The organism is Aliikangiella coralliicola (assembly GCF_007004725.1).
Classification (GTDB): Bacteria; Pseudomonadota; Gammaproteobacteria; order Enterobacterales; family Kangiellaceae; genus Aliikangiella; species Aliikangiella coralliicola.
In genome coordinates this window covers 204,915-435,600 of sequence record NZ_ML660163.1, presented here as the reverse complement: position 1 = coordinate 435,600, position 230,686 = coordinate 204,915, and the positions used below count along the sequence as shown (strand labels likewise).

Annotated in this window: 163 protein-coding genes and 1 tRNA gene (1 of these 164 running past the window's edge); 99 read left to right on the top strand and 65 right to left on the bottom strand. The window is 41.9% G+C overall.

Annotation, left to right across the window (positions count from 1 at the left end; all coding sequences use genetic code 11):
* Window positions 1-876: the 3' portion of a D-2-hydroxyacid dehydrogenase gene (locus FLL46_RS10555; protein ID WP_142893478.1), read on the top strand. It extends 81 nt beyond the left edge of the window; only the last 876 of its 957 coding nucleotides appear in the window; its start codon lies off the left edge, out of view; its stop codon occupies window positions 874-876.
* A 145-nt stretch (window positions 877-1,021) separates the two neighbouring features.
* Here the strand turns inward: FLL46_RS10555 and FLL46_RS10550 are convergent, their stop codons facing one another.
* From FLL46_RS10550 to FLL46_RS10540, 3 genes are all read right to left on the bottom strand, one after another.
* Window positions 1,022-2,713: a multicopper oxidase family protein gene (locus FLL46_RS10550; RefSeq protein ID WP_142893477.1), complete on the bottom strand. Its 1,692-nt coding sequence runs from the start codon at window positions 2,711-2,713 to the stop codon at window positions 1,022-1,024.
* A gap of 81 nt (window positions 2,714-2,794) precedes the next feature.
* On the bottom strand, window positions 2,795-4,480 hold the full coding sequence (locus FLL46_RS10545) for a hypothetical protein (protein ID WP_142893476.1): 1,686 nt from the start codon (window positions 4,478-4,480) through the stop codon (window positions 2,795-2,797).
* A gap of 295 nt (window positions 4,481-4,775) precedes the next feature.
* Complete coding sequence (locus tag FLL46_RS10540; RefSeq protein ID WP_168204128.1) at window positions 4,776-6,557, bottom strand: pre-peptidase C-terminal domain-containing protein; 1,782 nt, start codon at window positions 6,555-6,557, stop codon at window positions 4,776-4,778.
* A gap of 1,314 nt (window positions 6,558-7,871) precedes the next feature.
* Here FLL46_RS10540 and FLL46_RS10535 point away from each other — a divergent pair.
* The 3 genes from FLL46_RS10535 (at window position 7,872) to FLL46_RS10525 (ending at window position 12,735) form a co-directional block, all read left to right on the top strand.
* Entirely contained in the window at window positions 7,872-9,983 is a 2,112-nt protein-coding gene (locus FLL46_RS10535) for a choice-of-anchor B family protein (RefSeq protein ID WP_142893475.1), read from the top strand.
* 266 nt (window positions 9,984-10,249) lie between these two features.
* On the top strand, window positions 10,250-11,224 hold the full coding sequence (locus FLL46_RS10530; protein ID WP_168204127.1) for a FixH family protein: 975 nt from the start codon (window positions 10,250-10,252) through the stop codon (window positions 11,222-11,224).
* Window positions 11,224-12,735 carry a cytochrome-c peroxidase gene (locus tag FLL46_RS10525; protein WP_142893473.1) on the top strand — a complete coding sequence of 504 codons (1,512 nt, stop codon included), beginning with the start codon at window positions 11,224-11,226 and terminating at the stop codon, window positions 12,733-12,735. Before FLL46_RS10530 ends, FLL46_RS10525 begins: the two co-directional genes overlap by 1 nt.
* Before the next feature lie 215 nt (window positions 12,736-12,950).
* Here the strand turns inward: FLL46_RS10525 and FLL46_RS10520 are convergent, their stop codons facing one another.
* The 3 genes from FLL46_RS10520 to FLL46_RS10510 all read right to left on the bottom strand — a co-directional run bounded on the left by FLL46_RS10520 (window position 12,951) and on the right by FLL46_RS10510 (window position 16,516).
* Window positions 12,951-13,421, bottom strand: a complete 471-nt coding sequence (locus tag FLL46_RS10520) for a DUF3718 domain-containing protein (RefSeq protein WP_168204126.1) — start codon at window positions 13,419-13,421, stop codon at window positions 12,951-12,953.
* A 573-nt stretch (window positions 13,422-13,994) separates the two neighbouring features.
* Window positions 13,995-15,977: an alpha/beta hydrolase family protein gene (locus tag FLL46_RS10515; RefSeq protein WP_142893471.1), complete on the bottom strand. Its 1,983-nt coding sequence runs from the start codon at window positions 15,975-15,977 to the stop codon at window positions 13,995-13,997.
* Complete coding sequence (locus FLL46_RS10510) at window positions 15,974-16,516, bottom strand: hypothetical protein (protein WP_142893470.1); 543 nt, start codon at window positions 16,514-16,516, stop codon at window positions 15,974-15,976. The genes FLL46_RS10515 and FLL46_RS10510 overlap by 4 nt, the downstream gene beginning before the upstream one ends.
* A 383-nt stretch (window positions 16,517-16,899) precedes the next feature.
* Between FLL46_RS10510 and FLL46_RS10505 the strand changes: the two genes are divergently transcribed.
* Window positions 16,900-18,690, top strand: coding sequence for a beta propeller repeat protein (locus FLL46_RS10505; protein ID WP_142893469.1), 1,791 nt, complete (start codon window positions 16,900-16,902; stop codon window positions 18,688-18,690).
* 167 nt (window positions 18,691-18,857) lie between these two features.
* Here the strand turns inward: FLL46_RS10505 and FLL46_RS10500 are convergent, their stop codons facing one another.
* On the bottom strand, window positions 18,858-20,249 hold the full coding sequence (locus tag FLL46_RS10500) for an agmatine deiminase family protein (protein WP_142893468.1): 1,392 nt from the start codon (window positions 20,247-20,249) through the stop codon (window positions 18,858-18,860).
* 433 nt (window positions 20,250-20,682) lie between these two features.
* On the opposite strand from FLL46_RS10500, the gene FLL46_RS10495 reads away from it, so the two are divergent.
* A complete protein-coding gene (locus FLL46_RS10495) occupies window positions 20,683-21,384 on the top strand; it encodes a type 1 glutamine amidotransferase (RefSeq protein WP_142893467.1) in 702 nt (233 codons plus the stop codon).
* 73 nt (window positions 21,385-21,457) lie between these two features.
* On the opposite strand, the gene FLL46_RS10490 is transcribed toward FLL46_RS10495, so the two are convergent.
* The 3 genes from FLL46_RS10490 to FLL46_RS10480 all read right to left on the bottom strand — a co-directional run bounded on the left by FLL46_RS10490 (window position 21,458) and on the right by FLL46_RS10480 (window position 24,827).
* On the bottom strand, window positions 21,458-22,300 hold the full coding sequence (locus tag FLL46_RS10490; RefSeq protein WP_142893466.1) for a hypothetical protein: 843 nt from the start codon (window positions 22,298-22,300) through the stop codon (window positions 21,458-21,460).
* A gap of 260 nt (window positions 22,301-22,560) precedes the next feature.
* Window positions 22,561-23,757 carry a pyridoxal phosphate-dependent aminotransferase gene (locus FLL46_RS10485; protein WP_142893465.1) on the bottom strand — a complete coding sequence of 399 codons (1,197 nt, stop codon included), beginning with the start codon at window positions 23,755-23,757 and terminating at the stop codon, window positions 22,561-22,563.
* A 122-nt stretch (window positions 23,758-23,879) separates the two neighbouring features.
* Complete coding sequence (locus FLL46_RS10480) at window positions 23,880-24,827, bottom strand: helix-turn-helix domain-containing protein (RefSeq protein WP_142893464.1); 948 nt, start codon at window positions 24,825-24,827, stop codon at window positions 23,880-23,882.
* A 176-nt stretch (window positions 24,828-25,003) separates the two neighbouring features.
* Between FLL46_RS10480 and FLL46_RS10475 the strand changes: the two genes are divergently transcribed.
* A complete protein-coding gene (locus FLL46_RS10475) occupies window positions 25,004-25,396 on the top strand; it encodes a rhodanese-like domain-containing protein (RefSeq protein WP_142893463.1) in 393 nt (130 codons plus the stop codon).
* 152 nt (window positions 25,397-25,548) lie between these two features.
* The gene (locus FLL46_RS10470; protein WP_142893462.1) at window positions 25,549-26,079 is read left to right on the top strand and encodes a hypothetical protein; all 531 of its coding nucleotides are present in this window, start codon (window positions 25,549-25,551) and stop codon (window positions 26,077-26,079) included.
* Between the two features lie 110 nt (window positions 26,080-26,189).
* Here FLL46_RS10470 and FLL46_RS10465 read toward each other — a convergent pair whose 3' ends face one another.
* Window positions 26,190-27,467 carry an aminotransferase class V-fold PLP-dependent enzyme gene (locus FLL46_RS10465; RefSeq protein WP_142893461.1) on the bottom strand — a complete coding sequence of 426 codons (1,278 nt, stop codon included), beginning with the start codon at window positions 27,465-27,467 and terminating at the stop codon, window positions 26,190-26,192.
* A 301-nt stretch (window positions 27,468-27,768) separates the two neighbouring features.
* Window positions 27,769-29,280, bottom strand: coding sequence for a hypothetical protein (locus FLL46_RS10460; protein ID WP_142893460.1), 1,512 nt, complete (start codon window positions 29,278-29,280; stop codon window positions 27,769-27,771).
* Between the two features lie 491 nt (window positions 29,281-29,771).
* On the opposite strand from FLL46_RS10460, the gene FLL46_RS10455 reads away from it, so the two are divergent.
* From FLL46_RS10455 to trpS, 7 genes are all read left to right on the top strand, one after another.
* Window positions 29,772-30,017, top strand: a complete 246-nt coding sequence (locus FLL46_RS10455; RefSeq protein ID WP_142893459.1) for a hypothetical protein — start codon at window positions 29,772-29,774, stop codon at window positions 30,015-30,017.
* Window positions 30,017-31,909, top strand: a complete 1,893-nt coding sequence (locus FLL46_RS10450) for an AMP-binding protein (RefSeq protein WP_210418662.1) — start codon at window positions 30,017-30,019, stop codon at window positions 31,907-31,909. Before FLL46_RS10455 ends, FLL46_RS10450 begins: the two co-directional genes overlap by 1 nt.
* Window positions 31,906-33,339: a ferredoxin reductase domain-containing protein gene (locus FLL46_RS10445; RefSeq protein WP_210418661.1), complete on the top strand. Its 1,434-nt coding sequence runs from the start codon at window positions 31,906-31,908 to the stop codon at window positions 33,337-33,339. The genes FLL46_RS10450 and FLL46_RS10445 overlap by 4 nt, the downstream gene beginning before the upstream one ends.
* 97 nt (window positions 33,340-33,436) lie before the next feature.
* Entirely contained in the window at window positions 33,437-34,201 is a 765-nt protein-coding gene (locus tag FLL46_RS10440) for an enoyl-CoA hydratase (protein WP_142893458.1), read from the top strand.
* Between the two features lie 117 nt (window positions 34,202-34,318).
* Window positions 34,319-34,963, top strand: a complete 645-nt coding sequence (locus tag FLL46_RS10435) for a TorF family putative porin (RefSeq protein ID WP_142893457.1) — start codon at window positions 34,319-34,321, stop codon at window positions 34,961-34,963.
* Between the two features lie 283 nt (window positions 34,964-35,246).
* Entirely contained in the window at window positions 35,247-36,287 is a 1,041-nt protein-coding gene (locus tag FLL46_RS10430; RefSeq protein ID WP_142893456.1) for a 3-deoxy-7-phosphoheptulonate synthase, read from the top strand.
* Between the two features lie 200 nt (window positions 36,288-36,487).
* Window positions 36,488-37,504 (top strand): tryptophan--tRNA ligase, encoded by a 1,017-nt coding sequence (trpS, locus tag FLL46_RS10425; protein WP_142893455.1) that lies wholly within the window; start codon window positions 36,488-36,490, stop codon window positions 37,502-37,504.
* Between the two features lie 91 nt (window positions 37,505-37,595).
* On the opposite strand, the gene FLL46_RS10420 is transcribed toward trpS, so the two are convergent.
* Entirely contained in the window at window positions 37,596-38,192 is a 597-nt protein-coding gene (locus FLL46_RS10420) for a hypothetical protein (protein WP_142893454.1), read from the bottom strand.
* A gap of 436 nt (window positions 38,193-38,628) precedes the next feature.
* Here FLL46_RS10420 and FLL46_RS10415 point away from each other — a divergent pair, with 436 nt between their 5' ends.
* A complete protein-coding gene (locus FLL46_RS10415; RefSeq protein WP_142893453.1) occupies window positions 38,629-39,756 on the top strand; it encodes a hypothetical protein in 1,128 nt (375 codons plus the stop codon).
* A gap of 115 nt (window positions 39,757-39,871) precedes the next feature.
* Here FLL46_RS10415 and FLL46_RS10410 read toward each other — a convergent pair whose 3' ends face one another.
* The gene (locus FLL46_RS10410; protein WP_168204125.1) at window positions 39,872-42,019 is read right to left on the bottom strand and encodes a peptide-N-glycosidase F-related protein; all 2,148 of its coding nucleotides are present in this window, start codon (window positions 42,017-42,019) and stop codon (window positions 39,872-39,874) included.
* 647 nt (window positions 42,020-42,666) lie between these two features.
* Here FLL46_RS10410 and FLL46_RS10405 point away from each other — a divergent pair.
* The 4 genes from FLL46_RS10405 (at window position 42,667) to FLL46_RS10390 (ending at window position 46,413) form a co-directional block, all read left to right on the top strand.
* Entirely contained in the window at window positions 42,667-43,365 is a 699-nt protein-coding gene (locus FLL46_RS10405) for a paraquat-inducible protein A (protein ID WP_142893451.1), read from the top strand.
* Entirely contained in the window at window positions 43,328-43,978 is a 651-nt protein-coding gene (locus tag FLL46_RS10400) for a paraquat-inducible protein A (RefSeq protein WP_142893450.1), read from the top strand. The genes FLL46_RS10405 and FLL46_RS10400 overlap by 38 nt, the downstream gene beginning before the upstream one ends.
* 129 nt (window positions 43,979-44,107) lie before the next feature.
* On the top strand, window positions 44,108-45,778 hold the full coding sequence (pqiB, locus tag FLL46_RS10395; protein ID WP_142893449.1) for an intermembrane transport protein PqiB: 1,671 nt from the start codon (window positions 44,108-44,110) through the stop codon (window positions 45,776-45,778).
* Window positions 45,779-45,792: 14 nt separating this feature from the next.
* On the top strand, window positions 45,793-46,413 hold the full coding sequence (locus FLL46_RS10390; RefSeq protein WP_142893448.1) for a PqiC family protein: 621 nt from the start codon (window positions 45,793-45,795) through the stop codon (window positions 46,411-46,413).
* A 156-nt stretch (window positions 46,414-46,569) separates the two neighbouring features.
* On the opposite strand, the gene FLL46_RS10385 is transcribed toward FLL46_RS10390, so the two are convergent.
* Both FLL46_RS10385 and FLL46_RS10380 read right to left on the bottom strand, forming a co-directional pair.
* Entirely contained in the window at window positions 46,570-47,709 is a 1,140-nt protein-coding gene (locus tag FLL46_RS10385; protein WP_142893447.1) for a hypothetical protein, read from the bottom strand.
* A 386-nt stretch (window positions 47,710-48,095) separates the two neighbouring features.
* Window positions 48,096-50,948 (bottom strand): EAL domain-containing protein, encoded by a 2,853-nt coding sequence (locus tag FLL46_RS10380; RefSeq protein WP_168204124.1) that lies wholly within the window; start codon window positions 50,946-50,948, stop codon window positions 48,096-48,098.
* 497 nt (window positions 50,949-51,445) lie between these two features.
* Here FLL46_RS10380 and FLL46_RS10375 point away from each other — a divergent pair, with 497 nt between their 5' ends.
* The 3 genes from FLL46_RS10375 (at window position 51,446) to FLL46_RS10365 (ending at window position 54,416) form a co-directional block, all read left to right on the top strand.
* Window positions 51,446-52,534, top strand: a complete 1,089-nt coding sequence (locus FLL46_RS10375; protein ID WP_142893445.1) for an acyltransferase — start codon at window positions 51,446-51,448, stop codon at window positions 52,532-52,534.
* 211 nt (window positions 52,535-52,745) lie between these two features.
* Window positions 52,746-53,321, top strand: a complete 576-nt coding sequence (locus tag FLL46_RS10370; protein ID WP_142893444.1) for an ATP-dependent Clp protease proteolytic subunit — start codon at window positions 52,746-52,748, stop codon at window positions 53,319-53,321.
* 39 nt (window positions 53,322-53,360) lie between these two features.
* The gene (locus FLL46_RS10365) at window positions 53,361-54,416 is read left to right on the top strand and encodes a PLP-dependent cysteine synthase family protein (RefSeq protein WP_142893443.1); all 1,056 of its coding nucleotides are present in this window, start codon (window positions 53,361-53,363) and stop codon (window positions 54,414-54,416) included.
* A gap of 60 nt (window positions 54,417-54,476) precedes the next feature.
* Here the strand turns inward: FLL46_RS10365 and FLL46_RS10360 are convergent, their stop codons facing one another.
* From FLL46_RS10360 to FLL46_RS10350, 3 genes are all read right to left on the bottom strand, one after another.
* Complete coding sequence (locus tag FLL46_RS10360; protein WP_142893442.1) at window positions 54,477-55,328, bottom strand: AraC family transcriptional regulator; 852 nt, start codon at window positions 55,326-55,328, stop codon at window positions 54,477-54,479.
* A 234-nt stretch (window positions 55,329-55,562) separates the two neighbouring features.
* Entirely contained in the window at window positions 55,563-55,871 is a 309-nt protein-coding gene (locus FLL46_RS10355) for a DUF1330 domain-containing protein (protein ID WP_142893441.1), read from the bottom strand.
* 144 nt (window positions 55,872-56,015) lie between these two features.
* Window positions 56,016-56,462 carry a DUF4345 domain-containing protein gene (locus FLL46_RS10350; protein ID WP_142893440.1) on the bottom strand — a complete coding sequence of 149 codons (447 nt, stop codon included), beginning with the start codon at window positions 56,460-56,462 and terminating at the stop codon, window positions 56,016-56,018.
* A 345-nt stretch (window positions 56,463-56,807) separates the two neighbouring features.
* On the opposite strand from FLL46_RS10350, the gene FLL46_RS10345 reads away from it, so the two are divergent.
* The 30 genes from FLL46_RS10345 to FLL46_RS10200 all read left to right on the top strand — a co-directional run bounded on the left by FLL46_RS10345 (window position 56,808) and on the right by FLL46_RS10200 (window position 110,866).
* Window positions 56,808-57,722 (top strand): SDR family NAD(P)-dependent oxidoreductase, encoded by a 915-nt coding sequence (locus FLL46_RS10345; RefSeq protein WP_142893439.1) that lies wholly within the window; start codon window positions 56,808-56,810, stop codon window positions 57,720-57,722.
* A gap of 387 nt (window positions 57,723-58,109) precedes the next feature.
* Window positions 58,110-58,958 carry a trypsin-like peptidase domain-containing protein gene (locus FLL46_RS10340; protein WP_246119302.1) on the top strand — a complete coding sequence of 283 codons (849 nt, stop codon included), beginning with the start codon at window positions 58,110-58,112 and terminating at the stop codon, window positions 58,956-58,958.
* Window positions 58,959-59,053: 95 nt separating this feature from the next.
* Window positions 59,054-59,725, top strand: coding sequence for an abortive infection system antitoxin AbiGi family protein (locus FLL46_RS10335; protein ID WP_142893437.1), 672 nt, complete (start codon window positions 59,054-59,056; stop codon window positions 59,723-59,725).
* Between the two features lie 324 nt (window positions 59,726-60,049).
* Window positions 60,050-60,403: a hypothetical protein gene (locus FLL46_RS10330; protein WP_142893436.1), complete on the top strand. Its 354-nt coding sequence runs from the start codon at window positions 60,050-60,052 to the stop codon at window positions 60,401-60,403.
* Window positions 60,404-60,614: 211 nt separating this feature from the next.
* The gene (locus FLL46_RS27380; protein WP_142893435.1) at window positions 60,615-63,080 is read left to right on the top strand and encodes a phage tail sheath family protein; all 2,466 of its coding nucleotides are present in this window, start codon (window positions 60,615-60,617) and stop codon (window positions 63,078-63,080) included.
* Window positions 63,081-63,097: 17 nt separating this feature from the next.
* On the top strand, window positions 63,098-63,598 hold the full coding sequence (locus tag FLL46_RS10320; RefSeq protein ID WP_142893434.1) for a phage tail protein: 501 nt from the start codon (window positions 63,098-63,100) through the stop codon (window positions 63,596-63,598).
* A 21-nt stretch (window positions 63,599-63,619) separates the two neighbouring features.
* Entirely contained in the window at window positions 63,620-64,462 is an 843-nt protein-coding gene (locus tag FLL46_RS10315; RefSeq protein WP_142893433.1) for a T4 family baseplate hub assembly chaperone, read from the top strand.
* A 31-nt stretch (window positions 64,463-64,493) separates the two neighbouring features.
* Complete coding sequence (locus FLL46_RS10310) at window positions 64,494-65,303, top strand: hypothetical protein (RefSeq protein ID WP_142893432.1); 810 nt, start codon at window positions 64,494-64,496, stop codon at window positions 65,301-65,303.
* Window positions 65,304-65,310: 7 nt separating this feature from the next.
* Window positions 65,311-66,615 carry a Pvc16 family protein gene (locus tag FLL46_RS10305; RefSeq protein WP_142893431.1) on the top strand — a complete coding sequence of 435 codons (1,305 nt, stop codon included), beginning with the start codon at window positions 65,311-65,313 and terminating at the stop codon, window positions 66,613-66,615.
* Window positions 66,612-68,510, top strand: a complete 1,899-nt coding sequence (locus FLL46_RS10300; RefSeq protein ID WP_142893430.1) for an ATP-binding protein — start codon at window positions 66,612-66,614, stop codon at window positions 68,508-68,510. Before FLL46_RS10305 ends, FLL46_RS10300 begins: the two co-directional genes overlap by 4 nt.
* Entirely contained in the window at window positions 68,507-75,265 is a 6,759-nt protein-coding gene (locus tag FLL46_RS10295) for an eCIS core domain-containing protein (protein ID WP_142893429.1), read from the top strand. The genes FLL46_RS10300 and FLL46_RS10295 overlap by 4 nt, the downstream gene beginning before the upstream one ends.
* Window positions 75,266-75,351: 86 nt before the next feature.
* Window positions 75,352-82,395 carry an eCIS core domain-containing protein gene (locus FLL46_RS10290; protein WP_142893428.1) on the top strand — a complete coding sequence of 2,348 codons (7,044 nt, stop codon included), beginning with the start codon at window positions 75,352-75,354 and terminating at the stop codon, window positions 82,393-82,395.
* A gap of 100 nt (window positions 82,396-82,495) precedes the next feature.
* Entirely contained in the window at window positions 82,496-83,287 is a 792-nt protein-coding gene (locus FLL46_RS10285; RefSeq protein ID WP_142893427.1) for a hypothetical protein, read from the top strand.
* Between the two features lie 24 nt (window positions 83,288-83,311).
* Entirely contained in the window at window positions 83,312-83,593 is a 282-nt protein-coding gene (locus tag FLL46_RS10280; protein WP_142893426.1) for a hypothetical protein, read from the top strand.
* A 105-nt stretch (window positions 83,594-83,698) separates the two neighbouring features.
* Complete coding sequence (locus tag FLL46_RS10275; protein WP_142893425.1) at window positions 83,699-84,757, top strand: type VI secretion system Vgr family protein; 1,059 nt, start codon at window positions 83,699-83,701, stop codon at window positions 84,755-84,757.
* 45 nt (window positions 84,758-84,802) lie between these two features.
* A complete protein-coding gene (locus FLL46_RS10270; RefSeq protein ID WP_142893424.1) occupies window positions 84,803-85,363 on the top strand; it encodes a phage baseplate assembly protein V in 561 nt (186 codons plus the stop codon).
* 148 nt (window positions 85,364-85,511) lie between these two features.
* Window positions 85,512-85,856, top strand: a complete 345-nt coding sequence (locus tag FLL46_RS10265; RefSeq protein WP_142893423.1) for a hypothetical protein — start codon at window positions 85,512-85,514, stop codon at window positions 85,854-85,856.
* 34 nt (window positions 85,857-85,890) lie between these two features.
* Window positions 85,891-86,268, top strand: coding sequence for a GPW/gp25 family protein (locus tag FLL46_RS10260; RefSeq protein ID WP_142893422.1), 378 nt, complete (start codon window positions 85,891-85,893; stop codon window positions 86,266-86,268).
* A 2-nt stretch (window positions 86,269-86,270) separates the two neighbouring features.
* Entirely contained in the window at window positions 86,271-88,832 is a 2,562-nt protein-coding gene (locus FLL46_RS10255) for a baseplate J/gp47 family protein (protein WP_142893421.1), read from the top strand.
* The gene (locus tag FLL46_RS10250) at window positions 88,829-91,165 is read left to right on the top strand and encodes a baseplate J/gp47 family protein (protein ID WP_142893420.1); all 2,337 of its coding nucleotides are present in this window, start codon (window positions 88,829-88,831) and stop codon (window positions 91,163-91,165) included. The genes FLL46_RS10255 and FLL46_RS10250 overlap by 4 nt, the downstream gene beginning before the upstream one ends.
* Before the next feature lies 1 nt (window position 91,166).
* Complete coding sequence (locus tag FLL46_RS10245) at window positions 91,167-93,464, top strand: hypothetical protein (RefSeq protein WP_142893419.1); 2,298 nt, start codon at window positions 91,167-91,169, stop codon at window positions 93,462-93,464.
* Window positions 93,465-93,767: 303 nt separating this feature from the next.
* Window positions 93,768-97,286: a right-handed parallel beta-helix repeat-containing protein gene (locus FLL46_RS10240; RefSeq protein WP_142893418.1), complete on the top strand. Its 3,519-nt coding sequence runs from the start codon at window positions 93,768-93,770 to the stop codon at window positions 97,284-97,286.
* A 215-nt stretch (window positions 97,287-97,501) separates the two neighbouring features.
* Window positions 97,502-98,563, top strand: a complete 1,062-nt coding sequence (locus tag FLL46_RS10235) for a carboxypeptidase-like regulatory domain-containing protein (protein ID WP_142893417.1) — start codon at window positions 97,502-97,504, stop codon at window positions 98,561-98,563.
* Between the two features lie 141 nt (window positions 98,564-98,704).
* Window positions 98,705-99,409 carry a DNA alkylation repair protein gene (locus FLL46_RS10230; protein ID WP_142893416.1) on the top strand — a complete coding sequence of 235 codons (705 nt, stop codon included), beginning with the start codon at window positions 98,705-98,707 and terminating at the stop codon, window positions 99,407-99,409.
* A gap of 202 nt (window positions 99,410-99,611) precedes the next feature.
* Window positions 99,612-100,601 (top strand): T3SS effector HopA1 family protein, encoded by a 990-nt coding sequence (locus FLL46_RS10225; protein WP_142893415.1) that lies wholly within the window; start codon window positions 99,612-99,614, stop codon window positions 100,599-100,601.
* 128 nt (window positions 100,602-100,729) lie between these two features.
* A complete protein-coding gene (locus tag FLL46_RS10220) occupies window positions 100,730-100,981 on the top strand; it encodes a hypothetical protein (RefSeq protein ID WP_142893414.1) in 252 nt (83 codons plus the stop codon).
* A 202-nt stretch (window positions 100,982-101,183) separates the two neighbouring features.
* Window positions 101,184-102,059, top strand: a complete 876-nt coding sequence (locus tag FLL46_RS10215) for an exonuclease/endonuclease/phosphatase family protein (RefSeq protein WP_142893413.1) — start codon at window positions 101,184-101,186, stop codon at window positions 102,057-102,059.
* Window positions 102,060-102,359: 300 nt separating this feature from the next.
* Window positions 102,360-104,204 carry a pre-peptidase C-terminal domain-containing protein gene (locus tag FLL46_RS27845; RefSeq protein ID WP_142893412.1) on the top strand — a complete coding sequence of 615 codons (1,845 nt, stop codon included), beginning with the start codon at window positions 102,360-102,362 and terminating at the stop codon, window positions 104,202-104,204.
* Between the two features lie 548 nt (window positions 104,205-104,752).
* The gene (locus tag FLL46_RS10205) at window positions 104,753-106,195 is read left to right on the top strand and encodes a cytochrome-c peroxidase (RefSeq protein ID WP_142893411.1); all 1,443 of its coding nucleotides are present in this window, start codon (window positions 104,753-104,755) and stop codon (window positions 106,193-106,195) included.
* 1,149 nt (window positions 106,196-107,344) lie between these two features.
* On the top strand, window positions 107,345-110,866 hold the full coding sequence (locus tag FLL46_RS10200; RefSeq protein ID WP_142893410.1) for a collagenase: 3,522 nt from the start codon (window positions 107,345-107,347) through the stop codon (window positions 110,864-110,866).
* A 129-nt stretch (window positions 110,867-110,995) separates the two neighbouring features.
* Here the strand turns inward: FLL46_RS10200 and FLL46_RS10195 are convergent, their stop codons facing one another.
* Entirely contained in the window at window positions 110,996-111,313 is a 318-nt protein-coding gene (locus FLL46_RS10195; protein ID WP_142893409.1) for an antibiotic biosynthesis monooxygenase family protein, read from the bottom strand.
* A gap of 402 nt (window positions 111,314-111,715) precedes the next feature.
* Here FLL46_RS10195 and FLL46_RS10190 point away from each other — a divergent pair, with 402 nt between their 5' ends.
* Together FLL46_RS10190 and FLL46_RS10185 are read left to right on the top strand one after the other, a co-directional pair.
* Entirely contained in the window at window positions 111,716-113,473 is a 1,758-nt protein-coding gene (locus FLL46_RS10190) for an alpha/beta hydrolase (RefSeq protein WP_142893408.1), read from the top strand.
* Window positions 113,474-113,937: 464 nt separating this feature from the next.
* A complete protein-coding gene (locus FLL46_RS10185; protein ID WP_168204123.1) occupies window positions 113,938-114,855 on the top strand; it encodes an exo-alpha-sialidase in 918 nt (305 codons plus the stop codon).
* A gap of 99 nt (window positions 114,856-114,954) precedes the next feature.
* On the opposite strand, the gene yegD is transcribed toward FLL46_RS10185, so the two are convergent.
* Window positions 114,955-116,316, bottom strand: coding sequence for a molecular chaperone (gene yegD, locus FLL46_RS10180; protein WP_142893406.1), 1,362 nt, complete (start codon window positions 116,314-116,316; stop codon window positions 114,955-114,957).
* 178 nt (window positions 116,317-116,494) lie between these two features.
* On the bottom strand, window positions 116,495-117,283 hold the full coding sequence (locus tag FLL46_RS10175; RefSeq protein WP_168204122.1) for a substrate-binding periplasmic protein: 789 nt from the start codon (window positions 117,281-117,283) through the stop codon (window positions 116,495-116,497).
* A gap of 285 nt (window positions 117,284-117,568) precedes the next feature.
* Here FLL46_RS10175 and FLL46_RS10170 point away from each other — a divergent pair, with 285 nt between their 5' ends.
* From FLL46_RS10170 to FLL46_RS10150, 5 genes are all read left to right on the top strand, one after another.
* Entirely contained in the window at window positions 117,569-118,213 is a 645-nt protein-coding gene (locus FLL46_RS10170) for an SDR family oxidoreductase (RefSeq protein ID WP_142893404.1), read from the top strand.
* 79 nt (window positions 118,214-118,292) lie between these two features.
* Window positions 118,293-118,877: a GNAT family N-acetyltransferase gene (locus FLL46_RS10165; protein WP_142893403.1), complete on the top strand. Its 585-nt coding sequence runs from the start codon at window positions 118,293-118,295 to the stop codon at window positions 118,875-118,877.
* A gap of 64 nt (window positions 118,878-118,941) precedes the next feature.
* Window positions 118,942-119,427 carry a hypothetical protein gene (locus tag FLL46_RS10160; protein WP_142893402.1) on the top strand — a complete coding sequence of 162 codons (486 nt, stop codon included), beginning with the start codon at window positions 118,942-118,944 and terminating at the stop codon, window positions 119,425-119,427.
* 275 nt (window positions 119,428-119,702) lie between these two features.
* Entirely contained in the window at window positions 119,703-121,685 is a 1,983-nt protein-coding gene (locus FLL46_RS10155; RefSeq protein WP_142893401.1) for a membrane dipeptidase, read from the top strand.
* A gap of 175 nt (window positions 121,686-121,860) precedes the next feature.
* Window positions 121,861-122,130 (top strand): DUF2277 domain-containing protein, encoded by a 270-nt coding sequence (locus FLL46_RS10150; protein ID WP_142893400.1) that lies wholly within the window; start codon window positions 121,861-121,863, stop codon window positions 122,128-122,130.
* An 18-nt stretch (window positions 122,131-122,148) separates the two neighbouring features.
* Here the strand turns inward: FLL46_RS10150 and FLL46_RS10145 are convergent, their stop codons facing one another.
* The 5 genes from FLL46_RS10145 to FLL46_RS10125 form a co-directional block, all read right to left on the bottom strand.
* Complete coding sequence (locus FLL46_RS10145) at window positions 122,149-122,595, bottom strand: GNAT family N-acetyltransferase (RefSeq protein WP_142893399.1); 447 nt, start codon at window positions 122,593-122,595, stop codon at window positions 122,149-122,151.
* A gap of 125 nt (window positions 122,596-122,720) precedes the next feature.
* Window positions 122,721-123,161 carry a YtoQ family protein gene (locus FLL46_RS10140; RefSeq protein ID WP_142893398.1) on the bottom strand — a complete coding sequence of 147 codons (441 nt, stop codon included), beginning with the start codon at window positions 123,159-123,161 and terminating at the stop codon, window positions 122,721-122,723.
* Between the two features lie 138 nt (window positions 123,162-123,299).
* Complete coding sequence (locus FLL46_RS10135; RefSeq protein ID WP_142893397.1) at window positions 123,300-123,959, bottom strand: response regulator transcription factor; 660 nt, start codon at window positions 123,957-123,959, stop codon at window positions 123,300-123,302.
* Window positions 123,960-124,342: 383 nt separating this feature from the next.
* On the bottom strand, window positions 124,343-126,520 hold the full coding sequence (locus tag FLL46_RS10130) for a S8 family serine peptidase (RefSeq protein ID WP_142893396.1): 2,178 nt from the start codon (window positions 126,518-126,520) through the stop codon (window positions 124,343-124,345).
* Between the two features lie 638 nt (window positions 126,521-127,158).
* Entirely contained in the window at window positions 127,159-131,343 is a 4,185-nt protein-coding gene (locus FLL46_RS10125; protein ID WP_142893395.1) for an EAL domain-containing protein, read from the bottom strand.
* Between the two features lie 209 nt (window positions 131,344-131,552).
* Here FLL46_RS10125 and FLL46_RS10120 point away from each other — a divergent pair, with 209 nt between their 5' ends.
* From FLL46_RS10120 to FLL46_RS10110, 3 genes are all read left to right on the top strand, one after another.
* Window positions 131,553-131,999, top strand: a complete 447-nt coding sequence (locus tag FLL46_RS10120) for an SRPBCC family protein (RefSeq protein ID WP_142893394.1) — start codon at window positions 131,553-131,555, stop codon at window positions 131,997-131,999.
* Window positions 132,000-132,264: 265 nt separating this feature from the next.
* Window positions 132,265-134,325 (top strand): putative bifunctional diguanylate cyclase/phosphodiesterase, encoded by a 2,061-nt coding sequence (locus FLL46_RS10115; protein ID WP_168204121.1) that lies wholly within the window; start codon window positions 132,265-132,267, stop codon window positions 134,323-134,325.
* 9 nt (window positions 134,326-134,334) lie between these two features.
* Window positions 134,335-135,078 (top strand): substrate-binding periplasmic protein, encoded by a 744-nt coding sequence (locus FLL46_RS10110; RefSeq protein ID WP_142893392.1) that lies wholly within the window; start codon window positions 134,335-134,337, stop codon window positions 135,076-135,078.
* A gap of 31 nt (window positions 135,079-135,109) precedes the next feature.
* Here the strand turns inward: FLL46_RS10110 and FLL46_RS10105 are convergent, their stop codons facing one another.
* Window positions 135,110-135,505, bottom strand: coding sequence for a hypothetical protein (locus FLL46_RS10105; RefSeq protein ID WP_142893391.1), 396 nt, complete (start codon window positions 135,503-135,505; stop codon window positions 135,110-135,112).
* On the bottom strand, window positions 135,502-136,149 hold the full coding sequence (locus tag FLL46_RS10100) for a class I SAM-dependent methyltransferase (protein WP_142893390.1): 648 nt from the start codon (window positions 136,147-136,149) through the stop codon (window positions 135,502-135,504). Before FLL46_RS10100 ends, FLL46_RS10105 begins: the two co-directional genes overlap by 4 nt.
* A gap of 158 nt (window positions 136,150-136,307) precedes the next feature.
* Here FLL46_RS10100 and FLL46_RS10095 point away from each other — a divergent pair, with 158 nt between their 5' ends.
* Window positions 136,308-137,126: an AraC family transcriptional regulator gene (locus tag FLL46_RS10095; protein ID WP_142893389.1), complete on the top strand. Its 819-nt coding sequence runs from the start codon at window positions 136,308-136,310 to the stop codon at window positions 137,124-137,126.
* A gap of 51 nt (window positions 137,127-137,177) precedes the next feature.
* Here the strand turns inward: FLL46_RS10095 and FLL46_RS10090 are convergent, their stop codons facing one another.
* The 7 genes from FLL46_RS10090 to FLL46_RS10060 all read right to left on the bottom strand — a co-directional run bounded on the left by FLL46_RS10090 (window position 137,178) and on the right by FLL46_RS10060 (window position 144,257).
* Window positions 137,178-138,800: a methyl-accepting chemotaxis protein gene (locus tag FLL46_RS10090; RefSeq protein ID WP_142893388.1), complete on the bottom strand. Its 1,623-nt coding sequence runs from the start codon at window positions 138,798-138,800 to the stop codon at window positions 137,178-137,180.
* Window positions 138,801-138,990: 190 nt separating this feature from the next.
* Window positions 138,991-140,241: an MFS transporter gene (locus FLL46_RS10085; RefSeq protein WP_142893387.1), complete on the bottom strand. Its 1,251-nt coding sequence runs from the start codon at window positions 140,239-140,241 to the stop codon at window positions 138,991-138,993.
* Between the two features lie 184 nt (window positions 140,242-140,425).
* Entirely contained in the window at window positions 140,426-141,052 is a 627-nt protein-coding gene (locus FLL46_RS10080; RefSeq protein WP_142893386.1) for a dUTP diphosphatase, read from the bottom strand.
* Window positions 141,053-141,098: 46 nt separating this feature from the next.
* Complete coding sequence (locus tag FLL46_RS10075; protein ID WP_142893385.1) at window positions 141,099-141,710, bottom strand: acyloxyacyl hydrolase; 612 nt, start codon at window positions 141,708-141,710, stop codon at window positions 141,099-141,101.
* A 2-nt stretch (window positions 141,711-141,712) separates the two neighbouring features.
* The gene (gene djlA / locus FLL46_RS10070) at window positions 141,713-142,516 is read right to left on the bottom strand and encodes a co-chaperone DjlA (protein WP_142893384.1); all 804 of its coding nucleotides are present in this window, start codon (window positions 142,514-142,516) and stop codon (window positions 141,713-141,715) included.
* 20 nt (window positions 142,517-142,536) lie between these two features.
* A complete protein-coding gene (gene murU / locus FLL46_RS10065) occupies window positions 142,537-143,262 on the bottom strand; it encodes an N-acetylmuramate alpha-1-phosphate uridylyltransferase MurU (RefSeq protein ID WP_142893383.1) in 726 nt (241 codons plus the stop codon).
* Window positions 143,262-144,257: an aminoglycoside phosphotransferase family protein gene (locus FLL46_RS10060; RefSeq protein ID WP_142893382.1), complete on the bottom strand. Its 996-nt coding sequence runs from the start codon at window positions 144,255-144,257 to the stop codon at window positions 143,262-143,264. Before FLL46_RS10060 ends, murU begins: the two co-directional genes overlap by 1 nt.
* Window positions 144,258-144,441: 184 nt before the next feature.
* Between FLL46_RS10060 and FLL46_RS10055 the strand changes: the two genes are divergently transcribed.
* The 5 genes from FLL46_RS10055 to FLL46_RS10035 all read left to right on the top strand — a co-directional run bounded on the left by FLL46_RS10055 (window position 144,442) and on the right by FLL46_RS10035 (window position 151,010).
* Entirely contained in the window at window positions 144,442-146,850 is a 2,409-nt protein-coding gene (locus tag FLL46_RS10055; RefSeq protein WP_142893381.1) for an LPS-assembly protein LptD, read from the top strand.
* A gap of 208 nt (window positions 146,851-147,058) precedes the next feature.
* Entirely contained in the window at window positions 147,059-148,351 is a 1,293-nt protein-coding gene (gene surA / locus FLL46_RS10050; RefSeq protein WP_168204120.1) for a peptidylprolyl isomerase SurA, read from the top strand.
* Between the two features lie 64 nt (window positions 148,352-148,415).
* Window positions 148,416-149,444: a 4-hydroxythreonine-4-phosphate dehydrogenase PdxA gene (pdxA, locus tag FLL46_RS10045; RefSeq protein WP_142893379.1), complete on the top strand. Its 1,029-nt coding sequence runs from the start codon at window positions 148,416-148,418 to the stop codon at window positions 149,442-149,444.
* Window positions 149,445-149,455: 11 nt separating this feature from the next.
* On the top strand, window positions 149,456-150,253 hold the full coding sequence (gene rsmA / locus FLL46_RS10040; RefSeq protein ID WP_142893378.1) for a 16S rRNA (adenine(1518)-N(6)/adenine(1519)-N(6))-dimethyltransferase RsmA: 798 nt from the start codon (window positions 149,456-149,458) through the stop codon (window positions 150,251-150,253).
* A gap of 310 nt (window positions 150,254-150,563) precedes the next feature.
* Entirely contained in the window at window positions 150,564-151,010 is a 447-nt protein-coding gene (locus FLL46_RS10035) for a hypothetical protein (protein WP_142893377.1), read from the top strand.
* A 117-nt stretch (window positions 151,011-151,127) separates the two neighbouring features.
* Here the strand turns inward: FLL46_RS10035 and FLL46_RS10030 are convergent, their stop codons facing one another.
* From FLL46_RS10030 to rpsU, 5 genes are all read right to left on the bottom strand, one after another.
* A complete protein-coding gene (locus FLL46_RS10030; protein WP_142893376.1) occupies window positions 151,128-153,545 on the bottom strand; it encodes a bifunctional diguanylate cyclase/phosphodiesterase in 2,418 nt (805 codons plus the stop codon).
* Window positions 153,546-153,950: 405 nt separating this feature from the next.
* Window positions 153,951-155,807 (bottom strand): RNA polymerase sigma factor RpoD, encoded by a 1,857-nt coding sequence (rpoD, locus tag FLL46_RS10025; protein WP_142893375.1) that lies wholly within the window; start codon window positions 155,805-155,807, stop codon window positions 153,951-153,953.
* Between the two features lie 417 nt (window positions 155,808-156,224).
* Window positions 156,225-158,036, bottom strand: coding sequence for a DNA primase (gene dnaG / locus FLL46_RS10020; protein ID WP_142893374.1), 1,812 nt, complete (start codon window positions 158,034-158,036; stop codon window positions 156,225-156,227).
* A gap of 235 nt (window positions 158,037-158,271) precedes the next feature.
* Window positions 158,272-158,718 (bottom strand): GatB/YqeY domain-containing protein, encoded by a 447-nt coding sequence (locus FLL46_RS10015; protein ID WP_142893373.1) that lies wholly within the window; start codon window positions 158,716-158,718, stop codon window positions 158,272-158,274.
* A 112-nt stretch (window positions 158,719-158,830) separates the two neighbouring features.
* Window positions 158,831-159,046, bottom strand: a complete 216-nt coding sequence (gene rpsU, locus FLL46_RS10010) for a 30S ribosomal protein S21 (protein WP_142893372.1) — start codon at window positions 159,044-159,046, stop codon at window positions 158,831-158,833.
* A 255-nt stretch (window positions 159,047-159,301) separates the two neighbouring features.
* Here rpsU and tsaD point away from each other — a divergent pair, with 255 nt between their 5' ends.
* Window positions 159,302-160,327 carry a tRNA (adenosine(37)-N6)-threonylcarbamoyltransferase complex transferase subunit TsaD gene (gene tsaD, locus FLL46_RS10005; RefSeq protein ID WP_142893624.1) on the top strand — a complete coding sequence of 342 codons (1,026 nt, stop codon included), beginning with the start codon at window positions 159,302-159,304 and terminating at the stop codon, window positions 160,325-160,327.
* Window positions 160,328-160,360: 33 nt separating this feature from the next.
* Here the strand turns inward: tsaD and FLL46_RS10000 are convergent, their stop codons facing one another.
* Together FLL46_RS10000 and plsY are read right to left on the bottom strand one after the other, a co-directional pair.
* The gene (locus FLL46_RS10000; protein WP_142893371.1) at window positions 160,361-161,218 is read right to left on the bottom strand and encodes a TraB/GumN family protein; all 858 of its coding nucleotides are present in this window, start codon (window positions 161,216-161,218) and stop codon (window positions 160,361-160,363) included.
* Window positions 161,219-161,324: 106 nt separating this feature from the next.
* Entirely contained in the window at window positions 161,325-161,936 is a 612-nt protein-coding gene (plsY, locus tag FLL46_RS09995; RefSeq protein WP_142893370.1) for a glycerol-3-phosphate 1-O-acyltransferase PlsY, read from the bottom strand.
* A gap of 101 nt (window positions 161,937-162,037) precedes the next feature.
* Here plsY and folB point away from each other — a divergent pair, with 101 nt between their 5' ends.
* Together folB and folK are read left to right on the top strand one after the other, a co-directional pair.
* On the top strand, window positions 162,038-162,394 hold the full coding sequence (folB, locus tag FLL46_RS09990; protein WP_142893369.1) for a dihydroneopterin aldolase: 357 nt from the start codon (window positions 162,038-162,040) through the stop codon (window positions 162,392-162,394).
* A complete protein-coding gene (gene folK, locus FLL46_RS09985) occupies window positions 162,391-162,864 on the top strand; it encodes a 2-amino-4-hydroxy-6-hydroxymethyldihydropteridine diphosphokinase (protein ID WP_168204119.1) in 474 nt (157 codons plus the stop codon). The genes folB and folK overlap by 4 nt, the downstream gene beginning before the upstream one ends.
* Before the next feature lie 40 nt (window positions 162,865-162,904).
* On the opposite strand, the gene FLL46_RS09980 is transcribed toward folK, so the two are convergent.
* Window positions 162,905-163,681, bottom strand: a complete 777-nt coding sequence (locus FLL46_RS09980; RefSeq protein WP_142893367.1) for an SDR family oxidoreductase — start codon at window positions 163,679-163,681, stop codon at window positions 162,905-162,907.
* A gap of 89 nt (window positions 163,682-163,770) precedes the next feature.
* On the opposite strand from FLL46_RS09980, the gene FLL46_RS09975 reads away from it, so the two are divergent.
* Genes FLL46_RS09975 through FLL46_RS09965 form a run of 3 tightly spaced genes read left to right on the top strand, consistent with a single transcriptional unit; the run spans window position 163,771 to window position 166,162 of the window.
* Window positions 163,771-164,946, top strand: a complete 1,176-nt coding sequence (locus FLL46_RS09975; protein WP_142893366.1) for a class I SAM-dependent methyltransferase — start codon at window positions 163,771-163,773, stop codon at window positions 164,944-164,946.
* Between the two features lie 40 nt (window positions 164,947-164,986).
* Window positions 164,987-165,340: a hypothetical protein gene (locus FLL46_RS09970; protein WP_142893365.1), complete on the top strand. Its 354-nt coding sequence runs from the start codon at window positions 164,987-164,989 to the stop codon at window positions 165,338-165,340.
* 15 nt (window positions 165,341-165,355) lie between these two features.
* On the top strand, window positions 165,356-166,162 hold the full coding sequence (locus tag FLL46_RS09965; RefSeq protein ID WP_142893364.1) for an undecaprenyl-diphosphate phosphatase: 807 nt from the start codon (window positions 165,356-165,358) through the stop codon (window positions 166,160-166,162).
* A 70-nt stretch (window positions 166,163-166,232) separates the two neighbouring features.
* Here FLL46_RS09965 and FLL46_RS09960 read toward each other — a convergent pair whose 3' ends face one another.
* Entirely contained in the window at window positions 166,233-167,471 is a 1,239-nt protein-coding gene (locus tag FLL46_RS09960) for a multifunctional CCA addition/repair protein (RefSeq protein WP_142893363.1), read from the bottom strand.
* Window positions 167,472-167,834: 363 nt separating this feature from the next.
* Here FLL46_RS09960 and FLL46_RS09955 point away from each other — a divergent pair, with 363 nt between their 5' ends.
* The 11 genes from FLL46_RS09955 (at window position 167,835) to FLL46_RS09905 (ending at window position 179,968) form a co-directional block, all read left to right on the top strand.
* Window positions 167,835-169,478 (top strand): AAA family ATPase, encoded by a 1,644-nt coding sequence (locus FLL46_RS09955; RefSeq protein WP_168204118.1) that lies wholly within the window; start codon window positions 167,835-167,837, stop codon window positions 169,476-169,478.
* Between the two features lie 41 nt (window positions 169,479-169,519).
* Entirely contained in the window at window positions 169,520-170,314 is a 795-nt protein-coding gene (locus tag FLL46_RS09950; RefSeq protein WP_142893361.1) for a GspB domain-containing protein, read from the top strand.
* A gap of 37 nt (window positions 170,315-170,351) precedes the next feature.
* Window positions 170,352-172,589: a penicillin-binding protein 1B gene (mrcB, locus tag FLL46_RS09945; RefSeq protein WP_142893360.1), complete on the top strand. Its 2,238-nt coding sequence runs from the start codon at window positions 170,352-170,354 to the stop codon at window positions 172,587-172,589.
* A gap of 49 nt (window positions 172,590-172,638) precedes the next feature.
* Entirely contained in the window at window positions 172,639-173,061 is a 423-nt protein-coding gene (locus FLL46_RS09940; RefSeq protein ID WP_142893359.1) for an HIT domain-containing protein, read from the top strand.
* A gap of 265 nt (window positions 173,062-173,326) precedes the next feature.
* Complete coding sequence (gene dksA, locus FLL46_RS09935) at window positions 173,327-173,689, top strand: RNA polymerase-binding protein DksA (RefSeq protein WP_342779791.1); 363 nt, start codon at window positions 173,327-173,329, stop codon at window positions 173,687-173,689.
* A 71-nt stretch (window positions 173,690-173,760) separates the two neighbouring features.
* Entirely contained in the window at window positions 173,761-174,675 is a 915-nt protein-coding gene (gluQRS, locus tag FLL46_RS09930) for a tRNA glutamyl-Q(34) synthetase GluQRS (RefSeq protein ID WP_142893357.1), read from the top strand.
* Window positions 174,676-174,914: 239 nt separating this feature from the next.
* Window positions 174,915-176,864, top strand: coding sequence for an OPT family oligopeptide transporter (locus tag FLL46_RS09925; protein WP_142893356.1), 1,950 nt, complete (start codon window positions 174,915-174,917; stop codon window positions 176,862-176,864).
* 108 nt (window positions 176,865-176,972) lie between these two features.
* Complete coding sequence (locus tag FLL46_RS09920) at window positions 176,973-177,536, top strand: dihydrofolate reductase family protein (protein WP_142893355.1); 564 nt, start codon at window positions 176,973-176,975, stop codon at window positions 177,534-177,536.
* A 53-nt stretch (window positions 177,537-177,589) separates the two neighbouring features.
* Window positions 177,590-178,309, top strand: a complete 720-nt coding sequence (locus FLL46_RS09915; RefSeq protein ID WP_142893354.1) for a hypothetical protein — start codon at window positions 177,590-177,592, stop codon at window positions 178,307-178,309.
* Complete coding sequence (locus FLL46_RS09910; RefSeq protein WP_142893353.1) at window positions 178,302-178,871, top strand: hypothetical protein; 570 nt, start codon at window positions 178,302-178,304, stop codon at window positions 178,869-178,871. Before FLL46_RS09915 ends, FLL46_RS09910 begins: the two co-directional genes overlap by 8 nt.
* A complete protein-coding gene (locus FLL46_RS09905; RefSeq protein ID WP_142893352.1) occupies window positions 178,871-179,968 on the top strand; it encodes a radical SAM/SPASM domain-containing protein in 1,098 nt (365 codons plus the stop codon). Before FLL46_RS09910 ends, FLL46_RS09905 begins: the two co-directional genes overlap by 1 nt.
* Here FLL46_RS09905 and FLL46_RS09900 read toward each other — a convergent pair whose 3' ends face one another.
* The 3 genes from FLL46_RS09900 to FLL46_RS09890 all read right to left on the bottom strand — a co-directional run bounded on the left by FLL46_RS09900 (window position 179,969) and on the right by FLL46_RS09890 (window position 183,085).
* Entirely contained in the window at window positions 179,969-180,976 is a 1,008-nt protein-coding gene (locus FLL46_RS09900) for a M20/M25/M40 family metallo-hydrolase (protein ID WP_142893351.1), read from the bottom strand.
* Window positions 180,928-181,515 carry an RNA 2',3'-cyclic phosphodiesterase gene (gene thpR, locus FLL46_RS09895; protein WP_142893350.1) on the bottom strand — a complete coding sequence of 196 codons (588 nt, stop codon included), beginning with the start codon at window positions 181,513-181,515 and terminating at the stop codon, window positions 180,928-180,930. The genes FLL46_RS09900 and thpR overlap by 49 nt, the downstream gene beginning before the upstream one ends.
* A gap of 61 nt (window positions 181,516-181,576) precedes the next feature.
* Complete coding sequence (locus FLL46_RS09890) at window positions 181,577-183,085, bottom strand: CYTH and CHAD domain-containing protein (protein WP_142893349.1); 1,509 nt, start codon at window positions 183,083-183,085, stop codon at window positions 181,577-181,579.
* A gap of 342 nt (window positions 183,086-183,427) precedes the next feature.
* On the opposite strand from FLL46_RS09890, the gene FLL46_RS09885 reads away from it, so the two are divergent.
* Complete coding sequence (locus FLL46_RS09885) at window positions 183,428-184,000, top strand: TIGR04211 family SH3 domain-containing protein (RefSeq protein ID WP_142893348.1); 573 nt, start codon at window positions 183,428-183,430, stop codon at window positions 183,998-184,000.
* A 17-nt stretch (window positions 184,001-184,017) separates the two neighbouring features.
* Here FLL46_RS09885 and FLL46_RS09880 read toward each other — a convergent pair whose 3' ends face one another.
* Window positions 184,018-184,497 carry a winged helix-turn-helix transcriptional regulator gene (locus tag FLL46_RS09880; protein WP_142893347.1) on the bottom strand — a complete coding sequence of 160 codons (480 nt, stop codon included), beginning with the start codon at window positions 184,495-184,497 and terminating at the stop codon, window positions 184,018-184,020.
* 224 nt (window positions 184,498-184,721) lie between these two features.
* Between FLL46_RS09880 and putA the strand changes: the two genes are divergently transcribed.
* From putA to FLL46_RS09865, 3 genes are all read left to right on the top strand, one after another.
* Complete coding sequence (gene putA, locus FLL46_RS09875; protein WP_142893346.1) at window positions 184,722-188,525, top strand: bifunctional proline dehydrogenase/L-glutamate gamma-semialdehyde dehydrogenase PutA; 3,804 nt, start codon at window positions 184,722-184,724, stop codon at window positions 188,523-188,525.
* A 235-nt stretch (window positions 188,526-188,760) separates the two neighbouring features.
* Complete coding sequence (locus FLL46_RS09870; protein ID WP_142893345.1) at window positions 188,761-190,218, top strand: NOL1/NOP2/sun family putative RNA methylase; 1,458 nt, start codon at window positions 188,761-188,763, stop codon at window positions 190,216-190,218.
* 248 nt (window positions 190,219-190,466) lie between these two features.
* Complete coding sequence (locus FLL46_RS09865; protein ID WP_142893344.1) at window positions 190,467-192,764, top strand: putative bifunctional diguanylate cyclase/phosphodiesterase; 2,298 nt, start codon at window positions 190,467-190,469, stop codon at window positions 192,762-192,764.
* A 120-nt stretch (window positions 192,765-192,884) separates the two neighbouring features.
* Here the strand turns inward: FLL46_RS09865 and FLL46_RS09860 are convergent, their stop codons facing one another.
* On the bottom strand, window positions 192,885-193,106 hold the full coding sequence (locus FLL46_RS09860) for a hypothetical protein (RefSeq protein WP_142893343.1): 222 nt from the start codon (window positions 193,104-193,106) through the stop codon (window positions 192,885-192,887).
* Window positions 193,107-193,260: 154 nt separating this feature from the next.
* Here FLL46_RS09860 and glnE point away from each other — a divergent pair, with 154 nt between their 5' ends.
* Window positions 193,261-196,206, top strand: coding sequence for a bifunctional [glutamate--ammonia ligase]-adenylyl-L-tyrosine phosphorylase/[glutamate--ammonia-ligase] adenylyltransferase (glnE, locus tag FLL46_RS09855; protein ID WP_142893342.1), 2,946 nt, complete (start codon window positions 193,261-193,263; stop codon window positions 196,204-196,206).
* A gap of 73 nt (window positions 196,207-196,279) precedes the next feature.
* Here the strand turns inward: glnE and FLL46_RS09850 are convergent, their stop codons facing one another.
* The 3 genes from FLL46_RS09850 to FLL46_RS09840 all read right to left on the bottom strand — a co-directional run bounded on the left by FLL46_RS09850 (window position 196,280) and on the right by FLL46_RS09840 (window position 198,751).
* Window positions 196,280-196,924, bottom strand: coding sequence for a TorF family putative porin (locus tag FLL46_RS09850; RefSeq protein ID WP_142893341.1), 645 nt, complete (start codon window positions 196,922-196,924; stop codon window positions 196,280-196,282).
* 99 nt (window positions 196,925-197,023) lie between these two features.
* Window positions 197,024-198,280: an ammonium transporter family protein gene (locus FLL46_RS09845; RefSeq protein WP_142893340.1), complete on the bottom strand. Its 1,257-nt coding sequence runs from the start codon at window positions 198,278-198,280 to the stop codon at window positions 197,024-197,026.
* A 132-nt stretch (window positions 198,281-198,412) separates the two neighbouring features.
* Window positions 198,413-198,751, bottom strand: a complete 339-nt coding sequence (locus FLL46_RS09840) for a P-II family nitrogen regulator (RefSeq protein WP_142893339.1) — start codon at window positions 198,749-198,751, stop codon at window positions 198,413-198,415.
* A 406-nt stretch (window positions 198,752-199,157) separates the two neighbouring features.
* On the opposite strand from FLL46_RS09840, the gene FLL46_RS09835 reads away from it, so the two are divergent.
* The 3 genes from FLL46_RS09835 (at window position 199,158) to FLL46_RS09825 (ending at window position 204,194) form a co-directional block, all read left to right on the top strand.
* Entirely contained in the window at window positions 199,158-199,358 is a 201-nt protein-coding gene (locus FLL46_RS09835) for a zinc-finger domain-containing protein (RefSeq protein WP_142893338.1), read from the top strand.
* 349 nt (window positions 199,359-199,707) lie between these two features.
* Window positions 199,708-201,057, top strand: coding sequence for an efflux RND transporter periplasmic adaptor subunit (locus tag FLL46_RS09830; protein WP_142893337.1), 1,350 nt, complete (start codon window positions 199,708-199,710; stop codon window positions 201,055-201,057).
* Complete coding sequence (locus tag FLL46_RS09825) at window positions 201,057-204,194, top strand: efflux RND transporter permease subunit (protein WP_142893336.1); 3,138 nt, start codon at window positions 201,057-201,059, stop codon at window positions 204,192-204,194. Before FLL46_RS09830 ends, FLL46_RS09825 begins: the two co-directional genes overlap by 1 nt.
* A 92-nt stretch (window positions 204,195-204,286) precedes the next feature.
* Here FLL46_RS09825 and FLL46_RS09820 read toward each other — a convergent pair whose 3' ends face one another.
* Window positions 204,287-205,843: a hypothetical protein gene (locus FLL46_RS09820; protein WP_142893335.1), complete on the bottom strand. Its 1,557-nt coding sequence runs from the start codon at window positions 205,841-205,843 to the stop codon at window positions 204,287-204,289.
* A gap of 87 nt (window positions 205,844-205,930) precedes the next feature.
* On the opposite strand from FLL46_RS09820, the gene FLL46_RS09815 reads away from it, so the two are divergent.
* The 4 genes from FLL46_RS09815 (at window position 205,931) to FLL46_RS09800 (ending at window position 209,293) form a co-directional block, all read left to right on the top strand.
* The gene (locus FLL46_RS09815; RefSeq protein ID WP_142893623.1) at window positions 205,931-206,566 is read left to right on the top strand and encodes a class I SAM-dependent methyltransferase; all 636 of its coding nucleotides are present in this window, start codon (window positions 205,931-205,933) and stop codon (window positions 206,564-206,566) included.
* 80 nt (window positions 206,567-206,646) lie between these two features.
* Window positions 206,647-206,723: transfer RNA gene (locus FLL46_RS09810), tRNA-Ile, on the top strand.
* A 217-nt stretch (window positions 206,724-206,940) separates the two neighbouring features.
* Window positions 206,941-207,360: a very short patch repair endonuclease gene (locus tag FLL46_RS09805; RefSeq protein ID WP_142893334.1), complete on the top strand. Its 420-nt coding sequence runs from the start codon at window positions 206,941-206,943 to the stop codon at window positions 207,358-207,360.
* Between the two features lies 1 nt (window position 207,361).
* Window positions 207,362-209,293: a hypothetical protein gene (locus FLL46_RS09800; RefSeq protein ID WP_142893333.1), complete on the top strand. Its 1,932-nt coding sequence runs from the start codon at window positions 207,362-207,364 to the stop codon at window positions 209,291-209,293.
* Window positions 209,294-209,395: 102 nt separating this feature from the next.
* Here FLL46_RS09800 and FLL46_RS09795 read toward each other — a convergent pair whose 3' ends face one another.
* The 11 genes from FLL46_RS09795 to FLL46_RS09745 all read right to left on the bottom strand — a co-directional run bounded on the left by FLL46_RS09795 (window position 209,396) and on the right by FLL46_RS09745 (window position 229,113).
* Window positions 209,396-210,562 (bottom strand): restriction endonuclease, encoded by a 1,167-nt coding sequence (locus tag FLL46_RS09795; RefSeq protein ID WP_142893332.1) that lies wholly within the window; start codon window positions 210,560-210,562, stop codon window positions 209,396-209,398.
* Complete coding sequence (locus FLL46_RS09790; RefSeq protein WP_142893331.1) at window positions 210,563-211,546, bottom strand: DNA cytosine methyltransferase; 984 nt, start codon at window positions 211,544-211,546, stop codon at window positions 210,563-210,565. It lies immediately after the preceding gene.
* 23 nt (window positions 211,547-211,569) lie between these two features.
* On the bottom strand, window positions 211,570-213,504 hold the full coding sequence (gene drmB, locus FLL46_RS09785) for a DUF1998 domain-containing protein (protein ID WP_142893330.1): 1,935 nt from the start codon (window positions 213,502-213,504) through the stop codon (window positions 211,570-211,572).
* 3 nt (window positions 213,505-213,507) lie between these two features.
* Window positions 213,508-216,876, bottom strand: coding sequence for a helicase-related protein (locus FLL46_RS09780; protein ID WP_142893329.1), 3,369 nt, complete (start codon window positions 216,874-216,876; stop codon window positions 213,508-213,510).
* 3 nt (window positions 216,877-216,879) lie between these two features.
* Entirely contained in the window at window positions 216,880-218,589 is a 1,710-nt protein-coding gene (locus FLL46_RS09775) for a nuclease-related domain-containing DEAD/DEAH box helicase (RefSeq protein ID WP_246119299.1), read from the bottom strand.
* 5 nt (window positions 218,590-218,594) lie between these two features.
* A complete protein-coding gene (locus FLL46_RS09770) occupies window positions 218,595-221,924 on the bottom strand; it encodes a DrmE family protein (protein WP_142893327.1) in 3,330 nt (1,109 codons plus the stop codon).
* Window positions 221,925-221,943: 19 nt separating this feature from the next.
* On the bottom strand, window positions 221,944-222,156 hold the full coding sequence (locus FLL46_RS09765) for a helix-turn-helix domain-containing protein (RefSeq protein WP_142893326.1): 213 nt from the start codon (window positions 222,154-222,156) through the stop codon (window positions 221,944-221,946).
* 116 nt (window positions 222,157-222,272) lie between these two features.
* Window positions 222,273-223,565, bottom strand: a complete 1,293-nt coding sequence (locus FLL46_RS09760; RefSeq protein WP_142893325.1) for a TniQ family protein — start codon at window positions 223,563-223,565, stop codon at window positions 222,273-222,275.
* 8 nt (window positions 223,566-223,573) lie between these two features.
* Window positions 223,574-224,653: an AAA family ATPase gene (locus FLL46_RS09755; protein WP_168204116.1), complete on the bottom strand. Its 1,080-nt coding sequence runs from the start codon at window positions 224,651-224,653 to the stop codon at window positions 223,574-223,576.
* A gap of 2 nt (window positions 224,654-224,655) precedes the next feature.
* The gene (locus FLL46_RS09750) at window positions 224,656-226,953 is read right to left on the bottom strand and encodes an integrase catalytic domain-containing protein (RefSeq protein ID WP_168204115.1); all 2,298 of its coding nucleotides are present in this window, start codon (window positions 226,951-226,953) and stop codon (window positions 224,656-224,658) included.
* Between the two features lie 1,533 nt (window positions 226,954-228,486).
* Window positions 228,487-229,113, bottom strand: coding sequence for a DUF6088 family protein (locus FLL46_RS09745; RefSeq protein ID WP_142893322.1), 627 nt, complete (start codon window positions 229,111-229,113; stop codon window positions 228,487-228,489).
* A gap of 572 nt (window positions 229,114-229,685) precedes the next feature.
* Here FLL46_RS09745 and FLL46_RS09740 point away from each other — a divergent pair.
* The coding region (locus tag FLL46_RS09740) for a TM0106 family RecB-like putative nuclease (RefSeq protein ID WP_210418660.1) at window positions 229,686-230,686 on the top strand (1,001 nt) is incomplete at its 3' end.

The window sequence follows — 230,686 nt, the reverse complement described above, 5'->3', positions numbered from 1 at the left end:
GTTTTTTTCTCTCATACAACAAACTCAGAAATAGTCGACAAAGCAAAATCTGCGGATATAGTCTTAACCAACAAAGTCGAACTCGATGCAGCTTGTTTAGCGCAACTTCCCAATCTAAAACTTATTTGTGTAACAGCGACAGGAACCAATAATGTCGATCTGATTGCAGCAAAAAAACATAACATTGCTGTAACCAATGTGTCAGGTTATTCAACTCAATCCGTCGCACAACACATATTTGCTTACCTGCTAAATGTGGTAAACAATGTTGAATTCTACCTCGGCAATAATCGACGAAGACCCTGGCACCAAAGTCAGACTTTTTGCCAGATTGATGCGCCGATCAATGAACTCTCAGGCAAAACACTCGGTATCCTGGGATTTGGAAATTTAGGGGCGGCGGTTGCAAAATTAGCAGAAGCTTTCGCTATGAAAATCGTCATTTCGGAAAGGCCGGGCGCTACTAATGTTCGTGCAGGCAGAATCGCATTTGAAGAAATGTTGGCAACTGCCGACGTAGTATCTGTGCACTGCCCGTTAACAGAAGATACCAAAAGTCTTTTTAATCAAAAAACATTCGATCAAATGAAAAGAGGTAGTATTTTTATCAATACCGCCCGTGGGCCGATCGTTGATTCTGATGCTCTCGTATCCTCATTAAAGTCTAAGCATATTGCCCACGCAATTATTGACGTTTTAGATAACGAACCTCCCGAGATTGATCATCCTCTGCTGAAAAATGATATTCCCAATTTAACGCTTACCCATCATATCGCCTGGGGTAGCATGCAGGCGCAACAGCGATTAATCGATGGTGTTGCCGATAATATTCAGAGTTTTTTAGGGGGAGAGAAATTAAATCGAGTAGAAGGTTAAGTGCTACACTTTTTTGTATCATTCGGTACGATTCCTCTCAACTCAACACGCACCATCCAATGAAGTTCGCAAGCTCATGGTGACTGTCAGACTAGAAGCACCTTTTAGTTGCCAGTCCGTTTGGGTTTTATCTGAATTCGCTAAGTTAGTGATGAGCATCTCCACCTGGCAATTCCACTTCGACAATTTGCATCATCCCCTGATCTTCATGATCAAGAATATGACAATGGATCACAAACTGGCCGGTATATCGTTGATAACGACTGCGAATTTTTACTGGATTGTTTTGCCTGACAAGTAAGGTATCTCGCCAGATAATTTCATCTTTATCCTCTGGATTTTTTCGGGTGTATTGAAAAGGATTAACATGAATGTGGTAAGGATGATTAGCTAGTACAGAATTAAGCGTCCATTCTGATGCTGTACCTAATTCTAATTTTCTGATGTTGACTGGATTAAACGGGCGGTTATTGATCATAAAGCGCGTTTTGCAAGTTTTGTCTTCAGTGTCACATGGAGTACAAGATTTTGTTGGATCTTCCGGGCAGGTCATTTTTCTGATATCGAAAGTGACAAATTGCGCTTTACCGGTTAGCTCTTTATCTTTTACATCTTCATGAGGGCGAGTGATTGCCAGGCGTGGACATTGACCCCGTTGATTAAATTTTTCACAGGGCAAAGGCATATTTTTTGAGCCCGCAACAACGATAATTTTTGCGAGTACTTGACGTACTTCATCTGTCGCTCTTAACGCATTCTCGGCCGAGGTTGGCTTATCATAAAGCCAGTAGGTTTGTTGTTTAAAGCCACTTTCTAGTTGCGGCGCCTTAACCAGAATATCGCTCCGATAACCGGGTTGCATTTCAATACTTTCCCAGCGGTTAATGTAGCCGAGTGACAAACCGTCAACTGCAATTTCATAAAGCGGCCAGGCTTTATCATTGTTACCGGATATTGCTAAATCAATAGTTTCTCTAACGCCGCCATGAATAAATCGCCAGCGTTGTACTTCACCTTCTTCAATTGTCATGGTCGGAACGAATTGGCCGTTGATTGTTGTATGACGATTAGATTTACTCCAATTACATCCTTCACTCGTTTTTGTTCCAGGACCAAAGCAATCGTAGTTTTCTATTTCTCCCTGTTCGTCATAGCTGATTTGTTGCAACATTAATGTTTTTTGTTTTGTTGCTTTGATTTCTGGAACTGAGTCCAGACTTTTGTCACTCTCGCTATCTTCAATAATTAATGCGCCACCCATTCCACTTGAAACCTGTAGCGCAGTGGAGCCATGTACATGAGCGTGATACCAAAAAGTGCCGGTAGGGTGATTGTCTGGAATCGAAATTTCGATATCGAAGTTGACACCGGGATTTATTGCGATTAACACATTGTCACTATTGCCGGAAGGGGAAACGTGGAGTCCATGGCTGTGAAAGTTAGTCACGTTAAAGTTATGTGGAATATTAATATCGTCAGGTGGAGGAATATCGTTTTTCTTTAATTTATTTTTCAGATTGATTAGTAGCGTATCACCTGGATTTAATCGCAATGTGGGTCCAACAAGTTCTCCATTATAATTTCGTAAAGTCGTATCACAACCGGCAATATTTCTTTCAGTCAATGCGACTTCCAAAGTAGTGCTCAACTTGCCGTTTTTCGAGCGGATAATCGTCGCTTCTTCAAATGGCTTATAGCCATATTTATCGAGGTTAACCGGTTTATACTCGCAGCCTTTTTTAACTGTTCTAGTCTTATTTTCTTCAGCAGTTTTGCTACAAGCGACTACAGCGTAGGTGAGCAAACCAAAAATAAAACATTGCTTAAGAATGTTCATTCTATTTCCCTCTAGGAAAAAATTAAGGCACCTTTGAATAATAAAAAAGACTCCTGCTAGTTAGTGGAGTCTTTGCTTTGTTCAAGGTTTTAGTTTCTTGTTACGCCTTATTTCAAAGGCATGTACGCGTTTGGGTGCTGCAATTTTTTTGTGTTGCTGCCATTGCATCCACTGGGTCAGTGAAATTGACATTTGCAAAGAATAATCTAATGAAATCCAATCTTTTCGCGCTGAGTGGGCATAACTTGGCACGCCGGCTCCCATCACATTAGTGGGCTGTCCATCTGTGTTGTCGGTGACCATGTTAAACGGTTTTCCTGCGGGGACATTTGCAAAATAAATGGAGTCCATTGCAGCAAAGCTGATTTTATCATTAACCGTTGCAGGTCGACCGCTTCTATCGTGTCCTTTGTTTGGATCGTTGGCATCAGGTGTGACACACTGGAATGTTAGTGGTGATAAAAATTGAGATAATAACGGCGGAGTGACAATATTTTCATCGGGAACAGATGCGCTGCCGTGGCAGGACATGCAAGAACTATTAGCATCGTCTGCCGGTCCATCCAGGCGATTGTTACAGCCCAAATGTCCCATCCACTTTGTTGGATCGCTACCACCGTATCGATTCAGTTCGTCGACGGTATCCCAAACAATGACTTCTTCAGCAAAGCCATTTTTGCGTGGATCTTCAGGATAATTGTAAGCCAGCTGGCCTTTCGGTGGCGTGTCATTACCCCACATTACGCCTAACAAACTAATTCGTTGCCAGGGATCTTTAATGTGAGCTTTACGCTGTCCATCGGCAACAAAAGTGCCGTAAACCCATTGAGTGCCAGGTGCGCGATTGTCTTTTACCGCAAAGTCAAACTGCAGCAGTCGAACGTCGCCCCACTTCGTTGTACTACGGGGGCATTGCTGGCTTTCTTCAACCAAAGTGCATTCGCTTGAGCCTGGTGAAGGCGTACAACTACAAAAAGCAGGATCGGAAATATTGGCATTCCAGGTCGGCATATTTGCCAGCACCGGAAGTTTTTCGGGGCTGGAAGTATTAAACAGAGGTTTACCTATCACAGCCCCATCTTTAAACGCCATATCTGAAACCGGCACTCTTGCGGTTCCATCGGTTTGCCAGACTTCACCCAGGGTATAAGCGGCAGTAGCATTGTAAACGCCAACAGCCCACATAGTCGATTTATCGAGTGTCTCGCTCCCTTTGATAGAGTAAGTGACCGGGGCCTCACGAGTTAATCCATGGGTAAATTCTCGACCGCTCATTGCATCGTAAGTTTGAAAAGGAATGTGAAACCAGGGGCGAATCGGATTTTCACAAATGTCCCAGTCGGTTTGCCCTGGTCGGTTGGTATTACCCGCCATGATGTAACTTAGCACTAGCCACGAATACTCTTTACCTAATGCATCTTTTGTTACTTTATCGATATTTGGATCAAACAAGAGATCAAATTTTGAAGTTCGCCAAGGCTGGTTGGCTTTATCGTCAACAGGCTGACGAGGGTACTTATCCGATAGTTTAAAAATAGGGCCTTTCCAATCTTTTGGCGGAGCATCGGAAATTAGTTGTCCCTGCCACATTTGCGGGAAGGCTGGATCTTGCCAGTAACTTGGGTAAGTGCCGGTGCAGGTATTAACCATTTTACTTTTTGTCGGGCTTTGGGTTTTACTTTCAGGTTGACTTTGCTTTTCGCAGCCACTCAGTAGGATACAGATGCCGATAAACAGTCCGGCTTTGAGGCGTGGTAATTTGTTCATAATATCCTTCCATTTATATTATCTGTCGAAGAAAATATAGCAGCTATTCAACACTCTGCCAGTAAACTTATTTTATATCTCAATTTCATATATAAAAATAAATGTTGGGCTTACAGTATTTTGTATTTTCTATCGTGAAAAAATCAGCTCGAATCTCACTGAGTTGCGAACTAATTTTTAGTTTTTTAAACCAACAAATAAACCAAAATAGAAGACCTGGCAGTCGAGTTAAAAACTTCAACTACCAGGCCCGGCAATGTGACTAGTCAGTTTTAAATAAACCGTTCTAGCACTTTTACTGCCAGGTTGCTCTTAGCTTAACGCTTTCATAATCAGAGTAAGCCTTAACGCCGATATGCCATGTTGTCGTTTCGGGTTGATTAAATTCGCAAGACTCAACATTTCCATTTATCCATGGACGACAATCATAACTACCTTCAGTCGGTTGTTGATTTTTACGGACGTAAAGATCAGCGTCTCCGCTACCGCCGTTTATTTTTACTGTCAGGTTGGCAGTACCGGCAGGAATATCAACGGAATAATATCGCCACTCGCCTTTTTCACCTGAAAGATTACTTTTTTCCAGTGAGCCGCCGAGTGTGCCCGCAGATGAATGAGCGAACAACTGATTAACTAATGTTGTCATGGGTTGTGAATAATATGACGCGCGTTTCGCCTGCGAGCGCCACTCAACAGGAATAGGCTGAGTGACATCCCATTTTGAGTCATTGACATCATAGTAGGATTGAGCCACGGCGTTTTTCGCTGGAGTCCAGAGAAAATCAGGGTGAGCTTGGTTGTACCATTCACCACCGATTATCTTTCCATTTTCATTCAGCTCGAGATCATAATGGTAGCTCACACGACTGATTCCATCATAGTTAGCTGTGTCAGAAGTTCTGTGAGTTGGCGATGTTTCCACCATATACTGAACATCCATTTTGACGCCAATAATATGAGTCGCTTCATGGCTTCGAAATTCAGAAAATTTATCTTTTTGATAATCGCTGATTGGTAGTAATTGATTTTTCGGATCGCTAATTATCTGATTGGTTTCAGGGTTAAAGTAAGTGATTTTGTAGCTCAGGATCGGCTGATTCCAAACTTGATAATCGTAGGTCGCATCCATAATTAAACTACGGTGGTTTTTTCCTAATTGGTTCAGCACCGATATATGCCAGCTTCCCGGATTGTTATCAAAACAGTTCTGATCCAGAATTCGACCATTTTCGTTTTCTTCAGGATTTTTTATGTTACAACGACCTCCGATGAATTTTGTATTGAAACGGGTTTCTGCCCATAACGAAGTACCAAGTGCTTTGATATCCGATGGGTAAAAAACAATGTCCTGATTATCTGGATCTTTTAGCGTGAGCGTTTTTGTTGGTCGGTCTAGCATATAAGCAGCGGGAGCCCATCCGTGACACAATCCCATCCAGCGTTCAACGTGGCCACTGTTGTTATAATATCGTTCGCCCTGCTGCCAATTTTTTTTGGAGAAAGTGAAATCAGCATCACCAACAAGTAAATCATATTTTTCCGCGGGAGATAATCGATAACGTTCGTGCAATTCGTAAGATGTGACCGGTTTTGTTATATGTGAAAAGTTGGAGTAATCTTTCCACGTTCTTGGATTGCTTCGATGAAGATCTTGATCGCCATATCGATAAGCCAATGCACCTGAATATAAAGGCCAATAAGTATCTGACCAGGGTTGAGTGTCAAGATGATATTTCGATGGAATATTCTCAGTAATTTCAAATAAATTGGTAATCACATTATTGCCGCTATCGACTAGCCGAGCAGGGTTATCTGACGAGGTAACAATGGCCGAGCGAGCAGTCACCTGATTACTAATTACACCATTTCGCTCAGCCGCTTTAATTGATACGTAGTCTCGGGAAGAAATTTCTTTCTCATTAAATATTACATTGGGATTATCATGTTCAGGTAATATTTTCATTGCTGTTGCAGGATCTTCATGAAATCGATTCATAAAGTCGGCTATTGATGATTGTTCGGTAGCTAAAGATTGACCACTAACAATTGCAATAGCAAGTAAGCTTAATTTTTTCATCTTCGTTCCTTTAGGTCGAGATAAGTTGAATTGAAAAAAAATTAAATTCTAATTTTACTGAAACCTAAAAAATTAAGTTTCAAAAAATAATTGAATGATAAGTCTGGTTAAATTTAAAACAAAAAATAATTACCGGTAATTAAGCGCTGCTTATTGGTTTCTCTAAAAAATAAAACGAGCTGGTTAATAAGCGTCGCGTATTTTATCGATGGTTTTTTTAAATACAATTATTTGTGAGTGTTTTTTTGATTTATTTTAATAAGAATAACTAAATGAAATAAAAATATTTAGGTGATGCTCTTTTTATATTTTTAATGAGATGATTTATGTTGTAAGTGAAATATGGTGCTGCATTAAATTGTTTTTTTATTGGTTGAGCTTGTGGTTGTAAAATAGACGGAGTCGATTGAATTTACTTTTTTTACAAAGAGTTTTGTTTTTTGAAAAATAAGTGAAATGCTTGTTGTTCTCGTTTGCACGCTTCGGTAAATTTTTAAAAACGAGAAAATGAAGTGGGTAGTTCAAAGTTTGATCGCATGTTGTACTAGCTTTTATTAAGCGGCTAAAAATTATGTTTAAAGATAAAATTATGTTTAAAGATAAAATTGTTTGGTACCTACTAGTGCTGATTTTACCGGGTGCACATTTGCTGAATGCCGACCAGCTTAAATCGCAATCGAACTTCAGGTCGTGATTGGTTAGCGAGTTTGACTAAGCGAATATTTTTTATTGAGATAACTTTAGAGAAGGTTTTTAAGCTTGCGTGATTTTTAATTTAATCTGTAAAAATAAACTGATTAAATTGAATTGAAAAATACTTAAAGTTGTCTAGTTGATTAGCTGACAAGCTTGCAAGACAGTTAACAAAATTAATTAACATAGTTCAATTAATTCTGTCAAAAATATTTTGAGATATTATCTCATAAAAATTCATTTTTTGTGATAATAGCGATTGCAACTAAACCGGGCTACATCTACAGTTATTCGCAGGCTGAGTTTGGGTCTATTCACTCGTTAAAAACTCACCGCAAAAAAACTTCCACTAAAAAAATGAAATATAGGACCAATTCGAAGTTTATTTGCCTACCAATTGAAAAGAATAGCAGTTGTATTCAGTTGATAAAAATCTATCGCTGTCTTGGAGGTCAGGCGCGTAGCTCTTGCTTTGTGTCGTTTTTTTATATTAACGCGAACAGAAATCAGATATTGATACTGCGCGTAAATTTAAAATCGTTAAGTTAAGACGTTACTTCCTCCTGTCGTGTCGCGTTAATAAATATAAAAACACAGTAACAAGTCGATAGGATCAAAATCATGAAACTTAAATCCATAGTAATGGCTTTGCTTTCGTTCAGCGCCGTTTGGTGTTCGCTGAGCTGGAGTCATAGCCCGATGTACAAAGATAATTTTGAATATGACAACAGCTACGAAGGTCTTTCTGCTGCACAAATAAGAATGCTGACAGGCATTCTCTCCAATCAATGTGTTAACGGTTCGGCTAATGGCTATCCATGTCACAATGTCGATTTACAGGCATTTTTACCCAAGGCTCAAATGGGCGGCGGAACACAAAATCTGAACGATATCTGGGGATGGACTGATCCATCAACGGGTAAGGAAATCGCCATTGTCGGCAGAACTCACGGAACTGCGTTCGTTGATGTCTCCGATCCAGTTAACCCGGTTCACATTGGATTTTTAGCCTCTCACAATAATGGCTCGTCTAGCTGGCGTGACATAAAAGTCAATAATGACCATGCCTTTATCGTTGCCGACGGTAGTGGTAATTCCACTCATGGATTGCAGGTTTTTGACTTAAGAACTTTGCGCAACATGCCACCTAACTCAACTTTAACCGAAACTGCCCATTTTAATGGATTTGGTAATGCTCATAACATCGCCATTAATGAAGATAGTGGTTTCGCCTATATTGTGGGCAGCAATCAATGTAGCGGTGGTCTTTATATGGTAGATGTATCATCGCCGACAGCACCTTCTTTTGCCGGATGTTTCTCTGCCGATGGATACACTCATGATACCCAATGTGTTAATTACGCAGGTCCCGACGTCACTTATCAGGGACGCGAAATTTGCATTGGCTACAACGAAGATACCATAACGATCGTTGATGTGACCGACAAAAGCAATCCCGTTCAAATTTCTCGAAACGGTTACAGCGGATCACGTTATACCCATCAGGGATGGTTTCTCAATGATTCACATACAACGCTAATAATGAATGATGAGCTGGATGAGCAAGGCTTAAGTATTAATACAACCTCTTACATCTGGAATGTCACCGATCTTGATAATCCATCGGAAATTGGCCGCTTTGTTGGTCCGACTAAAGCAGTTGACCACAATCTTTACACTCTGAATAACTACGTGATCGAATCTAATTATCGCGCTGGCTTGCGGATAATGAAAACTGACGATATTGCGAATGGAAATATGAGCGAAGTGGCCTATTTTGACACGATTCCAGGTTCAAATTCAGCGCAATTCTCAGGCACTTGGAGTAACTACCCTTATTTTGCCAGCGGCAATATTGTCACGAGTGATATCGGGGGCGGCCTATTTATAGTGAAACCTGATTGGGATGCCATTGGTGGAGGGAATCCGCCACCACCGCCGCCTGCAGAATATTGTGCAGCCAGTGGAAATAACGCGTCAGAAGAGTGGATTAGCAATGTAACGGTCGGAAGCTTTAGCAATCCGTCAGCGAGTTCCAAGTATAGCGATTTCACCAGCCAGATAATTCCGCTTCAGCTCGGTGACAATTCAGTTCAGTTTACTCCTTCATTTAGCGGTCAAAGCTACAACGAGTATTGGAAAGCCTGGATAGACTTTAACGGTAATAGCACATTTGATGCGGGCGAAGAAGTTTTCGACTCTGGCAGCGCTTCCAGCTCTGCAGTTAGCGGAACAATTACTGTTCCTGCGTCGGCTACCGGTAGCACCAGGATGCGAATAGTGATGCGCTACAATACCGCGCCCTCTGCATGTGGAACATTTAACTATGGTGAAGTGGAAGATTACACCGTGACCTTTGACGGTGATCCGCCTCCACCGCCACCGCCGAGTGACACCTTCGAAAATAACACAAGTTACAACATTCCAGACAATAACAGCACTGGAATATCCAGCCCGATCGATTCAACTCGTACCGGTAATTCGGGTAACGTCAGTGTTAAAGTGAACATCACTCACACTTACAAAGGCGATTTGGTTGTCGATGTTATTCATCCAGACGGCACAGTTTACAACGTGCATAACCGCACAGGTGGGTCAGCTAATAATATCAATGAAACCTATGTGGTTAACGTGGGTAACAAAGCCGCAAATGGTCAATGGAGTTTACGAGTGAGAGATCTGGCTCGGATTGATACCGGAACCATTGATAGTTGGAGTATTACATTTAATTAACTGGTTGTAAGAATGAAAAGCCGACTTTGTTAGCGAGTCGGCTTTTCGCCGCCCTGAAAATCGTCGCGAATGTCGCTCAGATAAAAAATAATAATTACTTCTGGTCAGGTTTATTTTCAAACTCAAGCTGACTTATTTGTAGGCGACCACAGCTTATTTATTAAAACAGTAAGTTAAATTCCACAAAACTAAGGGCGACTCTTTTAATTTTGGAAAGCATGAGAGCAGGGATGTTAATCTCCGCTTTTTTTCAAGGGTTTCATCATATGCATTTGATAATAAAAAAAAGTTTTCTATTGATATCTATATTTTATCTTTCTTTTGCCGCACTCGCTGAAGTTAAATCAGACCAAACTCCTGAACGATTAATAGAGCGAGCGGTAACGCAGCTGTCCGACGCGAAAGAGAAAGAATTGCAGTCGCGAGAGCTCATTGTTGACGCAAATAAAATTCGTAAGCAGTTAAAAGAAATTCGCTCTGCAACTCAGAAAAAGACAAATTTTGTTGAAGTGAACAAATCAGAAAGTGAAATATCAACGCTGGTAAAGAAACTTGAAGGTAACCAACAACAAGGGGCAGTTTTACGCGCGCAGAGTAAACAGTTAAAACAAAGCGCATCAAAAAATTTCGAGGAAGGATTTTCCCTGCTATGGCGTGACTGGGTTTCTAACCGAGCACCGCTTACTATGGATGACGGCGTGGTTAGTTATTTCGCCCATAATGCAAAAATTCGTAGTGTTCATAAAAATATGTTGAATAAAATGGGGACACCTTCAGACGAGGTTGGAACCAAACGTGAAGACATGTCACTTAAGATCCCGGCACTTATTCAACAAAACGCGCCGCCTGATCTCAATATTAATTCGTTTAAGTTCTCTCGCAAGGAAAAATATTTTGCGCATATTGAAGTTCATTCTAATGATAAGGGAGAGTCTGAATATCAGTCTAAAAATGTATCAGCGGTCCCGCTCAATAAAATACATCAGTGGCGACTGGTGGTTAGTGATTTGTCAGGAAAGCCGGCGACCAATGTTCCATTTGAAATCGAAGGCCATATGCCCGGTCATGTTCATGGCTTGCCGACTGACCCAAGAGTGACAAAAGAAATTTCTCCGGGCGTATACCTGGTCGAGGGGGTAAAGTTTCAAATGAAAGGTTGGTGGGTGATTAAGTTTATTTTCCCAAAGACAGAAGATGATGTCGCTCAACCTGATTTTTTTACTTTTAACCTGGTATTGTGATGATGCTTGCTCTGAAGATAATACCGTTCGTTTTGGTTAAGTTGAAAAAAACTGTTCCAAATTCTCTGAGTTATGTTTTAACGATTACTTTTTCAATTCTTTTATTGAGTGCTTGTTCCGGTGAAAGTGATGTCGAAAACCAGGCAACGAAGCAGCAAAGTAGTAAAGGCGAACTCAAGTCTACGTCTTTTGACAAGTCTCTTTATCTTTTTACTGAATCTGATATTCGTTTTTTGCAACGGTTTTCACTTTCACAATTAGGACCTCCGCCTGATTCTATTAGCAATAAATTTGCGAACGATGAACAAGCAGCTATGTTAGGCAAAAAGCTTTTTTTCGATGTTGGACTAAGTCGAGATAAAAAAACGTCTTGTGCAACTTGCCACGCCCCTGAACTTTATTTTACCGACGGACTTAAGCTTTCTAAAGCTGCAGGGGTGACCGCTAGAAGTGCACCGACTGTTTTAGGGGCTGCCTATAGTCCGTGGCAGTTTTGGGACGGGCGAAAAGATAGCTTATGGTCCCAGGCATTAGGTCCTATTGAGGATGCTAATGAAATGAACACAACTCGGGTCGAGTATGTGCGTCTGCTGTTGACCAAATACGCCGCCGAGTATCAAGCTGTTTTCAAGGAAAAGTTATCGGATGAAGTCGTCAGAGAAAAACTCTCTCTGTTGCCAGCTTCCGCATCGCCTTTAGGAACAGAGGAGGAAAAAATACTTTGGCACCAAATAAGTGAACCCGTTCAGGTTTGGGTCAACCAAACATTCAGCAACGCGGGTAAAGCGATGATGGCCTATCAAAGGCGATTAGAATTGCCGCGTTCTCGCTTTGATCAATTTGTCGATATTTTAAGTCAAGCAGAACTAAGTCAAGCCAAACTAAATCAAGCCGAACTAAATCAAGCAGAACTAAGTCAAGCCGACCAATCTGGCTCACTGACTGCATTAACGGAAGTCCTTACGCCGGAGGAAGTCACAGGACTGCGGCTGTTTGTCGGAAAAGCTAATTGTGCTAGTTGTCATAATGGTCCCTTATTGACTAACTTTGAGTTCCATAATATCGGCGCGCCGGACAGGCCGGGATTAGATGTCGAGCTTGGCCGATACAGTGGGGTTAAGGCGTTGGTAGAAGATGAGTTTACTTGTCTCTCTCGTTGGAGTGATGCTCCGCCAGATGCCTGTGAAGAAATGCGCTTTCTGAAAAAAAGTGGACCTGAACTCGTTGGTGCATTGAAGACACCTACATTAAGAAATATTGCGATGACGGCTCCTTACATGCAGACTGGACAGTTTGATAATTTGCGGCAGGTTTTAATCCATTACAATCAACCAACTCCACCGGTTTATAACCGCGAGCAGCACCCGAGCCGTCCGCATTTTGATATTCTACCTTTAAAATTAACCGAACAGGAAATGCAAGCTCTTGAGAGTTTTCTCAAGACACTGACTTCGCCGCTCCCGAAAAAGGATCACTGGTGGGGGTTGGAACCGTTCAATTCGGAAAGTTAACAGAAAGAAAAAAATTAAGTTGACAGTTTTTGGATAGTTATATTTTTGCGGTGATAATTTCAAGTTTTCCACTCCTCCATCAACGATGAAAAGAGGAGTGGATATTTACGTCTTACAGCACTTATTACTTTTACATTACCAATTTTTTTAGCACCTACTCTTATTGGGGAAGTGCTTCCCTGGGATCAGATAATGTTCTGCCTTGACAGGCTTTTTTATTTTGCTGTTACTACGATTACTTTAGTCTCGCCTGATTTATCCAAGTCTTCTACCTTTAAATTAGCAATGTCTCTTCGAATAGAAACAGTTTTTCTTAAATAACGAGTAATAAAGTTAGCTGTTTTTTCTGCGCCGTATTTTCTCGCAAACAAAGCAACATTTTTATCATTACAATTTAACTTGTTAGCAATTAACGTGTGTTGACGATTGCTGTTAGGGGACGCGCCAGTAAATTTTTTCACTTCTTGTCGATAAGACAAAAGATCATTTTGTACGGCGGCTACACAAATTCTTGTTTCGGCGGTGTCATTTCCAGCTACAAAAACGTAGTTAGTCGCGCTGGCTGACAAAGACATTACTGCGGCAACAGAAGCCAAAGCTAATTTCACAAGTTTCATCATCTTCTCCTCAGGGTTAATATATTGCATATCATTTTGGTAAACTGCCTCAAATTCAAATAAAGCCAATTTATAATTAAGACGTAAGCTAAGAATAAAAAGTTTGCATTTATTTGAGATAACAAAAGCAACAGTAAAAGAGTAGCAATTAAAAAAAAATTTCTCACTCGTTTTTTAGTTGCAAACTGTAACGAATTTTAAACAGGCGAGTTGAAATACATAAATAAAATGAATTAGAAATAGTGCGTAACATGCAGAAATATAATTGGTAGTTTTGAATTATGTTGACACACCTATTGAATTTTTATTGAATTGAAAAGAATTCAATTTAATTCAATATCAATTAAAGCATTTGCCTGTCCAAGATTGTTTTAAATGGTGAGGGATGAGTTGAAATGAAGTGCAATTCTAAAATTCAAAGTTTGCTTTTTAGTGCTGAATTATTTCTATTGGAAGCTTTTTAAATAACTATAAATTATGTCTGCTTGTTATTCAATTGAGTGCTATAGAGAATTTATTTATTTATTTAATTTTTATTGAATTATCTTGAATGCTGGTTGGAGCCGACAATGATTCTATGACCTTGTTGAAATCGTCGGCTCCGGTTTAGATGCAATAGCAAGTTAAATAACCTAAGGTCAACTAAAGCTGGGTATCAATAAAGGTAACTGCTTTCGAATACATCACTTGAGTATCGTTGTTCGCCAAAAAGTTATGCCCACTATCAGGAAAAATATGCCACTCAAAAGGCTTATTATGTTTTTCTAACATTAATTTCAAGCGAAATGCGTGCTCAACGTCAACGACTTCATCTTGCATTCCATGGAGTATTAGCAAAGGACGTTGAAGTTTTCTCACGGAATAAAGTGGAGAAATCTTCTTCAAACTTTCATATTCTTTTTCCGTATCACCAATATATTCTTTCATCCAGGTGTCCTGACGATCACTTCGGTAAGGTGTGTTCAAATACAAATTGACATCACTCACACCGGCAACGTTGACTGCGCAACGATAAATTTCAGGGTGTTTGATGGATAACATTGTTGCGGCATATCCACCATAACTAATGCCGAATATGCATACTTTGCGAGGGTTAATTTCATCCAGTTTTGAGACTTTTTTGGTTGCTTCCAAAATGTCTTTCAAAATTAATTTTCCCCATTGTTTTTTTCCTGCTTCTTCGAGGGCGATGCCATGGCCGCTAGAGCCACGATAATTAACTCGGAGGACAGCAAAACCGTTAGCCGCCATGTACTGAGTTGACGCCTCAAAATAGCGATGATCGAAAACGCCGATAGGACCACCGTGTGGGTAAACGATCAAGGGTAGATTTTTCTTTCCTTTTTCAGGCAAAGTCAAGATGTAGGGTATTTCCATGCCTTCAACCAAAACGCTACTTTCAATCTGATGAGTGGTTAGCCTGTCTTTCAATTGCGGGTAGCGTCTGGCAATGACTTCGGTTTTCTCTGAGTTTTGATTTTTTATCAGAAACTTTCCTGGTTGATTATGTTGCTCACTATAAATGAGCGAAACCTTTTTGTCTTGACTGGTTGCTATAGTCTGATGAAGGTCTGCAATATGAGTACTCGATGATTTTGTAGTAGCGCCATCGGTATCGAGGTAAGCATTTTCGATGCCTCCATCTTTTAATAATTTAACACCTATTAAACTGTCGCGCTGTTCTGACATAATTAGTTCAATGATTTCGTATTGGTCGGTTTTGTAAATGACTTCACTTTTTCCAGTTTTAAAATTGACCTTATACACAGTTCGTTCTTTTTCTTCTGCGAAATCCAGGCAGTAATAAGTTTCTTCATTTTCTCCCATAGCAACGGGAAGCATTAACTGACGTGTTAAATCTTTTTCCGCGCCCTCGTTGCCGAAAATTTTATCCCTGTCCCAACGTTTTAACTCTGTTACTTCCTGATTGTCGGAAAGTCGACTGAGTAACATGGACTTGCCTGAGGAGAAATAAAGAACGGCGGCAGCTTCGCCCTGACGATTGATAAACCAATGAGTCGCATAACCAGAAACAGATGCTCGCTCATTCTTTTTTACAAACTGACCGCCATCTTTTCTCATCAGCTTATTCAATTTCTTTTTATGTGGGCTCAACTGACTTGGTTTTATTTGATAGACTTTTGAGTAAATACCACTTTTGGCGTATAAAAATTTGTCTTCTTCGTTAGCCAGTGGGTCGATAAGCCAACCTTTAGTGCGTACGCTTTTAATGACTGCAGTTTGTCCTGCCTTTTGAGGAACCTCAACGATCAAAAGATAACTAGTCCCCTTTGTGTCCAGAAGAGTTTTAACGCCTTTTTTTATTTCGGTGAATTGAACGGCTATTCTTTTATTGTCTATCCAAACTTGCTTTCTGATTTGTGCGTTGTTTTCAGTAAAGTCTGCCAGGTTGAGTAAATCGATACGTTTGCCACTTGCAGAACTTTTCGTATACAGCTTTTGTCCCTCTGAACTATTTTCAATCAGGGCGACCTGTTTGCCGTCTGGGCTGAGTGAAGCCGAGAAAGTGCCATGTTTTGAAAAAAACTTTTCAGCAGGTGTTTTAGCGCTTGTGGTGTGACTGGTTACCAGTAATATCAATAGTAGAGCTACTCTAAACATCATCTGCTACTCTCTTTTTCCGCTAAAGCTTGTGCAAAGTCGTCACGTACGCCAACACCGTGTGCAAGTGGAGCGAGGCTCAATAGCTGCTGAAGGGTATTCTCTAGCCGTTCTTTTTCAGTCGCAAAGCGATTGATGAGATTAACGTCCAGATATCTTGTACTGCGCTCTTTTTTTATTGATAAATGTCCGGCGAAGTTAGTTTTGCCGGCTTCAATTTTAAAGCGCCATTCATTTTTCGTTGAAGTGTCAAGTTTGTAGGGCAGATCGAAAAAAGGCGCGTTGATTTGAGTGATTTGATAGGTTCCTGCAGGCATTGGTAAAGCGTATAAGCCATTTTCACTATGCTTCAGGGTAACAACATGAGTCCCGTTTTTTGAGTATTTAACTTTTTTTTTCTTACGAGGATTTTTCTTTGACGATTTGACTTTTACGTAACTAAATGACGGAGCAATACCGGCAACATCAACGTCAATTAACAGGTATCCGTAGCCATTTGGCAGCGCTTCCAGATTTTCTGGCTTGATAAGTTTCTGTTTCACTGCAGACAAAACACCAGGTGGGGTTAAGAGCAGGGCCAGACTAATCAGGCCTGATTTGATGTAAATTCCTTTCAAAATGGGACATCTCGTTATTCAAGGGGGTTAAAAAGCAACATTAGCCTATATTTTCAGGCTAAATAAATTATAATCTTGCGTTCAGCGAATGCGTCCTAAGTCGGGCGCGATTGTCGACCACGGGTCGAAACGCAAGTGATCATAAATCATAGCGTTGGAACAATGCAAATTTCAGATGGTTGCGTGGCCTGTCAGGAAATAATTGAAGTTTGACTGATTATCATGATTGATAATCAGTTGTAAAAGTGACAAGTATTTATAATTAATCGGTTTTAATAAGTACATAATAATTCTGGGGGAAATATTTTATGCAGAGAGTTGCGTCTGGTTTGGTTCGGCTGATAGAAGCAACCGGTATTATACTGTTCATTGCTTTTATTAGCGGTTGTGGTGGAACTTACAATGTGTTGCCAACATTAACAGAAAAAACGAAGTTGGAAGCTGAGGAAGGCGTAGTCGTCGCACGAGTTATCAATGCCAGTTCATACCCTTTACCATTCAATAACATCGTAATTGATCCAGAAAATCTGAATGAGTCTAAAAAAGTTAAATCAAGTGAATTAAAAGCGCGTACACCTTATGAAACTGGTACAACGGTGTTTGCTTCTGTGGTTAAAGCGGGGAGTTATGCATTAAGTAATATAAACGCTTATCATTTTCATGGTGATTATCGATATTACCGCTATATTTTTTCAGATGCCAAATTTGGTACTTTCCAGGTAAAGCCGGGGCAAGTCACCGATCTGGGGACTCTAATTTTTTACCCTAAACCACAAACGGATAAATATATCGAAACAATACTCCGATTACCTGAACCTGAACTCGGCGAGGTAATGAGGAAATACTTCCCATTTTTTGAATACAACCCGGAAAACATTCTTAGTTGGGAAGACGACGGTAAAGACGACGAAAGAGAATCCTTTTACGTTTCAGTGGCGCAAAACCCGGTGAGTTATTCGGATAAGTATCAGGCGCCTGATGGCAGCATGTACTTTCTTGGGAAATTGGGCATTATTTTGAAGCGTAGTGCTGACGGAGAGTGGGACATTGATGGCGTCGACACAAATTTGCAGCTTAACACTATTGCACAGAATCAAAAGGGCGATCTGGTTGTTGGTGGACAGGAAGGAAAATTATTCTGGAAACCGGCCGGTGGTGATTGGCAAGATGCATCAATGGCTTATGACTTTACCATACACAAAGTATTTTTCTCGAAAGAAAACACCATTGACATGGTTGCCAGTCAAAATAGCAAGCTATTTGTTTTTCGTAGCTTAGCCTCTCCGACTGCATTAGCGTGGGAAGCTTTAAATCAATATGATTCAGTTAAAAACTGGAAGCTTTTCGGTCTCGGCGATCAAGCGGTTGAGAAGAGTACCAAGAAAAAAAGTAAAAATAAGAAAATATCCGCTCCTAAACTAAAGCGCGTGACCGCTGTTAGCGTTGACGAAAATGAGCATCTTATTCGGGTTGGACTTTCGTCGATGGGAAGTCGAGGAGCATTTCCTGATCCGAGTTTTTTGACCTTTGGCTACGATCCGCAGAGTTGGAGAACTTTCAAACCTGAAGAGTTACCAGAAATGGATTATAGTTTTGACTCGGGGAAAGCCAGGTTAGGCCTTAAAAAGCCAGGTTTCTGGTCTTGGAGTGGTCGAAACTCTTATTACCGATTTGATGATAACTCAAAAAACTGGGAGGAAATTAGAACTTCTGTTTCGCGTTGTTCCGATGGTACCTTCACCCAGAAAAATAGCTGTCGAGAAAATGGTAAAAAAGTAAAACCGCGAAGAGACAGCTTTTCGTTTAATAGTTTTCCCGTTTTCAAAAGTAACCTTGAAGCAATCACAATCGCCACTTTTTCAAATTTCGACTTTTGGAGTGGAAAGCGAGATAAGGAAATCAAAATTCTACGTACCCTTGATGGTGGAAAAAACTGGCAAGATACGGGATATAATCTGCCGAATAAGTACTGTGCGTCTTTGATTTCAGAAGTGACCGACCGTTTGCTGCTTTCTTGCCGCGGCGCGACTAGTGAGTTTTATGAATCATTAGATGATGGCGCGACCTGGCAGCAGGTTAGAGATCATGAAAATTTCTGATTGTAGAAGCTCGCTTTTAAAAGCGGTTAAGACGTAGCAACAGATAGACTTCAATGTCATTGTAATAAGCCTCGCAGTTTCTACCGCGAGGCTTTTTTAGCTTTGCAATTGTTGGCTAATACGTTTCGATTATCGTTGGACAAATATCACGAAACGAACCAACCTATTTATTGGGTAATCAACGAACTTGGTTGGTCATTGGTATGACAGTGAGCTCCACCTCCTGCTTTCCAGGACGCCAACATCTCGATGATATGCACTTCTCTGTCAGGGAAATAGGATTCAAGACGGGCTTTTGCAGCGTTGTCCAGGGTTGGGTTATCAAATCCGACGGCGATAACAAATCCGTTACCCACAATCCAGTTCATGTATTCGGCATCAAAAGTCGTGCCCTCGAAAGTCACTGAGCCTTCTACCGGCATTCGAATGACATTCAATCCGGCTGCTGCGATTGTTGCTGCTGCGTCTTCATTAACCTTGTCGTCTTTGCCGTCACCTGGTTTACAAATAGAGTTTTGGGTACATTGAGGCACAACGACAGTGTTTTCATTGATAAATCGAGCGATGCCATCGATATGACCTTTGGTTAAATCACCTTCGTGAACGCCTTCTATCATCACCACCTTGCTTACACCAAAGTGTTTTTTCATATCTGCGATGGCCTTGGCTTTGGTGTAACCTGGATTGCGGTTAGGATCACCAATAGTGCTCCAGTTCAAAATCACAGTATCTTTGCCGTTAAACTCAAGATTTCCGCGTTCGTGAACGACATCAACTTTATCAACCGGCATATTCAAATAGGCGCCGACGGCAATTGGAACCTGGTTATCTTTGGTGTAAGTGACGTTGTTACCAAAGCCACCGCCCCAGGCGTCAAATTCCCAATTTTGAATCCGCATTTCACCATCTTGTACCACGTAAACTGGTCCATTATCTCTCATCCAGGCGTTGTCATTACCAATTGAATGCCAGGTAATATTGTAATGGTTGGGGTCGCCTCCAGCAGCTAAGATTGCCGTTCGAGCTTCGTTTCTGATGGTATTGTTGTTGTACAAAATGTGTAGTCTTTGATACTGAACAATCACATTGACCATTTTGGCAAAGGCTGGCTCATAAACTTTTTCCCAGCGACCGGGCCACTGTAACCAGATAGCTTCTTGTGGTTCCCATTCGGCAGGAACTCTGATACTGGTTGGTTCACCGCCGCCAGCTTCGGTGACTGTAATGTAATTTCTAATCGTTTTTGTGCGGTATCGTCGATACCCGTTCCACACTGTTAAGGTCACGTCATAAGTTCCTGGAGTATTGTAAGTCACTGTTGGGTTGCGCCGCTCACTGTATGATGGTGTGCCGCCCTGAAATTCCCACTCCCACCAATCACGATAACCGGTCGAAGTATCGGTAAACTTGACCTTTTCTCCAACCTCAACTGTTGTTTTGTCGGCAGTGAAGTTGGCGCGAAAGGCTGCGTTTGCAAAGTTGCTAAAGATCGTTGTCGTTAGTAGTAAGAAATAAAAACAGGTAGATGTGTACCAACTACTTTTTGTTTTTTGCTTCATTTAAGTATCCTCGTTAGTTATTTTTTGTGCATCAATCTGTTTCTTGTGCACAGTCTAATTTTTCGGTTTTTGTTCGGGTACTTCGCTCGTTTATTTTTTATTTTCTCGCGCATTCAGCTTCAGAATTGAAAAAGGCTTGTTTAAAAAATAAACAGGCCTGATTTACCCTACAAGTTTTGACTAACCAGATAAAACTAAAAATTTTAATCAAATTTGTGAAAAATACTTATCGATAAAAAGTTCACTAGAAACTAAGAAACTAGCTACCAATGCAAAACTTTTTCTGTTAGCGTTAAAAATTATCAAGGAATAGCATTTTAGATAAGCCTGAGTTACCAGCTATAATGTCAAAAGGAACAATGGTTTATTCGCAAGCCTTAAGTAAGCTGATGACATGAAAAGTAAAAATAGAAGCGATTTAAAAGTGTTGCTAATGCAAATAAGAAAAAGTGCTGATATTGCTCAAGAAGAGTTGTGCAGTTTTTCCGAGCATGCTCAGCTTAGTCTGTCGCAAATTGAAACGCTGAATGTCTTCGACAGACCTTCGTTCGATGAATCTGTGTTAGCAGGTTATGACTCGCTTTGGGTGGGAGGCGCAAGCGATGCCAATGTGCTTCAGCCTGATGATTACCCCTTTGTCATCGATGCGCAAAAGTTGTTGCTTCATTGTTGTGAAAAGGGGCTCCCTGTGTTTGCATCTTGTTTCGGTTTTCAGTTGGCGGTATTGGCACTCGGTGGTTCAATCATTGAGTCAGAAGGCGAATTTGAAATGGGAACGATACCGATTTCATTGTCTAACAGCGCGGCAAAAGATACTTTGTTGAAAGACATCCCTGAGCCGTTTCTTGCGGTATCGGTTCATAAGCAAAAAGCCGTTGAGTTACCACAAGGTTGTGAGTTGCTGGCTTACACCGAACAATGTGTCCACGGGATTAAGGTCAAAAATAAGCCGTTTTGGGCGTTCCAGTTTCATCCTGAAATTAACAAGTCTACTCTAGTTCAAAGGCTCACCTTTTATAAGAACTGCTACACTGAAAATGAGTCTCAGTTGGAACACGTTATTGCATCAGCTCGAGAAACTCCCGAATCAAATAGTCTGATGAAGAAGTTTGTTGATAGGGTTTTGTTATGTTAATCAACGGAAACAAAATGTTAAAGTTTTAATCGTTGGTTTGTTGGCTGAATGGTATTGATTAAAATGGTATTGATTAATAGGTTTTTCCTAAATATTCTTGATCAAGTTTTCTCTTGGTAAAATCAAGTTTAACTTTATTTTCACAACTTCCGATCGATGTCCAAAGGTAGTTAAAATCAGAAAAGTCAGGTTGTTTTTGTAGCTGAAAGCATTTGCCATTAATGCGCACCGTTCGATCATTACCATAGGATTGAAATTCGTAAAATTCATTTTCTTTTCTTTTTCGAGTCTTTTCACTAATTGCTTCAATACGTTTTTTCTCGCGCAGAATATCATCGAGCTTTTGTCTAAGCTTAGGGTCCATAACAATAAAGTCTGACCTTAGAAACTCAGACTCTTGAGTTTCGTTTAAAGTCTGTTTTCTTAAGCCGTCAAGAATATCTTCAAAAACGATCTGCTTATCGGCTGTTGACTGAGTGTTTTGGCTGGTGTTTTCTATTTTTGATTGAGCTGTTTTTTCAGGCGATTTATTCGTCGATGAGTCTTCGGGTTGTTCAGTCTTTTTTTCCGATATCTGTGATTTGGGTTCTCGATTATCAGATTCTGTTTTTTCCCTTTGGTGCGGTTCTACTTGTTGGCTTATCTGTTGTTTTTCAGGTTTTGAGTTAGTGCCGGAAAGAAGATTAATTTTAAAAGACTTCGATGGTTGCTCGGAAGTTGAGCTCATTGTCTGGTGCTGAAACCAGAAAAGTTGTCCAGCACTTAAGTGTAAAAATATTGAAATACAGATACCAATCGATAGAAATTTATTGGTTTGTTCTTTGATCGCGTAATAATCATCCGAGCTTCTTATACTTTGGTAGAGTGATTCAAATTGATATTCCGTTGTTATTGCACCTGCTTGCTGTAGAGCCATATATTGATCAAAACTTGTCTATGTATGTACAGGAATTTCTGTATAAAATGAAACGAGTAACTTCTGACTAGTAGTTTGATTAAAGGTTCAGAAAACTAAGTCAATTTGCTTTACTTTGAAATCATATGATTGTAGAGAGGTAACAAATAGAACTAATTTGCGCACACATTATTTGCGTAAGCATTATTTGTGTAAACATTAAAGGAATTCTTTAGGTAGATGCTCAACTTAAAATAAAGTTGAGCAAATAAGATCAAGCGCTAGTTTATTTCGGAAAAGAAATCACGCAGTCGCTTTAATCCTTCAGTTAATTCCTGAGGTTTACATGCGTAGGAAATCCTAATGGCATTGGGCGTTCCAAACGCACGACCAGGCACGACAGCAACCCCTTTAGTTTCAAGTAAGCGTTCGGCAAAATCGACGTCATTTTGAATGACCTGGTCATGATGCATTCGACCAAACACTGCCGATATATCGGGAAAGGCATAAAAAGCACCTTGTGGTTTCGGACAGCTCACTTCGGGAATTTGGGCCATTGTCTCCATAACTTCATCGCGTTTTTTAGTAAACTCACGGCACATATCATCCGCGAAGTTTTGAGGGCCAGCGATTGCAGCTGCGGCCGCAGCGCCGACAACACCGGGAATATTAGTAATTGAATTACTATTCAGCGTGACTAACGCATCAGCGACACTTTCTGGGCCTGCCATTAAACCAACACGCCAGCCCGGCATGCCATAGGATTTAGAGATAGAGTCGATCATGATGATTCGATCTTTTAATGCGGGGTTAGTTTTTAATAAGTGATGAAAGCCGATACCGTCAAAAACCATGCGATTATAAATGTCGTCAGAAACAATCCACAAGTCGTGTTTTTCTAAAACGTCGCCTAAAGCTTTGATTTCAGCCTGGCTATAAACCATGCCGGTTGGGTTTGACGGATTATTAAATAACAAAACTTTACTCTTAGGGGTAATGGCTTTTTCTAACTGCGCTGCCGTAAGTTTATAGTTTTGCTCTGCAGAACAAGGAAGTTGCTGAGATTCAAGCCCAAGCAGATCGGCAATATCCTGATAAGTCGTCCAAAAAGGCGTTGGAATTAATATTTCATCGCCTTCATTCATAAGCGCATAAAGCAGTGAAAACAATATATGTTTAGCGCCAATTCCTGTCGCGATATTTGCTTTGGTGAATTCGCTAAAGCCATTCGCTTCGAGGCGTTTAAGATAGGCGTTAACCAAAATGTCTTCACCGCGACCTGAAAGGTATTGGCCAGAATCTTCAGCCAGCGCTGTGCGCGCCGCGTCATAGACATGTTCTGCAGGTAAAAAGTTCGGAACGCCAACAGAAAAACTAATGATATCTCGTCCGTCATTTTTAAGTTGCTTAGCTTTATCGGCGATTATCATAATCGCACTGGGTTTGGCGCGGCTCATGCGCTCGGCTAATGAAGGCATTTGTCATTCTCTCGTGTGGGTTGGTTGTGGAGATTCACTCACATTATTCATTATCAGAGTCAAAATTGCTGTTGTCAGATTAACTGGATTTGTTGTATTTCGCCACTGCTTTATTGGGCCAGTCAATTTTCTTTACTTCGACCAAATTGCCGACGGTATTGGGTGGGCGATAGTTGCAAATATTTTCGAAAGTTGTGTCGTAAGGTTAATGCATTCTCAAAGCCCGAATTAATCGCGACTATCTCGATCGGATCGCGAGTTGTTTCCAGTATATTTTTCGCTAAATGTACTCGTTGTTGATTAATCCATTCTTTAGGACTTAAGTTCAATGCTGCTCGGAATTTTCGGTCAAAGGTTCTTCGTGACATATTGGACTTTATTGCAAGTAAATCAACATCAATTGGTGTCGCTAGATTTTTAACCGCCCAATCCAGTGTTGTAGCCAGGTTATCCGGACGCTTGCTAATCGGGGTTTCAACAAACTGTGATTGGCCGCCTTCCCGGTGAGGTGACATAACCATTCTTTTGGCCACCTGATTACAAATCTGATGGCCGTAATCCTGACGAATCACTTCTAATCCCAAGTCTATGGCAGCCGCGCTTCCAGCAGAACAACCGACGATACCATCATACTGGTAAAGAATATCTTCGAGATATTCTACTTGTGGATATCTTTGCTTAAATTGCTCTGCGTAAACCCAATGGGTTGTGGCTGTTCGATTATTTAAAAGGCCAATTTCAGCAAGAAAAAAAGCACCGGAACAAAAAGATATTATTCGTCCGCCTCGTTTAATTAAGCGCTTTGCTTCACTGGCTATTTTCTTTGGCACTTGCGGTTGGTTTACCGACCAGCATGGGACTACGAGCGTCTGATAGTTTTTTAAATGATTGACTTGGTGGGGGGAAAGCGTCATTCCACCTGTTGTTTCAAGCGCTTCTGTTTGAAAGCAGATAACGTCAGTTTGATACCAGTTTTTAATTTCCGGTCTGGGTAACGAAAAAAGTTCGGTTGCACAGCCTAGCTCAAACAGGGAGATATGCTTGTAGGTCAAAATGGCAACTTTATTCATCAACAAAAAACCATCATTATCGATTCTATAATAATGGCTTATTATTAACGACAAATGTCTTTTAAGCCAGTTTTTGTTTTGTCTGATATTGGCGATAATTTCTCAAGCTTATTAATACTAGCACCATTAATAACTTCATGACTTGACTTTATGACTTAACTTCAAGGAGATTATCTATGTCCTCTGCTGTATCTAGAATTCCTGTGGCCGATAGCGCTGAATCGCTACAACACTTTGAAAATCTGTTGCGTTTCGAGACTGATTGTTGGGATGTTCACCACGCACTCACTAACGATCGTAAAGATTTTGTATTGCTTGATGTACGGGCTGATATTCTTTTTGATAAAGGACATATCGATGGCGCTGAAAATTTACCTCACCATAAAATGAATGAAACAGCGCTTGCGAAATATTCTAAAGGTACACTGTTTGTCGTCTACTGTGCAGGTCCTCATTGTAATGGTACGGAGAAAGCGGCGATTCGCCTGGCTAAGCTCAATCGGCCTGTCAAAAAGATGATTGGTGGTGTTACCGGTTGGCTAGACGAAGGTTTTGAGCTGGTTCGCTAAGTTGTATTTCGGCTATTTAGTTGATGATATTTATTTTTCCCTTACAAATTAGTTTTGAAGCGTGTAATCTCTTACACGCTAATTTTTGAAAGCAAATTTTCGAAACCGGGTTTTAAAACTAAAATATTGTAACTAAATTGCGAGAATCAAACGTGAATGTTAAGCAACTCATTGAATCTATCGATTTATCCACTTCCAGCTCAACTGACTTTGATTTTATTTTGGGCGGGGATCGCATTATTACCCACAGACGCTTGAATGAAAGGTTTGTTAATTGTGATGACTGGAGTACTTTCACTTCAACTTACCATGCATGGTCTATGATGGGAGGTTTAGCGAATGCTGATGAAGCACATGTGGAAATGCCTGAAGGAGATTTTTATGGCGCGAGCGTGAGGGTTTTTAATCCCGAAACAAAGTTATGGACAATATTCTGGATGGATTCAAACCGCACAAAACTGGAACACCAGGTCGTCGGTGCGTTTTGCGGTAAAGAAGCTGTTTTTTATGGCGAAGATATTGTTGACGGAAAAGCAATACCTTTGAGGTTTATATGGCGAGTCAAAGACGATGGAACAGCCTATTGGGAACAGGCCTATTTTATCGAAGAAGCAAATGTCTGGGAAACCAACTGGACGATGGATTTCTCGCGATTAAAAGCTTCTGAAAAATCTGACGACTGATATTGTGGCTTATTGTTGATCTTTTCGGCAATAAGCCCTTTAATGAATTCTCCATATTCGGGCAACTAATTTTCAACTTGTTTTCTATTTAAGCGTAAGCAGGTTGAAGATCATTTGATCGCGCCTTCATTTAGCACAAGCGCGAGCTTTTCGATATCTTCGCTATTGTTGTATATCGCAGGTGAAACTCTAAGCCGGTTTTTACCATAAGAAACGACAATACCTGCTTTTTTCAATTTCGCTTTAATATTATCATTTTCATGCGTTCTAAATGTAATAATTGGCGAAGCGTCAATATTGGGTGAAATACACTCAAATCGATCCTTGTTCAACATTGATTTAAGTTGACGATTAAGCTTTACACTGTGCCTGAGTAATGTTTCCACTCCCATGTGTTTGATAAATTTTAACCCTTCATAGGCGGCGCAATATCCGAGGTAGCTGATATGACCAGGTTGATAACGTGTAGCGTCAGTTTTAGCTTGGTAAATAAAATCTTCTTTTGTTAGCTCTGGCGTTTCAACCCAGGGAGCGTAGTTGTGGCGAATGCTACCCGGAAAAAGACGATCTTGCAGTTTGCTACCTTGCAGTTTTTCACTGACAAATAAAAAACCAGTGCCATGAACACCGTACAGCCACTTGTAGCAAGAGCAAGCCGCAACATCAATGCCCATTTTATGGACGTCAATGGGGACAATTCCGGCCGCTTGAATAATATCAGCGTAAACAATAGCGCCATGTTGGTGAGCGACTTGTGCAAGTTCGCCGATCGCTTCAATATGTCCATTAATATTCGACACCAAACTTACGTTAACCAATGCTGTGCGCTCATCAATAGCTGATTTCATTTTTTCCAAATTAATACGCCAGTCTTCAGCTTTAACAATGCGAACATCTCGCCCTGACTTTTTAAGACCGATTAAATTATGTAAGGAGCCAGAAAAGTGAAGATCGTTAGTGACAATACTTCCCTTGGATTTTATGCTGTCGATAGCGTCCAGAACGATTTGTTCACCCGCTTTTGTGCAGTGTACCAGACCGATTTCGTCTACTTTCGCTTTTATCAGTGATGCAAATAATTCGCGTATTTCGTTTTGCATTGCCGAGACATATTCACCATCGCCGTCGTTATACCCCAGTCGTTGAAAGTTCAGGTATTGTTGCAAACCTTTTTCACTAAATGTACTTAAAGGCATCATTCCGGCTGCATTGAGGTAAATGTCTTTTTCCAGGCGAGAGAAAGCCTTTCTTATACTATTTGGACCACTTGCTAAGTTTTGGTCGTTAGACTGATTGAGGGCGGGATTCGCAGTTGCGTTGTTAGCTATCATCAATGCCGTTGTAGCTAACGAGCCACCCAGATGTGTTAAGAAATTGCGCCGTTCCATTTTGCCCTCTCTGCTTTGTATTGATGTACTGATAAATAAGCACTGATGAAGAGACCTTGATGGTTACTCGTCGACTTCACCCATTAAATTTATATCATGGATTGAAGCTAACCACACTAATTTGGAATATTATTTTGGTGAAGAGTTAGTGAATATTAAAGAGAAAGCTTTCAATGGTTACTCCCTCCTTAAGAAAAGGAGGGCGGGGGAGGATTTGAAGCGACTGAAGTTTCCTGATAAATCAAAATTATCGCAGTATATCTTATTAGGGCGATCGCCCTTGGCGAACATTACGCTATTTCTAAAGTGCTTTAATATAGAGTAACGCTGATGAGTTTCTATCGGTACTGTGAGTAATTGGCGCATCCGACTTACCGACTGCAATAAGCTTGTCACTCACAACGGTTAAATCTGCAATCTCGCTATGCCGGACACCGACGACTTCCGTATAAGATTCCTTATCTGTTAGCTCTCCATTTGTCAGTTTTTTATAAAAGCCATTACCATTAGCCACCCAACTGTTGGTGTCAACTTGTTTAAAACCGGTAACACCGTGTAGGTAAATATCTTCGCCAACCTGGGTAATTCCCCTCAGCAGGTCTTCATTATCGAAGTTTAAAAAATTGTGGTCGTAACTAAAATCAGAGAGGTCAACTTCAAATAATCCAATGTCCCACTCTGTTGTATTGTTGGCGCCGGAAGGTGTTTTCAAGCGACGATTATTCACACCGATGAAAAGTTTATCGTTTATTGTCTCAATATCTACAAGCAAGTCGTTTTCTTCGCTACCGATGACCTTTTCATAAATTAATGCGCCTTCCGGCGTAAACGCTTTAACTAACAGATTAGAGGTATTGAGTTTTTGTGGGTCGTACTCATAGGAGGTTGAAAATCTGTGGTTGTAAGCTAAGGCTCCGTTATTCGGGAAGTTTGTCGCTACAATCACATTTCCATGGCTATCAATTGCGGTATGTGCGAGTCGCTCAAAGGATGAGTTATAAAAGTTCCGAGTCGTAATTGCCTGGGACCATTGCTGTTGCAATGACTGATCGTAACGAGTGAGCTTAAGCCCTTCGTAGTTATAGGAAACCAGTAATTCTTCCTCGATACAATGTAGTTGTAAAAAATTTGACCGGTTTGTATAAGTAATCCAGTTGCTAAATTCAGGCCGATAATTTGGAACCGCCGCACGCTGATTACTTTCTATTTTATAAGGAAATTCCTCATGTTCTTTTTGGGAAAAAGGAAATTCGTAATAATCTTCTGCAAAAGGGTCTGTTAAGAAAACTTTTTGGGTTAAGTTATCTGCATCATCGTAACGCTCAATTTGCACTGTGAAAGTATCGCTTTGAGAAGCATTTTCTTTTTCGATAAAACGCGCGAGCGTATAGTCTCCTGAAGGATGAGTACACAGCCCAGCGAACCCGGAACTATCCTCTACCATGAGTTTAATTTCAAGGTCCGGAGTTATACGAGCGAAAAAGCCTTTTGTGTCTTTATACTCTTCCGATGTGGCGTATTGTCCAATAATCACTAGGTCATTATTCGGTAAGGTGGCCACCTTGTTGAGCGAGGCATTAAGGCTTCTATCGATATCGTCGATTGTTGCAATGAAATTGCTGTTAGAACCTTGCTGGGTTTTGAACTCGAGTTTTTGTACTAAAGGCGGAGGTTCTACAACATCTGGAGGACTACTGCTGCCACCACCACAGCCTACAAGCAGAGCCGCTAAACCAAAAGCGGTTAGGGAGCTCGACTTAAAATAACTAATAGTAATTTTACGAAGACAAAAAAATATACTAGGTCGCATCATTTATTTCCATAATTATTAAGTTGAACTCATTCTAAAATTATTTGGTGTTAAATAATGTAAAAAGTTGTCGCGAGATAGTAATAGCATTGGTATCCACAACACCGCTGAAAATCTCACTTTGAAAGTTTGAACATGTCGTTCTAAAAATCAGACTGTGAGGCATAATGTAACTTTGCCATCGAATTAACTTTTCATCATTAACTTTTCTGTCAGTGACTCATGCGTTTAATAAAAAAAGAACGCGAAAAAATTAACAGGTTAAAAAATAAAATAATTTTAATTGTGATTTTCTTAATAAGAAAAATAAGGAAAAGTGTGCTTTTTTAACAATTCATTTGCGAACTTGTTCACAGTATTTTACTTCATTACCATTGGCTATATAATTAATGTAGATATTTTTTTTGTTGTTATAGTTTTGTGATGAAAGTGTGAAAAATTTGTGAGGTTTTTTTCATAATTTTTTCTCTCCACTAACTGGTAGGAGAAAAAAAATGGCCGATCTCATCAGAAACGCTATAACAAGAAAATTTTTAAAAGGAATACCAGCTTGTGTTGTACCTGTTTTCTCTGCTAAACATTTTTTGAATACCTGGTTTGATGTCAAACTACCTGGTTTAAAAATGTTTCTTCAGAGCAAGCTCGATAAGAATGAGCTTGTCAGGGTTAAAGCTAAAAAGGTTTTTAGTCGTGTAGAAAACGGAGCTGCACATCAATATTGTAACAAGGAGGTTTGCTAATGGACTTGTCTAAACAAACTACGTCTGCTGATTTTAACGCGTCGAAAGTTCCTCATCAATTGATTGGTAAAAGTAAAGCTAAAAGTTTAACTTTCTTCGATGGTGATGAATATTACCCTACACCAATAAAGCAAAGTTTTTGCAAGTCAGCAATGGAAGGTTTATCTTTTGCTGATCAGATTTTGTTTGAGCATTTTGGTCAGGGAATTACAACGGAAGTTCCTTATGATTGTATTCACCAGGCATTTGAAGCTCAGGCCGCCGCTAATCCTGAAGCTATTGCAGCCATCCATAAAAATGAGTCGATTACTTACGCTGAGCTAGATTATCAGGCGAATTGTCTTGCAGCTTTACTCACTGAATGCGGCATTACAAGTGGTGATAGTGTCGCACTTTTTTTACAGCGTTCTATTCCAATGTTGGTAGGGATGGTTGCGACTTTGAAAGTTGGTGCTTGCTATGTTCCGCAACATGTCGGTGTTGCACCTGAATCACAGTTAGCACATGTGATTGAAGCTGCTTCAACAAAAGTTATCTTAACGCTCGCTCACTTACAAAATAAAATTCCTGTGCCTGATAAATGTCACTGCATTGCGGTAGACGACTTTATCGCTCAGCCTTTCGATAATTCGAACAACAGAAAAGGCGCTAATGGGAGCGAGTTTAATAAAAAATTACTCAGTAAAAAAAATAACCTCGGGGCTTCAAACAAAAATATTAAAGCAAACTTCAACGAAAATGAAGACGGAAAAAAATCGATAAACTTATTGAATACAAAACCGTCAGTTGAAGTTAGTCGAGACAACACATGTTTTATTTTATTTACTTCCGGTACCACTGGCAAGCCTAATGGCGTACGAGTGACCCACGCAAACTTATGTAATATTTTACTGACCAGTCCGGGAAATTTGGGGATAAAATCAGGAATGAAGGTCTCCCAAATACTAAGTATTGCGTTTGACATGGCCGCCTGGGAAATATGGGGATGCCTTGCGCATGGGGCTACCTTGATTATTCGTGGTAGTGATATTTCTGCGGCAGTTGAGTCTGCTGATGTCGTTATTGCCACGCCAACTGTTCTAGGTTCGCTAGATGTCGAGCGATGCAAAAATATCAAAGTAGCGGCGGTCGCCGGCGAACCTTGCCCTTTACCACTTGCAGATAAGTGGTCGTCTTTTTGTCGATTTTATAATTCATGTGGACCGACTGAAACGACCATTATTAATACGGCACAACATTACCATAGTGGCTGCAAACAACTAACCATTGGAAAGCCAACGCCCAACAATACGGTTTATATTCTTGATGAAAACAAGCAGCCTTGTTCCATTGGTGAAATCGGTGAAATGTGGGCGGGAGGAGACTGTGTCTCCGCGGGTTATCTTGATAACGAGCAGTTAAATCGAGAGCGGTATGCGCCGGATCCATTTTTAGGAAATGGTAGAAAAATGTTCCGTACTAGAGATCTGGGCAGGTGGACTGCTGATGGTGAACTGGAACACTTTGGCCGAACCGATGATCAAGTCAAAATTTGTGGATTTCGTGTTGAGCTCGATTCTGTTTCTTCGGTTTTAGAATCAGTAACTCACTGTAAGCTTGCCGTGACCTTGAAGCTTGACGATCGCAATCTAATTGCTTTTGTTTCGCCTGCAACCGTGTGTCTGGATGAAGCTCGAGCTGCTGTTAAAGAACGCTTGCCTTACTATTGTATGCCGTCTTCTATTGTTGCCATGGAGCAGTTGCCAATGACCAGTCGCGGAAAGGTTGATAAAAGAGCGTTACGTAATATGGCAGAGAACCCGGAAGAAACAAAAAAAACGTCGATACAAAACAAGATCCCAAACAACACTAAATTCAAAAACAAAACTAAAAAAGTGGAGGCTTTGTCGTGATGGATACTCACGTTTACGTAGAGCGGCCGCACAAATATAAATTTGAGCAGCCGCCTGAATCCGCTCAGGTTAAACAAAAGCTAGAAGAAGCAAATATTTCATCTTTAGTTCAACTTGATCTGCCGCCACAGCAAAGTTTGTTAAGGCGTATCAGCAAACACCCTGTATTGATGCATTATCATCGCTTGTTTGTGCTCATCGCGGTGATCAATCTTGTTGTACTTGGACATGCGTTAGGAAGCGGAAATTGGTGGAGTAGTGGAGGTATAGCGCTGGATAAATTATCGAATATGATACTGATTAATTTTTCCATTGCTATTCTTGTTCGACAGCAATATTTCATCAATCTACTTTTCTACCTGGCGACCAGCGTACCAACCAGCTGGCCTTTGTCTATTCGCCGAGTGTTAGGAAAAGTTTATCACTTTGGCGGGCTTCATAGTGGTAGCGCAACGGCCGCAACTGTCTGGTTTGGAATTTACGTTGGCTCGCTATTTTATCATCAGGCAAATGGGCTACCTGGCGTTTCCAGCGGACTCTTGTCTGTTACTTACGCGTTATTCGGTATTTTGGTATTTATGATTCTGATGGCATTACCACCGATAAGAGCACGTTTCCATAATCAGTTTGAAATGAGTCACCGGTTTGGCGGTTGGACTGCACTGGTTTTGTTCTGGGCGCAAAGTATTTTGTTTGTCGATGCTAATCGTGGAGAAATGACTTTGGGTAATGCATTGTTGAGCTCCGCTGTTTTCTGGATGTTAATTATTTTAACTACAAGCATCCTGTTGCCCTGGTTGAGGTTACGTAAAGTGCCGGTTGAAATAATTAAACCTTCATCCCATGCAGCATTGGTGCGTTTCAATCATGGAGAAACACCATTTGCTGGTTCGTCAACAGCGGTGAGTCGTAGTCCATTGATGGAATGGCATTCCTTCGCCAATGTTCCAACGCCGGGAGAAGATGGTTTTCGTTTAACTATTTCCCGAGCAGGTGACTGGACCGGCAAATTCATTGACGACTTGCCCTCACATGTGTGGGTTAAGGGAATTACCACCGCCGGTGTCGGCAACGTCGATCAATTGTTTAAACGCGTCATCTGGGTAGCCACGGGTAGCGGTATTGGCCCTTGTTTACCGCACTTACTTTCGCAACAAGTTCCTTCGCTGTTGATTTGGGCAACTCGAAATCCGCGCAAAACCTATGGCGATGAGTTGGTCGATGAAATTCTGGCAGTGCAGCCTGATGCTTTGATTTGGGACACCGACGCGAAAGGCAAACCTGACATGGTCAAGTTAGCTTATCAAGCCCATAAAGCTTTTGACGCAGAAGCTGTGATCTGTATTTCCAATAAAAAACTAACCTGGCAGGTGGTTTACGGAATGGAAAGCCGCGGCATACCTGCCTATGGAGCTATTTGGGATTCTTAAGATTTTTATGAATGATTTTATAAAAAACTTGTTGATATTCGAATAAAAGTTTTAACAAAAGTTGTTAATAAAAAATTTTAGATTATGGAGATAAGTGATGAATATATTGATCGAAAGAGTTGGACGAGTCGCTATTGCGCAGCTCAACCGACCAGAAGCGCTCAACGCTTTAAATTCTGAGGTGATGCAAGAATTAATTTCCAGATTACAGCTGTTGGATAGTGATCCGGAAGTTGGTTGCATCATTGTAACAGGCTCAGAAAAAGCATTTGCTGCAGGAGCCGATATCAAGGAGATGAAAGATAAATCTTTTCTGCAAATGTTTAACGAAGATTTTTTTTCCGGCTGGGATGCATTTTGTGCATTACGCACCCCAAAAATCGCAGCAGTATCCGGCTACGCTTTCGGCGGAGGTTGTGAGTTAGCGATGATGTGCGACATGATTTTTGCAGCAGACTCAGCGAGTTTTGGACAACCAGAAATAAAGTTAGGTGTTATTCCTGGCATGGGGGGGACGCAGCGTTTGACCAAGCTCATCGGAAAATCAAAAGCCATGGACATGATTTTAACTGGAAGAAAAATGAGTGCGGAGGAAGCCGAGCGTTCAGGCCTGGTAGCGCGAGTTTTTCCTGCGAAGGATTTATTACGAGAAACGATTAGTGTGGCAGAAGTTATCGCTTCTTATGGTAAGCCATCGGCAATGGCAGCAAGAGAAACCGTGGAGCAAGCGCTTGAATTGAGTTTACGCGAAGGTGTTTTATTCGAGCGTCGTGTTTTTCATGCGCTCTTCGCATCAGAGGATCAAAAGGAGGGGATGAGCGCTTTTATTGAAAAGCGCGAGCCTGCCTTTAAGCATCGGTAGTCTCACAGCAGCAATTTAAATTAATGATTACGAGAAGAACTGGTGGACGAAAACGATGTCGGTTTTTATCGCCAGGAATAACGAACTCTAACAACATACCAAATATGAGGTGTTAAAATGAACAATAAATACGCAGCTTTTTTACTACTATTTTTATCTTTTCAAGCACAAGCTTATCAATCTGTTTCAGCTGATTTAAGCCTGGTTTCTGATCGATTACTAAGGGGCTTTTCGTTAACGAATGAAGAACAGTCGGTGATAGGCGGAGCACATTACAAGCATTCTGAATTTTACTCTGGCGCAGTGGCTTTTAGCAATATTCAGATCAATGGCGGTACTCGCGAGACGTTGATTGATGTGGTACTTGGTAAGAAGTTTGAAACGGAATATTTGACCTGGGACGTTGGATACATCGAACACGTTTTTACCAAAGTTGATAATGTTGATTCTGGTGAATGGTTTGTCGGCTCAATTATTGATAATTATAGTTTGCATTATTATCAAAATAACAAATTGAATGAGCGTTATCTCGATTTTAACGCTCATTATCGGTTTGCCGATTTATACAAGCTAACCTTTCATGTCGGAAAGCTTGACGCGGAGAACCTGGATGCTAAAGATTTTGTTGATTATAGTGTGGGAATTTTTCGAGACTACAATGATTTAAATTTCGGTCTTTCATATGCTTATAATGATAACGATGATCTTTTAAGAGAGTTGGCAGGAAGCCATGTTGTGCTTAGTATGTCGAAAAGATGGTGATGGGCTGAGCGTTTATATACGCTTAAATGACATTTGAGAAAGTAGAGAACTGCCAGGTATTTCCTGTGCAGTTCTTTTTGTATTAGTATTTGCGTGAAATTGATATTGACATCATAACCAATGAGCTACATCCATCTACTTCGCCGAATGCAACAATAGTAGAATAATAATAGCTTAATGAGGTATTTGGAGATAAGTCTGGTGCTGGTTTGATGTTTAACCCATCGCATGTTAAGTTTGATTCACATTTAAATGCTCAATTTTTACCAAGTTTGTAAACCGTATGACTAAAACATCTGATCGAAGAATCCTCGAAACCCTGAAAATTGTGACGCCGCGAGAAGTGATCGAGGAATTTCCTTCAACACCCTCAATCGATCAGTTGGTCACAAAGACTCGTGATGATATTAGCCAAATATTACATGGCCGAGATCAACGCTTGTTGGTGGTTGTTGGGCCTTGCTCAATTCATGATGTCGATGCTGCGATGGAGTATGGTCAAAAATTAGTCCATCTGCGCGAAAAGCTGAGTGATAAGTTAGAAATTGTGATGCGGGTTTATTTTGAAAAGCCACGCACAACTGTGGGTTGGAAAGGATTGATCAATGATCCTGATTTAGATGGCAGTTTTCAGGTAAGCAAAGGGCTTCGACTGGCCCGACAACTATTATTAGATCTCAATCAAATTGGGATGCCAGCAGGAACCGAGTTCCTCGATATTGTTACCGGGCAATATTACGCCGACTTGATCAGTTGGGGGGCTATTGGTGCTCGTACCACTGAGAGTCAGGTGCATCGTGAAATGGCCTCAGGACTTTCTTGTCCAGTTGGATTTAAAAATGGTACCGATGGCAACATTAAAATTGCGATTGACGCGATTAAGTCTGCTAACAATCAACATATCTTTTTGTCTCCTACACAAGGCGGCACAACGGCAATTTATAAAACCTCTGGCAACGATGACGCTCATATTATTTTGCGCGGCGGTAAGACGCCAAATTATTACTCCGAAAGTGTTCAGGAATGTAGTCGGAAACTCGATGAAGAGAAAATTAAAAGCGGATTGATGATCGATTTTAGCCATGCGAATAGCCTTAAACAATTTGCTAAGCAGATAGAAGTTGGTGAAGACGTTGCCGCTCAAATTGAGTCTGGTCAAAAGAAAATTGCCGGTGTGATGATTGAGAGTCACCTGATTGAAGATCGTCAAGATGTCGTAAAAGGCAAGCCACTGACTTATGGCCAAAGTATTACCGATGCTTGCCTTGGTTGGGATGCCACTGAAGTTTTGCTTCACCGATTAGCAGATGCTGTGCAGGCTTAATTGGTTTGAGCGTCGCCTAAAATTCGTTTGATTGAATTGTCGCTAATAACTGAAGAGAGCCGGCACGATTAAGACTGGCGTGATTAAGAAAATATAGTACATTTGACAACTTTATAAGTTTGCACTTGCAATTAAGCCCTTTATTAGGTTCAATTCAACCCTCATTTTGGCGGGCATTGAATCAAATAACGAGTTAGGCAATGGAAAAGAAAGATAGAGTATTAACGGGCATCACGTGTACAGGCGAACCCCATATAGGTAATTATGTTGGTGCGATCAGGCCCGGAATTGAGGCGTCAAATGACAACAGCAAGGAGTCATTTTTCTTCATGGCTGATTTACACGCCCTGATTAAGTGCCAGTCTCCTAAAACTGTATATAATTCCTCGCTTGCTATCGCGGCAACCTGGCTTGCTTTAGGGATTAACACTGATAATTCTGTTTTCTACCGTCAATCCGATGTTCCTGAAATTTCCGAACTTTGTTGGATCCTTAATTGTGTTGCGGCAAAAGGGTTATTAAACAGGGCCCACGCTTATAAAGCAGCCGTTGACGCTAATCTGGAAAGCAACAACGACCCCGATGCAGCCATTACAATGGGAATTTATTCCTACCCGGTACTTATGTCAGCGGATATTATTATGTTTAATGCCAACAAGGTGCCGGTTGGCAAAGATCAGATCCAGCATGTGGAAATGGCGAGGGATATCGCAGGAAGATTTAATCATATTTATGAAGAATTGTTTGTGTTACCAGAAGTTAGCATTGATAGTTCGACGCCAATCCTTAACGGTCTTGACGGCCGAAAAATGAGCAAGAGCTATAACAATACCATCCCAATTTTCCTGGGTGAAAAAAAATTAAGAAAAACCATTAATAAAATAAAAACTAATCTTCTGGAACCAGGAGAGCCTAAAGACCCTGATAGTTCTACCGTGTTTCAGATTTGGCAAGCATTTGCTACACCAGATCAAACCGCGGAAATGAGGCAGAAATTTGAAAATGGGATTGCCTGGGGTGAAGCAAAGGCGGAGTTATTTGAATTAATTAATGGCATATTGAAAGAGCCCAGAATGAGATATCAAGAGATTGTGGAGAATCCTGAGGGCATTGAATTAGCCTTGAAATCAGGTGCGGAAAAGGCTCGAGATTTGAGTGCGCCGCTACTGGAAAAAGTCAAGAAGGCTGTTGGAATTAGCCCGTTTAAGAAAGTTTAGTGAGTGTCTGCAATAGTTAACACTGGACTACAAAAAAACAAACTGTAGTCCAGCTGATAAATATCAATTCCAAATACGCTAACCGAGGCTGTTATAGTTTGTCGTGTGCACACCAGTAAGCACGACTATTGCTCTTGTTGGCATGACCTTCAAAGTTCCAGATGTCAGGGTCATTGTTGTAAGAAATCGTTCTGTTGCCAACAAAGGCATCGTCATCATCGATCATATTGCCAATCCATTTTCCGTTCGGATTGTATGACGCGTCAAGTGAGCTATACAGATACAAGTAAAACAGGTCTTCATAAGAAGCCACATGAGAGAGTTTGGCTCGACATCTTGCCTGGGCTGTATCGTAGCGCGTTGCGTTTTGAGTGGTGGTTGATATGCAGAGACGAGCTCCGGCTAACCGAAAACCACTACGACAACTTGTGCCAGGAAATATATTGATGTCATTACCTTGAGTTTCGAGCGCCAGAGCTTCCTCTGCACCAGGGTAATCCTGACCATCTAAAGGATTAGTCCCGCCGATGATTTCCGTTTTATCTGGAAATGAATCGAGATCTGAATCTAAAACATAAGTTGAAGTTTCCGGGTCAAAAATGCTACCGCTATTAGATGCAATAACTTCGTTGGATAATGCTGATACTGAAAAAAGAGAGCCAACAATAAGTAGTGATATATTTTTCATCGTTTATTTACCTTTGTTAAGTAGTGAATAAACTTCAAACTAAACAACATACTAATTAGTGCTTCTTGAAGGGATGCCCATTGTATTTATATCAGGTGACAGAATTGTTAATTATCGTCGCCCTTTCTGTAGATTTTTTGAAGCAGATTTTTTCTTTAAGAATTGTCTCAACGATTATCTCAATTTAACTTAATACTGACTCACCTTAAGAAATTCTTAAGAAAAAACTCATGAAAATAATATTTTTTTCGAACGCATTTGTGGCAAGGTCAATGTCCAACATTATTCATGTTGATAATAATGAATTAGTTGAAAAATCTCTTATCTCTCATTGAGAAATTAATCGTCGTTTTTTATGAGAGCAGTGAGGTTGAGTAAAGCTGGTCGATATGGAGAAAGCACGTTTTTTCAAAAAATTTAGAGGAACTATCAAACTATGAAAATGTTAATAAAAACGCGCAATATTTTTGCCTCATCTGCTTTCTCAGTGCTTTTAGGGATGGCAACTTTTTCCGACGTTAAAGCAGCAGAGGCTTGCCAACAAGAAAGAGCTGCATTAGACCATTGCATGGCGCATAACTTCAGAGCACCTGACTGGTGCTACCCAGAGAAGAGTGCTTATCTGGATTGTTTATCGAATGTGAGTTACATCCCTCACTACGCGAATGCTTTCTGGAATTCCAGCTCCAGGCGTCCTAAGAACAATTGTTATAACTATTCAGCGAACAAAGCGACGAATAATTTTGCGCAGCCGGGATATGCTTCAGGGTCACCAACGTTTTCTGACGATCCCTGGTCTTGCACCGCAGTTGCAGCTGGTGCAAAGGGAGATTCAGGTATTAGTGAGACCAGTTATTTCAGCAGCTCAAATAAACGGGATACTTTGCTAGCGTTAGTTGTCGCACCTGGCAGAGATTATCATTGGTATCGGCGAGATTCGAACAATCGTTGGTCTCATAAACCGGGTCAAACCAGTGCCACCAATAAAGACAATAGCGGTAATCTTATCACCGACCCTCGAAATGCAAATCGTGGTATCTATACACTTTTCTGTGGTTTTTTTAAAACGAATAGTGCCAGTCAATCACAGAATACCGGCGCAGCTAATATTGCTGGTTGGATGAGGTCTGCTCAAGTAGCTAAAGAAGGGGACTCAATCGTGTCTGGAGAGGAAGCTTCAAAAATCACATTACTGATATACTCTGGACGAAAAAATCCGACTATGTCATTGAAGGAGTTTAATCAACTGAATTCGGGTGTTCTTTCAAATCAAATGAAAGCACTTGGCAAGAGCAAACAACATTCCGTTTCGATTCAAGAAAATATGCTAGATTTTATTCCTAGCAAGCTTGGATACCAGGGGATCTTAATCGAAGACAATGACGGTTTGTTCGGCCAAAAAGGTGCGCAAATTTTATTACATAACGGTCATGTGAGAGTTAAAGCAATGCCTGACTCTGGCGGTTTTAAACAGCTAAAAATTGACATGTCTGCAATTGAACAAAATGCACTTGAAACGATTGCTCAGCGTTTTAAAATTGATATATCTACATTAATGGAATAACAGTGCCCTAAAGGAATAACTGTATCATCAATGGAGTTATGACTTGAAAAATGCGCCAGCGGACAGGCGCATTTTTTTATTTACGCTTTTTCAATAAAGCGATTGGATAATTTCGTTACTCACATTTTCTGACAAAAGCCCACGGATCCCAGGGGCCGCTTTCGTCAGGCGAAAAGCCCTGTGACCAATAACGAGAACGATACACCTTTCCTGAAAATTCTACATGGGTATCAACCGCAGCATAGACTTTATTTTTTTGCCAGGCTGGATAACCACAATAAGGTGGAGTTATATCAATTGGACGCGGATCAGCAGTACAGTCGCCTAAATTCTCCCAGGGATCCCAGGGACCGCTTTGGTCAGGTGAGAAACCATGAGTCCATCGTCGAGACCGATAAACTTTACCTTTGAAAGAAACTAATTCTCCCGCATTGGCATAAGTTTTATCTGACCGCCAAGTGGTTTCATTACAGTGACCTAAGGTGAAACCTTTAGTAAAAGGAATGTTAATTTGAGTGCCAAAGTCAGCTTGTATCGCTTTTTGAATAACTAAGTGTTGATTCTCATCTTGATAAGATAAACTGGCAGTTCCTCTGCCTGTTCTAGCGTCGGTAAATGGCCAGGACAAACCATTGCCAACCCAGATTGCATTTCCATTACCGAAGTTGGTTTTATCGTTAATGGTTGCCGTGTAACAGCCTGCGGCCAAGTTGTCCAAAGGTTCTTCGTAAAGAGTCTGATTATCAAGTTGATTGTTGCCGATAATTTTTTCACCACTGGCGCTTCGAATTTCATAGCTATTTTCTGACGCAACTTTATTGGTTGTGATAGTAAAATAACTTTTTTCATTAATACGGATCGGTTTATCAAATTGGCTCGTTAGCCGGTTGTCTTTTTCCCATTCGTCTACCTGCCCATTAGGTAAAGTGATGTTAACGAAAAAACGGTTTTCTCCTTCCCAGGTGCCCCAGTTAAATTCCGGCAAAGTAATCTCACTAACTTGCTGGGAATCTACATGGCCTTGCCATTGATATTTGACCGAGCGTCCACCAATTACACCATACTCAATCGCCAAATGAGTCAGTGGTTGAGAACCCGAATTGCGAATTTCAATGACTGCGCCGCCACAGCTGATATTATCTCGATACTGGGCAAGTTTGTTCGGACTTTTTATCGCTAACAGGGTAGCGTCGTTATCGAAGTTGGGGGCGCCATAACCAACAACAACTGCGCTAATGTTGTAGTAAGGCGGCTGTTTGCCAAAAGGGCCGGGACGCCAGGTAAAATCCTCCATATCGAGGTCGATTAAAACAGACTGCTTTTTGCTAGGCAGAGGAACCTTCATACGCTCAGGATAAACCGCTTCTCCCGGGCACCAGTTTGCCCGACTTAAAATCCAGGTTCCAGCTTGAGGATAGACAGGTGTTAGACCGCAATCTTTTAATGGAATTTCATTTTGTGCCACAATTTGTTGGTCAACATTTAGATAATATTCACGGGAACAAAACTCTCCACAAAGTCGCCCCTCTGCGCCCAAAGCGTGCCCATGGCCGGTAATATTAAGCAAAAATTCGGCGCTGTCGGCGTTACTCAGGTCAAGGGTTTTTGGTGTGAGGTAAAGGGATTCCATGGTGTTTGAATCTTTATATCGCCATCTTCCATCACGCCCAAAATAAACATGATTGAGTGAGGTGACATCTCTGGGCGGTGTTCCTTCGGTCAATTCGAAATTGACGGAAACTTTAAATCCGGTATTACGTGCAGGGTCTTTCCAGCCACCATAAAAAGCCCTGATTTTGACATCGCCCTTGAGAATTGGAGTGAAATCAGTCACATCAAATTGATAGTTTGCCTGCCAGTTATTATCAAACCCTTTCAATCCTCGGCTCATATAACCTGCGTACGGCGTTATTATTCTGCCAAGTTCATAAATCTCGTAGTCTTCGAAATTCAGCGGGCTTTCTACTTTGGGAATCCACGCTTCTATTCTGGCGAAATAGTCCCAATCGTTACAGCCATTGTCTGCACATCCCAGGTTGAGGTGCATTATGATACTACGATAACTTTTATCATCTGTGGGAAAGTTGACGAGTTGATCATGGGCGCCTTTTGAGTTTCCGGTATTGGTTAGCCATTGGAGATTTTGTTGAGCCGGTATGAGGATTTTGTCTCCGTCTTTTGCCTGAACAAAGTTCTGAAAGCTTGCGAAAAAAAATAGCCAGGGAAGGCCATTTCTGAAGATTAATTGTATAAATTTTTTCATCATTGATCCTGATTGTTTTTCATTTATCGTTTTAATTTGTTTTTTAGTTTGTAATTTTCAGGATAAGTAATCGTTCGCCATTGAGTTATTTAAGCATTCGTTTTTTAGCGAATGGTTGCCTGTTTATGTCTGTCTTTTTTTGTTTCGGCGAAGTGACGATAACAGATTTTTTTATTTGGTAAATGACAAATCGCAAAGTTAGATGTAGCATAGGGCGAAATCAGGCAAGTCAGACCGTTGGCGACTCCTTGACTGTAGGTGACAATACGCAACTAATCCGCCCAGCCATCGCCTCAAATTTTTCCGTCGATGATTATGGGCTACTAGGTCAGCGCGACATACCAGTGGGTATAGAGCCATAAATCGCTACTGTTACCGAAGAGGAGCTAGGGACATAAGGCGTGATGAAAAAGGAACTAGATGGTAATGATCGGCCGTGTGTAGGCGCCTCTAATTGATAGTCTGCTTGCGACTGAGCTATCTGGTTTGCTAAGGAATGGTTGTACTATTGAGTTTGTAATCGATTGAATTATTTCGTATTCTCATAATGTAGGGGACGTTAGTCTACTTCCCTGAATTAATAAAACCTTGTGTTGAATTTTAAAGTGCAAGCGTTAGCATAGAAATTAATAGGGAAACATTTCCAAATGGCGGTAGATGAAAGCCTGTCACATCATTCGGGGAAGCACCCCGGAGCACAGCAAATAATTGCTTGTCACGAGTGTGATTTGTTGGTTTCGTTACCGCCATTGTCAGTTGGACATAAAGCATCTTGTCCCAGATGTGGTTACGTATTAACGCGAAACTTTCGCGATACTAAACGCAAAATACTGGCATTCTCGTTAACTTCGTTAATTTTTTTGATATTTTCACTGCCGTTCCCATTTTTATCATTTAGTGCAAAGGGTACTGAGCGAGTGTTAACTCTGCTCGAAAGTATTCAAAGTGTCGTGTCTGCTGATTATAGCAGCGTCGCCGTTTTAATTTTTTTAACCACCGTATTAATTCCTGGCGTATTTTTATTGGGGGTTATCTATATTTTTATTTCGTTGAAAAGTAGGGTGCCTTTGCCGTACACACAGCCAATTTTAAAGTTTATTTTTGCTCTATTACCCTGGAATATGGCGGAAATATTTTTGGTGGGTATTTTAGTCAGCTTCATAAAAATTGCGTCTCTGGCAAAAGTCGCGCTAGGACCGTCATTTATTTTCTATACTTTATTTATAGTAAGCTTGGCCCTGACTGTCACTTTTCTTGACAGGCTTCAGGTTTGGCAATGGGTTAGAGACGGTGAGAGAAAAGCAATGAATGAAAACAGAAATAACGGTGAGCAAACCAATGAGTGATGCGAAGCATGATATTTCGGCGTCATTTAAAAATATGCAAGGTTGTCATGTTTGCCTCACTTTGAACAAATTTATTCATTCTCGTTGTCAGTCCTGTGGCGCAAAGTTACATTCAAGAATTAAACATAGTTTACAAAATACAATTGCTTTGTTGATTACTAGCGTTGTATTGTACATTCCTGCTAATGTATTACCTATCATGTACACGAACGTACTTGGACAAAAAACAGCTAATACGATTTTGGGAGGCGTTATTTCGTTGTGGCAAAGCGGTTCTTATCCTATTGCTATCGTTATTTTTGTTGCCAGCGTATTAGTTCCCATTGGTAAAATTATTGCGCTGTTCTGGTTGTGTATTGGTGTGGCGACATCGAAAATTCGCTCTCATGAAAAAAGCCATCAGCTTTATCGAATGACCGAATTTATCGGTCGATGGTCTATGGTTGATGTTTTTGTGGTGGCAATTCTGGTGGCGTTAATTCAAATGGGAAATGTGATGAGTATTTATCCAGGAGCGGCGGTTATCGCCTTTGGCGGCATGGTGGTTGTTACCATGATTGCCGCGATTACATTTGACTCTCGATTAATCTGGGACCCACTTAATCGAGAATAAAGCTAATTAATGTTAATCGACTTATTGAGTAAATAGTGAATAATCATTGCTCAACGAGTGATAAGTCTAAACTGTAAAATAGTTCGGGATTCAATTTAGCCCAAGAAAACAAAAAGCTTTGAGAAAAATATGTTGGACGAAGAAGAAATACCACAAGCCGAAATTAAACCAGTAAAACACGTTTCAAAAATCTGGTTTATTCCAATTGCGGCTTTATTAATCGGCGTTTGGATGGTGTATTACACCTGGAGTAATCAGGGGCCGGCTATTATGATCACCTTTGAAACCGCGGAAGGTTTAGAAATAAACTCAACCAAAGTTAAACTCCGTGATATTACTATCGGTGAAGTGATTGATCTTAAGCTGACTGATGATTTTAAAGGTATTGAAGTTACTGCCAGGCTGGACAAAAATACTGAAGAGTTGCTCAAAGAAGATACCAGTTTCTGGGTCGCTAAACCTCGTATTGGAGCGGCAGGAATATCTGGACTGAATACTATTTTATCGGGCGCTTATATTGAATTATCACCGGGAACTTCAGATGAATCGCGCACTGAATTTGTCGGTTTGGAAAGTCCGCCGGTAACGCCAATCGGAACACCCGGCATTCATATCACTTTAGACAGTGATGATGAGTTTGCTTTTGAAGTCGGCGACCCTATTATCTATAAAGGGTTAACCGTTGGCAGGTTTGAAGATGTTTATTTTAATTTTGAAGAGCGCATTGTTTATTACAATGCATTTATTCGCGCGCCTTATCATGAACTTGTGACCGAAAACACGCGTTTCTGGAATGTGAGTGGGGTACGCATTGATCTCAAGGCTGACGGTATTACTTTGCAAACTGGAAATGTCGAGACGCTGCTAACTAACGGTGTGACCTTTGGCGTGCCGGAAGGAATGCCTCATGGAAAGTCGATCACTGAGCGAGATTTCTTCACCATTTATGGCAGTTATGAAGAAGCAAATTTACAGCGTTTCAGACGTTCTGTTGAATATGTGGTGTTGGTGAGCGATTCAATCAGAGGGCTAAATGTCGGTGCTCCGGTTGAATATCGAGGTGTCAATATTGGCCGCGTTGCAGCGACTAATATTCATGAGGCTGATCATACTGTGTTGTTACAGGAAGATATTAAAATTCCTGTACTGATTAGTATGCAACCAGGGCGGGTTGGACTTCCTGACACTGATGACGGTTTGCGCGGCATGGTTGCACAAACACAATACTGGATAAAAAATGGGTTAAAAGCCAGTTTGAAAACTGGAAATTTATTAACTGGCAGTCTTTATGTTGATCTTCAACATTACGATGATAGTCCGATTGATGAAATTGAGAGGTTTATGGACTTCCCGATTATTCCAACGGTAGAGGATGAGTTTTCGCAAATTGCCAAAAGTGCTTCGGTGTTAGTTGATAACTTGAGTAAGTTACCCTTAGATGAGCTTTCAGGAAATGCCAATCAATTGATTGCTGAATTAACGTCAACAGTGAAAGAATTTAAAAATGCAAGTAAGGGACTAACTCAATTATTGGAAAATACTAACCAACAAGATATCCCAAAACAAATCCAGCAAGCGTTAGAGCAAATAACTTTAACGACAAAGGACTTTTCCGCTGACTCAGCAGGCTACGAAGAACTGACTCGTTCATTAAGAGTGCTACAAGCAACCATGCACGAATTGAAACCAGTGTTGCAACAGTTGAAAAACAAACCGAATAGTTTAATTTTCAGTAGTGAGCAAGATGAAACGATTGAACCTAAGAAAAGCCAATCAGAAACACCGGAACCTTCAAACTAAACAGGAAGTAATCAATGAATAATTATAATATTTTAAGTTTGTGTTTAGTTTTGATGCTTAGCGCCTGTAGTTCTGCACCGAAAAAAGACACGCATTATTACCTGTTGAATAATCATGTTACGGGCGGCTCACTTACAGAGAATATTGCTCAAAGTCAATCTAGTGAAGCGGTATTAATTAAAATTAGACTACCAGAATATTTAATGCAGCCCAACCTCGTTATTCAAATGGGCGAACATCGGTTGCACTACGCTCGTTATCATTTATGGGCAGAAAATTTACAACCTGCAATCACTAAAGCATTAGTGTTTGAAATGAAAAAATCAGCTCACTCTGTTGAACAAGGTACAACTGATAAGCATCTTTACCATTTTGTTGAACGAGAGCAAGCATTTGATGGTCGTAAATCTATCACATTGCAAATCGATCATTTTTACCCCGATGATCGCTCTAAAGTAATTATCTCTGGAAAATACTGGTTAACAGGATTTGATAATGTTTCGTCTTCACAAAGTCAGGCATTTTACATAGAGAAAGTATTGCAAAATGATGGGTATCCTCACGCGGTTAGGCAAATGCGAGGTTTGGTGAGCGAGTTGGCAGTGAAATTAGTTGAAAAGTTAAGGGATGCTTAAATGTTTGAGTTCTGGTTAAGTCGTCTCGATTTAAAAGGTAAGCTGACTTGAATATTGTGTTGACCTAATGAGAGCATCAAAAATCACAGGCTTTTGAGTTTTAATTTCGATATCAAACACTCCTATTAACCAGAGTGCTTGATAAATACTTTGTATTTACGGTCTGCAAGGGTGTGATGAGCCAGGTGTTATGGTTACCGAACGAGTATCCCAATAGCCGCCGATTGTGATAACGCCATTGCGAAAACTGCTGGTCTGAACCCATTCGCGCCAATAGTAGGTAGTGCTCGTTTGGGTGGCTGTGTCACAAACGGGGCCGAATGGGTCATCGTGGTTACCTTCGCTACTGGGATCATTGACAATTTTAGCACCTAAGGCTTGAACCATCGCTTTAAAATCCTGCTCCATGCAGTTGTTTTCGAAAGTTACATTGCTCATATCTTTTATATAATAATTCCCTTTCGAGTCGCGACCGACAAACTGACTTAAACTTGGTCCGTAGCCGCTAGGGTAATCATCTCTTCTGCTCATCCCATTTCCGATCATACTTCCATCCAATGCTAGTCGAGTTGTCCAAGCTCCTCCGTCTTTAATGACGTCAAAACGTAAACGGCCTCCATTAGAATAGTACATTTCAAGTGCTCGGCTTTCGTTACTTAACGCAAGTCCAATTTGAACGTTGGGCGTTTTACCAATGGTGACAGAAATTGAATTAAAGGCGTAGCTGACTCCCGGTGACCAGTTTGACAAAGCTACGTTCAGTTGTCCGTTGATTTCCATTCTGTTATTCCCGGAAAAATAAGTAAATGGCGTGCCACCGCCGCCAGATGTACTACTACATTCACCGGTCAATTCGTCATCGTCATTGATACTGCGCGGAGATATTTTTGAAACGGAGTAGCCTTTCTCTGCTAAAAAATGGTTGTCCATTTCTTTTTGCGCGTTAGATATCATCTTGCGATAAGCCACCAGATATTCGTGCATCTGTCGCAGATAATCTCGGCCTTTTTTGCTGGGCGTCCCTGGAGACATAATGACAAAGTTTTCTTCTTTGACTCCGTCAAAGGTATAACCATAGTTACTACTGGTATCAGTAAACACATAAAATTTAGGGCCAGTCACATACCATTGGTTGTAATTGGCCTCCATTTTGTTGCGAGCTTTGGTTCTGGCCTGGGTGTGGCTGCAGTTTTTGCACACCATAAAATACTCGTCGTTGTGAGGGCGAGCGGCATCGCTAATGTTGATATTAATTAAGAAGAGTATGGCGAGACTTGCGAATATTAACTTTTTCATTCTGTTAGTTCCTTTATCGTTTTGTCCAATCGAATCCTGTTAAATAAAAATTAAGTCTTGTAGTCGCCTGACGTGGTTAATAATAAGAATAGCGATAAACAGTCGTCAAGTTTTGAAAGCCGCGATTGAAAACTAAATGATTTATTATCTTGTCAGGCGATACTTGGTTTCAAAGTTATATTATTAACATGCTATACGTGTCTCCTTTGTTAAGGCATTAAAGCCAGATTTAAAAGGGCCATACAGCTGAATGCTTCCCAAGGAATGAAATGGAAGTCTATGCAAGCATTCAATAGTCGAAAAGGAAAAAGAGTAAGAAGTTAAGCTAGAATTAATCTAATAGAATTTAAGCTAAAGAGTAATGATGATGGTTGAGATAAGTTAAATTAAATAATCCCACTTGTATGACCAAACTGATTAGAGCGTTGTGTTGATTCGATAAGATCATCCAGAATCATTGGCTTATGAATGTAATAGCCTTGAGAATATTCAATGCCTGTTGCTTGCAATAATTTTTGAACTTCATAAGATTCGACATATTCAGCAACGGTTTTAATGCCAATTGTTTGCGCAACTTCATTGATAGATTTAACCATCACCAGGTCAACTGCGTCATTCACAATATTTCTGACAAAAAAACCATCGATCTTCACGTAGTCTACTGGCAAATCTTTTAGGTAGGCATACGAAGAAAAGCCTGTTCCAAAATCGTCAAGTGCAAAATGACATCCCATTGACTTAAATGTTTTAATAAATTTTATCGTATTGTCTAAGCGAGTTATCGCCATACTTTCAGTAATTTCAAAACAAATTTTATCAGGCGCAATCGCATACTCATTGAATGCATGAATAAGAAAATCTTTAAATGATTTTTCTTCAATGGAGGAAACGCTCAAATTAATACTGGCGACTTCTAACTTTTGCATATGCTGAGGATGGCTAGATAACCATTGAAAATAAGTGATAATCACCCAGCGATCAATACTAGGAGCCAGATTATATCTTTCCGCCGCTGGTAAAAAGCTGGCGGGGCTAACAATTCTTCCATCTTGTGCTTTCATCCTGAGCAAAATTTCATAATGTAAAGGTGCATTAGGTCTGATGTTATTGTGTATTTTTTGGTAGCTCAGAAAAAAACTACCTGACTTAAGGGCTTTGGTCAAAGTAGAGATCCAATGCATTTCATGTTGCCTGAGCTGGATATCTTTATCTGACTCTGTAAATACACAAATTCGATTTCTTCCCTGGTCTTTTGCCATAAAACAGGCCGTGTCTGCCATACTTAAAATTCTTTCAATCGATGTTTGCAGTGGGCTAAGTTCAACCAGGCCGATACTGGCACCCAAAGTAAAGTTTTGTTCCTTCCAACGAAATAGAAAGCTCTCAATCGCGCTCTTTAATTGTTCAGCAACTTTCATCGCTTCCTTCTCACCACAATCTTTCAGAAGTACACCAAACTCGTCACCGCCCAGGCGGGCAAGTAAATGCTCTCCATCTAATACTTTAAGAAGTCGTCCTGTCAGTAGTTTTAACAAGTGATCGCCTGCAGTGTGGCCACAGGTATCGTTAACGAGTTTAAATTGGTCAAGGTCAAGATACAGCATGGTATATTTTATTTTTTCCTGACGTATCTTTTCCATCGCCACTTTTAGTTGTCGTTCAAACTCTCTGCGGTTGAACAACTCCGTGAGTGGGTCGTGTCGAGCGAGATATTTAAGTCTCTCCTCAGAAATCTTTCTCGCACTAATATCGATGAGGGAACCTTCAACATATCTTTTGTTACTCTGTTCATCAAAGGCTACTCTGGCGGTGACAGAGCCCCAAAAAGGCCGATAATCTTGGCTGATTAACTGAATTTCGTAGTCGATTACCTGTTTCTGGCTAAATATCTGTTTAATGAGCTTACGCATATCAGATGGATTCGTTGTCAGTTGATTGATATGCGCAATTTTGTTTTTAAGAGATTCCAGGTTTATAAAGCCTAGAGAATTAACGAGTTTTGGATTAGCGCTAATGATTTTACCATTTCCATTGATGGTAAATATTCCTTCTAACGCGTTTTCGTAAAGTTGGTGGTATCTTTCAAGATTATTAATGGCATTATTTTGTGCTTTTTCTTTTTCGCTTTGTTCTTCCTTAATTCTATCTGCCATCGCTAAAGACAATAACAAAACACCGACAATAGCACCGATTATTCCTGAGTTCTCAGTGTAGGCCGAGGAGGCCAATAGTCCTAGCGTACTGAGCGCACTGAGTAGCGTTCCGAATAAAAAAGCAGACCAGGATAACAGGAAAAACCTCGCCGCTTTCACACGATTAATGACTAGGGTTAAACCAATTAAGAATGTGCCGACTGCCGTTGTGATAATACCCGCAGCATGAATTTTCGCTGCTATTAAGTAAGAGACAGAAAACGTCAAGATAAGCATAATTAGTGAACTCGCAATTAATGCGGTGACTAACTTTTTTAAAGTGGGGAACTTTTTGAGCTGAAAAAACTGGACGGTAAAAATATTGAGTGCTAGTGCACCGGTTGCGTTAAAAAACAGGGTTGATTTGTTGTGCCAGTAAACTGATTCAGGCCATAGCCATTGGTAGGCGACGCCATAAAGTGAGGAAAAGTAGCCGACGATTGATAAAGTAAATAAGCTGTAATACAGATAACTGGGATCTCTAATAGAAAAAAATAAGAAAAGATGGTAGCCAGTCATAATCAGCAAGATCCCGAGAAATATTCCATATAAGATAAAATCGGGTAATTGCTCCGCGAAAAAGCTTTTTTGTCTCCAAATAGAAATAGGGACCTTCATTGGGCCTTGCGTGTTAACTCGAATTAACATGTTTTTCTTTTGGGTTGACTTAATCGTCATTGGAAAAAGGTAAGTCGTATACTTTTCAGGGCGACTCATAAAGGGGAGTTGATCACCCGTTAGGAAAACTGGCGAAACGGAATTATTTTCGATCACAAAGAGTTCAATTTCATCAAGTAATGCATAATCAATGTGAAGGTAAAGAGATTGTTTTTCATTGGTAATGTTTTTAACGGATAAGTAATACCAGAAAGTATTAGGTGTCATACCAAAATTGATTTGATCTTCACTCACTCTGGTCCATTGTTCAGAGGGAAGTTGTGCTATCTGTTTTTCGGTTAACCTGTTTTCAAGATCTTCGTAATAGTAGATGTGACCGGCTGGATAAACTGGATTTAAGTCGTCAATTTGTAGAGGTGCGGGAGTCAATGGAGCTGCGGTAAGTTTTATGGCAGGAGCTATCAGACAGAAAGTTATCGAGACAAGTAAACACGATATTCTTGACATTCTCATCTGTGACTACCCATATCCCCGACTTTCACCTGCCAATTCAACTGCTGGAATTACTTGAATTTTGTCGTAAATTCAAAACCTATCTCATAATTATAGTCCATTTGATATATCTTGATTAAAAGTTGGCGTAAAAACTCTGGTTGGTGCCTACATTAATCTCCAATTCGGAGTCTGCTTCCAGAGGACTCGGACCATGGGTGGGATTGTCAGTTGGAAATACTCTAAAAAAATCATCGACATAGCGGAAAACTTGGACTATTTTCAAAGTTGTTTAAAAGTTTTTGGGGATCTTATTTTTTCTGTTATTCAGTGACCTTTCTGTTGTTAACTGCTATTTGAGAAGCATGGAGGGCCAAGATTTTTCTAATGACGCGCATTCAATTTGATAGAAGAAACTCTAACTGGAGATTACGATGGCGCAAAACGGTGATATTTTTTGGGTTCATCTTATCAGAGTGATTTCGGTCATATGCGTCGTCCTTTTGCATTCTGCAGCTCAGGTGTTACAACTTGACGTTACCTATGGCTCAACTGACTGGTGGATTGCTAACGTTATTGATTCCGCTACGCGTATGTGTGTTCCTTTGTTGTTTATGCTGACAGGTTTTTTATTGCTTAATAAGTCAGAAACCATAACACTTTTTTTCCGCAAACGATTGATTAAGGTGGTAGTCCCACTAGTTGCCTGGACTGGCATTTATGCGAGTTGGCTGGTACTGGTTGAGCGGCATAACCCGTCACCAATTTCGCCACTTTCAATAGAGATTTCTGAAAATCTCCTTACCAATTTTCCTGTTTCACTATTTCGGTTTTTATTCGGTCCTGCCTACTATCATCTGTGGTTTCTATACACACTAATCGGACTTTATTTTTGCATTCCTTTATTGAGAGTGTTGGTACAAAATGCGGAACGCCAACTGCTTTGGTACTTTATAATTGCTTGGGGTGTTGCGAGCGTTATTTTTCCAGTTGTCGTGCAAGCGAAGGTATTACTTTCCATCGAGCTAGGAATGGTTACTGGAAACATTGGTTACCTGTTACTCGGCTATCTGCTTGGTACAATAACTATTACCAAAAAACTATTTTTCTGGATGTTACCGCTCTACGTTGTCAGTGTCATTATTACTGCAGTTGGCACCTGGTGGTTGAGTACAACCGACGTACTTAGTTTCTTTTTCTATACTGCGGGTCCGGCGATTCCAACTATGGCAGTTTCAAGTTACCTTATTTTGCGTTATTTAATTGAGTGCCAAAGTGGCTCGCAGTTGTCTTGGTTTAAGCGTGCGACTATTCAACTTAGCCATTGTACTTTTGGGATCTACCTGGTGCATGCGTTGTTTCTATATGCTTTTCACAAAGGGATGTTTGGATTTACACTTGATGCTGTGCAGGGCAGTGCAATACTTTATATTCCACTGACTGCCGTCGCAGTTTATCTGAGCTCTTACCTAGTCGTTGTTCTGTTTCGTCAAGTGCCACTCATCAAGGTAATTGTGCCTTGATCTCATTGTTCTCCAATCAATCCCGTTATTGAATAACCATTGAAATTAATTTCAGCAAGAGATGTTCGGCGTTAATGTTTCGGTGAGATAGCGTTTATTGATATATAATTGTTGAGCTACACTGAATTTGGCTTGATTTCCAGGTTGGTGTTATGTGTTATTTGTATCAACTTTTTGACATCTGATTTAATTTTTAAGACGAGAAAGTAAAATGTTTGATGAAACGAAAGAAAGTGAGAAAGGCGGATTAGGTCTCGCTGAAAAGCTTGCTCTAAAATCGAGAACGGTTTTGATTTATGGAGAAATTAATCATCAACTTGCGCAACGTACTTGTTCGATTTTGCTCGCGTTGGCAGCTGAGTCAAATGAACGGATTAAAATTATTATTTCATCGCCTGGCGGGCATGTAGAGTCGGGCGATTCCATTCACGATATTATTCAATATATCGAGACGCCAATAACCATGATTGGCAGTGGTTGGGTGGCCAGTGCCGGAACTCACATCTTTTTAGCGGCACCTAAAGAAGATAGAGTCGCGCTACCTAACACTCGATTTCTCATCCATCAACCCAGCGGCGGAGCACAAGGTTCAACTGAAGATATTTTGATTCAAACCGAGCAAGTGCTAAAAATGAAAAAAAGAATTGCTGAGCATATCGCAAAAGCAACTTCAAATCCCATTGACAAGGTTTTAAAAGATATTGAAAGAGATTTTTGGATGGACTGTAGTGAAGCTGAAAAATACGGTATCATTTCCCGGGTAATTCAGACCAAGTCAGATATTTGATAAAACAAAAACAGACAAAAATAGTTAGGCGGGAAAATTATGAATAGTTGGATTAGACAATCGGTTAAACGAATTGAGGCTGATGCCCATCGATCAGCTGACACTCACTTGTTTAAACTGAACGTGCCTAAATTAAAAGATGTAAATATCTATCTCAAGGATGAAAGCACTCATCCCACAGGAAGTCTAAAACATCGATTAGCCCGCTCGCTATTTTTATATGCTCTATGTAACGGAAAAATTAGTGAAGAAACCACCATTATTGAGGCATCATCGGGTAGCACTGCGGTGTCTGAAGCTTATTTTGCCAGAATGATAGGTGTACCCTTCATCGCTGTCATGCCTAAGCGAACGGCACAAAGTAAAATCAAACAAATTGAGTTATACGGTGGTCAGTGCCACTTCGTTGACTCCGCCACGCAAATGCATGATGAATCGGTGAGATTAGCTGAATCAATTGGCGGCTATTTTATGGATCAATTTACCTATGCCGAAAGAGCAACCGATTGGCGTGGTAATAACAATATCGCTGAAAGTATATTCAGACAGATGGAATACGAACCTCACTGCGTGCCGACCAAAATTGTTATGAGCGCAGGAACCGGTGGCACGTCGGCAACGCTAGGTCGTTACATTTTATATAAAGGTTATGACACTGAGCTGGTTGTAGTTGATCCGGAAAACTCAGTTTTTTATGATAGTTACATGAGCGGTGATCGAGACATTAAAATTGATAAATCTAGCCGTATTGAAGGAATTGGGCGGCCCAAAGTGGAGCTTTCGTTTCAACCGGATGTTATCAATCGAATGATGAAAATTAATGACACGGCTAGTGTTGCAACTATTTTGTGGTTGGAAAAATTGATTGGTCGCAAAGCTGGCGCGTCAACTGGTACTAATCTTTGGGGCGCATTGAAAGTTGCCGAAGAAATGATGCGTAATGGGCAAAAAGGCTCAATTGTCACCTTGATGTGCGATAGTGGAGAGCGTTACCTCGATACTTATTATAATCCTGGTTGGGTCGCGGAAAACATCGGCGACGTTCAGCCTATATTAGATGAGCTTGATGGTTGGCTTGAGTCTCCATCGTCATAACTGATTAATTCAGTGTTTGTGGATTTGCACTGAATTGAGCACCATAATAATTTGGTAATCCTACTTTGCCTGAATCGGTATGTGCAAATACATTTCACTTTTTGGATCTGCTACATTGTACCCTGACGGATAGAGTTCAAAGTCAGGTTTTTCAATATAGTCATAATTAGATTTCGGTAGCCAACTTCCCCAAATGTACTTGAGCGTTTGCTCAAGATTGGTTATCGAGCCTCTATGGGTAAATTTTGCGTACATTTGTTGCGGCAGTTCTCTCGCAGTCATGCCTTCTGGAATATGATCAAAGTTTGATACTGAGGCGGTGCACACATAACTAAATTTAACCTCATCGCCTTCTTCTTCATAAGATTCATAAATTCCGAATGAATCGTCACCAATCCGGTTTTTTATTTTATCTTTGTAAGGTCTAAACGCTGACCACAGCATCGGTAGGCTGAGATTGGCGTTGTCGTATTGTTTTGCTATTCCAACTAACTTGAGTGCCGGTCTGGAAATAATTTCAGGTTCCATAGAAAGTTCGTCTTGTAAAAAACGCAACATATTCGGGCTGAACTGATCTTTGTAAAGTAGTCGAAAAGGATCGTTTTGTTTGCGGTACTGGGCTGGCGTGATATTAAACAACGTTTTAAATGCGCGTGTAAAAGCTTCCTGAGAATCGAACTGGCAGTCGAGTGCCAAATCTAGAATACCGATATTTTCGCTGAGCAGCCTTTTAGCTGCTACAGTTAATCGCCGTTTCCGTAAATACTCTTTTGGAGTATCGCCGACTAACGCTTTAAATATTCGGCTGAAATGGTAAGTAGAATAATGAGAAGCAGCAGCAATTTCATGCACTGATATTTTGTCATATAAATGTTGCTCAATAAAATCAATACTTTTAAAAAATCGCTGCATTTTAAGACCTCCATAGTGGTATATATTGTAAACCAAGTTAAACTAAAAGTGGTCCATATTAGTAACGAGTTTACAAAAACTTTTAACTTTCTGGTTGCAATGATGTTATAGAATGTTGTGACTTTTTGGTATCCGCGAGTTAGCGAACTGTAGAAGTGACTTCAGTCGCTAAAGTAATTGTGGACAACAGATAAAGCTGCTCGCTCTTATCATCTGGATTTTGCTCAGTAACCGTTAATTAATTCGCTCGTTGGTCACATAAAACCTGATATGGCTAAAACCACGATCCCGCAATGGTATAATGGCGAGATAAGATGGATCGTCAAAAAATGCGGAGATAGCCTCTCTGTTTGGAAAAGAAACCACTATGAAAATTGCGGGAGCGTCTTTACCATCGAGCGCCGCTTCAACATCGTAAGTTGCAATTGGTACACCACCATGTTGTTTGAGGATTGATGGCGCCTGGCTTAAATAAGCTTGCAAAGAATCTTGTTGATTAGGGTTTGGGGTAGCTTCAATATGTAAAAAAATGGGCATTGTCATGGGGTTCTCCAAAAATAGTGATTGATTATTGGCTCAAAGGCCTGATACGCCGGACTGTTCTTTCGGATCTGAAAGTAATATAAATAATTCAAGCGAGTCATTTTTGATATTTCTTGCTCTCTTTTAACTTACCAGTGATAACCATTAATATTCTCTCAGATTCAGCTTTTTAATGAGGCGTTGGTGCCAAAGTAGTAATAATGGAATTACGCCAAGTTCAATGACCGTGGGAGCAACAACGGCGCTATCCACTATGCCAAATTCGATAATATTGGTCGCTCTGGCAAATCCGCCGATAAATAGCGAAAGTGCAGCAAAACGAAACAGGTTGGCATGTTGTTGAATGTTTCTTAAGAAAAATAATAAAACCAGGCCCTGGGTAAAAAAGACGCCAAATCCAAATCGATATTGGTTGTCTACAAAGCCTCTTAAGTTACTCTCGGACGTAAATAATAGCTCGCCGCCTGCCATGGATGAACTCACGTTAAGTCCACCAAATGCGCCGCCTCCGCCGGGTATAAAACAAATGATGGCGAGGATTACTACTAACACTTGAAATATTCTTTTTTCAACCAGATTAAATTGACTCATTTTAAAACTCTTGTCTGTTTGTCGATTGGTTACTCCATCTTATCGAAAGGCCAATTGAGTTTTTTGATATTTCTTGCGGTATTTTTCTGTCGCTCAGTTATCTTGATATAAGCACTACTATTCAAAACCTCATACCTGAAATCTATAGTGCGTAAGAATCTTGAATTGAATCATGTGAAGTTCATACTGTTCGTAAGACAGCAAGAAATATCAAATACTGGATTTTGAATTCAATTATATTTGCCTCATCACAATCGAGTGCAGCCGAAATCGATGTTTTAAGCTAGTGATTTAGCACTGCACTTTTGAATTTAACTTAAATATTGAATAAGCAAAGGTGAAGGCATGTTGAAAAGTATATTGATCACAGGCGCAAATGCAGGATTGGGTAAAGAGGCAGCAAGGCAATTAGCACTACAAAAGGGGATGGAAAAGATTTATCTTGGATGCAGAAACCTTGACAAAGCGAAGGCTGCTAAATTAGAGCTAGAAAGGTCAACAGGAAAATCTATTTTTGAAATTGTTCTTATCGATGTTGCTGATTTGAATTCTGTCAGAGCTGCCGTTGAGTCATTGAAAGAACCCATTGAAGGGTTGATTATGAACGCGGGAGGAACCGGCGGAAAAAGATTCTACGAAAAGACTAAAGACGGCGTAACCCAAATCTTTGCTGTGAATCTGTTAGGTCATGTGGTTTTGACTGAAGCGTTATTGAAAGCTGAAAAGTTAACAAAAGTAACATTGTATGCTGGTTCTGAAGCGGCAAGAGGTGTTAAGGAAATGGGGATGAAAAGGCCAGACCTGAAATCATCTTCAGTAGACGAATTTACTTCTATTTGTAATGGCATATTTTTTGGTAATACTAAAGACGCGACCAAACCTTATGGGCCAATAAAATACATGGCGGCTTTGTGGATGTCGTCAATTGCTCGACAGTATCCAGAAATCAGATTTGTCACTATGAGCCCCGGCGCTACTACTGGAACCGAAGGGTTTAACACGCTTTCTCCTGTTAAACAGTACATTATGAAAGGCATGATGAGAGTAATGTTGTTGTTGGGGAAAGTGCATAAGTTAGAAGTCGGTGCCAAACGGTTCGTAGACGGTGTTCAAAATGAGTCGTTTAAAAGTGGCGTTTTTTATGCGAGCAAATCCGGGCTTACTGGTCCTATCGCAGATCAGGGAACGATATTTTCAGATTTGAACAGTGAGATATTTCAGGATAACGCTAACGCAGCGATTCACAGGTTTATCAAATAAGAGGTGTGGGAGTGGGATGCGAAAATTATTTGACCCAATGCCCACTTCGGGCTGTTTTGATATAATTTAGTTAGAGGGCTCTTTTGACCCTTAACTGTCTATCGTTAGCTTCACCCTGATGGGCGCAAAAAATTCGAAAAACAGACGTTGAGGATCACACTCTCAACTCTAACCAAGGATAAAAGTGTTCATTAGTTGTTGTACAGTCGAATAAATTGTCTTTATTGAGTAAAAACAAAAAAACAGTTCTGTTAAAATGGTGAAAATTAAGTAAACCTTCGAAATATAAAAATAATTTGGTATAACGAAGTTTCTAACAAATTAGTTTTATGTTTTTCCAGAGTAGAATCACTGTTAAGCAAAAAAGGGGTTTAGTCATTGCCTAAGATGAAATACGTAGACCCACTTTCAGCCACATCTTTGTATATCGAGTTGTACTTTAATGACGTAAAGATCTCTACTGCAACAGCATTTGTGCTGAAATATGATGAAAAATACTATCTCATTACAAACTGGCATGTTGTTGCTGGAAGGGATGCGGACACTCGAGAATGCTTGGACAAAAAACACTGTTCGATTCCAAATAAGTTACTTGTGTCTTTCCACAAAAAAGGGGAACTTGGTCAGTGGCTGGAGAAAGAAATCCAGCTACTAGATGAAGATGGAACTCCGTTGTGGATTGAACATCCTCTATCTAATCTAATCGATGTCATTGCCATACCAATTATAGAAACTGACGAGATAGATTTTTTTCCGATTGATTTCTCACTTAAAGATACTGATATGGCTCCTCTAGTTGCAATGCCTGTATCGATAATAGGTTATCCTCTTGGCTTATCAATAGGCGGGAAGTGGCCTATATGGAAAACTGGGCACATTGCTTCTGATCACGATTTAGACTTTGTAAAAGATAAGCCAGCATTCCTTATTGATGCAACAACACGAGCCAGCATGTCCGGTTCGCCTGTAGTAATGAGAGCTGATAGCTTTCAGCGATTAAATGGGAATTATGCGATTGCGGCAGGTGTAAACACCCGTTTTCTCGGCGTTTATGCAGGGAGGATAAGTAGAGATTCTGAGATAGGCAGAGTTTGGAAACCATTTTTAATTTCTGAGATCATAGAACAAAAGCTCATATTCAATGAGGAAACAGGTCGGCTTGCACCAACAAGAAACTCAAACTGTCCATGCGGTAGTCAATCGAAATTTAAAAATTGTTGCGGTTCAGTTGCTTAACAAGAGTTGGTTGTTCGATGTTGTAAAAGTTGCTCCTACGTCACTACAATTAAAGCACGTCAACTACAGGTGTTAAGCGGCAGTAAGGTGGTACTATGCTTTTACATTTCACAAAATATCTGACTACCCTTGAGTCAATATTACATTCAAGCTCCTTTAGACTTGGGTATTGTACAGAATACTTTGGTAAAAAAGAGCAAATTATCTCTAGTGCTGCACATCCGATGGTATGCTTTAGCGAATATTCGGAACCAGAACTTAAATCCAGTAACATTACCTATGGTGGCTTTGCCGTTGCGCTGTCAAAAGATTGGGCAAGAAATAAAGGGCTAAGCCCCGTTTTATATGTAGAGAAAAACTCACAAGCAGCTACTGGTATAGCAGCATTACTTAAAGCGCGACAAAAACATGGTAAAGATGCAATACCTAAGAATTTGCGTTTACCGATAATGCAAGTAAAGTGTTTCACCAAACATGAAACTGGATACAATAGCTACCTTGAAGAAGATAACTATTGTTTCAAAAGTGAGAATGAATGGCGCTATGTTCCAACAAAAAAGCAAATTGGGCAAAACTATATATCTTTGAATAAAAGCACCTTTTTGAAGAATAAAGAGAAATACAATAATAGATTGACTTCATTTCCATTAAAATTTGAGCATTCCGATGTCGTTGCTATATACGTTCAAAACGAGGAGCAAAAAACCAAAATAACTAACCAATACAGTCATTTTTCCTCTCAAATCAAGTTGGCCACTTGGAAATAAACTGCGTAACCAATTGCTCTCCGCAAAACAAGGGTGTGAGCAAAACATTCCGACTGTCCGCTAATGAGAAAAATCAATATCTAATATACAAATGCCTGACAGGCAGCCAATGGCACTTAACTGCCTATTTCCCAATGACACGCAAAATCCCCTTTCAGGAAATTTTCGATTTATTCTCCGACTTATTTCAAGCTGTAGTAGATCCTAAAGTTAGATCCAAAGATCTAAAAAAGAACTAGTCCCCTTTCTAGATCTCCCTATCCATTCATTTTTCCCACCCGCTCATATAGGCTGATAAGTCTAAATGACTGGTGGGAAGGTTATTTGAAATTAGTTTGCGTGGCTACCGTCGGGTTACCTAATCTTCTCTCAGAAATCGTGAGTCATACGCTTGATGCGCAGAAAAATATGACGTTGTCAGCGAGTTTTGAGTTTCTATCGCAAGCTGAGCAAAAGCTTGCCGGGATCGATGTACTTATTACGTCAATGGAAGATAGTCAAAGTGAAGTGATTGACGAATTCTTATTCAGACATCCTACTTCTGTCATTATTAATCTATCCGATAGTGCAAGAACCGGAGAAATGATGAAGGTTGAAATTAACCGGTTTGAGTTCGACGATTTATCTCCCAAAGGGCTTATTCAAGCCATCGAGATGGGAGTGTCGAAAAACGAATAGATTTTTGCGTAATGCAACTGAGCAGAAACTGCAGTTCGAATTTAAGCAAGAGGATTTCAAAAATACTAGTTTTCAAAATACTAATTTTCCAAGCATTAGTTTTCAAAGCGCTGATTTTCAATGCGTATAAATTCAAAAAGCTGAGTGATTATTCATCAAAAGCTTGACCAACAGTTTATGAAAGTCATGGACCGTAAGGAGCCTCACTTCAATGTCTAATTTAACGTATCCAGGTGTTTATATAAAGGAAGTGCCCAGTGGCGTTCGCACCATCGCTGGTGTCAGCACTTCCATCGCCATGTTTCTCGGTCGCGCAAAACAAGGCCAGTTGAATAAACCAATTCTCTGTTTGAGTTTTGAAGATTTCGAACGAACATTTTCGTCGACATTCGCGGATAGTGATTTAGCTCGTTCAGTAAAACTATTTTTTAGTAATGGCGGTAATCGCTGTTATGTGATGCGAATTGCCGACATGACAACAGCCAGAGCCTCTAGTGTTGCCTTACAAAATGAAGGCAATATTGACACTTTGCAACTTGACGCGAAATCCGAAGGATTATTCGGTGATAGCATACGCGCCCATGTTGATTACGATACAGCGCTACCCGAAACGACATTTAATGTGACGCTTTTTCGCTGGGAGCAAAATTCTTCTGGTGTGCTTCAGCAGACCTTGTTGGAAACCCACGTTAACCTTTCTATGGATTCCAACAGCTCGCGTTACGCTCCCGACGTAATTAATCGAGATTCAGCCTTGGTTGATGCCACTGACCTGACTGCCGGTGTGTTGGGAGATGGTTATTCTCAATCAGGTTTTGCCGTCTCAGCGCGGACTAATACTATTTATCGTAACCAATGGATGGCAACGCTGGGCGCTGGCGTTTCGACCAATCGTTTTATGATCAGCGTCGATGGGATTGCCGCCCGCGAAGTGAACTTAAGCAGCCTTGATTTCACCGATGGAACCCATCCGTTACCGCTAACAACGCCAGCCAATACTGTGGCAAATCTAGCACAACGAATTCAGGATGTGATTAACAATGACGTGCTATCCGGCACGGGGGCGAGTGTTACTGTGGAAATCCCTGCCGTTGGCGGCGGACCTTATACGTACCCTGCTGATCCTGTTGGCCCGGCGGGGCCCGTTGGACAGGACAATGAATTCACCAGCTTTCTGAGAATTAGTTCAGCCAATGGTGATGTGACGATTGAGCCTGCGACCACTGAAGATTTAGCCGTTTCTTTAATGTTAGGAACCGGGCAAGGCGGCGTTGAAGTTGGCCAACATGCACCGCGTCGTCCGGCGCCAAGTGGTTACGTCACTTCCATGGATGATTTGGTCGCTTTTGGTAGTATGTTGCAATCAGATTTCGATCACATTGTTGTTGACGGAACATCGATTTCTGTCGCTGGTGGCGCTCACGATATCAATACAACAGGTGGTGGTGTTGTCGGTGCGCGAATGTATCAGGATGCAACCGCAACGGACCAAAATGATGGTCGTGGTGGCGTTCAGGAAAAGCTGGCGATACTTGCTGCGGCGATTAACGATCACGCATTGTCTGATCCAGGATTCCAATATGAAGCTGCAGTGTGGGGCAATCGTCTTTCAATTAAAGCGACTGCCGGTGGCGATAATCAGATTGTTGTTGTCACCACTGAAAGCGGTGGTGGGGCAGGTCCAAATATTTCAGCAAATGCAATCGATAACACTCGCTACTACGCACTTGGTAACTCTGGTCTGGCACAGTTTCAAACTCCCGGCTTACCCGGTAATGATGGTGGAAAACCTCTCGCTATCGATTATGAAAATGCCTATCGAATTATTGATAACGAAATCGATCTTTTCAATTTGCTGATTTTACCCAGAGATCACGATAATTCTGACGCGGAAACTCGCCGACTGTGGGGCCCGGCGTCTGTGTTTTGCCAAAAACGAAGAGCATTTCTGTTAATGGATCCACCTGATGACTGGACCACTCCGCAAGCAGCGACAAGCGCTGCCATTGGTGTCAATTCATTGCGTGTCGGATTAGTAAAAAACCGGTCTGCAGTTTTTTATCCAAAAGTTCAGGTGCTCGACAATAGTAAAGAAGTTTATGTCGGTGCAAGTGGAGCCATTGCTGGTTTAATGGCGCGCGTTGATGGAGCTCGGGGTGTGTGGAAAGCGCCTGCCGGTGTTGAAGCCGATTTACGTGGTGTACTTGGTGTCGAACATAAATTTTCAGACGATCAAAATGGCGTCCTCAACCCAAAAGCGGTGAATACTATCCGACTCTTTCCCAATGGAATTGTCAGCTGGGGAGCTCGCACCATGGACGGCGATGATGGTTTTGGATCGGAATGGAAATATATCCCCATCGTTCGCACTGCGCTCTACATTGAGGAGTCTTTATATCGAGGTTTGAAATGGGCAGTCTTTGAGCCGAACGACGAACCTTTATGGTCACAAATTCGACTTAATGTCGGTGCATTCATGCACAACCTTTTCCGCCAGGGGGCGTTTCAGGGAGCGACACCTAAGGAAGCGTATTCAGTGCAATGTGATGCAACCACTACGACTCAAAATGATCGTAACCTGGGCATTGTGAATATTTATGTCGGGTTTGCGCCACTGAAGCCAGCCGAATTTGTGGTCTTACATTTACAACAGCTAGCCGGTCAGGTTCAGGTTTAATTTAAAGGAGACAAACCATGGCTCAATTTACGGTTAATACCCATCGTTTCGATCCCTACAAAAACATGAAGTTTCTGATCAAGTGGGATGGTCAATATGTGGCGGGTGTTTCAAAAATTTCTGCGTTAAAACGCACCACAGAAGTTGTTGAACATCGCGAAGGCGGTGACCCAAGTACACCCAGACGTAGCCCCGGTACATCAAAGCATGAAGCAATTACTTTGGAGCGCGGTGTTACTCACGACCCAGAGTTTGAAGCCTGGGCTAACTCGGTCAATCATACCGACGGCGATGCGGCGATGTCGCTTAAAAACTTTCGAAAAGATCTCATCATCGAGCTTTTAAATGAGCAAGGTAATGTCGCTAAAGCATACAAGGTTTATCGCTGCTGGGTGTCTGAATATCAGGCTATCCCTGAGCTCGATGCCAACGGAAACGTGATCGCAATCGAGTCGATGGTTCTGCAAAACGAAGGGTGGGGGAGAGATACTGACGTCGCTGAACCCACTGAGACTTAATGCTGCTGGGAGTGCAATTTAATGTCTCAACGCGTCGCCTTACAGTTTTATCGAGACGAGCGCCATCGACCGCCGTTTTCGATTCGGTTGCCAGAATTAACAGGACAGCACGAGCTATCGACAAACGGTGTTGATACTCAGTGCGCTGTCTCACTTGTGCAGCAATTGTTTAAAGAGGATGCGAATGGCATCAAAGTTGACCTCCTCACTGCCTCTGACAGGGATGGTGTGTTAGCGGCTTTACATCGCGAATGCTGGGGAGACAAAATTGTTTCATCGCTTTATTGCGAAGATTGCGATGATTTTTTTGATTTGTCGTTCACTCTGTCCGAATTACAACGTCACTTGCTTTCCCAACAATCAGAAAAAAACTTTCAGCAAACTGTTGTGAAAAATGCAACGGTTCAGGTTGATCAGCACCATCTTTCGATTCCTGTTTCATCACAAGAAACTGTGCTTGGAAATCTGCCAGAAAGTGAAGGTTTGAATCAGTTGCTCAAAACTTGTTGCGATTTCGATGATGGGGCCGACGGTGGTATCGGAGAAAATACAAATGACAAAGTGGAAGACTTATCAAAGAAGCTATCAGACAGCAAGGTTGAATCAATCGCTGCCGAGTTAGAGCAGGTCGCACCTATTCTTGATCTGGATCTCGATGCCACCTGCCCGGATTGCAATCGACAACATCAAGCATCCTTTGATATTCAATCATTTGTGTTGCAACGATTGTTAAATGAGAAAGAACGATTGTTAGCTGAAGTTCATTTGATCGCATTAAATTATGGCTGGTCGTTACAGGAAATTTTAAGTTTGCCGCGCAAGACGCGAAAGTCGATAGCCGATTTAATTGAGCAAAGCTTGTAGGTTGGGTAGAGGGTATGAAAGAGACAAAAACATGAACTATTTCCAACGATTGATCAAAAGAGCAAAAGCACAAGCAGCTGGTTCGCAAAGCTCGCTTTTCGACCCTTTTGCTAAAACTGCCCATGACCCAGTTCAATGGCCGCAAAGTCAATCGGTTACGAAAGAAGTCGATAACAAAAAAATGGCTAGTCCTCTGTCGCCAGTTCAAACTGACGAAGCCAAAGTTCAAACCCAGAAAAAAACGACGGAATACCAATCAGAAACTCATTTAACAGAAGTAAAAGAGAATCATAAAACTGTGGTGCCAGCTCAAGATGTTTCTGATATTCAAAGTGATAAAAAACTTACACCTCAGCCTGAGGAAAATAACCCCAATATTTTGAATAAAACGCCAGGGATTGCGATCATCGACCAGATAATGGAACCCTATATTGAGTCTTTTAAAGCTGTCGATAAAAAAGCAAAGCCAGAAGAAAAAAAGTCAGTAAAGCCTCCTCAGAAAGTAAACAAAAAAACTGAGCCGAATAATAACACTGAGCATATTCAAACACAGAAAAAAAAAGCAGTAACAGCTGATAATGTCATTCAGCCAATAACTCAAAAGTTAACATCTAAAACTCCTCAGCCAAAAAAAATAGAGGCTGATAAACAAGCGTTGATTGCCGAAGTAGTCGAGAAAAGAATTCAAGAAGTTGAACAAAAACTAACTCAAAACACCCAAAACAAAAAGCCCAATGCACCGCAAGAGCAGGTTGTGATTGTCAATCGCACCACCACTCAAACCGGAGAGCGAAAATCAACGGGGGGCGGTTCTCCCCATATTGGTATAGGTCAATTGTGAGCAGCTTATGGCTTTATTAGATATCAGTCAGGTCACTCAAACTTTTGTCAGCGCATTGCAATCGCGTCTGCCCAGTTTTTCTGATTGGCCGATGGCGACACCATTAACGGTTTCCCCGGCTGCACCGGATTCAGTCGGCGCTAACCATGCCATCAGCTTTTATCTTTATCACATTAAAGAAGCTGCTCACACGAAAAATCAAGATTGGCAAGCCAGCAATACACAGGTGCCGCAGGCTTTTAAATCAATGGGACTGACCCTCTATTACATCATGACGCCGCGAAGCAATATTGTCGATCTGGAAGACCGCGCTTACGCTGATCAACTGACTATGGGGCTAGCTTTAAAAACGTTACACGAAACTCCCATTATTGATGATACAACCACCGTTAACTCCACCGGCGGACCGGTAATTGTTATGCCCTTGGCAATGCGAGGCAGAGATAACCGGTTGCGTATCACATTGCGTTCAACGCCAGCCAACGAAGCTTCTGAATATTGGCAAGCCGGTACTTTATCGGCGCGGCTTTCGGCTTATTATGAAGTGGAAGCAACGCTGTTAGAGCCAGAGCAACTTCAGTCTGGCGGCGGTCGAGTTTTTGCGGTGGGCATACATACTTTTATTCGTAATCAACCACAAATTATTGGCACAAAAAGCAGTTTAACGATTACTATTCCCGGCGACCCAGAACCGAGAAGTCTCGAATTTTCACCGGCGGAAGTCAGTCTCGGTAACACTCTGGAAATTTTTGGTAGCGATTTAAAAGGGGACTCAGCAACCGCGTTGTTGCTCGCCCATCGCGATTTTATTGACGCAGTAGAAGTGGACGCTGCCTGGTCACTGGAAACCAATGGTAGTTCAGTGACGGTGACTGTTCAGGCGGCGGCTGGCGCACAGGCTATTTTGCCTGGAGTTTATGGGGCAATCATTCGTACCACTGATCGGCGACGATTACCTGATGGGCGCTATCGAGATTTTGATCGTTTGTCCAATCAGGTTGCTTTCGCCATTACGCCGAGCATTCTCAACATTAATCTGGTTGCCACCGAATTTGTCATTCAAGTTCAGGGATTTGAGCCTCACTTGTTGGCGAATGATGAAATCTTACTTTTTGTCGGACAACATCGATTGCAACGCACCAATGTAAACCCGCCGCCACAAGGAGAATTTGTGGCGCCTGCTGCGCCGCCGGTGGACACTGATAAAGTGATCTTTCGATTACCAGCGGGCATTGCGCCCGGCTCGCAGATGATGGTTCGTTTGGTCGTACGAGGCGCGGAATCTGGACCGCACTGGATAGAAGCACCATGAGCATCGCTGCTGAGTCAATTAACCAGAAAGAGTCGCTGTCCGGTGGTGAACGTGATTATTGGTCACAGCTGCTCGCTAATGTCCTTAGTGATCGAAAAACACCGCTAGCTAATGAGCCTAAAGCGTCGCGTCTAACATTGTTATCACATATGTTTGGCCTTAATGAGTTTGAAAAAAAACTGGTCGCAACTTTATGGGTGTGTGCTTATTCACCAGAACTGCGAAACCATTTAATGACTTTTGACCCCGTTGTTCCGGTACTTTCGCCATTATTGGTTGCGCGTGTTTTCCAATTGGATCCCGTGTACAGGTTGAGCACCGAGTCGCCGCTTGTTATTTGGGAAATGATACGTGAACAGGAATTAGTGGATGGATCGGTTACCCTGGCAATTGATCCACATATCGTTTCCTGGTTAGAAGGGAATAACGATCTTGATCATTGGTTGGTTAGTCGCGTCAATTTACTCACACCGAGTTTTCAATTAAAAAGTTGGTCGCTCAACCGTTACAAAAAAAAGATTTCTGCCCACCTTAAAAAAAATCAATCTTGTCGAATTTATCTCGATACTGATGATGAATTACTGGCGCAGGCTTTTGCGACAGAACTAGCACAACAGTTGGGTATTGTTGTTGCTAAATACGATATTGACAATTTATCACCAGAACTGAGTTATCGTTTTTCAATGAGAGTTCAAAGGCAGTCATTTCTTGACCGCTGTGCGCCAATGTTTTTTCAAAATCAGCAGGCATTAAGTCAACCTAATGGTATCGCTGTTTTCCCATTACAGTTTGTGGTTGGAACGCCACAGGCCTGGAACCTGAAACAGGATATTAAAGATGTCGTGATTGAAATTCCTGAACTGACCAATCAGGACCGAAAAGTGATTTGGCAATATGCACTACCGAACATTACCAAATGGCCGAAAAAACATGTTGATGATTTGATTTGGCGATCACATCACAATGCCACTGAAATTATTCGCATCGGTGCTAAGCAACCCAAACAGCTAAAACAGGTGACAGAGTATATTCGGAGCACCAGGCACAATGATTTAGATGGTTTGGCACAGCCGGTGAACAGCCAGTTTAACTGGCAAGATTTGGTGGTGCCGAAGGATTTGGAAGACAGGTTACAAGAAGTTGTGTTCGAAGCGCGTGAGCGAAATCGAATTTGGTCTGATCCTGAAGCTCGTCGGCTATTTCCTCATGGGAGAGGATTAGTCGCCTTATTTTCTGGACCGCCCGGCTCGGGCAAAACGATGGCCGCGCAAGTGATTGCTAATGAGCTAGGGCTTGATTTATTACGTATTGACCTTTCCGCAGTTGTTAGCAAGTGGGTGGGAGAAACCACGCAGAATTTACAAAAAATTCTTTCTGCGAAAATCAGTCAGCAATCGGTTTTATTTTTTGATGAAGCAGATTCAATTTATGGGAAACGGGTTAACGATATAAAGGATGCCAATGATCGCTACGTCAACATGGACAGCGGACACTTGATGGTCGCGCTGGAAAATTTTGACGGTATCGTGTTAATGGCGACTAATTTAAAAGCTAATATCGACGCTGCGTTTATTCGCCGCATTCGCCACACGGTAGAGTTTTCTAAACCGACGGTACAGGCGCGCGAGAGAATCTGGCTAAGCGTCATTGGCGCATTATTTGATGAGCCGACCGTGAAAAGCCTAGCCGGCGATATTGTTAATCTGGCAAAAATTGAAGCTACCGGCGCGCAAATAAAAAGCGCAGTACTTTCCAGTATTTTTTCCATAAAACGCCATAAGATACCGCTGTCGATCCAGTTGCTGGGCGAAATGTTGTGTCGAGAATTATCCAAAGATGGTCGGGGATTATCGGAACGTGAACTAGATCAGATTTTAACGGGTTCGCGACAATGAAAGTTAACCGAGCCATGCGAGCCAGAAGGCGTTATCGACATCGAAATGAAGTGAATCGTTTAGCCGAAAAAAACGCTAACAAAGCCGCCTCTCGTTTTGTTCAAGGTGATATTCGATTATCCCGTTTTGTTAATCCTGCCCGGGCAGCGAACTTTCATTTGCCTGGATCGGCTTCCGAGCAATTGCCAACGGCATTAAAGGAAGAGTTAGGGATTGCTTTTGGAGCTGATTTAACGCCAATAAGAGTCCACCATGACAGTCGTGCTCAACGAGCAGTCCAAATGGAAAACTCGCGAGCTTTTGCTAGTGGAGTGCATATTTATTTCGGTGCCAATCAGTATCAGCCGGATACGATGAGCGGTCGCGAATTGATCGCTCATGAAGTGACTCATGTTTTGCAACAAACAGGTCGAAAAGTTGCTGAGGATAATTTGGAAATTATTCCTGGCGCGACGGGGAGTGGTCCGGTTCAACATCAGGGAGAACCAGAGTTATCTGATGACGAACCCGATGAATCGATATTTAACGCCTTGATTGATGCCTACCAACGAGGTGAACAAGCGGGTGACTTGGAAAATACCATGATTGAAGTCGGTGATTTGGTTGAACATGGACTTGTTGCCAACCCAACTCGGCCCAGGTTTGCGATGCCGCTGGTGAACGCGGTTCTTGCCACTCAATTTAACAACCGTTCGGGTCAGTCAAAAGGTTTTGTCATTGATTGTTTGAAAATTTTAGGATTTTTCCCCGCGGCGAAATATTTAATTGATTGGGATGGGCGACTTGAGGCGACAGTGATTGTTCATTCGTCTGCTTTTATTGGTTTTTTGCGCAGCCAGAATGATGTATTCAATTGGGCTGCCGGTGCTTTATGGTTTCGAGATTTTCAACGCTATTGGCCTCACACCATTATTTCTGATTATCGTTCTTTTTTCTTAACACCCCATGCCCCACCGCCGGCTGCAAATAGCCGAATTCAAACTGCACGCAATGAGGCTGTTACGCAAAGAACGACGCAAAACCAGAATATGACTGTGTTACCACAGGAACGCGTGGTCATCGCATGGGATGCTTTAGTTGAAATCGATCGTCAGCGCCTACTGGATTGTCAGGCGATCCGTGGCGAAGTCAATCGAGTTTACTCCGACTTTACGCCGACCGAGAGGTTAATAAATGGAATTACCAATGTAAAAAATCGAGAAAGAGAGATTCTCGATTCTGACACTGAGCCGGCGTGGCGAAAAAACCTTGCCGAGAGTTTATTGCAGATGATCGAACGTGATATCGATCCATTATGGCAAAGATTACAGGAAGATATTGCACACGTCAGGGCCGAATTCGGCGCCTTCACTATTGCTCAACTGCTCGATCCATCGACCAGAAGAACGTTTGTTGGTGAAGATGAGCGAACTAGCGTTCAATTGCCGAGGTTTCCTGCAAGAGGCCACCGAGAACCTTTTGTCAATCAATTGCATGCTGTGGTGTTGGAACATGCTCAGGCAATTTTCGCAGAAAGCGTCGGCAGCGTTCGAGCGGGGCCCGATGATGCTAGCGCGCAAGGTGCTGCACTCGGTGAAGGATTGCCGTCGCCGGAAGATTATCAGCAAAGACTCACCGCATTTATCAACGCGATGGAACAATCTACTCGCTCAGGTAATCGAACTTTACCATCGCTATTTGAGCAAATTGATCGTTCTTTAAGACGCCGTGCATTACAGAGAAGACGAAACGAAGAACTCGTTCGTGGTCTGGCTTTGATGTCATGGTTTACCGATATGCTGGTGTGGCAATCGCAGCGTTACAACCAGCAAGGTGATGAGGCCACGCCTAATTTTGTTGATGAGTTAGGTTTCCACCGACTGCAACTGGCGAGAACTTTTTTATGGTTTGCCCGCTGGATGGGATGGCAGGATATTGTTGACGCAACTAAAGAAGCGTTGTCAGCTGGAACGGGTTTACACTTACCGCAACTTTGGATCCGTGATGAATGGCGAGTTGATACAGACACGTCTTTAAGGAAGTTACGACAAGATTTTCCAAGCTTATTGAATGAACCTTTTATTAGTGAGGTTCCTTTTACTTTACTACATATTATTCGTTGGTTTCGGTTAAGTTTAAAACGCCGTTTGCGAAGCGCGTTGTTAGGTTATCTGGCGAGTGAGTCAACGGCTTCGGCGAACACTGAAATTGATTTCGCCGCGATCAATAATTTGCGCCAGGACCCATCGGCAGTACAGGCCAATTTCCTGGCAAATGCAGAGGCGGAATTTGAAGCGCGGGCTCGGGGTGATGCGGCAAGTATTTTTCAGTTGAACATGCCGCAACGATTTAAAGTGACTGATTGGGACGCGCTAATTCCACCAAATAGTGACGCGCGTTGGGATGATATGATTTATCAGCATCCGAAAACGCAAGCGTCAATCGTTCGTCATAAAAATAGCGGTGCGTTTCACTTTGCGATAGTACCGCGTCGGGTAGAGCAGCGAGTATTTTTATGGATTTTACCCTCATTGCAGGGGCTGGTTAATCTGGCTCGTGATTTACCTTCGTTGCGCCAGGTTGCTGGATCTCAGGCGGCGAATCTGGGAACTTTTCTAAACGCAATACACCGCGACAATATCGACTATTCCGAATGGGATTTTGTTAACGAAAGGATCAACTCGGCGCTACTCGGGCTTATCCGACCCATTAATCGTGAGATGCCTGATTTGTGGCGTCGGTTTACCACTTTGCAACGCCGAATTTTAACAATGCAACTCAAGCGGCGTTTTGCAGGTTATTTAACCGAAAGAAGAGTGACCGCCAGATTAGAAGATGAGACTGATGAAGAAGCCGGTGCCAGAATTCAAGCACCAATAACCACGATAAGGGATATCTCGCGGTTTCGGTCCAACGCCAGACCGCGTGATGAAGCTGATGCCCAGATTGCTTTGCTGGTGTTGACAATGGCTGCAGAATTCGACCGTCTTTTTTCTCGCCGAGATCAAGAAAACGCAGTGGCTCGTGATTACTATCAGTTGTTTGAAGAGACGTTGCAATTTAGTACTCCGGGTAATGCTGAGAACCTTCAGAAATTGCGTCGCATTACCAATGTGTATGATGAGCTTGGTGGCAGAATCGCCTACATCAACAGAAACCTTCTTCGTGCTCGTGCACACCTGAGAAACGCTCAGCGAACCATTACAGAAAACTTTGCTGAAGCACAAAGTCAAATTGGTTTTGAGGGAGCCGATCACGATGGCACCACTGTCATTCGTTCAATGGCTTTTCGTTCGGGTCCGATTTATCCCACTAGTGAAACGAATCCTGACCCAATGCACCAATGGCATATTGGTATGACCGCTGACAATACCGGACACATTCAGGAAGGAAGCGGTAATGTTGTCAGAGTAACGAATGTTGCCAGGCATTTTGAATACAGGCCGGCAGTTGGCAGCCAGGGGTATGGGCCTTACATTCCACCTCTGTATAAAAATAGTGAAGGAGAAACTTTTGGCGGAATGACCGGAAGGCCGATTCCACACGACCAGTTGTTTTCCATTCAAATTGGTGAAGGAACTACGGCGCGAGTTGTTTTCGCCGATGATGACCCTGCTCTGATGACCCGTTACAACGATATGTTTTTGTGGCGTGGTTTTCAGATCCATATGGAAAATCTGGCGGCGGTTACGCAAGCGTCAATGGAATTACTAATGGACGCTGTCGCTATGGCAACCGGTTTGGTCATTCCACAGGTCATTGCGCAAACGCTTCAATTTGTTTCCAGCGGTGACCTGGAAGAAATGGTTCGACAACTTCAGGATGACCCCTGGAGTGTGGCCGAGCAGTTGGTAGAGAGAATTCAAAATGAACTGCTGACGCCAGAAAATATCTGGAAATTTTTATTGTTGGCGGGACAGCATCGGAATCCTCTCAGTGGGCTGTTGAACTTAAGAAGCACTCGAAACGCCAGACCTGCACCACCACCAAGAACACGAATCGGTAGAGTCGTTCGCTCTTTGCGACTCTTGGGAACGCGTTTTCATAATGCGATCAATCGACTGCGCTCCCGCGCTCGTGGCCCGATTCGGTCAGTACAGGGTAATCTGGCTATGCGCCCAACACTTTCCTGGGTAATGCGAAGAGCAATAACTGTGCTAAGAGCATTAAATGATCTTATTCCACCAGAGGTTGGTGAAGCAATTGCGCGGGGGGATGTTCCGGTTACACCTGACGCTATTCGAGATGCGGTTGGCGAAAGCATTGAAGATATCACGACTGATTTACGCCGTAATACATTGGAAATTTTAACAGCGATCGAAGCCATTGAATTGCCCGGAGAGTTAATCGATTTGACTTTAGCGACTGAACTCATTGTGATGCTGGTAGCCGATCGATTCGGTGCTAAAGCGAGAATTGTCAGAAGGGCATTAGAATTGATTCCTGTGCCACAGGATCGGCAAGGTCGTTTTACCGGCTTTAAATCTTTGTATACCTACATGGCGGAGCAGATTGGAGATATCTGGCGTGATACTGCTTTAGATCCCAACCGTTATTGGCGAGAAGATGTGTTACCGTTAATCGGTAATGAATTTGTAGAATTGCGAGATCAATTCGTTAATGATTTATATCGAACGATTAATCGTTTTTTGAGTACTTTGGGCCAGGCACCGCTTGAGCGTCCCGAAACTGATAGCTTGCCTTCCACGGAAGTAATACCCGAAACACTCGAAACCGAGGCTTCACTTCAACCCGGAATTTCTAATCAGAGCGTTAATTTGTCGAGTTGTGGCTGGCATTTGCCACGTCAATCAGGAATACCATTTTCGTCGAGTTTACGTCAGCCATATGAACAGAAGTTTGGCCAGAATTTTTCTCATGTCAGATTACATCATGGTAATGCAGCTGTACCTGCTACTACACCTATCGGTGCCAACGCAGTCACCAGTGGAAGCCATATCTTTCTTAATCCTAAGCTCAGTCTGAATTCTCCTGGTGTGCAACCGACTTTAGCCCATGAGTTAACTCATGTAGTGCAACAAACTGGTTCACATCCGTTAAGTGGAACAGCGCCCCAGCCTAAATGGGGGCGCTCGGGAACATTACGTTTTGACCATCAACGTGAGCAACAGGCTGACCGAGTGTCACAGTCTTTTTCATCGGGTCACCTGAACATGGGTTACACAAATTATTCTGATGATGGCGTGCAGCCGAGTATCACCGACAGAACCATGAGCAGCATTATCGAAACCCTGACGGAAGTGGGTTATGACGCTGATGCCGAACAAGACTTTACAGCAGACTCAACAGGACCGGTTCCTGGCATCGAAATTGCGCGTCGCTTGTGGGGCGAAGTGTGGACCAAATTAGGCAATTTAAACACTGGTAGTAATGATGACTTTGCTCGATTTACGCAAGATCCCAATGTGCCGATTCCGGGAATAACACCGGCAAATGTAAGAGATAAAATTAAGACCCATTTAACCCGCAGCAGAAGCTTTGGTGATCAGGCTATTACTGGAATCGCAACTTTAGCACAGAAACCAATACGTCAAACTGATCGCAACCAGCCACAAAGCGAGTTAAAGGTTAGTCGGTTTGTTAATCTATTAGAAAATTTTATATTTGCTGAAAAAGGTATTGGCTTACAAATTTCAGTGTCGCGTACTGAGCCGAGAACAATCCAAAATGTTAAAGTGATTAACGTCGCGTTGGAGCGTATTGGTGGCCGAAGCCGTTTATGGAAAATTGCAGTGACTGCGGGATTTACCGGCAGAAGAATACCAATTGATGCCCGGTTACAAAATGGCGTTCGGCAAAGGCTCAGAGCTATGGGGCCTCAGGCGAGGATCTGGGATAGTAACGAATTTAAATTTTCTAATCATTTTGTCACAGAATTTGTTGAAATTCGCGAGCAAGCATTACGCGGTAACTTAACGGATGTACCAACTGTTGCAAATTACAAAGATACTACCAACAACCGCGGAGATAGTTTAGCGGTTTCTACTCACGGACGTTTAACCCGTGGTCGTTCGATTGGTACCTTTAACCGGGAATCTCACCATACTACTCAATATTTGCTCGCAGAATTTTTTAGCAATAAGCACGGAACTCGAAAAGCTTTTCCCGCACATCATTCGCGTTATCCAACAGCGGTTAAGTTTGCCAACACTACTCAGACTGGTGGTGTGGTCAATTCGATTGATGCGCCAGGTAGAAGCGAAATTAAAATTACTGCACTCGACCCTACATCGGGGCGTGGCGATGAAATGCCGGCAGTTTTATTGTCAGCTCGAACTCATCAACGCGGTAAATTGCATGTGCTCAGTGAATCTGTCTGGAATGATAATGCGACCATGGGATTTGATACTGATAACTCGTCGTCGCAAGGTTTGGCAATTCAGAATACTTTCAACCGAAACCTTCCTGTTGCCTTGCGCACCCGAGATGGTTCGGAAGCACACCGACAAAGATTTGAACATCAGCTTAATACCAATATGGCAGGCGCAAATCGGGCTTTTTATGATGCGACTGTAGCCACTTATCACTGGATGTATAACAGAATGATTCCGGCATTGCGCAATGGACTGAAAACAGAAGAGTTAGCTTATTATCGAAGTATAGCCGCAATCAATCATTCGCTAAATCCAGATTCAGATGATCCCGGTTTAGAGGCTGCTTACAATTTACGAGAGACTGATCTGAACCAGGTTTTTCGAGCTGCTAAAAGAAATAATGATCAAGTGATGAGTAGAAAAGGCTGGCCCACACCTTAGCGGAAAGTTGTGATTGATTAACGATGAATTAGAAATTAAAAATCAGGAGTTTTAAATATTGAGAGTAAAAATTTGAATCATCAATTATGAATAAAAATGTTTGCCAAAATAAACAAGCTTCACGCGGTAATAACGTGCGGAAGGTTTTCGCACGTCAACATAAAACGCGTCGTCTAATCATGGGCAATCGAAATCGTGCTGATAAATTTGAACAACAAGCTGATCGTTCTGCCAATGCCTTTGTTCGCGGTGAACAGAATATTTCCAGTCATCTCTCACCAGTTGAACCATCAGCCTTGACCGTGTCAGCTAGTAGAGCAGAATTTTTACCATCCACACTACAAAATGATCTTGAAAGTGCGTTTGCCACTGACTTGTCCGCAATTCGAGTTCATCGTGACTTTGTCGCCAACAATGTAGTAGACAATATGAATGCTCGTGCCTTTGCCAGCGGTTCGCATATTTATTTTGGGTCTCATCAGTTTGACCCAACAGGAATTGCTGGACAGCGGTTGCTGGCTCACGAGATTGCTCACAGTATTCAACAAACAGGAAGAGTGACTCAGGTTTCAAACTATCGCCAGCGAGTGACAGACATTCAAGGTAGCGGCATACCACAATGCTGGTCGATACCATTAGAAACAACGCCAAATCTACCTGATATTGAAGCGGTTCTTAAGTACCATGATGACAATGCTCCAGCCGGAAAAATCAAAACGTTAATAAATCGGCTACTTATTAATCACCGCCAGGCCATCAGAGACAAGAAGATACCAGAGTTCTGGAACGCGCGCGCAAATCATGTGGTTGATAACACCAATGACCCCGTTTTTGCTTTGAAGTTTTCAGATATCACTGATATTGAAGTTTTATCTGCGTTGTATGATGGTCTGAAACGTGCAGATCATTTTTCGACCGCGGCCAAAATTCTGAACCAGTTTCCTGACGTAAAAACGACTTATTTCTCCGCCGAAACTTACAACCACCTCATTGAACTTAATATTACTAAGTTACAACCGATTAAAGATCACTTTTATAAACTCTGGTACACCAGTGCATGGTTTGGCCGTGCTACGCCCAGGTTCATGTTGGATCGTACCTTTGCTTTTTTAATGAATCCAGCAGCCAAACTTTCGAGGCAAATCATTGATTCGACGCAAAAGCTTACTGAAGATACAGCAGAAAAAGAATTAAAACGGCGGCATGATTTTAATGCCAAAGAAAATGAACTTTATTTTATGACCGTGTTAATTGCCTCAGAAATCGAAGAATACCGGTATGACCTGCTTCGAGAAGCCTACAATGAAACACGCTTCGCACCTGAGTTTAATTTTAAAAATCGAGCGCACCTTAAAGCTTCAATATTGAAAACTTTGGAGAAAAAATTAATCAAACACAATGCGGATAAGCGAGCGCGAGTCTCAACATTTCTCGCTAAAAAAGATCGTGCCCATACGTTTGGAAAAAAAGAAATTTCAATCGAAGCAGAGCTACTGATAATTGACGACTTTCTGACTGCTGTGGCACGAATGGTGAAATTCGCATATGGCTTCTGGACAGCGGGGTACGACGTTCGAAAAATTGCTAATCATGTCGATTTTAAAGATTTAGCGCTAGATGGTATACAGGTTATCAAAATTCTAAATAAGTATGCGCCTGGGCTTTATGCTGCAATCAACACTTTTGTTTTTGGTATTCTTGAAAGAGAAGGAAATAATGGTCTACTTGAACCAGTCGCTTTCGACTTAAAAAGAAAAAAACTAATCAAGGATTTTACCAAGGGCGTTATTAAAACCCAGGATAAGATCAAGTTGCCCGGGGTCAATAAAATTGAGAGAAACCTGGCAGATAAATTTTTCGACGCATTGCCGACCAACAAAGATGGACGACGGAATTTCTCATTTGATACAAAAATTGCGGAAAAGAGATTGCCAACTGCTGTGCAGGGAGTCGTTGCCTGGGGATTTATTATCGCGCAGGAGCTTTTAGAAAAAGCGAAAGACTTTAATCTTACCAAAGATAAGCAGATATCAAAGTCTCAAAAAAGTTTTGACGCTAATGCGTCGGCAGCGGATATTCGTGAAATCTATCGATTAAGGTTTGCGGAAAAGATCAATAACATTTCTCAGTCAGTTGGATGGAATGACTGGTCGATGCTCGCCGAAAATGTTATTCACGGCCATGAAATTTCCAGCGAAGCCATTTACTTTGCGAGTGACTGGAAAAAAGATGAGATAGCGCAGGTTGGCGTTATTCGAGCCGATTTTAGTAATCGTAAGGGAGAAAGCATCGGCGGTATTGAACCTTTAGGCAAACAAGATTTATTTACCTTCTTGATGGCCGAAGATTACCGTCAGACCAGTCGGTACATTAATAAGGAGCTTGAAAATAAAGAGGGAGACTATCCCTTGATCGGAGAACCCCTTCTGAATGAAGCGGTCAAAAAAGCGCGTAAAGACTATCGCCCTGAAAGATACCTCATTACAGAGTTTGACTGGGTGCGCCCTTATAAAATAGAAAAAGGGCAAATAAAAAACAAAAATATTACGCCTTCGTGGGTATTGATCGGACAACATCCACTAACCCGAAAACGATTTAGTGAAAGGAATGCACAAGTACCTCAAAAGCTCTATTGGATGGCCAATAGAACCTATGACCGTCAGAGGAAAAAATTTATTTGCGTTCTCTGGTTAATTCCATCGCCGATCAATTTGCTGGAGCGAATTCAACAAATTGATGCCGTCAATGATCTATTGATTTCTCGTTTACAGCTAATTCTCGATCCGAAAAATCAAAAGAAATTCAGTAATATTAACGAGCTTCTAAAGCATTTGCCTCCAATACAAAATGAATTGAAGTCTGGCACAGGATTTAAGGACGGAACAAAAGATAGTGTTAAAAAAAATGCCACAGTTGAAACTATTACCCGTGAGCAATTAAAAGCACTGAAACTAGAGGTGTGGTGGAAAATTCTCGATTTTGTAAAGGCCAGCCTGTTCTTTATCAGCGACCCCAAATTTTTGAAAATGCTAAGAAATGCGATCACTTCAACTGATTTGATTAAAAAACTTAAACAGGAGAGAGAAGATGCGTTTAAGCAGCTCAGGCTTGATGAACGCAAAGCGCTTTCCCATGAGCGCCGTCGTCACATTGAAACAAGATTGCGTCCAGCATTAGAAAATTACAAAGATACCTCATTTGATAAATATCGAATTCCCGGCGATAAAGGAGTGACTATTAAACGATTACTAGCCGAGGAAGTAGCTTCTCGGTTGTCGTTTTTGATATTCAGAATTGGTAACGCAGAAGAGCGTGAAGGACATACTGCACTCGCTGTGCTTGAAATGGCTGAAACCATCAAAGATAAACTAGGTGGGGAGGACAGCTTGAATGTTATTCATGACTGGCTGCCACTTATTGATGTCGCAGTCGCCTGGACACAGGACACCAAAAAAGGAGGTGATGTTCAGTTTCGTGAAACTTATGTTGTACGAGAAGAAGAAGGGAAAGGTAATTTATACAACGAGCGTGTTAATCATCTTAAAGATGTATTGAAAAACATGACCAAGGTTTTGCGCGAAAAAATCATGGAGTGGGGGATCATTGGGACTCCAGGTGATGGCACTGTTGAAAATACCGGACATATCCACGCGAAAGGTCGAGAGAGTCGTAAAATGGGGCGGGGTTATTCTTTCACTATTAACGGCATTAGTTGGGAAGTGCTGGAAGTGAAGAAAAAATTTCGCTTTCACCCGGCTGCATTTCCGTTGAAAAGTAGTCTGAGTAATAGTGGTTCAGTCGCGGGGTCGATTTTATTTATTGATGGCAAGGAGTATTCAAAAGGCGCTACCAGACCTAATACCCTGTTGATGTACATTCGTCGCGATGACAGCGTCAATCCACTGCCTGTTTACGCTGATAAGCACGAGTGGATCTTAACGGATCTCACCTGGGCCGCGCATATGCAGGCGACGGTGGCACAACTTCAGGACCTGGCTGAGGCGATAGAGTTTGCCGGTAAACTGGTGCTTGATCTCGCAGAATTTTTCCCTGTTGCAGGGCAAGCGGTAGCAGCGACTCGTTTGATTGGCGCAGCAACCCAGTTAATGAAATCTGATTTACCCAAAATGATGGATGACCTGGTTAAAAATCCCCATGAATTATTGAAAAAAGTTCAACTGCAGTTAGAAGCACGGCTGTCGGTAGATAATCTTGTTCAATACCTGATCTTCAGCAACGACAATAACATTGGCCTGAAAATTTCGGAGAATAAGCCGAAACCGCTACGTGGAGGTGGGACTTCCAGTCGTCGATGGCGTCGTTTGGCTCGCAAGCTACAAAGAATTGTTGCAGGAGTCACCCGAATTTTTGCCCGGGTTCAAGATAATGTGCAGGACAGGCGTCAAGGCGTTGAGCATTTAGTACAAAACTCGCCGCACGCTAGCTTTATTATTGCGTTTATCGCCGATCATTACCATGAAGTTCTTGGTGTCTTGTCCAGGCTTAACCAAATTTCGGGTTACACGGATTTTCTCAGCGCAAAAAATAGTTTTTCAGAAAAAGATATCAAAGAAAAAATGGATAAAATGATTGGCAAAATGGGCAGCTTAGAATTGCCGGCTGATATTTTACCATTAGAAGAAATTATTCACGCGCTGATCGATATCGTGGGCCATCGATTAGGAGGGAAGTATAAGTTAGGAATCAGAATCTTATTAGCATTACTGGATGCTGTTGGCGCGACAGACAAAATAGTTGGCGGGATTTCTAACTTAATTAAAAGTGCATTTGCAAAAGCAACTGGCGGTAGCACTATCACTGATACGATTTTACCTGTGTGGCGTAAAAAAATTGTACCAAAAATTGAAACTGAAATTAATAAGGGGCAAAAAACGGTTGCTGATGTTCTTGAAGAACTTTTTGGTTTTTTCAATATTGATCTCGATTTAGCGGAGCCCGAAGCTAAAATTCGATTGCGTGGTAATGAGTTTCCGTCGGCAGATCCCAATGAAGGTCCAATGTCTCAACCCTCATTGGAAAGCGACGTTAAGACAGGATTAAAACAGTCCGGTTTATCATCGTTGGATCAATCTCAGACTGGTCAACTATTAAATCGTTTACCCGGCCTTGGTGGTGAACCTTTATCTGATCAATTCAAAAAAGATATTGAAGCTCGGTTTGGCCAAGATTTTAGTGATGTCAGAATTCATCACTCTACCGCTTTCACTGACATGATGAAAGCAATTCAGGCAAATGCTCTGACCAGCGGCAGTCATATTTTTATGTCAGATCGTTTAAATGGTGACAGCGAAACCAAACGTGTTTTGTATCACGAATTGGCCCATGTGGTTCAGCAAACAGGGGCACGCCCTTTGGGCAAAAAAAATACGCGCATGCCGAAGTTAGGCACATCGCGAAAAGGGATCAAATTTGATCCAAAAGCAGAAGCGGAAGCAGATGCCGTTGCAGCCGCAGCGATGAAAGGTGATGCCAGACCTGTGACTTTGTCTCCAAATAGTGTTGGAGTACAACCGAGCATGATTGAGTTATTCGGGATCCGTTTTTTGCGTCAGTTAACTGACATCGGCTCAATTGAAGACGAAGTGGCTGACATTGACTCAAGCGGTACAACAAATGACGGCAGGCTGATTGGCCGAGATGTGCGTCATGCTGTTGCCGGTGTGGGGGCAAGGCTAAAAGCCATTTTTGCAAGCCCATCGAAAAATGGTGGATTAACCATTAAAAAGTCAATGACAAAAAAGTTTCACACGCAGTATGCGCAAATTAAAAAACAACTTCAGGCAAGTCAAGCAACGATTGATAATGCCATTGAAGATATCGCTATACGTGCCAGTTTTATTGCTCGGCCAGCACGAAATGGAAAGCCACCAACGATGGGACTTGATGTCGGAGACTTCACGCGTCGTCTGGAGAGATATATTTTAGGTAAAACCGGTATTCTTCTGGATCTGGGCGCTAGCGTTACAGGCCGCGGTAGTAAGAAGCGTTTTAAAGATACTCGAAAACCTTATAAATGGGCCAGGATCCGATTTGTATTTTTACCGGCAATTCATGGGAACAACAAACTATGGAAGGACTTGCTCAAGAAAAAATTTCCTTCTGAAACTGATGAAGTCAGAGGGCGATGGCGCAGAAACCTTCGTGCGGTATTAAGAGATCTGGGAACTAGTGTTTCAGTTTGGGACGATAACTATCAACTGAAAAATAATGTTTACACTGCGGCAGAAAAACTCGGAGAATTAAAGTCAGCTCCGGGGCTAGACGCTTCGTCTTTGCCTCCCAAGAATGATTATCTAAATACCGATACCGAAGATGTTACGCCTGGTGGAATTGGAAATATTCGACTACACCTGGGCACTTATGAGCAGAAAACAAAGCAGCAAAAAGGCAGAGAAAGAGAGTCACATCATATTACTCAGTATTTACTGGTGCAATATTTTCATAATGGCTCATCGGGGAGTCCTCCGCCGGCAGATCAGAATATTAAAGGTTTTCCCTTGGCGGAAAAGCATCCTGATGCCTATCCGGGATTAGAAGTCGATGCGAACAATCGGCCTACAAAATTTTTGGGAAGCAAGACAGTTGAAATTTCTGAGTTAGAAGATGGGCGTGGAAAAAAGATGCCAACTATTTTATTAGCCCGTCCTACGCACAGACGGGGTAATCTCCATATTAATCCCAAGGCTGATGATTTTGAAGGTACTAATATTTCAACCCAGGGAGCGGCGCTCAATCATGTATACACGAACCTTTTGCCAGGGACATTGAAAAAAAAGGAACAGGAAGTTGCAGCAGGTAATGCGCCTTATTCTGATTGGAAAAAGCTGATTAAAAATAAAGAGAGCACAGTGAAAGGTCAGATTTATAGAGCGATGCAAGGAACCTATAAATATATGCGAAATTATATGCAGGGACAATTGAAGAAAGGCTTGGTCACTAACGAAAAAAATTACTATAACGATTTGTTTGCTACAAAGAATCCAAGCTCTACTGAAAAACCAATGAAGACAAAAGATATGGAAGATATATGGGCTAAAGCTGTGAGCCACAATAATCAAGGACGCAAAGGTTATAAAGGAATGAGCAAGTATGGTTGGGTGGGAAGTTAATATTCAAATCGAAAGGTGTTGAGTAAGAAAATATGGAACGCAATTTTTTTAACAAAGTAATTGCTTTTAACAAAGAAAATTTGATGACAGGTGAAGGATTATGACAGGTTATTCGAGATCACCAACAATTTTGAAAGGCGCATTGATTTATTTCGGCGCGCCCATGCTGATCCCTATTCCGAATATTATTATTTTTCAGTACAACCCTGAAACCATGTCACGTACTTTGAAACCCTGGCAACCACCCACTCGTGAAGTGTCGGTCAATGATGAAGGGCGTATTCAAAGAGCAGCACTAACCAACGAACAAAAACTAGCGTTATCGCAGCCGTATGATCCCGAAGAAACTTTTTCTCTAGAGTTGATGCTCGATGCAACCGATGCACTAGAAAAACCAGAAACTCATCCAGTTGCTTTTATTAGCGGTGTCGCCGACCGCATTGCGGCTATCGAAATGCTGATGTATCCGCCGGGAGATAGTTTGCTTGGCGGATTACTTGGCTCAGTCAGTGGTTCGGTTTCTATTTCCGGCGGCGGTGTCAGCATTGGTGGTTCGCTGGATGGCGTGGCCGAGTCGTTAGAAAGAAAACAGGTTCCTATTGTTTTGTTTTTCTGGGGGCCGGGAAGAATTGTGCCGGTTCGAGTGACTAGTCTGTCAATTGAAGAGCAGCAATACTCACCGATTCTTTATCCTACGCGGGCAAAAGCAACTATTGGACTACGCGTTCTTGATTTAGATGATCTGGTGAAAGTGAGCGGTGATCCCGCGAGCGGCGCTGCTGTTGAAATAGCCACCGCTTGTTATAAGTTTACTCGCGGACAAAAAGAAGTTTTAGCAACTGCAAATCTGGCGAATAGTGTTGAATCTATTATTGGTATGTTACCCATTTAATTGTGATCAATTTGGAATTTAAAAATGTTTGATAAGAAAAGTCGTTACGCAAAATTAAACCCAATCGTGATGAAAGATGAACGGGGTCGTGAAGTTGAGGTGACGCCTTTTGCCGAGGCGCCACAGCAAAGCTTTCGAGGAATTCATGTTCGGCGCCAAGGAGAACGCAGTGATCATTTGGCGGCGTTTTATTTATCAGATCCGACTGGTTACTGGCGTCTGGCGGAAATGGCTGATGCGATGACTGCAGAAGTGTTAACGGAAAAAAGAGAAATCGATATTCCGAACAAAAATTTAGAGAAATAGAGGCATAAAGGAACGAAATCTAGTGAGATATTTTAGCGAAGACTTTATGAATTTTGAGCAATGTACGATGAGATCAAAAAAATTATACACGGAGTTTTTAAACTAATGACGATCGGTGCCGCCATATTACCCAATGGATTGCCAGATCCTTCTATGCCGATGCCAAGTGAAATCCAGGTGGTGGAAGCCGTTAATCAGGCAACCCAATATCGCCTGAGGTTTGGCCTTAACATAGAAGATGGTGACTTAGCGATATTAAATAATTCATTGCTCGATCCGGAAAGTATTTTGGCAGTTGTTATTCGTGGCGAACCAATTCCCAGCATATTAGTGAGTGGACCGGTTGTGCGTCAGGATATTAGTTTTGCTCACGGCGGCGAAGGTTCGAAGGTTGATGTCCATGGAATGGATGCCAGCGTAGCGATGGATCGAGAAAACAAATCGGTGGTGCGATCTAACATCAACGACTCGACTGCAGTAATGGAAATTCTGGCCGGTTATGCCATTGTTCCTGATGTATCGGTGACAACTACTTTTCACACCGATTTGAAACATCCACTAGTGCAGCGTGAAACCGACTTACGTTTTATTCGCAGACTTGCAAGGCGAAATGGTTTTTGGTTTTGGTTAACAGAAGAAGCGCCGGGTGTGACCATTGGGCATTTTAAATTACCGCCTACGGACGGAAGCCCGGAGCAAGAACTCCGAATCAATATCAGTGAACCAAATATTGATTCGATGACCTTGCACTGGAATAGTGAAGCGCCTGTCTCGGCTAGTTTGACTCAATTAGACCTCGGTAACTTAAGTGCGATTGATGGCAGTAGTGAACGATCAAGTATTACCGGCCTTGCCGACCAACACCTTGCTGACATTGCTCCCAGTACTCGCCAAATGCACCTGGCTGTTCCGGCCGATGATGCTGGCGACCTGTCATCGCGGGGGAATGCTGCATTGATGGAAAATGGCTGGTTTGTTCGCGCGCAAATTAATGTTCGCCAATCGAGGCTGAACGGCATTATACGCGCGCACACATTGGTCAATTTAGACGGCGCTGGTACGCGCCATTCAGGAAAATATTTAGTGTCTCGTGTGGTCCATGACATTAACGAAGAAGATCACATGATGACCGTCGATTTAATTCGAAACGGATGGAATGGGTAATGAACTGTGTCTGTAATTTTTACTTTCTAATGAAGAGAAATGCCAATGAATTTTAATCGCATCGAAGATGTTGAAACCTGGATACGCACGCATTTTTTCGGCAAGTATCGCGGTACGGTTGTCGATAACCTGGATATCCTGGGACAAAAAGGTCGACTAAAAGTTGAAGTTCCCGCAGTGTTAGGTGACCAAGCAATTTGGGCGATGCCTTGTGTTCCTTATGCCGGTTCAGATGTTGGATTTTATTTTTTACCGCCGACTGGTGCAGGTGTCTGGATAGAGTTTGAAGGAGGCGATCCTTCCTATCCAATCTGGACTGGTTGCTTCTGGGCTGATGGCGAGCTACCCAGCGAAATCCTAACGTCAGATACACGAATTTTAAAAACGGAAAATACACATTTTAAAGTTGATGATTTGATTGGAGATGTTGAACTGACCAACACTCAGGGAGCGACTACCACCTGGAGCTTAGATATTAGCGATAGTGTTGGACCATCGACTCATACCGTCGGCGCCGTTGGTGTTGTTTCAGAGTCGACACCTGGAAAAGTTGAAGTTGGCCCAGCCGGTGTCACCATTAACAATGGTGCATTTAAGGTAACGTAAAAACTTGTAGGTTGGGTAGAGGAACGAAACCCAACAAATGGTTGAAGAAAAACGGTTGTTGAAATTGGGAAAAAGCTGTGTCGTTGAGAATGTTGTTGGGTTTCCTGCGTCAACCCAACCTACGAGAGAATGAACTGAGGAAAACAAAATGTCAGGACAAGCACTAACCACGACATCGGTACTTCAATGTCCCCATGGTGGTACTGTGCAGATTAGCTCGACCAACACGAAAGTTACAACAAATGGAATGACGCTGGCGTTGGCGACGGACATCTACACCATATCGGGTTGCCCGTTTCAAATTCCTGTTGGAACTGGAACTGTGCCGAGCCCCTGCGTCAAAGTTCAATGGATAGTGACTGATTTAAAAAGCAATGTTAACGGTATTCCGACGGTCTCAACGACAAGCACTGGTTTATGTCTTGCGGCGACTCAGGCTCCACAGGGACCGGTATCGATTGTGTCGACTCAACCCACGGTAAGCACACAATGATTAAAAAACTAACTGATGATATAGGATTAACACAATGAGCGAAGAATTTATCAGCATGGCTTATCCCTTCGCGATTAATCAGGGACAAGGACAACTCGCCCAAGAGCGAGATTATGATGCTCATGTAAAGCAACTTATTTTGCAGGTGCTGTTCACCGCGCCAGGCGAAAGAATCAATAGACCTGAGTTTGGTTGCGGCGTAAAACGCCTGGTTTTTTCTCCCGGCGGAGAAGTTGCAGCGACATTGGCACAAACCACAATTTTTCAAGCGCTCGATCGATGGTTGAATAATGTCATTAAAGTAAAAGAGGTGACGGTTCAAGCGGTTGAAGCGAGTCTGGAAATTCGTATTGGATACATGGTGATCGCCCGTGGTACCAATCAATATCTAAACCTGACGGTGGCGGGGTAATTATGAATCTTCCTGACCGTATCGAGCTAATCAGACAATCAAATATTGTTACCGGAATTGATTTTATCCAGGTATCTGACGATCAACTTGAGTTGTTCGTTTTTTTACATCATCTGGAATTACCTGCACCACTTGATGCTGCACTCACGACGATTACTGCCGAAGAAATTAGTATTACAGCGCTCAACAAAATTGAGCCAGAGGAAGTTTTAGTCGTGCAGCACGTTACACCGATCCCAACGATTGATAACCGTCGCGCACTGAGGTTGCAAGTAGAGCAACCGGGGGGATTTGGCTATTACCAACTATCAATTTTTCATGGGGCATTGGATAGTTATTTTAATCACATTCCATTTACTTTTAAGGCTGGCTGCGAAAGTGAATTTGACTGCAAACAAAAAAAGCCAGAATGCCCTCCTGAACCCAGTAACGATTTTCCTGTTGACTATCGTTCTCGTGATTTCTGGAGTTTTCGACAAGTGTTAACTGATTTTGCATCACAGCGATATCCCGACTGGCAAGACCGGTTAGAAGCCGATATGGGGATGATGTTGGTTGAATTATATAGTGCAATGGGCGATGAGTTTTCTTATGCACAAGATCGAATTAAACGAGAAACTAATTTTGCCGATGCCACTCAGCGCAGAACACTTCGTCATTTTGCGCAACTGGTCGATTACCCCATTGATAATGGCAGTGGTGCGTCAACCTGGATTGATGTGACTGCGAATGCAAATGGCGCGTTAGCCGCAGGCACCGCGCTCACTGATATTTATTCGCAGCAGGTATTTGAAATTGGCAATGGATTGGCTGATTTAGGAACGAATTTTAATGTCTCTCCTGATCGAAATGAATTTATGGCTTATATCTGGGATGAAAATGATACCTGCTTGCCAAGAGGCAGCGATTATTTAACGATTGCTGGACACCACGCTGCGGATTTTTTACCAGATTCTGATATTGACCCGGTTGGTAAATGGGTATTGTTAGCAACTCGTCCCACCGAACCTGATCTGCCAGAACGTCGCTTAATGGTGCGAGTGGTTGATACCGATGAAGATATTGATCCAGTTACCGGTGATTTGGTCACAGAAATTATTTGGGATAATCCAACGCAAGTTGAACTGGATTTAACGACTTTGGTGGTGCGTGGTAATTTATTGCCTGCTACTTCGGGTGAAACAATTCCACCGGTGGATCAAAATGCGTTACGTTTTCGAATTGGTCCAGCCAATGATCCTTTCGCTCCTGACGCTGATTTACCATTGGCAATTGAACGAGCGGGCGCGAACACCTGTTATTCAAATCGTCAAGACGAAGCTGGTCGGGTTAAGTTTGTTTTTTCTTTACCAGATTCTCACACAACACCGCTTGTTTGGTTGCCAACGGATCGATCATTATCTGGTGGCGCCTCGGCTAGTGAAAGCAATTTATCATCTAGTTTGTTAACGCGACCAGAGGTTCTTTTACAAAGAGAACCAAACGAGGACTGGCAGTGGATGCCTTCAATGATCAGTGAAGAAGTTGCCGGTCCTACCGATGCAGTTTTTACATTAGAAGAAGGAACTTATCGAGCATTATTTTCAGTTGAACGCTTCGGCGAAAAATTTAGTTTTGACGATTACGCTACCAGCGATGGATTTAGCGTCAGGTTTGGCGACGGTGAATTTGGTCTGGCGCCAAGAGACGGTGATATTTTTGCTTTGCGTTACCGCCTGGGTAATGGACGATTATCAAATGTGAGTGCAGACACTCTTATTCGATTCAAATCTGAATTCGATGACCCGCCGATCAGACCGGCTTTCGTTGACGCGATCACCAATCCTCTGGCAGCAAGTGGTGGTCGAGATGCGGAAACTTCAGCACAAATAAAAACGAATGCGCCGGAAGCTTATAAAGCGATTACCTATCGTGCAGTTCAACCAGGGGACTACACCGAAATTACTGAACGCCTCGATTGGGTTCAACAAGCTGGAACGCATTTTCGATGGACCGGTAGCTGGCCGACGGTTTTTGTGACCCCTGATCCTTTTGATCAAGTTGGTATCACTGTTGAGCAAAAAAACGAACTGGATCAATTGCTCGACCGTGTTCGACAAGTGGGGCGTGAAACCTGTGTTAAGCAACCAGTTTACGCCAACATCGATCTGGAAATTAAAGTTTGTGTTGACGTGACAGCCTATCCCGGTCAGGTGAAAGAAAGAGTGTTGCTGGCGCTTTTTGGAAACGGAAATGATAACGTGCAAGGTGAGTACTTGAACGAAAAAAATGGAATTCAAGAAAACGGGACTCTGAAAAAAGACACGCCTCCCTGGTTTTTCCACCCCGATAATTTCACTTTTGGCACGCCTCTGTCTCGGGCGGCCTTAATTACCGCCATTCAACAAGTCGCTGGTGTTCATGCCGTTAATGGTATTCGAATACGACGTCGCGGTTGGTTCGACTGGCGGAGCTTTTCTGAATTTTGTTATCGGGTTGCCGTCAATGAACTGATTCTGGTTACCAATAACGCACTGCTGCCGGAGCAGGGAGCAGTTCGATTAATTATGGAGGGAGGCGCATGACTTGTCCTTGCGATGACAGCAACTTTCCACAAAAATTTGCAATCCACGCCGGTTTAAAAGACATTCCTCGAGCCCTCGGAATTTTTCCAGATTGGCGCTTAGCGTTACTCGATGCTATCGGTCGACAGCCCACCCTTAATCATTGGCGCGCGCGTGGTGAAGCCGATTTTGGTGTGATGCTGGTAGAAATGTCCGCCTACTTGCTCGACGTGATTAGTTTTTATGATTCACTCATTGCTAATGACAGTTACTTAACCACTTCTCGATTGACAGGGACCGAGAGAAAGTTGGTGAGTTTACTCGGTTACCTTCCTCGTCCCGCACTGGCAAGTCAAGTGTGGATTGCTGCGGAAGCGCAAGGTAGAAGATTGGTGGAGTTACCGGCGAAAACGGCGTTTCGAAGTGGCGAATATGATGGCAATCCGCCGGAAGTTTTTGAGCTGGAAAAAACGAAATGGTTAGATCCGCGCTTAAATAAACTCGCAGTCAGTCGCGTTCAAGATGACAACATTCCTGGAAGCTATTTAAACTCTGTTTTAGTGGCACCTAACAGTTTACGAGTGCGCAAAGGTTCTATCGTTGTATTGAGTTTTAACGGCGTCTTAAGAGCCCGCTATGTGACGGGGTTAAAAACGATTGCGCAGCGATCAAGACGCCCGACAGTGGAAATTAGTTTTAGCTCTGCAGTACCTGTGCCGGCAAACTCAAAATATTCACAACTCAGAATTTTTGCCATGGGCAACTCAATGCCTTTATGGCGAAGATCAAACCCATTCAGCGGCGTTAATGTTTTATTAGATTCGCGAGCACCGATTAGAACGGGTCAGTTTGTCGTGTTTGAAAAACAGGGAAGTCTTAAAGTCAGAAAAGTGAATTCCAGTAATATCAGTTCGCAAACGGTATTACCCGCAGTAACAACCACGGTGAAAAATACTTCTGATGAAGTGACTGCAACCCTCGAAAGCCCGGAGGTAAAAACTTCGATCAGCCAGCTCCAATTAAGTTCGGGATTATCCTGGTCTTCATCGGACAGAAACAAAATTACTATGTATTTCAGCGTATCAGACGCAGCCAGAGTTTTAATTCCTGAGAAAGATGAATTACAACAAACTGACCCGGTTCACTTGCGATCGTTTATAGATGAAGCCAGAGTGCCTGTTACTAATTTGCTATTGGAAGATACTCATCAGGAAGGTGTTTATAGCACGGGTTCTTTAAATGCTGATACGCAACTCGCGTCGATAGACTCCGACCCTGCGTGGAATAAAAGTTTGATGGCGCCGGTTAATCTGTTTGGCAATGTCTTTAAAGGAAGCCGTGGAGAAAGTGTTGAAGATGAACTCCTTGGTGTGGGCGATGCCAGTATGGACGAGCAGGTTTTTGAGTTAAAAAATAGCCCGTTAACTTATGTGCCTGCAGAAAATGAGCAAGGTTACAAAACGACTTTAACTATTTATGTCGGCGGCGTGCAGTGGTTTGAAGTCGCCAGTTTTTTTGGTGTGAAAGATGATGAACCGGTTTATCTGGTTCGTCACGATGAAATGGGAAAAACACTGATTCATTTTGGCGGCGGTGCACGGTTACCCAGTGGCGCGCCGGTTTATGCCAACTATCGGTTCGGTGCAGGGAGCCCTGTTCCACCCGCCGGCTCAATCAATCAGGTTGCTAAGCCAATATCAGGATTACAATCGGTAAAAAATGTTTTACCGGCGTTTGGCGGTGGTGACGCTGAGTCACCACAGGATCTAAAACATTATGCACCCAATTCTGCGCTTCTTCTCGGGCGCGCTGTTTCTCTTGCTGACCTGGAAGCTGCGGCGCATGAAGTTTCAGGTGTTGAAGCGGTTAAAGGAATTTTCCGTTGGGATAAATTGAAATTTGAAAAACGTGCGGTAATTTATTTTATTGGCGACAGTCAACTTAAAAGTAGCATCTTGAGTCGCTTGCAAGCCTTGAGCGAACCAGAGGCCGCCATTGAGGTGAAACTTGCTTTACCACAAACAACATCACTCGAACTTGATCTGGAAATCCATTCTCGCTATCAATCTGACGATGTGATCGCGGCAGTGCAAAGCGTTCTTTACCGCCAGTCTGAACCGTCTCTTCCCGGCGGATTGTTACACCGAACCGTGCTTGGGCCTGAAGGGGTTATTTATCATAGTCAAATTATGGAAGCTGTCATGGAAGTGGCTGGTGTCAGCAATATTAAGGCAATGACCTTGAATGGCAGCGCGATTACCGGTTATGGAATTGCGCCCGCCGCAGAACATTATTTTTATTTTGGCGAGTTAGGCACTGGCACTAGTGGCATCACCATCAACGGAGTTAGCTAAAATGGCAATCGCACGCGACCAATATATTGATTATTACGCCGAGAAACTTTGGGAATGGTTACCTGCTGTTTATCGCGAGCAAGATGCCCTGAACGGGGGCGACAGCTTACGCGCATTTTTACGTGCAGTTGCAGAGCAGGCCGCTGTGGCTAAACGTAGTCAAGATCGTTTATGGGATGATGTATTTGTGGAGTTGGCGAGTGATTGGGCGATTCCATATATCAGTCAGCTTGTAGCGACTCGCCTGGTGTCTTCTCTTAACCTACGTGGGCGACGTGTTGATACTGCAAAAACGATTTATTACCGTCGTCGTAAAGGAACCTTGATGGTGCAGGAACAACTGGTGTCTGACATTGCTGGTTGGGACTCTAAAGTTGTTGAAGAATTTAAACGGCTTGCACGTACCTGGCACATGTTAGATTGTCCGTTAACAGTTGGCCGATTAACTAAAACGCCAAAAGGCGGTATTGCCGATATTCGTTCTCCTCGTGGATCGAGATTAGCCTGTGATGCTTTTGATGAATTTCATTACACACCGGAAACCAGAAACCCTTCAGGACTGACAGGAAGACGGGGCATTGAAACCGTCAGTTATCATATTTATCGATTGCAGCCGGTGACTTTCAATGGTGTACAACCCCGCCGATTTGGTGCGTTGGCAGATGGTCGCGATCAGTCTACCTTTGACCCCAGTGGTCGTGATATTGCGCTGTTTAGCGGTAATGCACTACCAGTGGATTGGAACGGCTGGCAGACAGCGGCAGAATGGGAACTACCACGGCCGATTAGCTGCCGTTTGCTTGCTGAAGAAATTTTTGAAATAACAGCAGAGGAAGTGGCCTGGGTGTTGACCGATGCGCCGATTGCCGGACAACCGCAACGAGAAGCTGCTGCGATCGATTTAACTAAATTAATCGGCGAATCTTTTTATCATCGGCGTGAATTGATTCGACTTTTAAATGGCATGCCCAGTAGTGTGACTTTGACGGCGCCGGGTGTACTCGCTGGTTTGTTATCCCGAGCATTAGTCCGCGCATGTGGGAGTGCAGCTCTGTTACCTAACGGGGCAGATAACGCTCCCTGGCCAGTACAAAATGATCCGCAAGATGCTGCTTATGGATTACCTGCTTTGACCGTTGGTTTTGCCGGGGTTGCCGAACCCGTTGGCAGACCTAGAACACGTGCCGCTAATCTTGAAGCCTGGAATCCGCCTAATCCTGCTGATGTTGATTTATTTGTTTCTCCCGAAACCGGGCGACTGGTATTAAACCGCGGTGGTAATACTGCGCAGTCGGTTCGGGTGAGTTACCAGGTTGGTATGTTGGCGCCTGTTGGTGCCGGTGCCTTTTCTCGTGAAGCCTCAATTGAATTGCCGGATGTTACCTGGCAAAACAGTTCTGTGGTGGCTGGAACGCCTGCTGATGGTATCGCCGAAGTTGTTGATAGTCGTACTTATGGATCACCACAAGATCAGCTGGCGGTGATCAATACCCGGGTGCGAGCCAGAGAAGGACAACGCCCTTATTTTATTTTACGCCAGGACTGGCTGCTCACTTCTGCGCAAGATGATGCTGTGCTTGAGTTGGATGGGTTGTGGCTAGGTTCGCGCACGCCAAACCATTTAATTCTCGATGGAAATTATGAACGCGTGCTAATTCGTTACTGTAGTTTTGATCCCGGGGGCGATGCTGCCGATGGTTCGGTTTTACCGGCTGTCGATTTAATTGTTCGCGGGTTTGTTGAAAACCTGATCATTGAAAAAAGTATGCTCGGCATAATTCGTCTGGATGGTGCCGACGCCAGTATCGAAAAAATAACAATTATTGATTCTATTTTACAAACGCGAGATGCAGCGAGTGTCGTGATCGACGCATTAACTGCCGAACTTCGAATAGAGCGCAGCACTATTATTACACCGTCAGAAATTCAACTGGCTGTTGATGTAGAAAGGCTTTATGCAAGTGATACTTTGGTCGCTGGATTGGTTGATGTTACTGATAATCAGAATGGATGTTTTCGTTTTAGTGCTGCGGCGAGTGGTTCGCGGGTGGCTAAACCTTATCGCTCGGTTTTTCTGCAACAAATATCAGGATTGTTTATTTCTACGCGATTTGGTGATCATCAATATGCGCACTTAACGCCGCAGGTTTATCCGCAAGTATTAGTCGGCGGTGAACAAGGAGTTGAGATGGGGGTATTTAATCAAGTGCTTCATGAAATTAAGTTACGTGGGGCACACACAAAAGTGATGGAATATTTACCGTTTGGTCGGACACCAAATTTTATTATTGAGAATTAGTTTGAGGGTGAAAATAAAGATCCCCTCTCCCGCTGGGAGAGGGTTAGGGAGAGGGAATGTTTTTTGAAGGTACGTAAAAAGCTTAAGCATTTTCCCTCCCCCCAGCCCCCTCCCATAGGGAGGGGGGCATGAAGTTAGGCTCTCCTTTCTGGGGGAGGGGAGTACGAAGTTAGGTTCTCCTTTCTGGGGGAGGGGAGTACGAAGTTAGGTTCTCCTTTTTGAGGGAGAGCATTAAAAGGAAGGGAATATAAAGAATCTTCTCTCTCAAAAGAGGGAATACTTAGTTAAGTAACGGGAGTCATTATGTCTGCAATTGATTTATCACGGGAAGCGACCGATTTTCGCAAACACTACAACAGTATCCGCATGCAGCAAGGGCGCGTACTTGATGACCAAACCATCAATGAACAGGCACGCATTATCGAAGAAGATATGCGGCGAACTCGGCTGAATACAATTGGTGTTTATGGCTCTCCAGATGATGGTTTCCTGGTAAAAGATTTTGTGATTGTCGATGCTAAACCGACTTTCACATTATCAGCAGGTGAAACTTATCTTGGTGGTTTGTATTTAAGTCTTGAGCAAGATGAAGCATTTCATTTGCAAAAGGACTGGATCAATTTCCACCCTGTTGACGATTGGCCCGACGCACCGGCTGAGGGAGAAAGCCGAATTGATATGGCTTATCTGGAAGCCTGGCAACAACCGGTGGCGGCAATCGAAGATAGCGAGTTATTTGAAGTCGCGCTTGGCGGTCCTGATACTTCCATGCGCGTAAAAACGATGACCCGAGTTGGGATCCGAACTGACGTCACGCTGGATGAATGTGCCGATGCCTGGCAGGAAATTCAGGCTGACTGGGTTGCTGATGGTTTGATCAACGATGAAATGGAACTGGCAACCGATGCGAGAATTCAGGTCACCTATACCGCGCCGGCTGAGCCTGCCGATCTTTGTTCTCCCGGGGTTGGTGGCGGCTACTTGCATCATGAAAACCAGGCGATTCGAGTGCAAATGACCAGTAGCGCAACTTTTACCTGGGGCTTTTACAACGCTTCACTTTTATATCGTGCAAGGGTGGTGACATTTGATGGCGCTTTGATTCGAATTGAACTATTGAACGAACCCAAAGATGCGATGCATTGGCCGTTACAAGATCAGACAGTTGAAATTATTCCCTGGTCAGCTGCATTACCCAACGGCGAAAGAATTGCAGAATTAGATGGCATGTTTGCCAAAGTTTCCAGTTCTTATAATCCTGAAGACGCGAGCTTTTTGATCGATACACCGGTCCCTGCTGATTTTGGAACTCAGTGGGAAACCAGGGATGATGTTGATGAATTTTTTGATGGAACGGCCGATGAGCGATTTTATTATGTCAGAATTTGGAATCGCGGTGATGATTTAGTTTCTCCCGCAGAAATTCCAATCGCTAATGGACAATTGGGTAATACGGGATTGGAAGTCAATTTTCAAAGTGGTCCGTTACGTCGTAATTTGTTCTGGATAATTGCCGCAAGAACAGGTTCACCCAACATCGTTGTTCCCTGGGAATTGGAAGCAGTAAACGGTGCTTTGGCGTATGGTGTCAAAAACTACCGCGCGCCACTCGCTTTAATCCGTTGGACGACAATTGGCGGTGTGACAACCGGAGAATTGATTCATGATTGTCGCATACCGTATCGACCACTCACCCGAATTCGTAATTGTTGTACTTACACTGTTGGTGATGGCACCAACAGTCATGGACATTTTGAAACCATTCAAGATGCAATTAATGCATTGCCGCCCAGCGGCGGAAAAATCTGTTTGTTACCGGGTGAGTTTGACGAAAATATCGTCGTTGATAAAAGTGGAGTCACCATAGAAGGATGTGGTGAGCGAACTCGGTTGATTGCGCAAACCAGTGACCCGGCGGTTTTAATCGAAGACGTTAATCAAATTCAACTGAAACATTTTGCCATTACTGCACATGCGCAAGGCATTGGAGTTCATGTGACGACCAGTCAACAAGAACAACCAATTATTTCCAGGCATTTATCTTTTAAACAATTGATACTCAATGGCGCCACACGAAGTGCGATTCAAGTTGACCACGCTCAATTTGTTGAAGTGGTCGATAACCTTGTGATTATGGAAGATGTTTCCAGCGATTTCCATTCTATTTTTATTACTGCTGACGATGTACTCATCGAACACAACCAGTTATTGGTTGCCAGAACGATTGATCCCGTTGCAGGGATTGCGGCTAATCAATCAGTGAGTGGTTTTGCCAGCGCCGCCAGAGGTGGGTTGCACATTGGCGGAACGTCTGAGAGAGTCAGAATAATTGATAACCTGATTCAGGGCGGGATCAGTAATGGAATTACTTTAGGTAGCGTTGAGGATGTCAATCGTGACCCGAACAGTCCATTTTATCTTATTGGCTGGATCATTAATCTGAATGACCCTTGCGATCCTTGCGCACCTGGTTCGATTTACATTCCACCACCGGTAATCGTCAACGGTGGCGATGGACCTGACTATCGTTCGAGAGGAACAATTTATGACCTCACAATCGAACGAAATCGTATCTTGAATTTTGGTCTCAATGGAATCGGTGTTTTAGCATTTTTTAATTTAGAGGGAACCGATGAATTTATCAGTGTAAGTGATTTATTAATTACAGGAAATCAAATTGAGAATTGCTTAATCAGACAACTCGCGGAAACGCCGGACGAAATGTTGACGAGTATGGGTTATGGTGGGATCAGTCTCGCTGACGTTGAAAATGGCGTCATCCGTGAAAATCATATCATTGACAATGGCGATAATTATTTAGAGCCTAATTGTGGTATCTATCTCTTGCACGGCGAAGGCGTTGATATTTCCGATAATCGCATTCTCAACAATGGCGCAAAAACCGATCAGGCCGCGGAAGGTGCAAGCCGAGGTGCGCGAGGTGGGATCTGGATCGAATTTGCGACTGCACCGAAAGTTTTCGTGGAATCTTTGGAGCAACTATACCCTCGGCAAAATGGTGTTCCGGCCGTAAAAATTCATAATAATATCGTTACCCAACCATTAGGAAGAGCCTTGTCGATTAATGCGCTTGGTCCTGTCTCGGTAGAAGGTAATCAGTTAACTTCGCAAGGTTTTGTATTCGATTCTAATGCACCGTCGTTCCTGGTTTCGTCGGTGTATATTTTTAACCTTGGAATTTCTAATGAACTTTATTTACAACAGCTCTTATATAGTGGCGAAGAGTTCGATGATCTGCCGGTAAGCGCACCGCCCGACGACGACTTTTATATTATTTCGCAGCCGGGCTTGGATTCGAGAAGGTTGTTTGGTTATCTCGGCAATGGCAATGTGATGTTTAACGATAACCAGGTTATGTTGGATTTAACGGATCAAACCGGTTTTAAAATTGGCATTATGTCGGTTGGAATTTTCACACTGGACGATCTGAGTTTCCAGAATAATCAATGTGATATTAGTTTCGACTTTGTGCTGGATGAAATTTATATTTCGCAGTCTTTAATGTTTGGATGGACGTTGCGCGTGAATGGAAATCGCTTTAAAGAAAGTATGTTAGGTGCGTTATTTTCGGCGATAACATTTGGTCTTTTTGGCAACATCACTTCACGCAACCAGGGCACCCATTGTATTCGTGCGTTTAATGCGGTGGCGAGTAATTTAATTCAGGGACCTAACCATGTGATTTTCGATTTCTTTAATGCCTGTGGCGATAATTTATTTAATCAGGGAACTGCAGGAGGTAGTAGCCTTGGTGGGCAGTCGACCGGTGGCGGTCAAAGTGTATTGAGGTTATTGGATTAAAAATTTAAAGATGTCGAAATAACGTAGGTTGGGTAGAGAAACGAACCCCAACAAATGGTTAAAGAAAAAATATATGTTTGATTTGGGAATAGGTTTTTGTCGTTGAGAATGTTGTTGGGTTTCCTGCGTCAACCCAACCTACGAGTGCTACACTTACTTAATTGGCAGGAATGTAGTTTTCAGAAAAACTATTATGTGTTTTAGGAGAAAAGACAATGAGTAGAACAGTCGGTGGAAATGGTTCGTCACCCAAGCGAGTTTCTAAAGCAGAAGTTTCACGGGTATTGAAAGATGGCTTGCAATTAAATAATGATTTGCGGGTCAATGGACTTTCGGGACTCTCCAGCTTTCGCCGTAGCAAAGCCAAAATGCAAACACGTGAGCAAACGCGACTGGTGGCAAAATATGACGCTCAGCACTCGCGAGTTCAAGCGGTGGACGCGAAACTTTCTGCGAACATTGATACGATTAGCGGCTTGCGAATGGAAACTAACCGCGCAGGAGAGCCAAGAGAAGCCTGTGATGAAAGAACCTGGACGGTTAAGGGCCGAATTTATGATCGCAAAGGTTGCCCAGTCGCCGGTGCGGAAGTCGCCGTTTATGACGAGAGCGGAAAACCCGTCAGTCAGGTTGCGCCAACACACTCAGACAAGCAAGGACGTTATCAGATTAGTTATTCTGCATCCAAAGAGCGAATTGATCAGGTGTTAAGAGAAGATGGACATTCGAGTACTGGTGGTGGCGGGCGAGACTCAAAAAAGAGTGCTGCGGCCGGTAAAAGAGCAAAGCGTTCAGCAAAGGGAGATCAAGATTCCGATAATCTAGCCTCTGGTTCTGGTTTGCGGATTAATACCAATGTTAGTGATAATGCTGATGATGTCGATTCGTCGGCGCAGTTACAAATTAACACCAGACGAGAAACTGCAGTCTTTGTACGAGCGTTGGTTGCACCGGATGGAAAGCAAGACGATCCCTTGTGTGCTGATTCGACTTTAATGGTGCCAAAAATTGGAAATTGTAATTATCGAGACCTGATTTTCGATACGGATAGAGCCGCCGGCTTAGTCAGCGATATTGATAAAAATCGGAGAGCATCTCGTTACCTTGGGAATTCTGCGACACGAGAATTACACGATCTGAAAAACGAAAAAGGAACTTGTCAAATTGATGAAATCAGAGGCGATCATTGCGTGCGATTTAAGTCGATAAAAGAAAGCGAAAGTTTTGGTTATGATTTTTGCGCGTATTGTTTTGGGCGGGAAAGGTCCAAACGGTAGTTTGAGTGGCGACACCTGGTCAAGTTAAACTGCGAATTAATTGCCAAAACGATAATATTGCCGATTTCGTTTGTGGTAGCTAATATATACTAGAAATGTCCATCCAATAGTTTGTTTTACATTACCAGGTGAGTTATTACCATGAATAAATCTGAAGTCATAAAGTTACTCAAAGAAAACCAAAATGATCGCGGTATTAAAAATTGGGCCAAAATGGAAAACACCGCTGGGCTTAAAAGTTTTGGCATTGGATTAACTCAGCTACGAAAGTTGGCAAAGCAGGTAGGGCGCAACCGGGAGTTGTCGCTCGAACTTTGGGAAACGGATATTTATGACGCCAAGACCATTGCATTATTAATTGATGACCCGAAACAAATCACCAAAGCGCAAGCAGAAAAACAGGTGAACGAACTCGGTGCCGGTTTGTTAGCGCATGTTTTTAGTTCTTGCGATGCGACTTTGGCAAAGTCGCCTGTCGCATTTGACCTTGCCAATGAATGGCTTGAAACTGATCACGATTTGAAGCGTCGAAGTGCTTATGGTTTGTTGTATGAATTATCAAAAAATAAGCGCAATAAAGCTTTAACCGATGACTACTTTGTTGATGTGATCGAAAAAATTAACGATAAGATTTTTAACATGGAAGAAACGCCGACGATGCGATGCGCTATGGGCGGCGCGTTAATGGGAATTGGTAAGCGTAACAAATTATTAAACGAGCGTGCGATTAAAGTGGCAAAGGCGGTGGGGCCGATTGATTTCAATGAAGATGGTGGGAAGTGTGAGCCGTTTGATGTTTTAAAGCACCTGACCAGCGATGCGCTTAAAAAGAAATTTGCCAAATAGGATTTTCGACAGTTTTTGAATCAAACAAGTCTGACTTTTATTGATTTCCCCCGTTTTATATCTCGCTTTGATATTGTTTAAATAAACAAGGCGTTCTAGCATTATTACTAGTGATTTAACCAGCGCGATTTAAGTTAAAGCATTCAAGTAGCAACTTTAACCAGAGCTTTTGAATAATCCGCCCTTTAAGGACACTTTAATTATGCCGTTTTGGAAAACTCGAAGCCGAAAGTCACTGGACACCTGGGCAAGAAGAGAGTTTAACGCAAGAAAGTCAAACATCGCTCCCACCAGTTTTACCGTTCCAACTCAAGATACTGTTTGGCAGGCAAATAAGGGAAGGCGCGTCAAAGATATTTATCGAAGCTACCAGGCGACTAACCCTGGGCTTGATACCGGACCTCGCTTAAATCAAGCTGCTAAAGATACGATGCTCGATAATATCAGTCACCTGAGTAGTCCAACGGTTAATGTGTACGGCCAGGGAAGAGCACACAATGATACGCCGTCATTTATTCGCGATAATGCTCACCAGAGGCAAAGAACTAATGGCACCTGGGCTAATGAAGCACCCTTGGGTAATCGAGCCTCAAACTTATTTGCTTATCGAATTAACCCGGTTAATCCTCAAGGTTCTACCGGGAGATTTACTATTAATTCCAGGCAGGATCAAGGGCTTCAACTGGCGCAAGCACTAGAACACGAAGTTAATCCGGCGACGAAAAAAAGCTTCGTTACTCAAAGTAAGATGAAAGGCATTGACAGGTTAGGTCAAAAGACTGATGACGCAATTGTTTATTTTAATAGTAAGCCAAGCTGGAACCAACGCCGTAAAATGGCAAAGCGCATACGCAGCAATGTGCAAACCACTGACTACACGCCTCAGGGGATGGATAGAATAAAACCTGGTGTGTCCTGGGCGCAGCGACCTCAGCATGTTGATCCGACTAAACCTGCGTATAGCACCAGTCACGGCACTGCTCACGCGACCATTATTGAGGCGGCAATACGTAGCACAGCCAAACACTATGGAAACAATATGACGCAAGCGAATTTTGATAAAGTTTATTCGTATAAATTAAAGCGAGCGGGTTTAAATGCCAACAACCCTGCACGCCTTAAACAAAGAACCGCGCCAATCAAAAAGCCTTGGGAGTCAAGATTTCAATATATGAAACGCCGATGGGGTTAGTTTGTCTGGATAACCAATCCAGTTGAAATTTCATCTCAGAAAATTTAACATTTAAAAAATGGAACTGCCGACTTTTAAGTTAGTCTGATAAATCATATAAAATTAATTGATGTCATAATGAGTGAGCGATGAAGTTATTCTGTAGTGTGTTCTTATTGGCTTTACTATTGGGTTGTAGTAGCAAGTCGACAATTACGCTAGAAGATGCCAGCCCATGGGTGAATGTTTTGGTCAATGTTCCAAGGGCAATTGCTGCATCATCTGAAGAAGAGCGTTTTTCTGTATGCAATTTTGCTCGTCCTGAAAAAAGAGTATCGTGTAAGAAAAAGAAAAAAAAGCAAGCTGAAGAAATGGCCGAAGCCATAAAGGAAGATAATTGATTCAGTGTGAAGTTTCCCACTTGATAAAACAAAATCTCTTGCAGAAATAAAAAATCAATTCGATTTGAATTAGCTGTTTTAACGGCATAAGATGGACACTCTTCTAGTGCAATTTTCTCATGACTAAGTGGTTTCAAAAATGTCTCACATTTTGAATTAGAATAGTTAACTATTACCTCGGCCTTAATAAGGAAATTAACCGATGAAAAAAATTATTTTTTGGAATATCGAGCGACTTTCTCCCAATCAACTTTTTTTTAGCCGGGCGGCACTAAAACGCGCTCGAAGTGCTTATACCGCAGCTCAAAAACAGGCAGCAAGGAAAGTTGGACATGAAGCGACTCGAGCTGTCACCAGAAGTTCAGTTAAGAAAAAAAGCATGAGCAAATTTCTTAGCCGTGAAAGTCGAAACGAACGGAGAAGTTTTTGGTTTCTGAAAGCTGAAGAAGATAAAGCGGAATCGATGCGAAACAAGTACGAATTGTCTGAAGATCTTCCACCATCCGCTCACCATGCTTTTTACTGTGAGGTCGGCTACAACCATGGCGATAGACGCTCTCCTAGAATCGGAGCTACTGCTGCAGGAAGTAGTGATTTGTGCTACGCCTACTACGCTAATGGTGCCAGTTCTGCGTTTACTCACTGCCCGATCACGGCTGGATGGTGCGGCGCTCCACCACCTGCAGCGTTGGGTGGTTTGGTGAGAGTACCTAAGTCTGTCAGCGTTGTTGGCACAGCCGGGCCTGTCCGTTTTTGCTTTTGGCATGCGCCGTCAGGTAATAATGGTGCAATTGTGGCGCAGGTTTATAATGCGCTTAATGCACATGGAGCGGCATTTGTGCTTTTCGGTGATCTGAATGCGGAGCCTGATGATCTGATTCATCAAGGGGTGCCCGGAGCCAATATACTCGATCCCGGTGGAGCAACACGAATTTCAGGCCGATGTCTTGATTATGCTGTTACTAACGTACCTAACCAATTTCACGGGTGTCGACCTTTATACAATGTACGCAATCCTCGCGAGATAAAAATCAGAACAGGTTCTGATCATATGCCCATGGTGCTGGAATTGCGATAACAGGCTGAAAAAGCTGAATGATTCTAGATTATTATCTGTCAATCTCAATCTAATTATTAGTTCATGATTAACGTGAATTACTATCTTTTTGCGTAAATTTTACCATTGTCCCTCTCAATCGGCTAATGCTAGGGTGTATCTAGGAGTGTATCTTAGATTGTATCTGATGCAGTGGCTTTAATTTTTGGAAACAAATTATAGACACTCTGATATGACGTGGTCGGCTTTTTATATGACTTCAATAAATATAAATCAATAAGTTAAAAGCCAATCCAAATACCCATAAACGGAGGCACAAATATGATAATAATAAATAATCAGAGTACTAATAATATCAAGGTAAAAAATAAACCCCCTTCATTGCAGACGCTGTTGCGCGGTACCGCAATTGGCTGCGGATTACTCGGATTGAGCTTGGGAATAAATGCGGAAACTTTGTCTGCTAGTTCTGGGCTTTCCGATGTAGAAATGAACATTGTTAATGGCACTGAAACAACGCCAGGTTCAAGATCCTATCAGGCGATGTTAGTCAAAAATGGGCAGCAATGGTGCGGTGGTACTTTAATCGCTGATAGCTGGGTTTTAACAGCGGCGCATTGTCTGGACAATAGTTCTGCCGGTTCCTGGACTGTACGTTTGGGATCACACACGGTTAATAGCGGTACCTCACACAATGTTAGTCAAATGGTTGTTCATCCCAATTGGCAAGGTTCAGGCGGTATCCAGTATGGCTATGATATTGCGTTGTTAAAGTTAAGTTCTCCTGCGGCATCAAATCTAACTCGCGCGTTGCTGCCAACTCAGGCGATTCAAAATGCAATCGCTGGTGTTGGTGATAATGTGACTGTTTCAGGGTGGGGTAGAACCTATAACGGCGGGCCCTCAAGTAATGTATTATTAGAAGTTGATCTGCCTGTCCTGTCAACTCAACAATGTAAACAACAGTTAGACAATGCAATTAATGATTCTGTGATTTGTGGCGGAGGGCCAAACGGAAAATCTGCGTGTAACGGTGATAGCGGCGGACCTTTTGTCGCCAGACAAAATGGTATAGCTTATAGCTTTGGTACCGTCAGTTGGGGCAAAGCGTGTTCTGGAGCGACAGCATTTACTCGAACACTCAGTTATGTGGACTGGATTAATGACAAAATTGGTGGGACACCACCACCTCCCCCTCCTGGTGATACTGAGTTAGTTAATGGCACCGGAGTGAGTGTGAGTGGTGCGCAAGGTAGTAACAAATATTACACATTGACAGTACCCGCCGGCGCGACCAATTTGAAATTTGTAACTAGCGGTGGTTCAGGTGATCTGGATATGTATGTCAAGTTTGGTTCGCAGCCAACGTCATCAAGTTACGATTGTCGGCCTTATCAAAATGGTAATAATGAAACCTGTACCATCAGTAATATTCAGGCTGGTACTTATCATGTCATGTTAAATGGTTATTCGGCTTATTCAGGTGCAACATTAACGGGTAGTTATGATGGTGATACACCACCGCCGCCCCCACCAGGCGATTCTGAATTAACCAATGGCCAAAGTGTGAATGTTAGTGGTGCACAAGGTAGTAATACTTATTACACTTTGCAGGTTCCGTCTGGCGCGACCAATTTAAAATTTGTGACAAGTGGTGGCACCGGTGACCTGGATTTGTTTGTTAAGTTTGGCTCTAAACCGACTGCGTCCAGTTATGATTGTCGACCTTATCAAAATGGTAATAATGAAACCTGTACCATCAGCAATGTTCAGGCGGGAACTTACCATGTGATGTTGAATGGTTATGCGGCTTATTCTGGTGCAACTTTAACGGCTAGCTATGATGACGATGTTACTCCGCCGCCTAATGATAATGAGTTGTCTAATGGTGTTGCGGTTTTCGCCGATGCGACTAAAACATACACGATGAACGTACCGGCTGGTTCAAGTAATTTATCATTTGCTATTTCAGGTGGTTCGGGTGATGCAGATCTCTATGTTAAGTATGGTTCTGCACCAACAAATAACAGTTACGATTGCCGTCCTTATCTGAATGGAAACAATGAAACCTGTAGTATTCCTAATGTTCAAGCTGGAACTTATTACATTGTTGTTAAGGCCTATCAGCCTTATTCAAATGTTTCTTTAGTGGGTTCTCATAACTAAAATTAGCCAGCGTTAAGAAGAGGGCATAATGGCCCTCTTCTTATTTTTTTAAGTAACTAAACTTTTCTTTAATCTTAGTCCTTTCCTTGAACAACTAAACTTTCAAGTTAAAATCTCATTTCGAATTTTTTGTAAATATTCACAAAGTATTTGTTAACTAATTCTCATAACAATTGTTAACTAATAACGGCCAATAATTTTCTCCGTAAAGCTCGCCAATTTTTTATTTTTTCTTTTGAAAAAAAATGGCTAACTTTATTCTTGAATTGCGATAATTTTTGGTGGTTTGAAATATTATTTTTACCCTCTCTGAGATATTTTCAAAGATATATTTTTGCTAACGCCCTCTGTGATAGTTTTGTGATATCCGCGTGATAATTTCCGGTTTTAATCATCAAGTAAAGCAAGTTTTTTAACGACATTTTATCAATCAATATACATCAGTTTATTTTTTGTTCTGGGGCGAATGAAAAATAAAGGGATGTGTGAATTTTGTTTGAGTTAGATGTTTATTTCATTAGCGTTCAACTAAAGAGGAGAGTGTCGCTATGGTTTTGCAGCTAAAAAAAACAGCCTTTTTTTGTTTGATATCATGTTCCATTTTTTCGTTCAGTCAGATACAGGCTGAAACTATCGATAGCCAATTTGAACAAAAGACTAATCAAACTAAAAACAGTCAGGCTAAAAAAAACTCACAATTCTATTATGGCAGGTCGATTGACCATCGGTTACGTGCCAGACTTTCTTATTACAATGTTGGGCCTGTGCAAGCGCCGCCTGCTCAAGATCCTGCACTGGTAAAGTTGGGGCGTAATCTTTTTTTTGAAAAAGAAATTGCCGGTACCAGAAATATTTCCTGTGCAACCTGCCATAACCCAGTTCTGGGGTCTGCCGATGCGCAAAGTCAATCACGTGGTCAGGGAGCCACAGGTTTGGGAGCTGCAAGACGTCAAGATGGCGAGTTTTTCAAATTCCTTGCTCGTAATACTTTGAGCCTCTGGAATCGAGGCGTGAAAGGTTGGGATGTTATGTTCTGGGATGGACGCTTAGGTGGGAATCCTGAAGATGGATTTTTTTCACCAGCTGGTGATGACACGCCACAAAACTTCACTAGTGCTTTAGCGGCATTTTCGATTATTCCGGTTACGCCCGATGAAGAAATGAGAGGTTTCCCCGGGCAACTTGATGCGCTCGGAAATCCAAATGAAATGAGCGATTTGACTAACGATGATTTTGCCGAGATATGGCCATTGGTAACCGCCAGAGTGACAAATCATCCTGCTTACGACGATATGCTTGCCGCCGCATTTCCAGGTGTTCCTGAAAGTGAATTAAATATTACACATATCACCGAAGCGCTTGGTGCTTTTATGATTGATGAATTTACCGCTTTAAATTCTCCCTTTGATCAATATTTAGCAGGCGACAATCATGCGATGTCTAAAAGGGCGAAGCGAGGGGCGCTGTTATTTTATGGGAGAGCCAATTGTGCGAGTTGTCATTCCGGTGGTTTACAGACAGATTTTGACTTCCATAATATTGCTGCGCCACAGGTAGGTTCTGGTCGTGGTGATGCCGCGCCATTGGATTTAGGTCGTGGTGCAATTAATGGAAATCCTGATGATAATTTTAAATTTCGCACACCTTCTTTGCGTAATATAGAACTGGAGGCACCTTATTTTCATAACGGCGCGTTTGCGAGATTAGAAGATGCGGTTCGTCATCATCTTGACCCTGCAACATCGTTAGCTAATTATGATGATTCTCAAGTTGAGCCTGAGTTTAGAGGTACATATCAGGATGACCCTGAAACAATTGACGCTTTATTAAGCACAGTGTCGCCTTATCTGAGAGTTTATGGCCGTCCATTGCGCGAAAGAGAAATTCAAGATTTAATGGCGTTCTTGTCGGCGTTGACAGATCCGTCATCGATTAACAAACTTGACAGTATTCCTGACGAGTTACCGAGTGGATTGCCATTAGCTCATTAGTGGTTTAATCAATGGCACTTCCGGCTTAAGTCTGAGCGTTATATGTTGGTTACGCTATAGTTAACTGCCTCGGAGAGCTATGTTCTCCCTCCCTTTGGGAGGGAGCTAGAGGGAGGGAAAACTTACTCAATATTTAGTATAAATTCCAAACCATTTTCCCCTCTCCCAAAATTCCCCAGAATGACGTACCACCCTGCAGTAGTGAGGACAACAAAGACACTGTTGAAAAGTAAGACCTTTTTGAAAAGTAAGATCTTGTCTTTGTGGTTAAGTAGCGAGTTAGCAGAAAATGTTCAGACTTTGGTTTTATTTTCTCAAAGTTAAGTCGGAATTTTTTTTCGCTGTTCAGTTAATAAACGCAGTCGAAAAATTAGCAATTGTTATTGAGAATTATATTTATCAAACGACGTTATTAAATTAAAAGATCGTGTTTTACCTATCTTCCAATTTATCAATTCTAACTGGTGTAAAGCAAAGTGTGATCCAGTTCTTACGAATATGCGAAACGGTTTTTCTCTGTCTGTGATCCGGTTTTCTTATGATGCGATTTGCTCGGGTTACAATATCATTTCCCTCATTAATTGTAATTTCAACTAGTTCGCTGTAACGGATTCTAATCATGGTAATTGTGCACAAAGATAATTTTATTGTGTACATGATATGTGCGGTCGTATATATTTTGAGCACTTGTTAATGGGTGAATAGAAGGCGAAATTAACAAGAATAATTGGCTAGCCAAATAATTTGGTGAAGGGATTGTTATAGCTAAATTCGGCGGAGGTTCCATTTATCATGAATATTTTTTCGTTAATATTGTTGTCGATATTGTTGTTGGTTTTGTCCTCCTCGGGTTCATCGAAATGCGGATGAACAAACTAAATAATCTCTCGAAACGAACTTACCAAATATGATCAGTAGCATACCTTTAATTTAGAAAGGTGTGCTTGCTTGTCATGCTGTTTGGGCATTTTCTTATTCGAGAAAAATAAATAACAAGAAGAGAGAAATAATCATTTTCTCAATTAAATCGTAACGCGCATTAATCAGTTTTGACTAATAAGTAAGGCCTGCTTTTGCAGCTAGAGGCGAGCAGGTGAAGATTTATTTTTGCGAAACGGCGTTACAAAAATCCTAAGGAGGATTTCAAAAATGAAGCATAAAAATAAAAACAGTTTATGCCTGATAAAGATGTGTTTAGCATCGTTATTAGTCATGAGTAGTTCGTCACAGGCATCTAGCCTGGAAAGCCCGAAAGTCAAAGGTGTTTCAACTTTGACATCTTTAGCTGATAAACGAGTTGAGCATAGCCACGATAAACACGTGCACTCGCCGAACGTTGCTGTTCCACTCGACCACAGTGAAAACAGTGATATCTCCATTACAAAAAAAGACGCGCTAAAAAATAAGAAAACGTCATCAAATGTTAGCGCCGCAATCGCGTGTAACGATGATGCATTCAGTACTTCTGGCAGCGCGTTACTGAATGAAATTAAAACCCAGGGTATTGATTGTGTCGAACGATTCTTTAATGATGCATCAGACTCAGCAAAACTGGGTACTTTCACGCAAGCTAACATTATTACTGTGGCAAACGAGGCGAAGAGTAAATCCCAATCTTATAATGGGACCGATCCTGGAGAATATTTAAGTTCTTTATATTATTGGATTCGTGCGTTTTATTATTATGGTAATCGACAGCTTTTAACGCCCGAAAACCAGGACGCAACCGCTGCGGCGGCGGCAGCTTTATTCGCTAATAGTCATTTTTACGATAAAACAGAAGTTAATGCAGCGGTGGTTGAACATGCTGCGGTTGACTTGAACAACGCACTTATTGGTGAAAGGTTTGTGACAACAACTAAAAATTTACTCGATCAATATGATGCTTCATTTGAGGGGGTCGGACGATGGGGTAATGCTTTGGCTGAACTTACCTGGACTACGCTGAACTCTTGTGCGAATAAGCCTGAATGTAGAGCTGCTGAGCATAACAGTTCGTTAATCTCGGTTTTGGGTAATTTTATCCACGACAACTTATCCTGGGTTGATAAACCATCTGCTGATTATCATTTACATAATGTAGCTTATCAGTTGGCCAATATTTATCGAGGTAGAAACGATTCACACTTTGCGTCTATTAAATCTGACCTGGAATTCCAACTAAATAAAATATTTAACAATTTTGGTTATGATAAAGGAGACACTGGTCGACGTGCCTATCTTCTGGCGTTATCCGGACTCAACTATAACGATTCTTGTGATGTTTATAATCTGTGTTCTAAGAAAGAGGAAATTATCACCAATGTTCTGAATGATCGGATTACCTGTCCTTCCGGTACATTGTTTATGTGGGCGCAAGATATGAATCAGGCGCAACTCGAATGGGCCTGTAATTCACTTGGGGCTCACGAAACTTATTTCCATAGTTCGATGAAAACCAACAACACACCGGTTGTACCCGATGATAACGACAAGCTACGCATGGTTGTTTTTAATAACAGTCGAGAATGGGGAATGTATGGTGGCGTTTTATTTGGAGCGAGCACTGATAATGGTGGTCTTTACTTAGAAGGCGACCCAAGCAAACCTGGCGACCAGGCGACTTTTTTCGCCTATGAAGATGTACCCGAGCGGCCGATATTTGATATCTGGAATCTACGCCATGAATATATCCATTATCTTGATGGCCGATTCAATACACAGGGTGACTTTGGCGATATTAATGGCGCAGGTCGTACTGTCTGGTATGGTGAAGGTATCGCGGAATTTATCTCACGAAAAAATTGTAATGATGAGGCTGCTGCTCAAGCGGCTGCTGGCACCTATGATATTAGTACCATTTTTCAAAACGAATATGGTGTTGGCCAAACGCGTATTTATCCGTGGGGATATTTAGCCGTTCGCTATATGTTTGAAAAACATAATAGTGTTTTTTTCGATATGCTCGAGAAATTCAGGAAAGGGAAATATCAGGAGTATCGAGACACTATGGTTGACCAATGGGTTAACAACAAAACCTATGACGCATCATTCGCGGCGTGGTTGCCAACGGTTACCTCGACTGGTTGTGTCATCGATAATACTCGTCCACCGTCACCAGTCGAACCGATAAACGTCGATGACGTTCAAGGTAATGATCAGGTGGGAATAAATGCTTGTGCGGCGGGACAACCCAGTGACGAAACACGAATTGAAGCTGGTGTTGCCATGTGTTTGAAAGATGTTAGCAATGGCGGTTGGTTACAGTTAGCAACCAGTGTTCCGGTTGGACTGGTCGATGTGACTATGCAGATTACATTAAGGCATGGAAGCGGAAATGCAGATATTCTTCACAAACATGATAGCCGGCCAACCGACAGTGATTTCGATTATAAGTCTGATGGTCCTACGACCGAAGAAACTGTCTTAGTCGATCCGGTAAAACCGGGTTGGAATTACATTCATATTCGAGCCAATCAAAACTTCTCAGGTGTTACTTTACTGACGCGCTATATCCAAAACGGCGTCAATGTTGCGCCAAGTGCTGAAGCCAATGGCCCTTACACTGAAGTTGTTAACTCTGCAGTGAGTTTTAGCAGTTCAGGTTCTTCCGATAGCGATGGCACCATTGCCAGTTATCATTGGGACTTTGGTGATAACAATAGCAGTAGTGATGCAAACCCAAGTCATAGTTATTCTGCCGCAGGTACTTACACTGCTACGTTGACAGTCACTGACAACGACGGCGCTACCGCAACTGACACTGCGACGGTTACCATCACTGATGTTAGCTCTGGGGATGAGCTACAAAATGGCGTGCCAAAAACTGGATTAGCCGCTACTCAAAATAATGACATTCGCTATTACATTGATGTGCCTGCTGGTGCGACAAACTTTGTCGTTGAGATCAGCGGCGGAACAGGTGATGCAGATTTATATACTCGTTTTAGTGCTGAACCGACTGATAGCGAATATAAATGTCGACCCTGGAAAAATGGTAACGCTGAAACTTGCACAGAAGCTAACCCCAGCGCAGGAAGATGGCATGTTAGAGTGAAAGCCTACAATACTTTTAGTGGAGTTACCTTAAAAGCGAGTTACACCGCTGGCGGCGGTAACCAGTCACCGATAGCAAATGCAAACGGCCCGTACACTGGTAATGTAGGCACAGCAATTGTCTTTGACAGTTCTGGTTCTTCTGATCCGGATGGTAGCATAAGTAGTTATAGTTGGAATTTTGGTGATGGTAGTAGTGGCACCGGTGCCAACCCAAGTCATAGTTACAACACTGCCGGTTCTTATAATGTCACTTTGACTGTTACTGATAATCAAGGGGCTACGAGTACAGCCTCGGCTTTAGTTACTGTCACAGAAGTTGATCCAAATGCGCTGCAAAATGGTGTGCCAAAAACGGGATTAGCTGCCAGTCAAAACGACGACCTGCGTTTTTATATTGACGTTCCTGCAGGCGCGACTAATTTAGTTGTTAAAATAAACGGCGGTAGCGGTGATGCCGATTTATACACTCGCTTTAACGCTGAGCCGACAGACAGTGACTATAATTGTCGACCCTGGGTGAACGGTAATACTGAAACTTGTACAGAGCCAAGTCCAGGTGCTGGGCGGTGGCATGTTAGAGTGAAAGGCTATAATACTTTTTCAGGTTTGACTTTGACGGCTTCATTCGACTAAAAAACTTTATGACCTGTTGGAGCAGGTTTGTCAATTTGAAAGCTCGGTAGAATTTATTCTACCGAGCTTTTTTCCGAAATACGAAGCAGAACTTTCTTGTTATTTTTACTCATGCAGTTGTCTGTTTTTTTATACAACACCATGAGTGTTCTCATTCTTATCAATAGATTGATAATGTTCGACTTCAGGAAAAGGATTGTAAAAGTGATGTAGTAGTGAACGCCACTCTTGGTACTCCGGTGACTCCCGGAAGCCGACTGTGTGATCTTCAAGGGTTTGCCAGTTGACTAAGAGGATATACCTGTTTTGCTTTTCGATACACTTTTGCAGTTGATGAGAAACATATCCCGGCATGCTCGAAATAATTTTTTGTGCTTTGATAAATGCTAGTTCAAATTCGGGTTCGAGGCCTGTTTTAACGTCAAGCGTTGCGACTTCTAAGATCAACTTTGTTCCTTACTAATAACTATAAAATAAAAACTTTGTAGCTTATAGTCATCAAGAAAGAATAACCAGCGAATCATTGTTTAATGACAATAAGGTATATCTCATTTGAAACTTTTATTTAAAGTGAGTGAATGTATTTTTTTCTGGACAGAAAGGCGGGTTAGGAGATTTTACAGAAGTCAAATATATTCTGGTTAAAAAGTATTGAATTTATTCAAAAACTAAAAGGAATCAAGTTGTTTTTTGAATAGAAAAAATCAACTATCTCAACAAGTAATTTTCCTACATTTTTATACAGTTTTGTTGCCGTAAAAAATGAACTATTGCCATTTCTTTTTTGTCGTAGCTTCTCAACTGAAGGGCAAACTCCTTCGTTATTTCAATTGAACACAAGGAAAGAAAATGAAAACTGAAAAAGTTGATCGTTGTTTAATGAGAAATAAGTCGAGAGGTATATCTCGAACTATCATGAAGTTACCGCTCGTACTCGCCTTCGCCACTGTCGGATTCAATGCAAGCGCCGAAGACTTTAAGAAAAAAAGCGAAAACGAAATCTTAATGAATTCAATTGCTACGCCTGAAATAAACTGGCAAGCATGTGAAAACGCTGATGCACCATTTCAGTGTGCAACAGTAGAAGTACCACTCAATTATAAAAAGTTCAAGCCTGGAAAGTCTGGGCGTCGATCCAAAACCACGACCATTGCACTCGCTCGCTATCCAGCGACCGATCAGAAAAATAAAATTGGTTCCATTTTTTTAAACCCCGGCGGACCTGGCGGATCCGGTGTGAGCATGTTATTGAATGTGGGGACATTTTGGTTTAGTGATGATGTGAGAGAAAAGTTTGATCTGATCGGCTTTGACCCGCGAGGCATCGGTGCGAGTAATCCGTTGACCTGTTTTAAAACTGTGGAGGATCAGTCAAAGGCATATAATGTTTCTCAAACACCGGAAACTTACAAAGAAATCAAGGCACATAAGCGCGCCGACAGATTTTATGCGAAGTCTTGTCGAAAAAACGGTGGTGATATTCTCAAAAATATGTCAACCGCGGATGTCGCGAGAGATCTTGATTTACTGCGGCGAGCGGTGGGCGATGAAAAAATCAATTTTGTCGGTTATTCTTATGGATCGTATTTGGGAATGACCTACGCCAACATGTTTCCTAACCATATTCGTGCGTTAGTTGTTGATGGTGTGTTAGACCCCATAGCCTGGTCTACTGGGCGTGATTTTGAGCGTTACTACATGCCGGTGACAACTCGACTAAAAAGTGACATTGGTACAATGGATTCTCTCAACGAATTTTTTCGCCTATGTGATGCGAATTCTGAGACTTGTCTTTTTAGCGGAAATTCAGCAGAACGATTCGACGAGATTTTTCAGCGGCTAAAGGTTGAACCTCTGGAAGTACCATTAGGTAATGGAGAGATTTATATTTTGTCAGATGAGGCTTTTTTAGGTTTAACTACCGGAACCATGTATTCTGCAGCGTCCTGGCCGAATTTTGCAGGGATGTTACTGCAAATAGAACAAATGCTTACGCCTGATGAAATTGCACCGAGTTTAACTGCACTGCATAAGCAACTAGGAATTGAAAATCAATTGTCGGCTGATGAGAAACTACCGCAATCTGGTGAGGGATTTACCAGTGTTCTTTGTAGTGATTCAGACAACCCTCACGATTATTTTATGTGGCCGTTTGCCGGCGAAGTGGCGAACCATGAAAACGGATATTTTGGTGCCTATTGGACCTGGAGTTCGAGCCCGTGCAAATTTTGGCGAGGCCCGGCAAAGAACCGTTTTGCAGGCCCATTTGATCACCAGACCAGCCATCCAATTTTGGTCACCAGCACACGTTTTGATCCGGCAACACCTTATCATGGCGCCGAAGTTGTTGCTGAGTTAATGCCTGAGTCTCGTTTAGTAACCGTTGAAGGTTGGGGACACACAACACCTTTCTTGTCGGCATGTGCTGATAAGATCACATTTGATTATTTGCTGACGGGCGAGTTACCGGAAAACAAGAATACAATTTGTTATTCTGATAGTGTTCCATTTGAAAATAATCTAAATTTGCTTTCTCGGCGAGCGGATGATCAAAATGAAAAACGTGAAATATTTTTACGTCAGATTACGAAGAACAAACGCTGGTAAATAACTGTTAACAGAGTGACCCATTTGGTTTGCCCTAATGGGTCACTGAGTTAAAAAATATAGAGCAATAAAGTTAATTTTTACTCGGCCAAATTATATTTTCTTGCTTGAGCAATATTTTATTTCACGTTGAAATTTCTGTTAATGGTTGCCAAATATTTCATTCTGCTATCACTCATTCAATGGGGCATCTCACCGGCAGAAAACTATTCAAATAATTGAATGATTTATTATTTTATCTCATTAATTTTCTTAATTGTCTTCTACACTGTATTTGCCTTTAGGTAGTGAGAAACAGCCACTGACTAAAACGTTTGCGAACATGATTTTTGTCGATGAGCGTTGCAATTTTTCATTTTGAAATTTTCAAAAATTGTGTTCGGTATGGAAACGCCATTCGATCTGTGTTTTTCATTTGGCGCTCAATATTTCTTAAACGAAGTAATTACATTAATGGAACTATTATGAAATCAGATAAAAATTCAAGTGCGTACTCAAATCTTGATTTGACAGGTTGGTCACCTCAACGAGAATTGACTGACAGAGCAACTCGTAATGGACCTGCATTAGCAACAAACGGTGTTCTATGTATGGCATGGAGAGGGTTAGATCAAGATAACATATGGGTCTCTGTCTCAAGTGATAATGGCAGAACCTGGTCATCACAAAAAGAATTGGAGGACAGAGCAACACGGGATGCGCCAGCTTTGGCGGTTGTTAATGGAAAGTTTGTAATGGCATGGCGTGGACTTGGGCAGGACAATATTTGGGTTTCAACTTCGAATGACGGCCTTAACTGGTCGCCTCAAAAAGAGCTGGAAGATCGAGCGACAAGAAATAACCCGACATTAGCCGGTGTTGATAATCTGGCTGTTATGGCCTGGCGCGGTGTGGGCCAGGATAATATTTGGGTGTCGACGTCGAGCGACGGTGTTAGTTGGTCGCCCCAAAGAGAGCTGAGCGATCGTTCAACCCGAAATGGTCCGGCCGTCACTGGAACTTCCCAGGGGCCAAATGGCAAGTTGTTCGCAATGGTTTGGCAAGGTTCAGGGCAAGATAATCTTTGGGTATCGACTTCTGAAGATGGTATTAACTGGAGCTCTCAAAAAGAGCTTACTGATCGCGCCACTAAATCTGCACCAGGGATCACTCATTCTGATAGTCTGGGTGTTTTTTACATGGCTTGGCAAGGATTGGATCAGGATAATATCTGGGTATCATCATCACAAGATGGAATTAACTGGTCGCCGCAAACTGAGCTTTCTGATCGTGCTACGCAAATAGGTCCCATAGGTTTAACACCAACTAGTGACTCTTTGTACATGGCTTGGGAAGGGCTTGACCAAAATAATATCTGGGTGTCAGAATTATTAATAGACTAATCACCTGTTTTATTTGCGAAATCACAGACTAAACCCATTAAAATACCTCCGACAATATCGGAGGTATTTTTTTGATGTGTTTGTTTCTCACCCTCTAATTCAGGCAAATATTTTAGCAGCCCACTTAGTCAACCCCGCGGCAACGCTACCATAATAATCACCGTCATATATTTTTACTTCTGGAATCACTTCCTTGACTGCCTTTCTCACCGTCGGTGATTTGGCCGTACCACCAGTGATATAAACGATATCAGGATTGACTCCCGCTTGACTAATGGCGTCCTGAATAAGTGCTTTAATAAGTTGTAATGGCTTTTCGATTGAGGATTCAAATAAAGATTCACTGATATGTTGGCTCAGTGAATTTTCGATATAATCAAGAACAACTTCAGTTGTTTTATTTTCACTAATATCAACTTTTGCGAGCTCGGCTGAACGAACAACTCGATGGTTTTGTTTTGATTCCTGCAGGTAAATAAGTCGCTCTATCAGTTGCGGAGCTGCTGCGTCCATACGCAGAGTTTTTAATTCCCTGGCGAACTTTTGACTGGTAAATTGAGTTTGTTCTCCGACGTTGTTAGTGGCAACCGCACTCCAAAAAGGAGCAATAGGAACTTCGATGCCTTTTTTCTGAAAAGTGCCGAGGCCAAATAAAGGCATTAACGAGCGGTATGCCAGGTGAATATCTAAGTCGTTTCCACCAATCCGTTGACCGCTATGTGCCAGAAAGTTATCGCTTCGATCAATTTTCTTGATAAATGACGGCCCCATTTTTACCATCGAGCAGTCAGTTGTTCCACCGCCGATATCGACCACCAGGACAATGTTGTCGGTGGTTAACCCTGATTCAAAATCGACACCGGCGGCTAAAGGTTCATAAAGAAATTCAATATCTTTATATCCGCAGCGTTTTGCTGCCTTTACCATGATTTCGATTGCTTGCTGATTACTTTTGTCGCTATTAACCCCTTGAAAATTAACCGGTCGTCCGATAACAACTTGTGATATCTTTTCCTCGATCTGTGATTCTGCTACGCGCTTGATATTGAGCATCATGGCAGAAACTAAATCTTCAAAAAATTGGAGCTGAGTGTCAGATAGCCCGGTTGACCCCAAAAACGATTTTGGAGACTTAATAAAAATACCTTCTTCAGGGTTTTCGATATATGCTTCGATTGCCGGTTTTCCAAAGTAGTGATGCTTTTCAGTTGGATCAATACCCAGCTCTCGTTTGGTTGACTCCGCGCGTTGAAGTTCCTTTAAACGACTATCTTTGTAATCTTGTTTAGCACTATCGGTTAGTTGGTTGTATATGTACTCACACACGAAATTCCGATCGAGCGTGTAGAGTGTTGAGGGTAAGAATTGCTCTTCTTGAAAAAGAGGTAGCAAATCAACCTGTTTATCTTTCTTGATTCCAATGGCTGAATTGGATGTTCCAAAATCTAATCCTGCAAACATGTATAACCTCGCTGATTTTGAAGAGTGTGCCGTGAACAATTCGAGCGTAGACCAACTAAAAAGCAGCCAGCCAAAAAAAGGGGAGGGGATTTTACGTGATTTGGTGGGAGAAAACTAGAAAGATCTGGTTAAATTTTATCGAGTGAAATACTCGGTGAATTACTCTATGTGTAAAAAGCTACATTTGCCACTTTGCTTTAATATCGGCAATGATATTTTCGTTTTTCATTCGATTGAATGCTTTTCTGACACGTTCGACTAGCTTGGTATCTGAGTGTTTACTCATCGCAATATACAGGTCGGCATTAATCTCTGGTACTTTGAAAACGGCTTTCATTTGTTCAAAGTCGTAATTCATTTCTTTGGTTAGCAGCTTGACGATAAAGTCATCGCCAAATATCAGGTCGACTCGTTTTTTGTAGAGCATTTTAATAGCGTGCTTCATGTTATTGGTTTTTTCCAGGTATTCAAAATTCTTTTTCGACAGAAATTGTTCTAAAGCTGTACCTCGGGTTACTGCGATAGTATAGGGTTTAATTTCGTTGAGGTTTGCTTTATCGACTGCGCGGCCAGAAGCCAGGCTATAAAAAGAGTAGTTTTCATGGTGTAATTTTCCAATCCAGACAAACTTATCTTCTCGCAGCGGTGTACGAGCCATTGAAAATATCAAAACATTTGGTTTATGGAGTGCATAGTTGTATGCTCTCGCCCACGGGTAGACTTCGACTTTTATCTTTATGTTCAGTCGTTGGATGAGTGTGTTAACAACATCAACGGCATATCCATCTAACTGCTCATTTTTTCCAACGTATTGATACGGCGGTAAAATTTCGGTAACGATCTTAATGCGGTTGTCGATTGCATGGTTGGCATTGGCTGACAGTGGCAGAAAACACACGCACAGAATTATGAATGCTCGATATTTTATCAATGTTTTAAAATGCCAGTATTTATCTAATGCTGACAAGATTGACTCCGTCACATAGGTCGCTTAGTTTTTCTCGGGTGTAATGATTAGTTTAGTTCAATATCTTAAAATGAGTTTATTTATCTTCGCCTGGATAGTGCGAACTAGAGCAAGTTTATTGAATTTTCTTGATTAAATTTAAGTAGTGACTACTTGCTGAAATTGCTAGAGGATAGTGGGACTGGTCGAGTTGTATCACTCGATTTCGAGAGTAGAAGTTAATTCGGTAAGTAGCAGGCTGAGAGATTACTGAAAATTAAACGACAATTGGAGACGGCATTCATAATGAATAAAACACTGGTTATTGGGGCGAGTGGAAAAATTGGCAGGATGGTTGTTGAGCGTTTGCACGCTGAGAATAAGTCGGTTGTTGCAATGGTAAGGAGTCAGAACAAAACGCAGATGTTTGCCGATAAAGGAATAGAAGTGATTGTCGGTAACCTGGGAGAAGCGTTTGAAGTTTCGTTTGCCGGGTGTGATAAAGTTGTTTTTACTGCTGGCTCCGGGGCAGGAACTGGTGCAGAGGAAACGCTTTTAATTGACTTGTGGGGAGCTTGCAAAGTGATTGATATTGCCAGGCATGACGATGTTCAGCATTTTGTCATGGTTAGCTCTAGAGGAGCGGATAATCCTGATAACGGACCACAGCCTATTAAACCTTACCTGGTTGCGAAACATTTTGCAGATAAGCACCTGGTAAACAGCGGATTAAACTATACGATTCTCAGACCTGGCCAGCTCAATGATGAAGTGGGTACCGGGTTGGTTAAAACTGAAAGGCCTGAGAATCCTGAACTACAGATTATTTCACGCGCGGATACTGCTGATGCAATTCATTATTGTCTCCATAACAAAAGCACGATTAACAAGACGATTGAGTTGTATCGTGGCTCGATACCAATTGAGCAGGCGATGAGTAATGTTAGCTAACCTGAATTCGGGATAGCTAATCAATGGTATAAACGTGCCTTAAATTTTTATATCAATTAATTAAGTGGAAACTGATAAAATGAATCTAGTCACACCACTCAATAAGCGATGTCATTTTCGTACAGATAAACTGTTGGTCGAAAGTTATCAAATCGACCCGACTGATGATGAAGCGGAACGAGTATTTGCTAATTGCATTATGAAGCTAATGACACCTGCAGTAACCCAATCGTTGCCAGAAAACTGGCAGAAGATAACGACAGAAAAAGAGGCAATAGATTGGTGGCAACAACGATTAAAAGAAAGCTGCGCTTTGACAGTCAAACTATTGCCCGGTAACGAAATCATTGGCTTCGTTTTTCTCCATGAGGTTGAATGCCACGAACAATTAGCTAACTTGCATATTGGTTATCTTATCGGCGAAGATTATTGGTCAAAAGGGTATGGAAGTGATTTAATAAAAGGCGTCGTAAACTGGGCTTTATTAGATAAAAGAATATACTCTATCATTGGTGGCGTTGACTCTGACAATAAAGGATCGATAAAAGTGCTTGAGAAAAATGGTTTTCGCCTATCGAATCAAAAGGGCCCCTCTCAAAATACTTTGTTTTTCGAGTATGTATTTGAGCGTAAAATATCGGATGATGATCTTGGTGGAAAATGATCACTGTCTTGTGAATATGGTTAATTTCTGTATTTAACGAGGTTTTATGATAAGGAGATAAAGGATGTCGGTTAAAAATAATCAGTCGTTATGGAAAATATGGACAAGAAAAAAATGCTCTGAGTGGGAAAAGTGGTTAATGGGAGTGATAGGCGCAATCATTGTCGCAACCGTTATTTTTTTAGGTTCTCTTGCTAAAAATTTGTTTTTTCCTCAAACTGCGCCGAATACCAAAAAGGTTGAATCGAGCAATGGCCAATGGGAAACGGTTGGTTTGTGGACCTATGATCCAATTGATGGCCAATATGTTCCTCAAGGTTTTATATTGCGCGAGGAAAAAGGTGCTTTATGGGACGCTCATTTAGAACTTAAGCTCCATGCATCTTTGCCTGATAGAGCAAGGAGTTTATGGCCGGTAATGATTAATAGAAAATTGCGTAAAGTTTGTGTCGCGGTTCAAGGATATCCAACTTATTCCGGTCATATCGATTTGCCGGGCGATGCTGACGACGGCGTCTATATTTTTAAAGAGTGCCACGCTACGCCTTAATTTCCCATAAGGAGCTTGCCGGCTGCAGGAAGGCAGCTAGTTTCTTAAGATGCCCGGGTCAAATTACTGCAATGAATTGCCAATATAATATTAAAAGCCAGATATATCTCAATTCGTAAACTTTCATCATATAAATTTCAAAAAAATAGACTTTTTCTAAACGAGTTGAGATTCTTTTGTCTGCTGTAAAACTGAAGCGGATTGAGTTTGAGCGAGCGTCTGCTCACTAACAATAATTAAGTTTGTAAAATAGCTTTTAATATAGGGAAAATAAAATGAAGAAAAAAGTTTTGCAATGCACTTTTATTGCCGGTATTTCAATATCTTCCACCGGTTTTGCCGCCAGCTGTGGCGATACTGATGTGATTTATAATCTATTTGATATGGCCAACGAAGAAATTTTTCACAATGGCGAAGGAACACCTGGTCCACGACGGCTAGTTACCGAGCAAACCAGTAACATCATTAGTTTCTCCACGAAGCGAATCATCCAGGCAACGGCATCAGATATTAACTCATTAGATGTCAAAATAACAAAGTTAGACGGTTCTCGTTTTGGTGGTAAAACAACGCTCGTGGTTTGTTCTACTGCAGAAAATGGGGCGGTAACCAAGCACTGGGAATTTAGTGTGAGAGGTGGCAGGCGGTATATTGGTGATTCCTGGAGCCGGCGATTAACAAATATTAAAAATCAAAAAGTGTCGGTGAGGCTTTTGGGCAATAGCCCAACTGGTCGAGCGCGTTTTAAAATTGATTTAATTCGACCAACTGGAGAAGGGAGAGTCTGGCAACCAATTAAAACGACTCATTCACAACCGGTGCCGGGATTTGCCGATGTTCATGTTCATCAGGCGGCCTCTCTTGCTTTTTCTGCTGGATGGTATTGGGGTGATCATAGTGTCGGCCCGTTGAACGCGCGAGCGCATGCTTGCGATGGTTATAATCATGCAAACTTGACTCCCCTCGGTATTGAGGTTAATGAGTTAGTCGCGCCGCATCCTGACAAAATTTATGGTTATCCCACGTTTAATGATTGGCCCAAATGGAGCGATATTAAACATCAACAGGTCACCGAACAATGGCTGAAACAAGCCCATGACAATGGGTTGAATTTAATGGTCGCATCTTTGGTAAACAATCAGTGGGTTTCTGCGGCGATGATTGCTTCAGGCAACCACAATAACAAGCTGTCGCCGGCTGATATGGAAGCCGTTAAAAGGCAAATTAACTCCTTGAAAAAGATGGCTGAGCAAAGTAACTGGTATGAAATTGTCCGTGACCCATGGGAAGCTCGTCGTGCTATCGAAGCAGGTAAGTTAGCCGTCGTGCTTGCCGTTGAAGCGAGCGATATTATGTCGAGGAGTGATGGTTCCTGGTTACAACAGTTACACGATTTTTATGATATGGGAGTGCGCAGCATTCAGATTGCCCATCAATCAAATACGATTTTCGCAGGCGCGGCCTATCATCGCGATGTAATGAAAGTTAATAGCCAAATCAAATCCTGGTTTGATCGGGACATCGACTATGCTTCAGGTGGCAATGGCGTCAATAACCCTTTAGGCTTAACTAACGAAGGTAGTGCACTAATCAGTGAAATGATGCGGTTAAACATGTTGATTGATATTGCTCATTTATCACTGAATACTCAACGAAGTGTTTATCAATTGGCAAAGGCAAAACAGTATTACCCACTATTTAATTCTCACACACGCATAGATAACCTCTTACTGCCTGAGGACAAAGAGGTTCTCAAAGAGCATGTTACCACTGATGAAACTTTGGAGTATGTGAGACAAACCGGCGGTGTTTTGGGGTTACGAACTGGGGAAGAAGGTATGAAAAGTTATACGCCTTTTTCTGATGCTGCCGTCACCAATAATTGCGATGGCTCCTCTCGTTCTTTTACTCAGTTTTATCAATACGCTAACGATAGAAATGTGAAAGTTGCTTTTGCCTCAGACTTTAATGGTTTTATTACTCAAATGCCGCCGCGTTTTGGCGCGGAAGCTTGTGCTAGTGCTGTTGATGAATCACAACGGCAACAACAAGCCACCGCGCAAGGTAGTATGCCTGCTGGACCGTCATGGTACACAGAGTTCAACCGGAAAGGATTAGCCCACATTGGGTTACTTCCGGGTCTACTCCATGATATGAACAACCTTGGAGCGGATACCAATAATATTGGCAATTCTGCTGAAGGATTTGTGCAAATGTGGGAGCGCATTTATGATACTAGCCGGACAAAAATCAACTAAATCAGCTCAAGTAAAGATGATATTCTGTTAATAACAAAAGCAAGGCATTGGAAAGTGATTTCAATGCCTTGCTCAATGTTGTTTATTTTTCAAATCCTGGTTTTTTGCAAAGTCAATTGACTCTGCTCTAAAAGGTAATACAAATTTTACGACAACGATATCAGTGGAGCCCGAAATGTGCCGAAACATAAAAACGCTTTTTAATTTTGACCCACCTGCAACGGAAGAAGAGATTCGAGCTTCTGCACTTCAGTTTGTGCGTAAACTTAGCGGTTCTACTCATCCTTCAAAAGCGAATGAAGCGGCTTTTGAGTTGGCGGTGAACAAAGTAACTGATGTTGCGCGTGAACTGATTGAATCTTTAACTACTTCTGCACCGCCTAGAAACCGAGAAATTGAAGCCGAGAAAGCGAAAATCAGAGCGGCAAAAAGATTCGGTAGATAATAGTTTTTAAGTGACCTGTTAGTCTGTTACCGATTCATAACGCATAAGAAATTCTTCATCGTTTTCATCGATAATGATAAAGCCGAGCTTTTGGTAGAGCCTTAAAGCTGGGTTAGATTTTAAGACACCTAAGGTGACAGTGGATTGTTTTTCACTCGCCTGCTGTTGTAGGTTTTTTATAAGCGTTGCACCGATTCCGTTTCCTTGATAAGTCGGTAGAATTTGAATTTGCGTTACATGCCAACCATTATCGTCGACATAGTACTTAAACAAACCGATAGGTTTATCTGCATGACACACAATTTGGGCATCATCAAAACGGTATTGGATGCGAATTAAGTGTGACTTTTCGTCAGTTGGTATTCCCGCTTCTTCCAGATAGTCATTCATTGTTGCATTTCGTAGTGACAATAAAAATGGAATATCCGCATCGACGGCATTGCGTAGTTGAATTTCAAGTGACATCAATTAATTTCCCGACATGAAAAAACACGGTTAATCATAAATTTGAATAAACGATATGATTTTGTAAGTTGGATTAGTCGCGATTTTTGCAACCTAATCCAACATGATTGCAGCAGTTTAGGCACTTAAACAGAAATAATATTTTTTAAAACTTCGATCACTTGCTCCGGCGTTCGCGCCCATGCCATCGCAGCGGCATCGACTTCTTTGAGGGGATGAATAATTGCTTCGTCATGTAGAGTGATATAAGGCTTGCCAAGTGCTGCGCAAAAACCTGCGTCGAATGCAGCATTCCATTGTTTATATTTGTCCCCAAAGCGAATAATAGCGATATCACAGTTTTTTATTAGAGTCTGTATGCGTATTGCGTTGACTTTAGCTGACTTGTGATCGCGCCAGAAATTATCTTGCTCAGAACCAAGCACGTCACCAGCTGCATCACTTGCTTCGTGGTTGGTGATGGGCGAGGTGAATTTAACTGGTAGCCCGTGGGCTTCTGCGCCCTGTTCGATTTGCTGACGCCAATCTGAATGAATTTCGCCTGATAAATAAACAGTCCACTGCATTGGGTACTCCGCTTTGTTTGGAACAATACTTAGATAGAGAAATCATACACTTGAATGATTTCTGTTGGCAATGCTGTTAAACCTGAAGTCGTTTTCTGATTAAAATATCTATGGATGTATAAACTGTCCGAATGACTATCAACTCGCTCGATAGGTCGGTCCATTCGAATTTTGCCGACGAAAAAATGCAGCCGCTTCACACCGACTACTCACTTCAAGTTTCTCGAGAATCGAATGAACATGATTTTTAACGGTGGCCACTTCAATTCCCAGGGTTCTAGCTATTTGTTTATTAGAATATCCCATCTCAACCAGTTCGAGCACATTTTTTTGGCGGCCAGTTAATGACTCAAGATGTTTTTTCTCACCCGTATAGTTGTTGTGGGAAAATCGTCCGATAAGCTGTTGAATTGCGTCAGGATTGTAGCGCTTTTTGTTGTTGATAACGGTTTGAATACAATCCATCAGATCAGCCAGAGATTCTTGCTTAGAGATAATGCCATCTACGCCATACTCCATGCACTGAATAATACTCTGATCGTCATCTAATAGATTTAATACAATAATTTTTAGCCCTGGTTTTTGTTGTTTGGTGAGCTGAACAAATTCTGCGAGGTGAGAGTAACCATTATCGATAATAAGAATTTCAAATTGATCCAGAAACAAGCAAGCCTTACGGTATTGAGCCAAATCTGGCGTTACAATTGCCATTCCTGATTCTTGTTTTAACCTTTCAACGATACCTTCCTGGTATATTTTTACACTACTGAAAACGCCGATATGAATGATGTTGTTCACAATACCCTTCCTCCTTTGACGAGTAGAGCGCCTTTCGAATAGCCCTGATCAAGATAAACTAAATCGGATGAAGCATAAGGTTGGATTTGTCTGGGTGTAATAATCCCTTACTTTGACAGGAGTGTTTTAGACTATAAATTAAGCCTTTGTATTGGTGAAAGTCAACCTACTCAAGCATATTTTTTGAAGCAATTGACGTTTTTCATTGAAATATCTCAATATGAAATCACCAAGTTCAGCTTGTTTATTTCGGTTAATTTGTCAGAGATTAAGCTCGCTCCTGATATTTCATTTCCGCCGGAGCGAGCTGTTAGGTTGGTTTTTTAATGCGTCTTTTAATTCGCCGTGTGCCGCATTAAATTACCTGATCTTAAATTGGCTGACTAATTACCGATAATGATATAGCCGACCACTTCAGTTGTGTGGGCGACTTCAGAATCTTTTGATTGCTCCTCTTCAACTTTTACCTGAACGCTAGAGTTTGTCAGGTTTCGGTGTCTGAGTGCCGCTGCATCGCCGCCATCAAAAGTTTGCATTGCTGCGATAACCTTTGGGTTTGTCGTGCTGCCAAAGTTAATCGTTCTCCAATTGTGTGTGACTACGTTACCAGTTCTACCCACGGTTAGTTTTTTGCCGCCTGATGTCGTGCTGCCGCTTTCTATTGCAATCCAGTGAACTTGCTCATTTGCGTGGATGCCGTCGGCATTTTCTTCTTCCTGAAGCCTTATTTGAAAACTACTGCTGGTGACATTTCTGATGCGATGTGTCACTGCAGCGGGTCCGTTAAACGTTGCCGTTTGTGCGACAACGACTGGCACATTAGAAAAGGTTGAGCCGAAGTTGACGGTTTTCCAACCGTGATTCAGAGTGACGCTTCCGGATTTCACGTCGAGTGAACCGAAAGTAGAGTTACCATTTTGGGCTGCCAGATAGGCAATACTTTCCGTGACATGGGCGCCGTCGAGGTAATTCCATTCATCTATCTGAGACTGAAAGCTACTGGCGCTGACATTTCTGACTCTAACTGTCGTCGGCTGGGAGCCCGCGAAACTGGGAATTCCCATGACAACACGAGGATTACTTAAGCCTGAAATTGCAGTTGTTTTCCAGACATGGTTGAGGCTTATCTTGCCAGATAGTAATTGGCTGGAACCTGGTACAGCGGCGATAGCTGCCGTCGCATTGACAATTCCTGAGCCGCATTGGTTGCAGGTTGCGGGAAATGAACGCGCCGTATTTTGCAAAATAGTCCCCACTTGAGCTGATGTAAGATTGGCGTTTAAACCATACATCAGGGCTGCTACGCCGGCTACATGAGGAGCCGCCATACTGGTTCCCTGGTAAAAAGAGTAAGAGTCACTTCCCGGAGTTGTTGTGCCGGTATTTAGTGTAGATAACACGCCATTGGCAGTCGGCCCCATTGCGCCCCCGGGTGCAGCCACTTCGACGACATTGCCGAAATTAGAATAGAAAGCTTTGCCGCCGCTGCGATTGGTTGCTGCGACAGTGACGACACCGTTACAGTTAGCAGGTCGAAAATTAGCTGCATTTGCATTGGAGTTGCCTGCTGAAATAACGACCGTTGTATTCTGGCCTGTGGCGTAGTTGATCGCATTTTGATAAGTGCTGCCGCATGCACCGCCACCACCAAGACTGAGATTGATGACGTTAGCCGGGTTTTGATTAGCCGGAACGCCGCTGACGCTGCCTCCTGCCGCCCAGATGATACCGTCAGATATATCCGATACATAACCGCCGCAACGACCTAACACCCTCACTGGAACGATTCTAGCGTTAAAGGCAACACCAGCAACGCCGATGCTATTATTGGTTTTAGCGGCAACTGTGCCGGCCACATGAGTGCCGTGCCAGCTACTTGAGCGGTCAGATGGCGGGTTGTTGCTACCGCAATCACCGGCGTTAGTCCAGTCACCTGGATCTTGCGCGTTACTGTCACGACCATCACCGTCACGAGAAACAAAAGTATCGCTTATCATGTCATATCCGGCCAGAATATTACTATTGAGATCAACGTGAGGGCGATATCCGGTATCTAATACCGCAACAACAGCGCCTTGCCCGGTCGCTTGATCCCAGGCGGTCGGCATTCTTATGCCACCATTATTTTCAAAATAATGCCATTGCTCGTTGTAGCGTGAGTCATTAGGCGTGAGGACCGCTTGCATCATCGCGTCTGGTTCGGCGTATGATACGTCGGCTCTCTGGGCGATTAGGTCTGTTAGTTGATAGACCTGCTCTAGTTCAATTCTTTGTCCAAGTTGATAGACACCAGACTCTAATGCAGTGATGCGAACAAACTTGACTGATTGGCCGATTGTTTCTGATAGCAATCTTGTATCTGCCAGGTTTTGAGCCGCGGCGGTGCCTTCTTTAAACTTTACGATTATTCGGTCAGTAAACTCTTTGAGCGGAGGTGCGGGGTTTACCGCCTGATTTGAGTTTGCTGAGTTTCCTGTTGAGGGATTCGCACCGGCTAGTCCGGTCATTGAGGCTAAAATAACGGATAAGACTGTTGTTATTAACATTCTGCCTTTTTTCATACTGTCCTCCTTATTCGGATAAAAAGAATATTGATGATTTATATTGATCAAGCTTTAGCGATTGCTAAATATCACTTTTTCATTATTCAAGTTTTAATAATCACGCTGTATTAATTAAGCTGCATTAATCCAGATGGAACTCACTCGCTCCAATGAATAAATTTATTTGTAATTAAATTGGTCGCACTTAAATTAAGCTGTACTTAAACATGAAGGACAAAAACGAAAAACAGCGAATAAACTTTTCAAGAACCTTCAAAATAATATTAAGAAATATCAGCGACCTGTTTAGCTTTCATAGGCCACTTCTGAGTTAGTTCTACTTTTACTGCTGATGTGATTAGTTGTTAAACAAAATTGTTTAAGAGGTTTTGAGGTGGTTGCGCTCCTGCAATTGTTTGTGAATTTGTTGCCTATTTAACTGAGTTTTTAAAAAGAAAGTAAAGAAAAAAATAATGAAATTTAATTTTATATCTCCAAGTGAGAGTTGTTGTATGATTGTCGCATTTTATCTTTGTTTTTTATTCCTAATTGGAGATTTTTTTTGTTGAAAAAAAGAAATGAAAATTCGTGTTAGCATTTTAGCGGAGAACTTATCTGAACGGAATTGTGCTTTCTTTTTTGGATTTAAAAACTTGTTATAATATTTTTTTTACTGATGAAGAGTTTAACAGAAATGTTTCAAACTGTTCCGACGTTAATGGTTTACTATAATAATAACCCTGAATTTCATCGCAACGAGCCTCGACCAGAAATGAAAGTTGGTTCTGATTTTCAACGCCTTCGGCGACTACTTTCAGGCCCAGCTCGTGTGCCATTGAAATGATGGCCAGACATAGCGTTTTCGCTCTTTCGCCAGATTCGATTTTATCGATAAAAGATTTGTCGATTTTCAACTTATCAACCGGTAGTTGTGATAAGTAAGAAAAAGATGAGTAACCGGTGCCGAAATCGTCGATGGATAGATTAACGCCCAGTGATTTTAGTTCGCCTAACATGGAAGCCAATTGCGAGGCGTTTTCCATTAATGCACTTTCTGTGATTTCCAACTCAATAGATGAGGCCGGGGTTTGAGTTTTTGCCAAAATGGTTGTCACAGCATCGGTGATCGGCTGTCGCATTAATTGGCGTACAGAGAGATTGACAGCAAGATTAATTTCCACGTCGTGATTTGATGTCCATTTTGTATATTGGTTACAAACTTCCTCTAACAGCCAGTCGGTGACAGGTGATATTAATCCGGTATCCTCAAGAATGGGAATGAAATCGGAAGGGGGAATGAGACCGTGTTCTTTGCTGTGCCAGCGAAGCAAAGCTTCAGCGCTTTTACACAAGCCGCTTTCGACATCCATTTTGGGTTGGTAGACGGGATAGAATTCTCCCGCTTCTAGGGCATGGTGAAGGCTATTTTCTAATTCTAGTCGTTTGGATGTACGCGCAAGATATTCAATGTTAAACATACTATAAGTGTTACGCCCGGCACTTTTTGAATAATACATTGCGGTGTCGGCATATTGAATTAAAGTATGGCTAACTTGACTGTCGTTAGGACAGAGGCTGATGCCGATTGACAGGGATACAATTACCTCAGTGTTATCCACACTCAGAGTTCTTGAAAATGAATCTAACAGGGATTTGGCAATAACTTTTATGTCACTTTCGTGTTTTGACTCGGTTAGTATTATCGTAAACTCATCGCCACCAAATCGGGCAATAACTGTAGAGTCAGGAAGTGTTTCCTGTAACCTTTTGGCCGCGGCAATTAGGACCTTATCACCGAACTGATGACCTAGAGAATCATTAATATTTTTGAATCTGTCAATGTCAACAAATAACAGCGCCAGTAAAGCATTGTTGTCATTGTTTTGAGTAATCAATTCCGGCAGAATCTTGTCGAAGTAATTTCGATTCGGCAGTCCGGTGAGTGTGTCATAATTGGCGAGTTGTCGTAGTTCTTGTTCAGCGAATTTTTGTGCTGTAATGTTTTGCAGCGTGCCGGCAATTCTTAAAGGTTTGCCTGTGTCTCGATAGGACCTAACAACTTCTCCTTCATTTCTTATCCAAACCCAGCGGCCTTCTTTATGTCTTAGTCTCAGTTCTGCGCTGAACTTATTTTGCTTTCCATTTAAAATTTTCTTAGCGAGTTGGCGCCAATATTCTTTATCTTCGGGATGGATAATTTGATCGAAGCTCTCTATCGGTGTTGTGATTTCCATTTCCTCATATCCAAGTATTGATAAGCCAGCTCGATAAACTTCATTTGACTTCACTTTCCAATCCCAGATGACATTGCCTGAACCTTTGAGTGCAAGTTTCATTCGTTCTTCGCTGGTTTTGATCGCGTTGACATAAGCGCGTTCACGCAACCGTTTTTTCCAGCTAAAATAAGTAACAATGGCCAATATTGATAAAGTTACTGATACATATAGGAGATAGGCAAGAGATGAACGCCATGGGGCCGGATTGACTTTCACTGCAAGCATAATATGGCCCAACTTTGAATTGTCGCCATTGTTTTTGTTGGTGATGTCTAGCGTGTAGTTTCCCGACGGTAAATGATTGTAGATCGCTTCAGCTTGAGGGCCTATTTCTTGCCATTCGTTTTCGAAGCCTTTTAGCCGATATTGATAACGGTGAAATTCGGGGGCTGAGAAATCCAGAATAGAAAACTCTAGTTTTAGTCTGTTATTTTCATAGTCGAGTTCTAGTAAGGGAACATTTGTAGGATCAAGTACCTTCACTTTTCGGTTACCGATTGAGTACCCAGTGACAACAAGTGGAAATTGTTGAAATGCAGTTTGAGGCTGTTTTGGCGTGATTTGAGCGAGACCGTTGTATCCGCCGATATAAATATAACCGTCCTGACTTAACAGTCCAGCCGATGAATTGTAACCACCGGCAGGTAAATTGTGGCTGTAGTTAAAAAAGAGACTCGCTTCTGTGTCTGGATTAAAGCTAATAATACCGCTGTTTGTTCCTAACCAGAGTTTGCCGTCAGGCGCTTCGACAATCGAACGGATTCTATCGTCAACGAGGCCGTGTTTATGGGTGTAGCGTTTGAATTCATATTGGCTGGTTTCTTTATTAAATATGGCTTTATTGAGCCCGGCGCCGGTACCGACCCATAGTGTGCCGTTGCGCGTTTCAACGATGTCGTAAATATCATTGTTACTAATGCTGTTTGCAATGTTGTAATCAAAAGCATATTGGGTTGTATTCCCGTTAATAACATTGAAACGCCAAAGTCCTTGTCCGCGAGTCCCAAGCCAAAGCTCATCTTTGCCTGCATCTTTGATCACTAATACTGTTTTGGCTGACAAGGCTTTTCGATTTTCGGTTGGATTGTTAAAATTAATGAAGTGATTTTTATCTGGCAGGAACTGTGATATTCCGATATAAGTGCCAATCCAGAGTCTTTGTTGTGGGTCTTTATGAATTGTTAAAGCAGAGCTCGGTAATTGGTTTGGACTTCGTGATACGCTGAATACCTTCGCTTCATCTTCGCCGTTCCAGTGAATTAATTCTTCAAATGTTCCCAGCCAGATACTATTTTCGTTTTCAACCCAGTGAGACATAACATTAACCAGATCATTATGTTTTCCATTGTTTGAGTTCATTGCGCTCGAAAGTTTGTAGGTCAGATCTGTGAAGTGTTTTCGATCTCGGGAAAGTTTTCTAAAGCCTGCAGTGCAAGTCGAAAAATAAAGCTCACCACTCTTTGCCTCGCTGATATCACAATAATCATTGTTACTCAGACCCGTTTGCCCCATGTTTTGAGCTGCGATTTTGTTAAAGCCGGTTGAACGTAGCGATGTTCGAAAAGCACCGACCCCAGGAGAACCTAACCACAACTGTTCACCTTGATCGACATATCCGACACTTACGGAGCGGGATTTAATGCTCTGTAAATCGTGCGGGTCTGGCACATAATTTTGTAGCGTTTTTTCTGAAATTGAATAGCGAAACAGGCCATGGATATCTGAAAATAACCATATGATCCCATTATGCATAGCGGACTCTCGAATTCCATTGAACTCAGCGTCTTTTGGAATTTCCACCTCGACTAATTGATTATCTGATTTCCACTGGAAAATTTTTTCTGCGGTAACAATCCAGCGGCTTTTATCAATAAAAATATTAATGGCGGTTAGACCATTTGGTGTTTTCAGTACCGCTGACTTTTGTTCAGTGCTATCGACGAGCAACTGATAAATATTACCTCCTGAAGCTCCAATATATAGGACTCGAGTCGCGTCATCGAAAGACAATGAAAATAATATTTCGTTGTCTTTTGGTGCGACATGACTGGTAAACTTTTTCTGTTGAATCGAAAAAGAAAACACCCCTTGGCTGGTGCTTATCCAGATAGATTCTTTATTGTCGAATAATATGTTATAGGGATCGGCGCGTTGTGATTCGCCGTCAACTGAGTTTTGAATGGCGAAATGTTCAAAACTTCCATCAGGTAAAAGATGATGAAGATAACCATCCGCGGTGGTTAGCCAAAGTTCGTTGTTAGCGACTAGAAGATTATATACGGTATTACTCGTCAGGCTCGTCTGATCATCAGGATCGTGATTAAAATCGATAAAACGGTGGCCGTCAAATCGATGCAGACCGTTGTCACCGGCAAACCAGATAAAACCATGCGAGTCTTGGGTAATGTCGAAAAGAGCGACACTTGTTAGACCATCACGGTCGTTAAGGTGTTGAAAAGATAAAGCGGTGCGAGCGAATAAAGAAGAGGTATTGATGAGAGATAGGATTAGTAACCCTGAAAAACAAAAACTGATGAACGGTCTGGTTAAATCCGGCTTCTGCATATAAACGACCAGAATGTGTAAAAATCCAAGCGACTATCTCAAAATTGTATTAATTGACGGTGTTGATATTATAACTTAGGTCCAAATTGACAGTTTTGCAACCGGCAACAACTTGAATTGACGGTATTTATTGATAATACTGGGGTCTGGCATTAGATTTTTTAGATATTAATTTTTTCACATCAAATCGGCGTCTTTAGGAGGGAATAATGTCACCTATCAAGATAACTAGAACAATTAACTCGCCTGCGAACATTGTGTTTAACACTGTTGCCGATATTAGCCAATTTTCTGAAGCGATCCCCCATATTACTAAAGTTGAGTTTCTTACGGACCAAAAAAGCGGCGTGGGAACGCGATTTATTGAAACAAGACTCATGCGCGGGAAAGAGGCTTCAACTGAATTAGAAGTAACTGAGTATGTTGAAAATGAGCGAATTCGGTTGGTGACTGATAACCATGGCTCTGTTTGGGATACTGTGTTTACAGTGAGTCAGCAAGGAGAGAAGACTGAGCTGGTTATGATTATGGACTCAAAACCTTATAAATTAATCCCCAAACTAACCTACCCACTTATTAAGGGAATCATTGCTAAGGCGGTTGAAAGTGATATGGACTCAGTCAAACAGTTTTGTGAACAAAAAGTTAGTGATTAAACTCGTATGACCCTAGTCTGATTAGAAAAAAAGATTTTAATTAATTGTTGCTATTTCAACAGCATTGAATTATTGAAGATAAATTGAATTTCTTACTTAAAAGAAGCTGATTTTTAAACATATTCAATATATTAGCCGTCAGCGAAATTAATTTGTACTAGGCTTTTATTGTAAGCTTTGAGTTAATCAGTAGGAAGTTAATTTCCTGATTGTCCCTGCCTGGCGCGCCTAAACGAGTAACAGTGTATTTAGAATGAAGAAATTAATGAGTTCGACATTTCGCGACAAAGTGCATTCGCTTACCTGGCGTCAGGTTTTTCATGGGATGTGGGTGGCGTTATTGGTCGGTGGTTTTATCTACATTATTGAAGTATTGTTTCTGGTGAAAGGGATCCGGGAACAAAGTGTTCGCACCCAGGAACAAATTCTTGATTTAGCAGAATCACCCTCAGCAGCATCTGCCTGGATGTTAGATAACCGTTTGGCTGATGAGACACTACAAGGACTGTTGGCAATAGAAATGGTTTTAGCAAGTGAAATTCAATTGCGTAATAATTCGAATTTCTCAATGAAAAAGCGCTTCGGAAAAACACAATTATCATCCTTTGAATCAAACTTTCACCGATCTTTTGAGGACTTGGCGCATAGTGAGCGTTTGTTGCACGGCCCGGATGTGGCCGTGGAAATGTATGGAGATGATGTGATCGGAAAGTTGATTGTCACTTTCGATACTCATTTGATTACTCGCAATTTTGTTAACCAGATTCAAGTTAGTTTCTGGACCAGTATTATCCGCTCCTTGCTGTTGGCTGTCGTGCTGGGGATTGTATTTAACCGATTTTTGACGCGCCCCATTTTGCAAATTGGTAATGCCTTAAAAAGCGTTAATCCCGATGATCCAGGGATTCGCCAGGTGAGAGTTCCTAAAGGACATGATAAGGGCGAGCTTTTCTTTCTCGTTGAACGATTTAATCGCATGCTTGTTAATCTTGATATGTCGAGAAGGCGGCTGCTAAAGCTAGCGACGAGAGATCCGTTAACAGGATTGCCTAACCGCGCCTTAATTTATGAAGAGTTAAGGGCCAATATTCGTCGCGCGAGAATGAGCCAAAGTGTGTTTTCTATCTATTTTTTAGACTTAGACAGGTTTAAGAATATCAATGATTCAATGGGGCATGCGTCTGGTGATCAGTTGTTATGCTTGTTAGCCAAAGCGCTGCAAAATAGTTTGCCTGAAAATGCCAGGGTTGGACGGTTGGGCGGTGACGAATTTGTGATTATTTGTGAACTGGTCGATGATAATCGACAGTGTACAGAGTTGGCAAAAAGCGTTTTGGCAACGGTTAATCAACCGGTCATATTAAATAATGTAACCGTCGAAACTTCCTGTTCAATCGGTATTGCTTCTTATCCTAAACATGGAAATGATGTGGACTCGTTAATTCGCCATGCGGATATTGCAATGTACCATGCGAAAAGTCAGGGGGTTAATCGTTATTCTTATTTTGACCCTGTGATGACTGAACAAAGCGAGGCTCGATTTAAAATTGAGACGCAACTCAGAGAAGCCATTGATAAACAGCAGTTTCAACTTTTTCTACAGCCCAAAATGAGTGCAAAAAATGAAACCGTTGTTGGATGCGAAGGATTGATCCGTTGGAGCATTGATAATGTGATTATTTCTCCAGCGGAATTTATTCCCATCGCAGAAGAAAATCAGATGATTATTCCGATTGGCTACTGGGTTATCGAAGAAGCTTGTCGAATGATCGCTTCATGGTCTCAGCAAAATATTGCAATTAAAATGTCTGTAAACGTGTCGCCTATTCAATTACAAGATCCGCGCTTTCTCAAACGTGTCTCCGAAATTGTTGAGCAATACTCGGGGGTCGCTCATTATCTGGAGTTTGAAATAACTGAATCAAGTTTAATGACTAATCTTGATAAAGTTATGGGCCTGTTTATTGAATTACGAAAGCTAGGAATAAAGATTGCGATAGATGATTTTGGAACCGGCTATTCAAGCTTGGCTTATTTACGACAGTTGGAGTTAGATACGTTAAAAATAGATCGTAGTTTTGTGATTGACATTCCTGATGATTATGCGATACCTGCATCAATTTTAGCATTGGCGAGTCAATTAGGCTTAAAAACTGTCGCGGAGGGGGTCGAGACGCATGAGCAATTGTTATGGCTGGCTGAAAATGGGTGTGATGTCATTCAAGGATATTACTATTCGGCACCTTTACCGCGTGCTGCTTTTGAAAAAAAATATCTGAAAAACAGGCGGCAGGATCATACTCACTCAATGGAAACGGCTGGTTGAGGTTATCTGATGAAAGTCGACAACACTACAATTCAGTTGTTCTTCTGGTTAACATTGAGTTTTTCTAACAATCTCTCAGCGGAAAAGTGTGAAACATTTATTTATAGCGGCGCTGTGGACTGGTACCCGATTTCCTATAGCGATGAAAGCGGACGTTTATCGGGGATTGCACTGACCAGAATAAAAAAAATTGCCGAAGGAGAGAACATTAAACTTAAGGTGATTAAAGGCTTGCCTTGGCGGCGTCAGTTAGAACTTTTAGAAAAAGGAGAAATTAGTTTGGTGGCCGGTTATTACAACCGCGAGCGTGATAGCCAATTTTTACTTTCTCAGCCTTTTTTCAGAGAGCAGGTCAAAGTTTTTTTCAGGCAAGATAGCAAAAGAGAAATTTCGAAAATTGATCAACTGAAATCGCTGTTGGGGGTTCGCCCCAGAGCTGCGTCGCTCGGTGATGAGTTTGACATATTTTCTAAAAACAATACGCGGCTTTTTCAGCTGGGCAAAACGATTAACATGTTTAAAATGCTTTTGGCCGGGCGAGTCGACTATGTCGTTACGGCGTATGCTAATGGAATGAGAGCTGTTCGATTATTGAATGCGGAAAGAAAAGTTGTTGCTGCTGACTATCTGGTTGCGGAAAATAATGTACACTTTATGTTTAGCCGAAAGTTAGATTGTGAAGTTGATATTCAGGCATTTAATCGACTCATAGAGATTCATCGACAAACCGATTTTGAAAAGGCTGGTCGATGAGTTTTGGCGACAGTTTAGTTAGCACTATCAATTAATCTGAAGCATTTTTCATATTCTCCATCATTTCCTGTTTGGCAAGATGCCCTTTAACTGCTGGATAGCTAATTGCGTACAGGCTAATACTCGAAACATAAATAATCGTCGCGCTGGCTAGTGCATCTAGAAACCAGGCGAGTATTAAACTACTACTACCAAATTTTTCAGCCAGGTTTTCGATTAGTGCAAAAGTAAAATTGTCAGTCAACGCGTGCAGTACTAGCGCAATCCAGAAGCCAAAACAATAGGCACACTTCCAGTCCGAATAGAGTTTTTGAATTGATGAAGGAAGCCGATTGAGAATAGCGTTAAACCAGTTGCCCCACGCTGGTAATTTCTCCCAAACAAGAAGATGAATCGCGAGGCCCATTAAAGGTATTTCGTAGTTCATGACAATGCTCCTTTCTCGGCAGGTAGAGAAGCTTCTATTAAAATGAATTCGATTTCGTTATGACGAATTAATTGTTGTTGTTCAATCTCGAAGTTTGCTTTCAACAGGTGTTGTTGAATCTCTTGGGCATCCATACCTGATAACTTCATTACATCAAGATCTTCAGCGATAAACAATCGGCCTGTCGATGTCAGAACTCGTTTTACTTCAGCGAGGCCGGCGATTATGTTACGCCAATGGTGAAATGAGTTGACGCTAATCACTTTATCTATTGAAGCATTGTCCAGGGGAAGGCACTCCGCCGACCCTGATAGATAATTGAGCCGATTATCATTAGATGTTTCCCGGGCTACTTTAAGCATCACCGGCATGGGATCGACACCGAATAATTGCCCGTGTTTTACGTAGTTTGAGATTGCACGCAGGGTGCTGCCGGTGCCGCAACCAATATCGACGACATTATCTTTGCTGCGCCAATTGATGTGTTTAACGACTTCATAAGTTGTAGGCCAGTCACCATACTTTTCGGCATACCATTGGGCGACTTCGTCGGTCCATTCATGGTCATGTTCGGCATCCTTGCATTGTTCGTATTGAGAGTCGGGATGCTCAAGTTTTTGTGAGGCATTGAATATTGTCGTCATTGGATATTCCTTTGAATGTCATCAGATAGGAATACTTTAGTGGTTTGAGCAAACTACCAACAGAGTAGATATCCGTCAAAAATCGGCTGATTTTTAGATTTTTGAGAATACTATTGATATGATTATCAGCCATTAGTAACCAAGTTGAAGAAATTATCGTGTCGCATACGATTGTCCTTGATGTGGATTATTTTGAGTGTGAAGTGATGGAAAGCCACAGTGAAGCGGTGCACACTGAACACGCAATGTCCTATATTGTGTCCGGTGAACTGGTTATGGAGCACGGCGATAAAATTATTGCCGGAGCGGGTGATGTAGTGGTGGTTCCTGCCGGTGTTCCCCATCGTTTAGTCGGCGGAGCCGATCTGAAAATATGGTGGTTAGGGTTTTGTGTTTCCTGTTTGGACATCAACGAAGAACAACCTCTGATGATGCCTTTTCAACGAGTGAGACTGGGCGCTCAGCCTGTGATTTCAATTCCTGATAATCGGCGTGAAAGATTGGTCACGTTCATCAATGAGCTTAAAGATGAGTTACAGGCTGAGGGAATCGAATCATTCGAAATAATGAAGAGCATGTTGCTGTTGATACTCAAGGAAATCTATCGAGCATTACCATCTGATAACCAGATATCAGGGACAATTCGAGAAAGCCTGACTTACCAGGCACTTAGTTATATTCAATTACACTGCCTGGAGCCTATTTCTTTGAAAGATGTTGCTTCGGCATTGCATAAAACACCCGCCCATCTAACCGCGACGGTAAAAAAGTCGACTGGGTATTCTGTGGGTCAATGGTTGACTAAGGCACGTTTAAGTGAAGCCTGTAAGAGATTACTTCACTCTCCGTCTTCAGTTGAAGATATTGCGGTAAAAATTGGCTGGAATGATGTGACTTTTTTTATTCGCCAATTTAAAAAGGAGTTTGGGGTGACACCGGCTGCATGGCGAAAGAAAAATGCGAATATTCATCATTAAGATGAAGTTCAACAATTGAAATGAGCCAGAAAAGCTTTTAAGGAAAAACGGTCAGTATCGAAATTGGGAAAACGCCTGTTTTAACTCACTACTTAAATGGCTGACTTCGTTGGCACCACTTAATGCCACGTTTGCTGTGTTACTACTTTTTTCAGACAATGAATAAATTTCATGGACAGTATTATTAATGGAGCGAACGGCACTGGTTTGTTCAGAAAAACTGTCATTAATAGAGTTATTTTGCTTCATGATCGTAGAAAAGGATTCAACTATCAATTGCAAGGTTTCGTCGGTTTTTCTGATTGTCGCTGCACTTTGATTGGCTTCGGTAGCATTGTTGTGCATTTGTACTGCCGCGGTTTCTGTCGCTTCTCTGATACTCGCAATAACTGACTCTATTTCTTGCGTGGACTCTTGCGTGCGTTGTGCCAGTGAACGAACCTCGTCGGCAACCACGGCAAAACCTCTGCCTTGTTCTCCGGCACGAGCGGCCTCAATGGCTGCATTTAATGCGAGCAAATTGGTCTGGTCGGCAACTGATTTTATTACACTCAATATAGAATCAATTTGTTGGCCATGTTCGCGTAGAACATTAACCTGTTCTGCCGATTGATTTATCACCTCCGCCAACGCTTCAATTTTTTGAATGACTAACTGAATGGTGGCGAAATTTGTTGACACATGGTCATCTGCTTTTTGGGTCGCCAAGGCTGTATTTTTAGTGTAGCTCTGGATTGATTCAGCAGATTGGGTTATTTGTTCTACGGCAGTCGCAGCGCTGGATAATTCTTGTTGCGTGCTGGTAGCTTGTGATTTAGCCCCCGTACAGGCGTCCAACATTTTGTCTGCAGCAACATCTAAGGCTTTGCCGGTTTCAGATACTGAACTGACTAGCTCAACAATCTTATCCATCATCGAGTTAAAACTTCTACCGATCTCACGAAATTCATCCTGAGAATTTATTTCAGCTCGTAATCCAAGGTCCGAACTTTTTTCTACTTCAAACATCGTATCTTTTAATATTGATAAAGGCGCGTTAATAGATTGGTAGATCGATATTCCCAAAAAGATAACCAATAATGCGACAATTGCGGTTGCAGCAAGAAATAGTTGATTGGCTCTGGTAGATTCTTGTGAATTAGACAGAATTTCCTGGTTGGCCAATTGTTCTTGTAGATTGGCGAGTTCGTCAAGCTTGGTTAGAAAAGGATCGAGCGTGGTATAAAGCTCCAAATCAACAAAATTCCCCATACTATATGAAGATTCCTGGTCGATGTAGTCAGATAGTTTATTCACTGTTTCGAGAGTCGTTTGATAAAGTAGCGAAGATTCTTTAAGGGTTTTTCGTTCCACTTCTGTCAATTTAGACTGACTAAATAGTTGCCAGTTTTTTTCAATAGCCGCCTGTCCAGCTAACACGTTCTGCTTTGCATCGTTCCAAAGTAACATCCCTGAACGAGCTTTATGGGCAGTATCAATTACCTGGTGGGTGAGAGAACGAACAATAGTATTGAGCTGTTGGGTTTGTTTTAGCCGGGTTTCCATGACTTGCTGCGCGTTTTGGTTTGTCTGATTGGTTAGTATCACACCACCTAAAACAATTGCGCTAAAAATAATAAGCGGCACGAGCGATAAAATTAATAGCTTGCTTCTGACTCCTCGGAAGTATCTCATTTCTCAATTACCTTGCTGCAGGATTGTATACTCCTGAAACTTTTTGCAGCTGCTACCAGTCGATTGTTTATAGCTTGTTACTAGATTAGTTTAATAAAGAGAAAGAAATGTGACGCTTTTATGACAAGTGTTAGAGTTCAGCTCTAATTGGTATGCAAAAGCGAATTCCCAGTTAGCTCCAAGGCCAGCATCACGTGGTTCTCGGGTTTTCAGTTCTGAGTTTGATTTTTCGCAAAACAATTGACTCGACTACGCCCCATGCAGCGAATAAGTAGACTAATAAACACAAGAGTAGTTGCTGATAGGAAAAAATAGAATCAAGCAGCCAGCCGAATAAAACTGGTGATATGGCGGTTGAAACTACCATAATTGAGGTCACCATTGAGCGAATGGCTCCGATGTGCCGGTTGCCGTATATTTCCACCCAAAGTGAACCTACGATTGGACCACTGGCACCGATAGTCAATCCTGTCAAAAACATAAATGCGGCAGCAAATAGCTGGTGGTCAAAGGGCAAAGTCAGCAAGCTAATGCCTGCGAACATAGGGAACAGGTAAAAACGAATTAAGCGTTTACCGCTATATTTGTCGACCAGAGAACCAATAACGAGAGAGGATTTTAAATGAGAAACTGCGTAAACGATAAAGCAAAAAGCGAACCATTCACCACTCCAGCTTTTTGACTGGAGCAAAATATTTTGGTGGATAAATATGCCGGTAACAATAAAAGCTGGTGCCATAATCGCAGGCAGTAACAGCCAGAAACAATTGTCTTTGATTACTTGTTGACGAGACCAACTATTAGCACTTGCACTATCATTTTGTGAGGCTGATTGAGTCAGCTGTTTGAGACGTTCAGCGGATTTGACCAACAAAAAATTCAACATTGGCCAGTAAAAAATGATGAGCACCAATCCTAATACTAGCCAGCTTTGACGCCAGCCGATCAGATTAATCAAAATAACCGCAATAAATGGTAAGACTGCTTCGCCCAGGGGCATACCGAAACCTACGATACCAATCGCCTTACCTCTATTTTTGTTGAAGTAACGTGCCATCGAAGTAAAGGCAATATGGGTCATCAGGCCTTGCCCGCAAAAGCGTAGTAAAAAAATTGCTAAGATCAGATGCCAGATTTCACTGGAAAAGAAGAGTAAAAAGCACGCCGCTATCAAACCTGTGCTGGTAATAAAAGTGAATTTCTTGAGTGGTGTTTTGTCCAGAAGCGCACCGGCGTAGAGAATAATGAAGCCACTTGATAGAGTCGCGATGGAATAAATAAGTCCATACTCGGAGCTACTTAAGTCAAATGCTTTTTGAAATGACTCACCATACCAGGCAATGAAAAATGTCTGGCCATAATTGCCGAAAAAGGCGGTGAGCAAACCAAACATCAAGAAATGCGGATTGTTGCTGGCGAATCGATAATAATCTTTTAGCATCGGTGGTCTTTTATTTCTCAGAGTGGAACTTTACTTTCCAGAATGATTCATTTGAGCGGAAATCACTCCTTCCCAGAGAGCTCTGTGGCTTGAAGGGAAGGGACGTTTATTGTCAGATAGAAAAGTATTCTCCTATCGTATTTCATTAATCAGGATTAACCGAAGTCGAGTTGTACTCCGTTGATTAAGATGGATATCGCTTCGAGAGTTCCTGGTAGACTTTATCGGCGAAATCTTCGGCTTTTGGATCAAGCGTCGCAACAACTTCTACCAGGTGCTCGTTGTCCTCTTTTCCATGCCACACTTTATGATAAGTACCGTCTTTATATCCGTGATCCTGACGGAAAAAGTTAAGTACGTTTTTGCCCACATAGCTAGTAAATAGCTCGTCAAATGACATGTCAATCTGTTGCATACAGCCGGCAAAAATTTGTGCGTTAAATGACTTGGTTTGTAGCGTGTTTAACGCCAGGTCTTCTAACGTAGTTCTAAAATCATCGTTTGTGCGTCGGTCTGAAAACTCATATTCGAGAGTTTCGGCGATTTTATTCAGATCGTCACTGTCGCTGAGTCGACAACTTAGTCCAAAATGAAAAATATCGACTAACTCTAGCTTAACCTGTTCCATATCAGGAGATTGATGTTTCCACCACTTCCAGCCATAGTGGTCAAGCATCTCGCCACATTCGATCCAGATAGCGCGATACCACTCGAAACCCTGATTAAGCCAATCTTCATGCACTTTTTTATTCATTGCATTCTGCAGCTCTAGCATTGTTACCAGTTGTTTTTGTTGAGTTGTGTGAGTCATTGTAAAGTGCCTTAAAATGAGTTAACCGATCGACCTTTTGTGAAAATTAAAAACCAATATGCCAGTCAAGGGTGAAGGTATCCAATCCTTGATTGGGGGTCGACAGGTATCCGTTAGAGTAGTGATTATAGCGCATTGTTAGTCGATGCTTTCTAGCATCGTCTAACACAAAACCCAGACCAAAAATTGTGGCGAACTGGGCATTAGAGGAAAATTCAATTGGGTCTAATCGTTTACTGTCAAAATAACTGAGCCCAATGCCAAATTGCCAATACCATGAGCGTGCTTTACTGCTACTTTCCCAAAAATTGAGAATGGGTCTGACCGCAACCAGGTTCATCGTTTGATCTTTGCTAATTTCTGCGGCATAAGCTTCAAACTCTAGTTCGCTGTAGCCTAAGAGTCCGTGTTGAAATGTAGTGTCGGTATTCCAGAAAACGCCGATAGATTTCTGCTTTGCGCCGGTAATATCTTTATATTGAATTAGCGCGTCGCTCATGCCGACGCCATAGTTAAGCATCATGCCGTCGACTGCGAAAGCGGGGCTTGATATTAATGCGCCGATCAAAAACAGCAGACCCTTTAAGGAAGATTTATGACTGGTTACGCTGGTTTTGATTGAGTATTTTTTAGTTTGTTTTTTTAAAAAGTTCGGCAAAGTTAAAATCCTTTCTGGCTTTTTATCATTTCGTAGGCGGATTGAATTTCTTGAGATTTTTCTGTGGCAACTTTGACCATTTCTTCTGGCATTCCTTTGGCAACCAGTTTGTCGGGATGGTGTTGCGACATTAATTTACGATAAGCCCGTTTAACTTCCTGTTTACCTGAATCTGCTGACACGCCCAACACTTTGTAAGCTTGTTCGATGGAGGGGCCGCTGGTTGATGAGTACTGGCCGGTTCGGCCGTCGCGATGAAATGATTGTTGAGCAATCACCATTTCGACCAGTTGCTCAATTTGACGTTTCGGAATTCGAAATTCTTCACCAATTCGGTACAAAATCAGCATTTCTGGCTGAGAAACTTGTCCATCCGCTGTTGCAGAAACGATCTGAATTTCGATGAACATCTGAATTAAGCTAGGACTTTTTGAACCATGAAGCTTCAGTTGATACAGACAATCGGATAAATCGAAGTTATTTGATTTGCCGCGATTAAATGCATCGATGGCTTGCTGGCGTCTTTCTCCGACCAATCCCAGTTTGTGCATGACTTGCTCGGCTACGTCGATTTCTTTTTTGGTGACAACGCCATCGGCTTTCGCCAAATGTCCCATGACCGCAAAACTGGCTTCGAAGAATACCGCTTGAGTTTGTGATGGATCTTTGCGACTAAAAATATTGTCGAAGTCCTGATCCATTCCTTTGTCAAAAGAATGTCCTAGCCAAATTCCGACAATCAGACCGGGAATGTTGCCAATCAAAAAGCCGAGAACGCCACAAATTATTTTTCCAGCAATTTTCATATTGATGTTCGTAAAATGGGTTATTTATTTCCTGATTGTGTTTTAACCTGGCTACGTAAATTATCTAAACGTTCAGGTGTGCCTATGTCTTGCCAGTCGCCGTCAAAAATTTCAGCGGTTACTTTTTGGTGGTCGGCAGCTTCACGTAAGACAGGCGCCAATGCTAGCACCCGATCCCGTTGATTACTTTCAGATTGTGCGCAAATTTGAGCACGAAAAAGGTCTGGGTGTAAAACCGCGATACCGGAGTAGGTCCACATAGTACTATTTTTATTAACCACCATGGATTCAATTAATCCAAAATCACCTGTTGGATTATGTTGAGGGTTTTTAACCAATAGTAAATGTGCCAGTGTTTGTTTGCGCTTAAGCGAATCAATATGTGGACTATTCACGAATTTATCAATAGATAACGGACACCAAACATCACCGTTGATTAAAATAAAGGGTTGTTCGCCCAGTTTGGGTAGCGCTTTAATAATTCCGCCGGCCGTCTCCAGAGGAGAAGTTTCCCGTGACCACGAAATTTGTGCCCCTAATTTGGCACCATCGCCAAAGTAGTTTTCGATTTGTTGTCCGAGATAACTATGGTTGATAACGATTTGTCTCAACCCGGCATTGACCAGGTTTTCAATATGGTACTCTAGTAGCGGCTTGTCTGAGATTCTAAGTAGAGGTTTCGGCGTTTTGGCGGTTAAGGGCATCATTCTTTCGCCTCGACCTGCTGCCAGTAGCATCGCTTTCATCAGATTTTTGCCATCGCCGGGCTAATGCGCTGTTCGAGAAATTGAGAGAATTCTCTGAATTCATCGTAGCGAGCGGCAGCTTTACGCAAGTAATTAAGGGTAAGCGGAAGATCTTGCAGGTAGCCGGGTTTGTTATCTCGATAATTGAGTCTGGCAAAAATTCCCAGCACTTTAATATGTCGTTGCATGCCCATCCATTCGAAATCTTTATAAAATGCGCTGAATTCCTGGTTTGTGAGACCCGCTGTCTTGGCCTGTTTCAAGTATTCCTCGCACCAGGACTTGACTGCCGCTTCTTCCCACTCGATATAGCAGTCTTTTAAAAGTGATACTAAATCATAGGTTATAGGGCCGATCACTGCATCCTGAAAATCAATAATTCCAGGGGTCTGGCGTTCACAGATCATTAAATTACGAGAATGATAATCCCGGTGGACGAAATATTGGGGTTGAGCCAGAGCATTATCTGCTAGTTTTCTGAACGTATCTGAAATCAGCTTCTTTTCGGTATCAGATAACTGCAATTTTAAATGTTCTTTAATAAACCAGTCTGGAAATAGCGCCATTTCCATATTCAGCTTTTGTTCGTCGTAAGTCGTTAGTTCCGCTAGATTTGTCAGAGGAATTTGCTGCATCTGAATGATGGAATCGATGGCTTTGCTGTAAAGCTGATTGACTGACGATTGGTTGAGCGATGGAAGATAGAGCTTATCGCCGAGATCGGAGAGTAGAATAAAGCCCTCGTCAAAGTCGATGTTGAGAAATTCCGGTACGAGTAGCCCTTGCTTTAACAGGATTTTTGCCACTCGATGGAATGAATGATTATCTTCGTGAGTTGGTGGCGCGTCTACCGCAATGATGGAGCTTTCGCCGTTAGAAAAGCGAAAATATCGACGAAAACTCGCATCCCCGGAAACAGTTTCCAGTTCTGGAGGCTGCTGGTTGAGTTGTTTACCAGCCCAATGGGCTAACTGCTGTTTTCTTTGGTCAATCATCAGGGTCTGTTTATCTTTCGTTTATCGGCATGCATAATGCCTGCAATGAGATATTTCTACAAGATGACAGCACGTTTTTAAACGATATTTTGGCGCTAAATGGGCTCAGACACTTAACTGAGTTTTCTAGGTAGTCATTTTCGCGTATTATGGCGCCTTTCAAATAATAAATGAGCACAGCCTTTTGTCGCAGGTATCAAACAATTTGCTGACCAATCGAAAAACTCGAAAAATAACTCAATTAAAGTCGCCATTGACATCCTTATTGGGGATCCCCTTATTGATGGCTGGCACTGCCGCAGCTGCTGATAATGCCAGCAACACCAGTACTGACGAAACAACCAGCGGAAAATTTGACTGGCGTGTTTTGTCTCAGTGTGAGGTTAGTCGAGAGCAATTGGGTTTAGAGCAATCCACAGCAACCGTCAAAGACGATATGCCTGAGGAAGGCAAAGTCAGAATTTCCTACGATAGTGCACCAGAAATAAGCAATAAACTAACCCATTTAAAGGGCAATGTGACAGTCCAGGATCATCAGTCGACAATTCGCGCGGAAGAGGTCATCGTTGATCATCAAACACAACAATTGTCAGCCACAGGCGAAGTGTCGGTGGAATCGAGTGACGCTATCTTTGGTGGTAAAAACCTTAAACAAGACCGCCAGACTGGCAACATCGAGTTAGAAAAAGCAGAATTTTTTCTATTTGAAAATGGTGGTCGAGGAACCGCTGAAAGTGTAACCGTTAAGCCGGAATCGACCACTGAACTCAATGAACTGACTTTCACTACTTGCCCTAAAGGCGATGAAAGCTGGCAGTTGTCCACTTCAGAAATGAGTTTGGAACAAGCTGACGGGCGCGGTGAGGCCTGGAATACCGTTTTAAAGGTAAATAGCATACCGGTTTTTTACTTTCCTTATTTAAACTTTCCAATTGATGATCGGCGAAAATCAGGATTACTCTCTCCAACGATAAAAAATAATGATAGAAATGGATTGGATATTGCTCAGCCTATTTATTGGAATATTACCCACTGGGCTGACGCGACTTTTACGCCCAGACACATCGAGAAAAGAGGTACTCAGTGGGGCAGTCAGTTTCGCTGGTTAACCGAGAAAACCTATTCTGAGTGGTTTTTCGAGTGGATGGACGAAGACAAGATTGTAGCTTCGTTGCTCCTGGATCCAGCAACCAGTGCTTCAATCGATGCGAATTCTGCGGAGCGGTGGTTAACTGACTTTAAACATGACGCGGTGTTTAATCGAAATTGGCAATTGAAAATTCACTCACAGCGTGTGAGTGATAGCGATTATTTCCGTGATTTTGGCTCTGGCCTGGAATCGTCCAATGCGACGAGTCTGAACAGCCATGCAAACTTAAGTTATACCGATGATATCTGGGATATTCAAATGTTTGCCCGTGCCAGCCAGTCGTTGATTGCCGTCGACTCTTATCGATATTTGCCCAGTATTAATATTAATGCCGATCATTTGGCTGACAGTGGGTTTCGTTGGCAGTTGAGTTCAGAATGGACCCAGTTTGAGCATCCTGATAGTGCTCAACTTGAAGGTACGCGAACGAATCTCACACCGTCGTTAAGCTATCCAATGAACGCTATCTGGGGATTTACGATTCCAAAGCTGAGTTATCAGATGACTCGTTATGAGCAAGAATCGCAGTTGAGCGGCCAAAAGCAGTCGATTACCCGTGACTTACCAATATTTAGTCTCGATAGCGGTCTTTATTTCGATCGCAAGACTCGCATGAACGAGGAAGATTATACGCATAGTTTGATTCCTCGCGTATTTTATAGCTACATCCCTCACCGTGAACAAGATGAAATCAATAACTTTGATACCACTTTGCCTGTTTTTGGTTTTAACCAACTATGGCGGGAAAATCGATTTTCGGGTATTGACCGAGTGGGTGACACTAATCATGTGAGTGTTGCGTTGACCAATACATTGGTAAAAGACGCTTCAGGCGAGCAAGTATTTAAATTCAGTCTTGGGCGACGTTACTATTTTGACGATAGAACTGTCCAGCTAGCGGGGCAGACGATTGAACAAGAAAGCACTTCTCCGTGGTTGGCTGAACTTGAATTTAAGTTGAGTCAATCGACCACATATCGTGGTTTTATTGATTGGGATGAGCGCTCTGAAAATACAAATCAGGCGAGAAGTGTGATTAAATTTGAACCCAAACCCAATCATATTGTCAATTTATCCCACAGGTTTCGAGAAATTGCCGGTGATCTTATCGAGGAAAGTGATTTTTCTTTCGCTTGGCCGATAAATTCCGAGTGGCGATTGCTTGGTCGATGGTATAATGACATGAATCGAGACAAGACGATTGAGGCTTTAGCAGGAATTGAGTATGAATCCTGTTGTTGGGCGGTCCGTTTGGTGGCGCAAAAATATCTAAACACTCAGTTAGATGGAAGTGGCAATCCGATATTAATTAGTGATGACGAATATAGTGATGGTATCCATCTGCAATTTGTATTTAAAGGATTGGGAAGTGCTGGTGAATCTGGGTTAAGCGGATTGTTAGAGTCTAGTATTACGAGTTATCGAGATCCCTTTCTCAACTAATTTCACTCAAATTGACTTTGGTATTGGCTAATTGGATGGAACAGGCGAATTAGCCATCACAATTTGAATGAGGTAGGCGCCGAGTTTGGGTGAGTAAGTGGTAGGTTACTGTAAGACAGGTCGTTGATGTTAATGTTGTCGAACGAATGATATCAGTGAGCAGTATGTTCTCAAAATAGAGAATCAATATAATATGAATGGTCAGGTAATGAAGAAATTATTAAAAATTGCAGTGGTAGCTGCCTTCAGTTTTCAATCAGCGATCGTTTCAGCAAAGCTGGAGATGATTGACCGCGTAGTGGCGTTGGTTGATTCGGATGTGGTTTTAGCAAGTGAGTTGGTCAGACGAACAAATTCTGTTTTGCAACAGATTAAAAGTCGAAACCAAACTGCTCCGCCGTTAGACAAACTACAAGCGCAAATTTTAGACCGCTTAATTCTAGAGTCGCTGCAAATGCAAATGGCAAAGCGGGTTGGAGTAAGAGTTAGCGATACTGAGTTAGACTCAGCTATCACGCGTATTGCAGAGCAAAACAACCTTTCCATTGAACAGTTTCGAAAAAGCATTGAAGAAGAGGGGACTTCCTGGGCGATCTTTAGAGAAGATATTCGCGCTGAAATTATGGTTTCCAGAGCGCGTGGTGGCAGTGTCTCGCGCCGAATTAAGATCAGCGACAAAGAAGTTGATAACCTTTTAGTGCAAATTGATAATGAAGGTTTAAGCCGAGTTCAATATTCTCTGGGCCACATATTACTACCATTGCCTGAAGGGGCTTCGCCTGAAGAAATTACCAAAATTCGCGACAAAGCGGATAAATTGATTCGAGAATTAAGAAATGGAGCCAACTTTCAGGAATATGCAATTACTTATTCTGCCGGTCAAAATGCTTTAAATGGTGGAAACTTAGGGTGGCGCAATGCTTCTCAATTACCAACGTTATTTTCTGGCAGCGTTAAAAACATGAAAGTTGGTGATATTTCTGAGCCATTGAGAAGTGGTAGTGGACTTCACATATTGCACCTGATTGATTCTAAGGGTGGTTTCGAAACTCACAGCGTTATTCAAACCCATGTCCGCCACATTTTAATTTCGCCTAATGCAATTACTGACGAAAAAGCTGCTTTTGACAAACTGAAATTGATTCGACAAAGAATTGTAGATGGCGAAAAGTTTGAAGATCTGGCGATTGAATTTTCGGATGATAAAGGAAGCGGTTCATTAGGCGGAGACTTGAAATGGAGTGATCCTGGAACTTTCGTACCTGAATTCACCAAGGCAATGGAAGCGTTAGCAGTGAATGAAATGAGTGAGCCGGTGAAAACCGAATTTGGCTGGCATTTAATTGAGGTTCTTGGTCGCCGTAATCAAGATCAAACTGAAGAGAAGAAAAGAGAGCGTGCTTATCGAATTTTGCATAACAGAAAATTTGAAGAGGAAGCTCAGATTTGGCTTCAGGAATTAAAAGAGCAAGCTTATATCAAAATAATCGATGAAAATTGATTGCCTCTGGAAATTAAACTTCTAGAATGATAGACCAAAATAGCTTGGTAAGTAATGATAGTCTATGAATGTTAATCGACAGAGCTTGATTCCCCGAGTTGCGCTGACAATGGGGGAATCCGCGGGTATCGGGCCTGAGTTAATTGTTCGGGTCGCTCAACTGAAATTTGACGCTCAGATTGTTGTTATCGCCGATAAAGCGTTGCTTGAGTCCACTGCCCAAGCGTTAAATTTATCACTGAAACTGATCAATATGGATTGGGACTCGCCAGTCCATAAACATCAACCCGGCCATCTTTATATTGAGAATATTCCCTGTGAGCAACCGGTTGTGGCAGGCAAACTCAATGCTGAAAATGCAAAAGCGACGCTAGCTATTCTTGCGCGCGCAAGCGAATTGGCATTAGATAAAACTGTCGATGCTATTGTGACCTCGCCGGTCCATAAGGCTAATTTAAATCAGGTTGATCAGAACTTCCTCGGGCATACAGAATTTTTTGCCAAGGCTGCCAACATCGATAAAGTGGTAATGATGCTCGCTACTGATGAACTCAAGGTGACGTTGGCTACAACCCATTTGCCGTTAGCGAAAGTACCGCAAGCGATTACTCAGGACGAGTTAAAGCAAGTCATCGGTGTTATTTTAAACTCACTGGAAAATATAACCGGTGAAAAAACAAAAGTAGCTGTTTGCGGGCTTAATCCACATGCGGGAGAAGGCGGGCTATTAGGTTATGAAGATGACGAAATCATTCGTCCTGTAATAGAACATTTTTGCAATCAAGGTCAGTTGGTTTTTGGACCTTTTCCTGCAGATACTTTATTTACACCAGAGAAGCGTAAGGCTTATGATGTTTTTTTAGCGATGTATCATGATCAGGGGCTTCCGGTGATTAAGGCGTTTGGCTTTGGACAATGTGTTAACGTCACCTTAGGCCTGCCTTATATCAGAACTTCTGTCGATCATGGTACGGCGTTAGACATAGCAGCGAGCTACACCGCTTCAAGTGATAGTTTAGAATATGCCGTTAACTACGCCCTGCGATTACTCTCTGGTCGAGCTACCGAGCAGCCTTCTACACCTTCTTCATAAGGGCTTGATTAATGAAACCTTTTACCCCCGACCAACATCAAGCGAAAAAAAGATTCGGCCAGAATTTTTTACACGACTATGGCGTTATTGAGCGGATTGTAAAATGTATTCAACCCAAAGAGTCCGATAACATTATCGAGATTGGTCCAGGGCTAGGTGCGTTAACTCGAGAGATATTACCCCATTCTAAAAAAATAGCCGTTATTGAACTCGATCGAGATGTGATCCCAAAGTTAAAGTTTAATTGTGATAGAGCCGGGGAACTAACCATCTATGAGCAGGACGCGTTGAAAACAGATTTTAATCAGTTTTCTCAGGCTGGCATTATGCGAGTGGTCGGTAATCTTCCCTATAATATTTCGACTCCGATCCTTTTTCATTTATTTCAATTTTTACCGACGATCCAGGATATGCATTTCATGCTGCAGAAAGAGGTTGTAGAGCGAATCGTCGCTCAGCCGGGTAGTAAAACTTATGGTCGGTTAAGTGTGATGACTCAATACTATTGTCACGCGCAAATGCTGTTTTTGGTTCCCCCTGAATCTTTTGATCCTCCTCCGAAAGTTGATTCTGCGATTGTTCGTTTAAAACCCAGAGAAGAGAAACTGGCTGTGGCCGATTTTGAATTGTTTTCTGGTTTAGTGAGCGACGCTTTTAATCAACGACGTAAAACCATCCGAAATGTCTGGAAAAAGAGAATATCGGCGCAAGAACTGGTTGATGTCGGTCTTGATGCAGGTGCTCGTCCTGAAAATTTGGCCCTTGAAGACTTCATTAAAGTTGCAAATTACGTGGCTTCAACCAGATAATTCTCATAATTTACTATAAAATTCAATTAGTTATGTTGACCTTTGGGATGTTCAGTTTAGGTTAATCTATGTACTGTTAATCTGTGGACTGTTATTTAAGTGTGATTGTTTACCGATATCTGAGTTCAAAATTCAAAACGTCGCAGACTGAAGTATAGATTTCATAGAGTTGCGAATATTGAACAAAGGGTACTATTTTTAATAGGTACTGGTTTTAATAGGTATAGGTGCATTAATAGGCCATTGGTGTTCCAGGGAAATTCAACTGGAAAAACTTTGTCCGGCACCGGTGTTATGTCAGAGGATTCTAATGAAATTTCCTGTTACTTTGCTGTTAGCGCCCGCGCTGATTTTTATTACTGCATGCTCAACTCACTATTCGGCATCTAGTCACCATGGATATCATCATGGTCATAGGGGCCATGTATCAGTTGGCGTCCACGGACATGGCCATAGTCGAGCTTCAGATGTTGTTGGGGCGTTAGTCGTCGGTGGTATTATTGGGCATTTGCTAACAGAGGCGAGTCATGATGATGAGCCTGTGCAAAGAGTTGTGACCACAACCTCTCACTCAACTTCAGATGAAGAGTTGGTAAACGGCTATTCAGTTGGTGATGAAGATGGCTATCTGCCGGAGGTTAACTCTGAACAAGACAGATACTATCAAGTTGGGCAAGATGGTAATTGCTATTTGATGGAGGACAAGGACGGTAAAGACAAAATCGTTACTATGGTGCCAAAGTTTTCTTGTCGATAATAAGTTATTACTAAATACTCTGAACTTCGGGATAAATCGTTGAGCAAAGCGGCTGTCATAGGTCCACGATAGCGCTTTTTCTTTACGAATACATTAACGAGTAATTTGGGCGCAGTGCTACTCTGACTTTAAACTTCGATTCGTGACCAATTTTTCTGCTTCATGTTCCGACATAGGTTTCGCCAGGTAATATCCCTGGCCATACTGACAATCCATTTGCTGTAAAATTTCTAACTGAAGCTTTGATTCAATTCCCTCCGCCACTAATTCAATATCAAGGGTTTTTGCCAATACCACGATGGTGTTGATAATAGGATGATTTAACTTTCTTTTATTGATGCTAGTGACAAATGAGCGATCAATTTTAATAATATCGAAAGGTAGTTGATTTAGGTAACTTAATGACGAGTAGCCTGTACCAAAGTCATCGAGTGATATTTTCACACCAATTGATCGCAATTGATGAAATAGCAATCGGGCTTTGCCGATATTTTTAATCAGCGCGTGTTCGGTTACTTCGATCAGAAGTGAACCAGGAACTAGCCGATGTTGTTTAAAAACTTGCTCAATTTCGTTGACAAGTTGCGAATCGATAAATCGCTTCGCTGAAATATTAACGCTAATGTACAAGGGAGTGTTGGTTAAGGCTTGCCAATTCGATAGGGTTTTCGCGACGCGCTTTAGTAGTTGGCTATCTATCGCTCTTACCAGATCATTTTGCTCTGCGATTTCGATAAATTCGTCAGGATAAATAAGCCCTCTAGTGGGGTGTTTCCATCTTATTAACGCTTCAAATCCAACAATCTCCCTGGTGTTAAGTGCAACAATCGGTTGAAAATGAAATTCAAGTTGGTCTTCACTTAGCGCGATTTCTAACTCCCTTAACACTTGCCTTGCGTATACAACTGCGTGGTGTAAGGTTGTTTCGTAAACTTGAATATTATTTTTTCCTTTACTCTTGGCGTGGTACATCGCGTGGTCAGCATTTTTCAATAAGTCTTCAGCAAACTGAGTATTTTCATCTTTAAGTGCAATGCCAATACTGATAGTCACGAAGATAGATTGATCACCAACAATTATTGCATCTTGAGTTGCTTTGAGGATTCTCTGAGCGATGGTGATTGCAAAAGAACTACTTTCCAGATCTTCTAATAACACGGCAAATTCGTCTCCACCCAATCTGGCCAAGGTGTCGCATTCCCGTAGTTGATGTTGTATTTTTTCCGCGGTTAAGCGCAATAACGCATCACCTGCCTGATGACCAAAATTATCATTGATCAATTTAAAGTTGTCGAAATCAATAAAAAGCACTGCCAGCTCGGGTGAGTCATGTCTGCGAACCCTGGAGAAAGCGTGGTTAACTCGATCTCGGAAAAGAGAACGGTTAGCGAGCCCGGTTAATGGATCGTGGAGGGCTTGATGAAGTAGCTTTTGATCTTTCAGTGTCCGCTCAATCGCTGTGCTCACATGTTGGCTTAAGAAGCTTAAAAATTCTTTATCTGCAGCGCTGAATATAATAGTGGAGTCATAACTTTGTAGTGCTATTGCGCCATGAAGTGAATCACTTATCTGAAATGGCACGGCTAACCAACTATAGGCGATTTCACCATTTCTGACGAGTTGGCCTTTCAGAGAGCGCTGTTTGAGTTCGCGGTAATCTGCAAGATAAGGTTGCTGGTTTTCAATGACTTCAGCAACCAGCGATTGCTTCATGATCTCGTTTTCTATTTTGATATCAAATCTGCCGCCCTCTTTCTCATCGTGAAAGTAAGGAAACGAATAATTTTCAGTATTTCGATCCAGTAAGACGACAAAAAAGCTCTGGGTTTTTACTTGTTTCGAAACCAGGTGATGCAGGTTTAAATAGAATTCCTCTTCTGATTTTGAGTTGTGGGTTAATTCGGAAATACGGAAATATACATCGGATAATTTTTGCGAATTTCCTAAGGCATCAATGGTTTTTTCCAATGCAATAATAGTCGATTCGAATGTGATTTTAGATGCGATTACCGATGCGAGTATTTCGATATAGTACTGGTGTTCGTAGCTAAAAAAATCTAGTGCGCTATTTTCCGAGTCAATAACCCCCAGTAACTTATCCTGGTGTAGTATCGGTACCGACAGTTCGGAAAGCCTTACCTGGTCGTCAACAATATAGTCTGGCTCCGTCCTCGTATCTGCTACTCGTAGAGTTGTCTTATTAGCTGCAGCGCGGCCGACAATCCCATTTCCCAGCCGAATAGTTATCGGATTGATAATGCTTGTTTGATCTGGATTTTTCGGTCCAAAAGCGGCAATTTGAACGAGAGTCTCTAAATCAGGATCGAGTAAATAAATAACACAATCTTCAAAGCCCAATTCTTCAACAGTATGTTTGGCAGAATATGAGAGGATATCTTCTAGTGACTCCAGGCGATTGATACGCTCAATAAAATTCTGCAGCACTTCTAAAGAAGGCGATTTTTGAAAGATTTTTGGCTGAGCAGTTGAGTTTTTTGAAGCAACCGGGTTGTCGTTTTCTGAGTTATTATTCAAATAATCTTCCTGAAATATTAGGGACTTACCAACTTAACCTGAATGTTGTCTCTTTGATTTTTTTATCCTGAATTCAGGTTACCTATCCTATGTTGGAATTAAGTATAGCTAAAAAATTATGCCACGTTTGTTTTCAGCGTTAAATTTGCGTGATGTTGAATTTTTATTATGGTGATTAGCGGCAAAACATACCTGAGGTTAGGCTAATTTCTTGATGAAACGGGTGACTGAAAAAGTAAGAGATATTGTAAAAGTTTTTAATTTAGCTGAATTATTTACAATTGCGATATGGTTTAACTGGGTGGCAAGGGTTGCTTAAAAAATTGATAATTAAAGTAATGGTGAAACTTAAATTTATGCAAAAAAAAGAGCCTTAAAAAAGGCTCTTTTATCTGAGTAAGCTAATCACTCATCAAGAAAGCTTCGCAGCCTGTCTGAGCGCGTAGGGTGACGAAGTTTTCTAAGCGCCTTGGCTTCAATTTGGCGGATACGCTCACGAGTAACATCAAACTGTTTACCAACTTCTTCTAAAGTATGATCAGTATTCATGTCTATTCCAAAGCGCATTCTCAAAACCTTCGCTTCACGAGCTGTTAAACCAGCTAGAACCGCTTTGGTTGCTTCACGCAAGCTTTCTGAAGTCGCTGAGTCAATCGGAGAGTCCTGATTTCCATCTTCAATGAAATCGCCCAGATGGGAATCTTCATCATCACCGATAGGCGTTTCCATAGAAATTGGTTCTTTCGCAATCTTAAGAACTTTGCGGATTTTATCTTCCGGCATTTCCATTCGTTCAGCTAATTCTTCTGGCTGTGGTTCTCTTCCCATTTCTTGCAGCATTTGTCTCGAAATTCGATTCAACTTGTTAATGGTTTCTATCATGTGAACCGGAATTCGAATGGTTCTTGCCTGATCTGCAATTGAACGCGTAATTGCTTGTCTGATCCACCAAGTTGCATAAGTCGAAAACTTATAACCTCGGCGATATTCAAATTTGTCTACAGCCTTCATCAGGCCGATATTACCTTCTTGAATAAGGTCGAGAAATTGGAGACCGCGGTTGGTGTATTTCTTGGCGATTGAAATAACCAGTCGCAAGTTAGCTTCTACCATTTCTTTCTTGGCGCGACGAGCTTTCGCCTCACCAATAGACATGCGACGATTGGTCTCTTTGACTTCTGCAATGGTTAAGTTGCTATCTTTTTCAACTTTCACCATTTTATTTTGAGCGCGAATAATATCTTCAGCAACTTCTTCAAGTTCGGCGATATATTCAGGATCTTTGGCGATGATTGAATCTATCCACTTGGTATTTGTTTCGCTACCAGGAAAGCTTCGGATAAATTCTTTACGCGGCATTTTGGCGGTTTCAGTCGCCAAGCGCATAATGAGTCTTTCTTGAGTACGTAACAGGGCCATTCGGCTACGCATTTTTTCTGAAAGTCGATCAAACATTTTTGGCAGTAATCTGAACTTCAGGAAGTTCTCTTTCATGCCTTCAATTTCATTGACCGCATTTTTGTGATTTCGACCATACTTGGCAATTGCGCCGATGGTTTTCTCATAGCTTTCTCGGAGTTGATTGAAGAGGCTGGCCGCCAACTCAGGATCGGGTCCCATGTTTGCTTCTTCTTCGTCACTATCATCCGAATCTAAATCAGCGTCTTCATCGTCAAGCTCTTCTTCGGGAACTTCACTACCAACGTGGCTGGCTGCCATTGCTGCTTCTTCTTCGCTGTCGGCAAAACCAGTGATAATATCGGTTAGACGAATTTCCTCTGCGACAAATCTGTCGTATTCATCGAGGAGCATTGAAACCGTTTCGGGGTACTCTGCAATTGAAGCCAGTACCTGACGAATGCCGTCTTCTATACGACGGGCAATCTCAATTTCGCCTTCACGGGTAAGCAGTTCAACCGTTCCCATTTCTCGCATATACATACGGACGGGATCAGTTGTTCGACCGAACTCGCTGTCAACATTTGCCAGTGCTGCCGCCGCTTCCTCTGCTGCATCTTCATCGGGAGCAGAAGCTTCGTTCATTAACAGCGCATCAGCTTCGGGAGCGGCTTCGAAAACCTGAATTCCCATATCGTTGATCATGCTAATGATATCTTCCACTTGATCAGGGTCTACGATATCCGGTGGTAGATGATCGTTTACTTCTGCATAGGTAAGGTAGCCTTGCTCCTTACCTCTAGTGATCAACAATTTCAGCTGTGACTGCTGAGATATTGTCGACGGAGTGGAATTATCTGTCATTCAAATAACCTTAAATCAGACTAAAAAAACTCAATTCGTAACCGAATTTTCCCGGTACGAGTCAACGGACACGAAACCGCCAATTATACACAGTCTAGTCCCAAATCAGCAAGATTACTAACTACTAAGTTACCAAAAATGTTAATAAATCTGGTAAAAGTTTAACATTCAATAAAACTATCGATTGATTAAAAGTGAGAAACAATTATCGATTGATCCAAGCTCATCTAAATGAATGTCCTTCTTTTCAAATTAAAGGGGTTATCACTAGTTAAGTTTGTAAGTGTTCACTTTCTGTCTTTATCTTTAATTTCAATACTTTTCTTAGTTGTTTGAAACCTTTTTTTAGTATTCAGCCTGATTTTCAGACCGAACGAAACTTGGTTAAAGGTGGCTCGAGCGTTATTGGCGAAGACCTTATCTGGGGGCACTGATCGCAATTTGCAACTGTTTTAACTTATCTTTTTCATCAGTGGATAGAGGTTGAAGCCGAGATTTCTCAATGAGTGAGTCCCATTGATCAATCAAATAGCTTTTTTCCAGATGCTTAGTGATTTCACAAAGTTCGGTTTGCGCATTTTCAGCCTGGGTTAACAGGTCCATAGTAGCCAGTTTCGTGAGGTGAGGTTCCTCCTGATGACCTCGCCAATTTTCTATTAACATGGCTGTGGTAACACCTTCTTCTGCTGAAATTAGCTGAATAAGTTTGTTAAGTATTTGAGCGCCAGGTTCCTCGATATCTGCGAGCCAACTCAAATCAGCAGCGGGCAAAGCTTCGGGAAACTGAAGCAACAGTGCAATGGCGCGGCGAAAGGGGATTTTGTTTTTCCCGGAGCTTTTGACTGTCTTTGAGTTTTGAGTCGTTGTCTCACTCGGCGAGGATTGCTCAGGGTTTTCTGTATGAGTAGTGGTTGACGCCTTTTGCGTTTGTGGTTGCTCATGGGGCAAGACTTGTTTTAATTGTTTTTCATTGAGACCGGAAAGCTCACTCAATCGCTGCTGGAATCGTGCGGATAAAATAGGATCTTTAATCAATTGTGAGAAGGGCTTTGCCAAATGAACTAATTTGGCGGGTCCTTCAAAGGTATTCATATCAACTTGATTAGTCAGGTATTCTAATAGATAGTCGAATAGTGTCGTCGCTATTTCAACTTGCTCTTTAAAAGCTTCTGCCCCGATATTTCTAACCATAGTATCAGGATCTTCTCCCTCTGGTAAAAACATCATGCGAACTTCGCGGGCATCTTTCAGTAATGGTAGTGCATGATTGAGTGCTCTTATAGCTGCCGCTCGGCCGGCCTTGTCCCCGTCGAAGCAGAAGACAACTTTTGGGCAAATACGGAACAATGTTAGTAAGTGGTCACTTGTTGTTGCTGTGCCTAGTGTGGCGGTTGCGTTATAAATACCGAATTGCGCTAAAGCAACCACATCCATGTAGCCTTCGACAATGATAATATGATCAACATTACGTAACTGCCGACGCATTTCATAGAGTCCGTAAAGCTCTTTTCCTTTATGAAATAGCGTTGTCTCTGGAGAGTTGAGATATTTGGGCTCACCTTTATCGATCACGCGACCGCCGAAACCTAAGACTTGGCCACGTCGATTGCGAATGGGGAACATTATTCGGTCACGAAAACGATCATAGGCATGACCGTTTTCTTTTTCGATCATCATGCCTGTTTCTACCAGGTTTTTCTGGAGTTTTTTCTTGTCTTTGTCGAGGTGACTCAAGTTTTGCCATTCTTCAGGCGCGTAACCGATGCCATATTGTTTGGCTATTTCTCCGCTAAGTCCTCTATTTTTGAGATAGTTAACGGCTTTTACCGCTGTTGGGTGGCGCTTTAATTGTTGCTGATAGTGCTGAGCGACTTTTTCCATGAGCGGAAATAACGCATTATTTGTTTTTTGAGGTTGATCGCCAAATGCTTCTCTTGGAACTTCTACGCCTAATTGTGAAGCCAGATCTTCTACTGCTGCAACAAATTCCTGACCTTCGTATTCCATTAGAAAACTAATGGCATTGCCACTGACTCCGCAGCCGAAGCAATAATAAAACTGTTTGTCAGGGTTAACTGAAAAAGAGGGCGTTTTTTCGTTGTGAAATGGACAGCAAGCGGTGTAGTTTCGTCCTGCTTTTTTTAAAGGTACACGCCGTTCAATAATTTCTACTAAATCTGCCCGTGCGAGCAGTTCATTGATAAATGATTGTGGTATGCGTCCGGCCATCTACAAATAACGAAAAAATAAAGGAAGTTGTATTTTAGCAACATTGTGCCTAATGCTGCTTTGAAAATGAATTCATTAATTAATGTTTTTGAGCAAAGTCCATTTTCTTAACTGATTTGAGGCTTAAGAAGAATTGACTTTCTAACGGGATAAAACCTTTAATGACCTGGGTAAGCCGTTTAATGATGCTATGACTGAATCCGAGGATTTACAGTCAATAGAGCGGAGGTAAATATTAGGAAAGTTTAGCTTTTACTTGGCCGCTAACAGCTGACATATCAGCCCGCCCTTGCATTTGAGGCTTCAAAATCGCCATTACCTTCCCCATATCACGCATAGATTCTGCACCCGATTCAGCAATCGCTGACTCTACCAGGTTATTTATTTCAGATTCAGATAAAGCTTGAGGAAGGTATGCTTGCAGCGCTTCGATTTCTTGTTTTTCGTTATCAGCAAGCTCATTTCGGCCAGCTGCTTCGAACTGTTCAATAGAATCTTTGCGCTGTTTAATCATTTTGTCGAGAGCAGCCAATACGTCAGTGTCGGTTACTTCTCTACGTTCATCAACTTCGATCTGCTTAATCTGTGCAAGCAACATACGAATAGCTGTTAAGCGAACCTTGTCTTTGGCCCGCATTGCTTCTTTCATGCCGTCTTTTATTTGTGCTACTAATGTGGACATGTTAGTGATCGCTTAGTTTGATGAACGGATTTTTGATTTATTGTCTAACGGAAAAACCTAAGCACGCTTGTGGCACTCAATTATTCTTTAAACAATAAAACTACAATAAAAATTAGTACAAACGTCTACGTTGTAGCTGCTCGCGAGAAGCTTTCTTCAGAGCACGCTTAACTGCTGCCGCTTTTTTACGCTTGCGTACAGAAGTTGGCTTTTCATAGTGCTCGCGACGACGTACTTCAGAAAGGATGCCTGCTTTCTCACAAGAGCGCTTAAAGCGACGAAGAGCAATATCAAAAGGTTCGTTTTCTTTCAGTTTTACCGATGGCATTTAGTTTAATCCTAGTTTCAAGCTCACCACTGAGCTATTTGATCAATTAAAGACTCAATTAATTGAAGTGTTAATCAATAAAAGTTCAAAAAATCGTCAAAAACGACGAGGGCGCAGATTCTACTGCTTTTTCAAGCTGATTGCAAAGGTCGAGTAATATTTTTTGGCAGTTTTTGAAATGGGCTGTATGATCGGGCGAAATCCCGAGTGAAGTCGGAAAATCTGAAACTGTTCCAGGTAGGTATTGTGTCTGATATACAAATTTTAGGTATAGAGAGTTCATGTGATGAAACTGGCGTGGCGATTTATCGAGAATCTGCCGGAATCACTGCCCATCAGCTTTATTCTCAAGTGAAGTTACATGGAGAATATGGTGGTGTTGTGCCTGAGTTGGCCTCAAGGGATCATGTGAGAAAAACGATTCCTCTCATTAAAGCGGCGTTAAGCGAAGCTAAATGCCAACCTCAAGATATTACCGCAATCGCTTACACCCAAGGCCCGGGACTTATCGGGGCGCTGCTGGTGGGGGCAACAATTGCCAAAAGCCTTGGAGTTGCGTGGAATAAGCCAACCATCGGAATTCATCATCTTGAAGGGCATTTACTCGCACCGATGTTGGAGGAAAATGCTCCAGAATACCCATTTTTAGCACTACTTGTCTCTGGTGGACATACTATGTTAGTTGATGTGCAGGCGCTAGGAGCCTACCAAATCATCGGTGAGTCTATCGATGACGCCGCCGGTGAAGCTTTTGATAAAACGGCTAAAATTATGGGCCTGGATTATCCAGGAGGCCCGCTGCTGGCTAAATTAGCAGAGCAGGGCGACGACTCAGAGAAACGATTTCCCCGGCCTATGACCGATCGACCCGGACTCGACTTTAGTTTTAGTGGCTTGAAAACATTTGCTGCAAACCGTATCGCTGCAGCTAATGTGGATGGTCAGGAGCCGAGTGGTCAGGCGTCGGCAAATATTGCTCGTGCATTTCAGGAAGCGGTCGTTGATACGCTTGCAATAAAGTGTAAAAGGGCATTGAAGCAAACCGGTCGAAAACGACTAGTTGTTGCGGGGGGGGTCAGCGCTAACCTGAAATTGCGAGAGCAGTTAGCTGAATTGATGGCTCAGATGGGAGGAGAAGTTTTTTATCCTCGCCATGAGTATTGTACTGATAACGGCGCAATGATTGCCTATGCAGGGTATTGTCAATATAAAAGCGATAAGCTTGATGTGGGTCACGAAATTAAAGTGTACCCACGTTGGCCTTTATCTGAAGCGGTTTAAGCATTTGGCCAAAACCGCTTCAAGTTCCTGCTATTACAATTTAGAGATTTTATAGCCTTTTTTCATCAGTTGGTTAATCACGCCGTCTTCGCCGATTAAGTGGGCGGCACCCACTAGTACAAATTCTACTTCAGGCGATTCAAAGTATTTTTCGATAGCAGGCATCCAGTTATTATTTCTGTCGACTAAAAGTGATTGATACATCTTCGGATAGTCTTTTTTCATGGTTTCGCTCATTAGTTTATCAAGATTAACGCTATCACCAGAGCGCCAATATTTGATAATCTCAATGAATTGGGCTTTGGTGTTACCCAAATCTTTCAGCATGTTTTGGTAAAATTGCTCTTCGTTACCAATGCCCAAATCAGCTAAAAAACTAAGTTGCTCTTCAGGCGTTTCGAGATACTTCATCGTTTTGGAATCTTTTTGGGCACGGGTAGTAAAATACATATCAATGCCCTCTTCTTTCACGCCCATTTGACGAAGTTCCATGATCATAAAGGTAGACATCAGCAGTCCGGGTTTGGCTTTACGAAAATAATCAATAGGCATACCATGGCTGGATGCGTAGTTCTTTAACTGATTGAAAGTTTCACTCGAAACCACAGTTGATATCGTTCTATCATCGCTATAACTCAGTTCCTTAATCATCGAAACGGCCATCTCAGGTTCTTGCAATTTAGCGATATCTGTTTCGAAAGTTAGCACCTGTGAACTTTTGTAGGCTTTTTCAAACTCTTTCGGTAGCGGATAATCAGAGCTACGAAGTAAATGGATAGTGCCGCCTAAATAGACTGTCGCTCCATTTTTGGTGGCTTTCCAAACTGACGTTTCAGCGTTAACTATTCCTGTGGTTAACATAATCAGAAGACTGACTAATATCTTTTGCATGAGCTTAATTCCTTTGACGATTGCTTAAATTTGATTATTTGTTAGAGGCGTCTCTAATTTTCTTCTGACGATTCTAGCAGCGAAATATTTGCATCTCTATCAACTTTTAGGGATTTTGTTGAGAGTTGTTTTTATTTTCACCGATAAGTGGCTCTTTACCTTGAATAATGTTAACGATGTTTATTCGATGGCGTAACAATACGACAACAGACAGTGACGTGAGTGCCAATAGTAATTGCGGATAAAATTGATAGGTAAAAATTGGAATTATTATCGCAGTAATCAATGACGCCACTGAAGACTTTCGAAATGTCCAGGCTGATATTAACCAACTACCGATTGCCAATATACAAAAGGGAGGTATTACCAAAGTGATGACGGCCATCATGCTTGCAACGCCTTTACCGCCTTTAAATGAGAAATACAGTGGAAAGCAGTGCCCTAATAGTGCACACACGCCAATCCAGGCTAGATGTTCCGAAGAATAGTCAAGGTAAGCAGCAAGTAGCAATGGCAATGCGGTTTTGATTACATCCCCAACAAGCGTGGCCACTGCTGCCCTTGTTCCACCAATGCGCAAAACATTGGTTGCGCCGGGGTTATGGGAGCCAACAATTCTAGGGTCAGGTAGAGTCAATAATTTACAAACGATAATCGCAGAAGAGATTGAACCGAAAAGGTAAGCGATTATGAGTAGTGAAAAATAACCCAGATCCATGAACTGTTGGAGTTAGCCGATGATGTTATTTGATTGTAAATGATTCTATATATAAATAGAATTGTACAAGGTCACTAAAAAATAAATATTTTGGATTATCTATGGACATTGTTTTTATTCGCCAGCTTGAAGTAATGACTGTCATCGGCGTGTTTGATTGGGAAAGAGAAATTAAACAGAAATTAGTATTTGATCTTGAGTTAGGCACAGACATTAAAAGAGCATCAGAAACAGATGAGCTGGCAGACACCTTAGATTACAAAGCCATCTCTCATGCGGTACACGATTTTGTTGAAAAAAGTGAGTATCAACTGGTGGAAACCGTCGCTGAAAAAGTTGCAGAATTGATCTTGACGCAATTCTCTATCCGTTGGCTCTCGTTGACGCTCAATAAACCCGGCGCTGTGAGTGTTGCCAATAGTGTCGGCGTTAAAATAGAGCGAGGCGAAAAATTTTGATCGTTTACCTGGGGATTGGCAGTAATATTGATGCCAAACAAAATGTCAGTCGAACCAAATTGTCTCTTACCAATCGATTTCCCCAAGCGCAATTTTCACGAACATTTGAGAGTGAAGCCGTTGGGTTTGAAGGTGACAATTTTCTTAATCTGGTTGCAAAAATTGAAACGGATGAATCACTTGATGATTTATTAGCAACCATTAAAAACTTGGAAGACGAACTAGGAAGAGTTCGTGGGGGCGAAAAATTTTCGTCACGGCATATTGATATCGATATTCTGATTTATGGTGATTTGGTTTGCGATAATCCGATTATCTTGCCGCGCGAGGAAGTCAATCTAAATGCTTATGTGTTATGGCCTCTCGCAGAACTAGCACCTGATTTGGTTGAGCCTGGTGGTGTCAAAACTTATTCACAACTCTGGAGTGAGTTTGATAAAAAGAGTCAAAAGCTTCGTCCTATCGACTAAATATTTAGATAGCTTCGGCTTAAAATTGGGCTCAATCAGTTTATAGATACCAGCGTCTTGCGCTATCGACTTTAATGATACTGCCGGTAGTGTAACTGGCATCTAGTGCCAGGTACACTATTGTTGAAGCAATATTGGTTGGTGAGCCTAGCTTTTTATTCGCAGTATGTTTGAGAATTTCAGTTTTACCGGTATCTTCTGAATCATTTGTGGCGGCGGGCGTTTTTTCATCGTTATCCGGCCATAAAATCGCTCCTGGAGAAACTCCGTTTACCCGAACATTGGGAGCAAATTCAACCGCCTGGTTCAATGTCATCTGTTTTAAGGCCGACTTTGAAGCAACATAGGCTGTATGTCCTGAAAGACCCGCATCGGCATAAATATCAATCAGATTTGTGATTGAACCGTGTCGCTGTTTTAACAAAGGGTAGGCCAGACGAGCTAGTCGGCTGGGCGCTTTGAAGTTGACGTCGAGTAAGATGTCTAGATCCTGATTGTTGGCGTCGTATTCGAAATCTTGCGCAAAAGGGGTCGGATAGAATAGTGAAGCGTTGTTGACCAGATGATCTAACCGACCGAATGTTTTTTCGCATTGCTCAATGAGTTCTTGGGTGCTTTGAATGTCTGCCAAATTTGCCTGAATAATTTCACAGCTTTTCGGCCTAATCTGGTTGAAGGACTGTTGTAGTGTTTTTGCCGAGTGCTGTGAGTTATTATAATGCAAAACCAGGTTGCAACCTCTGGCAAAAAAGGCTTCGGCGGTTGCTTTACCCAAACGAATAGCTGCGCCGGTAATCAGTACAGTGGGTTGAGACATTCTTTTACTTTTCGAACCTTTAATTGATTATAAAATAACGAAGCGTTTTCAAGCTTGTTCTAATAACTCAGTTTAACTGATGCGATCTTATGCAACAAAAAAAAATATCCGTTTCTCATCAAGCATTGTGTATTCACCACCAGTTGGTCGATGAAATTCGCGTTCGCATTGAGCAGAATGGTGGGATGATTCATTTTCAGGAATTTATGCAACTGGCGCTTTATAAGCCTGGGCTGGGGTATTATCAGAATCCTGTTCAAAAATTTGGCGAGCAGGGGGATTTTGTAACGGCACCGGAAATGGGGAATCATTTTGCAAATTGTTTGGCTCGTTCTATTGCCGAACTTCAGGCTGATAATAGAAACCAATTATTGGAAATTGGCGCTGGAAGTGGTGCACTGGCGGTAGAGTTATTAAGTTCATTGGCAAAAATGGACCTGCTACCGCAAAAGTATCTAATTTTAGAACCTAGCGCTAATTTACAAGCACTGCAAAAGCGAAAAGTATCACTACTCCCACCGGAAATAGCGGCCATTGTGGAGTGGCTACCAGACCTGCCTGAAAACTTTACCGGCACCGCAATAGCTAATGAGGTCATTGATGCAATTCCCTGCGAGCGAATTGTGAAAACGGAGAGTGGTTGGAAATATCAAGGCGTTACCTGGCAAGAAAATGCTTTCCAATGGCACGTGATTGAAAATCATGGCACTCAAGCATTGGAAGATATGGAGGCCTTTCCCCAGGTTTTATCTGAATCGTCAGAGTTTCAAGTTGGCTACGTCACCGAAACTCGGCCGATGGCTAATTCCTGGATTGAACGAATATCTCGGAGTATTGATAAGGGATGGATACTACTTTTTGATTATGGTTATCCCCAGCAAGAGTATTATCATCCGCAACGAATCGAAGGAAGTTTGCGCTGTTTTAGCCGCCATCAGGCGAATAGCAATCCACTTGAGCTTGTTGGCTTGCAAGATATTACAGCGCACGTTGATTTTACTGAATTAGCTAACGCCGCCGTTTCATGTGGTTTGGAAGTTTCGGGATTTACCACGCAATCAGGTTTTTTAATCGAGAACGGGATTCTAGAAGTCGAGCATTCTGCCAATCAAGTTTCCACCGACAGTTACATCAACAGTCAGCAAATTCAAAAGCTCATCGCTCCCGGCCAAATGGGAGAAGTTGTCAAAGTGATTGCGCTGAGTAAAGAAGTAGACGACCAACCTGGAGGATTCGGGCTGCAAGATCATTTGCACCGTCTTTAAGCGTAATAATTTCGATATTAACAATAAATAAGATTTGAGCTTGGCGTTATCTCGATTACAATATCGGCCATTGAACAACGCCATGGGGAATTTGATTTCATTGGGCAACTTAAACACGCCAGTTAATAGACTCTCGCGCAGGCTGGATAGATATCTAGCGGCAATTTTTCTGTTCCTGATGAGCCCCTGGGCACACGCGGCCGAAGAACTTTCCTGGAAAACCTACTTGTTTTCGGTGATGGGAATCGCTTTGATCGTTGCGAGTTTTTTGAGTTTTAGAAATCCCAAAGCCGAATCACTGATGGCTAAACTCTTGTTGGCGGGGCTCTACTTCTGGGTACTGACTTTCGCCCAATTGACGGTGTTAGCGTTAATTTATTACATAGCAAAATAAAAAGGAATAGTATTGATGGATTGGCTTCAAGCGGTACTTTTAGCGATCTTGCAGGGATTAACTGAATTCTTACCCATTTCAAGTTCGGCTCACTTAATTTTACCTTCACAAATTCTAGGTTGGGCAGAGCAGGGACTGGCTTTTGACGTTGCGGTTCATGTGGGCTCTCTTGTAGCTGTTTTAATTTACTTTAGACGCGAAGTCGCAGATATGATTGTGGCCTGGTTTGCTTGGGTGTTCAAAGGGCAAAAGTCGGCTGACGGAAGGCTTGCCTGGGCAGTTATTTGGGGCACTTTCCCTGTTGGGTTGGTTGGTGTTTTATTAAGCTTAACTGGTATAGTCGATAATTATCTACGTTCGACGTCGGTCATTGCCGCAACCACTATTATTTTTGCATTGGTTTTATGGTGGGCTGACAACAAAGCAAAGGAAGCTCGCGACGAGCATTCTTTGGGGATCAAAGATATCCTGTTTATTGGCTGTGCTCAGGCAATTGCGCTTATTCCAGGAACATCAAGGTCAGGAATTACCATGACTGCTGCGCTAATGATGGGACTAACCAGAACCGCCGCTGCCCGTTTCTCTTTTTTACTTTCTATTCCCGCCATTGTGCTATCCGGCGGACTTAAATCCTATGAGCTCGCTACAGGTGAAGAAGCTGTAGACTGGGGAATGATAGCATTGGGCGCAACGGTTTCTGCGGTGGCGGCACTTTCTTGCATTCACTTTTTCCTGATTTTACTTGAGAAAGTTGGTTTTAAGCCGTTTATCTTTTACCGATTAGCACTAGGTATTGTATTGATAGGCATGATGCTACTCTAGTGTTGCGTTGTTAATGGCAAGGGGAGCAGTTGGCACCCGCCAAGCTGCTCCGAGTTATCAGATGAGACAGTTACTTTGAGTTTTGTTTGTCGACTTGAAGGAGTTGTTTCACCAGGTTGACTCTTTCCTCGTGGATCGCCTCTCCCAGTTTTTTTCCGCTAAATCCTTTGGCAATGAGTGTTTGAGGTTTGATTGACTGGCAAATTTCGAGTGCTCTTTTCATCATCGAAGACTGGGGATAATCGCGGTCTTCAAACCCGGTCCGTCCTTTAAAATCGGCTTCACACACCTGTAAAAATTGTTCAAAACGCGCTGGCTTACGAAATGCGTCTGTTTTTTCCAGAACTTTTACAATGGTTTTTGGCTTGAGTTCACTGAATTTATGCAGGTGAAGGTGAAATTCACTAGCAATTTTCGCTAGTTGTTCATATTCAACCGGGGTTTTCAAACGCCGACTCATTTGCTCAACGAGTGGAATGCCGCGTTTTTCATGGCCTTTGTGCCGTGGTAATTCTTCTTCAGGTGTATTACCTTTTCCTAAATCATGACATAGCGCGGCGTAGCGGGTTACAGAATCCTCAGAAAGTTTTGCGGCCTGTTCCAATACCATCATCGTATGAATGCCAGTGTCTATTTCGGGGTGCCATTTGGCTGGATTAGGAATGCCCCATAGGGCATTAAGTTCTGGAAACCAGTGTTCCAGCGCATTGCATTCTCTAAGGGTTTCAAAAAATATTTGAGGTGATTTTTCACCCAAAGCCCGATAAGTCTCCTTCCAGATCCTTTCGGCAGCCAATACCTGAAGTTCGCCGGAAGCGACAATTTGCTGCATCAGGGCCATGGTTTCTTCGGCTACGCTAAAACCCAGATGGTGATAGCGTGCAGCAAACCTGGCAACGCGCAATACGCGCAGTGGATCTTCACAAAATGCAGGTGAAACGTGACGGAGTATTCTGGCGGAAAGGTCTGACTGTCCATTGTAGGGATCAATAAGTGTCCCATCTTCGGCCATGGCTATTGCGTTGATGGTCAAATCGCGACGTTGAAGGTCTTGTTCGAGGCTGACATCTTTGTCAGCGTGGATTTCAAAACCATAATAACCTTTGCCTGATTTTCGTTCTGTTCTGGCCAGGGCGTATTCATCGCCGGTTTCGGGGTGCAAAAATACCGGGAAATCTTTACCGACCTGCTTATAGCCTTTATCCAGTAAATTTTGTGGTGAAGCGCCAACCACAACCCAATCATGTTCAATAACAGGGTAATTTAATAATTTGTCTCTGACCGCGCCGCCAACTAGAAATACTTCCACTAATAAATCTTTTTCAGGTTAAGAGTAAATACAATACCCCGTATTATATACCATTCCTTTCTACTTGACTTCCGTTGTTGTTGTCACTCATCATTGTCGGCTTTAGAATTTGACCCTTACAACAACCCCTTGTTGATAAAATTCACGTTGTTAGTAAAGTTTGCGGTATATTTGGAAGCAGAGTCAGTGGATATAGACGAGAGGTTAACAAGCCGTGGCAAAGGCATTCATTCAATAAAATCGAACTAGTGGTGTCATTGGTTAGTTGATACGCAAATTCGTTACTTAATTATCATGTATTTAGAGCATTTTTCACTTAAAGAAAGGCCATTTTCGATTTCTCCGGATCCACGGTTTCTGTTTATGAGTAACCGCTACCGGGAAGCTTTGACTCATCTCAATTATGGCGTACAGGAAGGTGGCGGATTTGTTTTATTGACTGGCGAAGTCGGTACCGGAAAAACGACGGTTTGTCGTTGTTTATTGCAACAGTTGCCAGATAATACACGCCTCGCATTTGTTCTTAATCCAAAGCTGAATAGTCTCGAATTATTGGCGACTATTTGTGACGAACTTAAAATTGAATATCCTGAAAATTGCCAGAGTTTAAAAATTCTCACAGATAAGCTAAGCGAGTATTTACTTGACTGCTATCGTCGTGACCTGATTGTTGTTGTGATGATTGACGAAGCGCAAAATCTCGAAAGTGAAGTGCTTGAGCAAATTCGATTGCTTACCAACCTTGAGACCAATCAGAAAAAGCTGCTTCAGATTATTCTTGTGGGCCAACCAGAATTACAGGAAAAGCTAGCACAAAGAGAGTTACGACAATTAGCGCAGCGAATTACAGCTCGATATCATTTACGTCCACTAAACTTGAAAGAAACCATCGCATACGTTTTACATCGGACGCGAATTGCCGGTAGCCATCAAGTTCTATTTTCCCGCTCATCAATCGAGTATTTACACGCTAAAACCCAGGGGATTCCGCGTTTAATTAATACGATTTGTGAGCGGGCGTTACTCGGTGCAGCAAGCCGAAAAAAAGGGCGAGTCGATAAACGGATTATGTCGCAGGCGGTGAAAGAAATAATGGGGGAGCCTATCATCCCCGAAAAAGAAAAACGCAACATGTTTGTTTGGGTCAAAGCTACTGCCGCGATAGTATTGTTGTTATCTGTTGCAGGATTTTCCTATTGGGTGGGGCATATTGATAACAGACAGGTTGATAATGGAAAATCAGTAACTTCGATAGAAACTTTACCGTCATCGAGAAATATATCAGCGGATGAACAGGGTGACAATGGGGTGTCAAAAAGCATGTCGGTTGACGGTGAAACAAGCAATCGTCAGATCGCTAAAGTTGAATCGACCAGTTTAGCAAGTCAGTCACTACTAGAAAAGCTCATCGGTGATCAGCTTTGGGACAATAATGGACGTTGGTCGTTTCAACAGTTGTTGTCTTTGTGGCAAATAGAATACTCACCAGTGAAAGACGGTGACGCTTGTGAATTTGCCGCTGAGTATGGGCTTAAATGCAATCACAGTAATGGTCAGTGGCAGCAATTAAGAAGATTAAATCGTCCCGCGCTACTAAAGTTTTCCGCAGGGTTACAAGGCGAGTTTTGGGGCATTTTAAAAAGGCTGCAAGGGTTTGAAGCAATTGTTGTGTTCGGCAACAAAGAAAGCAAGATTAGCTTAAGCGAGCTATCAACAATCTGGACCGGTGAATTCATTTTGTTGTGGCAGGCGCCGGAAGGCTATCTTGGTGATATCAAGTTTGGCGACCGTGGGGAAGCCGTCTATTGGTTGTCGCAAAGTTTAAATTGGTTGAACCAGAGTTCAAAAAATCCACAGGATATTTTTGACGATAAATTAAAGCAGCAACTGACAGCCTATCAAAGTCAGCGTAATATTGATGCTGATGGTATCGCCGGCATGCAAACCATTTTAAAAATTAACGCAGAAATTCTCGTCGGGATTCCGTTACTTGAGTCGGTAAACTGACTGTTTGTAGAAATTTAAAGAAGGTAATAATAGGTAATATTTTGTCAATTTTATTAGAATCGTTAAGTAAGGAATCGCCTTCAAAACAACAGGATATTCCTGACCTCCATGCTTCACACTATGACGATGAAATGCTTGGCGATGAGTGGTTATTGAAACGTCTGCGAGTTTGGCAAATTGCAACAGCGATATTGTTGGTGCTTTTACTGATTAGCTGGTCTTACTTTTTATTCAGTGGTAAAAATATTGACTCGAGTTCCACTAGCGCGGATATCGCCACTGTTACGGCTGAAAGTAATAAAAGAAGTTCTCCGAGTGACATTAGTGATAAAACCATTGAGCGGTTAAAACAAACTGCGGAAGTTAGTGAAACAAAGAGTAGTGAGCCAAAGAGTAATGGGGCTAAAGCCGAGAATTTTGAAAAAACGCAAACAGATAGCCAATCTACTGACAAAAATAAATTAAATAGAACAACACAGGTATACAAACCTCAAAAACGACGCCCGCAAGAAACCGCAGAGAATTCTTCGCAAAACGCTACTCAGTCCACTGTCTCAAATACAACTTCAGGGCAGAATGCGGCTAGCAATACGAGTAAAAAAATAGCAACAATTATGTTCGATGAATTGTCGATTGAATTACAACAGCAATTTCCGCAAATATCGATAAATTCATATGTTGTGGCAGAAAAACCGGGTGATAGCTTTGTTATTCTGGATGGTGATTTTTATAAAATTAACCAGGTCATAACACCTGATTTAGTGCTAAGAGGAATTACCAGTGAGCATATTGTTGTTGAATATCGCTCTTACCTGGTAAAAATACCGCATCAATAAAAATACCAAACCTTTAAAAACTAAGAAACTATCAACAATGAAATTAAAATTGATATGGCAGCGAATCAAAAAAACGCTGCTAAGACTTTTTCTTATTGGGACCGTATTTTTCGTTTTTTTGGTCATCTATTTAGACTCGCTGGTCAAAAATGAATTTAACCAACAAGCCTGGAGCATTCCTGCCAAAGTTTATGCCAGACCACTTTCTTTTTCTGTCGGCAAACAAATCTCATTGAAGGACTTACTGTTAGAGTTAAATCTTTTAGGCTACCGTAAAAAAATCAAGGCAACTCACCAGGGCGAGTTTGAACAGTATCAAAACAGCCTGGTTATTTATACTCGACCATTTAAGTTCTGGGACGGTGAACAGAAAGCGCAAGTGTTGGAAGTAACTATTAGCAATGGTCAGATTAGCGAACTAAAAGACTTTGCTACCCGAAAAAATGTTAACTTTTTACGTCTCGATCCGCTATCACTAGGCAGTATTCAAGCGGGTAATAACGAAGATCGTGTTTTGGTTACACTAGAACAATTGCCAGAACATTTTTTAGCGGCGCTATTAAACACTGAAGACAGAAATTTTTATGAGCACTGGGGGATTTCTTTCAAAGGGATCGTAAGAGCGGCATGGAGTAACTTTTCCCAGGGAGAACTGCGTCAAGGCGGCAGCACGCTCACCCAGCAATTAATGAAAAATCACTTTCTTACTCGAGAAAGAAGTTTATGGCGAAAATTGCGAGAAGCAATCATGGCTGTATTGATGGAAATTCATTATGACAAAAAAGTGATCCTGGAAGCCTACCTGAACGAAGTTTACCTGGGCCAAAATAATACGACAGGCATTCACGGGTTTGCCAGAGCCAGTGAATTTTATTTTGATCGGCCATTAGAAAAGTTAAATCTCAATCAAGTCGCATTACTGGTTGGGATGGTTAAGGGACCGTCGCTTTATAATCCGAGGCGTAATGCTGAAAATGCATTGGAGCGAAGAAACCTGGTATTAAGCCTAATGTTAGATAATGGACTAATCACCGATGAAGCATATCAGGATGCGGTGTCTAGAAATCTTCAGGTTGTCGCAAAGCCGAAAAAAAGAACCAGTAAAGTGCCTGCATTTGTTGGTTTTATCAAACGTGAACTTCGCCAGGAATACTCATTGTCAGAGTTAAACAATCAGGGCCTGAGGTTGTTTACCAGTCTCCACCCAGTGGTTCAACAATACGCTGAGAAGTCTCTCAATAAAAGACTGACACAAATCGAATCTGCAAGAGATAACAAAAACAAAGGGTTGCAAGGTGCACTGATCGTTAGTGATATTCACACCGGAGATATTCTGGCAATGGTTGGCGATCGAAACCCGAACTACGTTGGGTTTAACCGTGCAATTGACGCATATCGACAAACCGGCTCGGTGATCAAGCCTTTTGTCTATCTTACTGCATTAAAACAGCCAGAAAGTTTTAGTATGATAACCAAACTAAAGGACGAATCATTTTCATTAGAAGGAAGTGACGGAAGTGTTTGGTCGCCAAAAAACTATGACGATGAAGTTCATGGCGAAGTCGAATTACAAGATGGTCTGGTTAATTCGTACAATATCGCAACGGCAAGATTAGCGTTAGCGGTTGGCGTTAATGAAGTAGTCGATACGATTGTCGATGCGGGGTTTGAAAGAGAACTACCCGCTTATCCATCGATTGCTTTAGGCGCAAAGGAAATGTCACCACTGGAAGTGTTAAGAATTTATCAGACACTTGCCAATAATGGAGTGGGTGTCAGCTCTTCCGGACTGATTGCTGTTCAAGATCATCAGGGAAATCTCTTACAAAGATATCGTAGAACCGCGCAGGCCAGATTAGATCCTGAAACGGCTTTTATGGTGAAGTATTTACTCACCGAGGTAGTTAAGAAAGGTACGGCTAAATTGATTGGCGAAACTTTTCGCAACAAAAGATATGCTGGGAAAACCGGTACAACTAATGATTTAAGAGATAGCTGGTATGCCGGGTTTGGAGGCGACAAGCTCGCAGTTGTATGGGTTGGGCGAGATGATAACAAACCGAGTGAACTCACTGGTGCGAGTGGAGCACTAAGAGTCTGGCGCGATTTGTTTGTTAAGATTAATGAACCGTCAGTTGATTTGAATATTCCTGAAGAGTTGGTTTGGGGTTATCGAGCAGAAGGGCTTTTTTCTGGTTTTGGGTCTTGCCACTCAAAAGTGCTGGTTCCATTCTATCTGGAACAACTACCCGAAAACTTTAAAGTGTGCGAATAGGTCAGGGGAACCAATTGACCTACTCGTTGGCTAATAGGAGGAAATTTTAGTGTCATTTCAAGTACACCCGCAACTCGTTGCCGACAGTATTCAATTAGGACAATTTGAACTTTGCGAGCTATTGTTAATCAATGATAGTCAATATCCCTGGTTTGTACTTGTTCCAAGACGTCCAGATATTGAAGAAATCTATCAGCTTTCTGATACCGATCAAAAACTCTTGTGGAGTGAGTCGGCATCATTATCAAGTTCGCTAGTGGATATTTTTAATGGTGATAAGTTAAATATTGCTGCAATAGGGAATTTAGTGCCCCAATTGCACGTTCATCATGTGGTTAGATTTAAGCATGATCCCTGCTGGCCGGCTCCTATCTGGGGGAAGCTGCCAATGGTTAAATATGAGGTTGAGCAAATAGAGGCGTTGAAGCGAAAAATTGTTCAAAAGTTACCCAAACTTACGCCGAGTGCTTAATAAAGTTTTGTTAAAAAGGGAAAATTATTATTGTTCTTAGCAGATGTATATGATATATATCCGCGCCTGAATAAAAAGTCGACTTCAAAATTTGTCGATTTTAACCGATTTATTTACTGGAGTTTCGGATAAACTCCATTATTATCAAGTAGTTAATATGGCGGAGAACCAAATGCCAAATAAAAACTCGGCGAAGATAGCAACTGCAACGACTCTTGGCGCGTTAGGTATTGCACCTTACAAAGAGAAGCGCGGTGAAGAGTATATGAACGACGAACAGATCGCGCATTTTAAGGCGATTCTGGAAGCTTGGAAACAGCAGCTCATGGAAGAAGTTGACCGTACAGTTAGCCACATGAAAGATGAAGCTGCTAACTTTCCTGATCCGGTTGATCGTGCCAGTCAGGAAGAAGAATTCAGTCTTGAGTTACGAACACGAGACCGGGAGCGAAAGCTGCTCAAGAAAATCGGCAAATCAATTGCCTCGATCGATGATGAAGATTACGGTTATTGCGAATCTTGTGGCGTAGAAATTGGAATACGTCGACTTGAAGCTCGCCCAACTGCAACTTTGTGTATCGATTGTAAGACGCTCGATGAAATTAAAGAGAAACATTTAAATAAGTAAAAATGTGGCTCGATTGTCTGCTCTACCTTAACAAGCGCCCGATGGCGCTTGTTTTGTTTCAGGCGTAGTCGATGGCAAGTGTGTCGGCTGGACAACAAAATCTAAACTGGATTGGCCGGTTCGCGCCAACCCCTTCCGGTCCACTACATTTTGGCTCGCTGGTCGCTGCAGTCGGCAGTTATTGTGTCGCTCGTCATAAAAACGGTCTTTGGTTGTTAAGAATTGAAGATCTGGATCCGCCTCGCGAGGTTGCCGGAGCCGCTACAGAAATTTTAAAGACACTCGAAGCTTTTGGTTTCGAATGGGATCGGGAAGTTTGCTACCAAAGCAAGCAACAAAATCATTATCGAGCTGCTTTAGAGCAACTTGAAAACCAAAAAGTTACCTACCGCTGTGACTGCAGCCGAAAATTAGTCCTGCAAAGAAATAGTGGCGTGTACGATAGTTATTGTCGTAGTCGTGCACTTGATAACGGTGTTGAAAGTGCTACTCGAATCCGATTTGAGTCGGGGTACGAATCTTTCGAGGATCGAATATTAGGCAAATGCTGTTTTGAACGGCCAGCTGATACTCAGGATTTCGTTGTTCAACGCCGCGATGGTTTGTTTGCTTATCAGTTAGCGGTTGTGGTTGATGATATTGAGCAAAACGTAAATCATGTGGTTCGGGGAGCGGATATTCTAGACTCGACACCTCGACAAAATTATCTGTATCACTGTTTAAAGGTAGCGCCTCCCAGTTATTATCACCTACCGCTGGTTGTTGATGCTCAAGGAGAAAAGTTCAGTAAGAGTCGATTTTCTCCATCGATTAAATGCGAGCAAGCAAGTCGCTGGTTGGTTGAAGCTCTCTGCCATTTAGGCCAGAAAGTTGATCAAAATTTGATTTCGGCAACGCCCCCGGAAATTCTAGACTGGGCAATTACTCACTGGCGTACGAGTGACGTTGGGACCAAAGCGCGCGTTTTTTCTGCGTTAAAAACTTAATTGCTAAACTTTAATATCCACCAATATTGTTATACTTGTCGATTTTTTTTCGGAATCTTTCTGGTTCTTCTCGATCATCGCTCTGGCTATTTAATTTGACAGGCGCTAGATTAGATGTGTCTAATAGTGGGATAAAAATTGCCATATCAGTAAAGAATATTTAGCCTGACTTCTTATCCCGAATTCAAGCTATTGAGACATCTCACATTTAGACATCGAATAACAAAAAGGAGTCTATTTTGGCGCAGCAAAACGGCTTAAACCCGAAAGCTTATGTAGAACTTGAAAAAGGGGAGTCCTACCCACCTTATATTCCGGCCCAGGAAAATATTGCTGAATTTACATTTAAAGCCGTTGGACTCGGGGTGGTTTTTGGCATTATTTTTGGCGCCGCTAACGCCTATTTAGGTTTACGCGCAGGGTTAACAATCAGCACTTCGATTCCGGTCGCAGTGATGGCTGTTGCAGTATTTCGATTACTTGCCAAAGGTGGCATTAAAAGCACCATTCTCGAAACCAATATTGCGCAAACAACGGGCTCTGCATCAAGCTCTGTGGCCAGTGGCATTATTTTCACCTTGCCTGCGCTATTTATGTGGGGATTAGCGCCTGATTTGCTACAAATGACCATTCTGGCAATGTGTGGCGGACTGCTGGGGATCTTATTTATGATCCCGTTACGAAAGTTTCTGATTGAGAAAGAACACGGTAAATTACCCTATCCAGAAGGCACCGCCTGCGCAGAAGTATTAGTGGCCAACGAAGTCGGTGGTAGTAAAGCGAAATACATTTTTTGGGGAATGGGGGTCGCGGCGCTGTTTAAAACGCTGACTTCCTGGCTTAAAGTCATTCCAGATCATGCGACATTAAAAATTCCTTTTATTAAAAAAGCGAGTGTCGGTATTGATCTTTCCGCGGCGCTATTTGGCGTCGGCTATATTTTAGGACCGAGAATTGCGGCGATTATGGTTGGCGGTGGACTGCTTTCTGCTTTGATTATCATTCCTGCAATTGCTTACTGGGGAGATGCACGGACGGTACCTTTATTTCCAGAAACTACTAATTTGATTAAAGATATGTCAGCCGGTCAAATCTGGACACGCTATGTTCGATATATTGGCGCAGGCGCTGTCGCGATGGCTGGTATCATAACCTTAATTCGCAGTATTCCAGTGATGATTGAAAGTTTCAAAGTAGGTGCAAAGCATATTGGTGATGGAGCCACTTCGGTATTACGCACCAGCAATGATTTACCGTTGAAAGTTGTTGCTATTGGTGTGACTGCCATTATTCTGGTGCTAACCTTTGTTCCGAGTGCATTTGGTTCAATTGGCGGGATTGAAACCCGATTGTTAGCGGCTTTGTGTGTTGCACTATTTTCATTTTTCTTTGTCACCGTCGCATCCAGAATTGTTGGATTGGTTGGGGTGACTTCAAATCCAACCAGCGGTATGACTATCGCTGCATTACTCGGCACAGCGACCATATTCCTTGCAATGGGATGGACAGATAATGCAGGTAAAGCTGGAACGTTAATTGTTGGTTGTGTCGTTGCGATTGCCGCGTCAATTTCCGGCGATACTTCACAAGATTTAAAAAGCGGCTACCTATTGGGTGCCACACCAAAAAGACAACAAATGGCTGAGTTGTTAGGTGTTTTAACTTCCGCGACTTTTGTCTGTTTAGCTGTGTTATTACTTGCCGAGACTTTTGGTTTTGGCTCGAAAGAGTTACCGGCACCGCAAGCGACATTAATGAAACTGGTTATTGATGGCGTGCTTGATCAAAACTTGCCCTGGACATTGGTGGCTATTGGTGCCGGAATTGCTATTTTATGCGAGCTAGTCAAAATACCTTCATTACCTTTTGCGGTGGGAGTTTATTTACCTGTGTCGACTATGACGCCTATTTTTATTGGTGGATTGATTAGACATTATTTTGAAAAGAAAACCAAAGACCCGGAACAACTTGACGAAAGGCGTGAAAGAGGCGTTTTGCTAGGCAGTGGATTTGTCGGTGGAGAAGGCTTACTAGGCGTTGGTATCGCGGCTGTCGCATTTATTCAAAGTAAAAAGCCTGACGGCATTGGTAGTGGTTGGGCAGGAAGTGAAATGTTGGCCATGCTTGCTGGCGCGATCGGTTTTGCCTTACTAGTAACCTGGTTTTTCAGGTTGATAAAAAAAGCATAAATTAGTCCTGGCTTCCTTTTTATTGGCAGGAAGCGGGACAAGTCAGCTCGATAGCGAACAAGTTTAATTTGCCTGGTAATTGAATTAACTGGATGAGAATCAATCGTTATGGATATTAAGTTTACCTCGTTTATTGCAACTAGTCTGGATGGGTATATCGCTCGTCTTAACGGCAAGTTAGATTGGCTAAACGATGCGGCTGATAAAAATAGTACAGAGGACTATGGTTACCAAAATTATATCGCTGCAATTGATTGCATTGTGTTAGGCAGAAGTTCATTTGAGAAAACTGCTTCATTTGCTGAATGGCCTTATCAGAAAAAACGCGTCATTGTTTTAAGTCGAACATTGAAAGAGCCACCTGAAGATTTTGCCGACAAAGTGGCAGTATTTAATGGGTCAATTGAGTTACTTGCCGTTGAGTTACAAAACCAGGGAATTCAGCGAGTTTATGTTGATGGTGGATTAACCATTCAGTCTTTTTTCAAAGCTGACTTGATGGATGAAATTACCATCACTCAGATTCCGGTACTTATCGGAAGGGGGTTGCCATTATTCGGAGAGCACTCGGAAGATATCAAGTTAACCTTGCTGCAATCAAATTCTTTTCCTAGTGGATTTGTACAATCAAAATATCGAGTCGAGCGGCAATCTTCTCGGTATTTTGATTAATTACATTATAGTGTTCAGATAATCAAACGATGTTTTATAAGGAAGTTGTTAGTATGTTTGGATTGGGAAAATTTTTTAGAAAAAAAAGTAAAAATATAAGTCTCCAATTTGAAGCCGCTTTGGGAGAAAATCTCCATGCACTTATTCAGTATGGCAGTTCTGTCAAAGGTAGTGCACGCCGAGATTCCGATGTTAATTTACTCGTTGTTCTTAACCTTTCGACCCCAGAAGCACATAGTGCTATTCATGAGATCATTCTTGAAAATCCAGATATTGAGCCTTTTACATTAGGTATCCGAGGATTTGATAGAACGGTTTCTAGCTTTGCTGTGAAGTTCTTGAGTATTAGTCGGCATTATAAAGTGTTGAGTGGTCATGATGTGTTGTCAAGGCTGAACATTTCTCTTGAGCATGAGCGTTTTCTTGCTGAGCAGGCATTGCGAAATCTTCGTTTAAAAATCGTTCATTGTTTTGTTAAGAAAGGAGCGACCAAGGCTTATCTTCGGTTTGTTTTATCCTTAACGACATCAATCATTATTGATATTTCTGAGGTGTTACGCTGCAATGAGTTAGAAGTTCCTGTTAAGCATAGTGAAAGAGTTGATGTTTTTGCCAAACATTTTGAATTTGATGTTTTCGTTCTTAAAACTTTGATTACTTATAAGGAGAGCTCTTACAGTCTTACCCAAAGTGAAATCGAAAACCTTCACCGAAACCTCTTTATTTTGTTAGATAATATTCTGCTCTACATTGAGAGTAATTGGCATGAGTAAGAGCGGCATCACTAATTATGTTGATGTCCGGTGCCCCTATTGTTTGGTCAAACGAAAAGTTAGCCAAAAAAGTAAAGCGAAAGTTAAATGTGTAAAATGTTTAAAACGCTTTTCTCCAAAATTTGCGTTGTCGATTGATGATGACAAGCTAGCTAATATTCCGATGCAGGATAACTCAATTAGCGGTTTTACACTCTTGCTGTTTGCAATTATTTTGCTGCTGGTTAACTTATATGTTTTCAGGCTGGGTGAAGATACTGATGGTGAAAGCTTCTCTATTGGTTATTTAATTTTCACTATTATTTGTGTGGTTCTTAGCCGGATAGACATGCGCGGGTTTAAACACTTTGCCTTTTCTCTGGTAGCGTCAACTGGGGTCATGCGGCTGGTAATGGGAATGTCGGCTGGGATGTCAGATTTTGGTTTTTTATTGTTCATCATGATTATTGGTGGAAGCTTAACCCTGGCGAATTCCTTGAGCGACGTCTTTAGTGACAAAGGAGGTAGCAGTGGTGGTGGGTGCAGTGGTGGCTGCGGCGGTGGTTGCGGAGGTTGTGGATAATGCTCAAATCCGTTTGGTCAAACCTGATTTTCTTTAATAAATCAAAGAGCTTTCAGTCACCACATCTGCAATGGCATCTTACCGATAAATGTAACCTTCGTTGCACACATTGTTATCAGGATTCCTATTGTGATAACGGGTTGAATTACGATGAAATGCTAGAAGTATTGGAGCAATTTCGGTGTTTGTTACTACATTTTAGAGAGCGAAATGGTTCGAAAATTAAAGGTCATATTACGCTTACAGGTGGAGAGCCATTGGTAAAAAAAGGATTTTATCCGTTATTGGAAAAAATTGCAGCGGATAGCGATCTTTATACTTTTGCTATTTTAACTAACGGTACACTCATTGATGATAAGAAGGCGAAATGGTTGAGCGGTTTGAAGCCCAGATACGTTCAAGTCAGTCTGGACGGCAGTGAATCGGTGCACGATGAAATTAGAGGTTTGGGAAATTTTCACAAGACGAAACGCGCAATTTCAATTCTAAAGTCGAATGACATTCGCGTCATGGTATCTTTTACCGCAACCAAACGAAATTTTCGGACATTTCCTCAAGTTGCTGATGCGTGTCGTGAAGTTAACGCTGACTTTCTCTGGTCAGATCGGTTGATACCCGAAGGGAGCGCAGAAAAGAATAGGGAAGTAATAATGACAAAGGAGGAAACCAGTTACTTTTTTCGCATCATGAAGGCCGAAGCTGATAAGTGTCATCAGGATAAAACAACGAAAACTCGGGTAAAGATGCACCGTGCACTTCAATTTCAATTTTCCAACTCCACTCCTTACCGGTGCGTGGCGGGAGAAACTCTGTTGACGGTAATGCCTAATGGAGATTTATACCCTTGCCGTCGAATGCCGGTGAAAGTTGGCAATGTATTAGAAACGCCTTTAGCATCGCTTTATTACAATGCGCCGTTGTTAAGAAGTTTACGGGACAGTAAAAAGGTCAGTCAAGGATGTGAGAAATGTGACAGCAATCAGGATTGTAGAGGTGGATTAAAGTGTTTGTCTTATGCCGTTTATGGAAATGCACATGTTAAGGATCCCGGATGTGAAGTTAATTCGGAACAGGCATTGAAAATAACGAGTCTATGATTATTGGTCAATCGGTTCTTGATCAAGTAATCGAAAGGTATTGACAATGGTTTCAACTGAAGCGGTAAAAAAGTCTGCGTTAATATTCTCAAATGTATCGGAAGGTTGATGATAATCTTTATGTAAGTCGACTCCAAAATATAAATAAGGGATCTTCTTTTTGACAAAAGGAGAATGGTCGCTAGCGTTGTCCCAATTCGTTGACTGAACGCTCGCGCCACGAATTCGAGTTCTTCCTTCGTGACCTTTTCTTAAGCAGACTTTTGCCTGATTTATACTTTTGGCCGCGAGACTATTAAGCTGTTTATTTTTTCTTGTACCTGCAAGGTAGAGTCTTTTTCGATAGCCTCCACGAGCCACCATATCCAGGTTAAAATTATATTTTATTTGCTCGAGTTCAACTGGTGGATTTTTGATAAACGCTTTCGCTCCGTGAAGGCCATCTTCTTCAGCATCAGTAGCGACAAATATGACCGAACGGCGCGGTACATTTTTTGAAAGATATTCAGCCAGACTCAGCATTGCCGAAACGCCTGACGCGTTGTCGTCCGCGCCATTAAAAATGCGACTCCCTTTTTTTCCTAAATGATCGTAGTGTGCTGTGACGACAATATATTGATCGGAATATTGCTTACCTTTCAACCAGGCAATCATGTTAACACCTTGTTGTTGATCGCTTCCGTATTTGAAAAAATGTCGAAAGTTTTCTTCAAAGGACTTTAATTTTATTTGTTGGAAGCGTTGGGCGATAAAATCCTGAGCATTGGCGCTGCCTTTGGTACCAACTTTTCGGCCTTCCATTGAATCGGCGGAAAGTATTTTCAAGTCGTTGAGTAAAGTCTGCCGGTCGATCAGAAGCGTTGGCGAAGCATTTGGTGGGCAAGGCGGTAGTTTGGAGGAACAGCTAACAACCAGAATGAGCGATAGTAACGTGAATAAACGCGTTGTAAAGTTTAACCTTACTCGCCCAGCAACTTTTGTTTGATACTTAAACCTTGCAGTGGCCATGTTTCAAGTGATTGATAGTAAATTCCGCTTTTGCCTGTTTCCGATAGCATTAAGCTAACTTCCGATACTTTTATTTTAGCATCTATACAAAAATTTTCTTCTGGCATCTGCTCCACCTTTCTGAATAAGGTGAGATGGGGACGGTACTGACGTTTATCAAATTGAAAATAGCCAAGATTACTAACTTGATTTTCTATCTGCTTTTTACAATTTATTAGATTCTGCCCAGGATCGTCGATGGATAACGCCATAATTTTAGGCTTTGGCCAATAGAAGAGATCCTTTAGTGTTACTTCAAACGGAACTTGTTGAATTGGTTGAATGCCATCCAGAAGCAATTCAAGTTTCTTTTCCGGAAGGTTGCCTAAAAAGCTTAGTGTGATGTGGAAATTACTACCTGGGACGGGCCGTGCTTCGATATCCGTTATTGAGTCTTGAAAGTCAATTAATGTCGTTTTGGTGGACGGCGAGAGATCTATCGCGAAAAACAGACGATATTGTTTACTGGAAGCGCGTTTAGCAGATGAACCTTTCGCCATTACTTAATTGTCGATGATCGGAATTGGTTAACTATTTATTAATATCTAAAATAGAGCACCTTTAATTCCAGTATGGATTCGATTTGAACGCGGCTTTTCGAGTTTGCGCAACAGCTTCCAAAATCGGCTGATTTCGAATGTTCAACCATTCTTCCACTTCATCTTTTTGATGGGTTTCAAGTTGCAGTTCGAATATGTAGTCGTTCATTTGTAATTCACGGATGCCATCTAGAATGTCGACCCAAGGTTTACGATAAGCCAATCTTTTTTGTGAATCGAATAACCCGCCAAAAAATAACCCTGTGTCCAGCGCTCGCCGGATTTTTGCGATTAATTTAAAATACTCTCTTGGAGAAAGTTCGACCTTAGGCCCTAGATCTCTTTTCAGCTCTTTTAGCATATGTTCAAGCTGCTTACGGGCAAAATCGATAATCGGCGTTTTCAGGTTATCCTGTTCTTTTTCAGGAATAAAGTCGCGCCATTCTTTAAAATAAAGCCACTGTGACATATTCAGCATCATCAGATTGTATCTTGGTGTCGCCAACAACGATTTGAATTCTTCAATCGCTTGCTTAACCTCTGACTCGATTTTCTTTTGCTGTTCTTCCACCAGGTCCCAGTCTGCTTTTTGCTTTAAATAGCGCATTAGGTAACGCTTATGTTTGGCTGCATCCACAATTGGCCTCATCGCCTCGGCTAACCATCCCCAGTTATTACGTAAATCAAGGGTTGCCTGACGCGGAATTAAGCCGCCGAACACCATGTACATGTGATGAAGGTAAATTAACGCGCGATACATCTCCAGTACGGCAGAGTGGGCATTTTCTTTGTTAAGAAATAGTTCATAATACTGCCAGTGTTTTAAAGCTGAAAAGCAAATTTGCTCGAAGGCAAGTTCAGACTCAATACCCTGGCTAAGCTCGGTCACTTGCATTCGGTAATAATCCGGCGGTAGCTTTTCGCAGAGACTATAACCACGGCGTGCCTTACTGGCGTTGTAAAGGGTCAGATCGAGCTCTTTGATCAGATAACGGCCGATGGCAAAAAGATACTCGGCGCTTCCTTCGTATAGCTCAAGTTCTACTTCACATATTTCGACGGAATGTTCGTCAGCAGTAATCTGACCGATATCGAGTGAAACTTCTATTTTGGTACTGTCTGAAAACGTTAACAAACATGAGGTTCGGTCAAAATTGGTGTTAAAACTCGGTTTAAATTCGCCGTCTTCTTCGTTGGCTTCTTCGATTAAAATTTGTAGGTAGGGCTCCGTAATCTGAGTGATATCCAGCTCATTAGATTGAAGTTCGATTTCATCTTCATTACGCTGGTGTAGGCCGCCGATGGCTTTACCGGAAGACTTCACGGTTTGAATGTATTTGTCGCCGATCTGCCTGATCCGCATCCCAATCGCCATTTCACGTAACTTGAAGTTTTCGGTGTCGAAATAGGTATTGTTCAGGCGTTGAGTTTGCCAGGGACTTTGCGATTCAGCGCCTGGAAAGTCTAACTCTCTGATTTTATTTATTTTTTCTGGTGTTGCGGCGAGCTTAAGCTCGAGTTCGCTAGCCATAAATAGACCTGTTTTTTTCACTGTAAGGCGCTATTTAACCATTCATCGATGAATTTGTCATTACTTCAGATCAAGGCAAGGTCGATTTCAATTACAAAAAACGTGACTCTGGTTGGTTTTAATCAATGAGACTATTTCGTACAATAGACGCTGTCTAAAATTCAGCTGTACCGGGCGAAGCCATTAATTGTCAGTTAAGTCGTGATTGGTGTGCTTTAATCTCGGTTGATTCCACGGTTTTGATTTCTCGTATTATTCGAGTGGCGATGTTATTCACCGTCTTGTCGTAATAGCAATGTTGGAAATGAAACTTTCGATTGAAAACAAAAGTTCGTAAAAGTAATGAATATTAAATTAATTTTAGTTTTGCTGGTGGCTGTTAACAGTTTAAGTTTAGCCGCCGAAACGATGTACGTTGACGACAAAATCCAGGTTTGGAGTCGTACAGGCCCTTCTAATCAATACAAAGTTCGTTTTAAGCTTTTGCCGGGAGCCAAGCTGGAGGTTATCCAGAAAAATGAAGAAACTGGTTTTGCAGAAGTCAAGGACACGGCAGGTCGAGTTTCCTGGATTGATAGCAAATTGTTGTCCAATCAGCCGACTTCTCATCAGTTGCTAGCCGATGCAAAAAGGCAGATAGAAAAGTTAAAGCGGGACAATGCCGATAAAGTTTCAACTTTAGAAAGACGTTTGAACGAGTTAGAGCCACTGGAAAAAATTAACCAGGATTTACAGAGCAAGCTTGCGAAGATAGAAACTGAGCTTGAGCAGTCGCGCCAAAAAGGCCAGGTATACGAAAGTGGTTTTAAAAGTGAAGCCTTTTTTGCTGGTGCAGTTGTCGTACTTGGCGGTATGTTATTCGGGTGGCTTTTAACCAAGCTGGGTGGCGGAAAGCGAAACTCTGGGTGGAACTAGCTTGTTTCATGGCTGTATCAGACAATCGGTAAGCCTTCATCGTTTTTAATCTTTTCAATGACAACATAGGTGTGGTTCTTCGCCACACCAGGAATATCCACGACTTCGCCAAGAACTGCACGGTACTCGGCCATACTGGAGATTCTAATTTTTAACAGGTAGTCGAATCCGCCGGCTACCATGTCGCACTCAGCTATTTGCTTAATTTCCTGAACTCGCTCAGCGAAACTATCAAACACTTCGGAAGTCGATTTATCCAGAGTCACCTCAACGTAAGCGGTTAACCCAAACTTGAGTTTGGCTGCATTTAGCACCGCGCCATAACGCTCAATATAGCCTTCAGCCTCGAGTCTTTTGACGCGATCCAGGCAGGGGCTGGCACTCAAGTTGACTTCTTTAGCCAAATTAACATTAGAAATGCGGCTATTTTTTTGAAGAGCGTCTAAAATTGCTAAATCGATTCTATCGAGTGGGCGAGTTTTGGTGGGTTTCAGCATTTTCAGTATATTCTACGGCAAAAACAGTTCAATTCCGGGTAATTTACGGTAGTTGGCCAAATATAACCAGCATATTCTGCTGTTTTTTCTATAAAATGCGTCCTCTAATTATTTTGAGCTTTCAAATTTGTTCGTCAGCCAGACATCATTCAGACGTGTGATCGAATGAATTTCAAAGCTTTGCAGCCCTAAATCAATACTGAACTATTTCTGAGGATTTTCTTATGTTATTCAATGGCAGCCTGACCACCGAATGTCCCATCCGGCAAAAGATCCGTGATTTTTATCGTATTGATGAGAACCAGGTCATTAACCATATTTTACCGCTGGCTGAAGTCGGAGTTTCTGCGCGAAGCCGCGCCTGGGAAAGAGCTCGTCAGATGGTAGTCAATATCCGTAACGATCAAGAGGGTCAGGGCGGTATTGATGCGTTATTGAATGAATTTTCTCTCTCCTCCGAGGAAGGTGTCGTCCTTATGTGTCTGGCAGAAGCCCTGCTTCGAGTGCCGGACGCAGAAACCCAAGACAGCCTTATTCGTGACAAACTGGCCAATGGTGACTGGAGTTCTCATCTAGGCAATAGCGACTCGCTATTTGTTAATGCATCTTCTTGGGGGTTGCTTGTTACTGGCAAGATGGTGAGTTATTCCGATAGAAATAAAGAAGATCAGTTTGGCGTGCTAAAGAGAACAATCGGCCGACTCGGTGAGCCGGTTATTCGTAAGTCAGTGAATTTCGCCATGAAAATAATGGGAAAACAATTCGTGATGGGGAGGACCATTGATGAGGCGATTGAACGAGCGGTAGAAAAAGAGCAAAAAGGTTACGCCTATTCCTACGATATGTTAGGAGAAGGTGCCAGGACGATGAAAGATGCTGATCGTTATTTTGAGAGTTATATGATGGCGATCGATGCAATTGGAGAAGCGGCCAAAGGCAGAGGACCCATTAAAAGCCCTGGTATTTCAGTGAAGCTTTCTGCGATTCATCCACGATATGAGTTTACTCATAAAGAAAGGGTGATGAATGAACTTGTTCCAAAGCTGAAAAAGTTGGCCATGGCCGCAAAAAGTTATGATATCGGGTTTACCGTTGATGCAGAAGAAGCCGACCGTCTCGACATTTCACTCGATGTTATTGAAGTGGTATTTTCCGACGAAGCGCTTGGTGATTGGAACGGGTTCGGTTTGGCGGTTCAGGCTTATCAGAAACGCGCCATTTTTGTGATTGAATGGTTACGCCAACTCACTGAACGAGTTGGCCGCAAATTAATGGTGAGGTTGGTTAAGGGCGCTTATTGGGATACTGAAGTTAAGACGACCCAGCAGGATGGACTAGAACATTTTCCTGTTTTCACTCGCAAGGCTGCCACCGACGTTTGTTATAAAGCGTGTGCGATCAAGTTAATGGAATATAGAGATACCATCTATCCACAGTTTGCGACTCACAACGCTTATACCGCAGCCACCGTGTTAGAAATGGCAGAGGGCGATACCGAAGGATTTGAATTTCAACGGTTACATGGAATGGGCGAGTCTCTGTTCGATCAAATTGTCACCCAGGATAAGGTCCAATGTCGTGTTTATGCGCCGGTGGGACAACACGAAGATTTGCTCGCATACCTGGTCAGACGCTTACTCGAAAATGGCGCAAACTCTTCTTTTGTTAACGCCATTGTTGATGAGTCGAAGCCAGTGGAATCGTTATTGCCTGATCCTGTTGAAAAAATTCAGCGGCTAAAAATAAAAGAAAATCCGCAAATCGATTTGCCCAAAGCGCTGTATGGCGAGGAACGTGATAACTCCAGCGGTGTTGATCTGACTGATATTAATCACCTCACGCCAATGAAACAAAATCTCGATAAATGGTTTGCTGCGAACAAGCTGTCTCTGGATGAGGTTCCAGAAGGGTCGCAAGCAGTCACTAACCCTGCGAACTTAGGGGAAATTATCGGGCATATTCGGCATCAGGATCCAGCCGAAATGAAACAACTCGTTGAAAATGCGGAAGCGGCTTTTAGTAGTTGGTCTAAAACGCCGGTGCAGGAGCGTGCTGATGTATTACGTCGAACTGCAGATATTCTAGAGCGTCACCGCGATGAATTGATTGCATTGTGTATCAAAGAGGCAGGAAAGGTTGCACAAGACGGTGTGGACGAGGTCCGCGAAGCTGTCGATTTCTGCCGATATTATGCGGCCCGTGCTGAAGCGCTTGCAGAAGATGATCGTTTCGAGGCGCGTGGCGTTATTTTATGTATTAGTCCATGGAATTTTCCCCTGGCGATATTTCTTGGGCAGGTCGCGGCAGCAGTTGTAACGGGCAATACAGTAATTGCAAAGCCGGCTGAACAAACTAGTTTGATAGCCATTCGAACGATCGAGTTAATGCAAACAGTTGGGTTGCCAGAGCATGTGGTACAACCGGTAATTGCCCGCGGAAGCAAAGTGGGACAAGTGATAGTACCCGATGAGCGGATCAAGGCAGTGATGTTTACCGGCTCTACCGAGACAGGAACACGCATTTCGCAAACGCTAGCCGAACGAGGCGGTGATCAAGTTCCATTAATTGCAGAGACTGGTGGTCAAAATTGTATGATCGTTGACTCCACTGCTCTGCCAGAACAGGTTGTCGATGATGTGATTTCGTCAGGGTTTCAAAGTGCGGGTCAGCGGTGCTCGGCGCTGAGAGTGTTATTTGTGCAGCAGGAAATCGCAGACAAGGTGATTACCATGTTGAAAGGCGCCATGGAGGAACTCCATGTGGGTAACCCTGAAATGTTGTCGACCGACGTCGGCCCGGTAATCGATCAAAAAGCGCTCGATGCTTTGAATGAGCATGTGGAGTACATGAAAAACAGGGGCAGTTTAATTTACCAATGCGAGGTGCATGATAACGCAGAAAACGATCACTTTTTCTTCGCACCACGTTTATATGAAATTGAGAATTTATCGGTATTGAAAAATGAAGTTTTTGGTCCCTGTGTTCACGTGATTCGTTTTGACGGAACTAAGTTGGACAATGTGATTAATCAGGTAAATAGCACCGGGTTTGGATTAACTATGGGTATCCACAGTAGAATTCAGGAACGTGCTGACTATCTGGCCAGAGCGTCCCGTGCAGGTAATGTTTACATTAATCGTAACATGATCGGCGCTGTCGTAGGTGTTCAACCGTTTGGTGGAAGAGGTCTTTCTGGTACCGGGCCCAAAGCGGGCGGTCCTGGTTATCTGACTCGACTGGTAAAAGAAAAAGCATCACCAGAAAATGTGCAAGCGACTAATATTAAATCGGATGAGGTAGACTTTCAGGTAACCCGTGAAATTCAAGCTTCCGTTTCTCAGCTGATGGCAAATGCGCGGAAGGAAGAAAAAAATTGGCGCAATGCTGATTTAAATGATCGCATTTCGACAGTGCGTCAGTTAATCGCGAAAGTCGCTACCGTTGAAAGTGTCAATGAGTTAGCCGACGATCTGGAGCAGACGCTCAGTGACGCCAGAGCACAGCTGATTAGAATTGAAAAACGATTATCAAATCCGGTGGAGCTGCCGGGGCCAACCGGTGAGTCGAATAAACTTTACCTTGAGCCTAGAGGCTGTGTGGTATGTTATGCTGATAAAGATACGTCGTTTAATTTCTGGGCGATTTCGATTATTTCCGCGCTGGCAGCAGGGAACACGGTTATTACAGTTGTGTCTGATCTTTTTCACAAAGAAGCGCTCGCATTTCGCGAGAAGTTTTTAGCGACCGGTGCGGCTGAAGGCGTTCTTCAGGTGGCGAAGCTCAGTCATCTGCAAGCCATTCTCGCGCACCCTTACTTGTCTGGTGCAGTTGTCGGTAGTGGCTGCGAGCGAAAAAGTTTTGTTAATGTTCAACTGGCAGCCCGTAAAGGGGCGATTTTACCCGTTATCAGCAGTGAGTATTATGATACTTTGATTAATCGCTTATTGACGGAAAAAACTGTTAGCATTGATACTACAGCATCTGGTGGTAATACATCCTTGATGACTTTAACGGAGGATGATGAATGACACTGGTCGTGGAAGGTTAGTCATTAACAACTAATTAGAGTGGGTTAGGTGCGTTTTTCGTGGCGTAACCCACTTAAAAAAATAAACAGATCATATCGCCGAATCAATATGCTGAATTAATATGCTGAATCAATATGCTGAATCAATATAAATAGATCTGAGAATAACTAAGTTGCGTAGTTAATAGGCGCTGTTAGAAAATAGCGGACAAAAATATTAAAGTAAGAATTAGTCTATGTCTCAACACGATCCCATTCAATTGACATCCGGAGGCGAGCTTCATCCTGATTATTTGCAGCACGCTCGCGCAACTTTTTTAAATCCCGAAGAAGAGTCAGACTTTATCGCAGCATGCGGGCGTCCGCTCCGTAAAAGTATTCGTGTTAACACACTAAAAATCAGCGTCGAAAATTTTAAAGAAATTGCGGCAGGTTATCACTGGCAATTAACGCCTATTCCGTGGTGTGAAAATGGCTTCTGGTTAGCGAGAGAAAATGAAGAGCAGTTATTATCCTTAGGCAACTTGCCACAACATTTGCAGGGATTATTTTACATTCAGGAAGCCAGTTCGATGTTACCACCGGTTGCATTGCTAAAGGAATCTGTTGTTGAGCAGCCACTGGTTGCTGATATGGCCGCTGCGCCCGGTTCAAAAACAACACAGTTGGCAGCCATGCTCGATAATCGTGGAATGGTGCTGGCAAATGAACTTTCAGCAAGTCGTCTGAAAGGCTTACATAGCAATCTGGTTCGTTGCGGCATTCTTAATACCTGTATGTCACACCAGGATGCGCGCAAAATTGGCGTATTGATGCCCGGTCAGTTTGATTATGTTTTACTTGATGCGCCATGTGGCGGAGAAGGGACGGTGCGCAAAGATGTTAACGCGCTCAAACACTGGGACATTGATAAAGTTGAGGAGCTCGGTCAACTGCAAAGAGAATTAATATTGTCAGCTTATCAAGGGCTAAAACCCGGCGGTCGATTAGTTTATTCTACTTGCACTTTGTCACCGCAAGAAAACCAACATGTTGCTAATTACCTTGCCAGCGAGACAGATGCAACGATTGTTGACTTGAATTCATTATTTGACGGTGCTGAAAAAGTTGCAACAGATGAAGGGTATTTATTAGTTCTTCCACATACTTTTGATAGTGAAGGTTTTTTTATTTCGTGCTTTATCAAGCCGAAGGATTCTATCATTGAGAGGGAACCCAAGAGTGTCTACTCTACGCCATTTACTAAAGTTTCGCGTCAAATACGGCAAAAGCTTTCTCATTATTTTCAATCGCAATTTGGAGTCGATATTGAGCCTGATGGATATGAATTAAAACAAAGAGATAAGGAAATATGGCTATTTCCTTCCAAACTAGCGGAGTTTGACCAGTACTTGAAAATAAATCGTTTCGGCATGAAAGTTGCGCAAGTTTTTCCCAATAAAATTCGTTCAACTCATGAGTTTGCCTGTTGTTTCGGAGATAGGGCCAATCGCCAGGTGGCCTCACTATCTAAAGAGCAGGCTTCATATTTTTATCGCGGTCAAAATATTGAGTTAAAGGATCCTGGTTTTAGCGATGGTGAGATTTTATTGTGCTTTGAAAATAACGTGATTGGTTTAGGGCAAAATAAAAAAGGAAAAGTTAAAAACGGACTGCCGAGAGAATTGGTCAAAGATAACTACGAAATTAAATAGTGCTTTCAAATTAAGTAGTACTTTCAAATAAAATACCCTCAAGTAAAAAGCGCTACCTAGATAACACATAATTGGTTTACCAGTGTAACTTTTATCCCTGTATTGCATCACTGCTTATATTTAGCTTGAAACAATAGGAATAGTTAATCTTCACAGCTCTATTTTTCAGGCTCGATGAGTTTTCAAGTTCGCTCATTTTTATTTTAACGTCTATAGTTTCTACGAGATAGTGTTGACGGAGCAAGTCATTGGATACGAAAAATCCCGGTTTGTTTAAATTTAATGTATTGATGATTTATCTGTTGATTCTGGTTGCCGGCGTCTGGATATCTTACTCAGTTTATCAAACTGGGAATTCAATTCAGCAAGTTAACCAGGAGCTCACCGATCGGCAACTTCCATCGCTTAATCAAATCTCTGCTTTAAAACACTGGATAAATGAGTATGAGCGCATTCTTTATGAATTTTATGCAACCGTAGAAAGAGAAGATATCTATCAGAAGCTAAAGCAGGCAAAACAGAACATTGAATTCAATGTGACTGGGTTAGAAAAGTTCGAACAGAGTAAAATAGATATTGAGCAACTAAAAAAACTATTCGCTCAGATGGAACAACATGCGCTTAACTTGGACACGGTGTTGCCACCAGAACCTTATGATTGGGATTCTGCCCGCGACGAATTGGTGATTATATCTCAACTGGGTAGAAACACATTGCCGCATCTGGATAACCTGACTGAACTCATTAAAATACAAATTGAAGATTCGAAGGTACAATCCAGTCGCCAACTTAACCAAATGTCTATTTGGGTAAGCGTTTTTTCCACAATGATACTATTAATTGCGGCTCAAGTCGGTTACTCCTATCGAAAATCTCGCCTTCAATCGATTGAAAGACAAAGGCTTGCACTATTTGTTGAGAATAACCCGAATCCGGTAGCGTGTTTTGACTTTGACGGAGAATTGGTGTTTGAAAATTTCGCCTGGCGAGATAACTACGTTAGTCAAGAAAACCTCCAGATTAAAAGAGAGGTTTTGCTGCTAGCCGACAGGCTGGAAAATAATGGTGGAGAATTTACCGTTGCCAAAATAAAAGATGGAGTGCAGTCGCTTGAATTGTCGCTTCATAAAATTGACTCGCTCAATCAGTTAATGGTTTTCGTGCAAGATATAACAGAGCGAGAAGAAGCCAGAGAAGAGTTGGAATTTCTCGCCTATCATGATGTGTTAACCGGCTTGCCCAATTTGAAGCGGTTAGAAATCGAACTCGCCGAATTGATTGCCAAGGGAAATGATAATCCTATTTACTTACTGTCCGTCGGAATTAAGCGATTACAGCTCATTTCAACAACCCACGGACATTATGTTAGCGATGCTCTTATCAAGGGCGTGGTTAAGCGTTTACAACATTGCTTAAAAGAGATTTCTGAAAACTTTAATGTTTGCGGTGTTTATCGATTTATGGGGGCTAAGTTTGAAATTTTGCTGGCTGAGGCAAATGATAAAGAAGCATTTCCACAAGCCATTGAAGCATTGGAAAAAAGCATTCGTGCCGCTTCTCAAAATGCGGTTAATACCACTTATGGACAGTTTTTTTTAGATGTTCATATCGGTTGTGCTCGATTTCCCGAACATGGTTATAGTGCGGGCATGTTGTTAAAAAATTCGACAGCTGCGTTAGGTGAAGCGCAGAAAATTAATTACGAAGGTATCAATCATTTTGACCACGAGTTGGCCTACCGTGAACAAAAATGGCTTCAATTAGAGAATGACTTGCGTCAAACAAATTTTGATGAAGATTTCTTTCTCACTTATCAACCTAAGATCAATCTGGAGACTAAAAAGCTGGAAGGTATGGAAGCCTTAGTACGGTGGCGTCACCCACAAAAAGGCTTGGTGTCGCCAATCGAATTTATTTCAATCGCAGAAGAAAATGGAATGATTTTATCAATGGGCGAATGGATTCTTGATGATGCTTTGAAACAAACGCGCCGTTGGATTGAACAGACAGGGGAGCCTCTGCAGGTGGCGGTTAACGTATCACCGAGCCAACTTTTGTCAGCAAATTTTGTTGACTTGGTTATCTCTTGTATCAACCGGCATAAACTTGCTGCTAATAATCTGGAAATAGAAATTACTGAAGAAGTGATGGTTGAAGATACTTCTTTGTGCAACCAGGTATTAAGTGCGTTGAGAGAAAAAGGTATTTCAATTGCCATAGATGATTTTGGTACCGGTTACTCCTCACTTGCTTACTTAAATCGCTTTCCGTTATCCAAATTAAAAATCGATCGCTCTTTTGTCACAAACATTCATTGTAATGAAGGGAACTACGAGATCGTGCGTACCATTATCGCGTTATCCAAATCAATGAATTTGGAGGTCGTTGCTGAAGGGATTGAAGCTCAGGATGAGCTTGACGTGTTAAATCAGCTCGGATGCCAACAGGGACAGGGATATCTTTTTTCGAAGCCTCTGGAAGCAGCCGAGTTTGAAAAAATATTCATAGCCAGGCAGAAAGTTTCTTCAGAACAACTGACCGGTTAGTTAAACTGACCTTCCAAGTTATTAGCTGCCACAGAAAAGGCTGACAACCAAGGGATAGAAAACCGGTAAATTCTATGTGCTGATCAACTCGAAAATATTATTCGGTTAATGACGGTGTCATCACAAATTTTCTATCTCTCTTTTTAAATCGTAGCCCTTATCGGTCACAATGGCTTCTAAAACCTCAATTCTTTCCTGTAAAGATTCGAGCTTGGCCAGTCGACCCTCTATGCCGCTTAAATCAACTTCTGGTACTTGTCGGGTGGCTAGCCATTTATTAACGGTTCCAGCCAAAATTGCGAACACAGAGATAATTGCTACCATTTCAAATACGTGCATCATTGTTCCTTTCTACCTTTTAGATTGGGTTAACACTTGGCTGTTTAACTTGCTTTAGTACCAAGGTATGATTCTACTATACTATTAGCCGCTGGATTTCTCAAAATTGAGACGAGGCCAGTGTGGCTTTGAGCTACCGGGACATTATTAACAAAACATGGTTAACACGCCTACCACAAAGTCGCTCCGACAACCCAACCCTGACTGGCAGGTTGCGCTGACTTATTTGCAAACGAATTTGCCCGTTGATTTATTCCAAAAATTACAGTTTGCTGCAGAAATCAGCACTTTTGTCCAAGAGTGTTTTTGTCGTTATCCTGAATTGACCGCCGAAGCACTGTGCTGGCATTTCGACTCTGAAAATGATGATGTCTGGCGCAAATTACCGGCATTATTTGACGCTTTTGCTGTTGAATACTCAAGCATGAGCGAAGCCGAAGTTATGCAAGCACTGCGTATTTTCAGGCGCAGTCACGCTGCCGCGATTGCGGTGTTGGAACTTACCGACACCTTGCCCATAGAATCGACTAGTTTGAGAATTTCTGCCCTTGCCGATCAGATGATTAAAGCAGGGTACCACTGGTGTCTGCAGAGTCTTGAGCAGAAGTTTGGCAGCCCGATGGAAGTATGTGATGAGAGTACTGCGGAAGAAGGCGGTAGAAAACAAAACATGCTCATCTTGGCAATGGGGAAACTCGGCGGGTACGAACTTAACTTTTCATCAGATGTTGATTTGATATTTTTTTTCCCCTCGGCGGGGCGCACCCAAAACGGTCCTCGTGAAATTGAATGTAGCCGTTTTTTTCAACGTCTGGCAACACAATTAATCAAGTTACTGGACGAAGTCACTCAAGATGGGTTTGTCTATCGTGTGGATATGAGGTTGAGACCTTACGGCGATTCCGGCGCACTCGTCATGTCATTTGCCCAGGCGGAGGAATACTATCAAGAGCAGGGCAGAGAATGGGAAAGATTTGCCATGCTCCGCGCCAGAATGATAACCGGTACAGAGCAGGAAAAAAATGCTTTGGACGATATAATCAGGCCGTTCAGTTTTCGTCGTTATATCGATTATGGAGTCATAGAATCTATTCGCAGCATGAAGGGAATGATTCAGCGCGAAGTACGCCGTAAAGGATTGACCGGAAATATCAAACTGGATGCCGGCGGCATTCGAGAAATAGAATTTATTGTACAATCGCTTCAGTTAATCCAGGGAGGACGAGACAAACGTCTGCGTGAAAAAAGTGTTCTTAAAGTGTTACCTTTACTCGTGGAAGCCAAAATGCTGCCGGCTGAAATTGCACGCGATCTTCGCGACAGTTATCGATTTTTAAGAAGACTAGAGCATTGCATTCAAGAATTAGCTGAAAAGCAAACTCAACAACTGCCTGAGAGTATAGTCGAACAAGAAGCATTATGTCGCGCGCTGAAGTTTGATAATTGGTTGGCGTTAATTGCTCAGCTTGATGAACATCAGCGCATCGTCCACCAACATTTTAATGATTTGTTTGGTGAAGAGAGACAAAAAGCGCTAAGTCAAGATGACTTTTATTACGCGCTTGCTGAAGGACATGTGGATGTTGCATCACTTCAGCAAAAAGTGCTCGAAGAGACAAAACGATCCTTTACCGATGACCAGGCGAGCGGACTAATAAATCAGATCAATCGATTTGCTCAAGATTCTTCAGTGCTGAATTTATCTCCCCGAGGGGCCAGGCGGTTGCGCACTTTTTTCCCGGCACTGTTAGCAGAGTGTCTCGCGAAAGATTGCCCGGAGAAAACGCTAGACCGGTTGTTGAGAGTGCTTCACGCCATTTTAAAGCGAACTGCCTACCTCGAACTCTTGAGTGAAAACCCACCGGTATTGCAACACCTGGTTGATTTAGCCGGGAGAAGTGAATGGATTGTCAAACGACTTTCTGAATACCCCATTTTACTGGATGAATTACTTTATCCAAATAGTCTTTATGAACCGTTACAGGCGAGTGATTTACAATCGGAATTGCGACAGAATCTCTTGCGCATTGACGCTGAAGATGAAGAGGAAATTCTTGATGCGTTGCGTGCTTTTAAACAAATCAATGAACTAAGAGTTGCTGCTGCATTACTCGCTGAAACGCTAAGTATTTCTCAAGTGAGTCGATATCTTACTCAACTGGCGGAAGTGATTCTCAATGCTGCAATTCAGCTTTGCTGGAATATCATTAGTGCCAGGTATGGGATGCCGGAGAGCCTTTCCGAACATTCATCGAGCGAGTCATTTGAACGCTGCGGTTTTGCGGTCGTTGGTTATGGAAAGTTAGGTGGAAAAGAATTGGGTTTTGGTTCTGATCTCGATCTGGTGTTTTTGTTTGATCAGCCGGTTGACGGTCAAACTAATGGTAAACGCGCATTGAATAATAGCCGCTTCTACACGCGTTTTGCCCAAAAACTGATTCACTTTTTATCAACCCGAACCAACCTCGGTTTACTGTATGAAGTTGATATGCGTTTACGGCCTTCGGGGAGCTCTGGATTATTAGTGAGTCATTTTGATGCTTACCGAGATTACCAGCTAGAATCCGCCTGGACCTGGGAGCATCAGGCGTTAGTCAGGGCGAGGTATGTAGCTGGCGATCAGACGTTACAGCGGCGATTTGAAAGCATTCGAGAAGAAGTGCTGGGTAAAAGCAGGAACGAAACAAAACTAAGCAACGATGTGTTAGAAATGCGTCATAAAATGCGTGGGCAGTTAGAGAAAAAGGAAGTCGGAAAGGTCGATTTAAAACAGGCTGCAGGCGGTATGGTCGATATTGAGTTTTTGGCTCAATACTTGATACTGAAACACTTTTCATTGTCTGATAATCATGGGGTGAGCGAAAAAAGTAAGGTAGAAATGCACATTCCCCATAATATGGCTGACTGTTTGAAACTGGCGCAACATCAACAGATTATCCCCCAGGACGATGGACTAATATTAGTTAAGAATTACCGCCGTTTTCGAAACAAACTCAACGAATTAGCCTTGCTGAATAAATCTTCTCTAGTGGGCGCTGATGAGTTTGAAAGCGAGATGAACTCTGTCAAACGAATCTGGCAAAAATATTTACCCGAGTCTTAGTTAACATCAGGTTTGGGAAGGAGCTGATTTTCTTGCCTTCCCCATTTCTTTTTGCCAGTTTTCGCCTTTTTATTCAAAATAAATAATTAACACTAACAGCGAAGTTATTGTCATCATCCGCTCCATCGAGCTCAAGTAAACTATAGTTTGCCGACAAGGATAAATGTCTGTTAACTGCATATCCAAGTCCGATATTATAGTCTTCATGGGATACGCCGTTGTCAGGCGAGTTATGGCCAATATGAAATGCTAAGGATAGTGCAGTCATCAGGTCAAACTCTGCATCCAGACTGTAATAATCGTTTTTGAGATCGGTGTCTCGATAGTAAGTGACACCAAAATTTTCAACAGATAATCCTGCGTAATATTCGGTCGTTGAGTCAGTGTCGCCTGAATAAGTATATTCAGTTAACCCGATATTCACTGAAACGCTATCGCTAATTTCGGTCTCATAGCTCACCACCAGGTCTGTTTCAATTCCGTCATCAGTGACAACATCATATTGACTTGCCCAGGCGCCAATTGAAAAGCCGCTGGCGTGGCTAATGGTGAAGTCTCCCTGTACCACTGGATCACTATCACTAAGGTCGAATCCGCGAAACATATATCGGCTGGCTAAAGTCAGGTTTCCTTCATAGCTCAGCGAATCTGCGTGACTATTGTTGGCTTGAATACCTATCAAACTCGCTGCTAACAATCCCAAAGTACGTGCTTTCATAATTATTTTTTCTCCTTCTTTCGTTGGTTTTTTTGTGTTCTTTTTATTGGTGCTCTTAGGCAATAATTCTAATTTTCAAGACAGAAACGAGATGTCGAGTTAAAGCATGTTAGAGGTACGGCCGCTAATAAATTCCGGATAAGCCTCAAGGCCGCACTCAGAAATATCTGCGCCGATATATTCATCTTGCGAGCTAATTCGGATACCGACAGTTTTCTTGAGCAGATACCAGATAAGCAGGCTGGCGCTGAAAACCCATGCGGCTATCACACCGAGACCGGCTAACTGTGTCAGTACAGAAACGTCTTTTGTTACAGGAACTAATAACACACCGACGATTCCCGCAACGCCATGAACTGAAATCGCACCGACAGGATCGTCAATTTTTATCTGATCAAAAAACTTGATTGCGAAAAATGTGCAGGTTGCGCCAAGCGCACCGAACATGGCTGCTTGTGATGCAGTTGGTGAATCTGGTGCTGCGGTAATGGTGACCAGACCGGCTAAGGCCCCGTTAACTATCAAGGTTAAGTCGGCTTTGCCGTAAATGAATAAACTGAGCAAATAGGCAAGTAACGCTCCTGCTGCAGCGGCTGCGTTTGTATTAACAAAAATATTCGCAACGGCGTCTGCGTCGGCGACACCGGTAAAACTTAATTGAGAGCCGCCGTTAAATCCTAACCAACCGAACCAGAGAATAAACGTGCCCAGAGCGACGAGTGGCATGTTAGCACCGGGAACGGGTTTAACGCCTTTCTCTGAATAGCGACCTTTACGTGGGCCTAACAGGATAACGCCGGCCAGGGCAGCCATCGCGCCCGCCATATGAACAATGGCAGAGCCTGCGAAGTCGCTAAATCCTAATCCACCGTCTTCAGTGCTAGCGCCTAAAAATCCGGCACCCCATGTCCAGTAACCTTCCAACGGGTAAATGAAGGCTGTCAGGAACACCGCAAAAAGTAAAAATGAAGAAAGCTTCATTCGTTCTGCAACGGCACCTGACACAATTGACATCGCGGTCGCAACGAAAACTACCTGGAAGAAAAAGTCAACTTTCCCAGGTTGGGAAGCGCCTTCTGCCGTTTCATTTATACCAAAACCAATACTTGGAAAAAAACCGGCGGTGTCATTGTCCTGGTACATAATATCGAAACCGATGATTTGATACATAATGCACGCCAGGGCATATAGTAGAATATTTTTTGTCAAAATTTCCGTGGTATTTTTGCTACGTACCAGCCCTGCTTCCAGCATGGCGAAACCGGCTGCCATCCACATGACCAGGGCACCGGAAAATAGTAAAAACAAGGTGTTGAATAGATAGTTAGTTTGACTGAGCAAGTCTGTTGATTCCATAATCAGGTTCTCTCTTTTACACTTGGTTAATTCTTTTAATTGAGTTCTTTTTGTTCGTTATAGTCAGGTGCTGTTTATTGATTCGTTATTTTTATTGATTGACCATTTTATTAATTGATAAACACCGTCGGATTAAATTGCATCACCGTTTATTTCGGCGGTTCTAATACGAATGGCTTGTTCTAACTTCCAAACAAAAATTTTGCCGTCGCCGGGGCTTCCTGTTTTGCTTGCTTCCATGATGCTTTGCAGCACACGCTCCAGCTCATCTTCTGAAACGGCCATTTCAATTTTTGCCTTTGGGACGAAACGACTGGTGTAAGTATTTCCTCGGTACACTTCGGTATCCGCCCGCTGATTTCCGAACCCTTTTACTTCGGTGACGGTCATACCACCGACCCCATCGCTGACTAATTTTTCGTAAACTTCACTCAGTTTGAACGGTCTTACTATTGCTGTTACCCAGAACATTGAAAATTTCCCCTTATTGGTTTTCTAATGCGTGATTATTCGCCTTTAAGTTTTTGTATCTCAATTTGCATGCCAATGTGAAAACAGGGCTTTTTGTGGAAAGTTGTCGCAATTTAAGGAAGTTTTGGGTGAATTTAGCCAGGGAAATGTTTCGTTTTGGTGCACCCGAAAAATTAGCGCTTGAATTTGGCGCGTTTTCGAAATTTTGTTTGAGATAAGATCAAAGCTAGGATTGAGGACTTTTAATAGCGCAATATTTTGCCGGAATAATCAGAAATTGACTCGATTACAGTGGCTTGATTTGTATTTTCGGGTAAACTAATCTGAGTTGACAGGTTAGGCGTTTTGAAGAATGCTATCTTTGATATTTTTAGCGACCCCTGATAAAACAATAACGGAGTAAAATATGACTTCTTCCCCAGTGACTTCCCAATCAAATAATGCCAACAAGGCAGTCATTAAAGTCGCCAAAGATGCTTTACCCGCGTGCTGTCCTCCAAAAGACGAAGAACATTGGAATCAACATCCCAGAGTTTATTTACCGCTAAAAACAGGTGAAGCTGACTGTCCATACTGTGGTAATCATTTCGAACTGGAAAATGATTAGTACTAGTATGTTGCAAAAGCGACATTAATTAAGCCTGAATCCAAAATCAGGAATTTAAGAATTGTTATTAATTACTCGTTAAATTAATTTTTCCTATTTTTCCTGCTAAATTTAACCTGAGGATTGGCGCATTAATCGCTTTGAGCCAATTAGTAATCAAGCTGAATCAGTATAATTTGGTAGAACTAAGCCTGACTTTACATTATTGACCATTAAGATTTGCAATTCTTTACATTCATCAAGTTTATTTACATTTTAGTTGCAGTAATTCTGCTCCTAAATACGGCAAAATAGACATCGCAAAACTAAAAAGTATTTGAGCTGTTTTTCAACCAGAGAGATTGTAGCCATGAGCGATTCCCCTAACGTAACAAGCCAACCTGTCACTCGCAAAAAATTCAAACTCAGAACAGTGTTTATTCCTCTAGGAATTGTCTTTGGCGGTTTTCTAGTGATGGTAATTGCCGGAGGCATGGCGCCTAAGCCGGCCAAGAAGCCTGTTGAAACTAAAGCGCCGCTGGTTGAGGCAATCGAAGCGATTAAGGGCGATGTTGTTTTTGAAATTGAATCACAGGGAAGCATCATGCCACGGACCGAAACAACCATGGTATCCGAAGTTTCCGGCGTGATTAAAAATGTGTCAAGCAAATTTGTTGTCGGTGGTTTTTTTGAAAAAGGTGAATTGTTGCTAGAAATAGACCCGATCAGTTATGAGGTCGCGTTGCTGCAAGCTCAAGCAAGATTAGATGCTGCAAATGCTCGTCTGGTTGAAGAAAGAGCGCGCGGAAAGCAAGCCGAAAAAGAATGGAGTATGACCGGCCGAGCCAAAAACAATGCGCCAATTCTTGCATTAAGAAAACCGCAATTACAGCAAGCTGAGGCCGATGTTAAAGCGGCACAGGCTGATGTGAGAAATGCACAGATAAAACTCGATAGAACCCGTATTGTTGCTCCATACGATGCCATGGTGAAAGCAAAAATGGTAGATATAGGCCAGTATGTTTCTACCGGATCCCAGTTGGCAACGACCTTTGCCATTGATTACGCGGAAATTCGTTTGCCGATAAAAGAGCAAGACTTTGCGTTTATTGAAATGCCTGCTTTGGGGGCGGCTGATCAAGTGGGGGCGAAAGTTGAGTTGTCCTGGACGCAAGGGGGCAAGCGTAAAACATTGGATTCGTTTATCACCCGCTCAGAAGGTGTCGTTGATGCTAATAGTCGCGTCAATTATGTTGTTGCCCAAATTAATGATCCTTATGGTGTGATTAAAAGTCACGACAAAGCGGAAAAAGGTGCGGGCGAAGACGCAGGCAATAAAGTAGAACCGATACGTGTCGGCACTTTTGTTAAAGCAAAAATCTATGGAACAACGGTTAGTGATGTCGTGAGCGTGCCGCGCAAAGCAGTAAGAGGTTCCAATGAACTTTACCTTGTTAATGATGATCGAAGACTGAAATTTTCCAAAGTAAATATTCTCCGCACCGACGCTGAAAATATTTATGTTTCTGATGGATTGTCGTCTGGGGATAAAGTGGTAGTGACGAAACTAAGCACTCCTGTTGAAGGGATGTCTATTCGATTGTCTGGTTATGAAGAGTCGATTGAGTCTGAAGAATCTGAGAATTCTCAGGTTGCCAGCCAAAGTGATGCTCAAACGTCCGAAGAGGAAACATTGGTGGATAACGGAGGAGGCCAATAATGAGTGCTTCTCAAGAAAAGCTCACCGGCATTATCGCCTGGTTTGCACGAAATCCGGTCGCAGCAAATTTGTTAATGATAGGAATTATTATAGGCGGCTTATTTTCTTATTCAACGATTAATAAGAAAATGTTTCCTGAGTTTAATCCAAACTCAATCACTGTTTCTGTTCCTCATCTCGGCGCAGCGCCTGAAGAAGTTGAAAAGTCGGTGATACTGAAAGTTGAAGAAGCACTGGAAAATATTGAAGGCATCAAGCGGATGACTTCGTACGCGTTTGAAGGTAATGGTCAGGTGAACCTTGAGTTGGAGTCTGGTTATTCGCTTTCAGAAATGTTGGACGAAGTTCAAATGCAGATTGACGCAATAACTACGTTTCCCGCGCAAACAGAAAAGCCCATTGTGACTAAAGTTGAATTTCAAGGCGATGTATTGTGGGTTTCTGTCTATGGCAGTATGGACCGTAAAACCCGGCAAGAGTTAGCCAAGCAAGTTCGCGACGAAATCATGACATTGCCTGAAGTCAATATTGCGCAAATTGTCGGCAATCGTGATTATGAAATCAGTATTGAAATTTCAGAGTTCAAATTAAAAAAATACGGGTTAACTTTCGATGAAGTTTCTCGTGCTGTGCGCAACTCTTCGATCGATCTGCCGGGCGGTTCGATTAAAGCGGAAGGTGGCGATATCTTGCTGCGAACAAAAGGGCAAGCCTACACCGGAGAGGAGTATAGTAACCTGGTATTACGCACTAACTCCGATGGTACCCGATTATTGTTAGGAGATGTCGCAAACGTTATTGACGGTTTTGTTGAAGGTGAAGGTTTTGCTCGCTTCGACGGTGAGCCCACTTCTAGCATTCGAATCAAGTCCACGGGCGATCAAAATGACCTGGCGATTGCCGCGGCAGTAAAAGAATACGTGGATGAAAAGCAGGATGCGTTACCTGAAGGGGCCAAGCTCGGCGTTTGGGGAGATTCTTCTTATTACTTGAATGCTCGCCTGGATATGATGTTGAGCAACATGGTCGTAGGTGCTTTCCTGGTATTTTGCATTTTAGCCATGTTCCTCAGAGTGAGGATTGCCTTTTGGGTAATGGTGGGGATACCGGTTTGTTTTTTTGGTGCCTTTATTGTTATGCCAAACCTTGGAGAGTGGTCGGTTTCAATTAACCTGCTCAGCCTTTTCGCCTTTATTATGGTGCTCGGTATTGTTGTTGATGATGCTATCGTCATCGGAGAAAGTATTTATACAGAAATTCGTGAATATGGACACACCACCGATAACGTCATCAGAGGAGCACACCGTGTTGCAATGCCTGCGACTTTTGGCGTGTTGACAACCATCGCTGCGTTTACGCCGTTGTTAATGATTGAAGCAAATTTTGCCGCATTTTTCCGTGCAATCGCGATTGTTGTTTCGGCGTGCCTGGTATTTTCATTGATTGAATCAAAGTGGATTTTGCCTGCCCATTTAGCCCACATGAAATATTCACCAATTGATAAAGCGAATGCGAATTTTTTCGAAAAATTTCAGGCGTCCTTTCGCAATTGGTTAGAAAATTTTATTGAGTTTAAATATAAACCGTTACTTGAAAAAGCGGTTAAAGGCCGTTACAACACCATGGCAATTTTTATCGCCACCTGGTTTGTCGCTTTAGGATTAATTATGGCCAGTTTGGTTAAAGTTGAAGTATTTCCAAATATCCCCAGTGATTTTATTCAAGGTAATATCACCATGGTTGATGGCTCTTCGGTGAGCGCTCGAAACGAGGCGCTTAATAGAATTGAGCAAGCAGCACTTGAAATGGGAGAAGAACACCCACAGGCAAATGGAGAAAGTTTTATTCATCACACCATGCTGTTTACTAACGGTGATACTGGTGGAGGATTTTTGTTAGAACTTACTAAGCCCGAGGAAAGAGATCTGGGGGCTTTTGAAATTGAAAAACTGTGGCGAGAAAAAGTAGGTGAAATTCCCGGTGCAAAGGAGTTAAGATTTTTCGCCGGGACTAATGCTGGCGGCGGTGCTGCGCTAGAGTTCCAGCTGGTTGGTGCTAACGACGAAGAATTAGATGCTGCGGCACGAACGTTGGAGCTGCAGTTAGGCGAGTATGATGGTGTTTTTGATATTCGTAACTCCTTTAGTAGTGGTAGTCAGGAAATACAACTAAAGATTAAACCCGAAGCCGAAGTGCTTGGGTTAACCTTAAATGATTTAGGACGCCAGGTTCGTCAGGCATTTTATGGTGAAGAAGCCCAGCGAATTCAGCGTGGCCGCGATGAGTTGAAAGTCATGGTCCGTTATCCTGAGTCGGAGAGACGTTCAATTGCCGATTTAGAAAATATGTGGATCCGCACTCCAGCAGGTCAGGAAGTGCCTTTCTATCAAGTCGCTGATGTTGAGATTGGTACCGGGTTTACCAGTATCACCCGTGTTAATCAAAAACGCTCAATTACGGTATCTGCAGATATTGATCCGGCGAAAGTCGAATCTCGTAAAGTGATTGAAGAAGTTAACACAAAGACTATTCCTGACATACTAAGCCAATACCCAAGTGTTAAGTATGGAATTGAAGGTGCCAGCAAGGACCAGCAAGACTTCTTAAAACAGTTAGCTGTTGCGTTTATTGGTGCGCTTGGAATGATCTATTGTTTGATTGCGATACCTACCAAGTCCTACTCACAACCAGTGATTATCATGATGGTTATTCCTTTTGGTGTAATTGGCGCGATTGTTGGACATTTCTTGTTAGGCAAATCACTTAACATGCTTTCTCTGTATGGGATTATCGCGTTAACAGGTGTTGTGGTGAACGATAGTTTGATCATGGTGGACTTTATTAATAAAGCGAGAGCGCAGGGAATAAGGATGATCGATGCTGTCGTACAATCTGGCACAAAACGATTTCGAGCGGTTTTGTTGACGTCGTTAACCACGTTTTTCGGCGTATTGCCAATTTACTTCGAAACGAGTTTGCAAGCACAGTTTATTATTCCGATGGCAATCTCGATTGGATTTGGAATTATGTTTGCCACAGTGATTACCTTGTTTTTAATTCCGTGTTTGTACATGATTCTTGAGGATATTAAAAATTTATTTCGCTCAAGGAAAAGTAAGACTGCATATTCGCATTAACCTTGTGTCGATTGAGTTTTCTTTTTAGAAAAGAGATTCGTTATCATCACATTCCTTCGTTCAATAAAGACGGAGGAGTGTGAAAGTTGCAGTTAACTTTCTGCTTTCGCCTGATTCCTGATTGATAGTCCTTTATTAATTCCTTTTAACAAAGTTTTGGCCCTGACCAGATTTTGTGGTTCAAAAAGAGATTGGTCTTGAGCATCCATATAAATAATTGCTCTGACTTGTTTTCCTGGCTGTAATGAACAAAAGATAAATTTTTCAACTTGCTGCTTCTGAATGTCATAGGGAAGTTTTTTCCAGATTTTTTGATGTTGTTCTCTCGAAAGCACCATAAATGTCTGCTTCTCGACAAAACGACTCAGTGGAGTTGGTAACTTAAACTCAAAGTCTGGACGAACTTTTGCCTGGCCGACAGAATTTAGCGCAATTCGAGTTCGGACGGTGGCGGTCTTACGATCAACCACCAGAAATGATGCGCGGGAAAACTTTAGCTCGGTCAAAATTGCCTTTAACCCTTCATGAATGAGTGCAGCGGAAGATTCAAATTCTCCGGCACCTGAGGTTAGTTTTTTCACTAATTGCAATAGCTTCATTTGAGCAGAGGGCGCTTTTGTGGACGCAGCTTTTTCCACATTGATAGATGCTGCTTTCTTCACCGTTGGACTAGTTAACCACTCTGGTAGAGCAGGTTTGGAGCGTAACATCAAAAATCCCATCGCCGGGATCATTAACTTCGAACCAGTTAGGTTCTGACTGACTGTAGCGATACTCTGGTGAATTAGATGGTTGAGTTTTTTTATATCTAAAGCCAGTAACTGATGGAGTAACTGTAAATGATGCCGGTAGCTCTGGTTATGCCAGGGGGCGATTATGGTTCGTGCTAAACGATTTGATAAAACTACCAGCCACCCTTCTTGTCGGTGCCATTCTTTTAGTGAAGGTGTTTTTTCACTATAGCCTTGCGTGGCATATTCATAGAGTTCTTTCGGATTATCAGGCAATGGTTTTGAGTATAGAATTCTGTTGTACTCACTCATGTGAAAATGCTCAGCAACAGCCTGTCGCCATTCAGCTAAGTTAAAACCAAGTTTTGACTCCTCAAATAGGGTCATTTTCTTAGGTAGTGTTAATCGACGATAGTAGATCCGCCACATTGACTTGGGTTGCAAGTACCATAGTAAGGTATCGGGTAGTTGATAACACAAAGAAGTCCAATAAATGTTCGAACTGCCTAAGCTGAGCTCTCCAAAGCGGTGAGCCAGCTCCGCGGCCAGTAAACTGGTTGAAAGACAAAAAGTGACTTCGTCAGACAATGGGTTTTGAGATAATTCTTTTTGGGATAGCGCCGTTTGAGATTTGGGCTGTAATTGTTCGAATTCTTTTTTGGTGCCGGTGATACCAATGGTGCTCATTGCGTGATCGGCTGCGACAGGGTGGTTTGCGCGATTTTTAGTCGCCACCCAGGCAGCTCTAATCAATAGCCAGCAGAATACTGGGTCGCGTTTAAACTGGGTTTTAAATGATTCTGCTGAAACATCGGGGTCCCGCAGTTTTTGCTTAATGTACGGAAGTTCTAGAGGTAATAGTGGGGTTGAATTATACTCGCTTATACGTTTTTCAATTAACTTTTGGGCACTGCTCATTGGGCGAGTAAAGCCTTTTCGTGTGATTGATCAATTGTCAAAGTATAGAACAAAAAACACAGAACATAATAAGGAACAGATTTGAGTATGAAGCATTGTCCCTTATGTTGTGCAAATTCTCTCAACCAATATCATGAGGACAAGCGTAGAGCCTACTTTCAGTGTTCTAGCTGTTTATTGGTGAGTGTGCCACCTGAATACCGGCTGTCAGCAGAAAACGAAAAGGCTGAGTATGATAAACACCAGAATAATCCAACGGATAATGGTTATCGCCGTTTTTTAGAGAGGACGGTTGCGCCTTTATTGGCGAGGGTTTCGAAGGGGGCCACTGGGTTAGATTTTGGCTGTGGGCCGGGCCCAACAATCAGCGAGATGGCAAAAGAGCAGGGTTTTGAGGTCCAAAATTATGATTTGTACTACTTTAATCAGCCTGAGTTGTTAGAAAAACGGTATGATTTTGTTACGATGACTGAAGTTATCGAACATATCGCCAAGCCAATGCCTGTGTTGACCAAGCTCAATTCCTTATTGAATCCCAGTGGTATTTTGGCGGTTATGACCAAAAGAGTTCAAACGCCAGAGGCTTTTAAAAGCTGGCACTACAAAAATGATCCAACTCATATTTGCTTCTATTCAACACGCACTTTTGAGTGGATATCCAAAAAGATGGATTGGCGGCTGGAGATTATCGATAAAGATGTGGTGTTTTTTCATAAGGAATAGCCATTTACTATTGATTGAAAGCGCTATTTTCCGTAAACTCCCAGTCCGCTTGAGGTATTCACTTCAAGTCCCGCAAGAATGGGCCCTTAGCTCAGTTGGTTAGAGCACCCGACTCATAATCGGTAGGTCCACAGTTCAAGTCTGTGAGGGCCCACCATTTTTGCAAGATTCCCCAAAAATATGTTATTAATACCTAAGTTTGTCCGCTTTGGCCACACTTTGGTCGCATAGGGAACCCAAAATGGCCGCCAGATACATTGGGGCGAACTGGCTGTTCCTGCCTTCGACTAATTATTGCCTGTTCGTCTTTTGACCAAGCTGTAATCCTTATGCATAATTAATCCTTCCCCATTATTCTATCGGTAGGGAATGAAATGACAGATGTTCTTTCCAAAAAACAGCGGTCGTACTGCATGTCCCGAATCCGTAACAAAAACACAAATCCAGAATTGCTTCTCCGAAAAGCGCTCTGGAGCATGGGACTCCGATATAGGATTAAGAATAAACTTCCCGGAAAGCCAGATATAATCTATCCATCGTTAAAAGTTGCAATTTTCATTGATGGGTGCTTTTGGCACAAATGTCCTAAACACTTTCAACTACCAAAAACCCGTACTTCATTTTGGGAAAATAAAATCAATGGTAATGTTGAAAGAGATAGAAAAATCGAAACATTGTTGTCCTCCATGGGGTGGCTAGTATTGCGATTTTGGGAACATGAAATTAGGGATACAGTACAAAACTGTACACAACAAATTGCTCTAGCTTTGACCAATAGGGGGAAACATACATAGTGTGATTATATTAAACAAATCCGGAATAAAAAAAGCCAGGGAAATAAGTATAAAACTTCAGGAAGAAGATTTAGATCACCATCTTTTTGTACAAGGGCTTACTAAACTGGGGTTAGAAAATGAACTTTTTTATGCAATCTCTAAGAGTTTTGAACGGATAAAGAATACTCATCTCTTACTATTTGCAATGCAGGAAATAGGCCTTTTGGAAACAAGAGGTGATGTAAAAGGTTTCTATGAACATTCTGATTTCCATAAAAGAAAACAAAAGCTGATGTTATATGAAAACGTACGCCGGACAAGCGTTGAAGACTTATTTTCCTATCTGGAGTGGCAATTAAACAGATTGGCGTATTGTAATATAGGCTATGACAATCAAGAAGTTCCAGAGAATGTGTCTTCCTCAATGTTTGGCAGTTTGATATCAACAATCCCGTGGATCTGCTTGGCTATCAGAAACGTAGAGCCACTAAAAGGAAGAAAAAAGAATATTTCTAAACGCAACTCAATTTGCAAAAGAGTAATTAGTTCTGCTGGTTATTTTAAAACGATATCAACACAAATATCAGAGGTTCTGAGAGGAGACTACAACATTGTAACCAGTCATTCTTTTTATAAAAAATATGGAATTACGGAGAATATGAAGTCTATTGGATTCGATAAGCTAGACTTCTTTATAGAGCTGACAAACCATACTTGGCGAAAAAACGAAATTTATAGAGATTTAAATTACAAGCACTACATAAATAGAGAAGAAACTAATGACGCTATATTTGAAATCGCTAAAAAATCTGGGTTTGTAAGCAGTACAGACAATGGAAAATTATTAAAGATTGATTTTGCAAAAGGAAATGATTTTCAAAAAGAAGTTTCTTTAAAAAAGAGCATTGTATTGCTCTCAGTTGTTTATGGAGGAATAGATAATCAGTTTACTTTTAACGAGAAAAGGTTTTTTATTCGAGATTTAGTTGATATTTATAAATGCATCTTTAACTTCTGTGAAAAAATTCAAAAAGAGAACAAGAGAACTGTTAAGAGTGGGGGCGCAAAAATATTTAGTGGGACTAAAAACAAGTTGTTGTCGACTCTAAAGATTCCAAAAAACAAAAGTTATTTACTTGAACTTTTTTCTTTAAAAGTCGAACGAGGTCTTACTTTTCCTTCAACATGGCTTCCAATTATTAAAATTGGTACCCTCTATTATATTATACCTACATATGCTAAAGACCATCCAATTGAAAACCTGATAGATAGGATTTTAAGTAGAGAGGAGATTTCTTTAGACTATTCAAAAGGTGTGGGAAAAGGTCATCTTTTTGAAGATTATTTGAAGAAAAAGCTCGAAGAAGGTGGTTATAAAGTTAATAGAGTAAAAAGAAGTCAGAAGAAAAATATCCCAGAGATTGACGGATTATTCACTCTAGGCGGAAAATATCTAATTTTATATGAGGCAAAAGCTTCTATCCCTCCTGAAGAACGTGAAGACGCCTACAGGTTCGCTGATAATCATATATCGAAGGCTCTTGAACAACTGGACAAAAGGATAGAGTTTATAGAAAAAAGACCAACGGAATTTGAAGCGCGGACTAGATACTCGGCAAAAGAACTCGAGATTATTCCCTTTATAGTTTCAAATGCACACTATTTTTCTGGTGCTCAGTTTACCTCCCCAAACGGCCATGACGTATGGTTTATGGATGCAACTACTTTCTTGAATATTTTATGTAATGAAGAAATAAAAGCTTGGGAACCAAATGGTCCTAATAGCGACTATACTTACCAGCATTCAAGTGTTTCATTAACTTCACTGGAAAGTAAAATCTCCGCTTTAAAAAAGCCATATCAGTTTTTAAAATCAACCCATCGAGGAACAATCCAAATTCTTGAACATGGGGTTGGATTTGAAATTGCATACGAGACACAAATATTTTAGCTAAAGCCGAGGAACCGATAATAGTACAAAATGTAGTTATAAAAATCTAGAAATGAAAAGTTTGCAAATAGAATTCTTGACGATGAATCCGTATATAATTAACTAATCTGTTGCTATTCCAATGCGGTCTAACCAGCGACAAATAGACTCAGCGGAACCGATCTTTTTTATTAATATGTTTACTATATCAATAGCGGTAATAAGAACTACTGGGTGGCCATCTTCTTTTAATTCCCTATAGGCTTGAGAGCTTACGTATGAGGTTGTTACAAGAATACCAAACTGTCGGTGACGTAAACGAGAGAGTAATCTAGACAATTCTTTTACTCCGACACCTGAATTAGATTTATAACATTTAGCTTCGAGAGCAAACTCAACTTCAATTGAACCGGGGCCTGTTCCTATACGATAATAGCCAATCGCATCTCTACCTCCATCACGCCAAGGCCTGGTAATTTCACAATCACCAATATCCGGCATAGTAAGCCGCGCAATCTCGACAGCACAAGCCTCAAAACCAATAGGATCATCTTTATACTTTTCATAAACTAGAGACAGAATTTTCAAGCCCTGAATATCTTTGGGAAGTTGCTGTTCTTTATTTCGTATTTCAATTGTATGGGGGGAATACAATGGAGAGTATTTTCGATTTTTTACCCAGTCTAACCAAACTGTTGGGGCATATTTCGAATTCGCTGCATTACCATTTTTAATATCATCGATCCATTTTCTCTTTACAACTGGAACATCCAGCACTGTAAAAATGGCTCGGTAATTTTGAAAACGGAGATTTTCTGCTCCCGTAGATCTCCAAATTGCAGTCAGATCATCATCTGGTCCCAATCGTTGAGCTCCGGGTACTGCCAAACCAAGAAATCTTACATCCCAATATTCTCCTGTTCCACCAAACAACAATATCGGTGGAAAGTGTTCTAAGGATCTTGTTTGGTGTCTAGCCTCAAATAAATTGCGTAATATTAAGTTTCCTTGCCTAGGTGTATCATGGATTTCTCTAATCGATTTATTATCTCCATAATAAGTAAATAGACCTGATTCAGTATTTAATTTATCAGGCCAGTCAGGGTCTTTAAAAGTTGATTTCAATACTAGTAATTTTAGAGTTTCAATATCGGGGCGTTTTCCTAAATGCCTAAAACCTGCACCATTATCTACTCCAAGCAGACTTGGTAAAGGATCATCAGATGTATTTCCATTTCTAGAACCTTTGTAAATACGATCTACCACTAGATCCAAACTAGACAAATCCATTTAAGAAGCAAGCTCCATTTCACCTAATTGAATTTGATGTATTTTCTTGAAGATCATCTCCATAACCGGTGAACATACACCATTGCCACAAAGCTTCACTTTATCTCGTCTATTTCCGTGTGTAAGAAGGTGCTTAGAGCCTGCACCCATTGCCTTCATTAATTCAGGGGGTTGAAGCATTCTCAAGTAGGGAGTCTCTTCCTGCCAAGTTACAAGTCCAAAACGATCTAAGGTTGTAATTGTTCGCAATGGAGACTCCAATGACTGCCAGCCACCAGCATAATCAGAACCATAATAAACAATAATAAAGTCTTTTTTGGTGCCTAACTTATCGATAGCCCTCTCCGCCCGTTCAATAGTTGCCTGAGCTCTTCCTTCTTTGTACAGCGGCGTACTTTTATATTTTCCAGACCAATCTATTATTGAACTCGCCGATTTTTCGCTCCGGCGATGAAGTTTATAGAGATCTTTTTTAGTTATTACCGAACCTTCCCGATCACACACTAAAAACATTCGTTTTCTCGATTGAGGCGTCCCAAAGTCGGCGGCATTTAAAAGCAAGTCATTAACTTGATAGCCATAAGATTCGATTGTTGTAATCAACTCGTTGTGACGTTCCCACTGTTTCATCCGATTAACATTTTCAACAATTAACCATCGAGGATTCATAGCTTCGATCCATGGGATTATTCCTATTGCTGTTTCCCTGCTTTTTTCACACTTCGGTTTGGCGCCGCGTGCAATTGAATGTGAAGTACATTCAGGCGAAGTCAGCAAAACATCAGGCAAATGACGCTTTGCCAGTATTTTGGGTTTTAAATTTTCTATCGGAGAGCAAATAACCTCAGCTCCAGGAAAATTGCTCTTATAAGTATCTGCTGCCAACTCCCAGGCATCGATGGCGAGGATAGGAGTGGCACCTGCCTTAACGGCACCTCTAGCACCAAATCCTCCTCCGCAGAATAAATCAACAAATGTTAGCATTTTTTATACCATTTAAATTCAGGTTAAAGTGTAAGGTCCGAGAAATATCCGCCTAGTGGATTAGTTTCAGATCCTATAACCATCGCTCGATCCAGAACTCTGTTTCCCAACTCACATGCGGTTTCCGGCAATAGAGTACAAGCGTGGCAAGCGGCGAGATTCATTCCATAATACCCTTGGCCTTCGCTGTCTAAACATAGCGGATCGGATGCACAAAACTGTGCATTTCTGACTGCTGCGAGAATTGTAGATTCGAGATTTCCGGTCTCACCTTGCCTTACTAACCCACCCAGACTGCCTTCAGAGTCTCCGCCAGCTGTATAAATTAGAATTCCACACATCTTTTGCTCTGCATCATTAGATACATATAGCCTTTCTTTAAGCGTGGAGCTGTCATACCCACAATCAAAACTTAGTTGCCGGATAATCAAATGAGAAAGAGTGTGAGCCAAGAGAACCCTGGAACAATAAAGATCAAATGAAGTTCCTCGTTCTGTAGATACCTTCGTCCAATTCCTGTTAATCAGATCTATTCTCGCCGAAATGTCTGCATGAGCCGACTCCCAAGCACAAAGCTTTTCTTCACTCAATTCCAAATAAATTCCTTCACCGGTAGATGAAACTGCAGGTAACCAAGAAAGCTCTTTTTTAGACAGTTTGGACAATCGACTTTGATCACCATCAAAAGGGGTTACTCTTGAAAATCCGACTAAGGCTCTCGTTTCTCTAAGTCGGGGGATAAGCACAACTTCATCAAAGTAATCCTTAACCTCTCTTGAATAATCAGAAATCTGGGTTTTTCTAATATCAAACTCATGACGTTCGTTTGGAGCAGGACGAGGGCCAAGAAAGGCTTGACGCTCGGTAAATCGATAAGCTGACTCTGTTTGGTCCGCAGTACCAGACCAAGCTTCTGGGTGAAGATATTTTTCCTTTATTGCTGCAGCAAGAACCTCAGGCTCAATTCCATACTTATTTGCTTTGGATGTAAACATATTTGCCGAAATAACAGGTTGTCCATTCACTCGTATATTGTCTAGAACATCACATATTTCACTCCATATACTTTGGTTATCCAGAATTCTGTGTATTGTTTCAGAATACGGAGGAATCAAAATCGAACTAACCACATGTGGGAAATAAACATTTGATGCTCCCCTCTGTACGACTTGCGCCGATTCCTGGCAATTCAACTCGTGTGCTTGCGGCCCAAGCCAAGGTCGGGCTCCGCTACAGGACAAGCCTGTTACTTGCATAAAGGTGTTGGGATTAAAAGCACCTTTCATCGTTCTGAAAGAACCACATTTTGAGCACTCTACTTTAATTCCTTCTAGGCCTGCACCACCAGTGGAAACAAGAAAAAGTGTACCTGGTTCGTGGCCACATTCTTTTCGAGCGCCGTGTGCCCACTTACTCCAAGGAAAGTCAGAAATATGGCCGTTAGTACATGCAACTATAAAACGAACAGGTACTAACTTTGGACGCCTTTTTAAAGGAAGCGCACTACAGGGTTGTGTATTTGCTTTGGCTTGACGTCTGAATTTGGAATTCTTACATCTCAAATCCTCATTTTTTGCATTACTTGGGCTATTCCATGGGACATATTGCATTGACCTGCATCGTGGACAGAAATGCCAATTAGGAAAACGTACAAAGGGAGTATCTCCAGTAGTAATGGGTCCCCCAAATCCTGCGAAATTGTGCGGAGGGTATTCTGGAGCTTCAGGTGGCATATACAGCCCGCTTATTTCTTTTCCAAGTTCGTATGATAGTCTTGTTTGTAATCGCGGCTCTGATAGATATGTAGCCTCTTTCAGATACACGGCTATTTCAGGCTGCATTTCAATAAGCCAAGCATCAAGTCCGGCTGCCATTAATGACTCATCAGGAAAATCAATAATTGCACCAACTCCAAATGGAACGATCCCCTGACTTCTTCTGAATTCTGGTCTTGTCACAAATTATTCTCCTGAATCCGGATAAATTTGAAGAACTCGAGCTGCGCAAGTGACATCTACGCTGCGCATGCTTGTAAGGACTGGGAATGCCTTTCCTTCAAAATCTTCGTTTATCTTCCGGCCAAAAGGGTGCATCAAAGTTTGAGTGGTTGGACTGCCCGCCATTTGACCAAACTCCGGTGGTAGGTATTCTTTCCAATTCTTAATTATTTTTAAGAGTTCCCTACGTGAATCATCATATTCTTCTTTATCAATCTGCTGAACCCTCTTCAAAATTAATTCAATCAACTCTTCTTGTGCATCAGGATGCTTGGATATATCTTCTGGCACCTTCATCCCTGTCAATAGTCTTGCCAAAGCAATCACCATTCCTGCAAATCCTCTGGATCTCGCAGGAGCAGAAAATGGAGTGACACTTGTTGGTTCTACATAACGGTAAATTGCTTGATGGTATCCAACGAACTGTTCATAGTGTGACCTATCTCTACTGCGAGCAGGGTTATATACAGTAACAACCATTCCAGGGAATCCCCGTCCAACTCTACTGGTAGCTTGAATATATTCTGCGGTCGACTTAGGTTGACCTGCAACCACCATTAGACCAAGCCTTGCAACATCAACCCCAACAGAAATCATATTCGTTGCTAATAACATATCGACTGGCCAGCCCTGCTCTTCGGAGCGAGGCCACTTTCGATTCAATTCATCAAGTATTTTGGGGATTTCTTCAGCTGTTCTTCTACTTGTGAGCTCTTGAGTGATATAGATCTTCCGAGAAAAATCCTTTGCAATATTGTTTCTTTTACACAAATTAAATAGGTGCTCAGGAATATCACCTGTAGACATTGTAACTGCATGCCCTAGTTCACGCAGGCTATTAAAATACCATAGAAGAGTAGCATACTTATCAGAAACCACAGGAGGCTCTGTTTCAGGAAGTTCTGGCATCACAGCCTGCAGCAAGGGTGAGATTACACGAACCTGCGCTGTAGCGTGAGATTTTACTGCCGATCCGAAAACTCCTACATATAACCTGCCGGGAGCTTCATGATCTTCGTATGCAAAATAGGAATCCCCGGCATCAAGCCCTTGTGGCGGAAACTCAAAACGGTCCCTGGCATACAGTCCTTTACACTGTTTCGCGGATTGACGGATAGTCGCTGTAGAAGCAACAATTTTTGGAGTTTTCCCGTTTCTGGAGCACAGCTTATCAATTACAGTTTCATATAGGCCCACGATTGTTCCTAACGGACCTGATATCAAATGAAGTTCATCTTGAATAATCAGGTTTGGAGGGGCACTAAAATCGTTGGTACCGAAGATGCGACCTGTCTCCGGAACCCAAGCCAATTGAGCGAACTTGTCTACTGTACCAAGTAGCAGAGTAGGAGGGTTGTCATAAATGTCATCATCAATAACCACAACTGGCAGTTGGCTTGAAGTGGAATGCCATCTGCATCCTGGATTGCTGCACCGAAATATAACAGTATCTTCGCCACCTACAGTTAAAGGTTCCTTTTGATATCCAAGCTTTCCGCTTTTATCGAGAGAGGTACGACACCAAGGGCAGCGCAATAACTGAAAGGGATTTTGAGCTCCAGGATTAGCGGTTAACTCGTTTAGCCTTTTGATGGCATCTTTACGACGGTTAGGCGATAGGCCCATACCTACCCACAATCCTATTGAAATCGGAGCCTCACCAAGCTCAGCTCCTAAATATTTGTCTAACCTTAGTGATTCCAAAGCGGTAATTAGAGCTGCTGCTCGTTGAAACTGCTGAGCCGTCAACAGCCTAAGGGTATATCGCATTAGCACTGCGACTCCCTTATCTTCAGTATCATTTAACCGGCGCAAACATATACAAAATGCGGCCAATCCAAGGTAGGCTTCTGTTTTACCACCTCCAGTGGGAAACCAGATCAAGTCAACTAGCTCTCTGTTAGGATGTTCATCTTCAGCACAACAAGTTATATTCATCAGCATGAAAGCCAACTGAAACGGTCTCCATGCAGGCTCTTTTTCAGCAGGGATATTATAATCATCAGGAAAATCTGAGTAATTAGTATCCGGGTCGATGTCCTTTTGGAATCTTGTTCTGGCTTGTTGAATTAACATTGCTCGATTCGCCAGTTTAAATGCCTTCATCGCGTCATTATTTGAGGCAAGATAAGCAATGCCTTCTTTAATTCGCCTTAGGCATTTCCAACATTTTTCCAAATTTGTCGAAGCTGATTTCTGATGTTCTTCTGGCAATCTAACTTTTTGATAATTTTGCTGGGAAATAATCCATCTTTCATAATCTTTAACAAGAAGCCCCAGATTTTCAATAATGCTGTTATCAGACGAACCATATTCTGAAAGGCTTCTCATTGACAGATTAAACTGGTCGGTAAAAAGTGCTTCTTCTCTTGGTTTTACTGGTTTTATGTCACACTTGGGAAGAAAATCAGACCATACCCGTTTTGCGACTGTCTTGTCATCAGTGTCGGTCGTCCAATCTGCTCCGCATCCATGACCCAATGCAAAAGACCGCTTTTCTCTATAAAGCATATCTAGCGCAGCAAGTTCTTCATCTTGCGAAACACCGCCTGCGCGATCTATCGGATGGAAAACTGACGCACCGGTGACCTCGCTTACAGATAACCTAACTTGAAAGAACGATGCGTTGAATGCGGGAGGGGCGTCAACTCCTCCTTTGTGTTGATTCACTAGAGCTAGCGAGACAGATGTCTTATTTCCTTCTTCAGGCCTGATTCGAGCGTGCAGTTTCATCATGCCATCAGTATTTTGTATGTTGTGTAGAAATATACTATTTACTGGATATTTAGCTAAATCTATTTCTACTTGATCCTGAATTGGTACCCTCCTATAGTTTATTTCTTCACGAGTATCAGGAAAAAGAGAACCATCGGCTTTTTCCTGTCCAGCCTTTGGATGTTTTTTCTCTATTCTTTCTGTCTTGTATCGACCTGCATTTACGTCTACAAAGAGTTTTGTATCAGATGAAACTTTAACTGTAATTCCTGCGGCGGATGGGTTGAATTCATTTGCCAGATTGAGTGGTTGCTCTTCCAGTAAAGTTGCGTCTTGCGTTTGCTTTCCACCACCTTTGATCTCTACAAAAGGAGTGTCATCTAATGATGAGTCCTCGGTTGGCGTTTCTTCTTTCTCTCTTGTCGCATCGTCTTCTAACTGGTTATTAATTGATTTTTGAGGAAACAAAACTCCTGTAGAATAGAGTTGTAGCGGTGACACTTCAAGTAGCTCATGCTGTCTTTTAGAATCGTCTGTGTATTCTGGGCCGAACAATTCATCTGTCATGAATTTCAACAGCTTGCTACGATATTTTGAATGTTCCAAATTTGTATCCATATTTTATCCTTCAAGCAAATCAATACGGCGGTTTACATATCCCTGACTACAAATAACATAAACAGCAGTTCGTGCCCGAGTAAGTGCAACATATAGATTTGCAAGTTGCCATTCTGTCATTTCCCCTTCAGGTAAGTCACCCACAATAATTATCTCTGATTCAAGTCCTTTAAATGCGGGAATAGAGGCTGCTGGAATAGCGTCTCGATTGATTCTATCTTGTTTGCCATCAAGTACGTGTACTTTTTTTCCGATAGATGCATAGCCATTTTTAAAAAATGCTTCCTCTGGTGAACGGAAAGATAACAAAACAATATCGTTTGGATTTGCCCCTTCTGAAATTAACTGGGTTATCAACGACGTTGATATTTTGCTAACAGTTTTCATCCCATGAATTGTTCGATAATCAACTGGAGCAATGAATTGACGCCTGCACTTAGGAGGGGGAGTTCCTGTAATCATTGCGGCCTCTTTAGCAATAGTCACTGGATTTCTCATATTAATGCTTAGCTTTAAGTTCATTGCTTTAGTTGATAGGTGGGAGTGTATTCTACCTTCAAGCTTGTTATACACACTCGCTTGTATAGCTGTATCCAAGAACATTACCCATCTACCACTAGAAATACCTTCATTCAGAAACCAGTCCAATGCGTTCATAACTTCAGGGGCTAATACATCCTGGGCCTCATCGATAATCAATACATCATAAGGAATAAGTTCACCAGTCTCTATTGAGTCAATCGCTGCTTCCTCTGCCATCTCTAAAACTTTATTAAAACTTCCTTCCCCCTGAATTTGATCTGGATAGTTTTTGCTGACCAACTGGTATAATAATCCCCAAATCGTATGTAACGTAATACTCTTATATTTTGCAAAGTCCTGATGTTTTAGCTGCCATGCAAGATTGCGATTGAAACAGAGAAACAAGACACGCATTCCATCTTGAGCAAGTCTACGTGCCGCTTCTGCTGCTAGAACTGTTTTACCTGTGCCTGCAGTACCTTCGCAGATTACCCTGGGATTTCCAGAATGCAGGATAGTCTCCAAGGAAGAGTATTGCTCTTCAGAAAGCGAAAGCATTTCGCTGTGGCTTTCTCTTATCAAGCTCGTGATTCCTGGCACCAAATCAAAGTCAGCGCGAAAACTATTGGTAATAGTATCTATTTCGCGCCGCGATAATGGAGTTTGGTATGTTCTTCCTCTGCTTGATTCATGCGCCAGAGTATACTCAGCAAGTCTTTTCAAATATGTGGAAATAGGTAGCTCTTTGTTGCTTTCATCAAAAATACATTCCTGATCCCATTCCGGATCTCTCTCGACAAATTGCACGTCAGGAAACATAACTCCCCAACCAAAGGGAACACGTTTGATTAAATCTTTTCCAAGTCTAATACGAGCCTCTTGTAATAGCGCGCCTCTTGCAGATTGAGCTTGTTTGAATGGTCCCTCCATAGAAGTATAAGATCTTCCGGGCCAGCCAATCGTCCACACTCCATCTTGTCTACTCACATGACCGCCTTTAACTTCAAGACAGTAGACGCCAAGTGGACCTATAATTACAAAGTCACATTCCGCATAGGACTTTCTCTTATGACGCGCTAATCCAAGCGAATGAAGTATTACGTAGTTATCCAGTGAAGGTGCTTCTGCGAGTTGGTCGAATACCCACTGTTCTGATTTGGTTATGCCACAATGTGGCCGGAAAGGTAGCATTCTGCTCATTGTTTTACCTCCAGCAAACCGTCATGAATTGAATGCACACCCAAGATAGAAGCATCATATCTTGCTGCTTCATCGACAGAAGATATGGAAAGAACTCTATAGCGAATTTCCTTTCCATTAATTTCTATAAATGCGTTGTCGCCAAGTCCACTTATAGATGCAGTGGAAAGTTGGGCCACTAAATGGTGCCCGGCCTTTCTTCTAGCAGCGTAAACTCTGTTTACGTGTCTCAGAATTTTTTTTGCCAAGTCGTGTGAATCATCAATGCCTGCACACGCCAAGATGTTAGGAATAGTTTGTGATGGATTTTGGGGAGCCACTGTTTTTGTAGAAAACAACCATGACTCCAAAGTAGCTCGAGTCCTATCTACACCATGCTGCGACAATTTCCTTTGCATCTTCTTGAGGTCCCAAGCACTTGCCTCATAAATCTTTCGTAAGGCATTACGCCAAAGGCCAGATTGTTCTCTCATGGCCCCTTTGTCGCCAAGAATAGCATCTGCCAATTCGTCTATTACATCACCTAGCGTTTGGGTATCGGGAAAAGCCAATACATCTCCTATTTCCAGGAACTTTGTACTTTTCCAAAGTAATTTATCAGCTTCAGATTCACTGAAATTAGAGTCATTTACTGATCCTCCTAATACTTCATTTAGACAAACGAGTTTTGCATTTTCTGCGAAAACTCCATAGTGTTGCCCATCTTTAAAAAAGATAAGCCGTCCGAGAACCCTAGTTTGGCTACTTTGGTTTATAGATGAAGAGTTTATGTGCGTACGGACAGCAGACTCTACCCAATCATCTCTTTCCAGATACTCATTTTCAAGTTCGCATACATCCTTGTCGTCTCTGGAATTTAAAATTTTCTGTGAATCCGCCGGTGGGTTGCCAGCTTCAGGATTTTTAATGGAAAAAGCTTTCCAGCTTTCTCTTGTTTTTTTATCCAGATAAGTAAATGTGCTTTCTAACTTTTTTGCTTGCTTTGATGAGCGGTCGTGTTCAAAGCTATATAGCATGTTCAATTGAATGTTGGACCAACCTCCAAGTTTCAACTTCAACATTTCCTTACGCCCTAACCAACCAGGAATCAGAATTGACTCGATACTCTCCAATGACTCCAGATCATGTACCGAGATAAACTTTACATTGACATGTTTGAGGTTGAATGATGTCTTTGAAAGTGAATCCGCAATAGTTCTGGACGCAACAACAATATGGCATCTTTTATAGTTTTTTATAAGATCAAACAGTATCTGAGCTTTAGGATTCTTGATTCTGATAGCTTTAATGAGCTCGTTAGAAGTTGAGGCCAAGTTTTTAAGATCCTGATCATACATCCCCATTGCAGCAGCATGCTGTGAAAGACTTGTCAACACAAGAGTCAAGCGTTCGTCAGCGATACTGTTTCCGACTGGTGGGTGTGTTGAAATATATTTTAATGCTGTTTCCGAATTAATAGCGAAAGGCAAAAGAGAGGAGTCTTCCTCTAACGCTCGTTGTTTAACTTTTTGAATAGCTTGATAGAAGTTTTCCAGCTCTCCAAACTCAACAATGTGTGTCGTTGACTTGACATTTGTGGCCCGGCTTTGCCTCTTGACATATTTAGCAAGAGGCCCTTTACCCTTAATAGAAACTGAAATTGGATCTAATGCTTTTGGAATTGGGTCGACGTCGTCAGGTCGAATTAGCCAAATAGATTCTTCGTGGCTTTTTGGATAGTATCCTACCTGCGTATTCACTTGAGAGAGCACTAGAATTTTCATTTTTGGGTTATATTGTTTACACCTCACTTTCAGAGCTTTCAGAGCAATATGATCAACAGCACGATCAATAATCATGTGTTGAGGTTTTGTGTGCTTTCCCTCTTCACGAAGTAAACTTTCAGCAACATCAAGGCTACTACATACAATCAAAGTTGGCTCTGCATTCATTGCTCCTGAACCTAGAGTAGAGCTATTAACGCGGCTACGGTATTCAACAGAAACCAATTCATCAAGCCTTCTGCCATAAGGGCGGATTGTTTCAAGATAACTGAAAAAATCTGATCGGCAGGTTACGAAAATAACAGATGTTTGCAATTCGGCCCTATGGAATTTATGGACTGCGGTTTGACTATCTTCCTCAATTATCGATAACCATCGATCCAACTGTTTAGACGTTGCAAGGGGGATTGCGATACCATCCACAGGCTCTAGCAATATTGCTTTCTCTTGAGGTATAGATCTTTTACCACCATCTCTTAGTCTGACCATTGGCAACTCTGAACCATCAGGTTGTTCAAATGGTAACTCCATCAGAACATATCTAGGGAGATGCCCATCTCTGAATGAGGCATATGAGCCTGGTTCAGGTGTGGTTCTTTTTTTCTCTGATTCCTCAACTTTTAAAACAAAGGTGGCCGCCGCTAGAAAACCACAAGGTCCTACTTCTGGCAAGATTATGGTGCGTGATTGATTTTGTTCTAAAGAAGAATTGAGACAACATGAAATGACAACTTTCAACAATGGAGTTAAATGATTCTTGGAGTCTTCATCGAGCCAGTACGCGCGGGTTATAAAGGGCCATTGCTCCGCGGCTTGCTCAATCAATCGTTTCCAAGGGAGCTCGCCAAATACGAAACTATACATGTTTTCAACTACATGTATATCATCTAAGAAACCTACGTATCCTTGGTTATCATTTATTACATCCTCCTCAATACATACATATCGCAAAGCTGCTTTTGCCCAATAACCCATCTCTGAGGATTCGTGCGCCACTTGACTTAATGCTAAAAGTTTATTGGCTATAGAGGGAAAATAAGCTGCGTGATGAATTGCAGAAAACTCAGAAGATACCTTTTTTGCAAAGGTGTTTAATTGTACCAAGTCATCTTTATCTGACTCAGCAAACTCAATAATTAGATCATCAATTCTTCTTTGCTCTTCAGGTGATATAAATTTATTGATTGCCTGGGAACCAAGTTTCCCAAGAAGCAACTCCACTGTTCGGTCAGTTAACCAACATATCTCTACGAGCATATCCTGGTTTCCACCTTCCAATTGCTGAACCAGGGAAATAAACGAACTGAGCGATGCCCAGGAGGTTCTTGCAACATCTTCGTCTGAGGTGTGAGCTATTCGAAATTGCGCATTTATCCAGACCCAATCTCGTAGCAAATATGGTTCTGAAATGGCGTGTTGGGAAAGTACCCGTATTGAGTTTGAGATATTATGATAAAACTCAGAAGTGCAGAATTCAGGCTCCCAAGACATTTCCTTCTGCTTAAGAGCTTCCAGTCGTTTAGTTGTGTTAACTTTGTAGCCGGTCTTGACAGCTGCTTTCATTCCAATTGCATCCTTTCTCTCAATGTTCTATGTGATCACAAAACTCCAATAGATCGCCTACTTCACATTGGAAAAATCGGCAAAGTTTGTCCAATGCTTCAATGTCAAATTTTTGCGCTGTTTCTTTGTACATGAGAGTGACAGTATTCCGGCTTAGACCGGTTTCTCGCAAAAGGTCGGAGATCTTCATTTTCCGCTCTCCCATCAGGCGAGCAAGATGGCAACGTATCATGACAGGGCTCCGTTATATACCTAATAAGACCCAATCATAACCCCATAAACTGAAAAAATTAAAGATAAAGTTAAAAAATTTCATATTATATTAAAATGATCAGACATTTTGATGATCTAGTTCAAGGTTCTATACGCGATTTGGATAGCGTCTTTTAGCATCCATTTTGGCAAACGAGTCTCTTTGCTAAGCACTCGATATGCCTCTTTACGGGATTGATTGTAAGAAGCATAGCGCTCGTCTATAAAAAATCTCAAAGCGGCAGTTTGAGCACGATAACGTCTCACTAAATATTGGTGATGTTTACAAGACTGATGTTCGTCGACTACCTTTCGAACTAGGCTAGGAAATCTATATTCTAGGTATCCAACTGAAACTTTGGTCATTCGAGCCAGTTGTTTCAAGCTAGGAGGATATTTCTGCTTATCAAGCAAAGACAACAATTTTTGATAAATTTTCTTGTGATTATGTTTAACTTTTTTTCGTGGCCTAAGCTGCGGTGGTATTTCGCTAATATCTGAAATTGGGAAACTTAATCGATACCCATTTTTATTTGCTGAAAGTAAATCGAATAGTGACATATTTAAAAAGTAAGCCAGTCGACGTAGACTAGTTAATCGCCAAAACATAGGATGTTTATGGTTGAACTCACAAAACAAATGATTCAATTTTCGACCGATTATATCGCGCTCATGAAACTCAATGGCCACAGGACTAATTAGACTTCTAACAAAACGTATCGTTTTATCATAACTATACTCGGTGTTATCAAGTCGCGCTGCTCTTTCAAATATTTCGATCAAATCAAAAGATATACCTTGCCAAGATGGTCTGACGTCGTTTTGTGTTAAAGGTACTTTTCTTCGAAATAAAGTCGCTCCACATTCGACACACCTACCGGTAGGGTGAGCTGCTTTAAATGAGTTTTGATGACTGTCACAACGCCAGCAATTTCTAATCAATGGTGTTCGATGTATAGGACAATTGTGGATAGTTGTCATATGCCACAATTGCTTAAAGTATATGGGCGATCTTAAACGCTCCATTTCTTCCAAGCATTCCGGGCACCAACGAAGTCCGCTAATCTCCGAACTAATCCCATAAGCCATACAGTGCAGAAAATCTAATGGTTTACAACTCATGTCCTGACCAGTAAGACTTGTGAGATAATCACGTAATAGCAATGTGTATCGATTAACCCGAGACAGTGTCTCTACGCCAGAACTTCCGCCTAGAGCTCGATAATTAGGCGGATTTTTATCTGCAACTAACTTTTGGATAACCATTGTAAGTATTCCAATTGAAGTCCCATGACTGTATGCACTACGCAAAAGGTAGGATGGCAGAGATTCCACCTCTGCCGTACCTTGCCCTAGCAATGGAATGGGAAAGAGTTTATGTCTAGCCATTTATGGTATTAAAGCCTGTTACCAGGCTCGTATCGTTTGGGTTTTCGTTGAAAAGGAATGGCTGAACTCTTCTTCTTTGTCAGTGGCTGCGCCCCACCAATTATGCTTTGAACTATTTTGCATGGCTCAAGCGCCAAGAGTTTCTCACCTTCTTTAATTTCATTTGCGGAAGTTACTAGTTGTTTTAGAGACTTCATACTTTGATGTATATGAGCAAGAGTAATTTTTCGCCCATCAATTGCTGCATGTACTGACGCTCTATAAAGCCATGCTCTGATCAAACCGATACAACCAAAGCTTCCCTGGTAAAGCAGTTCAGCACAATTTTGGAGGGAGCCAAGTGTTGGATCTAGCTCTAGTGCGGCGTCATAATTAGACAAAATCCAGAGAAACTCAGATAAATCTTTTTCAGAAGTACGATAACGAGCAAGGTGCACATCGTGCTTTCGGTTTTCCAAATGTCCAGAACGATTAATCGATTGTAGAATAGGGTATGTTCCGCATATAACTAAAATAACATTGGCCTTTTTCGCTAATGTCTTTATTGCATCCATAACACCTGCGGCCGCCATTGCATCCTTTCCAGCATATTTCATGTCCTGAGCCTCATCAACTATCCAGAACTTGGTCTTTCTCTGGAGCAGTCCTTCAACAAGAGCCCGGGCCAGTACGGCTTCTGTTGTTCGTGCGTTTCTAGTGACTTTTACTGGATCAGACCAATTACCATCAATAGAGTAAGAATAAATGGGATGCTTAATGAGGTTGAGCATTTCCTGTAGAAAAGACTTGAAGCTAAATGCTGCTTTACCACCACTATTATCTATTTCGATCATTACCAACGGTTGTTCGTCGTCATTAGACTGATTATTACCGCAAATGACTTTGGTAAGCTCTGTAAGTAAAGAGGTTTTTCCCGTGCGAGAGGGCCCATAGATTGAAATAACTTCACCAGGGGAAGCGGTTGTCATTAATACAAAGGCTTCAGCAAAAGCTCGCTTCCAATTGCGATGAAGAATTTTGAAGTTCAGAGTATTAACTCTGGAAGTATCAATATTTGCTAATTCTTCTATATTCGTTAGCTTTTCCATAATTAAGCCTCCCATGCTCGAATATTGAGTGGACGTACTGTGGTATTTTTAAGCTTGGAAAATACCTCTACCTGCTCCTCTGTGATAGATTCGGTCATTTCAAATTCTAATATCGGTGGGGCTTCTTGCTCCTCCCGGACGCGATCCATTTCGTGAACAAGTCTGGCTAGGTCTATATCATCTTCAAACCGAATTTTTTTCTTTAAGTTTGCTGCTTCATGTTTGATCATTCCTTCTGCTAATTGGTGTTCGGGAGATTTTGCGCTGTAAGCATTTATTTCGGAACTGTAAAACGGTTCCCACTGGTCACAGACTTTTACGAAAATTAGATTGGGATTCTCAGGATCTAAACGTACCTCATTTTTCCGTGGCTTACTAAGTAATAGCTGCATGGCAGGGGAGCTATACCATGTCCCTAATACGTTTATACCTCTTTGCATATCCACTGTATATTTTTTGGCTTCGACACAAGTCACTATAATGAATTCGGCATCGTATGAGATGGTTCTCGACACATAGGGATAATCCTTACAGCTTTGTTCAAATAAGATTTCTGCCGAATGACCACCCGTGCCTCGACAGGCATTTTCGCGCCATGCACAAAATAGCTTGAGCTCTCGATGGAAGTCCGCCGGAAATAGTACTGCCGCTTTCTTCGGAGTTTTTTTTCCATCGACGGCGCGAGCTTCTTTATAGTTAGCCAAATTTCCGCTTCTCTGACACAGCCACAGTTTCTTGAACTCACCAAAAAATCCTTCAACTTCGCCGCCGTACCTGGGATTACCTGCCGGACGCAAACTTAAGATAACCGAGTAGTGCGCTAGTAGAGAGGCCAAGTACACAGATTTGAACTCAGCACCGCGATCGAAAATGATTTCTCTTGGCAAACTACCATGATTACGAACGCAGGAACGTAGAACCTTAGCGACCGAGTGCCGAGATGGCTTCTTAAATGAGATAGAAAATGCCAGAACTTTACCGGTGTAAAGATCTACCATCAGTGTTAACCATGGGCGCTCCGCAACTATTTTGTCTTTTTTCGCATACACTACGAGGTAAAGATCAACGCAATAATGATCAATCGCTGCTCGTTCCCAAGCTGTCTGCGCTTTAAGATGTCTATGTTCTGGGTCGGTTGGTAATGCCATCTGGTTCCCCATCCGATTGCCACCTTTGGCATAAGCAATCACTTCTGGTGGGATTTTAGAAAGATGGCGAGTAAATGTCTTATGGCTAACTGGCGAAAATTCTGGGTGCGCATCTCTAGCCAAGGATTGGTAATCGACAAAACCACGGTATTCGCTGATCCCTTGCCGATGAATAAATGAATTGAGTAGATAATTATTCAGAAAGTTTTGTACTTTATAATTGAGATTTTTTTTCCTATTGCCACAGCGATGGTAGTTTGAAATCAAAGACTGGAAGGGTGACAAACCTAGCTGCTCACCAGCTTTAATCCGCGCTTTCCATCGGCGTGTGCTCCTGTTGGATAGACCTTTATTAAGAGCCTCCAGCCGTACAAGAGCTCCTTCAGCACCCTTCAATGACGGAACTAACGAGAGATTTTTTGAGTTCACCAAGTCTTTTCGGTACACCAGCTGAGATCGTCGAAGTTCTTTTCCATGTTCCAGTAGGGCGTGTGTGGTTGAGGCTAGACAGTTCTCTGAGTCTGTGATCAACTGGTCTTTTAGGTCAACCACGATATGACCTTCATCTATGGCTCTTATTAGGGGAGTCTGGTTAGACAGTTTCAGTTGATTTTGGAGTACAGCCAAGGTTAGTACAAACTGCATTTCAAAGGCTTTGTTGATTTCAGAACTCTCTGGCGAGCAAAATTCGAGACTCGCTCTTGCCCACAAGATATGATCCAGATTAGTTATATAAATGTAGTCTTCCGGTTTGTAAATGTAGACCTTATGCGTTAGACCAAGCCGCATGAAAGCTTCTTTCGCAGGTATGTACACAACTGCATTACTCTCAAGTCGCTTCCAGTCACTAGGATATTTGACCAGCAGCTTTTCTACATCGCTAAGTGTTTTGGCTTCATAAACGATTGGCCCTAGAGAAGTAAAGCTGACGCCATCTGGTGTATAAGATGCTCTTCGCTTGCGGCCATTCTTATAAGAACGCACGATATCGACAGGTTCAGGTTGGTCCCCATACCAGAGAACTTTACTATCGAATTGCATCAAGGTGTTTAATGCCCATTCAGCACCTCTGCTTTCAGTGGCAAATGTTTTGTTATTCAGTTTGGGACTAGGCACCCAGGATACAACATTACCTCGTGCATGAGTGCCCACAGAACGCGAACCGTTACTATTGAAGCAAGCAGCCAGATAGTCTCTACCTGTTGACAGTAATTTATGTTGAACGTTGCAGTAATAATCTAAATCGGATTCTGTAAACATAGGTATCCTCTCGCCGAGGCTACCAACACTGTATTACGGGCGCGATGAAACCTCGAACATAAAATTCGTTATTGGATTACTTGACTCACGGGAATTAAAAGAAGATACTTTAGGCAACCACACCGAAGAAATATCTTCCTTAAAAGCCGAAATCAAGAAATTGTTTTCGGTTTTTTTGTTATTGGCTCATAATATTTTCTCCCTTATTTTTGACAAGATGAGACAGGGTTAGACAAACTAAGACTCTTCCATTTTTTCTATGCAGTCGATAATTTCTTCTGCTTTAGCGTAATAGCCGGCACGCCCTTTAAATCGATATAGTTTTATGGGAAGCGTCTTTCTTGAATGTGCTTTTCTGACGGCACTTATAGATGGATACTTTAATACGGACTTTATTTCTTCTAGAGTAAGTATGCACCCATACTTCTTGAGAATGAATTCTTCATTTTGGGCTGAGCTAGGCTCTTCGTTTTTAGAAGAATACATAGGTCACAATATGTCCCTAGTGTTCTGGATTTGTCCCAAGATATCACCAAAATTCTCAATTTCCAACATAAAAGACAATGAAAAAAGACGTGTTTATTTTTAATAAACAGGAACAGAATTTTTATGATGTAAGCCATTGATTTTCACTCGAACAGGCGGTCCTTGTAAGAAAAAAATTAACGGGGAGTAGGTAGATGTTTTCGCTTCTAGTTCTACTTTTTTATTATATCTATGTTTGCGAAATTCGCCCAAATTGAACTTTTTTTTGTTAATTTGAAGTTTGGTGTAAAATTTATATTGAGAGAACTCAATTAATCGACACTGCACTTATTACTCGTTTTTTCTAAAAAAAAGCTAATATACGATTACTGTTTCTAGACAAATTTGATTCTCTAACAAAGCAATAATGGTATTTGGTTGGAATATCAGAGTTGATATTGTTTAGGGAAATATATTTACACCTTTGAACTCATCTAAAATTACTGAACTCGTCAGAATTTAAGAAGAAAAATTGTTGGTGTTTTATATTGTATGATGTTCAATTAAAACGTAGTCGCAATACTATTTGTGATTATTTCATTGCTAATATAATAATCGGCTCAATATCTTAAATATTATGAGCCGATTAAGCCAATAAAATGACTTATGTATTCATATGAAATATTGTTCATCTTGTAGCGCAAATTGGTAAAATGGTGATTTTTCTGAAAAATGCCTAGAGTGTGGAGGCTTTGCGATGACTCGTATTTGCCCGCATTGCAACGGAGAATGTGGTTCACTTTGGAGACGTGAGGTGAGTATGTCTAATGCATACCGAGAAGCTTTTTATTCTGGTTCTTGTCGCATTAAGAATAAAGTAAAATCAATCGGTTAAACACATTTTACACACGATTATGCGGTGTTTGCATAATTACACAGCAGATAGGTAAAAATGATTTATCATGCTTCGTTAAGTTGCTGAATTAAATGCTGCCAGTGTTTTAGTTCACGAACTTTACTTAATTTATTCAGACCTGTAATTTTCTGCTCTTCAGATTTTAAACAAATATCCAACGCTCTTTTAAAATGATGTCGTTTTACATATTTGGGATCTAGTACCAACATAGCTCGGAATAGGTTACCTAGAGGTTCATCACTCCATCGCAATTTTGAATCAGAAACGTGTCTTATAATTGCGGTAGCGTTTTCTATGCTAATTGTTCTTGAAGGGCCATTAGTCCAATAGATACTTTTTACAGGAGCTTGTGTTTGTAATCTAAGCCGGTAGGCCTCTTCAATACCTGTTGCTACTAATTTGTAACCACGATCAAGAGCCCATGCTCTAGCAAGAGATTCAACGCTGGCTGAAAATTTGACATTAGGTAGTGAATCAATTTCACTAGGAAGCACATAAAAACCTCTCATAACGCGAATTATTTTGCCTTCATTGCACAACCTGCTGAGTATGCGATGCACTGAACTAGAAGAACCTAGGTCGGTAAATTTTCGAACAGTGAATGGAGTGCTTTTAGCAATGTTTGATAGTCTATTGAGCACTGTTCTAGTTAATGTGTCTTGTCTATTCATGTGTTAGATTTATTACTTTAAAAGCAAACTCAGATATCTTATCTCATTAAAGGAACATTGTTTATGGAAAAACTCACTTTCTATACCTATGTGATTAAAGATCTAGAGGTAATATACCTGTTTATGTTGGTCAAACTAATAATTTTGAGAGAAAAGAAAAGCAATATGTCAAGCGAATCGCAAAAGACCGACTCCCGAAATATGGAACGATCAATGTATACACGTACCTCGCGAAACTAAAAAGGCTCGGATATGATCCTATCTTCGAAGTTGTTGATTTGAAATATACGGAACAAGATTCTTTGGAGTCTGAAACCAAATGGGTTGGGATCCTAGTGGGACAAGGATTTCCAGTTTTGAATAGATGGAAAGAGCATCGAAAGATAGTTAAGGAAAAGTTTACAGGGAAATATCTAAAATCCTATTTTTCGAACAGATTAGAGCTAGAAAATGCCACACCAGAATAGGGTGAACTAGTTATCTTTGTTTTTCGGTGTTTACGGCTCTATTCTCTTTAGAGATATGTACAGGCTATTATATGAATAATCGAACCCGCGCAATCAACTCAGTTTATGTCCCTTGTTAACCTAAATGCTAATCAAATAATTAATCAAAAATATTTTCAAGCAGTGTTAGAGTGTGATCTAAAAGCTTATTTGCTTAAATTTGAAGAATGTAATGCGGTTGAAAATGAATATTCTTTAATATTGAAGGAAAACTTAAATAATCAAAAAAGTACGTATTTAAAAATGCTTAGATTAGGCGAAAGAGAAGTTCGTCAGTTTTCACCATCTGAATTTGAAAAGATGACTCCTCTTTTAGTTAATGCTTCGCTAAACACTAAATCATTGTCAGCTTATTGTGATAGTTTGCATTTAGTTAAAGACAGAAAATCAGGGGTAGATTACTATCAAGCTTCTTTACTAATCCCTCGCGCAAAACTAACTAGGAATGACAAAAAAGTACTAGCGTATATCGCTTTTGTTTTATCGAAGTTAACGAAATATGTTCCACCAAAAGGCGTTTTGGTGGATAGTAAACTTAAATGTCACAAGGTAAGTACGGATAAACTTTATGGTGAAGTCGAAAAGAAGGTCGACTATCTCATTGAGCTGTTCATGCGGAAAGAACCGCCTGAGCTGCACTTGAATAGTCATTGTCAGTACTGCTGTTTTCAAGAACGGTGTTTTAACCTTGCTAAAGGCTCAGACCATCTAAGTTTGCTCAGTGGGATCTCCTCTAAAGAGATTAGGCGTCTTAATAAAAGAGGAATATTCACTGTCACACAATATTCCTACGTCTATCGTTATCGAAAGCGTAACAGTGATTCAATTGGGATAAAGTATTCAACGTCACTCAAAGCTTTAGCATGTAGAACCCAAAAAACTTACATCGTTGACAAACCAAAGTTACCAAATAAACATGTTCAAATATACTTCGATGTTGAGTCAGTTCCGGAACGAAATTTCTTTTATTTAATTGGGACCGTTGTAGTTACTGATGAATCAAAGGCCAGCTATTCATTTTGGGCTGACTCAGAACATGATGAGTACAGTATATTTTTGAAGTTTTT

Bases quoted from the DNA above. Each gene is read 5' to 3' on its own strand.
- plsY (WP_142893370.1), bottom strand. From the start codon at position 161,936: ATGGATCTGGGTTATTTTTCACTACTCATAATCGCTTACCTTTTCGGT.
- FLL46_RS09830 (WP_142893337.1), top strand. From the start codon at position 199,708: ATGAGCGATTCCCCTAACGTAACAAGCCAACCTGTCACTCGCAAAAAA.
- FLL46_RS10305 (WP_142893431.1), top strand. From the start codon at position 65,311: ATGGCTTTATTAGATATCAGTCAGGTCACTCAAACTTTTGTCAGCGCA.
- FLL46_RS10140 (WP_142893398.1), bottom strand. From the start codon at position 123,161: ATGCAGTGGACTGTTTATTTATCAGGCGAAATTCATTCAGATTGGCGT.
- FLL46_RS10240 (WP_142893418.1), top strand. From the start codon at position 93,768: ATGTCTGCAATTGATTTATCACGGGAAGCGACCGATTTTCGCAAACAC.
- FLL46_RS10360 (WP_142893442.1), bottom strand. From the start codon at position 55,328: ATGCAGCGATTTTTTAAAAGTATTGATTTTATTGAGCAACATTTATAT.
- FLL46_RS09880 (WP_142893347.1), bottom strand. From the start codon at position 184,497: ATGCTGAAACCCACCAAAACTCGCCCACTCGATAGAATCGATTTAGCA.
- FLL46_RS10410 (WP_168204125.1), bottom strand. From the start codon at position 42,019: ATGAAAAAATTTATACAATTAATCTTCAGAAATGGCCTTCCCTGGCTA.
- FLL46_RS10505 (WP_142893469.1), top strand. From the start codon at position 16,900: ATGCAGAGAGTTGCGTCTGGTTTGGTTCGGCTGATAGAAGCAACCGGT.
- FLL46_RS09780 (WP_142893329.1), bottom strand. From the start codon at position 216,876: ATGGATACAAATTTGGAACATTCAAAATATCGTAGCAAGCTGTTGAAA.
- FLL46_RS10490 (WP_142893466.1), bottom strand. From the start codon at position 22,300: ATGGCTCTACAGCAAGCAGGTGCAATAACAACGGAATATCAATTTGAA.
- FLL46_RS10355 (WP_142893441.1), bottom strand. From the start codon at position 55,871: ATGACAATGCCCATTTTTTTACATATTGAAGCTACCCCAAACCCTAAT.
- FLL46_RS10390 (WP_142893448.1), top strand. From the start codon at position 45,793: ATGAATAATTATAATATTTTAAGTTTGTGTTTAGTTTTGATGCTTAGC.
- FLL46_RS10340 (WP_246119302.1), top strand. From the start codon at position 58,110: ATGAAATACGTAGACCCACTTTCAGCCACATCTTTGTATATCGAGTTG.
- FLL46_RS10035 (WP_142893377.1), top strand. From the start codon at position 150,564: ATGAAATTTCCTGTTACTTTGCTGTTAGCGCCCGCGCTGATTTTTATT.
- FLL46_RS10060 (WP_142893382.1), bottom strand. From the start codon at position 144,257: ATGATTGACCAAAGAAAACAGCAGTTAGCCCATTGGGCTGGTAAACAA.
- FLL46_RS09900 (WP_142893351.1), bottom strand. From the start codon at position 180,976: ATGGCCACTGCAAGGTTTAAGTATCAAACAAAAGTTGCTGGGCGAGTA.
- FLL46_RS10170 (WP_142893404.1), top strand. From the start codon at position 117,569: ATGAATAAAACACTGGTTATTGGGGCGAGTGGAAAAATTGGCAGGATG.
- surA (WP_168204120.1), top strand. From the start codon at position 147,059: ATGAAGAAATTATTAAAAATTGCAGTGGTAGCTGCCTTCAGTTTTCAA.
- FLL46_RS10080 (WP_142893386.1), bottom strand. From the start codon at position 141,052: ATGACTCACACAACTCAACAAAAACAACTGGTAACAATGCTAGAGCTG.
- FLL46_RS09965 (WP_142893364.1), top strand. From the start codon at position 165,356: ATGGATTGGCTTCAAGCGGTACTTTTAGCGATCTTGCAGGGATTAACT.
- pdxA (WP_142893379.1), top strand. From the start codon at position 148,416: ATGAATGTTAATCGACAGAGCTTGATTCCCCGAGTTGCGCTGACAATG.
- FLL46_RS09745 (WP_142893322.1), bottom strand. From the start codon at position 229,113: ATGAATAGACAAGACACATTAACTAGAACAGTGCTCAATAGACTATCA.
- FLL46_RS09760 (WP_142893325.1), bottom strand. From the start codon at position 223,565: ATGGCTAGACATAAACTCTTTCCCATTCCATTGCTAGGGCAAGGTACG.
- FLL46_RS10245 (WP_142893419.1), top strand. From the start codon at position 91,167: ATGGCAATCGCACGCGACCAATATATTGATTATTACGCCGAGAAACTT.
- FLL46_RS09910 (WP_142893353.1), top strand. From the start codon at position 178,302: ATGAGTAAGAGCGGCATCACTAATTATGTTGATGTCCGGTGCCCCTAT.
- djlA (WP_142893384.1), bottom strand. From the start codon at position 142,516: ATGAAAATTGCTGGAAAAATAATTTGTGGCGTTCTCGGCTTTTTGATT.
- FLL46_RS10205 (WP_142893411.1), top strand. From the start codon at position 104,753: ATGGTTTTGCAGCTAAAAAAAACAGCCTTTTTTTGTTTGATATCATGT.
- FLL46_RS10530 (WP_168204127.1), top strand. From the start codon at position 10,250: ATGCATTTGATAATAAAAAAAAGTTTTCTATTGATATCTATATTTTAT.
- FLL46_RS27380 (WP_142893435.1), top strand. From the start codon at position 60,615: ATGTCTAATTTAACGTATCCAGGTGTTTATATAAAGGAAGTGCCCAGT.
- FLL46_RS09775 (WP_246119299.1), bottom strand. From the start codon at position 218,589: ATGCTACCTTTCCGGCCACATTGTGGCATAACCAAATCAGAACAGTGG.
- FLL46_RS09920 (WP_142893355.1), top strand. From the start codon at position 176,973: ATGGATATTAAGTTTACCTCGTTTATTGCAACTAGTCTGGATGGGTAT.
- FLL46_RS10315 (WP_142893433.1), top strand. From the start codon at position 63,620: ATGTCTCAACGCGTCGCCTTACAGTTTTATCGAGACGAGCGCCATCGA.
- FLL46_RS10550 (WP_142893477.1), bottom strand. From the start codon at position 2,713: ATGAACATTCTTAAGCAATGTTTTATTTTTGGTTTGCTCACCTACGCT.
- FLL46_RS10365 (WP_142893443.1), top strand. From the start codon at position 53,361: ATGAATAGTTGGATTAGACAATCGGTTAAACGAATTGAGGCTGATGCC.
- FLL46_RS10120 (WP_142893394.1), top strand. From the start codon at position 131,553: ATGTCACCTATCAAGATAACTAGAACAATTAACTCGCCTGCGAACATT.
- FLL46_RS10125 (WP_142893395.1), bottom strand. From the start codon at position 131,343: ATGCAGAAGCCGGATTTAACCAGACCGTTCATCAGTTTTTGTTTTTCA.
- FLL46_RS10265 (WP_142893423.1), top strand. From the start codon at position 85,512: ATGTCAGGACAAGCACTAACCACGACATCGGTACTTCAATGTCCCCAT.
- rpsU (WP_142893372.1), bottom strand. From the start codon at position 159,046: ATGCCATCGGTAAAACTGAAAGAAAACGAACCTTTTGATATTGCTCTT.
- FLL46_RS10085 (WP_142893387.1), bottom strand. From the start codon at position 140,241: ATGCTAAAAGATTATTATCGATTCGCCAGCAACAATCCGCATTTCTTG.
- mrcB (WP_142893360.1), top strand. From the start codon at position 170,352: ATGAAATTAAAATTGATATGGCAGCGAATCAAAAAAACGCTGCTAAGA.
- FLL46_RS10255 (WP_142893421.1), top strand. From the start codon at position 86,271: ATGAATCTTCCTGACCGTATCGAGCTAATCAGACAATCAAATATTGTT.
- FLL46_RS10215 (WP_142893413.1), top strand. From the start codon at position 101,184: ATGAAAAAAATTATTTTTTGGAATATCGAGCGACTTTCTCCCAATCAA.
- FLL46_RS10105 (WP_142893391.1), bottom strand. From the start codon at position 135,505: ATGAACTACGAAATACCTTTAATGGGCCTCGCGATTCATCTTCTTGTT.
- FLL46_RS10280 (WP_142893426.1), top strand. From the start codon at position 83,312: ATGTTTGATAAGAAAAGTCGTTACGCAAAATTAAACCCAATCGTGATG.
- FLL46_RS09790 (WP_142893331.1), bottom strand. From the start codon at position 211,546: ATGCTAACATTTGTTGATTTATTCTGCGGAGGAGGATTTGGTGCTAGA.
- FLL46_RS10465 (WP_142893461.1), bottom strand. From the start codon at position 27,467: ATGGAACGGCGCAATTTCTTAACACATCTGGGTGGCTCGTTAGCTACA.
- yegD (WP_142893406.1), bottom strand. From the start codon at position 116,316: ATGTTTGCAGGATTAGATTTTGGAACATCCAATTCAGCCATTGGAATC.
- FLL46_RS09770 (WP_142893327.1), bottom strand. From the start codon at position 221,924: ATGAAAGCAGCTGTCAAGACCGGCTACAAAGTTAACACAACTAAACGA.
- FLL46_RS09980 (WP_142893367.1), bottom strand. From the start codon at position 163,681: ATGTCTCAACCCACTGTACTGATTACCGGCGCAGCTATTCGTTTGGGT.
- FLL46_RS10145 (WP_142893399.1), bottom strand. From the start codon at position 122,595: ATGTCACTTGAAATTCAACTACGCAATGCCGTCGATGCGGATATTCCA.
- FLL46_RS09915 (WP_142893354.1), top strand. From the start codon at position 177,590: ATGTTTGGATTGGGAAAATTTTTTAGAAAAAAAAGTAAAAATATAAGT.
- FLL46_RS09825 (WP_142893336.1), top strand. From the start codon at position 201,057: ATGAGTGCTTCTCAAGAAAAGCTCACCGGCATTATCGCCTGGTTTGCA.
- FLL46_RS10320 (WP_142893434.1), top strand. From the start codon at position 63,098: ATGGCTCAATTTACGGTTAATACCCATCGTTTCGATCCCTACAAAAAC.
- dnaG (WP_142893374.1), bottom strand. From the start codon at position 158,036: ATGGCCGGACGCATACCACAATCATTTATCAATGAACTGCTCGCACGG.
- FLL46_RS10000 (WP_142893371.1), bottom strand. From the start codon at position 161,218: ATGCAAAAGATATTAGTCAGTCTTCTGATTATGTTAACCACAGGAATA.
- FLL46_RS09755 (WP_168204116.1), bottom strand. From the start codon at position 224,653: ATGGAAAAGCTAACGAATATAGAAGAATTAGCAAATATTGATACTTCC.
- FLL46_RS10270 (WP_142893424.1), top strand. From the start codon at position 84,803: ATGAATTTTAATCGCATCGAAGATGTTGAAACCTGGATACGCACGCAT.
- murU (WP_142893383.1), bottom strand. From the start codon at position 143,262: ATGAAAGCGATGCTACTGGCAGCAGGTCGAGGCGAAAGAATGATGCCC.
- FLL46_RS10285 (WP_142893427.1), top strand. From the start codon at position 82,496: ATGACAGGTTATTCGAGATCACCAACAATTTTGAAAGGCGCATTGATT.
- FLL46_RS27845 (WP_142893412.1), top strand. From the start codon at position 102,360: ATGATAATAATAAATAATCAGAGTACTAATAATATCAAGGTAAAAAAT.
- rpoD (WP_142893375.1), bottom strand. From the start codon at position 155,807: ATGACAGATAATTCCACTCCGTCGACAATATCTCAGCAGTCACAGCTG.
- FLL46_RS10100 (WP_142893390.1), bottom strand. From the start codon at position 136,149: ATGACGACAATATTCAATGCCTCACAAAAACTTGAGCATCCCGACTCT.
- FLL46_RS10345 (WP_142893439.1), top strand. From the start codon at position 56,808: ATGTTGAAAAGTATATTGATCACAGGCGCAAATGCAGGATTGGGTAAA.
- FLL46_RS09850 (WP_142893341.1), bottom strand. From the start codon at position 196,924: ATGAAAGCACGTACTTTGGGATTGTTAGCAGCGAGTTTGATAGGTATT.
- FLL46_RS10545 (WP_142893476.1), bottom strand. From the start codon at position 4,480: ATGAACAAATTACCACGCCTCAAAGCCGGACTGTTTATCGGCATCTGT.
- FLL46_RS10460 (WP_142893460.1), bottom strand. From the start codon at position 29,280: ATGATGCGACCTAGTATATTTTTTTGTCTTCGTAAAATTACTATTAGT.
- FLL46_RS10350 (WP_142893440.1), bottom strand. From the start codon at position 56,462: ATGAGTCAATTTAATCTGGTTGAAAAAAGAATATTTCAAGTGTTAGTA.
- FLL46_RS10015 (WP_142893373.1), bottom strand. From the start codon at position 158,718: ATGTCCACATTAGTAGCACAAATAAAAGACGGCATGAAAGAAGCAATG.
- FLL46_RS10300 (WP_142893430.1), top strand. From the start codon at position 66,612: ATGAGCATCGCTGCTGAGTCAATTAACCAGAAAGAGTCGCTGTCCGGT.
- FLL46_RS10400 (WP_142893450.1), top strand. From the start codon at position 43,328: ATGAAAACAGAAATAACGGTGAGCAAACCAATGAGTGATGCGAAGCAT.
- FLL46_RS10480 (WP_142893464.1), bottom strand. From the start codon at position 24,827: ATGAATAAAGTTGCCATTTTGACCTACAAGCATATCTCCCTGTTTGAG.
- FLL46_RS10455 (WP_142893459.1), top strand. From the start codon at position 29,772: ATGGCCGATCTCATCAGAAACGCTATAACAAGAAAATTTTTAAAAGGA.
- FLL46_RS09905 (WP_142893352.1), top strand. From the start codon at position 178,871: ATGCTCAAATCCGTTTGGTCAAACCTGATTTTCTTTAATAAATCAAAG.
- FLL46_RS10225 (WP_142893415.1), top strand. From the start codon at position 99,612: ATGCCGTTTTGGAAAACTCGAAGCCGAAAGTCACTGGACACCTGGGCA.
- FLL46_RS09975 (WP_142893366.1), top strand. From the start codon at position 163,771: ATGCAACAAAAAAAAATATCCGTTTCTCATCAAGCATTGTGTATTCAC.
- FLL46_RS10090 (WP_142893388.1), bottom strand. From the start codon at position 138,800: ATGAGATACTTCCGAGGAGTCAGAAGCAAGCTATTAATTTTATCGCTC.
- FLL46_RS10155 (WP_142893401.1), top strand. From the start codon at position 119,703: ATGAAGAAAAAAGTTTTGCAATGCACTTTTATTGCCGGTATTTCAATA.
- FLL46_RS10275 (WP_142893425.1), top strand. From the start codon at position 83,699: ATGACGATCGGTGCCGCCATATTACCCAATGGATTGCCAGATCCTTCT.
- glnE (WP_142893342.1), top strand. From the start codon at position 193,261: ATGGTTAACACGCCTACCACAAAGTCGCTCCGACAACCCAACCCTGAC.
- FLL46_RS09955 (WP_168204118.1), top strand. From the start codon at position 167,835: ATGAGTAACCGCTACCGGGAAGCTTTGACTCATCTCAATTATGGCGTA.
- FLL46_RS10495 (WP_142893467.1), top strand. From the start codon at position 20,683: ATGCAAATAAGAAAAAGTGCTGATATTGCTCAAGAAGAGTTGTGCAGT.
- FLL46_RS09860 (WP_142893343.1), bottom strand. From the start codon at position 193,106: ATGATGCACGTATTTGAAATGGTAGCAATTATCTCTGTGTTCGCAATT.
- putA (WP_142893346.1), top strand. From the start codon at position 184,722: ATGTTATTCAATGGCAGCCTGACCACCGAATGTCCCATCCGGCAAAAG.
- FLL46_RS10385 (WP_142893447.1), bottom strand. From the start codon at position 47,709: ATGAAAAAGTTAATATTCGCAAGTCTCGCCATACTCTTCTTAATTAAT.
- FLL46_RS09885 (WP_142893348.1), top strand. From the start codon at position 183,428: ATGAATATTAAATTAATTTTAGTTTTGCTGGTGGCTGTTAACAGTTTA.
- FLL46_RS10515 (WP_142893471.1), bottom strand. From the start codon at position 15,977: ATGATGTTTAGAGTAGCTCTACTATTGATATTACTGGTAACCAGTCAC.
- FLL46_RS10475 (WP_142893463.1), top strand. From the start codon at position 25,004: ATGTCCTCTGCTGTATCTAGAATTCCTGTGGCCGATAGCGCTGAATCG.
- pqiB (WP_142893449.1), top strand. From the start codon at position 44,108: ATGTTGGACGAAGAAGAAATACCACAAGCCGAAATTAAACCAGTAAAA.
- FLL46_RS09765 (WP_142893326.1), bottom strand. From the start codon at position 222,156: ATGATACGTTGCCATCTTGCTCGCCTGATGGGAGAGCGGAAAATGAAG.
- FLL46_RS10150 (WP_142893400.1), top strand. From the start codon at position 121,861: ATGTGCCGAAACATAAAAACGCTTTTTAATTTTGACCCACCTGCAACG.
- FLL46_RS09890 (WP_142893349.1), bottom strand. From the start codon at position 183,085: ATGGCTAGCGAACTCGAGCTTAAGCTCGCCGCAACACCAGAAAAAATA.
- dksA (WP_342779791.1), top strand. From the start codon at position 173,327: ATGAACGACGAACAGATCGCGCATTTTAAGGCGATTCTGGAAGCTTGG.
- FLL46_RS10440 (WP_142893458.1), top strand. From the start codon at position 33,437: ATGAATATATTGATCGAAAGAGTTGGACGAGTCGCTATTGCGCAGCTC.
- folB (WP_142893369.1), top strand. From the start codon at position 162,038: ATGGACATTGTTTTTATTCGCCAGCTTGAAGTAATGACTGTCATCGGC.
- FLL46_RS10185 (WP_168204123.1), top strand. From the start codon at position 113,938: ATGAAATCAGATAAAAATTCAAGTGCGTACTCAAATCTTGATTTGACA.
- FLL46_RS10485 (WP_142893465.1), bottom strand. From the start codon at position 23,757: ATGCCTTCATTAGCCGAGCGCATGAGCCGCGCCAAACCCAGTGCGATT.
- FLL46_RS10250 (WP_142893420.1), top strand. From the start codon at position 88,829: ATGACTTGTCCTTGCGATGACAGCAACTTTCCACAAAAATTTGCAATC.
- FLL46_RS10190 (WP_142893408.1), top strand. From the start codon at position 111,716: ATGAAAACTGAAAAAGTTGATCGTTGTTTAATGAGAAATAAGTCGAGA.
- FLL46_RS10295 (WP_142893429.1), top strand. From the start codon at position 68,507: ATGAAAGTTAACCGAGCCATGCGAGCCAGAAGGCGTTATCGACATCGA.
- FLL46_RS09805 (WP_142893334.1), top strand. From the start codon at position 206,941: ATGACAGATGTTCTTTCCAAAAAACAGCGGTCGTACTGCATGTCCCGA.
- trpS (WP_142893455.1), top strand. From the start codon at position 36,488: ATGGAAAAGAAAGATAGAGTATTAACGGGCATCACGTGTACAGGCGAA.
- FLL46_RS10435 (WP_142893457.1), top strand. From the start codon at position 34,319: ATGAACAATAAATACGCAGCTTTTTTACTACTATTTTTATCTTTTCAA.
- FLL46_RS10290 (WP_142893428.1), top strand. From the start codon at position 75,352: ATGAATAAAAATGTTTGCCAAAATAAACAAGCTTCACGCGGTAATAAC.
- FLL46_RS10525 (WP_142893473.1), top strand. From the start codon at position 11,224: ATGATGCTTGCTCTGAAGATAATACCGTTCGTTTTGGTTAAGTTGAAA.
- FLL46_RS10115 (WP_168204121.1), top strand. From the start codon at position 132,265: ATGAGTTCGACATTTCGCGACAAAGTGCATTCGCTTACCTGGCGTCAG.
- FLL46_RS10535 (WP_142893475.1), top strand. From the start codon at position 7,872: ATGAAACTTAAATCCATAGTAATGGCTTTGCTTTCGTTCAGCGCCGTT.
- FLL46_RS10370 (WP_142893444.1), top strand. From the start codon at position 52,746: ATGTTTGATGAAACGAAAGAAAGTGAGAAAGGCGGATTAGGTCTCGCT.
- FLL46_RS10375 (WP_142893445.1), top strand. From the start codon at position 51,446: ATGGCGCAAAACGGTGATATTTTTTGGGTTCATCTTATCAGAGTGATT.
- FLL46_RS10335 (WP_142893437.1), top strand. From the start codon at position 59,054: ATGCTTTTACATTTCACAAAATATCTGACTACCCTTGAGTCAATATTA.
- FLL46_RS10160 (WP_142893402.1), top strand. From the start codon at position 118,942: ATGTCGGTTAAAAATAATCAGTCGTTATGGAAAATATGGACAAGAAAA.
- FLL46_RS10430 (WP_142893456.1), top strand. From the start codon at position 35,247: ATGACTAAAACATCTGATCGAAGAATCCTCGAAACCCTGAAAATTGTG.
- FLL46_RS10165 (WP_142893403.1), top strand. From the start codon at position 118,293: ATGAATCTAGTCACACCACTCAATAAGCGATGTCATTTTCGTACAGAT.
- FLL46_RS09795 (WP_142893332.1), bottom strand. From the start codon at position 210,562: ATGGATTTGTCTAGTTTGGATCTAGTGGTAGATCGTATTTACAAAGGT.
- FLL46_RS10540 (WP_168204128.1), bottom strand. From the start codon at position 6,557: ATGAAAAAATTAAGCTTACTTGCTATTGCAATTGTTAGTGGTCAATCT.
- FLL46_RS10450 (WP_210418662.1), top strand. From the start codon at position 30,017: ATGGACTTGTCTAAACAAACTACGTCTGCTGATTTTAACGCGTCGAAA.
- FLL46_RS10420 (WP_142893454.1), bottom strand. From the start codon at position 38,192: ATGAAAAATATATCACTACTTATTGTTGGCTCTCTTTTTTCAGTATCA.
- FLL46_RS09845 (WP_142893340.1), bottom strand. From the start codon at position 198,280: ATGGAATCAACAGACTTGCTCAGTCAAACTAACTATCTATTCAACACC.
- FLL46_RS09870 (WP_142893345.1), top strand. From the start codon at position 188,761: ATGTCTCAACACGATCCCATTCAATTGACATCCGGAGGCGAGCTTCAT.
- FLL46_RS10230 (WP_142893416.1), top strand. From the start codon at position 98,705: ATGAATAAATCTGAAGTCATAAAGTTACTCAAAGAAAACCAAAATGAT.
- rsmA (WP_142893378.1), top strand. From the start codon at position 149,456: ATGAAACCTTTTACCCCCGACCAACATCAAGCGAAAAAAAGATTCGGC.
- FLL46_RS09815 (WP_142893623.1), top strand. From the start codon at position 205,931: ATGAAGCATTGTCCCTTATGTTGTGCAAATTCTCTCAACCAATATCAT.
- FLL46_RS10415 (WP_142893453.1), top strand. From the start codon at position 38,629: ATGAAAATGTTAATAAAAACGCGCAATATTTTTGCCTCATCTGCTTTC.
- FLL46_RS09835 (WP_142893338.1), top strand. From the start codon at position 199,158: ATGACTTCTTCCCCAGTGACTTCCCAATCAAATAATGCCAACAAGGCA.
- FLL46_RS10110 (WP_142893392.1), top strand. From the start codon at position 134,335: ATGAAAGTCGACAACACTACAATTCAGTTGTTCTTCTGGTTAACATTG.
- FLL46_RS10130 (WP_142893396.1), bottom strand. From the start codon at position 126,520: ATGAAAAAAGGCAGAATGTTAATAACAACAGTCTTATCCGTTATTTTA.
- gluQRS (WP_142893357.1), top strand. From the start codon at position 173,761: ATGGCAAGTGTGTCGGCTGGACAACAAAATCTAAACTGGATTGGCCGG.
- FLL46_RS10235 (WP_142893417.1), top strand. From the start codon at position 97,502: ATGAGTAGAACAGTCGGTGGAAATGGTTCGTCACCCAAGCGAGTTTCT.
- FLL46_RS09840 (WP_142893339.1), bottom strand. From the start codon at position 198,751: ATGTTCTGGGTAACAGCAATAGTAAGACCGTTCAAACTGAGTGAAGTT.
- FLL46_RS10220 (WP_142893414.1), top strand. From the start codon at position 100,730: ATGAAGTTATTCTGTAGTGTGTTCTTATTGGCTTTACTATTGGGTTGT.
- FLL46_RS10310 (WP_142893432.1), top strand. From the start codon at position 64,494: ATGAACTATTTCCAACGATTGATCAAAAGAGCAAAAGCACAAGCAGCT.
- FLL46_RS09820 (WP_142893335.1), bottom strand. From the start codon at position 205,843: ATGAGCAGTGCCCAAAAGTTAATTGAAAAACGTATAAGCGAGTATAAT.
- FLL46_RS10500 (WP_142893468.1), bottom strand. From the start codon at position 20,249: ATGAAGCAAAAAACAAAAAGTAGTTGGTACACATCTACCTGTTTTTAT.
- FLL46_RS10405 (WP_142893451.1), top strand. From the start codon at position 42,667: ATGGCGGTAGATGAAAGCCTGTCACATCATTCGGGGAAGCACCCCGGA.
- thpR (WP_142893350.1), bottom strand. From the start codon at position 181,515: ATGGCGAAAGGTTCATCTGCTAAACGCGCTTCCAGTAAACAATATCGT.
- FLL46_RS10200 (WP_142893410.1), top strand. From the start codon at position 107,345: ATGAAGCATAAAAATAAAAACAGTTTATGCCTGATAAAGATGTGTTTA.
- FLL46_RS10260 (WP_142893422.1), top strand. From the start codon at position 85,891: ATGAGCGAAGAATTTATCAGCATGGCTTATCCCTTCGCGATTAATCAG.